The 224,245-nt window shown below is 71.7% G+C and carries 213 protein-coding genes, 7 tRNA genes and 1 riboswitch (1 of these 221 cut by a window edge); of the genes, 123 read left to right on the plus strand and 97 right to left on the minus strand.

What is annotated here, in order from left to right; genetic code table 11:
• Positions 1–958 carry the 5' portion of a helicase HerA-like domain-containing protein gene (locus ACGFQ9_RS07085; protein WP_393572033.1) on the minus strand. The gene continues 656 nt to the left of window position 1, outside the view, so the window shows 958 of its 1,614 coding nt (coding positions 1–958); it begins with the start codon at positions 956–958; its stop codon lies off the left edge, out of view.
• A gap of 88 nt (positions 959–1,046) precedes the next feature.
• Here ACGFQ9_RS07085 and ACGFQ9_RS07090 point away from each other — a divergent pair, with 88 nt between their 5' ends.
• Together ACGFQ9_RS07090 and ACGFQ9_RS07095 are read left to right on the plus strand one after the other, a co-directional pair.
• Entirely contained in the window at positions 1,047–1,343 is a 297-nt protein-coding gene (locus tag ACGFQ9_RS07090) for a type II toxin-antitoxin system VapB family antitoxin (protein WP_099173160.1), read from the plus strand.
• A gap of 79 nt (positions 1,344–1,422) precedes the next feature.
• Entirely contained in the window at positions 1,423–2,076 is a 654-nt protein-coding gene (locus ACGFQ9_RS07095; RefSeq protein ID WP_393572035.1) for a LytR C-terminal domain-containing protein, read from the plus strand.
• Between the two features lie 75 nt (positions 2,077–2,151).
• On the opposite strand, the gene upp is transcribed toward ACGFQ9_RS07095, so the two are convergent.
• Positions 2,152–2,787 carry a uracil phosphoribosyltransferase gene (upp, locus tag ACGFQ9_RS07100; protein ID WP_393572037.1) on the minus strand — a complete coding sequence of 212 codons (636 nt, stop codon included), beginning with the start codon at positions 2,785–2,787 and terminating at the stop codon, positions 2,152–2,154.
• Positions 2,788–3,009: 222 nt separating this feature from the next.
• Between upp and ACGFQ9_RS07105 the strand changes: the two genes are divergently transcribed.
• The 9 genes from ACGFQ9_RS07105 to ACGFQ9_RS07145 all read left to right on the plus strand — a co-directional run bounded on the left by ACGFQ9_RS07105 (position 3,010) and on the right by ACGFQ9_RS07145 (position 8,673).
• Positions 3,010–3,216 (plus strand): hypothetical protein, encoded by a 207-nt coding sequence (locus ACGFQ9_RS07105; protein ID WP_393572038.1) that lies wholly within the window; start codon positions 3,010–3,012, stop codon positions 3,214–3,216.
• A gap of 272 nt (positions 3,217–3,488) precedes the next feature.
• Positions 3,489–4,034 (plus strand): hypothetical protein, encoded by a 546-nt coding sequence (locus ACGFQ9_RS07110; RefSeq protein ID WP_393572980.1) that lies wholly within the window; start codon positions 3,489–3,491, stop codon positions 4,032–4,034.
• Positions 4,035–4,135: 101 nt separating this feature from the next.
• A complete protein-coding gene (gene tadA / locus ACGFQ9_RS07115; protein ID WP_393572982.1) occupies positions 4,136–4,564 on the plus strand; it encodes a tRNA adenosine(34) deaminase TadA in 429 nt (142 codons plus the stop codon).
• Positions 4,565–4,658: 94 nt separating this feature from the next.
• Positions 4,659–4,743, plus strand: a tRNA-Ser gene (locus ACGFQ9_RS07120).
• Between the two features lie 87 nt (positions 4,744–4,830).
• Positions 4,831–5,121 carry a hypothetical protein gene (locus tag ACGFQ9_RS07125; RefSeq protein WP_393572040.1) on the plus strand — a complete coding sequence of 97 codons (291 nt, stop codon included), beginning with the start codon at positions 4,831–4,833 and terminating at the stop codon, positions 5,119–5,121.
• Between the two features lie 323 nt (positions 5,122–5,444).
• Complete coding sequence (locus ACGFQ9_RS07130; protein ID WP_393572042.1) at positions 5,445–5,606, plus strand: hypothetical protein; 162 nt, start codon at positions 5,445–5,447, stop codon at positions 5,604–5,606.
• A gap of 252 nt (positions 5,607–5,858) precedes the next feature.
• Complete coding sequence (locus tag ACGFQ9_RS07135) at positions 5,859–6,701, plus strand: RNA polymerase sigma factor SigF (RefSeq protein WP_393572044.1); 843 nt, start codon at positions 5,859–5,861, stop codon at positions 6,699–6,701.
• 221 nt (positions 6,702–6,922) lie between these two features.
• Positions 6,923–7,771 carry an RNA polymerase sigma factor SigF gene (locus ACGFQ9_RS07140; RefSeq protein WP_393572046.1) on the plus strand — a complete coding sequence of 283 codons (849 nt, stop codon included), beginning with the start codon at positions 6,923–6,925 and terminating at the stop codon, positions 7,769–7,771.
• A gap of 74 nt (positions 7,772–7,845) precedes the next feature.
• The gene (locus ACGFQ9_RS07145) at positions 7,846–8,673 is read left to right on the plus strand and encodes a hypothetical protein (RefSeq protein ID WP_393572048.1); all 828 of its coding nucleotides are present in this window, start codon (positions 7,846–7,848) and stop codon (positions 8,671–8,673) included.
• 61 nt (positions 8,674–8,734) lie between these two features.
• Here ACGFQ9_RS07145 and ACGFQ9_RS07150 read toward each other — a convergent pair whose 3' ends face one another.
• Entirely contained in the window at positions 8,735–8,962 is a 228-nt protein-coding gene (locus ACGFQ9_RS07150; RefSeq protein ID WP_393572050.1) for a hypothetical protein, read from the minus strand.
• 119 nt (positions 8,963–9,081) lie between these two features.
• Between ACGFQ9_RS07150 and ACGFQ9_RS07155 the strand changes: the two genes are divergently transcribed.
• The gene (locus ACGFQ9_RS07155) at positions 9,082–9,525 is read left to right on the plus strand and encodes a MarR family winged helix-turn-helix transcriptional regulator (protein WP_393572052.1); all 444 of its coding nucleotides are present in this window, start codon (positions 9,082–9,084) and stop codon (positions 9,523–9,525) included.
• A gap of 77 nt (positions 9,526–9,602) precedes the next feature.
• Positions 9,603–11,198 (plus strand): MDR family MFS transporter, encoded by a 1,596-nt coding sequence (locus tag ACGFQ9_RS07160; RefSeq protein WP_393572054.1) that lies wholly within the window; start codon positions 9,603–9,605, stop codon positions 11,196–11,198.
• Here ACGFQ9_RS07160 and ACGFQ9_RS07165 read toward each other — a convergent pair.
• The 9 genes from ACGFQ9_RS07165 to ACGFQ9_RS07205 form a co-directional block, all read right to left on the minus strand.
• A complete protein-coding gene (locus ACGFQ9_RS07165; RefSeq protein ID WP_393572056.1) occupies positions 11,195–11,836 on the minus strand; it encodes a TetR/AcrR family transcriptional regulator in 642 nt (213 codons plus the stop codon). The two genes, ACGFQ9_RS07160 and ACGFQ9_RS07165, sit on opposite strands and share 4 nt — an antisense overlap.
• A 182-nt stretch (positions 11,837–12,018) precedes the next feature.
• Positions 12,019–14,181, minus strand: a complete 2,163-nt coding sequence (locus ACGFQ9_RS07170) for an ArnT family glycosyltransferase (RefSeq protein ID WP_393572058.1) — start codon at positions 14,179–14,181, stop codon at positions 12,019–12,021.
• Positions 14,178–15,440: a glycosyltransferase gene (locus tag ACGFQ9_RS07175; protein WP_393572060.1), complete on the minus strand. Its 1,263-nt coding sequence runs from the start codon at positions 15,438–15,440 to the stop codon at positions 14,178–14,180. The genes ACGFQ9_RS07170 and ACGFQ9_RS07175 overlap by 4 nt, the downstream gene beginning before the upstream one ends.
• 84 nt (positions 15,441–15,524) lie before the next feature.
• Positions 15,525–17,060 (minus strand): sensor histidine kinase, encoded by a 1,536-nt coding sequence (locus tag ACGFQ9_RS07180; RefSeq protein WP_393572062.1) that lies wholly within the window; start codon positions 17,058–17,060, stop codon positions 15,525–15,527.
• A gap of 8 nt (positions 17,061–17,068) precedes the next feature.
• Positions 17,069–17,860, minus strand: coding sequence for a response regulator transcription factor (locus ACGFQ9_RS07185; RefSeq protein ID WP_393572064.1), 792 nt, complete (start codon positions 17,858–17,860; stop codon positions 17,069–17,071).
• Between the two features lie 107 nt (positions 17,861–17,967).
• Positions 17,968–18,852, minus strand: a complete 885-nt coding sequence (locus tag ACGFQ9_RS07190; protein ID WP_393572983.1) for an amidohydrolase family protein — start codon at positions 18,850–18,852, stop codon at positions 17,968–17,970.
• A 49-nt stretch (positions 18,853–18,901) separates the two neighbouring features.
• A complete protein-coding gene (locus tag ACGFQ9_RS07195) occupies positions 18,902–19,243 on the minus strand; it encodes an antibiotic biosynthesis monooxygenase family protein (protein ID WP_393572066.1) in 342 nt (113 codons plus the stop codon).
• A gap of 130 nt (positions 19,244–19,373) precedes the next feature.
• The gene (locus ACGFQ9_RS07200) at positions 19,374–20,228 is read right to left on the minus strand and encodes a DUF2797 domain-containing protein (RefSeq protein WP_393572985.1); all 855 of its coding nucleotides are present in this window, start codon (positions 20,226–20,228) and stop codon (positions 19,374–19,376) included.
• An 80-nt stretch (positions 20,229–20,308) separates the two neighbouring features.
• Positions 20,309–20,743, minus strand: coding sequence for an Lrp/AsnC family transcriptional regulator (locus ACGFQ9_RS07205; RefSeq protein ID WP_393572068.1), 435 nt, complete (start codon positions 20,741–20,743; stop codon positions 20,309–20,311).
• Positions 20,744–20,837: 94 nt separating this feature from the next.
• Between ACGFQ9_RS07205 and ACGFQ9_RS07210 the strand changes: the two genes are divergently transcribed.
• Entirely contained in the window at positions 20,838–21,806 is a 969-nt protein-coding gene (locus ACGFQ9_RS07210) for an SMP-30/gluconolactonase/LRE family protein (RefSeq protein WP_393572070.1), read from the plus strand.
• Positions 21,807–21,879: 73 nt separating this feature from the next.
• Here the strand turns inward: ACGFQ9_RS07210 and ACGFQ9_RS07215 are convergent, their stop codons facing one another.
• The 4 genes from ACGFQ9_RS07215 to ACGFQ9_RS07230 form a co-directional block, all read right to left on the minus strand.
• The gene (locus tag ACGFQ9_RS07215; RefSeq protein WP_393572072.1) at positions 21,880–23,088 is read right to left on the minus strand and encodes an NAD(P)/FAD-dependent oxidoreductase; all 1,209 of its coding nucleotides are present in this window, start codon (positions 23,086–23,088) and stop codon (positions 21,880–21,882) included.
• Positions 23,089–23,211: 123 nt separating this feature from the next.
• Positions 23,212–24,156, minus strand: a complete 945-nt coding sequence (locus tag ACGFQ9_RS07220; protein WP_393572074.1) for an RNA polymerase sigma-70 factor — start codon at positions 24,154–24,156, stop codon at positions 23,212–23,214.
• 64 nt (positions 24,157–24,220) lie between these two features.
• Positions 24,221–24,293: transfer RNA gene (locus ACGFQ9_RS07225), tRNA-Arg, on the minus strand.
• Positions 24,294–24,528: 235 nt separating this feature from the next.
• Positions 24,529–24,619, minus strand: a tRNA-Ser gene (locus ACGFQ9_RS07230).
• A 203-nt stretch (positions 24,620–24,822) separates the two neighbouring features.
• Between ACGFQ9_RS07230 and ACGFQ9_RS07235 the strand changes: the two genes are divergently transcribed.
• The 4 genes from ACGFQ9_RS07235 to ACGFQ9_RS07250 all read left to right on the plus strand — a co-directional run bounded on the left by ACGFQ9_RS07235 (position 24,823) and on the right by ACGFQ9_RS07250 (position 31,092).
• Positions 24,823–25,254, plus strand: a complete 432-nt coding sequence (locus tag ACGFQ9_RS07235) for an SSI family serine proteinase inhibitor (protein ID WP_393572076.1) — start codon at positions 24,823–24,825, stop codon at positions 25,252–25,254.
• 119 nt (positions 25,255–25,373) lie between these two features.
• A complete protein-coding gene (locus ACGFQ9_RS07240; protein WP_393572078.1) occupies positions 25,374–29,138 on the plus strand; it encodes a PAS domain-containing protein in 3,765 nt (1,254 codons plus the stop codon).
• A gap of 13 nt (positions 29,139–29,151) precedes the next feature.
• A complete protein-coding gene (locus tag ACGFQ9_RS07245; RefSeq protein WP_393572080.1) occupies positions 29,152–29,727 on the plus strand; it encodes an antibiotic biosynthesis monooxygenase in 576 nt (191 codons plus the stop codon).
• A 171-nt stretch (positions 29,728–29,898) separates the two neighbouring features.
• The gene (locus ACGFQ9_RS07250) at positions 29,899–31,092 is read left to right on the plus strand and encodes a recombinase family protein (protein WP_393572082.1); all 1,194 of its coding nucleotides are present in this window, start codon (positions 29,899–29,901) and stop codon (positions 31,090–31,092) included.
• A gap of 48 nt (positions 31,093–31,140) precedes the next feature.
• On the opposite strand, the gene ACGFQ9_RS07255 is transcribed toward ACGFQ9_RS07250, so the two are convergent.
• The 9 genes from ACGFQ9_RS07255 to ACGFQ9_RS07295 all read right to left on the minus strand — a co-directional run bounded on the left by ACGFQ9_RS07255 (position 31,141) and on the right by ACGFQ9_RS07295 (position 39,855).
• Positions 31,141–32,790, minus strand: coding sequence for a long-chain fatty acid--CoA ligase (locus ACGFQ9_RS07255; RefSeq protein WP_393572084.1), 1,650 nt, complete (start codon positions 32,788–32,790; stop codon positions 31,141–31,143).
• 155 nt (positions 32,791–32,945) lie between these two features.
• Positions 32,946–33,503, minus strand: coding sequence for a SigE family RNA polymerase sigma factor (locus ACGFQ9_RS07260; protein WP_393572086.1), 558 nt, complete (start codon positions 33,501–33,503; stop codon positions 32,946–32,948).
• A 174-nt stretch (positions 33,504–33,677) separates the two neighbouring features.
• Positions 33,678–34,841 carry a lipid-transfer protein gene (locus ACGFQ9_RS07265; protein ID WP_393572088.1) on the minus strand — a complete coding sequence of 388 codons (1,164 nt, stop codon included), beginning with the start codon at positions 34,839–34,841 and terminating at the stop codon, positions 33,678–33,680.
• A complete protein-coding gene (locus tag ACGFQ9_RS07270; protein ID WP_393572090.1) occupies positions 34,838–35,233 on the minus strand; it encodes a MaoC family dehydratase in 396 nt (131 codons plus the stop codon). Before ACGFQ9_RS07270 ends, ACGFQ9_RS07265 begins: the two co-directional genes overlap by 4 nt.
• On the minus strand, positions 35,230–36,282 hold the full coding sequence (locus ACGFQ9_RS07275) for an acyl-CoA dehydrogenase family protein (RefSeq protein ID WP_393572092.1): 1,053 nt from the start codon (positions 36,280–36,282) through the stop codon (positions 35,230–35,232). Before ACGFQ9_RS07275 ends, ACGFQ9_RS07270 begins: the two co-directional genes overlap by 4 nt.
• Positions 36,282–37,226 carry a bifunctional MaoC family dehydratase N-terminal/OB-fold nucleic acid binding domain-containing protein gene (locus tag ACGFQ9_RS07280; RefSeq protein ID WP_393572094.1) on the minus strand — a complete coding sequence of 315 codons (945 nt, stop codon included), beginning with the start codon at positions 37,224–37,226 and terminating at the stop codon, positions 36,282–36,284. Before ACGFQ9_RS07280 ends, ACGFQ9_RS07275 begins: the two co-directional genes overlap by 1 nt.
• Positions 37,223–38,380, minus strand: coding sequence for an acyl-CoA dehydrogenase family protein (locus ACGFQ9_RS07285; RefSeq protein ID WP_393572096.1), 1,158 nt, complete (start codon positions 38,378–38,380; stop codon positions 37,223–37,225). Before ACGFQ9_RS07285 ends, ACGFQ9_RS07280 begins: the two co-directional genes overlap by 4 nt.
• A 185-nt stretch (positions 38,381–38,565) precedes the next feature.
• Positions 38,566–38,877 carry a hypothetical protein gene (locus ACGFQ9_RS07290; protein WP_393572098.1) on the minus strand — a complete coding sequence of 104 codons (312 nt, stop codon included), beginning with the start codon at positions 38,875–38,877 and terminating at the stop codon, positions 38,566–38,568.
• A gap of 432 nt (positions 38,878–39,309) precedes the next feature.
• Complete coding sequence (locus ACGFQ9_RS07295) at positions 39,310–39,855, minus strand: DUF6344 domain-containing protein (protein WP_393572100.1); 546 nt, start codon at positions 39,853–39,855, stop codon at positions 39,310–39,312.
• Positions 39,856–40,974: 1,119 nt separating this feature from the next.
• Here ACGFQ9_RS07295 and ACGFQ9_RS07300 point away from each other — a divergent pair.
• The gene (locus ACGFQ9_RS07300) at positions 40,975–41,751 is read left to right on the plus strand and encodes an NUDIX domain-containing protein (RefSeq protein WP_393572102.1); all 777 of its coding nucleotides are present in this window, start codon (positions 40,975–40,977) and stop codon (positions 41,749–41,751) included.
• Here the strand turns inward: ACGFQ9_RS07300 and ACGFQ9_RS07305 are convergent.
• The gene (locus ACGFQ9_RS07305) at positions 41,735–42,865 is read right to left on the minus strand and encodes a helix-turn-helix domain-containing protein (protein WP_393572104.1); all 1,131 of its coding nucleotides are present in this window, start codon (positions 42,863–42,865) and stop codon (positions 41,735–41,737) included. The genes ACGFQ9_RS07300 and ACGFQ9_RS07305 overlap by 17 nt on opposite strands.
• 555 nt (positions 42,866–43,420) lie before the next feature.
• Here ACGFQ9_RS07305 and ACGFQ9_RS07310 point away from each other — a divergent pair.
• The 15 genes from ACGFQ9_RS07310 to ACGFQ9_RS07380 all read left to right on the plus strand — a co-directional run bounded on the left by ACGFQ9_RS07310 (position 43,421) and on the right by ACGFQ9_RS07380 (position 53,645).
• The gene (locus tag ACGFQ9_RS07310; RefSeq protein WP_393572106.1) at positions 43,421–43,684 is read left to right on the plus strand and encodes a DUF6284 family protein; all 264 of its coding nucleotides are present in this window, start codon (positions 43,421–43,423) and stop codon (positions 43,682–43,684) included.
• Positions 43,684–43,956, plus strand: coding sequence for a DUF6303 family protein (locus ACGFQ9_RS07315; RefSeq protein ID WP_393572108.1), 273 nt, complete (start codon positions 43,684–43,686; stop codon positions 43,954–43,956). The genes ACGFQ9_RS07310 and ACGFQ9_RS07315 overlap by 1 nt, the downstream gene beginning before the upstream one ends.
• A complete protein-coding gene (locus tag ACGFQ9_RS07320) occupies positions 43,953–44,972 on the plus strand; it encodes a DUF2637 domain-containing protein (RefSeq protein ID WP_393572110.1) in 1,020 nt (339 codons plus the stop codon). Before ACGFQ9_RS07315 ends, ACGFQ9_RS07320 begins: the two co-directional genes overlap by 4 nt.
• Positions 44,969–45,193, plus strand: coding sequence for a hypothetical protein (locus tag ACGFQ9_RS07325; RefSeq protein ID WP_393572112.1), 225 nt, complete (start codon positions 44,969–44,971; stop codon positions 45,191–45,193). Before ACGFQ9_RS07320 ends, ACGFQ9_RS07325 begins: the two co-directional genes overlap by 4 nt.
• On the plus strand, positions 45,190–45,537 hold the full coding sequence (locus tag ACGFQ9_RS07330) for an RRQRL motif-containing zinc-binding protein (RefSeq protein ID WP_393572114.1): 348 nt from the start codon (positions 45,190–45,192) through the stop codon (positions 45,535–45,537). Before ACGFQ9_RS07325 ends, ACGFQ9_RS07330 begins: the two co-directional genes overlap by 4 nt.
• The gene (locus ACGFQ9_RS07335) at positions 45,528–45,914 is read left to right on the plus strand and encodes a DUF6251 family protein (protein ID WP_393572116.1); all 387 of its coding nucleotides are present in this window, start codon (positions 45,528–45,530) and stop codon (positions 45,912–45,914) included. Before ACGFQ9_RS07330 ends, ACGFQ9_RS07335 begins: the two co-directional genes overlap by 10 nt.
• Positions 45,915–45,956: 42 nt before the next feature.
• Positions 45,957–46,139 carry a hypothetical protein gene (locus tag ACGFQ9_RS07340; RefSeq protein WP_393572118.1) on the plus strand — a complete coding sequence of 61 codons (183 nt, stop codon included), beginning with the start codon at positions 45,957–45,959 and terminating at the stop codon, positions 46,137–46,139.
• A gap of 86 nt (positions 46,140–46,225) precedes the next feature.
• Positions 46,226–46,420 carry a DUF6257 family protein gene (locus ACGFQ9_RS07345; RefSeq protein ID WP_393572120.1) on the plus strand — a complete coding sequence of 65 codons (195 nt, stop codon included), beginning with the start codon at positions 46,226–46,228 and terminating at the stop codon, positions 46,418–46,420.
• 276 nt (positions 46,421–46,696) lie between these two features.
• Positions 46,697–48,493 carry a MarR family transcriptional regulator gene (locus tag ACGFQ9_RS07350; RefSeq protein ID WP_393572122.1) on the plus strand — a complete coding sequence of 599 codons (1,797 nt, stop codon included), beginning with the start codon at positions 46,697–46,699 and terminating at the stop codon, positions 48,491–48,493.
• A gap of 118 nt (positions 48,494–48,611) precedes the next feature.
• Positions 48,612–49,349 carry a DNA methylase gene (locus tag ACGFQ9_RS07355; RefSeq protein WP_393572124.1) on the plus strand — a complete coding sequence of 246 codons (738 nt, stop codon included), beginning with the start codon at positions 48,612–48,614 and terminating at the stop codon, positions 49,347–49,349.
• Positions 49,346–50,251 (plus strand): bifunctional DNA primase/polymerase, encoded by a 906-nt coding sequence (locus tag ACGFQ9_RS07360; RefSeq protein ID WP_393572126.1) that lies wholly within the window; start codon positions 49,346–49,348, stop codon positions 50,249–50,251. The genes ACGFQ9_RS07355 and ACGFQ9_RS07360 overlap by 4 nt, the downstream gene beginning before the upstream one ends.
• A complete protein-coding gene (locus ACGFQ9_RS07365; protein WP_393572128.1) occupies positions 50,248–50,601 on the plus strand; it encodes a hypothetical protein in 354 nt (117 codons plus the stop codon). The genes ACGFQ9_RS07360 and ACGFQ9_RS07365 overlap by 4 nt, the downstream gene beginning before the upstream one ends.
• The gene (locus tag ACGFQ9_RS07370) at positions 50,601–51,785 is read left to right on the plus strand and encodes a DUF3631 domain-containing protein (protein WP_393572130.1); all 1,185 of its coding nucleotides are present in this window, start codon (positions 50,601–50,603) and stop codon (positions 51,783–51,785) included. Before ACGFQ9_RS07365 ends, ACGFQ9_RS07370 begins: the two co-directional genes overlap by 1 nt.
• Before the next feature lie 198 nt (positions 51,786–51,983).
• Complete coding sequence (locus tag ACGFQ9_RS07375; RefSeq protein ID WP_393572132.1) at positions 51,984–52,175, plus strand: helix-turn-helix transcriptional regulator; 192 nt, start codon at positions 51,984–51,986, stop codon at positions 52,173–52,175.
• A 174-nt stretch (positions 52,176–52,349) separates the two neighbouring features.
• A complete protein-coding gene (locus ACGFQ9_RS07380; RefSeq protein ID WP_393572134.1) occupies positions 52,350–53,645 on the plus strand; it encodes a tyrosine-type recombinase/integrase in 1,296 nt (431 codons plus the stop codon).
• Positions 53,646–53,778: 133 nt separating this feature from the next.
• Here the strand turns inward: ACGFQ9_RS07380 and ACGFQ9_RS07385 are convergent.
• The 6 genes from ACGFQ9_RS07385 to ACGFQ9_RS07410 form a co-directional block, all read right to left on the minus strand.
• Positions 53,779–53,866, minus strand: a tRNA-Ser gene (locus ACGFQ9_RS07385).
• 216 nt (positions 53,867–54,082) lie between these two features.
• The gene (locus tag ACGFQ9_RS07390; protein WP_393572136.1) at positions 54,083–55,075 is read right to left on the minus strand and encodes a trypsin-like serine peptidase; all 993 of its coding nucleotides are present in this window, start codon (positions 55,073–55,075) and stop codon (positions 54,083–54,085) included.
• 277 nt (positions 55,076–55,352) lie between these two features.
• Complete coding sequence (locus ACGFQ9_RS07395; protein WP_393572138.1) at positions 55,353–56,438, minus strand: YeiH family protein; 1,086 nt, start codon at positions 56,436–56,438, stop codon at positions 55,353–55,355.
• The gene (locus ACGFQ9_RS07400; RefSeq protein WP_393572140.1) at positions 56,438–56,989 is read right to left on the minus strand and encodes a cysteine dioxygenase; all 552 of its coding nucleotides are present in this window, start codon (positions 56,987–56,989) and stop codon (positions 56,438–56,440) included. Before ACGFQ9_RS07400 ends, ACGFQ9_RS07395 begins: the two co-directional genes overlap by 1 nt.
• 160 nt (positions 56,990–57,149) lie before the next feature.
• Entirely contained in the window at positions 57,150–58,055 is a 906-nt protein-coding gene (locus tag ACGFQ9_RS07405) for a LysR family transcriptional regulator (RefSeq protein WP_393572142.1), read from the minus strand.
• Positions 58,056–58,175: 120 nt separating this feature from the next.
• The gene (locus tag ACGFQ9_RS07410; RefSeq protein WP_393572144.1) at positions 58,176–59,696 is read right to left on the minus strand and encodes a S1C family serine protease; all 1,521 of its coding nucleotides are present in this window, start codon (positions 59,694–59,696) and stop codon (positions 58,176–58,178) included.
• 195 nt (positions 59,697–59,891) lie between these two features.
• Here ACGFQ9_RS07410 and ACGFQ9_RS07415 point away from each other — a divergent pair, with 195 nt between their 5' ends.
• The 3 genes from ACGFQ9_RS07415 (at position 59,892) to ACGFQ9_RS07425 (ending at position 62,549) form a co-directional block, all read left to right on the plus strand.
• Entirely contained in the window at positions 59,892–60,692 is an 801-nt protein-coding gene (locus tag ACGFQ9_RS07415) for a glycerophosphodiester phosphodiesterase (protein ID WP_393572145.1), read from the plus strand.
• Positions 60,693–60,777: 85 nt separating this feature from the next.
• Complete coding sequence (locus tag ACGFQ9_RS07420) at positions 60,778–61,392, plus strand: ATP-binding protein (RefSeq protein WP_393572147.1); 615 nt, start codon at positions 60,778–60,780, stop codon at positions 61,390–61,392.
• Positions 61,393–61,571: 179 nt separating this feature from the next.
• On the plus strand, positions 61,572–62,549 hold the full coding sequence (locus tag ACGFQ9_RS07425; RefSeq protein ID WP_393572149.1) for a DUF5926 family protein: 978 nt from the start codon (positions 61,572–61,574) through the stop codon (positions 62,547–62,549).
• 181 nt (positions 62,550–62,730) lie between these two features.
• Here the strand turns inward: ACGFQ9_RS07425 and ACGFQ9_RS07430 are convergent, their stop codons facing one another.
• Together ACGFQ9_RS07430 and ACGFQ9_RS07435 are read right to left on the minus strand one after the other, a co-directional pair.
• On the minus strand, positions 62,731–63,549 hold the full coding sequence (locus ACGFQ9_RS07430) for a hypothetical protein (protein ID WP_393572151.1): 819 nt from the start codon (positions 63,547–63,549) through the stop codon (positions 62,731–62,733).
• Between the two features lie 63 nt (positions 63,550–63,612).
• Complete coding sequence (locus ACGFQ9_RS07435; RefSeq protein ID WP_393572153.1) at positions 63,613–64,329, minus strand: bifunctional DNA primase/polymerase; 717 nt, start codon at positions 64,327–64,329, stop codon at positions 63,613–63,615.
• Positions 64,330–64,821: 492 nt separating this feature from the next.
• Between ACGFQ9_RS07435 and ACGFQ9_RS07440 the strand changes: the two genes are divergently transcribed.
• Both ACGFQ9_RS07440 and ACGFQ9_RS07445 read left to right on the plus strand, forming a co-directional pair.
• Positions 64,822–66,240, plus strand: coding sequence for a PP2C family protein-serine/threonine phosphatase (locus ACGFQ9_RS07440; protein ID WP_393572155.1), 1,419 nt, complete (start codon positions 64,822–64,824; stop codon positions 66,238–66,240).
• Between the two features lie 203 nt (positions 66,241–66,443).
• Positions 66,444–67,907, plus strand: coding sequence for an aminopeptidase P family protein (locus ACGFQ9_RS07445; protein WP_393572157.1), 1,464 nt, complete (start codon positions 66,444–66,446; stop codon positions 67,905–67,907).
• 161 nt (positions 67,908–68,068) lie between these two features.
• Here the strand turns inward: ACGFQ9_RS07445 and ACGFQ9_RS07450 are convergent, their stop codons facing one another.
• Positions 68,069–68,545: an ATP-binding protein gene (locus ACGFQ9_RS07450; protein WP_393572159.1), complete on the minus strand. Its 477-nt coding sequence runs from the start codon at positions 68,543–68,545 to the stop codon at positions 68,069–68,071.
• Positions 68,546–68,689: 144 nt separating this feature from the next.
• Between ACGFQ9_RS07450 and ACGFQ9_RS07455 the strand changes: the two genes are divergently transcribed.
• The 9 genes from ACGFQ9_RS07455 (at position 68,690) to ACGFQ9_RS07495 (ending at position 78,496) form a co-directional block, all read left to right on the plus strand.
• On the plus strand, positions 68,690–69,538 hold the full coding sequence (locus tag ACGFQ9_RS07455; RefSeq protein ID WP_393572161.1) for a hypothetical protein: 849 nt from the start codon (positions 68,690–68,692) through the stop codon (positions 69,536–69,538).
• Between the two features lie 119 nt (positions 69,539–69,657).
• Positions 69,658–70,395, plus strand: a complete 738-nt coding sequence (locus ACGFQ9_RS07460) for a YcnI family protein (RefSeq protein WP_393572163.1) — start codon at positions 69,658–69,660, stop codon at positions 70,393–70,395.
• Between the two features lie 53 nt (positions 70,396–70,448).
• Positions 70,449–71,099: an SCO family protein gene (locus ACGFQ9_RS07465; protein WP_393572165.1), complete on the plus strand. Its 651-nt coding sequence runs from the start codon at positions 70,449–70,451 to the stop codon at positions 71,097–71,099.
• Positions 71,096–71,584, plus strand: a complete 489-nt coding sequence (locus tag ACGFQ9_RS07470; protein ID WP_393572167.1) for a copper chaperone PCu(A)C — start codon at positions 71,096–71,098, stop codon at positions 71,582–71,584. The genes ACGFQ9_RS07465 and ACGFQ9_RS07470 overlap by 4 nt, the downstream gene beginning before the upstream one ends.
• A 22-nt stretch (positions 71,585–71,606) precedes the next feature.
• Positions 71,607–73,628 carry a copper resistance protein CopC gene (locus ACGFQ9_RS07475; RefSeq protein ID WP_393572169.1) on the plus strand — a complete coding sequence of 674 codons (2,022 nt, stop codon included), beginning with the start codon at positions 71,607–71,609 and terminating at the stop codon, positions 73,626–73,628.
• Positions 73,629–73,633: 5 nt separating this feature from the next.
• Positions 73,634–74,920 (plus strand): iron uptake transporter deferrochelatase/peroxidase subunit, encoded by a 1,287-nt coding sequence (efeB, locus tag ACGFQ9_RS07480; RefSeq protein ID WP_393572171.1) that lies wholly within the window; start codon positions 73,634–73,636, stop codon positions 74,918–74,920.
• 42 nt (positions 74,921–74,962) lie between these two features.
• Entirely contained in the window at positions 74,963–75,898 is a 936-nt protein-coding gene (gene pheA / locus ACGFQ9_RS07485; protein WP_393572173.1) for a prephenate dehydratase, read from the plus strand.
• Positions 75,899–76,415: 517 nt separating this feature from the next.
• Positions 76,416–77,693, plus strand: coding sequence for a serine--tRNA ligase (gene serS, locus ACGFQ9_RS07490; RefSeq protein WP_393572175.1), 1,278 nt, complete (start codon positions 76,416–76,418; stop codon positions 77,691–77,693).
• Entirely contained in the window at positions 77,690–78,496 is an 807-nt protein-coding gene (locus ACGFQ9_RS07495) for an HAD family hydrolase (RefSeq protein ID WP_393572177.1), read from the plus strand. Before serS ends, ACGFQ9_RS07495 begins: the two co-directional genes overlap by 4 nt.
• Before the next feature lie 133 nt (positions 78,497–78,629).
• Here the strand turns inward: ACGFQ9_RS07495 and ACGFQ9_RS07500 are convergent, their stop codons facing one another.
• Positions 78,630–79,172, minus strand: a complete 543-nt coding sequence (locus tag ACGFQ9_RS07500; RefSeq protein ID WP_393572179.1) for a hypothetical protein — start codon at positions 79,170–79,172, stop codon at positions 78,630–78,632.
• Between the two features lie 153 nt (positions 79,173–79,325).
• Here ACGFQ9_RS07500 and ACGFQ9_RS07505 point away from each other — a divergent pair, with 153 nt between their 5' ends.
• Together ACGFQ9_RS07505 and ACGFQ9_RS07510 are read left to right on the plus strand one after the other, a co-directional pair.
• Positions 79,326–80,312 (plus strand): sensor histidine kinase, encoded by a 987-nt coding sequence (locus ACGFQ9_RS07505; RefSeq protein WP_393572181.1) that lies wholly within the window; start codon positions 79,326–79,328, stop codon positions 80,310–80,312.
• A 10-nt stretch (positions 80,313–80,322) separates the two neighbouring features.
• Entirely contained in the window at positions 80,323–80,979 is a 657-nt protein-coding gene (locus tag ACGFQ9_RS07510) for a response regulator (RefSeq protein ID WP_393572183.1), read from the plus strand.
• Positions 80,980–81,011: 32 nt separating this feature from the next.
• Here ACGFQ9_RS07510 and ACGFQ9_RS07515 read toward each other — a convergent pair whose 3' ends face one another.
• The 5 genes from ACGFQ9_RS07515 to ACGFQ9_RS07535 all read right to left on the minus strand — a co-directional run bounded on the left by ACGFQ9_RS07515 (position 81,012) and on the right by ACGFQ9_RS07535 (position 85,291).
• A complete protein-coding gene (locus tag ACGFQ9_RS07515; RefSeq protein ID WP_393572185.1) occupies positions 81,012–81,656 on the minus strand; it encodes a rhomboid-like protein in 645 nt (214 codons plus the stop codon).
• A gap of 93 nt (positions 81,657–81,749) precedes the next feature.
• Entirely contained in the window at positions 81,750–82,469 is a 720-nt protein-coding gene (locus ACGFQ9_RS07520; RefSeq protein ID WP_393572187.1) for an ABC transporter permease, read from the minus strand.
• A gap of 15 nt (positions 82,470–82,484) precedes the next feature.
• Entirely contained in the window at positions 82,485–83,396 is a 912-nt protein-coding gene (locus ACGFQ9_RS07525; RefSeq protein WP_393572189.1) for an ABC transporter ATP-binding protein, read from the minus strand.
• A gap of 49 nt (positions 83,397–83,445) precedes the next feature.
• Entirely contained in the window at positions 83,446–84,333 is an 888-nt protein-coding gene (locus ACGFQ9_RS07530; RefSeq protein ID WP_393572191.1) for an ABC transporter permease subunit, read from the minus strand.
• Positions 84,323–85,291 carry an ABC transporter ATP-binding protein gene (locus tag ACGFQ9_RS07535; RefSeq protein WP_393572193.1) on the minus strand — a complete coding sequence of 323 codons (969 nt, stop codon included), beginning with the start codon at positions 85,289–85,291 and terminating at the stop codon, positions 84,323–84,325. Before ACGFQ9_RS07535 ends, ACGFQ9_RS07530 begins: the two co-directional genes overlap by 11 nt.
• Before the next feature lie 235 nt (positions 85,292–85,526).
• Between ACGFQ9_RS07535 and ACGFQ9_RS07540 the strand changes: the two genes are divergently transcribed.
• From ACGFQ9_RS07540 to ACGFQ9_RS07550, 3 genes are all read left to right on the plus strand, one after another.
• Positions 85,527–86,360, plus strand: coding sequence for a M24 family metallopeptidase (locus ACGFQ9_RS07540; protein ID WP_393572195.1), 834 nt, complete (start codon positions 85,527–85,529; stop codon positions 86,358–86,360).
• Complete coding sequence (locus ACGFQ9_RS07545) at positions 86,357–88,129, plus strand: SDR family oxidoreductase (RefSeq protein ID WP_393572197.1); 1,773 nt, start codon at positions 86,357–86,359, stop codon at positions 88,127–88,129. Before ACGFQ9_RS07540 ends, ACGFQ9_RS07545 begins: the two co-directional genes overlap by 4 nt.
• A gap of 120 nt (positions 88,130–88,249) precedes the next feature.
• Entirely contained in the window at positions 88,250–89,164 is a 915-nt protein-coding gene (locus ACGFQ9_RS07550) for a MerR family transcriptional regulator (protein WP_393572199.1), read from the plus strand.
• A 91-nt stretch (positions 89,165–89,255) separates the two neighbouring features.
• Here ACGFQ9_RS07550 and ACGFQ9_RS07555 read toward each other — a convergent pair whose 3' ends face one another.
• Positions 89,256–90,005 carry an aquaporin gene (locus ACGFQ9_RS07555; protein WP_393572201.1) on the minus strand — a complete coding sequence of 250 codons (750 nt, stop codon included), beginning with the start codon at positions 90,003–90,005 and terminating at the stop codon, positions 89,256–89,258.
• A gap of 174 nt (positions 90,006–90,179) precedes the next feature.
• Between ACGFQ9_RS07555 and ACGFQ9_RS07560 the strand changes: the two genes are divergently transcribed.
• The 3 genes from ACGFQ9_RS07560 (at position 90,180) to ACGFQ9_RS07570 (ending at position 95,828) form a co-directional block, all read left to right on the plus strand.
• Complete coding sequence (locus ACGFQ9_RS07560; RefSeq protein ID WP_393572203.1) at positions 90,180–90,734, plus strand: RNA 2'-phosphotransferase; 555 nt, start codon at positions 90,180–90,182, stop codon at positions 90,732–90,734.
• Positions 90,735–90,897: 163 nt separating this feature from the next.
• Positions 90,898–92,751: an HSP90 family protein gene (locus ACGFQ9_RS07565; protein WP_393572205.1), complete on the plus strand. Its 1,854-nt coding sequence runs from the start codon at positions 90,898–90,900 to the stop codon at positions 92,749–92,751.
• A complete protein-coding gene (locus tag ACGFQ9_RS07570; protein ID WP_393572207.1) occupies positions 92,748–95,828 on the plus strand; it encodes a tetratricopeptide repeat protein in 3,081 nt (1,026 codons plus the stop codon). Before ACGFQ9_RS07565 ends, ACGFQ9_RS07570 begins: the two co-directional genes overlap by 4 nt.
• Positions 95,829–95,933: 105 nt before the next feature.
• On the opposite strand, the gene ACGFQ9_RS07575 is transcribed toward ACGFQ9_RS07570, so the two are convergent.
• Positions 95,934–96,836 (minus strand): LLM class flavin-dependent oxidoreductase, encoded by a 903-nt coding sequence (locus ACGFQ9_RS07575; RefSeq protein WP_393572209.1) that lies wholly within the window; start codon positions 96,834–96,836, stop codon positions 95,934–95,936.
• A 63-nt stretch (positions 96,837–96,899) separates the two neighbouring features.
• On the opposite strand from ACGFQ9_RS07575, the gene ACGFQ9_RS07580 reads away from it, so the two are divergent.
• Positions 96,900–97,796: a Cof-type HAD-IIB family hydrolase gene (locus tag ACGFQ9_RS07580; protein ID WP_393572211.1), complete on the plus strand. Its 897-nt coding sequence runs from the start codon at positions 96,900–96,902 to the stop codon at positions 97,794–97,796.
• Between the two features lie 40 nt (positions 97,797–97,836).
• Here the strand turns inward: ACGFQ9_RS07580 and ACGFQ9_RS07585 are convergent, their stop codons facing one another.
• Genes ACGFQ9_RS07585 through ACGFQ9_RS07600 form a run of 4 tightly spaced genes read right to left on the minus strand, consistent with a single transcriptional unit; the run spans position 97,837 to position 105,989 of the window.
• Positions 97,837–99,552: a GAF domain-containing protein gene (locus ACGFQ9_RS07585; RefSeq protein WP_393572213.1), complete on the minus strand. Its 1,716-nt coding sequence runs from the start codon at positions 99,550–99,552 to the stop codon at positions 97,837–97,839.
• Positions 99,553–99,562: 10 nt separating this feature from the next.
• Entirely contained in the window at positions 99,563–103,402 is a 3,840-nt protein-coding gene (cydD, locus tag ACGFQ9_RS07590) for a thiol reductant ABC exporter subunit CydD (RefSeq protein WP_393572215.1), read from the minus strand.
• A 58-nt stretch (positions 103,403–103,460) separates the two neighbouring features.
• Entirely contained in the window at positions 103,461–104,462 is a 1,002-nt protein-coding gene (gene cydB, locus ACGFQ9_RS07595) for a cytochrome d ubiquinol oxidase subunit II (protein WP_393572217.1), read from the minus strand.
• Between the two features lie 18 nt (positions 104,463–104,480).
• Positions 104,481–105,989, minus strand: a complete 1,509-nt coding sequence (locus ACGFQ9_RS07600; RefSeq protein ID WP_393572219.1) for a cytochrome ubiquinol oxidase subunit I — start codon at positions 105,987–105,989, stop codon at positions 104,481–104,483.
• A 193-nt stretch (positions 105,990–106,182) separates the two neighbouring features.
• Between ACGFQ9_RS07600 and ACGFQ9_RS07605 the strand changes: the two genes are divergently transcribed.
• Positions 106,183–106,554, plus strand: a complete 372-nt coding sequence (locus ACGFQ9_RS07605; protein ID WP_393572220.1) for a cyclophilin-like fold protein — start codon at positions 106,183–106,185, stop codon at positions 106,552–106,554.
• Between the two features lie 2 nt (positions 106,555–106,556).
• Here the strand turns inward: ACGFQ9_RS07605 and hisC are convergent, their stop codons facing one another.
• On the minus strand, positions 106,557–107,639 hold the full coding sequence (gene hisC, locus ACGFQ9_RS07610; RefSeq protein ID WP_393572221.1) for a histidinol-phosphate transaminase: 1,083 nt from the start codon (positions 107,637–107,639) through the stop codon (positions 106,557–106,559).
• A gap of 350 nt (positions 107,640–107,989) precedes the next feature.
• On the opposite strand from hisC, the gene ACGFQ9_RS07615 reads away from it, so the two are divergent.
• The 3 genes from ACGFQ9_RS07615 (at position 107,990) to ACGFQ9_RS07625 (ending at position 111,522) form a co-directional block, all read left to right on the plus strand.
• Positions 107,990–109,105 carry a LacI family DNA-binding transcriptional regulator gene (locus ACGFQ9_RS07615; protein WP_393572223.1) on the plus strand — a complete coding sequence of 372 codons (1,116 nt, stop codon included), beginning with the start codon at positions 107,990–107,992 and terminating at the stop codon, positions 109,103–109,105.
• A gap of 203 nt (positions 109,106–109,308) precedes the next feature.
• On the plus strand, positions 109,309–110,556 hold the full coding sequence (locus tag ACGFQ9_RS07620) for a metallophosphoesterase (RefSeq protein WP_393572225.1): 1,248 nt from the start codon (positions 109,309–109,311) through the stop codon (positions 110,554–110,556).
• Between the two features lie 150 nt (positions 110,557–110,706).
• The gene (locus ACGFQ9_RS07625; RefSeq protein WP_393572227.1) at positions 110,707–111,522 is read left to right on the plus strand and encodes a hypothetical protein; all 816 of its coding nucleotides are present in this window, start codon (positions 110,707–110,709) and stop codon (positions 111,520–111,522) included.
• A gap of 40 nt (positions 111,523–111,562) precedes the next feature.
• Here the strand turns inward: ACGFQ9_RS07625 and ACGFQ9_RS07630 are convergent, their stop codons facing one another.
• Complete coding sequence (locus ACGFQ9_RS07630) at positions 111,563–112,456, minus strand: hypothetical protein (protein WP_393572229.1); 894 nt, start codon at positions 112,454–112,456, stop codon at positions 111,563–111,565.
• Positions 112,457–112,843: 387 nt separating this feature from the next.
• Between ACGFQ9_RS07630 and ACGFQ9_RS07635 the strand changes: the two genes are divergently transcribed.
• Positions 112,844–113,935 (plus strand): glycosyltransferase, encoded by a 1,092-nt coding sequence (locus tag ACGFQ9_RS07635; RefSeq protein WP_393572230.1) that lies wholly within the window; start codon positions 112,844–112,846, stop codon positions 113,933–113,935.
• 61 nt (positions 113,936–113,996) lie between these two features.
• On the opposite strand, the gene ACGFQ9_RS07640 is transcribed toward ACGFQ9_RS07635, so the two are convergent.
• The gene (locus ACGFQ9_RS07640) at positions 113,997–115,040 is read right to left on the minus strand and encodes an aldo/keto reductase (RefSeq protein WP_393572987.1); all 1,044 of its coding nucleotides are present in this window, start codon (positions 115,038–115,040) and stop codon (positions 113,997–113,999) included.
• 144 nt (positions 115,041–115,184) lie between these two features.
• Positions 115,185–116,960 (minus strand): phosphomethylpyrimidine synthase ThiC, encoded by a 1,776-nt coding sequence (gene thiC, locus ACGFQ9_RS07645; protein ID WP_393572232.1) that lies wholly within the window; start codon positions 116,958–116,960, stop codon positions 115,185–115,187.
• Positions 116,954–117,099, minus strand: a riboswitch (TPP riboswitch). It overlaps the preceding gene by 7 nt.
• Positions 117,100–117,174: 75 nt before the next feature.
• On the opposite strand from thiC, the gene ACGFQ9_RS07650 reads away from it, so the two are divergent.
• Complete coding sequence (locus ACGFQ9_RS07650) at positions 117,175–118,527, plus strand: YibE/F family protein (RefSeq protein WP_393572989.1); 1,353 nt, start codon at positions 117,175–117,177, stop codon at positions 118,525–118,527.
• 110 nt (positions 118,528–118,637) lie between these two features.
• On the opposite strand, the gene ACGFQ9_RS07655 is transcribed toward ACGFQ9_RS07650, so the two are convergent.
• From ACGFQ9_RS07655 to ACGFQ9_RS07670, 4 genes are all read right to left on the minus strand, one after another.
• The gene (locus tag ACGFQ9_RS07655) at positions 118,638–119,087 is read right to left on the minus strand and encodes an SsgA family sporulation/cell division regulator (protein WP_393572234.1); all 450 of its coding nucleotides are present in this window, start codon (positions 119,085–119,087) and stop codon (positions 118,638–118,640) included.
• Between the two features lie 99 nt (positions 119,088–119,186).
• Entirely contained in the window at positions 119,187–119,933 is a 747-nt protein-coding gene (locus ACGFQ9_RS07660) for an IclR family transcriptional regulator (RefSeq protein ID WP_393572236.1), read from the minus strand.
• Positions 119,934–120,188: 255 nt separating this feature from the next.
• The gene (locus ACGFQ9_RS07665; RefSeq protein ID WP_393572238.1) at positions 120,189–120,419 is read right to left on the minus strand and encodes a DUF5326 family protein; all 231 of its coding nucleotides are present in this window, start codon (positions 120,417–120,419) and stop codon (positions 120,189–120,191) included.
• Between the two features lie 138 nt (positions 120,420–120,557).
• Positions 120,558–120,875 (minus strand): cupin domain-containing protein, encoded by a 318-nt coding sequence (locus ACGFQ9_RS07670; RefSeq protein ID WP_393572240.1) that lies wholly within the window; start codon positions 120,873–120,875, stop codon positions 120,558–120,560.
• Between the two features lie 48 nt (positions 120,876–120,923).
• On the opposite strand from ACGFQ9_RS07670, the gene ACGFQ9_RS07675 reads away from it, so the two are divergent.
• Genes ACGFQ9_RS07675 through ACGFQ9_RS07690 form a run of 4 tightly spaced genes read left to right on the plus strand, consistent with a single transcriptional unit; the run spans position 120,924 to position 123,459 of the window.
• On the plus strand, positions 120,924–121,301 hold the full coding sequence (locus ACGFQ9_RS07675; protein ID WP_393572242.1) for a phage holin family protein: 378 nt from the start codon (positions 120,924–120,926) through the stop codon (positions 121,299–121,301).
• Positions 121,302–121,355: 54 nt separating this feature from the next.
• Complete coding sequence (locus ACGFQ9_RS07680; protein WP_393572990.1) at positions 121,356–121,808, plus strand: low molecular weight protein-tyrosine-phosphatase; 453 nt, start codon at positions 121,356–121,358, stop codon at positions 121,806–121,808.
• Positions 121,805–122,962: a cystathionine gamma-lyase gene (locus ACGFQ9_RS07685; RefSeq protein ID WP_393572244.1), complete on the plus strand. Its 1,158-nt coding sequence runs from the start codon at positions 121,805–121,807 to the stop codon at positions 122,960–122,962. The genes ACGFQ9_RS07680 and ACGFQ9_RS07685 overlap by 4 nt, the downstream gene beginning before the upstream one ends.
• 17 nt (positions 122,963–122,979) lie before the next feature.
• Positions 122,980–123,459: an NUDIX domain-containing protein gene (locus tag ACGFQ9_RS07690; protein ID WP_393572246.1), complete on the plus strand. Its 480-nt coding sequence runs from the start codon at positions 122,980–122,982 to the stop codon at positions 123,457–123,459.
• An 82-nt stretch (positions 123,460–123,541) separates the two neighbouring features.
• On the opposite strand, the gene ACGFQ9_RS07695 is transcribed toward ACGFQ9_RS07690, so the two are convergent.
• Complete coding sequence (locus ACGFQ9_RS07695; protein WP_393572248.1) at positions 123,542–124,663, minus strand: globin domain-containing protein; 1,122 nt, start codon at positions 124,661–124,663, stop codon at positions 123,542–123,544.
• A 78-nt stretch (positions 124,664–124,741) separates the two neighbouring features.
• Complete coding sequence (locus ACGFQ9_RS07700; RefSeq protein ID WP_393572249.1) at positions 124,742–125,392, minus strand: HAD family hydrolase; 651 nt, start codon at positions 125,390–125,392, stop codon at positions 124,742–124,744.
• A gap of 66 nt (positions 125,393–125,458) precedes the next feature.
• Here ACGFQ9_RS07700 and ACGFQ9_RS07705 point away from each other — a divergent pair, with 66 nt between their 5' ends.
• The 3 genes from ACGFQ9_RS07705 (at position 125,459) to ACGFQ9_RS07715 (ending at position 128,095) form a co-directional block, all read left to right on the plus strand.
• The gene (locus tag ACGFQ9_RS07705) at positions 125,459–126,382 is read left to right on the plus strand and encodes a GNAT family N-acetyltransferase (protein ID WP_393572251.1); all 924 of its coding nucleotides are present in this window, start codon (positions 125,459–125,461) and stop codon (positions 126,380–126,382) included.
• A gap of 87 nt (positions 126,383–126,469) precedes the next feature.
• Positions 126,470–126,865, plus strand: a complete 396-nt coding sequence (locus ACGFQ9_RS07710) for a GNAT family N-acetyltransferase (protein ID WP_393572992.1) — start codon at positions 126,470–126,472, stop codon at positions 126,863–126,865.
• A 54-nt stretch (positions 126,866–126,919) separates the two neighbouring features.
• Positions 126,920–128,095 (plus strand): winged helix DNA-binding domain-containing protein, encoded by a 1,176-nt coding sequence (locus ACGFQ9_RS07715; RefSeq protein ID WP_393572253.1) that lies wholly within the window; start codon positions 126,920–126,922, stop codon positions 128,093–128,095.
• Positions 128,096–128,138: 43 nt separating this feature from the next.
• Here ACGFQ9_RS07715 and ACGFQ9_RS07720 read toward each other — a convergent pair whose 3' ends face one another.
• Positions 128,139–129,515 carry a serine hydrolase domain-containing protein gene (locus tag ACGFQ9_RS07720; protein WP_393572994.1) on the minus strand — a complete coding sequence of 459 codons (1,377 nt, stop codon included), beginning with the start codon at positions 129,513–129,515 and terminating at the stop codon, positions 128,139–128,141.
• A gap of 19 nt (positions 129,516–129,534) precedes the next feature.
• Positions 129,535–131,010, minus strand: a complete 1,476-nt coding sequence (dnaB, locus tag ACGFQ9_RS07725) for a replicative DNA helicase (RefSeq protein WP_393572255.1) — start codon at positions 131,008–131,010, stop codon at positions 129,535–129,537.
• Positions 131,011–131,445: 435 nt separating this feature from the next.
• On the opposite strand from dnaB, the gene ACGFQ9_RS07730 reads away from it, so the two are divergent.
• Entirely contained in the window at positions 131,446–132,795 is a 1,350-nt protein-coding gene (locus tag ACGFQ9_RS07730; RefSeq protein WP_393572257.1) for an MATE family efflux transporter, read from the plus strand.
• Positions 132,796–132,897: 102 nt separating this feature from the next.
• Here ACGFQ9_RS07730 and rplI read toward each other — a convergent pair whose 3' ends face one another.
• The 4 genes from rplI to rpsF form a co-directional block, all read right to left on the minus strand.
• Positions 132,898–133,344: a 50S ribosomal protein L9 gene (gene rplI, locus ACGFQ9_RS07735; RefSeq protein ID WP_393572259.1), complete on the minus strand. Its 447-nt coding sequence runs from the start codon at positions 133,342–133,344 to the stop codon at positions 132,898–132,900.
• A gap of 18 nt (positions 133,345–133,362) precedes the next feature.
• Positions 133,363–133,599: a 30S ribosomal protein S18 gene (gene rpsR, locus ACGFQ9_RS07740; protein ID WP_005315025.1), complete on the minus strand. Its 237-nt coding sequence runs from the start codon at positions 133,597–133,599 to the stop codon at positions 133,363–133,365.
• A 43-nt stretch (positions 133,600–133,642) separates the two neighbouring features.
• The gene (locus ACGFQ9_RS07745; RefSeq protein ID WP_393572261.1) at positions 133,643–134,233 is read right to left on the minus strand and encodes a single-stranded DNA-binding protein; all 591 of its coding nucleotides are present in this window, start codon (positions 134,231–134,233) and stop codon (positions 133,643–133,645) included.
• A gap of 75 nt (positions 134,234–134,308) precedes the next feature.
• Entirely contained in the window at positions 134,309–134,599 is a 291-nt protein-coding gene (rpsF, locus tag ACGFQ9_RS07750; protein ID WP_004950685.1) for a 30S ribosomal protein S6, read from the minus strand.
• Positions 134,600–134,861: 262 nt separating this feature from the next.
• On the opposite strand from rpsF, the gene ACGFQ9_RS07755 reads away from it, so the two are divergent.
• From ACGFQ9_RS07755 to ACGFQ9_RS07765, 3 genes are all read left to right on the plus strand, one after another.
• Positions 134,862–135,179 carry a hypothetical protein gene (locus ACGFQ9_RS07755; RefSeq protein WP_393572263.1) on the plus strand — a complete coding sequence of 106 codons (318 nt, stop codon included), beginning with the start codon at positions 134,862–134,864 and terminating at the stop codon, positions 135,177–135,179.
• A 106-nt stretch (positions 135,180–135,285) separates the two neighbouring features.
• Positions 135,286–136,404 carry a lipid II:glycine glycyltransferase FemX gene (locus ACGFQ9_RS07760; protein WP_393572265.1) on the plus strand — a complete coding sequence of 373 codons (1,119 nt, stop codon included), beginning with the start codon at positions 135,286–135,288 and terminating at the stop codon, positions 136,402–136,404.
• Positions 136,405–136,453: 49 nt separating this feature from the next.
• Complete coding sequence (locus ACGFQ9_RS07765; RefSeq protein WP_393572266.1) at positions 136,454–137,485, plus strand: alanine racemase; 1,032 nt, start codon at positions 136,454–136,456, stop codon at positions 137,483–137,485.
• Between the two features lie 7 nt (positions 137,486–137,492).
• Here ACGFQ9_RS07765 and ACGFQ9_RS07770 read toward each other — a convergent pair whose 3' ends face one another.
• A complete protein-coding gene (locus ACGFQ9_RS07770; protein WP_393572268.1) occupies positions 137,493–138,956 on the minus strand; it encodes a glycosyltransferase family 87 protein in 1,464 nt (487 codons plus the stop codon).
• Positions 138,957–138,979: 23 nt separating this feature from the next.
• The gene (locus ACGFQ9_RS07775) at positions 138,980–141,601 is read right to left on the minus strand and encodes a transglycosylase domain-containing protein (protein WP_393572270.1); all 2,622 of its coding nucleotides are present in this window, start codon (positions 141,599–141,601) and stop codon (positions 138,980–138,982) included.
• A 226-nt stretch (positions 141,602–141,827) separates the two neighbouring features.
• Here ACGFQ9_RS07775 and ACGFQ9_RS07780 point away from each other — a divergent pair, with 226 nt between their 5' ends.
• The 3 genes from ACGFQ9_RS07780 to ACGFQ9_RS07790 all read left to right on the plus strand — a co-directional run bounded on the left by ACGFQ9_RS07780 (position 141,828) and on the right by ACGFQ9_RS07790 (position 144,957).
• On the plus strand, positions 141,828–142,430 hold the full coding sequence (locus tag ACGFQ9_RS07780) for a helix-turn-helix transcriptional regulator (protein ID WP_393572272.1): 603 nt from the start codon (positions 141,828–141,830) through the stop codon (positions 142,428–142,430).
• A gap of 52 nt (positions 142,431–142,482) precedes the next feature.
• On the plus strand, positions 142,483–143,565 hold the full coding sequence (locus ACGFQ9_RS07785; RefSeq protein ID WP_393572274.1) for an inositol-3-phosphate synthase: 1,083 nt from the start codon (positions 142,483–142,485) through the stop codon (positions 143,563–143,565).
• A 105-nt stretch (positions 143,566–143,670) separates the two neighbouring features.
• A complete protein-coding gene (locus ACGFQ9_RS07790; RefSeq protein ID WP_393572276.1) occupies positions 143,671–144,957 on the plus strand; it encodes an MFS transporter in 1,287 nt (428 codons plus the stop codon).
• 106 nt (positions 144,958–145,063) lie between these two features.
• Here the strand turns inward: ACGFQ9_RS07790 and ACGFQ9_RS07795 are convergent, their stop codons facing one another.
• On the minus strand, positions 145,064–146,530 hold the full coding sequence (locus ACGFQ9_RS07795; RefSeq protein ID WP_393572278.1) for a CCA tRNA nucleotidyltransferase: 1,467 nt from the start codon (positions 146,528–146,530) through the stop codon (positions 145,064–145,066).
• Positions 146,531–146,661: 131 nt separating this feature from the next.
• Between ACGFQ9_RS07795 and ACGFQ9_RS07800 the strand changes: the two genes are divergently transcribed.
• From ACGFQ9_RS07800 to trxA, 7 genes are all read left to right on the plus strand, one after another.
• Entirely contained in the window at positions 146,662–148,989 is a 2,328-nt protein-coding gene (locus ACGFQ9_RS07800; protein WP_393572280.1) for a DUF6049 family protein, read from the plus strand.
• Between the two features lie 44 nt (positions 148,990–149,033).
• Positions 149,034–151,217, plus strand: coding sequence for a murein biosynthesis integral membrane protein MurJ (gene murJ, locus ACGFQ9_RS07805; RefSeq protein WP_393572282.1), 2,184 nt, complete (start codon positions 149,034–149,036; stop codon positions 151,215–151,217).
• Between the two features lie 117 nt (positions 151,218–151,334).
• Positions 151,335–153,068, plus strand: a complete 1,734-nt coding sequence (locus ACGFQ9_RS07810) for a protein kinase family protein (protein ID WP_393572284.1) — start codon at positions 151,335–151,337, stop codon at positions 153,066–153,068.
• A 128-nt stretch (positions 153,069–153,196) separates the two neighbouring features.
• Positions 153,197–153,895: an RNA polymerase sigma factor SigM gene (gene sigM, locus ACGFQ9_RS07815; protein ID WP_393572286.1), complete on the plus strand. Its 699-nt coding sequence runs from the start codon at positions 153,197–153,199 to the stop codon at positions 153,893–153,895.
• Positions 153,892–154,893 (plus strand): hypothetical protein, encoded by a 1,002-nt coding sequence (locus ACGFQ9_RS07820; protein ID WP_393572288.1) that lies wholly within the window; start codon positions 153,892–153,894, stop codon positions 154,891–154,893. The genes sigM and ACGFQ9_RS07820 overlap by 4 nt, the downstream gene beginning before the upstream one ends.
• 126 nt (positions 154,894–155,019) lie before the next feature.
• Entirely contained in the window at positions 155,020–155,979 is a 960-nt protein-coding gene (trxB, locus tag ACGFQ9_RS07825) for a thioredoxin-disulfide reductase (protein ID WP_393572290.1), read from the plus strand.
• Between the two features lie 49 nt (positions 155,980–156,028).
• The gene (trxA, locus tag ACGFQ9_RS07830) at positions 156,029–156,361 is read left to right on the plus strand and encodes a thioredoxin (RefSeq protein ID WP_393572292.1); all 333 of its coding nucleotides are present in this window, start codon (positions 156,029–156,031) and stop codon (positions 156,359–156,361) included.
• A gap of 111 nt (positions 156,362–156,472) precedes the next feature.
• On the opposite strand, the gene ACGFQ9_RS07835 is transcribed toward trxA, so the two are convergent.
• The 9 genes from ACGFQ9_RS07835 to rpmH form a co-directional block, all read right to left on the minus strand.
• Complete coding sequence (locus ACGFQ9_RS07835; protein ID WP_393572294.1) at positions 156,473–157,090, minus strand: GNAT family N-acetyltransferase; 618 nt, start codon at positions 157,088–157,090, stop codon at positions 156,473–156,475.
• Positions 157,091–157,182: 92 nt separating this feature from the next.
• On the minus strand, positions 157,183–158,265 hold the full coding sequence (locus ACGFQ9_RS07840) for a ParB/RepB/Spo0J family partition protein (RefSeq protein ID WP_393572296.1): 1,083 nt from the start codon (positions 158,263–158,265) through the stop codon (positions 157,183–157,185).
• Positions 158,262–159,332: a ParA family protein gene (locus ACGFQ9_RS07845; RefSeq protein WP_393572298.1), complete on the minus strand. Its 1,071-nt coding sequence runs from the start codon at positions 159,330–159,332 to the stop codon at positions 158,262–158,264. The genes ACGFQ9_RS07840 and ACGFQ9_RS07845 overlap by 4 nt, the downstream gene beginning before the upstream one ends.
• A gap of 181 nt (positions 159,333–159,513) precedes the next feature.
• Positions 159,514–160,233: a 16S rRNA (guanine(527)-N(7))-methyltransferase RsmG gene (rsmG, locus tag ACGFQ9_RS07850; RefSeq protein ID WP_393572299.1), complete on the minus strand. Its 720-nt coding sequence runs from the start codon at positions 160,231–160,233 to the stop codon at positions 159,514–159,516.
• A gap of 97 nt (positions 160,234–160,330) precedes the next feature.
• A complete protein-coding gene (locus ACGFQ9_RS07855) occupies positions 160,331–160,843 on the minus strand; it encodes a protein jag (protein ID WP_393572301.1) in 513 nt (170 codons plus the stop codon).
• Positions 160,844–160,857: 14 nt separating this feature from the next.
• Positions 160,858–161,961: a membrane protein insertase YidC gene (yidC, locus tag ACGFQ9_RS07860; protein ID WP_393572303.1), complete on the minus strand. Its 1,104-nt coding sequence runs from the start codon at positions 161,959–161,961 to the stop codon at positions 160,858–160,860.
• Positions 161,962–161,964: 3 nt separating this feature from the next.
• A complete protein-coding gene (gene yidD / locus ACGFQ9_RS07865) occupies positions 161,965–162,246 on the minus strand; it encodes a membrane protein insertion efficiency factor YidD (RefSeq protein WP_150208749.1) in 282 nt (93 codons plus the stop codon).
• Positions 162,243–162,617: a ribonuclease P protein component gene (gene rnpA, locus ACGFQ9_RS07870; protein ID WP_393572305.1), complete on the minus strand. Its 375-nt coding sequence runs from the start codon at positions 162,615–162,617 to the stop codon at positions 162,243–162,245. The genes yidD and rnpA overlap by 4 nt, the downstream gene beginning before the upstream one ends.
• 19 nt (positions 162,618–162,636) lie before the next feature.
• Positions 162,637–162,774 carry a 50S ribosomal protein L34 gene (gene rpmH / locus ACGFQ9_RS07875; protein ID WP_351310997.1) on the minus strand — a complete coding sequence of 46 codons (138 nt, stop codon included), beginning with the start codon at positions 162,772–162,774 and terminating at the stop codon, positions 162,637–162,639.
• Between the two features lie 379 nt (positions 162,775–163,153).
• Here rpmH and dnaA point away from each other — a divergent pair, with 379 nt between their 5' ends.
• The 11 genes from dnaA (at position 163,154) to ACGFQ9_RS07930 (ending at position 177,332) form a co-directional block, all read left to right on the plus strand.
• Positions 163,154–164,854 carry a chromosomal replication initiator protein DnaA gene (gene dnaA / locus ACGFQ9_RS07880; protein WP_393572308.1) on the plus strand — a complete coding sequence of 567 codons (1,701 nt, stop codon included), beginning with the start codon at positions 163,154–163,156 and terminating at the stop codon, positions 164,852–164,854.
• Between the two features lie 897 nt (positions 164,855–165,751).
• Positions 165,752–166,882, plus strand: a complete 1,131-nt coding sequence (dnaN, locus tag ACGFQ9_RS07885) for a DNA polymerase III subunit beta (protein ID WP_393572310.1) — start codon at positions 165,752–165,754, stop codon at positions 166,880–166,882.
• A 113-nt stretch (positions 166,883–166,995) separates the two neighbouring features.
• Positions 166,996–167,871, plus strand: a complete 876-nt coding sequence (gene gnd / locus ACGFQ9_RS07890) for a phosphogluconate dehydrogenase (NAD(+)-dependent, decarboxylating) (RefSeq protein WP_393572312.1) — start codon at positions 166,996–166,998, stop codon at positions 167,869–167,871.
• Between the two features lie 80 nt (positions 167,872–167,951).
• Positions 167,952–169,088 (plus strand): DNA replication/repair protein RecF, encoded by a 1,137-nt coding sequence (gene recF / locus ACGFQ9_RS07895; protein WP_393572314.1) that lies wholly within the window; start codon positions 167,952–167,954, stop codon positions 169,086–169,088.
• A gap of 71 nt (positions 169,089–169,159) precedes the next feature.
• Positions 169,160–169,669 (plus strand): DUF721 domain-containing protein, encoded by a 510-nt coding sequence (locus tag ACGFQ9_RS07900; protein ID WP_393572996.1) that lies wholly within the window; start codon positions 169,160–169,162, stop codon positions 169,667–169,669.
• A gap of 496 nt (positions 169,670–170,165) precedes the next feature.
• Positions 170,166–172,193, plus strand: a complete 2,028-nt coding sequence (gyrB, locus tag ACGFQ9_RS07905; protein WP_393572315.1) for a DNA topoisomerase (ATP-hydrolyzing) subunit B — start codon at positions 170,166–170,168, stop codon at positions 172,191–172,193.
• A gap of 42 nt (positions 172,194–172,235) precedes the next feature.
• A complete protein-coding gene (gene gyrA / locus ACGFQ9_RS07910) occupies positions 172,236–174,824 on the plus strand; it encodes a DNA gyrase subunit A (RefSeq protein WP_393572317.1) in 2,589 nt (862 codons plus the stop codon).
• 8 nt (positions 174,825–174,832) lie between these two features.
• On the plus strand, positions 174,833–175,432 hold the full coding sequence (locus ACGFQ9_RS07915) for a DUF3566 domain-containing protein (RefSeq protein ID WP_393572319.1): 600 nt from the start codon (positions 174,833–174,835) through the stop codon (positions 175,430–175,432).
• An 82-nt stretch (positions 175,433–175,514) separates the two neighbouring features.
• A tRNA-Ile gene (locus ACGFQ9_RS07920) sits at positions 175,515–175,588 on the plus strand.
• A 148-nt stretch (positions 175,589–175,736) separates the two neighbouring features.
• A complete protein-coding gene (locus ACGFQ9_RS07925) occupies positions 175,737–175,871 on the plus strand; it encodes a DLW-39 family protein (RefSeq protein WP_208809277.1) in 135 nt (44 codons plus the stop codon).
• A gap of 141 nt (positions 175,872–176,012) precedes the next feature.
• Entirely contained in the window at positions 176,013–177,332 is a 1,320-nt protein-coding gene (locus ACGFQ9_RS07930) for a hypothetical protein (protein ID WP_393572320.1), read from the plus strand.
• 49 nt (positions 177,333–177,381) lie between these two features.
• Here the strand turns inward: ACGFQ9_RS07930 and ACGFQ9_RS07935 are convergent, their stop codons facing one another.
• The gene (locus ACGFQ9_RS07935) at positions 177,382–178,707 is read right to left on the minus strand and encodes a serine/threonine-protein kinase (RefSeq protein ID WP_393572322.1); all 1,326 of its coding nucleotides are present in this window, start codon (positions 178,705–178,707) and stop codon (positions 177,382–177,384) included.
• 66 nt (positions 178,708–178,773) lie between these two features.
• Positions 178,774–179,322, minus strand: a complete 549-nt coding sequence (locus tag ACGFQ9_RS07940) for a helix-turn-helix domain-containing protein (RefSeq protein ID WP_393572324.1) — start codon at positions 179,320–179,322, stop codon at positions 178,774–178,776.
• A gap of 161 nt (positions 179,323–179,483) precedes the next feature.
• On the opposite strand from ACGFQ9_RS07940, the gene ACGFQ9_RS07945 reads away from it, so the two are divergent.
• A tRNA-Ala gene (locus ACGFQ9_RS07945) sits at positions 179,484–179,556 on the plus strand.
• A 252-nt stretch (positions 179,557–179,808) separates the two neighbouring features.
• On the plus strand, positions 179,809–180,906 hold the full coding sequence (locus ACGFQ9_RS07950; protein WP_393572325.1) for an IS701 family transposase: 1,098 nt from the start codon (positions 179,809–179,811) through the stop codon (positions 180,904–180,906).
• Here the strand turns inward: ACGFQ9_RS07950 and ACGFQ9_RS07955 are convergent.
• The gene (locus ACGFQ9_RS07955) at positions 180,882–182,810 is read right to left on the minus strand and encodes a helix-turn-helix domain-containing protein (RefSeq protein WP_393572327.1); all 1,929 of its coding nucleotides are present in this window, start codon (positions 182,808–182,810) and stop codon (positions 180,882–180,884) included. The genes ACGFQ9_RS07950 and ACGFQ9_RS07955 overlap by 25 nt on opposite strands.
• A 278-nt stretch (positions 182,811–183,088) precedes the next feature.
• On the opposite strand from ACGFQ9_RS07955, the gene ACGFQ9_RS07960 reads away from it, so the two are divergent.
• A complete protein-coding gene (locus tag ACGFQ9_RS07960) occupies positions 183,089–183,823 on the plus strand; it encodes a methyltransferase domain-containing protein (protein ID WP_393572329.1) in 735 nt (244 codons plus the stop codon).
• On the opposite strand, the gene ACGFQ9_RS07965 is transcribed toward ACGFQ9_RS07960, so the two are convergent.
• Positions 183,813–184,781, minus strand: coding sequence for a transaldolase family protein (locus ACGFQ9_RS07965; protein WP_393572331.1), 969 nt, complete (start codon positions 184,779–184,781; stop codon positions 183,813–183,815). The genes ACGFQ9_RS07960 and ACGFQ9_RS07965 overlap by 11 nt on opposite strands.
• Before the next feature lie 51 nt (positions 184,782–184,832).
• Between ACGFQ9_RS07965 and ACGFQ9_RS07970 the strand changes: the two genes are divergently transcribed.
• Complete coding sequence (locus ACGFQ9_RS07970) at positions 184,833–184,997, plus strand: hypothetical protein (RefSeq protein WP_393572332.1); 165 nt, start codon at positions 184,833–184,835, stop codon at positions 184,995–184,997.
• A 116-nt stretch (positions 184,998–185,113) separates the two neighbouring features.
• On the opposite strand, the gene ACGFQ9_RS07975 is transcribed toward ACGFQ9_RS07970, so the two are convergent.
• A complete protein-coding gene (locus tag ACGFQ9_RS07975; RefSeq protein WP_393572334.1) occupies positions 185,114–186,595 on the minus strand; it encodes an MFS transporter in 1,482 nt (493 codons plus the stop codon).
• A 129-nt stretch (positions 186,596–186,724) separates the two neighbouring features.
• On the opposite strand from ACGFQ9_RS07975, the gene ACGFQ9_RS07980 reads away from it, so the two are divergent.
• Together ACGFQ9_RS07980 and ACGFQ9_RS07985 are read left to right on the plus strand one after the other, a co-directional pair.
• Entirely contained in the window at positions 186,725–187,204 is a 480-nt protein-coding gene (locus tag ACGFQ9_RS07980; RefSeq protein WP_393572335.1) for a MarR family winged helix-turn-helix transcriptional regulator, read from the plus strand.
• A gap of 110 nt (positions 187,205–187,314) precedes the next feature.
• A complete protein-coding gene (locus ACGFQ9_RS07985) occupies positions 187,315–187,626 on the plus strand; it encodes a hypothetical protein (RefSeq protein WP_393572337.1) in 312 nt (103 codons plus the stop codon).
• Positions 187,627–187,773: 147 nt separating this feature from the next.
• Here ACGFQ9_RS07985 and ACGFQ9_RS07990 read toward each other — a convergent pair whose 3' ends face one another.
• Positions 187,774–188,466: a DUF5324 family protein gene (locus tag ACGFQ9_RS07990; RefSeq protein WP_393572338.1), complete on the minus strand. Its 693-nt coding sequence runs from the start codon at positions 188,464–188,466 to the stop codon at positions 187,774–187,776.
• A gap of 185 nt (positions 188,467–188,651) precedes the next feature.
• Between ACGFQ9_RS07990 and ACGFQ9_RS07995 the strand changes: the two genes are divergently transcribed.
• Entirely contained in the window at positions 188,652–189,182 is a 531-nt protein-coding gene (locus ACGFQ9_RS07995; protein ID WP_393572340.1) for a peptidylprolyl isomerase, read from the plus strand.
• A gap of 115 nt (positions 189,183–189,297) precedes the next feature.
• The gene (locus tag ACGFQ9_RS08000) at positions 189,298–190,152 is read left to right on the plus strand and encodes a rhomboid family intramembrane serine protease (RefSeq protein WP_393572342.1); all 855 of its coding nucleotides are present in this window, start codon (positions 189,298–189,300) and stop codon (positions 190,150–190,152) included.
• 239 nt (positions 190,153–190,391) lie between these two features.
• Here the strand turns inward: ACGFQ9_RS08000 and crgA are convergent, their stop codons facing one another.
• Positions 190,392–190,649: a cell division protein CrgA gene (crgA, locus tag ACGFQ9_RS08005; protein ID WP_393572343.1), complete on the minus strand. Its 258-nt coding sequence runs from the start codon at positions 190,647–190,649 to the stop codon at positions 190,392–190,394.
• A gap of 93 nt (positions 190,650–190,742) precedes the next feature.
• Here crgA and ACGFQ9_RS08010 point away from each other — a divergent pair, with 93 nt between their 5' ends.
• From ACGFQ9_RS08010 to ACGFQ9_RS08035, 6 genes are all read left to right on the plus strand, one after another.
• The gene (locus ACGFQ9_RS08010) at positions 190,743–191,519 is read left to right on the plus strand and encodes a DUF881 domain-containing protein (RefSeq protein ID WP_393572345.1); all 777 of its coding nucleotides are present in this window, start codon (positions 190,743–190,745) and stop codon (positions 191,517–191,519) included.
• On the plus strand, positions 191,488–192,306 hold the full coding sequence (locus ACGFQ9_RS08015; RefSeq protein ID WP_393572347.1) for a class E sortase: 819 nt from the start codon (positions 191,488–191,490) through the stop codon (positions 192,304–192,306). Before ACGFQ9_RS08010 ends, ACGFQ9_RS08015 begins: the two co-directional genes overlap by 32 nt.
• Before the next feature lie 48 nt (positions 192,307–192,354).
• Complete coding sequence (locus ACGFQ9_RS08020) at positions 192,355–192,531, plus strand: hypothetical protein (protein WP_393572349.1); 177 nt, start codon at positions 192,355–192,357, stop codon at positions 192,529–192,531.
• Positions 192,528–193,166: an aminodeoxychorismate/anthranilate synthase component II gene (locus ACGFQ9_RS08025; protein WP_393572351.1), complete on the plus strand. Its 639-nt coding sequence runs from the start codon at positions 192,528–192,530 to the stop codon at positions 193,164–193,166. The genes ACGFQ9_RS08020 and ACGFQ9_RS08025 overlap by 4 nt, the downstream gene beginning before the upstream one ends.
• A complete protein-coding gene (locus ACGFQ9_RS08030; protein ID WP_393572353.1) occupies positions 193,163–193,939 on the plus strand; it encodes a class E sortase in 777 nt (258 codons plus the stop codon). Before ACGFQ9_RS08025 ends, ACGFQ9_RS08030 begins: the two co-directional genes overlap by 4 nt.
• Positions 193,940–194,003: 64 nt before the next feature.
• Positions 194,004–194,741, plus strand: coding sequence for a class E sortase (locus ACGFQ9_RS08035; RefSeq protein WP_393572355.1), 738 nt, complete (start codon positions 194,004–194,006; stop codon positions 194,739–194,741).
• Between the two features lie 79 nt (positions 194,742–194,820).
• Here the strand turns inward: ACGFQ9_RS08035 and pknB are convergent, their stop codons facing one another.
• The 6 genes from pknB to ACGFQ9_RS08065 all read right to left on the minus strand — a co-directional run bounded on the left by pknB (position 194,821) and on the right by ACGFQ9_RS08065 (position 202,879).
• Complete coding sequence (pknB, locus tag ACGFQ9_RS08040) at positions 194,821–196,857, minus strand: Stk1 family PASTA domain-containing Ser/Thr kinase (protein ID WP_393572357.1); 2,037 nt, start codon at positions 196,855–196,857, stop codon at positions 194,821–194,823.
• Positions 196,858–197,001: 144 nt separating this feature from the next.
• Complete coding sequence (locus tag ACGFQ9_RS08045) at positions 197,002–198,462, minus strand: peptidoglycan D,D-transpeptidase FtsI family protein (RefSeq protein WP_393572359.1); 1,461 nt, start codon at positions 198,460–198,462, stop codon at positions 197,002–197,004.
• On the minus strand, positions 198,459–199,883 hold the full coding sequence (locus ACGFQ9_RS08050) for an FtsW/RodA/SpoVE family cell cycle protein (RefSeq protein ID WP_393572361.1): 1,425 nt from the start codon (positions 199,881–199,883) through the stop codon (positions 198,459–198,461). Before ACGFQ9_RS08050 ends, ACGFQ9_RS08045 begins: the two co-directional genes overlap by 4 nt.
• Before the next feature lie 46 nt (positions 199,884–199,929).
• Positions 199,930–201,411 (minus strand): PP2C family protein-serine/threonine phosphatase, encoded by a 1,482-nt coding sequence (locus ACGFQ9_RS08055; protein WP_393572363.1) that lies wholly within the window; start codon positions 201,409–201,411, stop codon positions 199,930–199,932.
• A 132-nt stretch (positions 201,412–201,543) separates the two neighbouring features.
• Entirely contained in the window at positions 201,544–202,053 is a 510-nt protein-coding gene (locus ACGFQ9_RS08060) for an FHA domain-containing protein (protein WP_393572365.1), read from the minus strand.
• 10 nt (positions 202,054–202,063) lie between these two features.
• A complete protein-coding gene (locus ACGFQ9_RS08065) occupies positions 202,064–202,879 on the minus strand; it encodes an FhaA domain-containing protein (protein WP_393572367.1) in 816 nt (271 codons plus the stop codon).
• Positions 202,880–203,290: 411 nt separating this feature from the next.
• On the opposite strand from ACGFQ9_RS08065, the gene ACGFQ9_RS08070 reads away from it, so the two are divergent.
• The 8 genes from ACGFQ9_RS08070 (at position 203,291) to ACGFQ9_RS08105 (ending at position 210,560) form a co-directional block, all read left to right on the plus strand.
• Positions 203,291–203,373: transfer RNA gene (locus ACGFQ9_RS08070), tRNA-Leu, on the plus strand.
• Between the two features lie 279 nt (positions 203,374–203,652).
• Positions 203,653–204,693 carry a toxin glutamine deamidase domain-containing protein gene (locus tag ACGFQ9_RS08075; RefSeq protein WP_393572369.1) on the plus strand — a complete coding sequence of 347 codons (1,041 nt, stop codon included), beginning with the start codon at positions 203,653–203,655 and terminating at the stop codon, positions 204,691–204,693.
• A gap of 297 nt (positions 204,694–204,990) precedes the next feature.
• Positions 204,991–205,923, plus strand: coding sequence for a sensor histidine kinase (locus ACGFQ9_RS08080; RefSeq protein WP_393572371.1), 933 nt, complete (start codon positions 204,991–204,993; stop codon positions 205,921–205,923).
• Positions 205,924–205,971: 48 nt separating this feature from the next.
• A complete protein-coding gene (locus tag ACGFQ9_RS08085; RefSeq protein ID WP_393572372.1) occupies positions 205,972–206,757 on the plus strand; it encodes a hypothetical protein in 786 nt (261 codons plus the stop codon).
• A gap of 107 nt (positions 206,758–206,864) precedes the next feature.
• The gene (locus ACGFQ9_RS08090) at positions 206,865–207,500 is read left to right on the plus strand and encodes a response regulator (protein WP_393572998.1); all 636 of its coding nucleotides are present in this window, start codon (positions 206,865–206,867) and stop codon (positions 207,498–207,500) included.
• A gap of 215 nt (positions 207,501–207,715) precedes the next feature.
• Positions 207,716–209,200, plus strand: a complete 1,485-nt coding sequence (locus ACGFQ9_RS08095; RefSeq protein ID WP_393573000.1) for a DUF2252 domain-containing protein — start codon at positions 207,716–207,718, stop codon at positions 209,198–209,200.
• A 47-nt stretch (positions 209,201–209,247) separates the two neighbouring features.
• Complete coding sequence (locus ACGFQ9_RS08100; protein ID WP_393572374.1) at positions 209,248–210,087, plus strand: hypothetical protein; 840 nt, start codon at positions 209,248–209,250, stop codon at positions 210,085–210,087.
• Between the two features lie 128 nt (positions 210,088–210,215).
• On the plus strand, positions 210,216–210,560 hold the full coding sequence (locus ACGFQ9_RS08105; RefSeq protein ID WP_393572376.1) for a rhodanese-like domain-containing protein: 345 nt from the start codon (positions 210,216–210,218) through the stop codon (positions 210,558–210,560).
• A gap of 46 nt (positions 210,561–210,606) precedes the next feature.
• Here the strand turns inward: ACGFQ9_RS08105 and ACGFQ9_RS08110 are convergent, their stop codons facing one another.
• The 6 genes from ACGFQ9_RS08110 to paaA all read right to left on the minus strand — a co-directional run bounded on the left by ACGFQ9_RS08110 (position 210,607) and on the right by paaA (position 215,567).
• Positions 210,607–211,749, minus strand: coding sequence for an acyl-CoA dehydrogenase family protein (locus tag ACGFQ9_RS08110; protein ID WP_393572378.1), 1,143 nt, complete (start codon positions 211,747–211,749; stop codon positions 210,607–210,609).
• 191 nt (positions 211,750–211,940) lie between these two features.
• Positions 211,941–213,041 (minus strand): 2Fe-2S iron-sulfur cluster-binding protein, encoded by a 1,101-nt coding sequence (locus ACGFQ9_RS08115; protein WP_393572380.1) that lies wholly within the window; start codon positions 213,039–213,041, stop codon positions 211,941–211,943.
• Entirely contained in the window at positions 213,042–213,572 is a 531-nt protein-coding gene (gene paaD / locus ACGFQ9_RS08120; RefSeq protein WP_393572382.1) for a 1,2-phenylacetyl-CoA epoxidase subunit PaaD, read from the minus strand. It abuts the gene before it with no gap.
• The gene (gene paaC / locus ACGFQ9_RS08125; protein ID WP_393572384.1) at positions 213,566–214,306 is read right to left on the minus strand and encodes a 1,2-phenylacetyl-CoA epoxidase subunit PaaC; all 741 of its coding nucleotides are present in this window, start codon (positions 214,304–214,306) and stop codon (positions 213,566–213,568) included. The genes paaD and paaC overlap by 7 nt, the downstream gene beginning before the upstream one ends.
• The gene (paaB, locus tag ACGFQ9_RS08130; protein WP_393572386.1) at positions 214,303–214,587 is read right to left on the minus strand and encodes a 1,2-phenylacetyl-CoA epoxidase subunit PaaB; all 285 of its coding nucleotides are present in this window, start codon (positions 214,585–214,587) and stop codon (positions 214,303–214,305) included. The genes paaC and paaB overlap by 4 nt, the downstream gene beginning before the upstream one ends.
• Entirely contained in the window at positions 214,584–215,567 is a 984-nt protein-coding gene (gene paaA / locus ACGFQ9_RS08135; RefSeq protein WP_393572388.1) for a 1,2-phenylacetyl-CoA epoxidase subunit PaaA, read from the minus strand. Before paaA ends, paaB begins: the two co-directional genes overlap by 4 nt.
• A gap of 174 nt (positions 215,568–215,741) precedes the next feature.
• Between paaA and ACGFQ9_RS08140 the strand changes: the two genes are divergently transcribed.
• The 4 genes from ACGFQ9_RS08140 to ACGFQ9_RS08155 all read left to right on the plus strand — a co-directional run bounded on the left by ACGFQ9_RS08140 (position 215,742) and on the right by ACGFQ9_RS08155 (position 218,648).
• Positions 215,742–216,371 carry a DUF5819 family protein gene (locus tag ACGFQ9_RS08140; RefSeq protein WP_393572390.1) on the plus strand — a complete coding sequence of 210 codons (630 nt, stop codon included), beginning with the start codon at positions 215,742–215,744 and terminating at the stop codon, positions 216,369–216,371.
• Entirely contained in the window at positions 216,368–217,543 is a 1,176-nt protein-coding gene (locus ACGFQ9_RS08145) for an HTTM domain-containing protein (protein ID WP_393573002.1), read from the plus strand. The genes ACGFQ9_RS08140 and ACGFQ9_RS08145 overlap by 4 nt, the downstream gene beginning before the upstream one ends.
• A gap of 10 nt (positions 217,544–217,553) precedes the next feature.
• Positions 217,554–218,333 carry a TrmH family RNA methyltransferase gene (locus ACGFQ9_RS08150; RefSeq protein ID WP_393572391.1) on the plus strand — a complete coding sequence of 260 codons (780 nt, stop codon included), beginning with the start codon at positions 217,554–217,556 and terminating at the stop codon, positions 218,331–218,333.
• Positions 218,334–218,405: 72 nt separating this feature from the next.
• Positions 218,406–218,648 (plus strand): hypothetical protein, encoded by a 243-nt coding sequence (locus ACGFQ9_RS08155; RefSeq protein ID WP_393572393.1) that lies wholly within the window; start codon positions 218,406–218,408, stop codon positions 218,646–218,648.
• Positions 218,649–218,911: 263 nt separating this feature from the next.
• Here the strand turns inward: ACGFQ9_RS08155 and paaN are convergent, their stop codons facing one another.
• Positions 218,912–220,597 (minus strand): phenylacetic acid degradation protein PaaN, encoded by a 1,686-nt coding sequence (paaN, locus tag ACGFQ9_RS08160; RefSeq protein WP_393572395.1) that lies wholly within the window; start codon positions 220,595–220,597, stop codon positions 218,912–218,914.
• Positions 220,598–220,721: 124 nt separating this feature from the next.
• Between paaN and ACGFQ9_RS08165 the strand changes: the two genes are divergently transcribed.
• On the plus strand, positions 220,722–222,287 hold the full coding sequence (locus ACGFQ9_RS08165) for a 3-hydroxyacyl-CoA dehydrogenase (protein ID WP_393572397.1): 1,566 nt from the start codon (positions 220,722–220,724) through the stop codon (positions 222,285–222,287).
• Entirely contained in the window at positions 222,284–222,880 is a 597-nt protein-coding gene (locus tag ACGFQ9_RS08170) for a TetR/AcrR family transcriptional regulator (protein ID WP_393572399.1), read from the plus strand. Before ACGFQ9_RS08165 ends, ACGFQ9_RS08170 begins: the two co-directional genes overlap by 4 nt.
• Before the next feature lie 68 nt (positions 222,881–222,948).
• Here ACGFQ9_RS08170 and ACGFQ9_RS08175 read toward each other — a convergent pair whose 3' ends face one another.
• Together ACGFQ9_RS08175 and ACGFQ9_RS08180 are read right to left on the minus strand one after the other, a co-directional pair.
• Entirely contained in the window at positions 222,949–223,521 is a 573-nt protein-coding gene (locus ACGFQ9_RS08175; protein WP_393572401.1) for a GNAT family N-acetyltransferase, read from the minus strand.
• A gap of 44 nt (positions 223,522–223,565) precedes the next feature.
• Positions 223,566–224,147, minus strand: a complete 582-nt coding sequence (locus tag ACGFQ9_RS08180) for an Lrp/AsnC family transcriptional regulator (protein WP_393572403.1) — start codon at positions 224,145–224,147, stop codon at positions 223,566–223,568.
• Positions 224,148–224,245 lie beyond the last annotated feature (98 nt).

A 224,245-nucleotide genomic window follows, 5' to 3' on the forward strand; every position in this document is an offset into this window, starting at 1 on the left:
TCAGTCGCACGGTCCGGGTCAGGGCCTCCAGGAACGCCTTCGACGCGCCGCCGAACAGCAGGTGCGCCTCGTCCAGGAAGAAGACCAGCTTCGGCCGGTCCAGGTCACCGGCCTCCGGAAGGTCGTGGAAGAGGTCGGCCAGCAGCCACATCAGGAAGGTGGAGAACAGCTGCGGCCTGTCCTGGACCGCCGGCAGCTCCAGAACGGACACCACCCCGCGCCCGTCCGGGGCGGTCCGCAGGAATTCACCGGTGTCGAATTCCGGCTCGCCGAAGAACTCCGCGGCTCCCTGCTGCTCGAATGCGGTGAGGGCCCGGAGAATCACGCCCGCGGTCGCCGTGGAGAGCCCGCCGATCCCCTTCAGTTCCGCCTTTCCACGGTCCGAGACCAGGAATGCGACCACCGCCCGGAGATCCTTCAGATCGATCAGTTCCAGACCCTTGGAATCGGCATAGTGGAAAATCAGTCCGAGCGACTGCTCCTGGGTCTGGTTGAGCTCCAGCACTTTCGACAGGAGAACGGGTCCAAAACTTGTGACCGTGGCCCGCACCGGAATTCCCGGACCGATACCGCCCAGTGCGTAGAACTCGGCCGGACATCCGGCGGGCTCCCACTCCTGGGCCACCTCCCGGGCCCGTTCGGCGATCTTCTCGCCGGGCACGCCCGGCACCGAGATCCCCGACACGTCGCCCTTCATGTCCGCGAGGAACACCGGCACGCCGTGCGCGGAGAGCTGCTCGGCGATCAGCTGGAGGGTCTTGGTCTTGCCGGTGCCCGTGGCGCCGGCGACCAGCCCGTGCCGGTTCAGCATCGACAGCGGCACCCGGACCTGGTGTTCCGGCAGGCAGGCACCGTCCCAGAGGAGGGCTCCCAGGTCGAGCGCCGGACCGGTGAACGCGTACCCGGCGGCGATCGCCTCCGCCCCGGTCGCCGCGGGCCGCGCGGTGCTGTCGCTCATATCTCACTCCCGGATTAGCCCTGTTTGACACCTTTGCATCACCGTCGCGAGGCTGCGCCCGCAGGCACCGGACCGGTAGGCTTTCCGTGTGATCTTCAAGCGCATCGGAAACGGGCGGCCGTACCCCGACCACGGCAGGGAAACCACCCGGCAGTGGGCGGACGTCGCGCCGCGCCCGGTCCGGCTCGACCAGCTGGTGACCACCAAGGGCCAACTGGATCTTGAGACGCTGCTCGCCGAGGACTCGACGTTCTACGGCGACCTCTTCGCGCACGTCGTGAAATGGCAGGGCGATCTCTACCTGGAGGACGGGCTGCACCGGGCCGTGCGCGCCGCCCTGCAACAGCGTCAGGTACTGCACGCGCGGGTACTCGAACTGGGCTGATTGCGCCTTTCGGGTCTGCTCTGCACTATCAGCAGATCATTTAGTAGGCATCGTCACCGGGCCGCACTACGCTGCGCCCATGAGCATGCTCACTCCCCCCGGCATGGGCGGAAAGTACCGCGTAACGGGAACCGCTTACCCCCGCCTGTCCCGTCCCCGGCGCCGCCGCCGGATCGTGCTCGCCGTCCTCGGTGCCGTCGTGGCACTGGGCCTGCTCGGCTACGGGACGCTCCAGCTCGTCGGCGTGTTCGGCGGGGACGGCAAGAAGACCGCCGCCGGCAAGGACTGCGTCCAGGGCACCTCGGGCAAGCAGGGCGGACGGGCGGCGCCGGCCGCGGCCTCGAAGGCCCCCGTCGTGGCACTCCCGCAGCCGGGTCAGATCACGGTCAACGTGTACAACGCCACGCCCCGCGCGGGACTGGCCAAGGCCGTCGGCGACGAGCTGAAGAAACGCGGCTTCGTCATCGGCAAGGTCGGCAACGCGCCCGCCGACTTCGACAAGAAGGTGCCCGGGCCCGGGATACTGCTCGGCTCGTCCCGCACCGACAAGGCCGCCTACTCGGTGCTGGGCACCCAGCTGGCCGGCACCACCCAGCAGACCGACACCCGCGAGACCGCGGACATCGACCTGATCCTGGGCACCGGCTTCACCGAGCTGGCCACCAAGGAGAACGCGGACAAGGCACTGACCGCCCTGGCCCATCCCTCGCCCGCGCCCTCCGGGAAGTGCTGAGACCCGACCCGGCACCCGACCGAGCACCCGAACCGAGCACCCGGCGCGGCCACCCGGCCGCGCCGGACGGCGTGGTTACTCGGCCGCGCCGTACATCCGGTCGCCCGCGTCGCCCAGGCCCGGAACGATGTAGCCGTGCTCGTTGAGCCGCTCGTCGACGGAGGCGGTGACCACGGTCACCGGCTGGCCCGCCAGGTCGCGCTCCATGACCTCGATGCCCTCCGGCGCGGCCAGCAGCACCACGGCGGTGACGTCGTCCGCGCCGCGCTTGATCAGCTCCTGGATCGCCGCGACCAGCGTGCCGCCGGTGGCCAGCATCGGGTCGACGACGTAGACCTGACGGCCGGAGAGGTCCTCCGGCATCCGGGTCGCGTACGTGGAGGCCTCCAGGGTCTCCTCGTTGCGGACCATGCCCATGAAGCCCACCTCGGCGGTCGGCAGCAGCCGGACCATGCCGTCCAGCATGCCCAGGCCGGCCCGCAGGATCGGGACGATCAGCGGGCGCGGGTTCGACAGCTTCACGCCCGTGGTCGGGGCGACCGGCGACTCGATGTCGGCCTGCTCGGTGCGCACGTCCCGGGTGGCCTCGTACGCGAGCAGGGTCACCAGCTCGTCGGCGAGCCGCCGGAAGGTCGGGGAATCGGTGCGCTTGTCGCGCAGGGTGGTCAGCTTGTGCGCGACCAGGGGGTGGTCGACGACGTGAATCCGCATGACCCCACAGTAACCGCGGCGACCGGCATGTGAGACCGCCCCGGCCTGCACGCGCACCGCCCGGGGCGAACCCGACGGGAACCGGCGGAGAACCGGAGGCGACGACCACGAGAGACCCGCCGGAGACTCTGGCATCAAGCGGCCGGTCCGGGGGAAGGTGGTGGCGGGGGGTCTGCTTCGCGACGCGGAGGAGGACGACGGACCAGCCTGGGACGGTGGCCGATGCCCGACGACCAGCCGAGCACTGCCCTGAGGACGGAAGAACAGGAGCCCGATGCGCCGGAGACGGCGGCGGCGCGCCGGGCCCGGCGCGCCCAGTTCCTGCGGGAGCTGAACGAGGCACGGGAACTGCGGGACCGGGTCCAGCCGCGGCGCGCCCGGGCCGCGCGGATGCGCCAGCAGATGCGCATGCGCACGTTCCGCTGGTAGCACGCACGGAGCCGCGGACCGCGCGCGGCCCCGTGCCCCGACGGGGCACGGGGCCGCCCCGGCAGGACGCACGACACCCCGCACGGCCGCCCTCCGCGCAGGCGGCACGGCACGACGCAAGCGCGGAAGACCTCTCGCAAAGCCGCTGTTTCTGCCACGATGCCGATGGGGCGGGGCACGAAACGCCAAGCACGACGGCCGTTCCACCCTCCGGCCTCCGGCCGGGGGGACCTCCAACCGGCATCACGCCTATGACCAGTGGGAGAGTCACGGTGTATTTCGCCGCACTGCTCGCGCGCACCGAAGACGGGTGGGAAGCGAGCGACATGGAACTCGACGACGTCGAGTCGCTGACCGATCTGACCGATCTCGCCCGGGACGCCGCGGTGGACGAGGACACGGTGGTCGCCTTCATCGAGCAGGAGGGCGGCTGGTTCGGCGTCGTCCGCGTCGATGGTGAGGACGACCCCCGGATCTTCGTCTCGCAGGCCTCGCTGGCCGCCCGCAGCTCCTACGGCTCGATGCTCACCGACGAGCTGCTGGGCAGCGACGCGGACGACGACAACGAGCTCGACGAGCTGGACCTCGACGGCACCGAGGACGGCGAGGAGGAGGTGGCCGCCTCCTACGACGAGGACGAGGACGACGGCGCGCCGGGAACCGGAGCCGACCGGGCGCCCGCCGGCCCGCTCGGGGACCCCGACCTGCTGGCCGACCTCGGCGTGAGCCGCAGGCAGCTGCTCGCGCTGGAGGTCGACGCCCTCGGCGAACTGGCCGAGGCGCTGGGCGCGACCGACGTCCTGGAGGCCGTCCGCTAGTGAGCCCGGTGAGCCCCCCGCACCCCACCGAGGACGGGCAGACGTACGGCCCCCGCCCCGATCCCGGTCCCGATCCCGTACGGGACCCGTGGCGGGACGCCATGCGCCTGGCACTGGCCGAGGCCGCCCGGGCGGTGCCGGCCGGTGACGTACCGGTCGGCGCCGTCGTGCTCGGCCCGGACGGCTCCGTCCTCGGCACCGGCCACAACGAGCGGGAGGCCGCCTCCGACCCGACCGCGCACGCCGAGGTGCTGGCCCTGCGCCGCGCCGCGGCGGAGCTCGGCGAGTGGCGGCTGCCCGGGTGCACCCTGGTGGTCACCCTGGAGCCGTGTGTCATGTGCGCCGGGGCCCTCGTGCAGTCCCGGGTCGCCCGGGTGGTCTACGGGGCCGGCGACGAGAAGGCCGGTGCGGCCGGCTCGCTCTGGGACCTCGTACGGGACCGGCGGCTGAACCACCGGCCCGAGGTGATCCGCGGGGTGCTGGAGGACGAGTGCTCCGCCCTGCTCACCGCCTTCTTCCGGGAGCGGTGACCGGGGCGGCGCGGGCCCCGGGCGGGCCCGGGTGAGCAGGCCCACGCGGAACGGATTTGCAAAGCACTCCCCGGCGTGGGCTAGGATCTCTCTCGGTGGTGTGTCCGAGTGGCCGAAGGAGCTCGCCTCGAAAGCGAGTATGGGGCAACCCATCGGGGGTTCAAATCCCTCCACCACCGCTCTGGACGAGAGCCCCGGTTCGTACGAACCGGGGCTCTCGTGCGTGCCCGCCGTGACCGCCCCCGCGCCGGGGCCGTTGTCACGGCATGACCAAGACCCAGCGCATGCTCGCCGCCATCGCCCTCGCGGGGGCCGCCGCGGGCCTCGCCGCCCCCACCGCCTCCGCCCTCCCGGTGGGCGCCCCCCTGGCCCTCCCGGACCTGCCGCAGGCCCCCGGCATGCCCGCCGGCGCCCAGCCCCGCTCCGTGCAGGAGATCGGCGGACAGCTGAGCAGCGGACTGAACCAGGCCAACGCCCTGATGGAGGTGCCGAACCAGCTGGCGCCGCTGGTCTCCCAGGTGGAGCCGGTGGTCGGCCTGACCGGAGCCCTCGAATAGCGCGTTCGACACGCGGGACGGGGGGAGCGGCCTCCTGGGGACGAGCCGCTCCCCCCCGGCGGGGACGGACCGAAAGTCCGGGCCGCCGTCAGGGGGAAGCGTGCGGCCCCGGACCCCGCAGTGAGATCCGTCCCTCCGCCCTCCGGTTTCCTGCCAGAACCGGAGGGCACGTGCACAATCCTGCGCCTCCACCTGCCGTCCGGCATGCGACGAAGGGCCCCGGTCCACGGGCCGTTGGTCCTTAAAGACCGGGTGAGTGCCGAACCCGACCGGGTTAGACTCACCCGACTCAGCAGGACCGGCAGGGGAGGCCGAAACCGCTCGTGGACACCAGGAAGCTCATCACGGGCGCACTCACCGTGTTCGTCCTCTTCGTCATCATCACCCAGCCGAAGAGAGCCGCCGAGTTGGTGGAAATCGGCTTTCAGGGCATATCGGATGCCGCCAAGGGAATCGGCGAGTTCATGACCGAACTGGTGACCTGAGTCCGTACGCCGGTCCGTTTTCCGGGGCCGCCCGACGGCCCGCCGGCCCTCCACCGAAGACGCGTGGGGGGCCTTCCGTGCACCCACCCCCGAAAACATCACCACAACAGCCCGCAGAATGTCCAACTTGCCCTCAACACGGCGATATACGGTGCTTGCGCATGGTGCACATCTCTTGTGATGCTATGACCGCTTTTGCGACTTTGTGGCCGCGCTGAGCGACCGCGTTGACATCGAAGGGGTGGCGTGACCGTGCCGGCCAGTTCTGCGCCTCAGGTGCCACCCCAGCAGGAGCCCCCCGAGGAGCCCTCAGCCCCCGCCAGACCGCACAGCAGGGGTGCGGACACCCGGGCCCTCACCCAGGTCCTCTTCGGGCAGCTGAAGGAGCTGGAGCCCGGCACCGGCGAGTACAACCGGGTGCGCGGGGCCCTGATCGAGGCCAACCTCCCGCTGGTCCGCTACGCGGCCGCCCGGTTCCGCAGCCGCAACGAGCCCATGGAGGACGTGGTCCAGGTCGGCACCATCGGGCTGATCAACGCGATCGACCGGTTCGACCCCGACCGCGGGGTGCAGTTCCCGACCTTCGCCATGCCCACCGTGGTCGGCGAGATCAAGCGGTACTTCCGGGACAACGTCCGGACCGTGCACGTGCCGCGCCGGCTGCACGAGCTCTGGGTCCAGGTGAACGCCGCCACCGAGGACCTCACCACCCTGCACGGCCGGGTCCCCACCACTCCCGAGATCGCCGAGCGGCTGCGCATCTCCGAGGAGGAGGTGCTGTCCTGCATCGAGGCCGGCCGCTCCTACCACGCGACCTCGCTGGAGGCGGCCCAGGAGGGCGACGGACTGCCCGGCCTGCTCGACCGGCTCGGGTACGAGGACCCGGAGCTGGCCGGGGTCGAGCACCGCGACCTCGTCCGCCACCTCCTCGTACAGCTGCCCGAGCGGGAGCAGCGGATCCTGCTGCTGCGCTACTACAGCAATCTGACGCAGTCGCAGATCAGCGCCGAGCTCGGGGTGTCCCAGATGCACGTCTCCCGGCTGCTCGCCCGGAGCTTCGCCCGCCTGCGATCCGCAAACAGGATCGAGGCGTAACCGGATCGGGTGGAGATCGCGGAGCCGGTTTCCCGACAGATCGGGCTCATTCCGGTCTGTCGCTGCACTGATATGTCGACTTGGCGCTACAGCGTGTTGCCGACATGTGACATTCTGCTGGAACCGCGTTTGCCGCAGCCCCACCGCCGGTATTCAGGTTGAGGCTGCGTTCCTCCGACGGGCGCGCCCGACGCGACCGTCCGCGACCTCAAGGGGGTGGCATGTCCGTAGACCAGGGCAGCTCCAAGGTGCTCACGCTCGTCAAGAGCGAGGCTCCCACTGCACCCACGGCGTCTGACCGCTCGGAAGCCATCGACACCCGCACCCTGTCCCGCTCCCTCTTCCAGCGTCTCGCCGCCCTGGACGCGGACAGCCCCGAACGGGCCTACGTACGCGACACCCTGATCGAGCTGAACCTGCCGCTGGTGCGTTACGCGGCGGCCCGGTTCCGCAGCCGCAACGAGCCGATGGAGGACATCGTCCAGGTCGGCACGATCGGGCTGATCAAGGCGATCGACCGGTTCGACTGCGAACGCGGCGTGGAGTTCCCGACGTTCGCGATGCCGACCGTCGTGGGCGAGATCAAACGATTCTTTCGAGACACTTCCTGGTCGGTCCGGGTCCCCCGCCGGCTGCAGGAGCTGCGCCTGGCGCTGACCAAGGCCAGCGACGAGCTCGCCCAGCGCCTGGACCGCTCGCCGACCGTGCCCGAACTGGCCGCGGTCCTGGGGGTGTCCGAGGAGGAGGTCGTCGACGGGCTGGCGGTCGGCAACGCGTACACCGCGTCCTCGCTCGACTCGCCGTCCCCGGAGGACGAGGGCGGCGAGGGCTCCCTCGCCGACCGGCTGGGGTACGAGGACACCGCGCTGGAGGGCGTCGAGTACCGCGAGTCGCTCAAGCCGCTGCTGGCCAAACTCCCGCCCAGGGAACGGCAGATCATCATGCTGCGGTTCTTCGCCAACATGACCCAGTCGCAGATCGGCGAGGAGGTCGGCATCTCGCAGATGCACGTCTCCCGGCTGCTCACCCGCACCCTGGCCCAGCTGCGTCAGGGCCTGATCGGCGAATAGGCCCCGCGGGACGCACGAGCGGCACGAGCCGTACGGCTATGGTGATTTGACGGAGCGTCAGTGACACTGGCGCGATGCGAAGGCGACCGCTCGGAGCACTCACCCTGCTGTCCGCGTGCCTGGCCGCCGCCGCGACCCTGACGGGCTGCGGCGGCCAGGCCCGGGACGGCTTCGTGGCCGTGGGCGCGGCGGGCGCGGGCCCGGAGCGGTCCGCGGGGCAGGCCGTACCGCCGGCGGACTCGGTGGAGCTCCAGCCGCTCCCCGGGCCCTCCTCGGGCTCCCCGGCCTCCGCATCGGGCTCGCCGGACGCCTCCGGCTCGACCGTCACGACGGTGACGACCGGGACATCGGGTGCGGCGGGTACGCCGGACCCGAGCGGTACGGCGAACACCCCGCCCGGCACTCCGGGGGCGACGCCCCCCGATGCGGGAACACCCGCCAACCCGGACGATCCGGCGGCACCCACGCCCCCGCCGGGCTCACCGACCTCGCCTCCGGCCCCGGCGCCGCCGGCCCCGAAACCACCGGCTCCGAAACCTCCGACCGGGAAACCGCCGACCGCCCCGGCGCCCGGACCCACGCCCCCGGCAGCCCCGGCAAAGCTGACACTGGGCACGCCCACGCTCGCCGGGACCGGCGACCGGTGGTGCGAGAAGGTCACCGTGCCGTTCGCCAACACCGGTGGCACGGCGGTCCGTTCGGGCACCGTGACGTTCACCGTCGACATCCTCGGCGACCTGCTCGGCGCGCGCTGGGGCACGGTTACCACGAACCAGCCGCTGCCCGCGCCCATCGCCGGCGGGTCCACCCGGACGCAGACCTACACGGTGTGCGTGGAAGCCTGGCGGGTGCCGCTGGGCTGGCACATCGACACCCGGCAGGTCACGGCCACCTGGCGGTAGCCGCCGGCCGGGCGTCGTCCGGCTGCCCGGCGGTGATCGCCGGCCGGGCGGCGCGGGACGGTCAGTGCAGGGCCACCCAGGCCGAGCAGCCGATCAGCAGCAGCATGGCGACGGCGAAGCCGATCCAGCCCAGCCGGGGGCCCGCACCGGACTGCTGCCTGCGGCGGCTGCCCGCCGCCGGCGCCGGGCCCGCCTGCTCGCCCTCGTTCACGAAGGCGCGGAACATCTGGGTGCTGCCCGCGGGGTCGTAGTTGCCCTCGGGGCCCTGCGCGTTGCTCTGTGCGGCCATGGTCCAGGACCCTAGCGGGTTTTCCGGTTCCTTTACCGCCCACACCCCCCGATTCATTTGCCTGTATCAACCATCCTCTTCTATGGTTGCCCCAAGCAACGAGATGAGGAGGCTGCTCCGTGACGGTCCCTGCGGTCCCGTACGAGGAGCTGGCCCGCCAGCTCACCGGCATCGGCGCGGTCAAGCGCGACCTCGCCCGCGCCCTCCCCGCCGACTGCCCGCCCGGCCCCGCCGCCGTGCTCACCGTGCTCGACCGGCACGGCGAGATGCGGATGAGCCGGCTCACCGAGCTGCTCGCCGTGGACATCTCGGTCACCAGCAGGCACGTGGCCCATGTCGCCGAGCGCGGCTGGATCGACCGGGAGACCGACCCGGCCGACGCCCGCTGCCGCATCCTCCGGCTCACCCCGGCGGGCCGTCTGGTCCTCGCCGAGCTCGCGGCCCGGTACACGGCCGCGCTGGAACGGGCGCTGGCCGACTGGTCCGCCGAGGACGTCGGCGTACTGAACACGCTGCTGGCCCGGCTCCGCCGGGGCTTCGCGCCCCTGCCCGCCCACCGCTGACCGCTGACCCCTGCAGCCGAGCTCAGACGGCTGACCGCAGACCGCAGACCGCAGACCCAAGGACACGAAGGACACCCATGGCCACGACCGCCGCGCCCGCACCGCCCGACAGCGGCACCACCACCATGACCATGACCCATCCGCAGATCATGAAGGCGCTGTCCGGCCTGATGCTGGGCATGTTCGTGGCGATCCTGTCCTCCACGATCGTCTCCAACGCCCTGCCGCAGATCATCACCGACCTCGGCGGCACCCAGTCCTCGTACACCTGGGTGGTCACCGCCGCCCTGCTCTCGATGACCGCCGCCACCCCGCTGTGGGGCAAGCTGGCCGACCTCTTCAGCAAGAAGCTGCTGGTCCAGATATCCCTGGTGATCTACGTCCTGGGATCCGTCGTGGCCGGCATGTCCCAGAACACCGGCATGCTGATCGCCTGCCGGGTGGTCCAGGGCATCGGTGTCGGCGGCCTGTCCGCCCTCGCGCAGATCGTGATGGCCGCGATGATCCCGCCGCGTGAGCGCGGCCGGTACAGCGGCTACCTCGGTGCCGTCTTCGCCGTGGCCACCGTCGGCGGCCCGCTGCTCGGCGGTGTCATCACCGACACCGAGTGGCTGGGCTGGCGCTGGTGCTTCTACGTCGGCGTGCCGTTCGCCGTGATCGCGCTCATCGTGCTCCAGCGGACGCTGCGGCTCCCGGTGGTCCGGCGCGAGGTCAAGGTCGACTGGCTCGGCGCCTTCCTGATCAGCGCCGCGGTCTCGCTGCTGCTGATCTGGGTCACCCAGGCCGGGGACTCGTACGACTGGCTGTCCTGGCAGACGTACACGATGACGGCCGGCGCGGTGCTGCTCGGCGCCCTGTTCGTCCTGGTGGAGTCCCGGGCGAGCGACCCGATCATCCCCCTGCACCTCTTCCGCAACAAGACCATCAGCCTCGCCTCGGTGGCCTCCCTCTTCGTGGGCGTGGCCATGTTCTCGGGCACGGTGTTCTTCAGCCAGTTCTTCCAGCTGGCGCGGAACGAGTCGCCGACCATGTCCGGCATCCTGACCATCCCGATGATCGGCGGACTGTTCGTCTCCTCGACCGTCTCCGGGCAGATCATCACCCGGACCGGCAAGTGGAAGGCCTGGCTGATCGCCGGCGGTGTGCTGCTGACGGCCGGCCTGGGCCTGCTGGGCACCCTCCGGTTCGACACCCCGTACTGGCACATCGCCGTCTTCATGGCGCTCACCGGCCTCGGCCTCGGCATGATGATGCAGAACCTGGTCCTCGCCACCCAGAACCAGGTGGCCCCGGAGGAACTCGGCGCGGCCAGCTCGGTCGTCACCTTCTTCCGGTCGCTCGGCGGCGCCGTGGGCGTCTCGGCGCTGGGCGCGCTCATGGCCCACCAGGTGACCGGCTACGTGAAGGACGGCCTGACGGCACTCGGCCCGAAGGCGGCCGCCCTGGGCCACGGCGGGACCGGCGGAGGCGGCATCCCGGACCTGGACAAGCTCCCGGCGCCGTTCCGCGAGGTGGTCGAGTCGGCGTACGGACACGCCGTCGGGGACGTCTTCCTCTACGCGGCACCGACCGCGCTGATCGCACTGCTGCTGGTGTTCTTCATCAAGGAAGTGGCCCTGAAGGGCCACTCGCCCGCCGACCGGGAGCCGGCCGACCGGGACCAGTCGGCCTAGGAGTCGGCGGTGGCGGGCCGGACCGGGTCGGTGGCATCGGCCCGGTCCGGCCGGCTCTTCGCGGGAGTCCCGGGGATGCCGGCGCTTCCCGCGATTCCGGAGACTCCCGCGATTCCCGCGATTCCGGCGATGAGCACGTCCAGGGCCGATCCGAAGGCTCCCTCCGGGACCCGGTGGGCGGTGGCCCCGGAGCCCCGGAGGAAGTGCGACACGGCGAGGTGGGCGCCGGTCCTGGTGGGGCCGGTCAGGCCGGCGCCGTCCAGCAGGCGCAGCAGGGCGGTGTCGAAGGCGCGGGCGTGCGGGCCGGTCTCGGCGCTGTCGGCCGCGAGCCGCGCGGCCCACGGGTGGGCGGCGAGCATCTGCCGGTATCCGCAGGCGAGCCGGCGCAACCGGGTGTCCCACCCGCCGGCACCCGGCTCCTCCACCCCCGGGAGCTCGCCCATGACCCGGTCCAGGGCGAGCCCCAGCAGATCGCGCTTGGTGTCCACGTACCAGTACAGGGACATCGCGGTGACCCCGAGTTCCCCGGCGAGCCGCCGCATGGAGAACCGTCCGAGTCCCTCGGCGTCCAGCAACCGCACGGCAGCACCGGTGATCCGCTCCCGGTCCAACCCGACCGGGCCCGCTTCCCGCACCATCGAGCACCCTCCTGAAGCGCCCGCCATCCACCCGCTATGCCCGGCTGCGCCCTCTTCATGCTAGAGCGTTCCCCCGCCCCGCCACTCCCTGCGGCCGAGGCACTTTGACGGACCGTCGGGTGCCGGGACGGGGAGCGGGGGGCGGGGAGAGGACCCCGGGCGGGTGGGGCGGCGCTGCGGGGTCAGCCGGTCGGGGCGGTCAGGTCGTACAGGGTGGTGCCGTCCACCTCGACGGCCTTGAAGTGCGCCTCCACCCACTCGGAGATCGCCGTGCTCCCGGAACCGCCCGGGCCGCCGCCGCGCATTCCGCTGCCGCCGCCCACGTAGTAGTGGATCTTCCCCGCCTTCACGTACTCCTGGAACTTCGCGAGCGTCGGCGACGGGTCGCTGCCGTTGAACCCTCCGATCGGCATCACGGGCCGTTCGCTCGCCAGCTGGTAGCTCGCCGCGTTCTGCGCCCCGATGGCCGCCGCGGCCCACGTGTAGCGGCCGGAGTCCTCGCGGAGCATCTTCTTCACCTTCTCGGAGACCCGGGCGCCGTCGAGCAGACCGCCCATGCCGCCCCCCGTGCCCCCGCCCGTCTCCGGGCCGGTGGCCCTGCCCGGCCGGCCGGTGGCTCCACCGGAGCCACCGGGGACCGTCTGGCCGCCGTCCGGGCCGACCTGCGCGCCACCCGGTGCGCCGCCCGGCATTCCGCCCGGGCCGCCCTGCGTGCCGCCGGGCACGCCACCCCGCATGCCGCCCCGGCCGCCGCCGAAGCCGCCCGGGCCCTGCCCCTGCGGTCCGCCCTCGCCGGCCCGGAACATCCGCGGACCGCCGCCGAAGCCACCCGCGACCGACGGGCCCGCCGTCACGATGGACCCGGTGTGCGGGGTGTCCACCGTGGTCAGGGAGTACGCCGACGGCCCGGCCAGCGCCGCGCCCAGCGCCACCACCGCCGCGACCGGTGTGACCTTCGGGCCCACCCGGCCCGCCGCCGCCAGACCGGCCGCCGCCGCGAGCCCGCCGGCCAGTACCGCCCACCGCAGCCCCGGCAGGTAGTCCGGCGAGCGCGACAGCAGGACGTACGACCACCAGGCGGTCAGCGCCGTCACGCCGGCGAGGGCGGCTGCCGCGGCGAACCCGTGCCGCTCCTCCCACAGCACGGCCGCGCCCATGCCGACCAGTGCCGCCACGTACGGCGCCAGCGCCACCGTGTAGTACTCGTGGAAGATGCCCTGCATCCAGCTGAACACCACACAGGTGACCAGCAGGCAGCCACCCCAGGCGAGGAAGGCCGCCCGGGCCATGCTCTCCAGGGAGTCACTGGCCCGCCGGGCCCGCCAGGTGACCACCAGGCCGGCAACCAGCAGCACCAGCGCCGCCGGCAGCAGCCAGGAGATCTGGCCGCCGATCCCGGCCGAGAACAGCCGGTCGATCCCGGTCTCCCCCCAGCCGCCGCCACCGCCGCCGCGGAAGCCCGGCCCGGTCGGGGCCGCCGTCCCGTACGGCACCTCCGCGCTGAGCACCGGACCGAGGTCGGCGCCGCGTCCTCCGCCCACGCTGCCGACCTCGTCGCCGTTCAGCCGGCCGAGGCCGTTGTAGCCGAAGGTCAGCTCCAGGAAGGAGTTCGTCTGGGAGCCCCCGATGTACGGGCGGGAGGACGCCGGCCACAGCTCCACCACCGCGACCCACCAGCCGCCCGAGACCACCATCGCGGCGCCCGCCAGCGCCAGCTGGCCCAGCCGCCGGCGCAGCCGGGTCGGCGCGCAGACGGCGTAGAGGAGGGCCAGCGGAGGCAGGACCAGGAAGGCCTGCAGGGTCTTCGTCAGGAAGGCGAAGCCCAGCGTAACCCCCGCCCACACCAGCCACTTCGTCCGGGCTCCTTCCATGGCCCGCAGCACGCAGTACACGGACACGGTCAGCAGCAGCGTCAGCAGCGCGTCCGGGTTGTTGAAGCGGAACATCAGCGCGGCCACCGGCGTCAGTGCGAACACCGTGCCCGACAGCAGCGCCGCTCCCGGCCCGAACTGCCGCCGGACGGAGGCGTACAGCACCGCCGTGGTCGCCACGCCCATCAGGGCCTGGGGGACCAGGATCTGCCAGGCACCGAGCCCGAACAGCCGGACGGAGAGCGCCATCGGCCACAGCGCGGCCGGCGGCTTGTCGACGGTGATGGAGTTGCCGGCGTCGGAAGAGCCGAAGAAGAACGCCTTCCAGCTCTCGCCGCCGGCCTGTGCGGCGGCGGAGTAGAACGAGTTGGCGTAGCCGGACGCGCTCAGGTTCCAGAGCAGCAGCACGGCCGTGGCCAGCAGCAGAGCCGCCAGCGCCGGGCGTTCCCAGCGCGGTCGGTGCGTGGTGGTCATCGGGTGTGGTCCTTCAGGTCGGTCGTGGTCCGGGGCTCGGGGAAGACCCAAGAGCGAAAGAGCAGGAAGCGGAGCACGGTGGCGGCGAGGTTCGCGGTGATCAGGACGGCGAGTTCGGTGCCGTGCGACGGACGGTCGGTGGCGGCGCCGAGCGCGGCCAGCGAACCGGCGGTCAGCGCCAGTCCGATACCGAAGACCAGCAGCCCCTGGGCCTGGTGCCGCAGGGCCCGCTCACGGCCGCGGACCCCGAAGGTGAGCCGCCGGTTGGCCGCCGTGTTGGCGACGGCGGACAGCAGCAGGGCCGCCGCATTGGCCGCCTGAGCGCCGATACCGAGCCGGAACAGGGAGTACAGCGCCAGGTAGCAGAGGGTGGAGAGGACGCCGACCGCGCAGAAGCCGAGGAGCTGCCGGGCCAGCCCGCGCGGCACCCCGGTCAGGTCCCGGTCCCGCGGATCGTCGCCGAAGGGCCGGCCCAGCCGGTCCAGCGGGAGCGCCCCCACGGCCAGGGCCCGGCCCACCCGCCAGACCCCTTTCAGGTCCTCGACGGCGGTCCGGACGATGTGCACGGTGGAGTCGGGGTCGTCGACCCAGTCCACCGGCACCTCGTGGATGCGCAGCCCGGCCCGTTCGGCGAGCACCAGCATTTCGGTGTCGAAGAACCAGCCGGTGTCCTCGACCAGCGGCAGCAGCCGCTGCGCGACGTCCCGGCGGATGGCCTTGAACCCGCACTGCGCGTCGCTGAACCGGGCGGCCAGCGAGGAGCGCAGGATCAGGTTGTAGGCGCGGGAGACGAACTCCCGCTTGGCGCCCCGCACCACTCGGGAGGACCGGGCCAGCCGGGTGCCGATGGCGAGGTCGGAGTGGCCGGAGATGAGCGGCGCGACCAGCGGGAGGAGGGCGTTCAGGTCGGTGGAGAGGTCCACGTCCATGTAGGCCAGGACGGGCGCCTCCGAGCCGGACCAGACGGTCCGCAGAGCCCGGCCCCGGCCCTTCTGCTCCAGCCGGACGCTGCGCACTCCGGGCACGGTGGCGGCGAGTCCTGCGGCGATCTCCGGTGTCCGGTCGGTGCTCGCGTTGTCGGCGACGGTGATCCGGAAGGCGTAGGGGAAGGTCCGGGTGAGGTGCTCGTGCAGTCGGCGGACGCAGGGCCCGAGGTCCTTCTCCTCGTTGAAGACCGGCACCACCACATCGAGTACGGGCTCACCGGAGGCGCGGGGCGTCAGGTGCTCACGGCGCGGGAGAGTCGTTTCGGTCGGCATGGACCGACCCTCGCCGGGCGGGCTGTCACGGCCGTGTGCCCAGCCTGTGCCCCACCTGTGAGGACTCCCGCTCCGGCGCCGCCGCTACGCGTACGCCGCCGCGGCGGGCTCCGTCAGCGGCAGCGGCGCGAGCGGCAGCCGGACCTCGAAACGGGTGCGCCCGGGCTCGCTCCGTACGCCGACCCGACCGCCGTGGGCGGTGACCACGGCCTGGACGATGGCCAGGCCCAGGCCGGTGGAGCCGGCCTGCCGGGAACGCGAGGCGTCTCCGCGGGCGAACCGTTCGAAGACGTGGGGGAGCAGGTCGGGCGGGATGCCCGGCCCGTCGTCCTCGACCTCGATCCGTACGCACGGCACACCGCTCCCGGTCACCACGTCGCATGTTTCACGTGAAACACGCGCGGTGACCGTCGTGCCGGGCGGCGTGTGCGTACGCGCGTTGGCGAGCAGGTTGACCAGAACCTGCTGGATGCGCGCCGGATCGGCGTCCACCAGGGCAGCCTCCGGGGGGAGTTCGAGCCGCCAGTGGTGCTCCGGCCCGGCGGCCCGGGCGTCGCTGACCGCGTCCACGACCAGCGGCGCGAGATCCAAGGTCCGGCAGCTGAGCGGTCGTCCGGCATCCAGCCGGGCGAGCAGCAGCAGGTCCTCGACCAGCCCGGTCATCCGGGTCGCTTCGGACTCGATGCGGCCCAGGGCGTGCCGGGTGTCGGGGCCGGGCTCCTCCCGTCCGCGCCGGGTGAGTTCGGCGTACCCGCGGATGGAGGCCAGCGGGGTGCGCAGCTCGTGGCTGGCGTCCGCGACGAACTGCCGGACCCTCGTCTCGCTCTCCTGGCGGGCGGCGAGGGCGGAACCGACGTGGCCCAGCATCCGGTTGAGGGCGGCTCCGACCTGGCCGACCTCGGTGCGCAGGTCGGCCTCGGCGTCCGGAACCCGCTCGTGCAGGGCCACCTCACCACTGTGCAGGGGCAGTTCGGACACGCGCGTGGCGGTGGCGGCGACCCGGCGCAGCGGGCGCAGGGCGACCCCGACCAGGGCCTGCCCGGCCAGGCCCGCGGCTATCAGCCCGGCCAGGGTCACGCACACCTCGACCGTGATCAGGGTGCGCACGGTGGAGTCGACCCCGGAGAGGGGGAATCCGAGGGCGAGCGAGCCGTCGGCGGCGGCCGACACCCGGTACCGGCCGAGTTCCGGCACGTCCACGTCGATCGCGCCGTCCCGGGCCCGCGGTACGGCTGCCGCCAGGGCCTCGCTCTGGACCTCGGTGAGCGGGGAGCGGTGGTCGTTGGCGGGGCCGTCGTCGGACACGGTGCGCGCAGTGCCGACGACGCTGCCGGAGGAGTCCAGCCGGATCCCGGTGGTGCCGAGCGGCGTGCCGGGCGGAATGTTGAGGAAGGAGACGAGGGGCACCTCGCGGCCCGGCCTCGCCCCGGGCCCCCGGGCGGACATCTCGACGGCGGTGCGCAGCTGTCCGTCCAGCTGGTTCATCAGGTACGAGCGCAGGGCGAGGGTGGTGACCGCCCCGATCACCGTCCCCACGACGGCGATCAGCACCACGGCTGACACCACCAGCCGGGTCCGCAGCGACCAGGGCCGGGCGGCCCAGGACCGGACACCCCTCATGCCCCGCACTACTCGCCCGGCTTGATCAGGTAGCCGGCGCCGCGCCGGGTGTGGATCATCGGGCTCCGGCCTGGGCCGCTCTCCAGCTTGCGCCGCAGGTAGGAGATGTAGAGCTCGACCACGTTGGCCTGGCCGCCGAAGTCGTAGGACCAGACCCGGTCGAGGATCTGCGCCTTGCTGAGCACCCGGCGCGGGTTGCGCATCAGGTAGCGCAGCAGCTCGAACTCGGTGGCGGTCAGCCGGATCTCCTGGCCGCCCCGGGTGACCTCGTGGCTGTCCTCGTCCAGCGTCAGATCGCCGACGACCAGCACGGATTCGCCCCGCGCGGCCTGGGCCGCCCCGGCCCTGCGAATCAGCCCGCGCAGCCGGGCCACCACCTCCTCCAGGCTGAACGGCTTGGTCACGTAGTCGTCCCCGCCCGCCGTGAGACCGGCGATGCGGTCCTCCACGGAGTCCCGGGCGGTCAGGAACAGCACCGGGACCTGCGGGAGCTCCCGGCGGAGCCGGCCCAGGACGGTCAGGCCGTCCATGTCCGGGAGCATGATGTCGAGGACGACGGCGTCCGGCCGGAAGGACCGGGCCGCCCGCAGGGCGGTGGCGCCGTCGGCGGCGGTGCGCACCTCGCAGCCCTCGTAGCGCAGGGCCATGGAGAGCAGTTCGGAGAGGGACGCCTCGTCGTCCACGACCAGGACCCGGCAGGGTCCCCCGTCGGGGCGGACCAGGGCCCCGGCGGCCGGCCGGTCCGGACGGGCGGCGATGCCGGTGGACGTGGACGCGGGGGAGGTGGTCGTCGCAGTCATGGGGAACACGCTCCCCGCCGCCCCTGAGAGCCCTCTTGCCGGATTCTGTGAATCCCCTGAGAAACCTGTGGGCCGTCCCCGCCCAGGGGGCCCGGGGCGGAAACGGCTCAGGCGTCGAGTGCGAACAGCCGGGCCGCGTTGTCGTGGCAGACCGCCCGGAGCCAGTCGTCGCCCAGGCCGAGCCGTTCCAGCGCGTCGAGCTGGTGGTCGTAGGGGTAGGGGATGTTCGGGAAGTCGGTGCCGAGCAGGATCCGGTCGCCCAGCGCGGCGAGCCGGCCGAGCTCCTCCGGCGGGAAGCCGCCGAGCCGCTCCGCGAAGTCGGTGAAGACCATGGTGGTGTCGAGCCGGACCTCCCGGTACCGGTCGGCGAGGTCGAGGAAGTCCCCGTACTCGGGCATGCCCATGTGGGCGACGATCAGCGGCAGCCGGGGATGCCGGCCGAGCAGCCGCGCGATCGGCGCGGGCCCGGTGTGCTTGCCCGGCACCGGGCCGGAGCCGCAGTGCACCACCGCCGGGATGCCGGCCTCGGCGAGCAGTCCCCACACCTGGTCGAGCCGGTCGTCGTTCGGGTCGTACCCGCCGACCTGCAGGTGCGCCTTGAAGATCCGCGCCCCGCCGTCCACCGCCCGGCGCACGTACTCCGCCGCCCCGTCCTCAGGGAAGAAGGTGGCCGTGTGCAGGCAGTCCGGGGTCCTGGCCGCGAAAGCGGCCGACCAGGAGTTCAGCCAGGCGGCCATCGCCGGTTTGTGCGGGTACAGCATCGCGGTGAAGGCCCGGACGCCGAACGCCCGGAGCAGCGCGACGCGTTCCTCTTCTTCGTGCCGGTAGGTGATGGGCCATGCGACACCGGTCAGCGGGCCGACGGCGTCGAAGTACTCCCACACCTTGTCCAGCACCCGCGCGGGCATGAAGTGGGTGTGTACGTCGACCAGGCCGGGCAGCCCGAGCCGGTCCCGGAAGCGCCGGACGGCGGCGGCGGTCCGGACCGCCAGGGCTGACCCGGCCGCCGGGGCCGACCCGGCCGCCGAGGCCTCCGGCCCCTCAGCGGTCGCGGACGAATTCACTGCTGCGCTCGACCGTGCCGACGTGCAGGGTGTAGCTCTCGTACCACTCCTTGATGCCCCGCGCCTGCGTCTGCCGGTGTTCGAGGTTGGTGCGCCAGGCGGTGAGCGCCTCCTCGTCGCGGAAGTAGGCGACGGTGATGCTGAGCCCGCCGGGGGTGTGGGCGTTCTCGTGGCCGAGGTAGCCGGGGATCTCCTTCACCAGCTCGTTCATCCGGGCCGATGCCTCGGGGTAGCCGTCGTCCGCTCCCGGGGTGCGGACGGAGGTGAACACGGTCATCAGGTACGGCGGTTCGAACGCCGGAAGGGGTCGCATGGTCATGGGCCCACTCTCCGGTCCTTGATCGGAACGTGTCCACAGCAAAGCCCCCGGGACGGGCAAAGGGATCCAAGATTTGACCTTCGCCGGGCAGCCCCGGACCCGGCCCCGGACCCGGACCCGGACCCGGCGGTCAGAACAGCCCTTCCTGCTCCACCGGTTCGGGCGCCGGGGCCAGGGTGGCGACCGGAACTCCGGAGGTTCGCGCCTCCGGGCCGGCGGCGGTCAGTGCCCAGCCCGCGAGCAGCCGGGCGTCCACCACGAGGCCGTCCGCGAAGTGCAGGTCCGGCCCGGCCGCGGCCACCAGCACGCCCGCGACCGTCCCGCCGTCCGCCATGGCTCCGAGCACCCGCGCCGGCCGTGCCCCGCCGCCCGCCGCGGCCAGGGCCGCCAGGGCGAACGCCGCGCCGTGGTCGACCACGGCGCAGGGCAGCCGTTCCAGCGAGTCGGGCCAGCCGGGCAGCGCGGCGGCGAGGGCGTGCGGCGCGGCCACCTCCCGCTCCCGTTCGGCGGCGGGCGGCAGCTGCGCCCGTACGGCCCGCTTGCGCGCGTACGGGATCCGGTCGGGCACCCCGAGGGCCGCCCGGAGCAGCTCCTCGGTGCGCCGGGCCGCCATCAGCGGGCCCCGCCCGAGCCAGCTCCAGGCCACCGCGCCCTGCTCCAGCAGCCGGACGGTGCCGCGTTCCTCCGCGGTGATCCCCACCTTGAGCAGGCCGGGCCCGAACCAGGCCAGGTAGACGCGATAGGGCCGCGGATCGTCCGCGTGGGTGTCTGCGGCCACCGAGAAGGAGCGGTCGAGCCGGGCGCACTCGGCGCACTGCGGGGAACCGGCCGCTGCCGGGACCGTCGCCGCCGTGGGGCACGGCGTCCGCCGGCCGCCCCGCCGTACCCCCGTGCAGCGCCGCTCCCCCGTACCGGTGAAGGCGAGCCGCCGCCCGTACGGGAGCACACTGGCCCGCTCGCCCCGCCCCTCCGCGTACCAGCCGATGCCGGGGCGGCCCTCACCGCTCCAGCGCGGTCCGGTGCAACGCCAGACCGGTGCCGTGGCGGCGGTCGCGGGGGCCGCGGTCACAGCGGCAGCGGCCGTTCGAAGAAGGTCTCCAGGACGACCGTCGCCTGGGTGCCGCTGACCCCGTCGATGGCGTAGAGGCGCCGCAGGACGTCCTGCAGCTGCTCGGTGGTGGCCGTCCGCACCTTCACCAGCACGGACGCGCTGCCCGCGATGATGTGGGCCTCCTGGATCTCGGTGATGGCCGCGAACCGCTCCGCGGAGTCCCCCATCCAGGCGTTCGCGTCCACCATCACGAAGGCCAGCACCCCGCTGCCGACCGCGGCCGGGTCCACGTCGACGGTGGTGCGCCGGATGACGCCGCGCTCGCGCAGCTTCCGCACCCGCTCGTGCGCGGCGCCGGCCGACAGTCCGACCGCCGCGCCGAGGGTGGCGTACGACTGCCCGGCGTCCTCCTGCAGCCGCGCGACGATCGCCCGGTCGATCCCGTCCATGAGCCTCCTCCGCCACATCCTTGCCAGGACCGTACCGCATCCGGCAATCTCGATCACGACCGAACACAATTCGGCGATCAAGGAGATCGATGAGATGTCTTCACCCATAGCCGATCCCGACCTGTACGAGATCCTGGACGACCGCTTCCGGACCGGCCGCTGTGCGAACGGCGACATGCGACTCGAACGCCTCCACGACGACTGCCGCTGGGCGGAGGGCCCGCTCTGGCTCCCGGCCTGGCGCCAGCTGGTGTGGAGCGACATCCCGAACGACCGGATCCTGCGCTGGGACGAACTCACCGGCAGGGTCGGCCCGTTCCGCACGCCCGCCGGCCACCCGAACGGCAACACCCTCGACCGCGAAGGCCGGTTGATCACCTGTGAGCAGGGCAACCGGCGGGTCAGCCGCACGGAGCCGGACGGTACGGTCACGCCCCTCGCCACCCACTACGGGAACCACCGCCTGAACAGCCCCAACGACGCGGTGGTCCGCTCGGACGGCTCGGTGTGGTTCTCCGACCCCGACTTCGGGATCACCAGCGACTACGAGGGCGTCCGCGGCGAGAGCGAGATCGGCGCCCGCAACGTCTACCGCGCCGACCCGGTGACGGGCGCCGTGCGCCTGGTCGCGGACGGCTTCGGCGGCCCGAACGGCCTGGTCTTCTCCCCGGACGAGTGCCGGCTGTACGTGTCCGACACCCGCGAGAACCACATCCGGGTCTTCGAGGTCCACGAGGACGGCACCCTGTCGGACGGCAAGGTCTTCGCGGAGGCCCCGGCGGACCGCCCGCGCGCCCGCTTCGACAACATCCGCTTCGACGACGGCGGCCGGCTGTGGGTGGCCGCGATGGAGGACGGCGTCCACTGCTACGCGCCCGAGGGCGACCTGATCGGCCGGATCCGGGTCCCCGAGCCCGTCTCCAACATCGCCTTCGGCGGCCCCCGGAACAACCGCCTGTTCATCACCGCCACCACCTCGCTCTACGCGCTGGTGATGTCGGTGACCGGCCTGCCCCGCGTGCGCACGGCCACCCGCGGCCTGAGGCAGTCGGCGACCGGATGACGCGGGGAGGCCCTCCCCGGCAGCCCGGGGAGGGCCTCCCTCGCGGTACGAACGCCGGAACGGCTCACCCGCTTCAGGCCGACGCGGTGGCGGTCGAGCCCCGCCGGGCCGCCGGCGCCTGCCGCAGGACGCGCCGGCGGCGGACCGGCAGGCCGGCGGTCGGGTTGGCGACGCCCCAGGCGGCGCCCTTGCAGATCAGCTCCTTGTAGACGGCGGCGAGACGGCCCGTGAGGGCCGAGTCCTTGGCGCGGTCGTCGGCGGTGACGTACTGGATCAGACCCTCCTTGCGCCCCAGCGAGATGCACTGGTTGAAGTACCGGATCGACACCTCGGGCACCCTCCGTCCGGCCAGCCGGGCCGCGATGGCGTCGGCGGCCTGCCAGGCCATGGGGACGCCCGAGGCACACGACATCCGCAGCGGCTTGTCCCCCGGACCCATCGCGAGGGCCGCGTCACCGACGGCGTACACGTCCGGGTGCGAGACCGAGCGCATGGTCCCGTCGACCACGATCCGACCCCCGTCGCCGACCTCCAGGGTGGTGGCCCGCGCGATCGAGTGGACCGCGAAGCCGGTGGTCCACACGGTGACCGCGGCCGGTACGACCCCGCCGTCGGCGGTGGTGACACGGTCGGCGGCCACGGCGGTGACGGCGGCGTGCTCGTGGACGGTGATGCCGAGCCCGTCGCACACCTTCCGCAGGTGCCCGCGCCCCTTGGGCGACAGCCAGTCGCCCAGGCCCCCGCTGACGGCGAGCGCCACGTCGAGGTCCGGCCGGGCCTCGGCGATCTCGGTCGCGGCCTCCAGGCCGGTCAGACCGCCGCCGACCACGACCACCGGCTCCCCGGCGGCCAGACCCGCCAGCCGCTCGCGCAGCCGCAGCGCCCCGGCCCGGCTCGCGACCTGGTGGGCGTACTCGGCGGCACCGGGCACGCCGCGGTCGTCCCGGTCGCTGCCGAGGGCGTACACGAGGGTGTCGTACTCCAGCTCCCCGGCGGCGCCGTCCGCGTCGACGACGTCGACGGTCCTGCGGTCGGCGTCGACGCCCGTGACCTTCGCGAGCCGCAGTGCGACGCCGCTGCCGGCGAACATCTCGCCGAAGGGCCGGGCCTTGAGCTCCTGGCCGACCGCGAGCTGGTGCATCCGCACCCGCTCGACGAAGTCGGGCTCGGCGTTGACGAGGGTGATGGCGACGTCGTCGCGGTGCAGCCGCTTGGCGAGGCGGCCGGCCGCGATGGCTCCGGTGTATCCGGCACCGAGGACGACGATGCGGTGCTGCTGCATTTCCCTGCTCCTGTCTGTGCGGTTCCGGCCGTTGTTCGGACGCGGTTACGCACCTTGAACCGGGCAGCCCGCCGATTCCTGACAGGTCCCCGGTGTGAACCACGTCACACCGGGGCGCATGGGTCAGAAGGCGTGGAACAGGGGTTCCCCGTGACCGCCGGCCGCCCACGCCTCGGTCGCCCTGCCGAGCTTGTCGGGGTTGACCTGATTGCGGAACGCGGCGATGCCCTCGGCGGTGATCTCCAGGCACATGACGCCGACGACCCGCCCGTCGACGACCGCCACCACGGCGGGCCCGCCGTTGGCGGTGGTGACGTGGATCGCGGCCGAGCCGCCGACCATGGCGCGCTTGACCGCCGCCGGCTTGAACAGCCCCCGCATGAACTTCGCGACGGCGAGGGCACCCTCGAAGGCCTTCGCCCGCGCCGGGACCTTCCCGCCGCCGTCGCCGATCGCGATGGCATCCCCGGTGAGCAGCCGTACGAGCGGCTCGGTCTTCCCGCTGGTGGCGGCGGCGAGGAACTCCTCGACGATGCGCCGGGCGGCGGCCTGGTCGATCTCGGTACGGGCCTTGCCGTCCGCGATGTGCTTCTTGGCGCGGTGGAAGACCTGCTGACTGGCGGCCTCGCTGATGTCGAGGATCTCGGCGATCTCCCGGTGCGGGTAGTCGAACGCCTCCCTCAGCACGTACACGGCCCGCTCGTTGGGGGACAGCCGCTCCATCAGCGTCAGCACCGCGTACGAGACCGACTCGCGCTGCTCGGCGGTGTCGGCCGGCCCGAGCATCGGGTCCCCGTCGAGCAACGGCTCGGGAAGCCACTGCCCCACATAGCTCTCGCGCCGGGCACGCGCCGAACTGAGCTGGTTCAGGCACAGGTTGGTGAGCACCTTGGTCAGCCAGGCCTCGGGCACCTCGATCCGCCCGAGGTCGGCGCCCTGCCACCGCAGGAAGGTCTCCTGTACGGCGTCCTCGGCCTCGCTCGCGGAACCGAGCATCCGGTAGGCGATCGCCTCCAGCCGCCCCCTGGCTCCCTCGAAAAGGTCCACGTCCTCCATGGTCAACGGCATGCCCGGATCCTAACCGGGCACAACGCAAGAGGCCCCGGACTTTCGTCCGGGGCCTCTTGGGCTGTGCACTCGGCAGGATTCGAACCTGCAACCTTCTGATCCGTAGTCAGATGCTCTATCCGTTAAGCTACGAGTGCTTGTGCTTCCCGGGGTTTTTCGCCCCGTTGGCCTTGCGAGAACAACAATACATGGACCTCGCCGGGACGCGAAATCCATTGTCCAAACCACCTCTGACCTGCGGAAACGCGTGGAGGGGGTGGCTCCGGCCGCCGCGTGGCGACCACGCCGGACGGAGGGGAAACGCATGGGAATCAGCCTCGGGAACGACCGAAGCCCCGGTCCGTTCGGACCGGGGCTTCGGTGATCACAGCGCGGAGGCGGAGGGATTTGAACCCTCGATGGGGATTACGCCCCAAACCGCATTAGCAGTGCGGCGCCATAGACCGGACTAGGCGACGCCTCCAGCACACCCCCGCGTACGAGGGTGCGTGCAGATGATGACACAGGCCCAGGCCCGCTCACCAATCCGCTCCCACGGTACTAGGCGTGGCGGCACCAGAGCAAAGGCTTTCGGGGCGGCTCGCGGAACGTCGGCGCCTGGTTCTCGTTGGGCAGGCGTACCCGCCCGACCCGACGCGTACCGGACGACCGACCCTGGAGATCTCGATGCGTCTCGCCGCCCTCGCCGCCTCCGCCGTCGCCGCCGTGGCGGCCGCCGGCCCCATCCCCCAGCTGCCGCCGCTCGGCGAACTCCTCGCACCGCCGCCCGAGCGGCTCACCGTGACCGTGGAGCACAACGGGACCTCCCGCGTGGCCAACGGGACGTACACCCTGGAGTGCGAACCGGTGGGCGGTTCGCATCCGGAGGCCCGTCGGGCGTGTGCGCGGCTCGACCGGTTCGCGCGGGCGGGCAAGGACCCGTTCGCGCCCGTCCCGCCCGACGAGGTGTGCTCGGGAACGTACGGCGGCCGGGCCGTCGCACGGATCACCGGGACGTGGCAGGGCCGCCGGGTCGAAGCCTCGTTCAGCAGGAAAAACGGTTGTGAGATCAGCCGCTGGAAAGAGTTGGAACCTGTGCTTCCGAGTGCGCGTTCCTGACCTGGGAGGATGCCGGTGCCGCTGTGACCGGGCCCCCGATCCGCCGTCCCGTCCGGGGAAGGTGGCCTTAGACTCCTCCCGAGTCATGCCGGTCGTCGTGGTCAGGGAGGAAGCTCGTCGTGAGCAGCAGGCCATCCCGAGGCGCTGCTCGCCTCGCAGCAATACTCGACGCTCTGCCGGACGCGCTGCTGCTCGTCAACGCGAACGGCACGGTCGTCAACGCGAATTCGATCGCGCTGGAGCTCATGGAGAGCCCGGGAACCGGGCTCGTCGGACGCGGCCTGCTGGACCTGCTGCCCGAATTCGACTCCAAGCTGATCCCCGGCTCCATGCGCCGCCCCGACGACGAGGACGGCCTGCGCAGCAAACCGACCCGGATGACGGCACGCCGTACGGACGGCACCGAGTTCCCGGCCGAGGTGACCAGCGCCGGCCTGGACGGCCGGGACGCCTACCGGGAGCCGCACCAGGGCTACACCGGGGACGAGCTGCTGATGCTCGTCCTGCGCGACCTCTCCGGGACCGTGGACACCGAGGCCGAGCTGGTCCGCTCGCAGCGGCAGACCGAGATGATCCTGCGGGCCGCCGCCGAAGGCGTGGTGGGTACCGACACCGACGGCCGGGTGGTGCTCGTCAATCCGGCCGCCGCCCAGATCCTCGGCTACCGGGCCACCGACCTCGGCAACCGCGAGCTGCACGGCCTGATCCAGCACTCCCGCGCGGACGGCTCGCCGTTCCCCTTCGAGGAGTCGCCGCTCGCCGACACCCTGCGCAGCGGGCGCAAGCACCGCGTGCGCGGGCAGGTGCTGTGGAACAAGGCCGGCCAGGCCGTCGCGGTGGACCTCACCACCTCGCCGGTACGGGAGGGCGACCAGCTGGTCGGTGCGGTGATGACCTTCACCGACAGGCGGCCCTACGACGCCCTGGCCGCGCGGCACAAGCAGCTGATGGCGGTGCTCGGGGACGCCCTGCGCGGGCCGCTGGAGGAGCTCCGCGGTGAGCTGGCCACCCTGGCGGCGGACGACGCCGGCCAGCTGTGGCCGGAGGCGAACCAGCTGCTGCACCACCTGGCCGCCGGGTACTCGCGGATGACCACGCTGGTCGACAACGTGCTCGGCTTCCAGCGGCTGGACGCGGGCCGGGACCGGCTCGCCAAGCAGAAGGCGATGGTCAACGAGGTCGTCGCGGCCGGGGTCGACGGCGCCGTGGAGCTGATCGGGCCGGGCCGCGCACAGTTCGCGGTGCACGCGCCGACCATCGAGGCCGAGATCGACCCGGAGCGGATCGCCACCGCGCTCGCGCACCTGATCGCGGACGTGGCCGGGGTCGACGCCACCGGCAAGACGCCGGCCGGCAGCGGCTACACGGACTCGACCATCGTCGTGGCGGTCGCCCAGCGCGGGGACGCGGTTCGCATCGAGGTGCGCGGGCCCTACGACGGCGGGAGCCCGGTGCACGAGCCGATCGTGCAGGGCGTGGTGGCCGCGCACGGCGGTGTGCTGCAGACCGTCGAGGTGCCGGGCGCGCCGGGCGGCGCGTACGTGCTGGAGCTGCCGCTGGGCGAGGGGGCCGGGACGGTCACCCTGCCCGACCCGGAGCCCGAACCGGAGCCCGAGCCCGAACCCGAGCCGCAGCGGGAGTCCCGGCCGGGTGTGCCGGGCGGGCCCGCACCCTCCCAGGGGTCCGGCCGGCGGGGGCGGCGCGGGGTCGACGCCTTCCTGGAGGACGAGCGGAGCCCGGAGCCGGAGTCCGGCGGGGGCGCGCTCGCGCTGCCGTCGGGACGGCGCCGGGCGGCGGCCGGTCCGGCGGCCCCGGAGCTGGCCCAGGCTCCGGTGAGCCCGGCCGGGCTGGGTACGGGGCGGCGGCGCGGGCGTGACGGCGACAGCACCGGCACCGAGTCCGGTGGCCCCGGCGGGGGTGACGGCCGGGCCCTGCCGGCCCTGCCCACGGCGGCTTCCGTACCTGCCGGGATGCCCGTGTCTCCTGGTACGCCCGTACCTGCCGGTGCGCCTGTACCTGCCGGTGCGCCCGTACCTGCCGGGGCAGCAGTGACTCCCGGGACGCCTGTGGCTCCAGGTTCACCCGTGCCTCCCGGTGCGCTGGTGCCCTCCGGGGCCCCCGTACCTCTCGGCGCGCCCGTGCCTCCTGGTGCCCCTGTGCCTCCTGGTGCCCCCGTACCCGCCCAGGCCATGGCTCCGCCGGCGGGGCGCCGCCGCGCCCTGGCCCCGACCCAGGACCGGTCGTCCGCGGGGGCTCCCGTGGCGGGCGCGGCGCCGATCGCGCCGCCCGGCGGCTTCGCCCTGCCCGCCGGGCCGCCGCAGCCGGCGTCCGGTCGGCCCGAGGGGCCGCAGGGCGCGGGTCCGCAGCCCGTGGCACCGCAGGGCATGAGCCCCGTGGGCGTCCCCGTGCCGCCCTCCGCGCCCGTGGCGCCGCCCGGCGGGTTCGCCCTGCCGGCCGGGCCGCAGGGCGCCGCGGCGGCACGGGCCGCCGCCCCCACCGACCCCGACGCCCCGGAGACCCCGGCCGCACCTCCGGTCGCACCGCCCGGCGGCTTCGCCCTGCCCCCGGCCGGACCCACCGCCGGACCCGCCGCCGGACCCGCCTCCGGCAGCGCCGCCGGCGAGCCCGCCCCGGCCACGCCCGGCGGCCGCCGCGGCCGCCGGGCACTCGCCAGCCCCGAGGCCGCCGAGGAGTCGCACGCGACCGCGGACGGGAACGGCGGCCAGGACACCCACACCCCGGCCCAGCCGCACCCCACCGGCCGGCGCCGGGCCCTGCCCCCGAAGGACGGCACGCCCGACGCCCCGGTGTGGCCGGTGCCGGCCGCCCGTACCGCGCCCGAGGACGGTCCCGGCCCCCAGGTCGCCGTACCGGCGGCCCGGCAGCCGCAGGACGGCCCGGACCGGGCCGTCGGCGTCCGGGCGCTGGGACAGGCCGGCGGCGCCGACCCCGCCGCGGCCGCCGCCGCGGGCCCGGCCGCCGCCGCTTCCTCCGGCTCCGGAAGGCGCCGCCGGCTCTCCGAACCCGCCCCGCAGGGCCGCGCCTTCGCCATAGGCGCCCCCGAGGCCGGTGCCGCGGAGGGACCCGAGCCGCTGGACGGCCCGGGCGGAGCCGTCGAGGTGGTCAACCGGCCGGTGCCGCAGCCCGTCGACGACGAGCTGCCCCCGGAGCCGCTCGACAACCCGCGCCGGCTGCTCGTCTGGCCCGCGCCGGACGTCGCGACCACCCAGGCGCTGAGCGAGCGCGGCTACCGCCCGGTGATCGTGCACTCCCGCGAGGAAGTGGACGCGCAGATCGCCGCGTTCCCCGCCGCGCTGTTCGTCGACCCGCTGACCGGGCCGATCACCCGGACCGCGCTGCAGTCGCTGCGGCAGGCCGCCGTGGCCGCCGAGGTGCCCGTCCTGGTCACGGCCGGACTGGGTCACGCCACGCGCGAGGCGGCGTACGGGGCGGACCCGGCCGTACTGCTCAAGGCGCTGGCGCCGCGCGACAGCGAGCAGCACCCCTCCCGGGTGCTGCTGATCGAGGAGAAGGACGAGATCGCCGGGGCGCTCACCGCCGCCCTGGAGCGGCGCGGCATGCAGGTGGGCCGGGCCGGCGCGGACACCGACGCCGTGGAGCTGGCGACCCGGATGCGGCCGAACCTGGTGGTGATGGACCTGATGCAGGTCCGCCGGCGCCGGGCGGGGATCGTGGACTGGCTGCGCGCGAACGGCCAGTTGAACCGCACTCCGCTGGTCGTCTACACCGCCACCGGGATCGATGCGGAGGCGCTGCCGCGGCTGGCCTCCGGGGAGAGCGTGCTGTTCCTCGCCGAGCGGTCGACCACCGCCGAGGTACAGGGCCGGATCGTGGACCTTCTGGCCAAGATCGGCACGAATTAGTCACTCTGCCGGGATGGCCATCACCGATCGCACCGAGAAGCCCGTACCCGCCGACAACGGTGAGGTCACCCTCCTCATAGCCCGGCAGGTGGAACCGGGCTACGAGGAGTCCTTCGAGGAGTGGGCGCGCGGCATCCTGGACACCGCCGCGCGCTTCCCCGACCACCTCGGGTACGGGCTGTTCCGCCCGGCCGCCGAGGGCGCGCCGTGGTTCCTGGTCCACCGGTTCCGGGACCAGGCGGCCTTCGAGGCCTGGCAGGACTCGCCCGAGCGGGCGTCGTGGTTCGCGAACTGCGAGGGCCACCACCACACCGAGATCGCCCGCCGGGAACTGCACGGCATGGAGACCTGGTTCGCCAAGCCGGGATCGGTGCGGCCCGCACCGCCCCGCTGGAAGATGGCGGTCAGCTCGGGGCTGGCCATCTTCCCGATCTCGCTGGCGGGCAACGCGCTGCTCGGGCCCATCCTGGTGGACCTGAACTTCGTCCTGCGGACCGCGGCCTTCACCGTCGTCTTCAGCACCCTGATGACGTACGTGGCGATGCCCGCGGTCAGCAGGCTCCTGCGCGGCTGGCTGACCCGCGACTGAGGCCGTACGGGGCCCGGCTCCTCCTCGCCGGGTATGGCAACGTCCACCCCACCGGCCCCTTACCACCCACGGATGACCTTTCTCCGGAACAGACGTGAAGAGCAATGGTCACCTCCTACCCTCCTGGCTGTTGTCCCGACAGATCAGCAGTGCAGCAGGATGGTCGTGCGATTGGGGGCCTACGCCCGGATCTCGCTGGACCGGAACGGCGACGAGTTGGGGGTGGAACGGCAGCGCCTGGACTGCACACGCGCGGCGGCCGTCCGGCCAGGATGGCTGGTCACCGAGCACTACGTGGACAACGACCTGTCTGCGTGGAAGCGGAACGTCAGACGACCGGAGTTCGAGCGGCTGGTATCCGACCTCAAGGACGGAACCATCGACGGGATCATCACCTACGACCTGGACCGCCTCACGCGGCAGCCCCGTGAGCTCGAAAGGCTGGTGGACCTCTACGAGGTGAATCCGAAGCTGGTGTTCGCGACGATCGTCGGTGACATCGACCTGTCGTCGTCGGACGGCCGGACCATGGCCCGCGTCATGGTGGCCTTCGCCGACAAGGCATCCGCCGACACGGGCCGACGCGTGGCCCGTAAGCACAGGGAACTGGCCGACAACGGCAAGAACGGCGGAGGCTTTCCCGCATTCGGCTGGAAAAGCAACCGAATAGCCGTTGATCATGCGCAGGCTGCACTGATCACCAAGGCACACGAGGACCTGCTGGCCGGCTCACGGCTGGCGACCATCGTTCGGGAGTGGCAGGCGAAGGGCGTGCAGACGTCCCGGGGCACGCCCCGGCCTATTTCCCGTACTGCAGTCAGAACGATCTTGCGGAACCCGCGTCTGGCGGGCTTCCGGGCGGTCAAGGGGCAGATCCACTACGGAGCGGATGGGCAGCCGGTTCGAGGCGAGTGGGAGCCCATCTGCACGCCGGAAAGGCTGGAAGCCGTGACCGCCGTCCTGGACGACATCAGAGACCGCCATTCGAGTCGGCAGAAGAACGGCACGAACGCCTACCGGTACCTGCTCGTCTGGGCCGGCGGGCCTCGGCTGGCCGAGGTCGAACACAAGCGCTCCGAACTGCTGGCGGCCAAGGCCGCCAAGAAGATCAGCGTGGGAACACTCATCTCTCTTCTGGAACCGCTCGAAGCGGAGCGGGAGGAGCTGCGACGGGACCGTGCGGTCCATGCGGTGAAGGCGGCCCGGGCATCGCATCCGAGTCTGATCGAGGAGTTCGAGCGGCTGCCGCTGGAGAGGCGGCGCGCGATCATCATGAAGCACATCAAGGCTGTCATGGTGTCGCCTGCGGGCCGGGGCGCGCGCAGGTTCAATCCGGATCTGCTCGAGGTGGTGTGGGACACGTAGCCCCCGCGTCCAAGGCCCCCGCTCATACAGCGGGGGCCTTCGACGGACTCAGTCGAGCAGTGTCACGTCCAGCTCGCCCAACCTGTGCAGTTCACGGATCTTCTTCTTGTCGAACTTGCCGACGCTGGTCTTCGGGACCGCGTCGACGATCGTCCAGCGTTCCGGCAGCTGCCACTTGGCGATGGTCCCGCCGAGGAACTCGCGCAGGGCGGAGTAGTCGGCGGTGGCCCCGGTCTTGAGGACCACGGTGGCCAGCGGCCGCTCGCCCCACTTCTCGTCGGGGACGGCGACGACCGCCGCCTCGGCGACCTCGGGGTGTGCCATGAGGGCGTTCTCCAGCTCCACGCTGGAGATCCACTCACCGCCGGACTTGATGACGTCCTTGGCGCGGTCGGTGAGCGTGAGGAAGCCCTCCCCGGTGATCACGCCCACGTCGCCGGTCTTCAGCCAGCCGTCCTCGCTGAACTTGTCCTCCGGGCGCTGCGGTTCCCCGTCGACACCGCCGAAGTAGGAGGAGGCGATCCAGTTCCCGCGGACCTCCAGCTCACCCGCGGACTCGCCGTCCCAGGGCAGGAGGTCCCCGCCCGGGCCGACCAGCCGCGCCTCGACGCCCGCCGGGAAGCGGCCCTGGGTGACCCGGTACGGCCACTGCTCCTCGGCCGACAGGCCGGCCGGCGGGTGGGCCATGGTGCCCAGCGGGGAGGTCTCGGTCATGCCCCAGGCGTGGCAGAGCCGGACGCCCAGCTCGTCGTACGCCTCCATGAGCGCGGGCGGGCAGGCCGAGCCGCCGATGGTGACCTGCTTCATCGAGGTCAGGTCGCGCGGGTTCGCGGTGACCTCGGCCAGCAGGCCCTGCCAGATGGTGGGGACGGCCGCCGCGTGCGAGGGCTTCTCCCGTTCGATCATCTCGGCGAGCGGGGCGGGCTGGAGGAAGCGGTCCGGCATCAGCATGCCGATGCCGGTCATGAAGGTGGCGTGCGGCAGGCCCCAGGCGTTGACGTGGAACTGCGGGACCACGATCAGGGTGGTGTCCCGGTCGGTCAGGCCCATCGACTCGGTCATGTTGACCTGCATGGAGTGCAGGTAGATCGAGCGGTGGGAGTAGACCACGCCCTTGGGGTCGCCGGTGGTGCCGGAGGTGTAGCACATGGCCGCGGCCTGGCGCTCGTCCAGCTCCGGCCAGTCGTAGCGGGCCGGGCGGCCGGCGATCAGTTCCTCGTAGTCGTGCACCCGGACCGGCAGGGGCTCCAGGCCGGAGCGGTCGCCGGGGCCGGAGACGACCACGTGCTCGACCGTCGGCAGGTGCGGCAGCAGCGGCACCAGCAGCGGCAGCAGGCTGCCGTTGACGAGGACCACCCGGTCGGCCGCGTGGTTCACGATGAAGACCAGCTGCTCGGGGGGCAGCCGCAGGTTGAGGGTGTGCAGGACCGCGCCCATGGACGGGATCGCGAAGTAGGCCTCGACGTGCTCGGCGTTGTTCCACATCAGGGTGGCGACGCGCTCGTTCGGCTGCACGCCCAGCTCGTCCCGGAGGGCGTGGGCGAGCTGGTGCGTACGGGTGCCGGCCTCGGCGAAGCTGCGGCGGTGCGGCTCGGCCTCTCCGGTCCACGTGGTGATCCGGGACCTTCCGTGGATCGTCATGCCGTGCTGCAGTATGCGGCTGACGAGCAGTGGTACGTCCTGCATGGTGCTCAGCAAAGCGTCCTCCCGGGGGCGCTGCGAGGTAAGCGGCGGCTCTGCCTGGTCGTGCAGATTCTGCTCACGTACCGGTCGGTCTGTCACTACCCGGGAGTACAAACGCGCACGGGAATCGATGTGCGGTTTCGCTTCCTCACCTCATGGGGCAGCTCGTTTCACGTGAAACACTGCAGGTTCAGCTCCGGATCCTCGCGGAGCTTGCCTATCGCGCGGGAGACGGCGCTCTTCACCGTGCCGACGGAGACCCCGAGCAGCTCGGCGGTCTGCGCCTCGCTGAGGTCCTCGTAGTAGCGGAGGACGACCATCGCGCGCTGCCGGTCGGGCAGCCGGGTGACCGCCCGCCACATCGCGTCGCGGAGGGCCTGGGCCTCGGCCGGGTCGGCGCCCGCGGGAGCCTCCGTCTCGGGCAGCTCGTCGCAGACGAACTCGTCCACCTTGCGCTTGCGCCACTGCGAGGTACGGGTGTTGACCAGGGCGCGGCGGACGTATCCGTCGACGGCCCGGTGGTCCTCGATCCGGTCCCAGGCGACGTAGGTCTTGGCGAGGGCCGTCTGCAGGAGGTCCTCGGCGTCGCAGGGGTTCGCGGTGAGCGAGCGGGCGGTGCGCATCAGGGCCGTACCGCGGACCCGTACGTACGACGAGAACGACGAATAGGCCGGGAACGTGGGGTACGTCGCCGGGATCGAGGCTTCCGTGCACACAGGCGTGGTCATGGCTCCACGCTAGGAGGCGGGCCATGCCCCTGGGATCGGCCCCAGGTGCCGAAGAGGGGTCCGTCTCAGGTTGTAGGGGCAGGGCCCGCCCCACCTACTGAAGTCGGAGGGGATCGATCGCCCCCGTCTTCCTTCGGATCGGGGCCGGAACGGATCCGGCTCGCTCCCCGCCGCTCAGGAACGGCCCAGGACCAGCCCCGAGGTGGGCACGCCGGTGCCCGCCGTGACCAGGACGCGTTCCGCGTCCGCCACCTGGTTGACGGAGGTCCCCCGCAGCTGCCGGACGGCTTCGGCGATGCCGTTCATGCCGTGCAGGTACGCCTCGCCGAGCTGGCCGCCGTGGGTGTTGAGCGGGAGCGCGCCGGCGGCGACGAAGTCGGCGGCCTCGCCGGGCCCGCAGAAGCCGAACTCCTCGAGCTGCATGAGCACGAAGGGGGTGAAGTGGTCGTAGAGGATGCCCACGTCGATGTCCGAGGGCCGCAGCCCGGAGGTCCGCCACAGCTGGCGGGCGACCACGCCCATCTCGGGCAGGCCGGTCAGGTCGTCGCGGTAGAAGGAGGTCATGCCCTCCTGGCGCCGGCCCGCCCCCTGCGCCGCGGCCGTGATCACGGCCGGGGTGTGCCGCAGGTCCCGGGCCCGTTCGGCGGTGGTCACGACGATCGCCTGTCCGCCGTCGGTCTCCTGGCAGCAGTCGAGCAGGCGGAGCGGCTCGACGATCCACCGCGAGGCGGCGTGGTCCTCGAGGGTGATGGGCCTGCCGTGGAACCAGGCGGCCGGGTTGGCGGCGGCGTACCGGCGGGCGGTGACCGCGACATGGCCGAAGGCCTCCGGGGTGAGGCCGAAGGCGTGCAGGTAGCGCTGGGCGGCCATGGCCACCCAGGAGGCGGGGGTGAGCAGCCCCCAGGGCAGCGACCAGCCGAGTGCCGCTCCCTCCGCCGAGGGCTCGCGCTGCTGCACCCCGGAGCCGAAGCGGCGGCCGGAGCGCTCGTTGAAGGCCCGGTAGCAGACGACGACCTCGGCGACTCCGGTGGCGACGGCGAGTGCCGCCTGCTGGACGGTGGCGCAGGCCGCGCCGCCGCCGTAGTGGATCCGGGAGAAGAAGGACAGCTCGCCGATGCCGGCCGCCTGGGCGACGGTGATCTCGGGGCTGGTGTCCATGGTGAAGGTGACCATGCCGTCGACGTCGGCGGGGGTGAGCCCGGCGTCGTCGAGGGCGGCGCGCACGGCCTCGACGGCCAGTCTGAGCTCGCTGCGGCCGGAGTCCTTGGAGAACTCGGTGGCCCCGATGCCGGCGATGGCGGCCCGGCCGCCGAGCGAGTCCCGGGTGCGGACGCTCATGCCTCCACCTCCGTGGGGACCGTCGCGGTGACGGTGCCGGTGACGTGGTGGCCCAGGCCGTTGGCACCGGTGACCCGGATCTCGACGGTGCCGCCGTCGACGGCGGTGACGGTTCCGCGCAGGACCATCGTGTCGCCGGGGTAGTTGGGCGCGCCCAGCCGGATCGCCACCTTGCGGAGGACGGTGTGCGGGCCGAGGTGGTCGGTGACGTACCGGCCGACCAGGCCGTTGGTGGTGAGGATGTTCATGAAGATGTCCGGGGAGCCCTTCTGCCGGGCGAGTTCCGCGTCGTGGTGCACGTCCTGGTAGTCGCGGGAGGCGATCGCGCCCGCGACGATCAGCGTGCGGGTCACCGGTATCTCCAGCGGGGGCAGGCTGTCGCCGACGTTCATCGCCGCTCCTTCACGTCGTGCGGGGCGTCCGCGAGGACGGCGCCGAGCTCGGCCAGCAGCTCGCTGCCGCAGCCCAGGTACGCGTCCAGCTGGCGGCCCCAGAGGAAGTGCCGGTGGACCGGGTGGTCCAGGTCGGCGCCCATGCCGCCGTGCAGGTGCTGGCCGGCGTGGACGACGCGTTTGCCCGCCTCCGAGGCCCACCACGCTGCGGTCAGGGCGTGCTCGGCGAAGGGCAGGCCCTCGTCCGACCGCCAGGCCGCCTCGTACGCGGTGACCCGGATCGCCTCGGTGTCCATGTGGGCGTCGGCGGCGCGCAGCTGTACGCCCTGGTTGGTGGAGAGCGGCCGGCCGAACTGCTCGCGGGTGGAGGTGTACTCGACGGCACGGGCCAGCGACCCGGCGCACACCCCGGCCTGCAGCCCGGCGAAGGCGGTCCGGGCGGTCCGGAGCACGTGGTCGTGGGCGTCGGGGGCGGTGCCGAGGGGTTCGGCCTCCGCGCCGGTCAGGGTCAGCCGGCCGGCGGACCACGGCGCGGTGGTGTCCACCTCCTCGGTGGCCACCCCCGGCGCGTCGGTCCGTACGAGCCACAGCGCGTGGCCGGCGTCCGGCAGCAGGACGTGCGTGGCGTCGCGCAGCCAGGGGACGGCCGGGACGGTACCGGTGAGCCGGCCGTCGCCGTCGGACCGGATGCGCCCGCGGGCGGGGAACGCGCCGGTGGCGACGGCCGTGCCGTCGCCGAGCGCGGGCAGCAGCCGGGCGCGCTGCTCCGCGCTGCCGTGGGCGCCGACCGCGAGGATCCCGTAGACGCAGGTGGCGGCGAACGGGACCTGTGCGGTGGTGCGCCCCTGTTCCTCCAGCAGCAGGACGAGGCCGAGCAGGCCGATGTCGGGGACGGCGGCGGCCAGTCCGGCGGTGGTCAGGGCCTTCCACAGCCCGTCGTCGGTACCGGTGCCGGCGGCGGCGAGCCGCTCGTGGGTGGCGAGGTCCCGGAAGATCCGGGCGGCGAGGCCGGCGGCGGCGGCCTGCTCCTCGGTCGGGCGGAAGTCCATCAGTCCTCCTCCGCCCGGAACACGGGGAGTTCGAGCTCCTCGTCGGCGCGCAGGAACTCCAGCCGGACGGGCATGCCGATGCGCACCTTGTCGCAGGGGACGCCGGTGATGTTGCTGATCATCCGGACGCCCTCGGCTAGCTCCACGAGCGCGACCGCGTAGGGCCCCGCCGTGCCGGCGGCATGATCGGGATCGGTGAAGGCGGGGAACGGCGGGTGGTGCATCACCACGTACGAGAAGACCGTGCCCGCGCCGGACGCCTCGACGGTGTCCCAGTCCGGGCTGCCGCAGTCGTTGCAGCCGGGCAGCCAGGGGAAACGGAGGGTGGCGCAGGCGGTGCAGCGCTGGATCAGCAGCCGGTGTTCCGCGACCCCGTCCCAGAAGCCGCGGTTGTCGCGGTTGATCACGGGCCGGGGGCGGGGCGGGCGTTCCGGGGCGCGTGCGGCCGGGGCGTACTTGAGGATGCGGAAGCGGTGGGTCCCGGCGGGTTCCCGCCCGCCGTCGGTGCGTATGTCCATGCGGGTGGTCACGAAGTGGCCGGTTCCCAGCTTGGTGGTCTTCCGCGGGGAGACCGATTCGATGACCGCGTCGTAGGTGACCGTGTCCCCGGGCCGCAGCGGGCGGAGGTACTCCTGCTCGCAGTCGGTGGCGACGACGGAGGTGTATCCGGCCCCGTCGAGGAGGGAGAAGAGCTCGTCGTAGGCGGTGGAGCGGCCGGTTCCGTCGGTGTGGCCGGACAGTCCGCCCATCGTCCACGCCTGGAGCATCGTCGGCGGGGCGATGGCGTCCGGTCCGGTGTAGGCGGGGCTGGTGTCGCCCATCGCCTCGCACCAGTGGCGGATCATGGGCTCGTTGACCGGGTCCTTGCCGGTGCCTCCGGTGGCGGCGGCGCGGCCCTCGAAGGCGCGGAGCCGCTCGTACAGGTCGTCCAGGCCGTCGCTCACCGCTTGCGTCCTTTCATGCCGAGCCGCATCATCGCGACGATCTCCCGCTGGACCTCACTGACCCCGCCGCCGAAGGTGTTGATCTGCGCGGCCCGGTTCATCCGCTCCAGCTCGCCCCCGCCGAAGCCGTCGGGGCCGCGGATCAGGGCCTCCTCTCCGACCACCTCCTGACACATCCGGTAGACGTCGACGGTGGTCTCGGTGCCCAGGAACTTCACCCCGCTGGCGTCACCGGGCGCGAGGGTGCCCGCGCCGACGTCCTGGACCAGCCGCCAGTTGAGCAGTCGTACGGCGGCCAGCCGGGCGTGCGCCTCGGCGAGCCGGGCCCGTACCCAGGGGCGGTCGGCGGGCCGCTCTCCGGTGTCCGGGTCGGGCGTGCGGGCCCGGTCGAGCGCGGTGGCGTAGAAGTCCTCGGCCTGCATGCCGATGGCGGCGAGGGCGACCCGCTCGTGGTTGAGCTGGTTGGTGATCAGGCCCCAGCCGCCGTGCTCGGGGCCGACCAGGTGACCGGCGGGCACGCGGACGGCGTCGTAGTACGTGGCGGTGGTGGTGAGTCCGCCGACGGTGTCGATCGGGGTCCAGGAGAAGCCGGGGTGGTCGGTGGGGACCAGCACGATCGAGATGCCCTTGTGCTTGGGGGCCTCGGGGTCGGTGCGGCAGGCCAGCCAGATCCAGTCGGCGTTCTGCGCGTTGGAGGTGAAGATCTTCTGCCCGTCGATCACCCAGTCCGTGCCGTCCCGGACGGCCTTGGTGCGGAGGGCGGCGAGGTCGGTGCCGGCCTCGGGCTCGGAGTAGCCGATGGCGAAGACCAGCTCGCCCCGGAGGATGCGGGGGAGGAAGAAGTCCTTCTGTTCCCGGGTGCCGTACTTCATCAGGGTCGGGCCGACGGTGTTGAGGGTGACCATGGAGACGGGGGCGCCGGCCCGGTACGCCTCGTCGAAGAAGACGAACTGCTCGTCGGGGCCGCGGCCCTGGCCTCCGTACGCGACGGGCCAGCCCAGGCCGAGCAGGCCGTCGGCGCCGATGCGGCGGAGCAGGGTGCGCTGCGCGTCCTGGTCCTGCGGAGGGGGCGGGCCGTCCGGCATCAGCCGGCTGAAGTAGTCGCGCAGTTCGGCGCGCAGCCGGAGCTGGCCTTCGGTCGGGGCGAGGTGCACGGCACGGGCCTCCCGGCATCGGACGAATGAATCTGACTGTCCGTCAGATCGCGCGGGGATGTCAAGGAGGGAACGTCAGGAACCGGCGGCGGCACGCGCCGGCGGCCCCGGGAACGGCGGAGCGCCCGCGCTACCGGACCCCAGCCGGTCCGGTCGCACGGGCGCTCGCAGCACTTCGAGGGGATCTACCACCAGGGGAAGAAGTTCACCTCGACGTTGGAGTTCGACTGGTCGATGGCCGTGAACGCCGAGCCGTTGACCTGCGCCGTGTTGTTCTGGTTGGACGCACCGGAGCCGGTGGCGACCTGCTGCGTGGTGGCGGAGTTTCCGTAGTTGTCCCCGCCGACTCCGCTGCCGATGATGGCGGCGGCGCTCGCATTCGATCCGTCGTTCGCGAACGCGCCGTTGTCGGCCTGGGCGACACCGCCGAAGAGGGCGACGGCGAGCGGGAGAGCGGCGACGGCTGCGATGACGCGGGCGGTACGGATGCTTGCCATGTCTATATCCTCCAGAGACCCGAAGTGGGACAAGTGGGGCTGATTCCAAGGCAGTTGGCCGACCGCCTCGGTCGTTCGGTGACGACGTCGCGAGATCAGAGTTGCCCACCGAATCCCCGGCGAACCACCCCGGACAGCGCGATTCCCCCGCAAGCATGAGCAACATCGGATAAACCTCATTCACGCCCCCAGAGCCCCAGAACAGACCTCCTGTCACCCTGGAAACCCCTGCCCCACAAGGGCTGAAGCGTTCCGGCAAACCGACTGGACCCGTACATGCCGAAAGGGGCCGCGACCGCCCCGGAGGACCAGCACCTCCAGGGGCCCACGACCCTGCAACTCCATGCGTCACACCCCCCACGCCCCCTGGGCGCACGCCGGGGCTCGCGCCCCCGGCCCACCGCCCGCCAGGCTCCCCCGGCCGGAGCGGCCCTACGCGGCCGGAGCGGGCTCCGGGCCACCGGGCCTGAGCAGCCGGTCGAACCGGAAGAGGTCGAGCAGAGCGGCGGCCGCGGCCGAGGAGAGGCGGGCCGAGGGCGAGGAGCCGTGCGCCTCGGCGCGGATCCGCTGGGCGAGGGTCGGCGGCAGCGAATCGCCCCGCAGCGCCTCGCGCCGGCCGCGCTGCCGGTCCCGTACGGCCGCCCGACCGGGCGTGTACGGCTGCGCGGGCACGTAGGGCTGGGCGGGTACGTAGGGCTGCGCGGGCATGGACGGCTGTGCGGGGACGGCCGCGCGGCCTCCGGGCTCCGCCCGGCCGCCCGCGGGGGGCACGGTCACCGCCGCCCCCGCCGGAGCCGGGACCCTGACGACGTGCGCCCCGCCGAAGACGGTGCCGGGAGGGACGGCGAGGGCGTTCTTACCGGACACCGGGGCGATGGCCTTCCGGCCGAACCCCAGGGAGGTGAAGAACGCCACGAGCGCGGCGAGTACGGCGGTGACGGCGCTCCGGATCGACACGAGCCTGCTGCTGTCAGCCATGACGGCCCCTCACTTCCCGATGTTCGGACGGGCGGATCTGCATACATTCGTCATGATGCGGATGCAACCGGACATCCGACCCTCTGCGCGCCGATCTTCCGACAAACACCACCCACCCGGCGCAGCGCGGTCACGCGGACACGAAAAAGACCCCTGACCATCAGCAGAGGTCAGGGGTCGTATACCTGCGGTGGGTGTGGGATTTGAACCCACGGTGACTTGCGCCACGACGGTTTTCAAGAGGGTTCTCCAGGCGGCACGCGCCCCTTGTCCGACCTGCACCTTCGCCCCATCGAGGCACCACCCGCGGGACCGCTTGGCCACAGGTTGGCCGCAGACCCCACTACTGGTCGGCTCCGCGCCCCCTCTCACTGCCCTTCTTGGTCACCGAAAGCGCGACGGGCGCGAGCGCGAGAACCGCCGCCGCCGTTCCGATCGGTCCGGAGAGCTTGGGGGCGAAGTAGACGGATGCGGCGGCCGTTACCGCGGCGACCCCTAGGCCGATCAGCAGAAGCACTCGCCCCAGGCGCCGCCGACCGCCCTTCATTGACCCACCTGCCGGCTGCGCCCCCACCGGGGTTGAACTCTCTGAGGGCGTAGGTACTGTCATGGGGTGCCTTTCTCTACAGCTCAGGGACAAGGTCAGGGCGGCTCCCACTCCTACATGGGGGCCGCCTTTTTGCGGCCACGCCACCCGGTGAAGACATGTTGACGTGAGGTTGCGATTAATCCCAGTCGGTTATCCACAGGCAAACGTCGACGCCTGTGGATAAGTAGCCAACATCCTGTGGGGAGGGCTGTGGGAAAGATCGCCAACTGCACACACATAGGGCGCCTGAGCTGCACTTACTGTGTCCACCGCCCGCGCGTGGGAAATTAATCTCGAAATTATTCGGAACACCTTATTCCGATTCTGCCCACCTCGGCATTAGCAGTTCCTTGAGCTTCCACCCAATCCCGCTCTGACCTGCATAAAGCCGCTACCGAAGTGCGATCCGTGCACAGATTCCTCGCCGAACTTCAGCAGAAGCAAGGAGACCCATGACTCGGCCACCCGCTCTCCCCGCGTCCCGTTACCCTGGCCAGCATCAGCAGACGACGCCGGGGAGTGCACCGAGGATGGGGCCCAAGACTCAGAGGGTCTACGAGACGATCCGGTCCTGGATCGAGTCCGGGCGGTACGCCCCCGGCGACAAGCTGCCGTCCGAGCGCACGCTGTCCGCCGAACTTGAGATCGGTCGTACCGCCTTGCGGCAGGTGCTCGCCCGACTCGCGAGTGAGCGGTTCATCAAGGCGTACGGGCGCAGCTCCTACCGCATCGTGGGTGGATCGGGTGTCCCCGCCCCGGGCGAGCTGGAGCCCTGGAAGATCCACGGGTCCCGTCGCATCTACGACAACCGCTGGGTGAACCTCGACCTGGTGGACGTTGAGCCCCCGGGCGTCGAGCGCTTCGAGCACCACGTTGTCCGGCTTCACCATGTCGCGATCACCGCCGTGGTGGACGAGCAGGACCGTGTGCTGATGCTCTGGCGCTACCGGTTCGTACCGGACCAGTGGGGTTGGGAGCTTCCTGGCGGGATCGTGGACGCCGGCGAGGATGCCGCCATCACGGCTGCGCGCGAGACGGAGGAGGAGACCGGCTGGCGGCCGTCTGAGGTTGAGCACGTAGTCACCTACCAGCCGATGATTGGCATGGTCGATTCGCCTCACGAGATCTTCGTTGCCCACGGCGCCACGAAGGTGGGGGAGCCGACCGACGCCGAGGAGGCAGGGCACGTTGCGTGGATCCCTCTGAACGAGATCCCGGCGCTCATGGCTGACGGCAAGTTGATGGGGTCGGGGACGCTCGTGGCCCTGCTCCACCTCCTCTCATCGCGGTCTACAGGCGGCCGGTAAGCAGCTCGACCCGTCGGCGGTACCGAACAGAGCCGGTGCGGTTGGCCAGCAGGCGTGCCTGCTGGATGTGCGAACGGGCCTCCTCCATCTCACCGCGGGCAAGATGCGCCTGCGTGAGATCGCTGTGGAGGCCAGACCTCGCCCGCACGAAGGAGGGGTCAACCGTGTCCAGCGCGGCGTACAGCTCTTCCATGGCGGTGCTGTCCCCGAGCATCGCGAGCACGTTCCCGCGCCAACGGGCCAGATGGCCATGGTTGAGGAAGATGCTCACCATGTCGGCATCCCGCGCCTCGGTTCCGTCCGGGAGGCTGGCCTCGGCCCGCTCCAGAGCACGCCGGGCGTCGTCGCGCATGTCCGCGGCCGCACACAGCTCCGCCTCTGCAGCGCTCAACCACGCGGTGAGCCTTGGTGAGTGTCGTTCAGCGTGCGTACGCTGCGCGTCCCGGATCAGTTCCACAGCCATCTCCGGACGTCCAGCGTCGCGCAGCACGTACGCCTGCTCACCCATCGCGTGGGCAAGGTAGAGCGGCGCATCGGCATCCTGAGCGGCCCTCTTCGCCAGTTCGTAGTGCCGCCACGCCCGCTCTACTGAACCGGCGTCCAGGGCCTGCCACGCCGCGAGGGTCGCCGCACCTGCGAGTGCGGTCGCGATCGGCCGCCGCGTGCCCGGCAGGACAGCGAACGTCAGCGCGTCCTCCATCGACGCCAGGTGCCCCGTCATCTGGTCGACAAGGCCGGCCGCGCCCATTTGCCGGTCCATCGTGCGGAGCAGTTCTGTCTGGTCGAGGAACGTCTGAACCATGGAATCGCCGATGCTCCGGGCGGAGTCGATCCGGCTCAGTAGGTCGTCGTACCCATCAGCCTGTGGCGGTGCCAGCTTCTCCGCCTCTCCGCGCAGTTCGGCGTCGGTGACGCCGAGGAGAGGGCGGAGGATCGAGGCGTACCGCTCCGAGATTGGGCGCTTGCCGTTCTCCCACTCCGACACGTAGGTCTTCAGGCTGGCCGTGGACGCGATGTCCGCGAGGTGCTGCCGCGCGTACCGCTCCATCTCGTAGATCAGGCGCTCCTGCGACCACCCTCGCGCCGTCCGAACGGACCGTAAGCCCCTGCCCACGTGCATCGCCTCCGGTGAGTGCGTCCACCACGGCGGTCAACCGAATCGCCGCAGGTGAGAGCGGGTTAACACCCTTGAGGTTAACCCCAGTTGGCTACCGAGTGCCCCCACTTTCGCCGTTTCCTGAGATCACGCCAGGCCGCACCCAGACGCCCCGCCGAACGACGAAGGGGTTGCATCTGGTGCGCACCAGATGCCATCCTTCTGGTGCGCACCAGATGAGCCCCGAGGGGTTCATCTAGGTCTGCTCGGCACGCCCGGAGGGCCCTCGAAAGGGGTTCGAAGGAAACGTCTGCTCCTTGAGAACTGAACAGTGTGAGGTCGCCGCCTCCTACTCGAAAGGCGGCCGGTGCGGCTCAGGTCCGCACACCAGCCATCCGCAGGGCTCCGTGCTGCGGCCGGTTGCCTCCTCCGCCCGTCCGTCGCTTCGGCGGCGTACGGGCGGGGTCGAGGGGAGCCGGTGAAGTCCGCTCCACCCAAACGAAGTGCAGCCCCGGCGTGCGACCGCCGGGGCTGCTGTTCGGTCCCGTTCCTGTGTGAGAGGAGCAAGACCCAATGAAGTCCATCGTTGCACGTCAGATGGGTGTTACCGCGCTGCCGGCCGATCTGGAGCCGACGGACGCGGAGCTGGATGCGATCGAGGCCGAGATGCCGGTGGTGCTGGCCGAGGTCGAGTTGCTGGATGCGCTGATCGCGCTGCTGGACCGGCCGGCGGGCGAGTTTGGCGGCCGCCGGATCCGCCGGGCTCACCGGCGGGTGCTGGCGGCCCGCCGGGCCGCGGCGAACAAGGCCCCGTCGCCCGCCGCGGCGGTGGCGTGATGAGGCTGGCGCATCTGGTCTTCCGGTCTGGCCGGTGGAGCCTGTACGTGGTCCAGCACGGCCGGTCCAGCTGGCCGACGCACACCTTCACGGGTGCGGCCGTGCCCACGCTCACGGAACGCTCACGGGCGCTCAAAGCCCTGGGCTTCGCATGCAGGACCGCTGAGGAGTGGTCGTGGGTGGAGGACTGTGAGGAGTTCGCCAACCCCGATTCGCCCATCGTCCTGATCGCCGTAACCGGTGTCACCCCGACGGGTGGAGGTGCGGCGTGAACGGTGTTCATCTGCGTTCATCCGAGCGCGCTCTGTCGGTCGGCACGTGGCTGATCGTGGGCGGCGCGATGCTGTACTCGGTCCTTACGGTCACGCCGCTGATGGCGGCGCACACGTCGGATCCGTGGGACTGGACAGCCCCGATTCTGCCGATCGTGGTGGATGCCGCGGTCGTGATCGTGGTCCGCCTGGATTCGGTCCTGGCCCGGCTGGGCGGGCATGCCGGCGGCTGGCCGGTGACGCTGCGCTGGATGACCGGCGCCATGACGCTCCTTCTCAACATCGGCTCATCCGCGCTGGTCGGGGACCTGGTCGGGGTCGCCGTGCACGCGGTCGCGCCCCTCCTCCTGATCGTGACCGCCGAGGCCGGTCTCGCCTACCGGCGGGCCCTGACCGCAGCGGTCCGTGCCTTGGAGGACGAGCAGCGGGCGGAGCGCCTGGCCCGGGAGAAGGCGGCCGAGGACCGGGAGGAGGCCCGGCAGCAGCGGGTGCGTGAACGCCGTGAGCATGAGGCTGCCCTGGCCCGTGAACAGCGTGAACACGAAGCCCGCCTCATCCGCGAGGAAGCCGACCGGCAGGACCGGATCCGGCGCGAGGAACTGGAGCGGGCCGAGGCTGCCGTGAACGCGGAGCGCGAGGCCCGTGAACACCGTGAACAGCAACAGCTGGAGCGTGAACGCGCTGAACGCCAGGCCGCGCAGCAGCGTGAGCTGGAAGCCCGGCAGGCCGAGGAACACGAACGGCGCGAGCGGGCCGAGCAAGCCGAGCGTGAACGCCGTGAACAGATCCGTGAACAGGAACGGCTGGACCGTGAACGCGCCGCGCTGCTGTCCGCCGGGCCGCCGGCCGAGAAGCTCTCCGAAGCCGACGCCCGCGCGCTGGTGAAGACCGCGTTCGAGGCGGGGCTTCCGGTGCGGGTGGCCGCTGAGCTGACCGGCTGGTCGGTGGGCTGGGCCTCCGCCCGCTACCAGGAACTCCGCGACACCGCCTCCGCTCTGGAAGGAGCCACCTCGTGAATCTCTCCGTGGACAGCTCACCGCGCCAGTCGGCCAACCTGCTCATCCGCTTCCACAACCTGCTCGGCGCCGCCGTGGACGTCATCGGCCCCGATGCCCGTGCCGGCTGGTCCTGCCACGGCTGCGGCGAGGACGGGCCCCGCGAGGGTGTCTTCTTCGCCCGCCGCTCGGCCAACGCGCACGCCGCCGAGTGCCGGGCCGCCTTTCACCACCTCCGGTGAGCACTCTGCCGGTCTACCGGTGGCGCCTGGCCCCCGATGGCCTGGCCACCCGCCGACAGCTCCGTGCCGCCGGGCTCCGGCCCGGCGGCCAGGACCCTGCCGCGGAGTTGCAGCGGCCCCGGCGGAAGCGGGGGCCGCTGGTCGCCTACCTCTACCGGATCGACCTCGCCAGGCCCGTCCGGCCGTTCACCGCGGCCAAGCGCGCCGCGCTGGACCGGGCGAACGAGGCACGGCGGACCTGCCCCGAGTGCGGGCGGGACGCCGGATACGTCATCCCCACCTCGCTCGGCGCCTGCGTCCCGTGCGCCTCCCCGACCCCTGACCTGGAAGGGAGATGTTCGTGAACCACCTCCCCGAACCCCACCGCCCCGCCGACATCGTCCGGCTCCCGGACGGCCGCCATGTCTACGTCGACCAGCTGCCCGCCGCCTACACCGGCCCGCAGGTCGTCCATCAGCACATCCACCAGGCACCGCCGGACCGGACCGTGCAGCGGATCGCGCTCGGTTCCGGCGTCGGTGCCGGCGCGGTCGCCGCCGGGGTCTACTTCGGCCCCCTCCTGGTCGCCGCTCTGACCGCGATCGCGGCGAACTTCGCGTTCCTGGCGTTCCTGGCCCTGATGCTCGGCTGGGGCGTGCACACGGTCGTCAAATCGATCGGTAGCTCCGAGGGCACCCAGGCCGCGAAGAACGTTGCCAAGGCCCGCCGCGGCCGACGCTGACCGCGCTCCGCCAACCCGTTCATCCCAGATCAGGGAGCAGTCATGGAACGGCACGCTGTCATCGGCGCCCTGCGCCTCCTGCTCGTCATCGTCGCCGGTCTCGCCCTCGGCGCGGCCCTGCTCGCCTTCCAGCGGCACGCCGGCCGCCAGGCCGGATGGGTCGCCTTCCTCGCGGTCGAGACCGCCCTCGTTCTGACCGTCCTGCTCCGGCGCCAGCAGCGCTGACCGGTTGCCCGATCCACCCGGTCCCCTCACGGGGTGCCGGGTGGTGAGGGGAGCCGGGACAGCCCCGGCCCAGAGAGGGACCCGTCATGGCCCGCAACGACGACTACGACGAGCTGCGGTTCTCCGACTTCACCACCGGCGAGAAGCTCGCCATCGGCTGGAACATCGCCCGCATGGCCAAGCGCGGACTCGCCGGCGAGAACGTCCATCTCGGCGACCTCAAGGCCCGGGTGGAGCGGATCGAGGATGCGGCCCTGCGCCGCAAGAACGGCACCAAGTAGCCGCCCCCGCCCGCCCCTTGCAGGGGCCAAGGCCGTAGGCGGCTCGCAGGCCGTGCGGACCCCCTCGCGCATGGGTGAAGACCCCCGAGGGTGTGTTCGGCCGCCACAACCCCCGTAGCGACGCTCCGTGAGGGAAGTTTCCCGCCTCGCGCGCGCACGCGTAGGGGCCCAGCAAGGAAACCGGGAAACCGGAAACTCCGCCACCCAGCGTGACGGTGACGGGCCGGCCAGGGCCCGTCACCGCCCCTACTCACAGACCTTTGGAAGGGACCTTTTGTGAGTCAGTCCTCAGCGTGGCAGACCCACCGCCAGTACGCAGCAACAGCCGCCCGGTGGACCGCAGTCCACTGGCGCAAGGAAGCCGACCGCCGCGACACCCTGCGCGCCCAGCGGAGGCCCCTGGTGGCCGACGCCCGGCACGCGCTCGCCCAGGCACGCGCCGTAGATCCCCAGGGCGTCACCTCGATCGTTCCGCGCGCGGAACGTGAGCTGGCCGCGGCCAAGCGGCGCGTGCCCGACCCGATGTGGCTGTTCGCGTCCAAGGCCGCACTCATGACCGCCGTGGCCGGGTATGTGGGGCTGCCGCTGGTGCCCGGACGGTTCTGGGTGTGGTCGGCGATCGCGGTCACGGTGGCCGCGGTCGGCGCGATCGTGTGGGCCGTCCACCACCACCGCGCCACCGAACCCAGCCTCAAGCCCACCGCCGAGGAACGTGCCCTGCTGTCCCGGCTGCAGCCCGAGCACTGGCGCGACCACGCCGAACAGCGCGGCCTCGCCGGAACCCTCACCGGGCGACCGAAGCTCACCGAGTCCGGGATCGTCGTCGCGGTCCGCCTCGACGGGCAGTGGACCGCGAGCAAGCTCCGCGGCGCCGAGGACCACGTGCGCGCCCTCATCGGCGCGCGCACCGGTCTGCGGATCCAGACCAAGGCGGGCAAGCGCGGCGGCTGGGCCGAGCTGATCCTCCGCACCCGCTCGGCCGCCGACGGGGACGACATGCTCTGGTCGCCCGACCGGCGCTCCCTCGGCGTCGACACCGTCACCGGCGAGCACGTCACCGTCCCGCTCGGCGAACGGCTGCTGATCGCCGGACGCTCCGGCGCCGGCAAGTCCGTCGCCTCCCGGCCACTGCTCTACGACGCGTCCGAGGGCGAGACGAACGCGCTGGTCATCATCGACCTCAAGCAGGTCGAGGGCAGGTTGTGGGACCACCGCGCGCGGGTGGCCTCTTCCCCCGAAGAGGTCATCACGGTGGTCGATGAACTGGAAGCCGAGATGCACGACCGGCTCTCCGTACTCCCCAAGGGCCAGGACACCTGGATTCCCACCCCAGACCGGCCCCGGATCACGGTCGTGGTCGACGAGGGCGCCGAGGTGGTTACGGCGGCCGACAAGGTCCCCTTCCCCGTGGAAGGCGACGACGGCAAGACCAAGGTCGTCAACCGCAGCGCACTCCCGGGCCTGGAGTCCATCGCCCGCATGGGCCGAGCAGCCTGCATCGACCTGTGGTGGATGACCCAGAAGCCCACCATCAACGACGGCATCCCCAAGCAGATCGCACCCCAGATCTCCACCTCCATCTGCCTGGCCGTCCGCACCCCCGCCGAAGCCCGTGTCGTGCTCGGCGAGGACGCACAGGCCAAGGGCTGGAACGCCGACGAACTCCCCGCCCCCGGCGTCGCGCTCATCCGCGACGGCAAGCGCAAACCCGACCCCGTCCAGGTCCGCTACATGGACAAGGCCGTCGTGATCGCCCTGCCCGCCCGCACCCCCTGGCACCGCCACACCCCCGCGGCGGCGGCACCGGCGGCGCCCACGCTCACGCTCGTCAAGGACAGTGCCGCCGCCACGGTGCCCCTGCCTCCCGCTGCTCCGGCCGGCACGGCGGATAGCACCGAGACCCGCCTGCTCACCCTGATCCGCGACGCCGACCAGCCCATCCGGCAGAAGGACCTGGCCCAGCACACGGGCCTGTCCAAAGGCGCCGTCTCCAAGGCCGTGACCCGGCTGGTCGACAAGGGCCACATCCGCCGGCACCCCGACGGCACCCTCACCACCTCCGACGCCGCCTGAGAGGAACCCCGTGCACCCCGACTGCGACGACTGACCACAGCACAGAGGGCGGCCCCCGTCTCGCCAAAGTCCGGGGCCGCCCTCATCCAGCTCCACTCACAGATCTGGAGAACCCAGCATGACCCACCCCACCGACATCCGGCGAGACCACGACCAGGACCGGCCCTTACTGCTGGACCTGTTCTGCTGCGCCGGCGGCGCGGCCATGGGCTACCACCGCGCCGGATTCACCGTCCACGGCATCGACATCGCCGACCGCAGCGGGCGGTACCCGTTCGCGTTCCGGCAGGGCGATGCCCTCGCCGTCCTCGCCGAGCTGATCTCCTCCGGTGAGATCACGGCCTACTCCCTCATCCACACCTCGCCGCCATGCCAGGACGGATGCGCGCTCACCGTCGGCACGAACCGGGCCATGGGCTGGGGCCGCGACCACGAACAGCTCATCCCCGAACTTCGCACCCTGCTCGACGCCTCCGGCGTGCCGTACGTGATCGAGCAGCCCAACGGGAAGGCGCCTGTCCGTAAGGATCTGTCCCTGTGCGGTGAGAAGTTCGGACTCGGCGTGCTCCGGCACCGGAACTTCGAACTCGGCGGCTGGACCACACCTCAGCCCGCGCACGTCAAGCACCGTGGCTATGTCCGCGGATGGCGCCACGGCGTCTACCGAGACGGCCCCTATGTCGCCGCCTACGGCGACGGCGGCGGTAAGGCCACGATCCCCGAGATGCAGCAGGCCATGGGCATCGACTGGACCGACGTCCGCGAGGAACTCACCGAAGCCATCCCGCCCGCCTACAGCCAGTGGATCGGCCGAGCGTTCCTCGGCTCCGTTCTCGCCCCGGCGGTGGCCGCATGAACGAGATGCTGAACGCGGCCCTGGCCACCGCCGGCCGGGGCTGGCCAGTGATCCCGCTCCGCCCTGGCACCAAGGTCTTCGCCCTGCACGGTGAGACCCGATGCCCCCGTACCGGGGACTGCACCGCCGGGCACCTCAAGCCCGAGCAGCGCGCCACCACAGACCCCGACCGTATCCACTCCGCCTGGGCGACCAGGGCGTTCAACGTCGGGTTGGCCACCGGCCCGGCCGGACTGGTCGTCATCGACCTCGACGCACCCAAGCCCGCCGATCCGCCCGGCACCCACCACGGCCGCGACGTCCTCCACAACCTGTGCACGGCCCTCGGGAAGACCCTCCCGGACACGCACACGGTCGCCACCCCCTCCGGTGGACTGCACCTGTACTTCACCGCACCGCCCGGAACCCGGATCCACTCCAACCAAGACATCCTCGGCCGACACATCGACCACCGCGCTTGGGGCGGCTACGTCGTCGCCCCCGGCAGCACCCTGCCCCATGGGCGCTACCAGACCTCCGACGACCGGCCCCCCGCCCCACTCCCGGCATGGGTGCACGCCTGGCTCACGGCCCCGCCCCGCATCAAAGCCGTACCGCTCCGCCCGGCCCCCTCCGGCGCCCCTGTCGGCCGGCGAGCCGCCTACGCCGCTGCCGCGCTGCGCAACGAGCGGCGGAACGTGGAGACAGCGGCCGAGGGCGGTCGGAACAAGGTGCTCGTCCGGGCCGCACGGGCCCTGGGACGGCTGATCGCCTCCGGCGACCTCGACCGCAGTGAGGTGGAGGAGGCTCTTAGCTGGGGGGCGGAAGCGGCCGGACTGAAGCCCTACGAGTACCGCTCCGCGATCACCAGCGCCTTGAACTGGTCCATCAGCAACAACACCGGCACCCGGGCGACGGCATGACCGCCCGCGAACACCCCCCGGCTAATAGCCCTTCCTCCACCCCCAAGGGCATCAGCCCCGCCGAACCGGCCGCGGCCGAGGGCGGCAGTGGAGCGCCGAAAGTCGCCGCCCGAATGGGCGTCCCTTCAAGCTCTGACCCGCACCCGGCCGATGACGGGCGCCGACCCGTCGCCTGGATCCACATCGCGGCGCCCGGCCGCGGAGCAACCCCGACCGTCCGCTCGTGGTGCATCTGCGGACGCGACCTGTTCACCGCCGGCCACACCAAGGCCCTCGCCCTGATCGCCGACCACGAGCGCCACCGCACCACCTGCCCCAAGCTCAACACCACCGAACGGAAGGCCGCCTGATGAGCAACCACGGCACGACCACCGCGCCCATCGATGGCGCCGCGCTGCTGGACGAGGTCGAGAAGTTCCACCGGCGGTTCAACGTCTTCCCCCGAGAGGCTGCCTACGTGGCTGTGGCGCTGTGGGACGCGCACGCGCACCTGGTCGACTGCTTCGAGACCACGCCCCGGATCGCGTTCCTGTCCCCGGAACCCGGCTCTGGCAAGTCCCGGGCCCTGGAGATCATCGAACTCCTGACCCCGCGCGCGGTCAGCACGGTCTCGGCGTCCGCGAACGCTCTCTACCGGCTGGTTGGCTCCGCCGAGGGCCTGCCCACCGTGCTCTTCGATGAGGTCGACACCATCTTCGGCCCCAAGGCCAACGCTGACGAGGCGCTGCGGGGCTTCCTCAACGCGGGGTACCGGCATATCGGCGGCGCCCTGCGGTGCGTCGGGGACGGCTCCAACCAGACCGCCCAGGTATTCGACTCGTACTGCGCCGTCGCCATGGCCGGACTCGGGTCCCTTCCTGACACCGTCCTCACCCGCTCCGTCATCGTCCGCATGCGCCGCCGGGCCCGGAACGAGAAGGTCGAGCCCTACCGCCAGCGTCTCCACATGAAGCAGGGCCACGCGATCCGCGACAGGCTCGCGGCCTGGGCCGAGCAGGTCCGCGACCAGGTACAGGACGCGTGGCCCGAGCTGCCCGAGGGTGTCACCGACCGACCCGCCGACGTCTGGGAGCCCCTGCTCGCCGTCGCCGAGGCGGCCAGCGGGGACTGGCCCGAGCGCGCCCGCGCCGCGTGCGCCGAGATGGTCCGCGACCTGGCCGCGGACGACAAGGGGAGCATCGGGATCCGGCTGCTCACCGACCTGCGTGACCACGTCTTCGGGGACGCCGACAAGCTCCCCACAGTCGTCGTCCTGGATCGACTCAACACCCTGGAAGACTCCCCCTGGGCCGACATGGGCGGCAAGCCGCTGGACTCCCGGGCCCTGGCCAAGATGCTGCGCGAGTACACCAACGGCGACAACAAGCCCATCGCCGCCCGCCCGGTCCGGACCGGTGCCGCCGTCGCCCGCGGCTACCACGCCGAAGACCTCCAGGATGCGTGGGCCCGCTACTGCCCTCCCCAGATCTCCGCTACATCCGTTACATCCGCTACATCGATCCCGCACGCGGCCCTGACCAGCGAAAACGCCTAGCAGGCGGCACCTCAACCACCCGCTACACCAACCAGCTCATCCGCTACATCCGCTACATCCGCGCGTGCCCGTGTAGCACTCACATCCGCTACACGGGCACCCATCCGCTACACCAAACAGGCCCCTGACCTGCGCTGTAACGGATGTAGCGGATGTAGCGGACTCCCCAGACGGGGACACGACTACAAGGAGAGGTCAATGGCACGCCCCCAGATGCTCAAGCTCTCTGAGGTGCTGTTCGAGCTCGGCATGAGCCGGGCCGCCTTCTACCGGATGCGCGCCCGCGGCAAAGGACCGCGTCTGGTCAAGCTGCCGAATGGGCAGCTCCGGTGCCGTCGAGGCGACCTCGACAACTGGCTCGCCGGTTGCGAAGAACCGACAGCTGCCTGACTCCCTGTCCGCCCAACGGGCCCCCGGCTGGTAGCCGGGGGCTCGCCTTGTCGAAGGTGATGAACGATGTACTCGTACGACGTGCGGATCTGGGGCATCCGGAAGCGACAGAGCAAGAGCGCGCCTTATCAGCTGCGTTGGCTCGTTGGTGGTCAGGAGCACCAGGCCCCGTTTGTGAGCAAGCCGCTGGCTGACGGCCGGCGCTCGCAGCTCATGAAGGCTGTCCGCGACGGCGAGCAGTTCGACGTCGAGAGCGGACTGCCGGTCTCCGAGCTGCGGCAGCTGAACTCGCCGACCTGGTTCGAGCACGCCTGCACCTACGCCTGCATGAAGTGGCCGAACGCTGCCGCAAAGCACCGCGTCGGGATCGCTGAGGCGTTGTCGACGGTGACCGGCGTATGGGTGAAGGACTCGGTCGGCGCTCCGGACGCGCGAGTCCTCCGCCTGGCACTCCGCACCTGGGCCTTCCAGGCGGTACGGGACGCCGAGGGTGAGTGGGTGCCCCGTATGCGGGCCGAGGCTCCGCCGGAGGATGCCGCGCGGGCCCTGAAGTGGGTTGCTGAGAACTCCCTTCGGGTGTCCGACCTCGCGGACTCGGACCGGCTGCGTCGGGCGCTCGGCGCACTGTCTCGCCTCTTGAATGGCAAGTCCGCCGCCGACAACACCGTCCTCCGGAAGCGGTCGGTGCTGAGCAACGCACTCCGCTACGCCGTTGAGCGGGGGCTGCTGGCTTCCAACCCGCTCATGTCGGTCGACTGGACCCCGCCCAAGACGGATGACGAAGTGGACTTCCAGTTCGTCCCCGGGCCAGAGCTGGCCGGGCGCCTGCTGGACGCCGTACGCGGCCAGGGGCACCGGGGCAACCACCTGCACGCGTTCTTCGGCTGCATCTACTACGCGGCCATGCGGCCGGCCGAGGTCGCAGCGCTCGTGAAGTCTCACTGCAAGCTCCCTTCCTCCGGGTGGGGAGAGCTGGTGCTGCGGCGCAGTCAGCCCGAGGTCGGTTCGAGCTGGACGGACGACGGAAAGCCGTACGACACCCGAGGGCTCAAGCGCCGAGCGCGCCGCAGTACGCGCGTCGTGCCGATCCCGCCCGTCCTCGTGGAGAGCCTGCGCGCCCATCTGGACGCGCACGGCACCGCCCCGGACGGTCGACTGTTCCGCGCGGTCCAAGGGGGACGGGTCGCCTCGAACGAGTACACCCGGCTGTGGGAGCAGGCCCGGCGGAAGGTGCTGCCGGCCGCGGACGTCGAGACCCCTCTCGCCGATGTTCCGTACTCGCTCCGTCATGCCGGCGTATCACTGTGGATCAAGGCCGGTGTGGACCCTGTGGAGGTGGCTCGGCGAGCGGGTCACAGCCCGGCGGTGCTGTGGAAGTTCTACGCGAAGATCCTCCAGGGCCAGCAGCACGCCTCGAACCAGCTGATCGACCGTGCCCTACAGGGTCCGCAGCCCGGCGAGACGAGCTGAGCGTCTGGCCACAGGTTGGCCACACGCGCTGATCAGCAGTGTGACAGGGCCGATCCAGGGTGAGACAGGGTGAACAACGAAGGGGTGCCTCTCTCGGAGAGACACCCCTCTGACCAGCCAACACGCTGACCTGTGGCGGTGGGTGTGGGATTTGAACCCACGGTGACTTGCGCCACGACGGTTTTCAAGACCGTTCCCTTAGGCCGCTCGGGCAACCCACCTGGTCGGTACAGAGTACCGGGCCGCGGGGGCGGCCGGGGGCTGGTGTGACGCGCGAATGCGGGGGCGGGCTCACGGGAAGGGCCTCGGCTCGCGGCCGGGCCGCGGCGGCCGGCATCGCCGCCGTCGTGGCCGGCCGGCCCGACCGCTTCACCGCTGGTCGGACCGGCCGGGGTGCGGAGCGGCCGGTACGGCCGGCCGGGGTGCGGGGCTGCGGGTCAGGCGGTCTGCGCCTTGTCGTAGGCCGCCTTCGCCTCGGGGCCGAAGTACGGCCCGTACATCCGGTTCGGCAGGAAGGTGTAGCCGAAGCTGTTCACCGAGACCTGGGTGCCCAGGCCGGTGGTCTCGTTGAAGTCCTGGAACCAGGGGCCGCCGCTGGAGCCGCCCGTCATGTTGCAGGACAGGCTGTGGTCCTTGGTGAGCAGGAAGTCCTTGCCGCTGTTGCCGCTGCAGTAGACCAGCTTGCTGCCGTCGTACGGCGAGGCCGCCGGGAAGCCGAAGGCGTACATCCGCTTGTTGTAGCCGCCGTTGAAGAGGAGCCCCTGGGCGCCGACCACCTGGCTGAGCCTCATGCCGTTCTGCGGGGCCACGACGGCGAGGCCCACGTCGTTGTTCATGTCCTCGTTCGCCGCCCACTGATCGGTGGCGAAGGTCTTGGTCGCCGGCCACTGGCCGTAGGGCGCGTTGCCGTTGTCGTACGCCGGCACGAAGACCCAGTCGGTGTGCCAGGAGCCCTGGTACTTCACGCAGTGCCCGGCCGTGATGACGGTGCTGCCGTTGGCGCTGGTGATCGAGTCGCCGGAGCAGGAGGCGGTACGGCCCTGGAAGGTGAAGAACACCCGGCCCGAGGTCTTCACCACCGCGCCGCCGCCCGTCCACGCGCCGCCGGCCTGCGGGAACGCCATCGGCGAGACGCCGGCCGCGGAGGGGGCGGTCAGGGAGGGGGCGGTCGGGGCGATGGTCACCGGCTCGGCCGCCCGCCATGGCGGCTTCTTCATGTCGGCCCCGGGCCCGCGCCGGGCGGCGGCCGGGTCCACGTCCAGCGGGGTGGCGCCGCGCATGCGCTCGGCGGTCCAGAAGCCCTCGGTGTGCCGGGGGGTGAAGGACGCGGGGGCGGGGGCGGCCGCGGAGGGGGTGGCGGCGGACAGGGCACCGGCGATCAGGGCGCCCGCCGCCGGGAGGACGCAGGCGGCTTTGCGGTGTCGATTCACGCAGGACTCCTTCTGCCACGCCGGAACCGGTCACGGGTCCGGGCAGGGTGGGGGACGAAGTGCTGTCGGTGCGGATCGGCTTGCCGGGGCAGAGTGGCACGACACTCACATGCTTGTCATGCACCCGCCAGGATGTTCGGTCGGTTCAGGCCAGGACGGGCCCCAGAGGCCGGTGCGCCGACACGCGGCGGGCCGGCGGGCCGACACACGGCCGGCCGACACCCTTCCCGGCGTCCCGGCGCCCCGGCGTCCCGGCGTGCCTCCGCCCCCGCCGCCGTCATACGGTGAGCAGCACGCCCGCGTACGACGCCCCGGCCACGACCACCCAGGCCCCCAGCCCCAGCAGCGCGGCCCGCCCGCCCGTACGGGCCAGCGTCGGCAGGTGCACGGCGCTCCCCAGCCCGAACAGTGCCGCCGCCAGCAGCGCTTCCTGGGCCGTACGTGACCACTCCAGGGCCGCCCCGGGCACCAGACCGGTGGCCCGCAGGACCGCCGCCGCCAGGAACCCCGCCACGAACAGCGGTACCGGCGCAGGCCTGCGCCCCGAGGCCGTCCGCGTCCCGCGCCGCCGGGCCCGCAGGGCCAGGGCCACCGCCGCCACCAGCGGGGCGAGCAGCGCCACCCGCATCAGCTTGACCAGGACCGCCTCGCCGAGCGCCGCGGGTCCGGCGGTCTGGGCCGTCGCCACCACCTGGCCGACATCGTGCACGCTCGCCCCCGCCCAGCGGCCGAAGGCCGGGTCCGACAGGCCCAGGGGGCCCTGCAGCAGCGGGAGAACGGCGATAGCGAGGGTTCCGCACAGGGTCACCAGGGCCACCGAGGCCGCCACGTCCTCCTCGTCGCTCCCGGACACCTCGCTGACCGCTCCGATCGCCGAGGCCCCGCAGATCGAATAGCCGGTCGCGATCAGCAGGGGCTGGTCCCCGCGCAGGCCGAGCCGCCGCCCCAGCCAGAGGGTGCCCAGGAAGGTTGCGGCCACCACGCCGACGACCATGGCCACCGTCGCCCAGCCCAGCCGCAGCACTTCACCCAGGCCCAGGCCGAGCCCCAGCAGCACGATGCCGATCCGCATCAGCCGCCGCCCGGCCAGCGAGAGCCCCGGGCGCGCGGCGCCCCGTACGACCGTCCGCACCCCGGGGAGGTGGGCCACCGCGATGCCCAGCACCACCGAGGCGGTCAGCATCGGCACCGCGGGGAGGAGCCGGTGGACGCCCCAGGCCAGCAGCGCGCCGCAGGCGGCCATCGCCAACCCCGGCCAGGGAGTGCGTGTTTCACCGGGGGACACCCCGGCGCCGCCAGGGGGAGAAGCACGGCGAACGGCCGCGTTCCGCCCGCTGTTCCGCGGCCTGTTGAGGAGGGCCATCACTCTGCGGGGAGCCGGTACACGCGACGGATACTGGTGCCCAGCCGGGACACGTCCGCACCGTAGACGTGGATCGATATCGCCTTGGCCGTACAGGAGTTGCGCACCCGGTGGATGTCACCGGGCGGGGCGAATCCGCACACCTCACCCGGTCCGTTGACCACGTCCTCGGTCGGCACCAGCCGGGCGGCGCCGCCCGGCGAGGCGGCGAGCCGGTAGCGCCGTTCGCTCTCCTCGCCCTCGTGCACCCCTGCCACGCACCAGGAGACGTGGTCGTGGATGCAGGTCTCCTGCCCGGGCAGCCAGACCAGCGCCACCACGGAGAAGGACCCGTCCGGCTCGGCGTGCAGGACGTGCTGCCGGTAGTGCTCCGGATCGCCCTCCTGCTGCGCCGGGGCGAGGAGGTCGCTCGCGCCCAGGTGCGGGGCGAGCAGCTCGCCGACCAGGTAGGCGGTGAGGTCGGGGGCGAGGCCCCGGTCGACGACGGTACGGATCTCACGGACGAGGGCGGCCATCCTCGCGGTGGTGCGGGCCGGCAGGGTCGTGGTCATGACCGCAGCGTCCGCCTGGCGATCCATCACGTCCAACGACAGTTCCGACCCGAAATCCCAAGCTCGGGTTATGGGTTGGGGAATCACTCCCGGCCGTCCGGAACGTCCGGGATGATCCGGGACGATCCGGGGGGACGGTGCTCGGGCCCCGGTGGCGCGATCAGCAGCCGACCCGGTTCGCCGCCACCCGCCGGAGCTTGTCCAGCACCACGGAGGTGGCGGGTATCCGCAGATGGTCACGGTAGACGTAGGCGGAGATGTGGCGGCGGGCCGCGGGCTGGAGGGCGCGTCCGCAGACCCGGCTCAGCGCCAGCGAGGGCAGGACGAGGGCCGGCATCATCGCCACGCCCAGCCCCTGGGCCACCAGGCTCTGCGCCACCAGGTTGTCGTCGGTGGCGAACCGGATGTCCGGGACGAACCCCAGCTCCGCGCACTCGTGCAGCAGGTTGGCCCGGCAGCGCGGACAGCCCGCGATCCACCGCTCTCCGGCGAGGTCCGCCAGGTTCACCGCGCGGCGGCGCGCCAGCGGATGGCCGTTGGGCAGCAGCACGGTCAGCTGGTCCTCCATCAGCCTGACCTCGGCGACTTCCTCCGGGACGGCCTCGTGCAGTCCGGGATAGGTGAACGCGAGGGTGATGTCGCACTCTCCGCGCCGCAGCCGGTGCAGGGACTCCGGCGGCTCCCCCTCCAGCAGTTCGACCTGCACGCCCGGGTGGTCCTTGGCCAGTTCGCTGAGCGCCTCGGGGACCAGGGCGACGTTGGCGCTGGGGAACCCGCAGAGCCGGACCCGTCCGGTGCGCAGCCGGGCGTACGCCGACATCTGCTGCTGGGCCTCGGACAGGCAGCCGAGGATCGACTCGGCGTGCCGGGCCAGGGACTCGCCGGCCTCGGTGAGCTGCATCCTGCGGCCGACCCGGGTGAACAACGGGGTGCCGACGGCCCGTTCGAGCGCCTTCATCTGCTGGGTGATCGCGGGCTGGGTGTACCCCAGGACCCGTGCCGCCGCCGAGTAGGACCCGGAGACGACCACTTCGTGGAATGTCCGTATGTGCCGCGAATCGAACACCTCTGAAGCATAAGCGGATGTTGGGAGGGGCCGTAGGCACAATCGCGCCTACGGCCCCTTGCGGATCGGCCAGTGCCCCGGATCGGCCAGTGCCCCGGGGCGGCCCGGCCGACCGGATCGCTAGTCGCCGATCCGCGAACCCAGGGTGATGTCCACCGTGTTCGGCTTGCCGTCCCGCAGGTAGGTCAGCTTCAGGGTCTCGCCCGGCTTGTGCGTCCAGATCTCGCTGATCAGCGTCCGGCCGCTGTCGATCGGCTTGCCGCCGAACTCGGTGATCACGTCGCCCGGCTTCAGGCCGGCCTTGTCGGCGGGACCCCCGGACTTGACCAGCTCGCCGGGGGAGCCGCCCGACTCGGAGATCTTGGCTCCCTCGATCTTGGACTGGAGATCGACCTGGACCTCGATCACCGGGTACACCGGCTTGCCCGTCTTGATCAGCTGGTCGGCGACCCTCTTCGCCTGGTTGATCGGGATGGCGAAGCCGAGGCCGATCGATCCGGCCTGGCCGCCGCCGAAGCCGCCGTTGCCCGCGGACTGGATCGCCGAGTTGATGCCGATCACGGCGCCCCGGCTGTCCAGCAGCGGGCCGCCCGAGTTTCCGGGGTTGATCGAGGCGTCGGTCTGCAGCGCGCTCATGTAGGAGTTCGACTTGCTGCTGCCGTCGCCGGATGCCACCGGGCGGTGCTTGGCGCTGACGATGCCGGTCGTGACGGTGTTCGACAGGCCGAAGGGCGCGCCGATCGCGATCGTCGGGTCGCCGACGGCCACCCGGTCGGAGTCGCCGAGGGGAAGCGGGGCCAGGCCGGACGGCGGGGCCTTCAGCTTGAGCACGGCCACGTCGTAGCCCTGGGCCCGGCCCACGACCTCGGCCTCGTACTTCTTGCCGTTGGAGAACGTCGCGGAGAGCTTCCCGCCGTCGGCGGCGGAGGCCACCACGTGGTTGTTGGTGAGGATGTGGCCCTGCTGGTCGTAGACGAAGCCGGTGCCGGTGCCGCCCTCGCCGTCGCCCGCCTGGGCCTGGATGGTGACCACGCTGGGCAGTGCGTGCGCGGCGAGGCCCGCCACGGACCCGGGGTCGCGCTTGAGGTCCTTCGGGGTGTTCCCGGCCGACACGGTGGTGGAGCCGGACGCGGTGTCCCCGCGCTCGGCCGCCCAGTAGCCGATGCCGCCGCCGACCCCGCCGGCGAGCAGAGCCGCCACCAGCACGGCCGCGATCAGGCCGCCACGGCCCTTGCGCTTGCCCTGGCCCGGCGCCATGCCGTCGAAGGGCGGCGGGGTTCCCCAGCCGCCGTGGCCGCTCCCGCCCTGCATGCCGTACGCCGGAACGGCCGGCGGGGGCGGCGGCCAGCCGGCCGCCCCGTGCGCCGCCGGGGCGGCCGCGGGCCCGGCCGGGCCCGGCGGAACCTGTCCGGCGGGCTGCGGCACGGGCGCGCCGTACGCCGGGGCGGGGGCCATGGCGGGGGCAGGGGCCGCGGCGGCGGCAGGGGCCGCGGCGGGGGCCGGGGCGGGCTCGCCCTCGGCCGGCCGTGCGGCCTGGGGCACGCTGTCACGCACGGGCACGGGAGCGGCCACCGGCACAGGGGGTGCGGACGGGGCAGCGGGGGGCGTCGGGGCCGCGGTGCCCTCGTTCTCGGTGCTCACAGCGCTCTCTCTCCTCGTCGCAGACGGCTTCGCTGATATCGAGTGTCCACGGATATCGGTCCGACTGAACGTTCGACCACCCGTACAAGTTCCTGGGCAAAGCCTTTCCCATGGACTGTCAGAGCACTGTAAGCCGGACCTGTGCGTCCCCGCCCGGCCCGGCACGCTGGCCCTCCCGGGTGGCACCATGACCCGGTGACCCACGCAACGTCGCGTCCCATCCAGGTCGTCGCCCACCGAGGTGCCTCGGAGGACGCCCCCGAGCACACCCTGGCCGCCTACCGGAAGGCGATCGAGGACGGCGCGGACGCGCTCGAATGCGATGTACGGCTGACCGCGGACGGCCATCTCGTGCTGGTTCACGACCGGCGGGTGAACCGGACCTCCAACGGACGCGGTGCGGTCTCCGCCCTGGAGCTGGCCGATCTCGCGGCGCTGGACTTCGGGTCCTGGAAGGGCCGCGAGGAGTCGCCCGACTGGGACACCGACCCCGAGCGCACCTCCGTGCTCACCCTGGAGCGGCTGCTGGAACTGATCGCGGACGCCGGCCGCCCGGTGGAGCTCGCCGTCGAGACGAAACATCCGACCCGCTGGGCCGGACAGGTGGAGGAGCGCCTGCTGTTCCTGCTCAAGCGGTTCGGACTGGACGCCCCGCCGGCCGACGGCCCGCACCCCGTCCGGGTGATGAGCTTCTCCGCCCGGTCGCTGCACCGGGTGCGCGCGGCCGCGCCCACGGTGCCCACCGTCTACCTGATGCAGTTCATCTCCCCGCGGATGCGGGACGGGCGGCTGCCCGCCGGGGTGCGGATCGCCGGCCCCGGGATCCGGATCGTCCGGAACCACCCCGCGTTCATCCGGCGCCTGCAGGCCGCCGGGCACGCCGTGCACGTATGGACCGTGAACGAGCCGGAAGACGTTCAGCTCTGCGCTGATCTGGGTGTGGAAGCGATCATCACCAATCGGCCACGACAGGTCCTGTCCCAACTCGGACGCTGACATACCTTTTGCCCCACCTGTCACACACCCTCCGTTCGTCACAGGGTGTGCTCCGGCGCATCCGCTCCGTTCCCGGTGGTCATGAATGCGTCAGAGGGCGCCGGCCCGGCGGTTTCCGGTCCAGGCCATTGGGGCATCCAGACCATGGCGTGGGGCTAAGGAGGTTCCGGGGGTGGCGTTGGTGGTGGCACAGGAGGTGCCCACGTCGTCGTGCATGGCCGTACCCCATGGTCCTGCGGGCGTGGGAGAGGCGAGGCACCGGATGCGTGAGCAGTTGCGCATCAGCGGGGTGTCCGAATCGGTCGTGGACGACGCCGTACTGATCCTTTCCGAGCTGCTCAGCAATGCCTGCCGGCACGGCAGGCCACTGGGCACGACGGACATCGGGGACGGAGACATACGCGCCGGGTGGCGCGTGGACGGAGCGGGGCGGCTGACGGTCGAGGTGACGGACGGGGGCGGTCCCACCCGCCCGGTTCCGGCCACGCCTTCGGTCACCGCGCGCGGGGGCCGGGGGCTGAACATCATCAGCGCCCTCGCCCTGGACTGGGGTGTCCGCGACGGAGCCGCGGGCGAGGTCACCGTGTGGGTGATCGTCGCAGCCGGGCCCCGGCACGACGATTTCGCTACGCGCGTTGCGCCGCCCGCGATCGACTTCACGGCACCCTTCGACGATCTGGACCTCCCCGAGATCCCCTGATCCGGGTCCGTGACCGGTGATCCGGTCAGCGACCGACTCCGTGTCAGGACTCCGGGGGCGGCCGTTCCGGGAGCGCACGCCGACCGTGCTTCCGGCAAGGCCCCGGGTTCGGCGGTGCGGGCGGTTCGAGCGACTAGGCTCGCGCCGTCACGTACCGCCGCAACCGGGAGACACCGACCATGGCCAAGAAGCGCCCCGCAGCGACGACTGCTGCCAAGCCGCAGCTCAAGGACGGGGAGATCCCCGTGGTGGGTGCCCGCGAGCCCTGCCCCTGTGGCTCCGGGCGCCGCTACAAGGCCTGCCACGGCCGGGCCGCCGCGCACGTCGGCACCGAGCTGGTGCAGCGTCCGTTCGCCGGTCTGCCCGGCGAGTGCGACTGGGTGGCGCTGCGCGAACTGGTGCCCGCGGCCACGGTCGAACTCTCCCTCAAGGGCGGGCTGCCCGAGGGCGTCCCCTCGGTCACCCTGGCGACCGTACTGCCGATGGCCTGGCCGGCGCTGCGCCGGGAGGACGGCTCGGTCCTGCTCGGGCTCCAGAACGAGAGCTCCACCGGCGATCTCGCCCGGGACATGGCCGACACCCTGGAGCGCGCCCTGACCACCGAGCCGGGGAACCCGGTCCCGGCACGCAAGGTGCCCGCCGGAGGCCCGCGACTTCAGGATCTCCTGGACCTCGACGGCGTTTTCGAGCCGGAAGTACACACCGGGTTCGAATTCTGGATTCCGGATGCGGAGAGCGCCCAGAGCGCCTCCCCGGAGGTCGCCGCCTCCCTGGAACGCGCCAACGCGGCCGCCATCCCGACCGTCAAGCTGACCGGCGTCGACGCGGCCTACTGGTGCGAGACCCCCGACAAGAACCACCTGCGCTGGGTCATGCCGCACCCCGAGGAGAAGCTGCTCGACGCGCTGGCGCGGCTGCACGCCGCGGGCGAGTCCTCGCTGGGCGACGGCACCCGTCTGGTCGGCTCGTTCCGTGCGCACGGCCTGATGGTGCCGGTCTGGGACCTGCCCACCGGGGTCTCGGCCAAGGACGTCGAGAAGCCGGCGGCGGCCCTCGCCGAGCGGCTGGCGAAGGCCCTGGCCAACGACGCCCCGCTGACCGCGGAGGAGCGCCGGGCGCGCGGTGGGCTCACCAACCGCCAGGTCACCCTGAGTTGATGTCCGACCACCCGCAGGGTCGGTGACTGGGGTCACAACTCCCGCTAATCGCCTGCAAATCGGTGTCTGAATATCAGAGATCGAATTTGCGAACAGGCGATCTCTTGTTACCGTTCTTGTAGCCCGGTCGCTGGTGCATCCCCCGTCGCCAGCGACCGGGCCCTTGTATTTCTTGCGGGTTTCAACCATCCGCCGGTGCCGGGGAGTTGCTCCCCGAGCGCAGAAGCAGCGGCCCTTCATCATCCGGAACTGCAAATTCCGCTACTGCCGAGTACGCACCTGGCACTCCCGCCGACCGCTCACGCGGTGTCTCGCACAGCCCCGGCTCGTCCCCGGCCTCCACGCCGCAGTGGATCCGCACGGTCCGCCCGGCCGGCCCCATCAGCGTGAGGACGGCGTCCAGAGCGCGACCACTGGTGTTGCGGTAGTAGCTGCGCCCCCAGGTGTTCCCCTCGGCCGACAGGACACAGGTCTGCGCCTCCAGCCCTTCGGGTGAGGTGAGTTCGGGACCGCAGCGGGAGTCCGTACGGGACTGCCGGGCCGGCCCGGGGCCGGCCGCCGGCGGGACGCCCGCCGGGGATCCGGACGGGGCTGCCGCCGGGAAGCCGGACGGGGATCCGTCCCGGCCACCGGACGGATCCGGCCGCCCGCCGGCACCGCCGGCTGCGGCAGACCCGGCCTGACCGCCCGCGCCACCGGAGCCGCCGGAGTCGCGGGAGCCGCCGGAGTCGCCGGAGTCGCCCGGCCGACCCTCACCCGCACCCGTGGCGCGGCCCGCGTCCACCCGCCCGCCCGCGGCACCGTCCGGCCGGCCGGAGTCATCCGACCGGCCGGAATCATGCGACCGGCCGGAATCCTCCGCCAGCCCGAACGTGGTGAGCAGTCCGCCGCTCTTTCCGTCGCCCTGACCGCGGAAGTCCGGTCCCGCAATCGCGCCCGCGAGCGGCAGCGACAAGATGATCAGTACACCGGCGCCGATTCCGATCAGGCGGAGATTCATTCGGCGAAGATAGCGGCGCGGGAAAGGGCTGCGGAGATGCCCGCGCCCAATTCCCCTTGAAACTCACGCCGGTGGCACCCGTTCGAGGGATGCGGCCTCCACCAGCGCGTCCACGACCTGTGCCACGTCCGGCAGCCACGGCGGCCCGGCTTCCGGCAGCGGCGCCCGCTCCCAGCGCACCCGCCCGCCGGCGCCCGCTCCGGACGGCGGCAGCAGCAGGTAGCCGCCCTCACCGTGGAAACGCAGCGAAGAGGGCACCCGGTCCTGGGCGTAGAGCAGTTCACCGAGCCGTTCCAGGGAGTAGGGCGCGACCAGCAGCGACCAGCGGGCGGGCGTCGCCACCACCGGCCCCGGCCGCACCCCCAGTGCCTCCAGCCGGGCCAGCGCCAGGGCGCCCGCGCCCGCAGGCAGGCTCACCGCACAGGGCGCGCGCCCGCCGGTGGCCAGGATGACCGGCGCGCCCGGCCGGTTGGTCCACCACCAGCGCACCATGCGGGCGTCCGTGGTGGCGGCGAGCAGGCCGGGGTCGAAGGGGTGCGCTCCCGGCACCGGGCACTCCGGGTCGGGGCAGGCGCACCGCCGCTCGTCGGCGCCCGAGCGGCCCACTCCGGGCAGCACCGGCCATCGCCAGTCGGTGGCGCAGCGCAGCGCCCCCTCGAGCGGGTCGGGCGAGTCGTCCCCGTCACCGCCGCGGGCGCGGGGGCGGGAGCCGGCACGGAAACGCACGGACTGCAAGGAACTGCGGAGCCGCTGGAGACGCCTTCCGAGGATCTCGCGCATGTGCGCTCGTTCCTTTCCGTTGAACGCCGAGGGCCACATCACACCATGTATGCGGTGTTTCACCACATGTGCACGTTTCGCGTCACTGTCCTGCTTGAAGCAAGTTCACACGGTTCGTGCAGTTTTCTTACGGGTCCATGAAACGTCCGGCGGGGGTGGAACGCACCCGCACCGGATCGGGCCCGGCTCCGGCCGGCACTCCCGCCGGCCCGCCGCCAACTCGATCCGGCCACCACGGACTAGGTACCCGAAGTCACTTCCACGCCCGTCCAGTCGACCTCAAAAAGGGCTCCCGTCCGGCCATTTCCGGCCAAGTTCAAGCCTTGGCCGGACGTGGAGTTGTCGCCCCACAGACACCAGGATTCCCAGCTTGACAATGCTGGACATCGATCCACCTGGGCGTGTAGATGTGGACCATTGATGGCGGCGCAGATTGATCTGGGGGTTTGCAATGCCTTATGGCGAATCGCACCAGGTGGAAAGGCGGACGCCATGAGCGCCTCGCATCTGCCGAAAGTGGCCGGAATCGATCCGGCAGTCGCGGCTTCCCCCCACACTGCCGCCCCCGCGTCCGCGCGCACGCCCCCCACACCGCCCGCTCCGCCCGCGCCGAGCTCGGTCATCCAGGACCGGCTGGCCGGCATGGTCTCGGACCTCACCACCCTCCACGACCTCACCGAACGCCTCGCCCGCACCTCCGGTCTCGACGCCGCCCTCAGGGAACTCCTGCGCGCCGGCGCCTCGCTGGTCGGCGCCCGCCGCGGCCTGGTGGTCCTGGAGCCCGCCGACGGCCTCGGCCCGGTCCACACCGTCGGCCTCGGCCTCGGCCACGCCGAGCTCGGGCACATCGAGACCGTGCCGCGCAGCGCCACCTCCTACGGCCGCATCCTCGACGGCCTCCCGGACGCCCAGGGCGGCTCCGAGGTGCTCCCCGAGCCCGATGCCGCCACCGGATCCGGTGGCTACGCGGTCCCCGTCGACCCGCGCCACCGCGAGGTCGCCGCGCGTCTGGGCTTCGCCGCCAGCTACGCGCTGCCGCTGACCGCCGAGGCCACGGGCCGGCTGGGCGCGGCGGTCTGGCTCTACGACGAACCGGCCGAGCCGAACGACCGGCAGCGCGACCTGGCCGGCCTGTACCTCCGGCACGGCGCCGAGCACCTGGCCCGCATGCTGGAGGTCGAGCGGACCCGCGTCCGGCTCGCCACCATCTCCGAGGAACTGCTGCCCAGCCGGCTGCCCCGGGTGCCCGGCGTGCAGCTGGCCGCCCGGCACCGTACGGGCCCGGCCGGGGGCGGCGACTGGTACGACGCCCTGCCACTGCCGGAAGGCGCCCTCGGCCTGGCCGTCGGCTCGGTCACCGGCTCCGGTCCGAGCGCCGTCGCCGCGATGGGCCGGCTCCGCGCGTCCCTGCGCGCGTACGCCGTGATGGAGGGCGAGGATCCGGTCGCCGTCCTGTCCGACCTGGAGCTGCTGCTCCGGCTCACCGAGCCGGCCCGTGCGGCGACCGCGCTCTTCGCTTACTGCGAGCCCGCCCGGAGGAAGATCGTCCTGGCCGGGGCGGGGCACACCCCGCCGCTGCTGATCGGCGACCGCCGCACCGAGTACGTGGAGACCTCGCTCTCCGCCCCTCTGGGGATGCTCGCCTGCTGGGAGGCGCCGAGCGTGGAGATCGAGCCCGCTGCCGGAGAAACGGTGCTTCTCTACACCGACGGGCTGCTCCGGCGCACCGGCGACCCGATGGACCGGGCCTACGCGCGGCTGCACGCGGCGGCGGCGAACGTGCCGCGGTCGCTCCGCGAGGACCCGGACGCCCTCTGCGAGCACGTGCTGCGGACGGTGCTGCCGGGGGACGTCCCGTCCACCGCCGACGAGGACGAGGACGTCGTACTGCTGGCCGCCCGTTTCGAGTGAGCCGCCTCTCGGCGGGCCGGCTGCCGCCCGGCCCGCCGTTCGCTGCGCTTCGCTGCCGTTCAGCCGGCAAGACAACCGGATGCCCGATTTGAGAGGCATTGCCTGATTCGTCACAGCATGGTCGGCTGCTTGCCCCTCGCACATACGATGGAAGAGGTTCCTACCCGGTCCCATGACGTAGCGGTCGTAGCTGAGGAGAAGACGTGGCTGACGAGCTCACCCCGGAGACCCCGGAAGAAGAGCAGCCCAAGAAGACGCACAAGCAGCGCAAGAACGGCCTCTACCCGGGCGTCAGCGACGAACTCGCGGAGAACATGCGCTCCGGCTGGGCCGACACCGAGCTCCACGGACTGGCACCCATCGCCCAGGCCGAGCAGACCGCCGCCCGCCGCGCCGCGCTCTCCGCCCGTTTCCCCGGCGATCGCCTGGTCGTCGCGGCCGGCCGGCTGAAGACCCGCTCGAACGACACCGAGTACCCCTTCCGCGCCTCGACCGAGTACGCGTACCTCACCGGCGACCAGACCGAGAACGGCGTCCTGGTGCTGGAGCCCACCACCGGGGGCCACACCTCGACGGTCTACCTGCTGCCGCGCTCCGACCGCGAGAACGGCGAGTTCTGGCTGTCCGGCCAGGGCGAGCTGTGGGTCGGCCGACGCCACTCGCTGGCCGAGGCCGAGCAGCTGCTCGGCATCCCCGCCAAGGACGTCCGCAAGCTCCCCGAGGAGCTCGCCGAGGCCACCGGCCCGGTGCGCAACGTCCGCGGCCACGACTCCGTCATCGAGACCGCCCTGACCGACAAGGTCACCAAGGAGCTCGACGAGGAGCTGCGCGTCTACCTCTCCGAGGCCCGCGCCGTGAAGGACGGGTTCGAGATCGGCGAGCTGCAGAAGGCCGTGGACTCCACCGTGCGCGGCTTCGAGGACGTGGTGAAGGTCCTCGACAAGGCGGAGGCCACCTCCGAGCGCTACATCGAGGGCACCTTCTTCCTGCGCGCCCGCGTCGAGGGCAACGACGTCGGCTACGGCACCATCGCCGCCGCCGGCCCGCACGCCTGCACCCTGCACTGGGTCCGCAACGACGGCCCGGTCCGCTCCGGCGACCTGCTGCTGCTCGACGCCGGCGTGGAGACCCACACCCTCTACACCGCCGACGTGACCCGCACCCTGCCGGTCAACGGCCGGTTCAGCGAGATCCAGCGCAAGATCTACGACGCGGTGTACGAGTCCCAGGAGGCGGGCATCGCGGCGGTCAGGCCGGGGGCGAAGTTCCGCGACTTCCACGACGCCTCCCAGCACGTCCTCGCCGAGAAGCTGGTCGAGTGGGGCCTTCTGGAGGGCCCGGTCGAGCGTGTCCTGGAGCTGGGCCTGCAGCGCCGCTGGACCCTCCACGGCACCGGCCACATGCTCGGCATGGACGTCCACGACTGCGCCGCCGCGCGGACCGAGGCGTACGTGGACGGCACCCTGGAGCCCGGCATGTGCCTCACGGTCGAGCCCGGCCTCTACTTCCAGGCCGACGACCTGACCGTGCCCGAGGAGTACCGCGGCATCGGCGTCCGGATCGAGGACGACATCCTCGTCACCGAGGAGGGCAACCGGAACCTGTCGGCCGCCCTGCCGCGGCGGTCCGACGAGGTCGAGTCCTGGATGGCCGGCCTGAAGGGCTGACCCGCCGGCGCCCGCGAGCGCCGGGCGAACCTGGCGCACCTGGCGCACTTGACGCGCGAACAGAACCGATGACCGCCGAGGGGCGGTGTCCCTACCGGGCACCGCCCCTCGGCGCGTCCCGGCCTGCCCGCGGCCTGCCCGCGGCCCGCCCCGGGGCGCGGTCACGAGAGGTGCAGCAGTGCCCCGTCGCGGAACTTGAGCATCTTGTCGAAGCTGACCACCGCACCCCGGCCCGGCCGGTTCCGGAACCGCACGTGGTCGGCGAGCTCCTCGATCAGGCAGAGACCCCGCCCGCTCTCCCGGAACACCGGCCCGGGCCACGCCGGTCTGCAGGGGCCGACGGCGTGCGGCGGGAAGCCCGGCCCCGAGTCGGTCACCTCGATCCGGCACCGGTCCCCGTCCAGATAGGCGGTGACGCGGTACGCGCCGCACTCGGCGGAGCGTCCGTCCGGTCCGTCCGCCCCGGCCCGGCCACCGTGTTCCACCGCGTTCGCGCACGCCTCGCTCAGCGCCAGAGAGAGATCGAAGGAGATGTCCGGATCCACCCCCGCGGTCTCCATCGCCCCGAGCAGCAGCCGCCGTGCGAGCGGCACGCTCGCGGCCTCGCGCCTCAAGTGGAGAGACCACCAGATGCTCATACCCGTACCTATTGCCGCGAGGGCCGCCCGGTAAGCCCCCAGCGTCCGGCAGAGCCCTCTTTCGGCCCAGACGGCGACAGGACTCGGACTCCCCCGGCACCTGGCTGGGGAACCGCCGGGACGCAGTGCGAAAATGGCCCGGCCATGACTGCCCCCCAGACGGCACGGGCCGGAGCCTCGATCCGGCTGACCCGGGCCGCGGTGTTCACCGCGGTCTGTGTCGTGCTGTCCGCGTCCGGGCACGCCCTGGCCTCCTGCGCCACCGTGCCCTGGTGGGCGATCGGCGCCGGATTCCTGCTCGTGTTCGTCTTCGCCGCACCGCTCGCCGGACGCCGCCGCTCACTGCCCGGGATCTCCGCCGCGCTGGCCGGCGGACAGCTCGGCCTGCACGCCCTGTTCGGCCTCGGCCAGCACGACGCCGCGACGGCGTCGGCCGGGGCCGCGAAAGCCGTGGCCGGGGCGGCCGGCCCCGCGTCCGACGAATCCCTGGCGGCCCTCGCCGCCCGGCTGGTCTGCGGCGGCAACTCGGTACCCCTGAGTCCCGCCGAGGCCCGGCAGGTCCTCGAGGCGGCGGGCATCGCCCCCGACGCCCAGGCCGCGGCCGCCGGCCAGGCCGCACACGCCGCCCACGCCCACGCCGTGCAGGCGGCGCAGGCCGCGGCCGAACCCGCGACCGCCCTGTTCAGCCTGCCCATGCTGCTCGGCCACCTGCTGGCCGCGCTGGTGGCGGGCTGGCTGCTCGGGCGGGGTGACGCCGCACTGTTCCGGCTGGCCGAGCTGGGCCGGCGGTCCACCGAAGCCGGTCCGGTACGGGCACTGCGCGCCGCGCTGGGCTTCGTACGGGCCCTCGGCGGCGGACTCCGAGGCACGGACCCGGTGCCCCGGCGGACCCGGCGCGCGACTCCGGACCGGGCACCGTGCCCGGGCCGGGAGGCACTCCAGCACACGGTGATCAGGCGCGGGCCGCCGGCGGCGTACGCCCTCGCTGCCTGACGCGGCACCCTCCTGACCCCTCCCCTCGGGACCGAGTGGGGATGCAGTGGCTGCCGCGTACTCCGCGCGCGCCCGCGCCCGGAGCCACCGTCACCACCGCGACAAGTGGAGTCCCTGCCATGAACATCACTCGTGCCTGCTCCCGTACCGCCTTCGCCGCCGCGGTCACCGCCGGCTCCTTCCTCGTCCTCTCCGGGACCGCCTTCGCGCACGTCAGCGTGCAGCCGGCCGGGGAGGCCGCCCAGGGCGGCTACGCGACCGTCAACTTCAAGGTGCCGAACGAGCGCGACAACGCCTCGACCAACAAGGTGGAGGTCAGCTTCCCGGCCGACCACCCGCTGTCCTCCGCCATGCCGCAGGACGTCCCGGGCTGGGTCTCCAGCGTCGAGAAGACCAAGCTCGACAAGCCCCTCGAGGTCCACGGCAAGCAGATCACCGAGGTCGTCAGCAAGATCACCTGGACCGGCGGCAAGATCGAACCCGGCAAGTTCCAGCAGTTCCCCGTCTCCATCGGCAAGCTCCCGGAGAACACGGACGAGCTCGTCTTCAAGGCGATCCAGACGTACGACAACAACGAGGTCGTGCGCTGGATCGAGGAGTCGAAGGAAGGCGCCGAGGAGCCCCAGAACCCGGCCCCGGTCCTCAAGCTGACCCCGGCCAAGGGCGACGACCACCACGGCGGCGACGCGAAGTCCGGGCAGCACGACGCCAAGGCCGACGGCGACCACGGCAAGGACAAGGCCTCGGCCGGCTCCGGTACCGACACCACCGCGCGGGCCCTGGGCATCGCCGGCATCGTCCTCGGCCTCGGCGGGGTCGCGTTCGGCGTCGCCTCGCGGCGCCGCACCTCCTCCTGACCCCCGGGTCCGGCCAGAATTTCCTCCATCCCCGATCAGAGGGACACCTCTCCATGCGCACCACACGTGTGACGGCCGCCGCCCTGGCGCTGGCGGCCGCACTCACCCTGTCCGCCTGCGGTGACGGCGGATCCGGCGGCTCGTCCGTCGCCGAGGTCAACGCACCGGCCAAGACCAAGGCGGGCACGGTCCTCGACCGGCCCTTCCAGAAGCCGGACCTGGTCCTCACCGACACCACCGGCAAGCCCTGGAGCCTGCGGGAGCAGACCAAGGGCAAGCCCACGCTGATCTACTTCGGGTACACCAACTGCCCGGACGTCTGCCCGCTCACCATGAGCAACATCGCGGTCGCCAGGAAGGCGCTGCCCAAGGCCGACCAGGACGACCTCCGGGTCGTCTTCGTCACCACCGACCCCGAGCGGGACACCCCCGAATCCCTGGGCAAGTGGCTCAAGGCCCAGGACCCGTCCTTCGTCGGCCTGACCGGCGACTTCAAGACCATCCAGGCCGGCGCCCTCAAGCTGGGCATCGGCATCGAGGCGGCGAAGAAGGAGGCCGACGGCAGCGTCGTCTCCATGCACGGCGCACAGGTCATCGCGTTCTCCCCCAAGACCGACGAGGGTTACGTCCTCTACGGGGAGAACACGAGCGTCGACGACTACACCAAGGACCTGCCGAAGATCGCCAAGGGAGAGAACCCGTGAACGCCCGCACCACCCGCACCCTCGCCGCCGCCCTCTCCCTGACGGCCGCCCTCGCCATATCCGGCTGCTCCTCCGACTCCGGCTCGGACGGCGCGAAGTCCGGGAAGCCCGAGATCAAGGTCAGCGGTGCCTTCATGCCGGAACCCGTCAATGACCAGATGGCCGGCGGGTTCATGGTCATCGAGAACGGCTCCGGGACGGCGGACAAGCTGACGGGCGTCACCAGCCCGCTCTCCGACGACGTCCAGATCCACGAGACCAAGAACCAGAAGATGCAGCAGGTCCCGTCCATGGGCGTGCCCGCGAAGGGCCGGCTGAAGCTGGAACGCGGCGGGAACCACGTCATGTTCATGGGTCTGAAGAACAAGCCGAAGGTCGGCGACAAGGTCACCGTCGAGCTCCGGTTCGAGAACGCCGACCCGGTCAAGGTCGAACTCGACGTGAAGGAACGGACGCACAACCCGCAGAGCAACGAATCCCACTGACGGACCGAGGGACTGACACGCCATGACGGCCACCGCCCCATCCCTGGCCCGCACCTCCACCGCGGCACTTCTGCCGCGGCTCGTGCTGGTCCTCGCAGCTCTGCTGGCAGCGCTGTTCACCGCGGCCGCCCCGGCCACGGCACACGCCGCACTCACCGCGAGCGACCCCAAGGACGGGTCGGTGGTCGCCACGGCTCCCGCCCAGGTGACCCTCTCCTTCTCGGAGCAGGTCGCGATGGGTGACGACTCCATCCGCGTCATGGACCCCCAGGGCAGGCGCGTCGACACCAACGAACTCCGCGACATGTGCAGCGGATCCGTCGTCCGGTACGGCGTCGGCCTGCACAGCGGACTTCCCAACGGCACCTACACCGTGGCCTGGCAGGCGGTCTCCGCCGACAGCCACCCCATTTCCGGTGCCTTCACCTTCTCCGTCGGCGCCCCGTCCGCGACCAGCGTCACCCTGCCCACCCGGCAGGCGGGCGGAGGTCCGGTCGGCACCGCCTACGACATCGCCCGGTACATCGCCTACGCGGGCTTCGCCGTAGTGGTGGGCGCCGCCGCCTTCATCCTGCTGTGCCGGCCGCGCGGGGCCGGGGAGCGGCCGCTGCAGAAGCTGGTCGTCCGCGGCTGGGTGGCACTCACCGCGGCCACCCTCGCCATGCTGGTGCTGCGCACCCCCTACACGGGCAGCGGGAAGTTCGCCGATGTCTTCGACCTCGCCGGGCTCAGGGCCGTACTGGACACCAAGACCGGCGCCTCGCTGGTCTCCCGGCTGCTCCTGCTGGGTGCCGCGGCGCTGTTCATCGCCGTGCTGTTCGGCAGCTACGCCCGCCGGCGCGGTGAGCACGACGGCGTCGAGGCCGATCCGGAGGACACCGCCGACCTGACCTTCGGGCTCTCCGTGGGCGGGGCGGTCATCGCCGGAGGCATCGCCGCGACCTGGGCCCTCTCCGAGCACGCCTCCACCGGCGTCCAGACCGGCATCGCCATGCCGGTGGACATCCTCCACCTGCTGGCCGTCGCCGTCTGGCTCGGCGGACTGACCGCCCTGCTGGTCAGCCTGCACACCGTGCCCGGCATCGAGCGGGCGGCCGTACAGCGCTTCTCCCGGACCGCCTTCATCAGCGTGCTCGTCCTGACCGCCACCGGGCTGTACCAGTCCTGGCGGCAGGTCGGCAGCTGGTCCGCGCTCACCGGCACCGAGTACGGGCGGATCCTGCTCGTCAAGATCGGGCTGGTCGTGGTGCTGGTCGGGATCGCCTCCCTGTCCCGGAAGTGGACCGCCCGGCTCGCCGAGACCGGCGATGTTTCACCGGGGGTACCCCCGGCGGCAGCCGGGGGAGAAACAGCGGCCGAGACGACGACGGCAACATCGACAGCGACGGTGAAGGTGGCGGTGACCGGGGCCGGGACCGGCTCCGACGCGGAGCCCGCCGGGGGCGAGCCGGTCACCGTCCCCGCGGACCCCGAGCGCGCCGCCCAGCTCGCCCGGCAGCAGGCCGCGCGGGCCAAGGCCGACCGGCAGCGGCAGCGCGACGCCGACCCCGACCGGGCCGGACTGCGCCGGTCCGTGCTCGCCGAGGCCGCGGTGGCCGTGGTGCTGCTCGCCGTCACCACCCTGCTCACCAGCACCGAGCCCGGCCGCACGGCCGAGCAGGAGACCGGTCGCGGCGGCCCGGTGAGCACCGCCGTCCCCGACCGCCCGGTCAAGATCAGCCTGCCGTTCGACACCGGCGGCCCGAACGGCAAGGGCACCGCGCGCTTCGAGCTCGACCCGGGCCGGACCGGGGCCAACACCCTCCACCTCTGGGTCGAAGGCGCCGACGGCAAGCCGCTGGACGCCCCCGAGGTGAAGGTGTCCTTCACCCTCCCGGCCAAGGACATCGGACCGCTGCCGGTCGCCCCCGACCGCCTCGCCCCCGGACACTGGACCGCCCAGGGCGTCCAGCTCCCGCTCCCCGGCGAGTGGCGCATCGACGTGGCCGTGCGCACCTCCGACATCGACCAGACGACCGTCCAGAAGAACGTCAAGATCGGCTGACCAGCGTGACCGAGAGCAACACCGACACCGACATCGAAATCTCCCGCAGGCGGCTGCTGGGCACCGTGGGGGCGGCCGGCGCCGCCGGCCTCGCCCTGGGCGGCACCGCCGGCGCCCTGGCCCACTCCGCACTGGCCGACGGCCCCGGCGGCGCCGGCGCGGCCGGCTCCCCGGGCACACTGGCCTCGCTGGGCAGCACCTCGGTCGCCTTCCACGGCTCCCGCCAGGCGGGCATCACCACCCCGATGCAGTCCAAGGGCCACCTCCTGGCCTTCGACCTGGCTCCCGGGGCCGGCCGCAAGGAGGCGGCGGCCCTGCTCCGCCGCTGGTCCGAGACCGCCCGCCGGCTGATGGCCGGCGAGCCCGCTCCGAACGCCGACACGGGCATCGCCCTGGACGCGGGGCCCTGCTCCCTGACCGTCACCTTCGGGTTCGGCCACTCCTTCTTCGACCGCACCGGGCTCGCCGACCGCAGGCCGGCCGCGCTCGACCCGCTGCCCGACTTCTCCGCCGACCGGCTCGACCCCCGCCGCAGCAACGGCGACCTGTGGGTCCAGATCGGCGCGAACGACGGGCTCGTCGCCTTCCACGCGCTGCGCTCGCTGCAGAAGGACGCGGGGGACGCCGCCCGGGTCCGGTGGCAGATGAACGGCTTCAACCGGTCGCCGGGGGCCACCGGCAGCCCGATGACGGCCCGCAACCTGATGGGCCAGGTGGACGGCACCGGCAACCCGAAGCCCGCCGAGCCCGACTTCGACAAGCGGATCTTCGTGCCCGAAGCGGGACCCGGCCCGGCCGGGCACGCCTGGATGGCCGGTGGCTCGTACGCCGTGGTACGCCGCATCCGGATGCTGCTCGACGACTGGGAGAAGCAGCCCCCGGCGGAGCAGGAACGCGTCATCGGCCGCCGGAAGGCCGACGGGGCCCCGCTCACGGGCGGCACCGAGACCACCGAGCTCGATCTGGACCGGAGGGCTGCCGACGGCAAGCCGGTGATCCCGTCCAACGCGCACTCCCGGATCTCCGCCCCCGAACAGAACGGCGGGGCGGCCATGCTCCGGCGCCCGTTCTCGTACCACGACGGGATCGGCCCGGACGGCGCCCCGGACGCCGGACTGCTCTTCGTCTGCTGGCAGGCCGACCCGCTGCGGGGCTTCGTGCCGGTCCAGCGCAAGCTGGACCGGGGCGACGCGCTGTCCGCGTTCATCGTGCACGAGGCGAGCGGCCTGTACGCGGTCCCCGGTGGCCCGGGCCCCGGGGAGTACGTCGGGCAGCGCCTGCTCGAAGGGTGAACGCCTCCCCGGCGGGCGGCCCCCCGGCATTAGGCTGATCGCATGTCGGCCACTCGCTTCACCTATCTCGGTCCCGAGGGCACCTTCACCGAAGCCGCCCTGCGCACCCTGCCGGAAGCCGCCACCCGGGAGCTCGTGCCCATGGTGTCGGTACCGGCCGCCCTGGACGCCGTACGCAACGGGGAGGCCGCGGCGGCGCTGGTACCGATCGAGAACTCGGTGGAGGGCGGGGTCACCGCGACCCTGGACGAGCTGGCCTCCGGCGAACCTCTGATGATCTACCGCGAGGTGCTGCTGCCGATCGCGTTCGCGCTGCTGGTGCGGCCCGGCACCAAGCTGTCGGACGTCAAGACGGTCACCGGGCACCCGGTGGCGCAGCCGCAGGTGCGGAACTGGCTGCGGGCCAACCTCCCGGACGCCGTGTGGGAGTCGGCCGCGTCCAACGCGGACGGCGCGCGACTGGTCCAGGAGGGCCGGTACGACGCGGCCTTCGCGGGGGAGTTCGCCGCGGCCACCTACGGGCTGGAAGCGCTGGTCACCGAGATCCACGACGCGCAGAACGCCGAGACCCGGTTCGTGCTGGTCGGGCGGCCTGCCCGTCCGTCGGCGCCGACCGGCGCGGACAAGACCTCGGTGGTGCTGTGGATGCACGACGACCACCCGGGCGCGCTGCTGGAGCTCCTCCAGGAGTTCGCGGTCCGCGGGGTGAACCTGATGCTGATCCAGTCCCGGCCGACCGGCGAGGGCATCGGGAACTACTGCTTCGCGGTGGACGCCGAGGGCCACGTCTCCGACCGCCGGATGGGCGAGGCGCTGATGGGGCTGAAGCGGACCTGCCCGCAGATCCGCTTCCTGGGGTCCTACCCCCGGGCCGGTGTCGCGCAGAGTGACGTGAGCACGGCACGGCCGGGAACCGCCGATTCGGACTTCACCGCGGCCTCGGACTGGCTGACCCGCTGCCTCGACGGCCGCCCGTAGTTGTCCACCGGGTTATCCACAGAGTTATCCACAGGCACCTGGGGAGACCTGTGGACTAGTCGACAGTTGGGGGCGGCAAGGTCGACAAATCGGTCTGGTCGCCCGGGTTTCGCATGAGCGAGCGGAGGGTGAACGGCGTCACCGCAGTATCACGGATCAACTCTTTGGGGCGAGTCATTCCCACCCGAATGAGTGTGTGAGGGCGGTTTGAACCCCAAATCCCCAGCCGTCGGCCCCATCCGCCAAAGATCTCCATTCCTGTCCACAGATACGGGGCACAGCCTGTGGACAAGATGCGGTTCTCTCTCTTCCCTGTGGACAAGTCGGCTGCTCAGGCCGTGGACCCGGTTCGACGATGTGCCCCATTTCAGGGAATGGAGGCGTTTTTATTGACCTCCGCGGACTGTTCGGATCCAGCCACACGGCAACAGTTTTCCATTCTCCGCAATTGGGACATAGCGACACGCAGCGTGATATCGGTGTGATCCGAGGAAGCCCCGACCGGTAGCCTGGAGGGGTGATTGACCTTCGGCTGCTCCGTGAAGACCCTGACCGTGTCCGCGCCTCGCAGCGCGCCCGTGGAGAGGACGTCGGCCTCGTCGACTCCCTGCTCTCCGCAGACGAGCGCCGCCGGTCCGCGGGTGTGCGCTTCGACGAGCTGCGCAACGAGCAGAAGTCCCTCGGCAAGCTGATCCCCAAGGCCACTCCGGACGAGCGCGCCGAGCTGCTGAAGAAGGCCGAGCAGCTCAAGGCCGACGTGAAGGCCGCCGAGGCCGAGCAGAACGAGGCGGACGAGACCGCCCGTGCCCTGCTGCTGCAGCTCGGCAACATCGTCCACCCGGACGTGCCGGTCGGCGGCGAGGACGACTTCGCCGTCCTGGAGACCCACGGCACCATCCGCGACTTCGCCGCCGAGGGCTTCGAGCCCAAGGACCACCTGGAGCTCGGCGAGGCCCTGGGCGCCATCGACGTCGAGCGCGGCGCGAAGGTCTCGGGCTCGCGCTTCTACTACCTGACGGGCGTGGGCGCCCTGCTCGAGCTGGCGCTGGTCAACGCGGCCATCGCGCAGGCCACCGCGGCCGGCTTCATCCCGATGCTCACCCCGGCCCTGGTGCGCCCGCGCGCCATGGAGGGCACGGGCTTCCTCGGCCAGGCCGCGGAGAACGTGTACCACCTGGAGAAGGACGACTTCTACCTGGTCGGCACCTCCGAGGTCCCGCTCGCCGCGTACCACATGGACGAGATCATCGAGGCCGACAAGCTGCCGCTGCGGTACGCCGGCTTCTCGCCGTGCTTCCGCCGCGAGGCCGGCACGTACGGCAAGGACACCCGCGGCATCTTCCGCGTCCACCAATTCGACAAGGTGGAGATGTTCTCCTATGTCGCGCCGGAGGAGGCGCAGGCCGAGCACCAGCGCCTGCTCGACTGGGAGAAGCAGTGGCTGAACTCCCTGGAGCTGCCGTTCCAGGTGATCGACGTCGCCACCGGTGACCTGGGCTCCTCGGCCTCCCGCAAGTTCGACTGCGAGGCGTGGATCCCCACCCAGGGCAAGTACCGCGAGCTGACCTCCGCCTCCAACTGCGACGGCTTCCAGGCCCGCCGCCTGTCGGTCCGCGTCCGCGAGGGCAAGAAGATCCAGCCGCTGGCCACCCTGAACGGCACGCTGTGCGCCGTCCCGCGCACCATCGTGGCGATCCTGGAGAACCACCAGCAGGCCGACGGGTCCGTACGGGTTCCCGAGGTGCTCCGTCCCTACCTGGGCGGCCGGGAGCTGCTGGAGCCGATCACCAAGTGAGCTTTCCGTACCGCCTGATCGCGACGGATCTCGACGGCACGCTGCTGCGGGCCGACGAGTCGATCTCCGAGCGGACGCGCGAAGCGCTCGCCGCGGCCACCGCGGCGGGCGCCGCGCACATCGTGGTCACCGGCCGTGCCGTGCCCTGGACCCGTCACATCCTGGACGACCTCGGTTACCGGGGGCTGGCGGTGTGCGGGCAGGGCGCGCAGGTCTACCACGCGGGCGAGCACCGGCTGCTCACCTCGCTGACCCTGGACCGGCAGCTCGCCGGACTCGCGCTGGCCAAGATCGAGGCGGAGCTGGGTCCGGTGTTCCTGGCCGCGAGCCGGGACGGTCTCGACGGCGACGTGCTGGTCGGTCCGGGCTACCGGGTCCAGGAGGGGCCGCTGCCGTACGTGTTCCTGCAGGACACGGCGGAGGTGTGGGCGGCCCCGCTCACCAAGCTCTACATCCAGCACCCCGAGCTGGACGACGACACCCTGGCCACGAAGGCGAGGGAGGTCGTCGGGGCGCTGGTCGACGTGGTCGTGGCCGGTCCGAACATAGTGGAGATACTGCCGCTGGGACTGAGCAAGGCCACGGGCCTTTCGCTGGCCGCACGCCGGCTGGGTGTGAAGAAGACCGAGACCATCGCCTTTGGGGACATGCCGAACGACATCCCCATGTTCGGCTGGGCGTCCCACGGTGTGGCCATGGCCAACGCCCACCGTGATCTGAAGGCCGTCGCCGACGAGGTGACGACCTCCAACGAGGAGGACGGCATCGCGGTGGTGCTGGAGCGCCTGCTGGGCGCCGCCTGACCGAGAACGCGGGAGGTCCGGATCAGCCCGCGCCGTGAGGCGCGCTCGAAGCGGCTGACCCGGACCTTTTGTTGCTCCCCGCGAGATCCACTGTGCCCGGGTGGACGGTCCCGGACCAGCGAATTTCCCCGCATCAGCCCAGTGCCCGGCGGCGGCGCGCGTAGGCCACGGTGAGGATGCCCAGCAGCGGACCCCACAGCAGCATGGGCGCATAGGTCAGCGCGAAGACCCAGCCGAAGAACCCGGTGGGCGCGTCGGGGTTCGCGCTGTTGGTGTCGTTCCACACCCACGCCCCCAGGAGCGTGATGCCGGTGACCGCGAGGGTGCCGAGCACGGCGGGGACCAGGGCCACCACGGGATGGATCCGGCGGCCGCCCAGTCCGGGCACCCGACGGGGTACCCGCTCGCCCCAGCGCTGGACCAGGCCGAGGCTCAGCAGGCCCGCGGCTTCCTGGAGGGCACACACGAAGAGCAGCACGAGCGATGCCGGGCCCGGGTAATACGAGTGGTGCAGGTCGCTGCCCGGCCCCCAGCCCATGGGAACGCCCAGCGCGATCAGCAGCCGCCACACGCAGCTGGGCAGCACGGTCAGGGAGGCGAGCCTGGCGATCCGGTGGAGCCGGGGAGAGACACCGGGCGCGATGTCCGTGGCTCGTGCGGCGGCGATCGTGGTCATCGGCCAGGTCCTTGTCCCGAGGCGGTGGTTGACGGCTCCAAGCCTCGTTCGGGCGCCGCACCGGAACCATCCGCCGATGGGCGGGTCCCGGGCTCCGCCGCTCTGCCGATCGGCAGATGGCCGGGCCCGGCCGCCGCTCGTAGGGTCGGTCGGGTGATCTCGATACCGCGCGCCGTGTACGCGCCTTCGCTGGCCCTGGGGTCCGCCGTGCTGCTGGTCGCCTGCGTGCTGGGGGCGCCTTCCCGGTGGACACTGCTGGGCGTGCTGGTACTGCTCCCCCTCCAGGCGCTCGCGGCCCGCTGGGCGCCGAGGCCGTGGGCCTGGGCCGCCTGCGTCCTGGGCGGGGTGGCGTCGGCGTACTGGCCGGTGTCGCTGATCGGGGACGCGGGGTGGCCCGAGCTGTCCGGAGCGGCCCTGTTCTGGGCGCTGCCGGCGGCGGGAGCGGCCGGGGCGGGTGCGTACCTGCGGCGTCAGGCGGGGCGGGCCCGGCGGGCGGTGCGGGAGGCCCGGCGCGAGCAGCAGCTCGAACTCGCCCGTGATCTGCACGACTTCGTCGCCCATGACGTGAGCGCGATCGTGGTCCAGGCGCAGGCGGCGCGGTTCCTGGCGGAGCAGGACCCGGCGCCGGCGCTGGCAGCCCTGGAACGGATCGAGGCGGCGGGCCTCAACGCACTGGCCACGATGGACCGGACGGTGCACGCCCTGCGGGTGGCGGGCGGCGGCCCGACCGCCCCCACCCCGGGGCTGGCCGAACTCCGGGTGCTGGTGGGGCGGTTCGAGGGCGGAGTACTGGAGGCCGATCCGGAGGTGCTGGCCGGCCTGTCGCGGGAGGCGGACACCACCGCCTACCGGGTGGCGGTGGAGGCGCTGACGAACGTACGGCGGCACGCGCCCGGAGCGGCCGTGGTGACGGTGGCGGTGCGGCGGGCCGGGGGCGGCATCGAGCTGAGCGTGGCCAACGCTCAGGGGACCCGGGGCAGTCGGGGCCGGTGGGCGCGGCGGTGGGGCGGCGGCACCGGGCTGGAGGGCCTGCGGGGCCGGGTGGAGGCGGTGGAGGGCACGCTGACGGCGGGCCCGGTTCCGGGGGGCGGCTGGCTGGTCCGTGCGGTTTTCCCGGCGGCGACCGGCCTCCAGAGGTGATCATGGCCGGGTGACGACGCGCATTCTGATAGCCGACGACCAGGCGGACGTCCGCAGCGGATTCCGGCTGATCCTCGATTCGCAGCCGGACATGACGGTGGTGGGGGAGGCGGAGGACGGGGAGCGCGCGGTGGCGCTGGCCCGGGAGCTCCGGCCGGACGTGGTGCTGGCCGACATCCGGATGCCGAAGCTCGACGGGCTGGAGGTGACCCGGCTGCTGGCCCCGGCCACCCGGGTCGTCGTGGTGACCACCTTCGACCAGGACGATTACGTGCGCACGGCGCTGCGGAACGGGGCGTGCGGATTCCTGCTGAAGCGGTCGGGGCCCACCCTGCTGATCGAGGGCGTGCGGGCCGCCGTGCAGGGGGACACGCTGATCAGTCCGCAGATCACGGTGCGGCTGCTGAGTTCCCTGGCCGAGCGGCCCGCGACCGGGCCGGCGCCGGCGCCGGCGGCCACCGCTCACCCGCTGACCGGGCGCGAGCTGGAGATCGTACGGCTGGTGGCGCGCGGGCTGACGAACGCGGAGATCGGCGCGGAGCTGTTCATCAGTGCGGGCACGGCCAAGACGCACATCGCCAACGTGCAGGCGAAGTTGGGCGTGCGGAACCGGGTGGGGATCGCCTCGTGGGCGTGGGAGCACGGGGTGGTGCGGTCAGAGGGGTGACGGTGCCGATGTTTCACGTGAAACACCGCGTTTCACGTGAAACACCGCGCTCGGGAATCAGCGGTCCGCATGAGGGGCCAGGCGAGCAGGCCCACGGACAGGGCGATGGCGTGCCCGAGGTCGGTGAAGGTGCCGCCGGTGACCAGCGGAACGCCGAAGAAGGCGACCACGCCGATGAGGTAGGGCCACCGCCAGGGGTGTGGGAGGCGGTAGGTGAGCACCCCGGCGGACGCGGCGAGACCGTAGCTGACCCCGATGTCGACCACGTGGACCATGCTGCGCGGTACCCGGTGGTGTTCGATGGCCGCCAGCACCAGCCGCTGGCTGATCAGGGTGGCGACCACATGGGCAGTCGCGACGATCGCGAGCCATCGCGCGGTGCCCAGCCGGCGCTCCACGGGCGCGTGGAAGAGCTCGAAGAGGACGGCGTACAGGGCGAGGGAGGCCGGGGTCTCGATCCAGAACGCACTGCCGATCAGTGCCCGGACGGGGTACCGGACGAGCTGGTGCAGGTTGCTGCTGTTGCGGTGCAGCAGCAGCTGGTCGATGCGGTCGGGGGCGATGGCCACGACCAGGCTGGTGACGGCGATGACCAGCAGCCAGAGGTGCGTACCGGGCGAGGAGCGGATCCAGGACCGGATCGGCCTGGAGGGCTCCGGACCGGTGGGCGACCTCATGGTCCGATCATGACGCGTGAAGCGGTGCCCCGCCCGGAGTGTGATCCGGGCGGGGCACCGCTTCGCACTGCTTCAGCCGGTGGAACGGCGGGGCTACTCCTCGCCGGCGAGCGTGAGGCGGCGCAGCTTCTGTCCGGCGTAGGCGGTGGCTCCGACGGTGACGGCCGCGAGCAGGATCGAGGCCGTGGGGAGGCCGACGGCCGAGTCCACGTAGCCCGGTCCGGCGACCTTCTCGGCCAGGGACAGCGCCCACTGCTGGACGCTGAGGGTCTTGGCGCCGTCGACCAGGCTGCCGAAGAGGGACTCCCAGATCAGGGCGTAGACCAGGCCGAAGACGACGGCGTGCCGGCTGATGGTGCCCAGCAGCAGGAACAGGGCGCTGTACGCGACGGACGCCACGAGGGCGGCGACGGTGTAGGCCACGGCGATCTGCTGGCCGTTCCCGTTGAGGATGAAGCCGGCGATCAGGGTGGGGACGGCGGAGAAGACCATGGTCACGGCGATCGCGACGATCAGCTTGGTCATGATGATCGTCGGGCGCTTCACCGGCTTGGCGAGCAGGTAGACGATCGAGCCGTCGTCGATCTCGGGGCCGATGGCCCCGGTGCCCGCGATGACCCCGATCAGCGGGACCATGGTGGCCAGGGCGAACCCGCCGAGCAGGTCGGCGGCGACCTTGTCGTCCGCTCCGGTGAAGGCGCGCACGGCGACGGCGATGACCACGAGCAGGGCGGGCAGCGCGAAGAGGATCAGCGCGCGGCGGCGGCCGAGGAGGGCCCGGTAGGTGAGCCGGGCGACGGTGGGGTTGTACATCGGTGCCAGCTCCTTCTATGCCGCTACGAGGTAGGAGAAGACCGACTCGAGGGACTCGTCGGACGGGGACACCGTCAGCAGCCGGATGCCGTGTTCGCGGGCGATGCGGGGCAGCAGTTCGGTGAACCGTCCGAAGTCGACGGCCTGGACGCGCAGGGCGCCTTCCTTGTGGTCGACCTCGATGCCGGCGGTGGACGGGTCGGCGATGAGGGCCGCGGCGAGGGCCCGGTCGTCGGAGGAGCGGATCAGGTAGCGGTGCGGACGGTCGGTCATCAGCCGGCGGATCTTGCGGAAGTCGCCGGAAGCGGCGTGCCGGCCGGCGACGATCACCTCGATGTGGGAGGCGAGCTGCTCGACCTCCTCCAGGATGTGCGAGGAGAACAGCACGGTGCGGCCCTCGGCGCCCATCCGCCGCAGCAGGTCCATCAGCTGCATGCGCTGCCGTGGGTCCATGCCGTTGAACGGCTCGTCCAGCAGGAGCACGGACGGGTCGTGGACGAGGGCCGAGGCCATCTTCACGCGCTGGCGCATGCCCTTGGAGTACGTGGCGATCTTGCGGTCCTGGGCGTACTCCATCTCGACGGTGGCCAGCGCCCGGCGGGCGGCGGCGTCGTCGAGTCCGTGGAGTTCGGCGTTGGCGACGACGAACTCGCGGCCGGTGAGGAAGTCGTACATCGCCTCGCGCTCGGGCACGACGCCGATGTGCTGGTAGACGCTCTCGTTCTGCCAGATCGGGGTGCCGTCGAGGGTGACGGTGCCGGTCGAGGGGGCCAGGAAGCCGCCCATCATGTTGATGAGGGTGGACTTGCCGGCGCCGTTGGGGCCGAGGAGGCCGGTCACGCCGGGGCCGATGCGCATGGTCACGTCGTTGACGGCGACGACGTTCCCGAACCAGCGGGAGGTGTGGTCGATATCGATGATGGTCATGGGCGCGGCCCATCCTTCAGAAGGGTGGTGGTGGGCGACGGGTGGGAGGTCACAGCCCGGCCTTCCGGTAGCGGGCCATCAGCGCGGCGTAGGAGCCGGCGATGAGGGCGAGGATCACCAGCAGATAGACGAAGCCCGTGCCGGCCGAGGGGCCGTCACCGCCGGGGAAGGCGGAGGTGGCGCCGAGGAAGGCGGTCTGGAAGCCGTCGATCAGGGTGATCGGTGAGAACAGGCCCATCCACTCGATGGCCCCGGTGTTGCCGGTCTCCAGGGCCACCGCCTGGATGGTGGAGACGGCGCCGTAGGGGATGAGCAGCAGCGCGATGACGGCGGCGACGCCGAAGCCGCGGCGCGGGGTGAGCGCGGCCATCACCAGGCCGAGGCCCGCGAACAGTACGGAGAGCACCAGTACCGACACCAGTCCCTGCCCGAATCCCTTTGTCTGGTCACCGAAGTCGAACTTGGCCAGCAGCGAGCCGATGTACATGATCAGCAGCGGTGTGGCGGTGAGGACGAACAGGGCGCTGGCCATCGCGGCGTACTTGGCGAGGACGTAGTCCACGCGTTCGATGGGCCGCGAGAAGTACAGCGGCACGGTCTTGAAGCGCAGGTCCCGGGAGACCGTCTGCGGGGCCTGGGAGGCCAGGTAGAGCCCGATGACGACCTGGGTGGTCAGCGCGTACGTCGTGTACTTGATCGGCAGGTCGGTGGAGCCGGGGACGGCGATGGCCACCGCGACGATGATCAGCGCGGGGACGCACATCACCGCGAAGAGCAGCATCGGCAGGACCTTGGACTTGGCGGAGCGCCCCAGTCCGTAGGCACCGCGCAGGGACTGCGAGTAGAGGGACGTGCGGGCGTACGCGCGGCCGAGGCGGGGGCCCTCGTAGGAGCGGTAGCCGATGTTGTGGATCTGGGTGGAGCTGTCAGCGGCCATCGGAACCGGCTCCCTTCTGTGCGGGGTCGCGGAAGACCTCGGCGATGTGGTGGCGGCGCTGCTCCATGCGGACCAGGCCCAGGCCCAGTGCGGCGACGGTGTCGCGCACGATGTCGTACGTCTGCTCCCCGGTGGCCTCGATCAGGAGGATGTGGCCGGCACCGGGCAGGCCCTGCTCCTCGCCCGCGTGGGGCGCGACGCCCGCCCGGGTCAGCGCCTCGCGCAGGGCGGCGGTGCCGTCGGGGTGGGTGTCGGAGTCGGTGACCTCGACCGCCAGGGTGGTGGTGATCTGCGTGAAGTCGCTGGTGGAGCTGGACCGCAGCAGCTTGCCGCCGTCGACGACGACCACGTGGTCGCAGGTCCGCTCCAGCTCGCCGAGGAGGTGCGAGGTGACCAGGACGGAGATGCCGAAGTCGGTGTGGACGCGGCGGATCAGGCCCAGCATCTCGTCGCGGCCGACCGGGTCCAGTCCGTTGGTGGGCTCGTCGAGGAGCACCAGCTGGGGGTCGTGGACCAGGGCCTGGGCGAGCTTGACGCGCTGTTTCATGCCGGTGGAGTAGCCGCCGATGGGGCGGTAGCGCTCCTCGTAGAGCCCGACGTGGCGCAGGGTGTCGGCGGTCCGTTCGCGGGCGGCGGTCGGCGGCAGGCCGGACATGCGGGCCATGTGCACGACGAACTCGGTGGCCGAGACGTCGGGCGGCAGGCAGTCGTGTTCGGGCATGTAACCGACGCGTTCCCGGATGGCGCTGCCATGGGTGGCGACGTCGAGTCCGAGTACGGCGGCACGGCCCTCGGTGGCGGGGGACAGTCCCAGCAGGATCTTGATCAGCGTGGACTTGCCGGCTCCGTTGGCGCCCACGAGTCCGGTCACGCCGGGCCCGATGTCCAGGGAGAGCCGGTCGAGGGCGGTCACTCGGGGGTACCGCTTGCTCAGGCTTTCGGTCGCGATGACAGTCACGGCTCCGACGGTAGTGGTCCGGCCGGTTCCGGGCGTCAGACCTGGAGCGGGACCCCGTCTCCGCCTTCAGGACTACGTGCCCTTACGGGAGTCTGATGCGGGGTGGCTCCGGAGAGCTGTCCTGCGGTCCGGAGCGGCGCGGGTCCGTGCACACCCCTTGACGTGATCTCCAGGCATTGTCACATTCATCAGTGTCAACTTACGGGCGCGTACGGCTATGGGACGGACGGCGGTCATGGCAGGGGACGATCTTCGCGGGTTCAGGGAAGTGCAGCGGCTCGCCTACGCGTGCGCCGAGGCGGTGGCGGCGCAGCTGAAGGCCGGGGTCACCGAGCGGGAGGCCGCGCGGATGCAGCGCGACTGGCTGCGCGAGCGGGGGGTGCGGGACTGGTTCCACCTGCCGTTCGCCTGGTTCGGGGACCGCACGGCGTTCACGGACTTCCGGATACCGCTCCAGTTCTTCCCCACCAACCGGCGGCTGGAGCCGGGCATGCCGTTCATCCTGGACGCGGCCCCGATCCTGAACGGGTACGCGGCGGACATCGGGTACTCGGGCAGCCTGGGGCTCAACCCGGTGCAGGACCGGCTGATGGACGACCTGCGGGCCCACCGGGAGCTGATCCTCGACGGGGTCCGCGAGCGGCGGACGCTGCGCGAGATCTACGAGGACGTCGACCGGCTGATGGTCCGGCAGGGGTACGCGAACCGGCACCGGGCCTATCCGTTCGGGGTGATCGCGCACAAGGTGGGGCGGGTCAGGGAGCGCCGCTGGTCGCCGACGGCCTTCGGATTCGGCACCCAGTCGCTGAAGGGACTGGCGAGCGACGTCCTGCACGGGCACCGTGAAGGCTGGTCCCCGCTGTGGAGTCCCTACCGGTTCTCCGACCATCCGCCGCAGCCCGGCCTGTGGGCGGTGGAGCCCCACCTGGGGTTCCGGGGCACCGGCGCGAAGTTCGAGGAGATCCTGGTCGTCACCGACTCGAAGGATCCCGAGGAGAGCGCGTTCTGGCTGGACGACGATCTGCCGCACGTGCGGCGCTGGGCCGAGACCGAGGAGAAGGTGGCATGAGCGGGACGGGGCGTGCGGGGGCACGCGAGCGCCGGGTGAGCACGGGCGGGATCGAGCTGAGCGTCGTCGAGCTCGGTGACCCGGACCGGCCGACCGTGGTGCTGGTGCACGGCTACCCGGACAGCAAGGAGGTCTGGTCGGAGGTCGCCGAGCGGCTGGTGGAGCACTTCCACGTGGTGCTCTACGACGTCCGGGGGCACGGCCGGTCGACGGCCCCGCGGCCGCTGCGCGGCGGGTTCACCCTGGAGAAGCTCACCGACGACTTCCTGGCCGTCGCGGACGCCGTCAGCCCGGACCGGCCGGTGCACCTGGTGGGGCACGACTGGGGGTCCGTGCAGGGCTGGGAGTTCGCCACGGTCAAGCGCACCGAGGGACGGATCGCCTCGTTCACCACGATCTCCGGTCCCTCGCTGGACCACTTCGGGCACTGGATCAAGAAGCGGCTGGCCCGGCCCACTCCGCGCCGGGCGGCACAGCTGCTCGGACAGGGCGCCAAGTCCTGGTACGTGTACATGCTGCACACCCCGGTCCTGCCGGAGCTGGCCTGGCGGGGACCGCTCGGCAAGCGCTGGCCGAAGCTCCTCGAGCGGACCGAGGGGGTCCCGTCCGGGAGCTACCCGACGGCTTCGCTTCCCTCGGACGCGGCACACGGCGCCTGGCTCTACCGGGACAACGTCCGGGCCCGGATGCGCCGGCCCCGCCCGGACGCGTACGCCCACGTACCGGTCCAGCTGATCACCCCGACCGGGGACGCGTTCCTCTCCGAGCGGCTCTACGACGAGCTGGAGCTGTGGGCACCGGACCTGGTGCGCCGTACCCTGCCGGCCAAGCACTGGGTGCCGCGGACCCGGCCCGACCAGCTGGCCGCGTGGATCACCGAGTTCGTCATGGCGCGGGAGGACGCCCCCGGCCCGGCTCCGGAGCAGCGGGCCCCCGGCCGGTACGCCGACCGGTTCGCGGGCCAGCTGGTGCTGGTGACCGGCGCCGCCAGCGGTATCGGCCGCGCCACCGCCTTCGCGTTCGCCGAGGCCGGTGCCCGGGTGGTGGCCGTCGACCGGGACGGCGAAGGGGCCGCCCGGACGGCCGACATGGCCCGGCTGGTCGGGGCGCCCGCGGCCTGGGGCGAGTGCGTGGACGTCAGCGACGAACAGGCGATGGAGAAGCTGGCGGCGAAGGTCGCCGCCGAGTACGGGATCGTGGACGTCCTGGTCAACAATGCCGGGATCGGGCTGTCCGGGAGCTTCCTCGACACCAGCTCCGAGGACTGGAGGAAGGTCCTGGACGTCAACCTGTGGGGGGTCATCCACGGCTGCCGGATCTTCGGCCGCCAGATGGCCGACCGCGGCCAGGGCGGGCACATCGTCAACACCGCCTCGGCGGCCGCCTATCTGCCCAGCAGGACGCTGCCGGCCTACTCGACCTCGAAGGCGGCGGTGCTGATGCTGTCCGAGTGCCTGCGGGCGGAGCTGGCCTCCAAGTCGATCGGGGTGTCGGCGATCTGCCCCGGCATCATCAATACCGGCATCACCTCCACGGCGCGGTTCGCCGGGGTGGACGAGGCGGAGGAGAAGCGCCGGCAGCAGCGTTCGGCGCGGCTGTACGGACTGCGCAACTTCCCGCCGGAGAAGGTGGCCGACGCGATCATCGACGCGGTGGTCCACAACCGCGCGGTGGTTCCCGTGACCCCCGAGTCCAAGGGTGCGCTGTTCATGTCGAGGTACACCCCCCGGCTGCTGCGCCGGCTGGCCAGGGTGGAGCCGAAGCTTTGAGCCGGCACCCGGCCGGCGCGCACCTGCCGGTTCCGGTCCGGAGAGGGGACCGCACGGCCATACCCCGCTCCATCCGGCCGCCGTACCATCCCTCGCAGGCCATGTCGTAGGGAGCCGGGATTGTCCGAACAGGTGGTAGCCGAGTACCGGATCGAGGATCTGGCGCACCACAGTGGTGCGACGGTCCGCACCATCCGTGCGTACCAGGACCGCGGGCTGCTGCCGAAGCCGGAGCGGCGGGGCCGTTCCAACGTGTACCGGGACACGCACCTGGCGCGGCTGCGGCAGATCGCCGATCTCCTGGACCGCGGCTACACCCTGGCCTCCATCAAGGAGCTCCTGGAGGCCTGGGACGCCGGGCGCGGTCTGGGCGGGGTGCTGGGCCTGGTGGCCGAGGTGCACGGGCCGTGGACGGACGAGGAGGCGGCCCGGATCTCCCGGGACGAGCTGAACGAGCGGTTCGGCGGAGTTCCGGACGAGCGGGCGGTGGACGACGCGTGCGAGCTGGGGGTCCTGGAGCGGGTCCCCGGGTCCCCGGAGGAGTTCCTGGTGCCCTCACCGCAGGAACTGGCGGTGGCCGCCGAGCTGTATGCGGCGGGGGTGCCGCTGCCCGCGATCACGGGGCATCTGCGGGAGCTGCGGGGGCAGGTGGAGCACATCGCCTCGCGGTTCCTGGAGTTCACCACGGAGCACGTGTTCGCCCGGTACCTGGGCCAGGTTCCGCCGTCGGACGCGGATGCCGCGGAGGCGGCGACGCTGGTGCGCCGGCTGCGGCCGCTGGCGCAGCAGACGGTCGACGCGGAGCTGGCTCGGGCGATGCGGCTGTTCGCGACGCGCCATCTGCAGCGGCATCTGGGTGCGGCGGGTCCGCCGCACCCGGCCGGGCCGGCCCCGGTGGCGCTGCCCGCCGAGACGGTGCGGGCGGTCGCCGAGCTGGTCGGACCCGAGCATGTGGCGGCGTTCGTCCGGGCCGCGACCGAGCGGGAGCTCCAGGCCAGGACGATGAACGATCTGGCGCGGCGGGGAGGCGGCTGACGCCGCGGCCCTCATCCACAGGGCGGATCACTCGTTTGGGCTCATTTCCCGCCGAATCGGCTGTGGACAACTCACCCAAGCTGTGGACGGCTCAACTAACCGTCTCGTAAACCTGGTTGAGCCCGGTCTTCTTCACGCGGTCCGTGGCGCCGGGGCGGCGGCCGTAGAGAACGGTGGCGAGGACCAGACCGAGGACTCCGCCGAGCAGCTGCGCGACCACGAAGCCGGGCAGGGACTCGGGGGCGATGCCGGTGAACGAGTCGGTGAAGGCACGGCCGACGGTGGCGGACGGGTTCGCGAAGGAGCCCGAGGAGGTGAACCAGATCGCGGCCGCGATGTAGAGGGCGACGGCGGCGGGGATGAACCGGGCGCGGCCGATCCGGTCCAGGCCCTGGATGAGGAGGACCAGGCCGGCGGTGGCGACGATCTCGCCGATCAGCAGGTGCCCGCCGTCGCGGACCTGGGTGGCGAGCGCGCCGGGGGTGCGGCCGAACATGGTCTCGGCGACCACGGCGCCGCCGATCGCGCCCGCGGTCTGGGCGGCGGTGTAGAGCAGGGCTTCGAGGCCACTGAGGCCGCTCTGGTCACCGGTGCGCCGGGCCCACCACGAGGTGAGGGTGACCACCGGGTTGAAGTGGGCTCCGGAGAGCGGGCCTATCAGGGTGATGAGCAGGCCGAGCCCGATCGCGGAGGCGGCGGAGTTGGCGACCAGCGACACGGCGTTGTCGGCGCTCAGGGCGTCCGCCTGGATGCCGGATCCGATGATCACGACGAGGAGGGCCGCGGTTCCGATCAATTCGGCGGCCACCCGGCGCGCGAGTGAGGCTGGGGCTGAGGTCATGGGGTCTCCCTGAGGGCAGGCGCGCGCAGACGTCGGTCAGAGTTCGGACCGACGCCGCATAGCATGTTTACGGAAAATGTATTCCGTATCTTGGAAGCGCGATAGAGGGGGCCCCGCCCGCCCGAGGGGTGAAAATCCCTGCCCGGACCACCTCCGACCAGGCACTCTGTGGCCATGGACGAGAAACGCACTGTGAAAGTATCCAAATACGTCTCGAAACATTTGCGGCATCAGCCGGAACGCATCGGACTGGTGCTCGACCCCCAGGGCTGGGTGGAAATCGACGATCTTCTGCGCGCCGCCGGGAACCACGGTTTCCACTTCACCCGCGCGGAACTCGACCATGTCGTCGCCGCGAACGACAAGCAGCGTTTCGCGGTCGAAGGCACCCGGATCCGCGCCAATCAGGGCCACACCGTGACCGGGGTGGACCTCGGTCTCCCGGAAGCCGAACCGCCCGCGTTCCTGTACCACGGCACCGTGCCCGCCTCACTGGACGCCATCCGCGCCGAGGGGCTTCGCCCCATGCGCCGCCACCACGTGCACCTCTCCCCCGACCGGGAGACCGCCACCCGGGTCGGCGCCCGCCGTGGCCGGCCCGTCGTCCTGGTCGTCGACGCCGCCGCCATGCACGCCGCGGGACACGTCTTCCGGGTCAGTGCCAACGGGGTGTGGCTGGTGGACGCGGTGCCCCCGGAGTTCCTCCGCCTGCCCGGGCAGCGCCGCTGAACCGCCGTCGCGGCAGCGGGCGTCCGGCACCACCGGATCCCTCCGGCACGACCGGAATTACGGAAGAGATTGTCGGACCCTCCCCCTAACCTGATCAGCACGATCTGTGAGGGGGGGTCCTCGCGGTCGCCCACCCGCCGTGCGCACCACGAGGTGACATCTCATGACGTCCGCGAACAACTTCCAGGTCGACCTGCGCGGTCTGGTCGACCTTCTCTCCCACCACCTCTATTCCAGTCCCCGGGTCTACGTACGCGAGCTGCTGCAGAACGCGGTGGACGCCGTCACCGCGCGGCGCATCCACGAACCGGACGCCGAGATCCGCATCCGGCTGACCGCCTCCGGAGGCCAGGTCTCCATCGAGGACAACGGCATCGGCCTGACCGCCGACGAGGCCCACTCCCTGCTCGCCACCATCGGCCGCAGCTCCAAGCGCGGCGCCGGTTCCGCCGGGGACATGAGCGGCCTGGAGACCACCCGGCAGGAATTCCTCGGCCAGTTCGGCATCGGTCTGCTGGCCTGCTTCGTCGTCGCCCGCCGGATCCGCGTCGTCACCCGCTCCGCGCGCGACCCGAAGGCCGTGCCCGTCGAATGGCTCGCCACCGACGACGGTTCGTACACCGTGCGCGAACTCCCCGACGAGGCCCGCCCCGAGCCCGGCACCACCGTCCACCTGCAGGCCCGTCCCGGCGCCGACGAGTGGACCGTTCCCACCAGGGTCGAGCAGCTCGCCCGCGACTTCGGCGCACTGCTGCCCTACGAGATCACCTTCGAGGACGGCACCGGCGCCGAGCCCCGCGTGATCACCGACAGGCCGGCGGTCTGGGACCGCGAGTTCCCCACCCCCACCGCCCGCCGCGTCGCCCTCGCCGGGCACTGCGCCCGGCAGTTCGGCTTCACCCCGCTCGACACCATCGACCTGGACCTGCCCGTCGCCGGAGTGCGCGGAGTGGCGTACGTCCTGCCCGAGCCGACCAGCCCCGCGCACCGCGCCGGACACCGGGTCCACCTCAAGGGCATGCTCCTCACCGACCAGGCCGACAACCTCCTGCCGGACTGGGCCTTCTTCGTCCGCGCCGTACTGGACACGGACACCCTCAGGCCCACCGCCTCCCGGGAGAACCTGTACGACGACGAGACCCTCGCCGCCGTACGGGAGGCCCTGGGCGGCCGCATCCGCGGCTGGCTCGCCGAACTCGCCGCGACCGAACCCGAACGGCTCGCCGCCTTCCTGAACGTGCATCACCTCGGGGTGAAGTCGCTGGCCCGGCACGACGCCGAACTGCTCGGCCTGATGCTGCCCTGGCTGCCGTTCGAGACCAGTGACGGCTCGATGAGCCTGGAGGAGTTCGCCGCCGCGCACAGCGACATCCACTTCACCCGCACCGTCGAGGAGTTCCGCCAGATCGCCCCGATCGCAGCCGCCCACGGCCTGGGCGTGATCAACGCGGGCTACACCTACGACGCCGACCTGCTGGCCCTGCTGCCCGCCGTGCGGCCCGGCATCAAGGTCACCGAGCTGGACGCCGGAGCGGTCACGGACCGGCTCGACCCGGTGCCGACCTCGGCCGAGCTGGCCCTCGCCCCCTTCCTGGCCACCGCCCGCACCCGGCTGGAGGCCCAGAGCTGCGACGTGGTGCTGCGCGCCTTCCAGCCGGTGTCCGTACCGGCCCTCTACCTCGACGACCGGCAGGCCCGCCAGGAGCGGGACCGCGCGACCGCGGAGGAGAACGCCGACTCCCTGTGGTCCGGCATCCTCGGCGCGCTCCGCGGATCGGGCCCGCGCGCCCGGCTCGTCCTCAACCACAACAACCCGATGGTTCGCCGGATCTCCGGCCTCCCCGACGAGGCCCTCACCGCCACAGCGGTCGAATCCCTCTACGGGCAGGCCCTGCTGATGTCCCAGCGGCCGCTTCGGCCGGCCGACACCACCCTGCTCAACCGGGCCTTCCTCGGGCTCCTGGAATGGGCGACCCACAGCAACGGCCCCGCCGGGAAGCAGGAGGAGCAGCAGTGAGCGGCACCATGACCCCCGAAGAGGTGAGCCGGCAGCTGGCCGAGAACCGGCGCGCACCCAACGGCGCGGCGCGCAACGCACACGCCGAGGCACTCAGCGCCGCCGCCGAGGCCACCGGGGACAAGGCCCTGCTCCGCCGGGCCCTGGACAACCAGATCGAGGCGTACGAGTTCACCTCCGAACGGCCCAAGATCCTGGTCCCCTTCGCCCGGCTGCTCCAGGAGTACGACCGGGACCCCTCTGCATTCGGCCCGAACGAGACGCACTCGCTGTTCTGGCAGTTCAAATGGGTGGCCACGGCCATCGCCTGTTCCCCCGAGATCTCCCTGGAGTCCGGGGCCGGCTGGCTGGCCGAGATGGAGCGCCGCTACCGGATCGCCGGCTACAGCGACCGCCCGGTCCGGGAGGCCGAGCTGTTCCTCGCCGAGGCCATGGCCGACGACGCCCGCGCCCAGCGCGCCGCCGAGGCGTTCATGGCCGCCGAGCGCGACACCATGAGCGACTGCCACGCCTGCGAACTGAACACCCAGGGCTGGTTCTGGTCCCATCAGGGCGACCACGCCAAGGCCGTCGAGGTCTGGAAGCCTGTTCTGGAGGGCGACCGCTCCTGCGCGGAGGAGCCGCACCGGACACTGGCCCGCTCGCTCCTGCCCCTCGTCCGCCTGGGCCGGCTCGACGAGGCCCGCACCCACCACCTGCGGGGCTACCGCATGGCCCGGGGCAACGAGAGCCTGCTCCGCTCCGTCGGACAGCACATCGAGTTCTGCGCGCTGACCGGCAACGAGTCGCGCGGGCTGGAGATCCTCGCCGAGCACTCGGCGCAGCTGCGCCCGCTGGCCGACCTGGACGCACGGCTGACCTTCTACGGCGGCGTGCTCGTGCTGCTGCGCCGGCTGACCGGACTCGGCTTCGGCGACAGCCCGGCCGTCCCGTTCGAGGGGGTCCCGCACACGGTCCGGGAGCTGCACGACCTCCTCCACGCCGATGCGCTGGACATCGCGCACCGCTTCGACGCGCGCAACGGCAACGCCCGTGTCTCGGAGCGCTTCGAGCAGCGGATCGCCCAGGGCCCGCTGCTGGAGGCACTTCCGCTGGGCGTGCGCAGCGGCCCGCTGCCGGAGGCCGCTCCGGCGACCACAGCCGCCGCCGGCTCCGCCTCCGCCGTCGGGGTCAGAGGCGATGTTTCACGTGGAACGACGGGCGCTGAAGCGTCCGCAGCGTTCGCCGAGCTGGTGGCCGCTGCGCGGGCAGCCCGCGCCCAGGGCCACCCGGCCGCCGATCTGCGATGGGCGGCGGTGCTCTCCCGGTCGGCCGAGGAGACCGTGGACGCGCTGCTGGCCGCCGATCTGCTGGAGTACCGGGGCGTGCTCGCGGCCCGGACCGGCGATCCGGCGGCCGCCGCACTGATCGCGGAGGCCAGGGACGCGTACCGGGCCGTCGCCGGGCAGGAGGACCGGGCGGTGCTCTCGGAGCTCCGCCTGGCCTCGGCGGCCGTGCAGTCCGGCGCCGGACCCGAGGAGGTCCGGGAGCGTCTGGCGGTGGCCGCCCGGTCGGCCGGGGCGCTGGCCGCGGAGGACCCGCTGCGGGCCCGCCGGGTGGCCTCGGTCGAGCTGACCCGCATCCAGGTCGAGGCGTACCTGCGGGCGGAACAGGGCAGCGCGGACGGCACGGACGAGGCCGACGGCGCGGACGAGGCCGGCGGGGCGGACGGCCGGCTGTTCGCGGACCTGTCCGCGTTCGTGTCCGCCGTGGACGGGAGCTCCGACGCGCAGGTCGCGGACCTGCTCTCCGATGCCGAGGAGGCACTGGCCCGGCTGGCCCTGGCCGAGGGGGACCCCGAACGGGCAGACGCACTGCTGGCCTCGGCGGCGGAGCGGGTCACCGGCACCGGCCGGCCCTGGCTGGCGGTGGATCCCCTGGCCACGCGGGCCGGGGTCCTGATGTCGCTGGGCCGTCCCGAGGAGGCGGTGGAGGCCGCCCGGGCCGCCCTGGCGCATGCGGCGGAACTGCCGGAGGCCGAGCGGCAGGGCGCCGTACGGCTGAACCTGGCCGACGTACTGCTGCGGACCGGGGACGCGGAGGAGGCGGCCCGGCAGGCCCTGGAGGCGGCGCACTGGTTCGACCAGGCGGGGCTCTCGGGCATCAGTGGCGGCGGGGCGAAGGCCCGGCTGCTGCTGACCCACGCGTACGCACGGCAGGAGCGCACCGCGGAGGCCGCGGAGGTGCTCCAGTCCGCCCTGCCGGACCTGCTGGAGCACGGGGAGCACCAGGCGGTGCACGCGCGCCAGTTCCTCGGGGAGCTCTTGGGCGAGCTGCGCGACGCACGGGCGTCGGCCGAGCAGTTCCTGCTGGCCGCCGAGACGGCGAAGGGCTGGGAGGACACCCGTCCGCAGGCGGGGCTGGCCCATTCGGCGGCCGAAGCCCTGGCCGCCGCCGGGCTGGTGACAGACTCCGTCGCCGCCTACGAGCGGGCGCTGGAGCTGCACCGGGCGACGGGGGACAACCCGGTGGCGGTGGTGCGGATCCTGCGGTCCCTGGCCTGGCTGTACCTGCGCGAGGGCACGGTGAACGCGACGGTGGCCCGGGCCCGGGCCCGGATGGAAGAGGCGGCCGCGCTCCTGGAGGGCGCCACCGAGCCGCAGCTGCGCTACGAGACCGCGCAGACCTGGCAGCAGCTCGCGCAGGTCCTCGACCAGCGGGTGGACGCGTTCGAGGACGCCGACGCCTACCCCTGCGACGATGACGATGACGATGACTCCGCCGAGGCCGAGAGGAAGTACAGGAGCGGTCCCGCCGAACCACTGACCGAGACCGGGATACGGGACCTGCGGGACGAGGCCGTCCGGCTCTGGGACCGGGCCGCCGGGATCTACGCCGGGCTCGGCCCGGAGCACGTCCAGCAGCGCTACCAGTGCGTGCACGCGGCTGCCTGGACGGCATCCCGGCTCGGCCTCGCGCGGGAGGGCGCCGACCGTCTGGACGCGCTGGCCGCCGACATCCGAGGCCTGCCGGAGGGCTCGGCGCCGGACTGGCTGCTGTCCCATGTGGAGGAGACCGCGAAGGCGCTCCTGGACTGACCGGAGGACCGATCCGCTCGCGGCACCCCGTACCGGCGCCAGGTGCGGGGTGCCGGGTGCGGGGTGCCGGGTGCGCCGGGCTTCGTGCCGTGTGCCCCGGCCGGTTCAGCCCAGCTGGTTCACCGCTTCGGTGGCGATGCGCTCGAACACGGCCTCGTCGGCCGCGAACTGGGAGTCCGGGATCGGGGAGTGGATCACGATCTCGGTGAAGCCGAGGTCGCGGTGCCGGCCGGCGAAGTCCACGAAGGCGTCCACCGAGTCGAGCACCGAGTTCTGCTCCGGCGTGAACCCGGTCAGCAGGATCTTGTCCAGCTCCGCCACGTCCCGGCCGATGTCCGCGCACGCCTTGCCCAGCTTCTCCAGCTGCCCGCGGATCGCCGCCACCGACTGCTCCGGCGTGCCGTCCTCGTACAGCTTCGGGTCGCCCGTGGTCACCCACGCCTGACCGTGCGCGGCGGCCAGCTTCAGCCCGCGCGGCCCGGTCGCGGCCACCGCGAACGGCAGCCGGGGCCGCTGCACGCAGCCGGGGATGTTCCGGGCCTCCTCGGCCGCGTAGAAGCGGCCCCGCTCGGTGACCGTGCCCTCTGTCAGCAGCCGGTCCAGCAGCGGCACGAACTCCGCGAAGTGGTCGGCCCGCTCGCGCGGGGTCCACGGCTCCTGGCCGAGCGTCGTCGCGTCGTAGCCGTTGCCGCCCGCTCCGATGCCCAGCGTGATCCGCCCGCCGGAAACGTCGTCCAGCGAGATCAGCTCCTTGGCCAGGGTGACCGGGTGCCGGAAGTTCGGCGAGGTGACCAGGGTGCCCAGGCGCAGCCGCTCGGTGACGGCGGCCGCCGCGGTCAGGGTCGGCAGCGCACCGAACCACGGCCCGTCGCGGAAGCTCCGCCAGGCGAGGTGGTCATAGCTGTAGGCGGTGTGGAAGCCGAGCCGCTCGGCGCGCAGCCACTGGTCCCGCCCTCCCTCGTGCCACCGACGTACCGGGAGGATCACCGTGCTCAGACGCAGACTCATGTCACCGAGCCTACGGCGGCCCGCACCCCTTCCGGCGCGGACGGCATCGGCGAAGATGGTCATGTGACCTCGGCTTCCCAGCGCCCGGACGGGCCCGCACGCACGTCCGCGCCCTCACCCGTGACCCGGCTCATCGCCACTGACCTCGACGGAACGCTGCTGCGTGACGACAAGTCCGTCTCGGAACGGACCGTCGCCGCGCTCGCCGCAGCAGAGCAGGCCGGCATCGAAGTGTTCTTCGTCACCGGCCGGCCCGCCCGCTGGATGGGCGTGGTCAGCGATCACGTCCACGGCCACGGCCTCGCCATCTGCGCGAACGGCGCCGCGGTCGTGGACCTGCACGACGACGCCCGGATCATCGAGGTCCGGCCGCTGGCCCGGACGGCCGCGCTCTCGGTGGTGCGCGCACTGCGGGAGGCCGCGCCCGGCACCTCCTTCGCGGTCGAGATGACCACCGGGATCCACTACGAGCCGGACTACCCGCCGTTCTTCCAGGACCCGGGCGCCACCGTGGCCACCGCCGAGAAGCTGCTGCGCGAGGAGCCCGGCACGCCGGCGGCCCCGGTCCTCAAGCTGCTCGCCCACCACGCCGAGCTGTCCCCCGACGCGTTCCTGGAGCTGGCCCGGTCCGTGGCCGGCGGGTACGCCTCGATCACCCGGTCCAGCCCCACCGCCCTTCTGGAGGTCAGCGGGCCGGGAGTGTCCAAGGCCAGCACCCTGGCGATGTGCTGCGCGGAGCGCGGGATCTCCCCCGAGGAGGTGGTGGCGTTCGGCGACATGCCCAACGACGTCGAGATGCTGACCTGGGCGGGCACCTCGTACGCCATGGGCAACGCGCACCCCGACGTGATCACGGCTGCCTCCGGCCGGACCGTGGCGAACAACGAGGACGGTGTCGCGGTGGTCATCGAGCGCATCCTCGCCGAGCACGCACAACGGCAGGACGCACAGCCGCAGTAGTGCCGGGCGCGAAACAGTGCCGGGCGGGGCGAGACACGACCTAGAGCGGCGCCTCCCACACCAGGGCGGTGCCGCCGCCGTCCTCGCCGAGCCCCGGCCCGTACCAGCTGGAGCCGCCCAGCGACTCGGCGCGCCGCCGCAGGTTGCGCAGGCCGCTGCGGCGGCCGCCCTCCTGGATGCCCACGCCGTCGTCGGCGACCTCCAGCCGCACCGCGGGCCGCCCGTCCGCCAGCGTGCCGGTGCAGTCCAGCACCACCTCGATGCGGGAGGCCCCGGCGTGCCGGAAGGCGTTGGACAGGGCCTCGCGCAGCGCCGCGATCAGGTTCTTGCCGACGAGTTCCCCGACCACCGCGTCGACCGGCCCCAGGAACCGGTGGGAGGGTTTGAACCCCAGCGGTACGGCCGCCATGTTGATCTCGCGCAGCACCCGGGTGCGGAACCCGGACGGCGCCTCCGCCGGTCCCTGCTGCAGCGCGAAGATCGCCGTGCGGATCTCCTGGATGGTGACGTCCAGCTCGTCCACGGCCTTGCCGACCCCGTCCCGCACCTCCGGCACGACCGACCGGCGCTGCGCGCCCTCCAGCATCATCCCGGTGGCGAACAGCCGCTGGATCACCAGGTCGTGCAGGTCGCGCGCGATCCGGTCGCGGTCCTCGAAGACCGCCAGCCGCTCCCGGTCGCGCTGTGCCTCCGCCATCATCAGCGCGAGCGCCGCCTGCGCCGCGAACTGGGTGGCCAGGGTCCGCTCGGCCTCGGTGAACGGCCGCTGCCCCCGGGCGCGGGGGGTCACCAGCGCGCCCAGCACCCGGCCACCGCTGTGCAGCGGAAGCAACATGCACGGCCCGTACTCGACGACCAGCCGGGTGATCATGCGCGGGTCCGTGGACGCGTCGTCCGCGAACACCGGCTCGCCCGCCAGCAGCTTCCGCACCACCGGGCTCTCGGCCGGGACCACGATCCCCAGCGAGGACGAGGGGTCGTCGGCGGACACCGCGACGATCTCCATCCCGCCCTCGCCGGCCGGCAGCATCACGATGCCGGCGGCCGAGTCGGCCAGCCGGCGGGCCTGTTCGGCCACCACCACCAGTGCGTCGTCGGCGTCACCGCCCGACAGCAGGGCGGTGGTGACGGCGACCGAGCCGTCGATCCAGCGCTCCCGCTGGGTGGCGGCCTCGTAGAGCCGGGCGTTGCCGATGGCGATGCCCGCCTCGGTGGCCAGCACCCGGACCATGTGCAGGTCGTAGTCGTTGAACCCGGCGCCGCCCCGCTTCTCGGACAGGTAGAGGTTGCCGAAGATCTCGCCCTGCACCCGGATCGGCACGCCCAGGAAGGTCTTCATCGGCGGGTGGTGGGCCGGGAAGCCGGCCGAGCGGGGGTCCGCGGTGAGGTCGGCGAGGACCACCGGGTCGGGATGCCGGATCAGCGCCCCCAGCAGCCCGCGCTTTCCGTCCGGGCGGTGCCCGATCAGACGGGCCTGCTCAGGGCTGATGCCGTGGGTGACGAAGTCGGACAGCCCGCGGCCCTCGGTGTCGACCACCCCGATCGCCGCGTAGCGGGCGTCCGCGAGCTCGGCCGCGGTCTCGCAGATGCGGTCCAGGGTGGAGTGCAGTTCCAGGCCCGTGCCGACCGACCGCATCGCCTCCAGCAACTGCGGCACGCGGGCGGTGAGCTCGGTGGACAGCCCCTGCAGACTGCGGGTGGCCCGGGTGGCGGCCTCCAGCGGGTCGGCGGACTCCTGTGGCTCCTGCACTGACATGACCTTGAGCCTAATTAGTCCCTTTTATCGAGGAAAGTCGGCCCGCTCGGCCACCGCGTGCACCGTGCGCACCGTGTGCACCGCGCGCCGCGCGCACCGCCGTGCGGTCCGCCTCACGCTCCCGCTCCAGCAGCCCGCGCAGCGGCCCGTCCGCCGCGGCGAGTTCCCCGTACGTCCCGCGCTGCACGACCCGCCCGGCCTCCAGCACCAGCACCTCGTCGACCTGTTCCAGCCCGGCCAGCCGATGGGTGATCAGCACCGTGGTCCGGCCCGCCGTGGCGGCCAGCAGATCGGCCGTCAGGGCGTCGGCGGTCCGGGTGTCCAGGTGCTCGGACGGCTCGTCCAGGACCAGTACCGGGAAGTCCGCCAGCAGGGCCCGGGCCAGCGCCAGGCGCTGCCGCTGCCCGCCGGAGATCCGCTCGCCGTGTTCGCCGACCAGCGTGTCCAGACCGTCCGGCAGTGCCTCCGCCCAGTCCAGCAGCCGGGCCCCGGCCAGGGCCGCGCGCAGTTCCGGCTCGGTCGCCCCGGGCCGGGCCAGCCGCAGGTTCTCCCGGACCGAGCTGTCGAAGATGTGCGCATCCTGGGCGCACAGCCCCACGAACCGGCGTACGTCGTCGCTCTCCAGCGAGCGGGCGTCGGTCCCTCCGAGGGTGTACGAGCCCGCGCCCGGCTCCAGGAACCGCAGCAGGACCTGGGCCAGCGTGGTCTTCCCGGAACCGGACGGTCCCACGACCGCGATCCGCCGGCCCGGTTCCAGGGTCAGGTCGACCCCGGCCAGCGCGTCCCGCTCCTGGCCGGGGTGCCGGGCGGTGATCCCGGCGAGCCGCAGCGGGAACGGAGAGCCGGGGACCGGGCCGGGGTGCTCGGGCTCGGCTACCGGGACCGGCGCGTCCAGTACCTCGTAGACCCGCTCGGCGCTGCGCCGGACGCGCTGCCGGTACTGCACCGCGAGCGGCAGACCGCTGACCGCCTCGAAGGCCGCGAGCGGGGTGAGGACGACGACGGCCATGGCCACGCCGGACAGCCGCCCGCCCGCCACGGCCGAGGCGCCCACGGCCGCCGCACCGGCCACGGTCAGCCCGCAGACCAGGGCGGACAGGCCGCTGCCGAGGCCGGCGGCGGTGGCCCCGCGGGCGGCGATGGCGGTGAGCGTACGATCGCCGGCCGCGGCGGCGGCCCTGCGCCCGGCCAGTGCGCCGGCGACGGTCAGTTCGGCGGTGCCGGACAGCAGCTCCGCCACCTCGGTGGCGAGCGCGCCTCGGGCCGGGGCGAGCCGCCGCTCGGCGCGGCGCGCCACGCCGGCACTGACCAGCGGTACGCCGACCCCGGCCAGCAGCAGGCCGGCGGCGAGCAGGGCGCCCGCTCCGGGCAGCAGCCAGGCGGTGAAGGCCACGGACCCGGTGCCGACGAGGAGGGCGGTACCGGCCGGCAGGAGCCAGCGGAGCCAGTAGTCCTGGAGCGCGTCGGCATCGGCCACCAGCCGGGCCAGCAGATCGCCGCGGCGCTGTTCGCGCAGCCCGGCGGGGGCGATCCGCTCCAGCCGGCGGTACACCGCGACCCGCAGGTCGGCGAGCATGCGCAGCACGGCGTCGTGCGAGACGAGCCGCTCGGCGTAGCGGAACACGGCACGGCCGATCCCGAAGGCGCGGGTCGCGGTGACGGCCATCATCAGGTACAGCACCGGCGGCTGCTGGGAGGCCCGCGAGATCAGCCATCCGGACACCGCCATCAGGCCGACGCTGCTGCCGACGGCGAGCGCACCGAGCAGCAGCCCGAGACCGAACCGCCCCCGCGCCTCCCGCGCGGCCCGCCGAACCCGCCCCAACGGATCCCCGCCCCACCCGGCCTGCTCGTCCCAGGAGTCCGCCGCCGCGACCGGCACGCCGCCATCCGAAGCCGAGCCCCCGGAAGGGACCTCACGCGAAGCCCCGGAGCCGGTCCGGCACGAAGCCCCAGCAGGCGCCTGGAGCGAAACCCCGGAAAGGGCCTGGGACACCGCCCCGAACTGGTCCTCGGGCACCGCCCCGGAAGGGGCCAGGGGCGAAGCCCCGGAGAGGGCCTGGGGCGAAGCCCCGGAAGGGGTCCGGGGCGGAGCCCCGGTTTCGGGAAGGGGCGGGGTGGGGGAATGCCCCGCAGGGCCCAGCCCACCGGCACCGGCTCCGGCACCGAAATCGGCACCCCCGGAACCACCCGCCCCGCCACGCTCCGGCCGTACCTCGACCACCCGGTCGGCCACCGCGAGCAGAGCCGGACGGTGCACCACCAACAGCACCGTGCGGCCTTCCGCCAGCCGCCGGACCGCGTCCACCACGGCCGCCTCGGTATCCCCGTCCAGCGCCGCCGTCGGCTCGTCCAGCAACAGCACCGGCCGGTCCGCCAGGAACGCCCGGGCCAGGGCGAGGCGCTGCCGCTGCCCCGCGGAGAGCCCCACGCCGCCCTCACCGAGCGCCGTCTCCGTACCCCGCGGCAGCAAGGCCGTGAACTCCCAGGCCCCCGCGTCCCGCAGCGCGGCCTCGACCTCCGCGCCGGAGGCGTCCGGCCGGGCCAGGCGGACGTTCTCCGCGATCGTCCCCGCGAACAGGTGCGGCCGCTGCGGCACCCACGCGATCCGCGACCGCCACTCGGCCAGTGCCTCCGGCGACAGCTCCGCCAGGTCGGCGCCGCCGGCCCGCACGCGCCCCCCGGTCGGGACGGTGAATCCCAGCAGCACCGACAGCAGCGTCGACTTGCCGGCCCCGCTGGGACCGGTGAGCGCCACGCACTCTCCCGGCGACACGCTCAGCGAGACCGGTCCGGGCGAGGCGTCGGCCCGCCCCTCGTACCGGACCTCGACCCCGTCGAAGTCCAGCCGCACCGGCCCCGCCGGGACCACCGCACGCCCTTCGCGGGGCGGCAGCGGGGTCTCCAGCACCTCGAAGACCTCCTCCGCCGCCGCCAGCCCCTCGGCGGCCGCGTGGTACTGCGCCCCCACCTGCCGCAGCGGCAGGTACGCCTCCGGCGCCAGCACCAGGATCACCAGACCGGTGTAGAGGTCGAGGTCACCGTGGACCAGCCGCATGCCGATGGTGACCGCCACCAGCGCCACCGACAGGGTGGCCAGCAACTCCAGTGCGAAGGAGGAAAGGAAGGCGATCCGCAGGGTCCTCAGGGTGGCCCTGCGGTAGTCGGAGGTGATCGCGCGGATCGACTCCGCCTGCGCCTTGGCCCGGCCGAACACCTTCAGCGTCGGCAGCCCGGCCACCACGTCGAGGAAGTGTCCCGACAGCCGGGACAGCAGCCGCCACTGCCGGTCCATCCGGGCCTGCGTGGCCCAGCCGATCAGGACCATGAACAGCGGGATCAGCGGCAGGGTGCCGACGATGATCGCCGCGGACACCCAGTCCTCGGTGACGATCCGGGCGAGCACCGCCGCCGGGACCACCAGGGCCAGCCCCAGCTGGGGCAGGTAGCGCGAGAAGTAGTCGTCGAGCGCGTCCACTCCCCGGGTGGCCACCGCCACCAGAGAGCCCGTCCGTTGCCCGCTGAGCCATCCCGGCCCCAGGTCACATGCGTGCGCCAGCAGCCGGCCGCGCAGCTCCGACTTGACCGCCGCACTGGCCCGGTGCGCGGCCAGCTCGGTCAGCCAGGACACCAGGGCGCGCCCCAGCGCCACCGCCGCGAGCAGCAGTAGTGGCGTCCGGAGCGCGCCGGCGTCGAGTCCCCTCTCGAAGGCCCCGACCACGATCTCGGCGATGAGCATCGCCTGGCCGACGACCAGCCCCGCCCCGGCCAGGCCGAGGGCCACCACCGCGCCGAGGAACAGGCGGGTGGAGCGGGCGTAGCGGAGCAGGCGCGGGTCGATCGGTTTCACGTGAAACATGCCTCCCTATGAGGAGCGGGCCTCCCTGTGAGGAGCGGGAGCCCGGCGGTCAGTGCGCCTCGGCGATGTGCTGGGTGCCGATCCGCTTGCGGAACACCCAGTACGTCCACGCCTGGTAGACCAGGACCAGCGGGGTCGCGATGGCCGCGCACCAGGTCATGATCCTCAGCGTGTAGGGGCTGGACGAGGAGTTGGTGACCGTCAGGTTCCACGCCTCGTCGAGCGAGGAGGGCATGACGTTCGGGAACAGCGTCAGGAACAGCATCGCCACGGCCGCGGCGATGGTGACCCCGGACAGGGCGAACGACCAGCCCTCGCGCCCGGCGAGGTTGGCGCCGAGGGCCCCGGCCAGTGCCACGACCGCGACGGCCAGCGCGACCAGGCTGGTCGCGTCGCCCCGGGACACCTGGGTCCAGGTCAGGAAGACCAGGGCAAGCACGGCCGTGACCACGCCCAGCCGGGTGGCCAGCGCCCGCGAGCGGTCGCGGATGTCGCCGACGGTCTTCAGCGAGGCGAACACCGCGCCGTGGAACGTGAAGAGGGTGAGGGTGACGAGGCCGCCCAGGACCGAGTAGACGTTGAGCAGGTCCAGGAGGGTGCCGACGTACTCCTTCTGCGCGTCGATCTTCACGCCCCGCACGATGTTGGCGAAGGCCACGCCCCACAGGAAGGCGGGGATCAGCGAGGTCCAGAAGATCGCGTGCTCCCAGTTGGTCTGCCACCGCTCCTCGGGCCGCTTGGCCCGGTACTCGAAGGCCACGCCCCGGATGATCAGGCAGACCAGGATCAGGAGCAGCGGCAGGTAGAAGCCGGAGAAGAGGGTGGCGTACCACTCGGGGAAGGCGGCGAAGGTGGCGCCGCCGGCGCTGAGCAGCCAGACCTCGTTGCCGTCCCAGACCGGGCCGATGGTGTTGATCAGTACGCGCTTCTCGGCGCGGTCGCGGGCGAGCAGCTTGGTCAGGACACCGATCCCGAAGTCGAACCCCTCCAGGAAGAAGTAGCCGATCCACAGGACCGCGATGAGTACGAACCAGACGTCGTGGAGTTGCATGGTGTGGTCTCCCCAGCCTCAGTACGAGAAGGCCATCGGCCGGTCGGCGTTCTTGGGATCGCCGCCGATCCGGGTCGGCGGGTTGAGGTCGGACTCGGTGAGCTCGGGCGGCCCGGCCTTGACGTACTTGACCAGCAGCCGGACCTCGATCACGGCGAGCACGGCGTAGAGCGCGGTGAAGACGATCATCGAGGTGAGCACCTCGGCCGTGGAGACGCCGGGGGAGACCGCGTCCCTGGTGCGCAGGACTCCGTAGACCACCCAGGGCTGGCGGCCCATCTCGGTGAAGATCCAGCCCCAGGAGCTGGCGATCAGCGGGAAGCCCATGGTCCAGAGCGCGAGGGTCCAGTACCACTTGGTGAGCTTCGGGCTGAGGACCTTGTTCGGGAACAGGACCAGGTTCGGCACCTCGTCCTCGCCGGTCCGCAGTGCGGTGGGGAGCAGGAACTTCTTGCGGGTCAGCCAGAGGCCGAGCATGCCGATGCCGAGCGAGGCCATGCCGAAGCCGATCATCCAGCGGAAGCCCCAGTAGGCGACCGGGATGTTGGGCCGGTAGTCGCCGGGGCCGAACTTCTCCTGCTCGGCCTTGTTGACGTCGTTGATGCCGGGGACGAACGAGCTGAAGTCGTCGTTGGCCAGGAAGGACAGCAGGCCGGGGACCTCGACGGCCACCTTGTTGTGGCCCTCGTCGACGTCTCCGTACGCGAAGACCGAGAAGGGCGCGGGCGCCTCGCCGTCCCACAGGGCTTCGGCGGCGGCCATCTTCATCGGCTGCTGCTGGAACATCACCTTGCCGAGCAGGTCACCGCTGATGGCCGTGCCGAGGCCGGCGATGATCAGCGTCACCAGGCCGAGCCGCAGCGAGGTCCGCATCACCGGGACGTGCTTCTTGCGCATCAGGTGGAAGGCGGAGATACCGACCATGAACGCGCCGCCGACCAGGAACGCGGCCGTGATGGTGTGGAAGAACTGGGTGAGGGCGGTGTTCTGGGTGAGCACGGCGAGGAAGTCCGTGAGCTCCGCGCGGCCCCGCTGAGCGTCGTACTTGTAGCCGACCGGGTGCTGCATCCAGGAATTCGCCGCCAGGATGAAGTAGGCGGAGAGGACGGTTCCGATCGAGACCATCCAGATGCAGCCGAGGTGGATCTTCTTCGGGAGCTTGTCCCAGCCGAAGATCCACAGACCGATGAAGGTCGATTCGAAGAAGAAGGCGATCAGGGCTTCGAAGGCCAGCGGAGCCCCGAAGACATCACCCACGAAGCGCGAGTAGTCGGACCAGTTCATGCCGAACTGGAACTCCTGGACGATGCCGGTGACGACACCCATCGCGATGTTGATCAGAAAGAGCTTGCCCCAGAACTTGGTGGCCCTGAGGTACTTCTCGTTCTCTGTCCGGACCCATGCGGTCTGCAGGCCGGCGGTCAGCGCGGCGAGCGAGATCGTGAGGGGGACGAAGAGGAAGTGGTAGACGGTCGTGATGCCGAACTGCCAGCGCGCCAGTGTCTCCGGCGCCAAAGCCAGGTCCACGTCGTCTTCTCCTTACGTCGCCGTGGTCAAGCGGGCAGTCTGCCTGGCGGGTTCCACCCATACAGGGAGGAAGCAGGACACGCTTGTGAACGCGTTCACATTCACAAGCAATTATGACGCATGGCTCCTTCGATCATTCATCCGGGGGGTACACCCCTAGCCAGCGAATTCAACATAATGTTGAATTTGGCTCATGCAGATTCGAATCTCCTGGCCCGCCGGCCACACGACCGCCACCCTCGACGAGACCCCGACCGCCAAGGCCCTGGCCGCGGCACTGCCGATCTCCGCCACCGCGAACACCTGGGGGGAGGAGGTCTACTTCGACACGGGCGTCTCGGCCGCCCTGGAGCACGACGCCCGGCAGGTCGTCGAACCGGGCACCGTCGCCTTCTGGACCGAGGGGGACGCGCTCGCCCTCCCCTACGGCCCCACTCCCATCTCACGCGGGGGCGAGAGCCGCCTGGCGAGCCCGTGCAACGTGCTCGGCTCGCTCGACGACCCCGACCCCCGCGTGCTGGCCACCGTCCGCGACGGCGACCCCATCCGCGTTGAGCTCGCCTGAGCTCACAGCTCCTTGAAGAACGCCCCTGCCGTGTGCAGGAAGAGGTCGTTCGCCTCGGTCTCACCGATCGTGACCCGCAGGCCCTCGCCCGGGAAGGGCCGGACCACCACACCGGCCTTCTCGCAGGCCGCCGCGAACTCGGCGGTCCGCTCCCCCAGCCGCATCCAGACGAAGTTCGCCTGCGTCTCGGGGACCACGGTCCACCCCTGCGCGAGCAGGCCCTCGTACACCCGGTTGCGCTCGCACACCAGCGAGCCGACCCGGCCCAGCAGCTCGTCCTCGGCCCGCAGCGAGGCCACCGCCGCGTCCTGCGCGAGCTGGCTCACACCGAAGGGCACCGCCGTCTTGCGCAGCGCCGCGGCCACCGGCTCGTGTGCCACCGCGAAGCCGACCCGCAGGCCGGCCAGGCCGTACGCCTTGGAGAACGTGCGCAGCACCGCGACGTTCGGGCGGTCCCGGTACAGCTCGATGCCGTCCGGCACCTCCACGTCCCGGATGAACTCCTTGTACGCCTCGTCCAGCACCACCAGCACGTCGGAGGGCACCCGGTCCAGGAAGCGCTCCAGTTCCGCCCGCCGCACCACGGTGCCGGTGGGGTTGTTGGGGTTGCAGACGAAGATCAGCCGGGTCCGGTCGGTGATGGCGTCCGCCATCGCGTCGAGGTCGTGCACGTCACCCGCGGTCAGCGGGACCCGCACCGACTTCGCACCGGCGATCTGGACGATGATCGGGTACGCCTCGAAGGACCGCCAGGCGTAGATCACCTCGTCACCCGGTCCGGCCGTCGACTGGATCAGCGACTGGGCCACGCCCACCGAGCCGGTGCCGGTGGCGATGTGCTCGACCGGGACGCCGAACCGGTCGGCGAGTTCCGTGACCAGCCCGGTGCAGGCCATGTCGGGGTAGCGGTTGAAGTTCCCCGCGGCCGCCACGGCACTCTCCAGCACCCCCGGCAGCGGCGGATAGGGGTTCTCGTTGGAGGACAGCTTGTAGGCGACCGGACCGCCGGCAGCCGCGGGCTTTCCCGGCTTGTAGGTGGGGATGCCGTCCAGCTCGGCGCGCAGCTTCGGGCTCTTCTCGCTCACCGCAGGTCCTCCTCGACCTTCCCGTACAACTCAATACTGCTCACCTTATGAGGATTCCGCCCTCCCGAAAACGGTGGGCGCCGGGAAAGAGGGGGAGCGCGCACATATATGCACGCGCCGGTGGCCCGCGCCGTGGCGCGCATCCCTCGTCAGGGTGAGTTGAGACCAGTCCGAGATCAATCCGATTTGGCATGCTCGTACCCGTCGACAGGCAACCCACCCCTCCATCCCCCCTAACTCCCTTCATTTCCAAGGTCATTGGCGGTGGCGAACCATGCAGAAACGTGCCTGTCAACGCGTGCATATGCATACGGACCAACCACCCCACCGAGCCCTACTATCGGCTCGCCATGACAGCAGCAGGGAAGCATCAGGTGAGCCGGACCGAGACCACCCGGCGGGCCGCCGGCCGGCAGGGCCGGGCCGGCATCAGGGACGTGGCCGCCGCGGCGGGCGTCTCGATCACGACCGTCTCCGACGCGCTCAATGGCAAGGGCCGGCTCCCGGACGCCACCCGCCGCCACGTCCGCGAGGTCGCCGACCGGTTGGGCTACCGCCCCTCCGCCGCGGCCCGCACCCTCCGTACCGGAAAGTCCGGCCTGATCGGCCTGACCGTGACGACGTACGGGGATGAACCTTTCACCTTCACCGAATTCGCCTACTTCGCCGAGATGGCCAGGGCAGCGACCTCCGCCGCGCTCGCCCGCGGATACGCCCTGGTGATCCTCCCGGCCACCTCCCGCCACGACGTCTGGTCCAACGTGGCCCTGGACGGCACCGTGGTGATCGACCCCTCCGACCACGACCCCGTCGTCACCGAGCTGGTCCGGCAGGGCCTGCCGGTGGTCTCCGACGGCCGACCGGCCGGCTCGCTCCCGGTCACCGCCTGGGTCGACAACGACCACGAGGCGGCCGTCCTCAACCTGCTCGACCACCTCGCCGCCGCGGGCGCCCGCCGCATCGGACTGCTCACCGGCACCACCACCGACACCTACACCCGGCTCTCCACCACCGCCTACCTCAACTGGTGCGACCGGGTCGGCCAGGACCCCGTCTACGAGTCCTACCCGGCCCACGACCCGTGCGCCGGAGCCGTGGCCGCCGACCGGCTGCTCGCCCGCCCCGACCGGCCGGACGCCGTCTACGGGCTCTTCGACCCCAACGGCACCGACCTGCTCGCCGCCGCCCGCCGCTACGGCCTGCGGGTCCCGGACGACCTGCTGCTGGTGTGCTGCAGCGAGTCCACCGTGTACGCCAACACCGAGCCGCCGATCACCACCCTCTCCCTCAAACCGCGCCGGATCGGGACGGCCGTCGTACAGCTGCTCATCGACGCCATCGAGGGGGTGGACACCGGCCGGCCGGTGGAACAGGTGGTACCGACCGAACTGATCGTCAGGACCTCCTCGCAGCGCAGGAAGCCCCGCACCACGGTCAGTCCACCCCGGTCTCCGGCCCGGGACTGACATACCGGGACTGCGGCAATTCCGGACAGAACAGGGGAAAACCAGGCGGAAGGCTTGGTTCCGCCCAGGATTCACCACCCCTGGTGCGTCACAGAGCGCGAGCCGCATTCCTATGATGGGCGCACGACATCACGGACCCTCCGCTCAACAGGGCAAGGGAGGGTCCGCAGGTGTACGGCAGCGCGACGGTGGTGGAGGGGTCGATGACTCAGGGGGCCGGTCAGGGACCCGCGATGCGTACGGACACGCTGCGGGACTTCCAGGTGCCAGCCCTCGATACCCCCGGCGAGGCTCCGGTCTACGGCGAGTACCCCGCGTACTACGACGAGAGCGCTCCCGTGCCGCCGGTCCCGGCCGCCCCGCCCGCGCCCCCCGTTCCGCCGCAGCCCGTACCGCCGCAGCCCGTACCGCCGCAGCCCGTTCCGCCGCAGCCGGTCCCGCCGCAGCCGGCGTACCGCCCGCCGTACGAGCCGGGCTACGACGACACCTACGGCGACGCCGACGACGGCTACACCCCCACCCGGCGCGACCTCCCGGTGATCGGCCGCGGCGCGGCCGGCGGCCCGGGGGACACCGTCCAGGTCACCTACGTCCCGCAGGAGCAGGAGCAGGGCGGCCCCGGCTCCGGGCCCGGCCCGCTGTACGTGGTCGGCGACGTCCACGGCTACCTCGACGAGCTCGTCACCGAGCTGCGCGCGCAGGGCCTCATCGACGCCGACGGCCACTGGTCCGCCGGAAACGCACGGCTCTGGTTCCTCGGCGACTTCACCGACCGCGGCCCCGACGGGATCGGGGTCATCGACCTGGTCATGCGGCTCTCCGCCGAGGCGGCCGCCTCGGGCGGCTACTGCAAGGCCCTGATGGGCAATCACGAACTCCTGCTGATCGGCGCCAAGCGGTTCGGCGACACCCCCGTGCACTCCGGTGCCGGCACCGCCACCTTCCAGGCCGCCTGGCTGCTCAACGGCGGCCAGCGCACCGACATGGAGCGCCTGGAGGACGTCCACCTGCAGTGGATGTCCCGGCTGGACGCGGCGGCCCTGGAGGACGGGCACCTGCTGCTGCACTCCGACACCACCGCCTACCTCGACTACGGCGACTCGATCGAGGACGTCAACGACAAGATCCACGAGCTCCTCAACCTGCACGACGCCGACGAGACCTGGGACCTGTTCCGCAAGTTCACCAAGCGCTTCGCCTTCCGCGACCAGGAGACCGGCCCGGACGCCGTGCGCGAGCTGCTGGACACCTACGGCGGCGGACGCGTGGTGCACGGCCACAGCCCCATCCCCTACCTGCTGGGCGAGGTCGGCACCGAGGACGGTGACGAGGGCCGCGGCCCGGAGGTGGACGGCCCGCACGTGTACGCGGACGGCCTGGCCATCGCGATGGACGGCGGCGTCACGATGGCCGGGAAACTCCTGGTCGTACAGCTTCCGTTGAACGACTGACGGACTCTATTTCCGACAAGTCACTGTCAGCGGGTGGTGCACGCCCTCTACCATCGCTCTATCCGTAGCAGGCTCTCCTCCGTTTGTGCCGGCCGCGCGGTGTCCGCACCCGCGAACCGGCACCTGCGGAGCATCGGGGGATGTCGGGGGATGCACATGACCAACGCTGGGCACCTGCTGACCGAAGACCGCCCGGAGTTCGGCCGGCTTCTCGACGAGGCGCTGCGCACGGCCCGTGAACGGCCGGAACTCGCCACCCTCGGCGAGCGGCTCAACGCCGAGCAGCTGCGCACCATGGCGCTCGACGCGAGCGTGCTGCTGACCACGGCCGCGTCGGCCGAGTACGACCACTACGTGAAGATCCGGGGCGAGCTGCGCGAGGCGGCCGCGACCGCGGCGGTGCCCCAGGTGGTGGAGGACCCCCCGGAGGCCCGCACCGGTGCCGGGGTCAGCGCGGTGGTGGCGGTGCTCGCGCCGGTACTGGCGTTCACCGCCATGGTGATCTTCCTGCTGGTGGGCTACATCCTGCAGCTGATCGAGCCCGAGCCCTCCTTCGCCGACACCATCCTGACCACGGGCTGGCTGTTCGGCGCGCTCACCGTGGTGGCCCTGCTGTTCGCGGCGATCGCGCTGCTGGTGACGGCCGTCCGCAACCGGGCCACCGAGGTCGGCGCCGATGTGGCGGAGGAGGTGCCGGACGAGGTGCAGCGGGCCCGCGAGGCCTGGCTGCACGCGCTGCTGGAGCGGGGCATCGTGCCGTTCCTGCGGGACGCGCTGGCGGATCCGGCCGGGACGCCCGGCTATCCCGTGCCCCCCACGCCGGCGGCCGGGCGCATCCCCGATCTGGGATACACCCGGCCGGACTTCACCAGTCCGGGACCTCCGTCGCAGGGGTCCCGGCCCGGCTACACGCGTCCGGACTTCACCAGTCCGGACTTCGGCGGCCCTGAGCACGAGCCGGAGTAGCCGCTGCCCGGCACACGAGCCGGGCAGCCGCCGTCCCGGGTCAGTGCGTGTTCACCGACCCGGAGAGGGCGAGGTCGCCCTTCCACTCGACGGCCCGGAAGGCGTCGCGAGCGATGCTCTTGCCCCGCAGGCCGATGTTCGGGTTCGGGGAGGGCAGCAGCTGGAACCACTGCTCGTCCCAGACGAAGGTCTGCCCCTCGACGTCGCCATGGGTCTGGAAGACCCGTCCGTCGGTGGTCAGGACCTTGATGAACGCGTCGTTGCCCTGGGCCTCGATGGAGATGCCGCAGGCGAAGCCCGTCGGGAAGCCCGGGTTGTCGTCGGGGTCACTGATGTTCTGCCAGGCGGGGCTGCCACCGGGCACGGCCGCCCGTCCCGCGTACGCGACCCCGCCGGTCAGCGCGGCGTGGAAGTCCTCGGTGTTCGAGGGCGAGTAGCTGTCGATGTCGTTGCACGGCCCGGTGTCACCCGTCGGACCCGTCGGACCCGTCGGCCCGGTCGGACCGGTCGGGCCCGTGTCGCCCGTACCGCCGGCGGGGCCGGTGGGACCGGTCGGACCCGTGTCACCCGTGTCACCCGTGTCACCCGTCGGGCCGGTCGGACCCGTCGGGCCGGTGGGTCCGGTCGGGCCGACCACGCACTTCACCTTCTCGTCGCCACCGCCCATGGCCGTGCGGTCGTCGCCGTTGGGCTTCTCACCGGGCCGGTGCTTCTTCGGGACGCACTTGTCGTCGTGGCCCCCGCCCCCGACCGGCTCCACGGCCGCGGGCGGGCCGGCCGGCCCGCCGCTCGCGTACGCCAGGGTGGGGGCGATGACCCCGGACAGCACCAGGGCCAGCGAGGCCATGGTCCCGCCGGTCCGCAGAAGGGTCCTCGCGGGCAGCGGGCCGAGGGGGGTTCTGGTGGTCCTCGCCTCGGGAACCTCAGGACTCATACAGCGCTCCTTGCAGGCAGTTCGGAGAGCCGGCCGCACACCGGAATCAGCGTCCGGACCGGAACCGAATCAGGGTGATTTTCGGAAAGTGCGCTTTTCACTTCCGGGGTCATCCTGGACACCACCGCACCCGCCGCCGCGCCGCCGCGCCCGGCCGGTCATCGGATCGGCCCAGTGCCCGAGCCGCCATCCGGGTGCCAACCCGGTCCCCGGTGCCGCCCGGCACCGGCGAGCCGTGCACAACGCCGCGAAGCGGTCACTAGGGTCACGGAGCACTGATCCGACGCCGGCCTGGTCGCCCGCCGGACGGGCGGCCCACTACAGCGGATGGGACCCGTGAAACAGGTGAAGCGCGTGAAATCCGTGAAACCGACAATCTGCCTGAACATGATCGTCAAGAACGAGGCGCCGACCATCCGGGAGTGCCTCGAAACGGTCCGCCCGCTGATCGACACCTGGGTGATCGTGGACACCGGTTCGACGGACGGCACCCAGGACGTCATCCGGCAGACCTTCGAGGACCTCGGCGTCCCCGGCACCCTCCACGAGCGGCCGTGGAAGGGCTTCGACGGCAGCCGCACCGAGGCGATCGAACTCGCCCGCGACAGCGCCGACTACCTCTTCTTCATCGACGGCGACGACATCGTGGAGATCGAGCCGGACTTCACCATGCCGCACCTGACGGAGGACGCGTACCGGGTCGCCCTGAAACACGGCCCGATGATGCACTGGCGGCCAGCCCTGGTCTCCACCAGGCTGCCCTGGCGGTACGTCGGCGTGCTCCACGAGTACATCGACTGCGGCCGGCAGTACGGCGCCGGCGTGCTCGAAGGCGCCAACATCCGCACCATCGGCAACGGCGCCCGCATGCGCGAGGGCCAGCGGACCAAGTACCTGCGCGACGCGGAGGTCCTCACCGAGGGGCTGCGCAAGGAACCCGACAACGCCCGCTACGCGTTCTACCTGGCCCAGAGCTGGCGCGACGCGAGCGAGCCGGAGAAGTCCCTCGCCGCCTACGACCACCGGGCGGCCATGCCCGGCTGGGTCGAGGAGACGTACTGCGCCCGCCTCTACGCCGCCCGGCTCGCGGTGAACCTCGACCGGCCCTGGCCCGAGGTACTGGACCGCTACCTGCGCGCGCACGAGACCCGGCCCACACGGGCCGAGGCTCTGGGCGACCTCGCCCGCCTGTGCCGCCTGGAGAAGCGCTGGCCGCTGGCGTACCTGTTCGCCAAGCAGGCCGCGGCCATCCCCCGCCCCGAGGACATCCTGTTCGTCGAGTTCTCCTGGCACGAGTGGCGCGCGCTCGACGAACTCGCCGTGGCCGCCTACTGGACCGGCGCGTACGAGGAGTCGCTGCGGTGCTGCGAGCGGCTCCTGAACGGGGACGTGCTCCCCGGGGACCAGCGCGAGCGGGTCGCGGCGAACCGCGACTTCGCCCGGCAGAAGCTGGGCGCCGACTACCAGGTCGTCGCGTAGCCGGCGCCGGGGCGGCCCACGCCGCCCCGGCACGCCGGGCACACCGCCGCCGGCCGACCGGCTACCGGTCCCCGGCGGGCCGACGCCGCTGCGTGACGTCGGTCAGCGCGGCGGGCCGCCACGCGCCGTCCGCCCGGTAGAGGTCGGTGCCGGGCGGCACGATCTCGTCGATGCGGTCCAGGGTCTCGTCATCGAGCTGCAGGGACGCGCCCTTGAGCAGGTCCCCCAGCTGGTCCATGGTCCGCGGACCGATGATCACCGAGGTGACGGCCGGGTGCGCGAGCGGGAAGGCCACCGCGAGCTCCGGGAGCGTACGCCCGATCCCGTCCGCCACCTCGATCAGCCGCCCGGCGGCCGCCAGCTTGGCCTCGTTCCCCGGGACCGCCGGATCGAACCGGGCCGGCGTCAGGGCCGCCCGTCCGCTGCTCAGGTCGACCTCCCGGCCGGGCCGGTACTTCCCGCTGAGGAACCCCGATGCCAGGGGGCTCCAGGTCAGCACCCCCATCCCGTACCGCCGGCAGACCGGCAGCACGTTGGCCTCGATGCCGCGCGCCAGGATCGAGTACGGCGGCTGCTCGGTCCGGAAGCGCTGCAGCGCCCGCCGTTCGGCGACGTGGTGGGACTCCGCGATCTCCTCGGCGGGGAAGGTGGAGCAGCCGAAGGCCCGGATCTTCCCTTCCCGCACCAGGTCCCCGAGCACTCCGAGGGTCTCCTCGACATCGGTCCGGGGATCGGGCCGGTGGATCTGGTAGAGATCGATCCGGTCCGTCCCCAGCCGGGTCAGGCTGTCCTCGACCGCCCGCACGATCCACCGCCGCGAGTTCCCGCTCCGGTTGCGCCCCTCCCCCATCTGGAAGTGCCCCTTGGTGGCGAGCACCACCTCGTCGCGCCGGCTCCCCCTGAGCGCCTTCCCCACGATCGTCTCGGACTCCCCGGCCGAGTACATGTCCGCGGTGTCCACGAAGTTGATGCCCGCGTCGAGCGCCGCGTGGATGATCCGTACGCATTCGTCGTGATCGGGGTTCCCCACGGCCCCGAACATCATCGTGCCCAGGCAGTACGCGCTGACTTCCATCCCGGTCCGCCCGAGATCCCTGTATCGCATCGTCATACCGCCGGACCCTAAGAGCTGGAGCGCACTCCAGATCAAGCCCTTTCCGTCAGCCGGTTCGGATCGGTCCGAGCCGGGCAAGGGAACGGGCCCGCGACTCCCCCCTGAGGTCGCGGGCCCGTCCGGCGCGGCAGCGGGTCAGTCCGCCAGCGGAAGGTAGACGCGGTTTCCGGCGGCTGCGAACTCCGCCGACTTCTCGGCCATGCCCGCCTGGATCTCGTCGGCCTTCAGGTCACCGCCGTGCTCGCGGCGGATGTCCTGGGAGATCTTCATGGAACAGAACTTCGGGCCGCACATGGAGCAGAAGTGCGCCGTCTTGGCCGGCTCGGCCGGGAGGGTCTCGTCGTGGAACTCGCGGGCCGTGTCCGGGTCGAGGGCCAGGTTGAACTGGTCCTCCCAGCGGAACTCGAAGCGGGCGTCGGAGAGGGCGTCGTCCCACTCCTGGGCGCCCGGGTGGCCCTTCGCCAGGTCCGCCGCGTGGGCCGCGATCTTGTACGTGATGACGCCGGTCTTCACGTCGTCGCGGTTCGGCAGGCCCAGGTGCTCCTTCGGGGTCACGTAGCAGAGCATCGCGGTGCCCCACCAGGCGATCATCGCGGCGCCGATGCCCGAGGTGATGTGGTCGTAGGCCGGAGCCACGTCCGTGGTCAGCGGGCCGAGCGTGTAGAACGGCGCCTCCTCGCAGATCTCCTGCTGGAGGTCGATGTTCTCCTTGATCTTGTGCATCGGGACGTGGCCCGGGCCCTCGATCATGGTCTGCACGTTGTGGCGCTTGGCGATCGTGTTCAGCTCGCCCAGCGTCTTCAGCTCCGCGAACTGGGCCGCGTCGTTGGCGTCCGCGATGGAGCCGGGGCGCAGGCCGTCGCCCAGCGAGTACGTGACGTCGTACGTCGCGAGGATCTCGCAGAGCTCCTCGAAGTTCGTGTAGAGGAAGTTCTCCTTGTGGTGCGCCAGGCACCAGGCGGCCATGATCGAGCCGCCGCGGGAGACGATGCCGGTCTTGCGGCGGGCGGTCAGCGGCACGTACGGCAGCAGCACGCCGGCGTGGACCGTCATGTAGTCCACGCCCTGCTCGGCCTGCTCGATGACCGTGTCCTTGTAGATCTCCCAGGTGAGGTCCTCGGCCTTGCCGTCGACCTTCTCCAGCGCCTGGTAGAGCGGGACGGTGCCGATCGGCACGGGGGAGTTGCGGAGCACCCACTCGCGGGTGGTGTGGATGTTCCGGCCGGTGGAGAGGTCCATGACGGTGTCGGCGCCCCAGCGGGTGGCCCAGGTCATCTTCTCCACCTCCTCCTCGATGGAGGAGGTGACGGCGGAGTTGCCGATGTTGGCGTTGACCTTCACCAGGAACTTCTTGCCGATGATCATCGGCTCGATCTCCGGGTGGTTCACGTTCGCCGGCAGCACCGCGCGGCCGGCCGCGATCTCCTCGCGGACGACCTCGGCGGAGACGTTCTCGCGGATCGCGACGAACTCCATCTCCGGGGTGATCTCACCGCGGCGGGCGTACGCGAGCTGCGTGACGGCGGCGCCGTCACGGCCGCGCCGGGGCAGCCGGGGGCGGCCGGGGAAGACCGCGTCGAGGTTCTTGAGGCCACCGCGCGGAGAGGTGTGCTTGATGCCGTCGTCCTCGGGGCGGACCGGGCGGCCGGCGTACTCCTCGGTGTCGCCGCGGCTGATGATCCAGTTCTCGCGCAGCGGGGCGAGACCGCGGCGGACGTCGGTGTCGATCTGCGGGTCGGTGTACGGGCCCGAGGTGTCGTACAGCGTGACGTCCTGGCCCGTGGTGAGGTGGACCTGGCGGACCGGCACCCGGAGGTCGGGGCGGGAGCCCTCGACGTAGCCCTTGTGCCAGCCCGGCTTGCGCCCGTTCTGGTCGGCGGCAGGCGTGCGTGCGTCGTCCTGAATGGTCATGAGACCTATCTCCCTACGCCGGCATTACCCGGTAACAGGTTCGGCGGTCGACGCAGCCTCTTCCCGTACGCCCGTTCGGTGCGCGTACGGTGATCAGCGTCCTCTCAGCCCGGTGCTCCGAGCTCCCGCGTTGTGCAAAGGTGCCCCCACGCTAGCGTCACCTGTGGCGTGCTGAACAGTGGGCCCCCACATCTCTTGCGATGATCGGCCCGTGATGACCTCAGCACAGCCTCCGAACGAGTCCGGTCATGGGCATGGACACGGGCACAGTCATGGGCACGGGCACGGGCACGGACCCGCCGCACCGTCCTCACGGCACCTGCGCAGGGTGATCGCCGCCGTCCTGATCCCGTTCGCCACGGCCGTGGTCATCGGCCTGGTGGTGCTGTGGCCGGGCGGCGCACCCGGCCACGAGCGCACCGGGGTCGGCTTCGACCGGCAGACGGAGCAGGCCAAGGTCGTCGATTTGCAAGTCGTTGACTGCAAATCAGTGAATGTCGCACAGGTGCCGCCCACCGCGAACCCCACCACCCCCGAGGGACGGGCGGCGCAGGCCGCGCAGAACGGCACCTGCAAGAAGGCCACCGTCGAGGTCACCAGCGGCCCCGACAAGGGCCGCACCTTCGTCGAGATCGTCCAGCCGGGCGCCCCGCGGCAGCTGGAGGACGGACAGGAGGTCGTGGTCGCCTACGCCCCGGACGCCCCGCGCGACCTGCAGTACTCGGTCATCGACGTGAACCGGAAGTTCCCGATGCTGATGCTCGCCGCGGTCTTCGCCCTCGCGGTGGTCGCCGTCGGGCGGTTGCGCGGACTGCTCGCCCTGGTCGCCCTGGTGGTCAGCTTCGGCGTACTGACCCTGTTCATCCTGCCGGCCATCCTGCAGGGGTCGAACCCGCTGCTGGTGGCCGTGGTCGGGGCCAGTGCGATCATGCTGATCGCCCTGTACATGTGCCACGGGGTCACCGCCCGCACCTCGGTCGCGGTGCTCGGCACGCTGGTGTCGCTGCTGCTGATCGGACTGCTCGGCTCGGTGCTCATCGACTGGGCGTTCCTGAGCGGCAACACCGACGACAACACGGGCCTGATCCACGGCCTGTACCCGGACATCGACATGAGCGGCCTGCTGCTCGCCGGCGTGATCATCGGATCGCTGGGCGTGCTCGACGACGTGACGGTCACGCAGACCTCGGCGGTCTGGGAACTGCACCAGGCGGACCCGGACATGGGGCCGCGCGCGCTCTACCGGGCGGCCATCCGGATCGGCCGGGACCACATCGCGTCCGTGGTCAACACCCTGGTCCTGGCCTACGCGGGTGCCGCCCTGCCACTGATGCTGCTATTCACGATCGCGAACAGCAGCATGGGGTCGGTGGCCAACAGCGAGCTGGTCGCGGAGGAGATCGTACGGACCCTGGTGGGGTCGATCGGGCTGGTGGCCTCGGTTCCGGTGACCACGGTGCTGGCGGCCCTGGTGGTCTCCGCCGACCGGCCGGAAACCCGGAGGCCCGCCGGGGCCGGCCCTTCCGGGCCGGCCCGCGGCGGGCGCGGTCGCCGTCGCAAGCGCTGAGGGGGCATGCGCGCACGAGGCGGAGGAAACGACGTGGGGGAGGGTGGACTGTCCGGGCGGTACGGACGGTATGGACAGTACGGACCGTGCGGACGGTGCGGACGGAGCGGTCAGCCCGCGTTCCGCTGGTTCTGCTGGGCTTCGGCGAGGATCTTGCCGAGAGCTTCGTCCAGGTGCCCCTCGAAGTCACCGAGAGTGCGCTCCTGACCGAGCGGCACCAGGCGGTCGGTCCGGTCGAGGAAGGCCACCAGCGGTGCCGCGCCGGCCCGGAACAGGGCCCGGTCGCTGCCGACCTGGAGCCGGATGTGGACGTCGGACAGCTCCTCCGGATCGGTGGGAGCGATGTGCACATCGCCGTCACCGGACGGCTTGTTGATGCCGTCGAGGAGCAGCTCCCTGCCGAACGCCCAGGTCACAGGCGCATCGCCGGGAAGGTGGAAGGTCAGGCGTACGGCGAAGGGGTCACGTGCCTCGTACCGGAGTTCCACCGGAATCCGGAAGGAGAGTTCCTCGGAAACGAGGAAGCTCATCATGACCTCTGCCTGTACCGACTCGCGCATTTCCATACCCCGCAGTGATTGGAAGTGGCCAGGAATGGTCCCCCCAGGCCCTCTTGACAAGGGTGGTGGATGCGCTAGCAGATCACAAGGAGTGAGTTTTCAGATACTGATAGAGAAGGAGAGCGTGCTCAACAGCGCGCCTACTTCACTCCGTAGTCGATCCACTGCATACAGCAATCGCTGTTCCTGGTGCGAGGGGAGAGAAATGGCCATGGTCGCGGCCGCGTCACCGGCGGTGATCGGGATAGCCGCGCATACCGTGCCCAGGGCATATTCCTGTCGTTCGGTCACGGGCTGCATCCGCTCCATGGCGGAAATGCGCTGTTCCAGCGCCCTCATGTCCCGGACCGTATAGGGAGTGATCGCCTCGACGGGGTGCCGGTCGTAGTGATCGCGGCGGCTCTTCTCGTCGAGCTGGGCGAGCAGGCACTGCCCGATGGCGTGCGCGTGGCCGGTCGCCCGGAAGTCGGCCCATTCCCGGCAGGCGGGATGGCCAGGGGTGTCGGAGACCCCGACGACCTCGATCTCGCCCTCGCGGTAGACCGCGAAATAGACGGGCGCGCCGACCACGTCGCGGAAGTGCGCGAGGGAGTCGAGGATCATGCTGCGACGTTTCTGCTGCACTCCGCCGCCCGCCAGCCTGCCGGCCGCGTCGCCGAGCACGAACACCCCGCTCTCCCGGCGCAGATAGCCCTCATGGGTGAGCGTGCGCAGCAGGTGGTACGCGGTGGGAAGCGGGAGCCCGGCCTCGCGCGCCAGCTGTTTCGCCGGGGCTCCCTCGCTATGGGAACCGACGGCTTCGAGCAGTCTCAGCGCCCGCTGTACCGACCCGATCAGCGTCGGCACAGCGGCATTGTCGACCGAAGACAAGGCTCACCCCCAGGCGTGGCGGCGGGCGCCTGGACGGCCCGCCCTGCGGGGGCCGCCCCCGCGCGTGCCACGTCTCCTGGGCATCTACTGGGCGCTCACTTGGCATAACCGCAGGTCAGAGCGGGTCTACCGGGTTCGGTGCCCAGGTGACGGCACAGATTGCCACTCTATTATCCGCCGATGGCCCGCCCGTGAGGGCTTTGTCGCCTCACGTTCCCTCAGGTGGGTTAATCACCAGTCCGTGGACTTCGTCGCGCCACTGCCCGCGCCGCCGAATCGCCTGACCACGAAGACCAGACCGCCGACAAGTGCGACGAACAACAGCACCTTGAACACAAAGCCGATCAGCGCGGTCAGGATGCTGGTGATGACACCCCCGAAAACGAAAAGCGCCAGAAGCGGAACGGCGACCCACTTCACCCACCAGGGCATGCCTGCGAATACCTGCCGGATGCCGTCCATGACCTCGACCTCTTCCTGTTCCTCGCGGATTGTTCCCGGGCTGCTCCCGTGTGACTTCCTGTCATCGATGCTAGGAGCGACGGCCGCTGAAATGGGGCCCGCGAGCCCCACCCGTCCCCTGATCCGCCCCCTAGGGGGTCAGGCCTCCGGCGGGGAGAACACCACCAGCACTTTGAGGTCCTCGCTGATGTGGTGGAACCGGTGCGGCACCCCGGCCGGCACGTAGACCACGCTGCCCCGGGCCACCGACTGCGTCTCGTCCCCCACGGTGATCGCGGCCCGTCCGCTGACCACGAAGTACACCTCGTCCTGTCCGTGCGGCTGCTGCGGATCGGTCTGCCCCGCGTCCAGCGCGTACAGGCCCACCGACATGTTCCGCTCTCGCAGGAACTGCAGGTACGCACCCTGGTTCGCGGCCCGTTCGGCCTCCAGTTCGTCCAGCCGGAACGCCTTCATACTGCTCGGCCTCTTTCTTCCCTGTGATTGTCTGCAACGATCGGAAGCATGACGAACTTCCTGGTCAAGACGCTCGCCAACGCCGCCGCCCTGGCCGTGGCCATCTGGGTGGACATCGGGATCACCCTGACCGGTAACAGCACCGCCGACAAGGCCCTGGCCCTCATCCTCGTCGCCGTGGTCTTCGGACTGGTCAACGCCATCGTGAAGCCGGTGGTGAAGCTGCTGTCGCTGCCGCTGTTCGTCCTCACCCTCGGCCTGTTCACCCTGGTGGTGAACGCCCTGATGCTGCTGCTGACCTCCTGGCTGGCCGACCTCCTCGGCATCGCCTTCCACGTCGACGGCTTCTGGACCGCCGTGCTCGGCGGCCTGATCATCTCCATCGTCTCCTGGGCCGTGAACCTCGCTCTGCCCGACCGGAGCTGATGGCCCGTGTACCGCGTCTGCTTCGTCTGCACCGGCAACATCTGCCGCTCCCCCATGGCCGAGGCCGTCTTCCGCGCCCATGTCGCCGAGGCCGGCCTGGACGGCCTGGTCTCCGTCGACAGCGCCGGCACCGGCGGCTGGCACGAGGGTGACGGCGCCGATCCGCGCACCGTCGCCGTCCTCGAATCGGCCGGCTACCGCCAGGACCACGCGGCCCGGCAGTTCCGCGCCTCCTGGTTCGCCGCCCTGGACCTGGTCATAGCCCTCGACGCCGGGCACCTGCGCGACCTGCGCCGGCTCGCGCCCACCCCCGAGGACGCGGCCAAGGTGCGGCTGCTGCGGTCGTACGACCCGGAGGCCGTGTCCGGCGACACCGATGTGCCCGACCCCTACTACGGCGGACTCGACGGCTTCGAGGAGTGCCTGGAGCTGGTCGAGGCCGCGAGCCCCGGCCTGCTGGAGGCCGTACGCCTCGCCGCGACGGCAGTGAAGGAGCCGCAGTCGTGACCACCTCCCCGATCGGCGACGGCACCCGGGCCGTCCGTGCCGGACTTCCCGAGCCCGTCAAGAACGAGCCCACCCTCCCCGGCCCGGTGTTCGCCTCGCACTTCCACCTGCCCGGCGAGGTGGAGGGCCCGTACACCTACGCCCGCGACACCAACCCCACCTGGACCCTGCTGGAACGGGCCATCGGGGAACTGGAGGCGCCCGGCGAGGACGGGGTGGAAACCGTGGTCTTCGCCTCCGGCATGGCCGCCGTTTCCGCCGTCCTGCTCTCCCAGGTCCAGGCCGGCGACACCGTGGTCCTGCCGGACGACGGCTACCAGGCACTGCCGCTCGTCGCGGCACAGCTGGAGGCCTACGGCGTCCGCGTCCGCACCGCGCCCACCGCCGGCGACGCCCAGCTCGACGTCCTCGACGGGGCGCGGCTGCTGTGGCTGGAGACCCCCTCCAATCCGGGGCTGGACGTGTGCGACATCCGGCGGCTGGCCGAGGCCGCGCACGCCGCGGGCGCGCTGGTGGCCGTCGACAACACCCTGGCCACCCCGCTCGGCCAGCGCCCCCTGGAACTGGGCGCGGACTTCGCCGTCGCCAGCGGCACCAAGGGGCTGACCGGCCACGGCGACCTGCTGCTCGGCTACGTCAGCTGCCGGGACGCGGAACTCACCGCCCGGGTCAGGCAGTGGCGCAAGATCGTCGGGGCGATCCCGGGGCCGATGGAGGCCTGGCTGGCCCACCGATCCCTCGCCACGCTGCAGCTGCGCACCCACCGCCAGTGGGCCAATGCCCTGGCCGTCGCCGAGGCCCTGCACGGCCGCCCCGAGGTGTCCGGGCTGCGCTATCCCGGACTGCCCGGCGACCCCGCGCACAAGACGGCCGCCCTGCAGATGCGCGGCCACGGGTCGGTGGTGTCCTTCACCCTGTCCGACCGGGCGCACGCCGACCGGTTCCTGCGGGCGCTGACGCTGGTGGAGGACGCCACCAGCTTTGGCGGCGTACGGTCCACGGCCGAGCGGCGCGGCCGGTGGGGCGGGGACGCGGTCGCGGAGGGCTTCATCCGCTTCTCCGCGGGCGCCGAGGACACGGAGGACCTGGTCGCGGACGTCCTGCGGGCCCTGGACGCGACGGAACCGGCGGGAGGCGTTTCGGAACCGGAATAGCGGGCCACTCTTCTCCCATGACCGAACGTCCCGTGGTCAAGCGCACCGCCCGCGCCATCCTGCTCGACGGTGCCGACCTGATCCTGATCAAACGCACCAAGCCCGGTGTCGATCCGTACTGGCTGACGCCCGGCGGAGGAGTGGAGTCGTCCGACGCGACCGTCGTCGACGCGCTGCACCGGGAGCTCGACGAGGAGCTCGGCGCCAAGGTGACCGACGTGGTGCCGTGCTTCGTCGACACCGTCGAACACATCGCGGACGGCGGGGTGACGGGCTGCAAGGTCCAGCACTTCTTCGTCTGCCGGCTGGAGTCCATGGACCCGGACCGGCGGCACGGCCCGGAGGTGGACCAGCCGGAGGGCGAGTACGAGATCGTCCGGGTGCCGTTCAGCCGGGTCGGGATCGCCGCCGTGCACCTGGTCCCGCTCTCCCTGCGGCACTACCTCGACGGGAACATCGAGGGCGTCCGCGCGATGCACGCCCCCGACCTGGGCTGAGGGCGGCCGGCCCGGCGGCCGGCCGCTCCCGGTCACCGGCGCCGGGTGCCCGGCTTCAGAGAGCCGGCTTCCGGGGCACGGCTCAGGCGCCCGCCCCGGCCAGTTCCTCGACGGCGTCGTACCGGATCCTTTCTCCTGGGATCCCGATCCGCTTCAGGGCGTCCACCCCGCTCCGGATCAGCCCGGGCGGACCCGAGATGAAGGCGTCGTAGGAGTTCCACGGCCCGTGCTCGCCGACCGCCTGAGGCAGCTGTCCGGCCAGCCCGTCACCCACCACCGGCCGCACCGACAGCCACGGGTGGGAGCGCTGCAGGCCCAGCAGGGTGTCCTTGTCGTAGAGGTCGTGATCGCTGCGCGCGCCGAAGAACACCTCCACCGGTCGGCGTTCGCCGTGCTCGGCGACGTCCTCGATGAGCGCCTTGATCGGGGCGATGCCGGTGCCACCGCCCAGGCACAGCATCCCGTTGTCCGTGGTGTGGTCGACCACCATGGAGCCGGCCGGCGGGCCCAGCCGCAGGACGTCCCCGGGCCGGGCGTGCCGGACCAGCGCGTTGGATACCCAGCCCGCGGGGACCGCCTTGACGTGGAAGGACAGCAGTCCGTCCGCGCGGGGTGCGGAGGCGAAGGAGTAGTGCCGCCAGACCCGCGGCCACCACGGCGTCTCCACGGTCGTGTACTGGCCGGCCAGGAAGGGGTAGGGCTGGTCGGGGCGGACCGTGATCACCGCGATGTCGGAGGTCCGCGGGTCGTGGGAGACCACCTCGGCGTGCCACCACGCGGGGGAGGAACGTTCGTCCTCAGAGGCAGCATCGATCATTGTCTGGGAGATCGTCGTGTACGCCCGCACCCACGCGGCTTCGGCCTCCGGTCCCCAGGTCCGCTCCGCGTACCGGCCGAGCGCCCCGATCAACGCCTCGCCGACCGCCGGGTAGTGGGCGGGCTGGGTGCCGTACTTGCGGTGGCCGGCGCCAAGGCGGCGGAGGTAGGGGATGAGGACCGCCGGGTCGTCGATGTGCTCGGACGCGGTCAGCAGCGCCTTCAGCAGCCGGTCACGCTGTACGTCCATGGCCACGGGGAACATCGACCGCACCTCTGGGTGCCCGGTGAAGACCAGCGCGTAGAAGTAGGAGGTCACCTTGTCGGCGACGGGTGCTATCTCCGCGAGAGTTCGGCGGATGAGCACGGCATCCGTGGAGGGCTCCATGGCTGCGCAGCATGCCAGCCGGGTGGAACACCCCGTGGGTACTTTGCGGAAGTTCCGCGTCTTGAACCCACTTTCCTCTTAAGATGCCTCGCCTCCCGGGCGTGCCGCGGCCACCAGCTGGTATGCGTCCCGCAGGTCCAGCCCCCGGTACACGTGCGTGGCACGGGCCGCGACGTGCGGCTGGGCGTTGACCGCCACCGACACGGGTACCGCCCCGAACAGCACGGCGTCGGTCATCGAGTCGCCGTAGGCCACGCACTGGGACCGGGCCAGGCCGAACCGGGCGCAGAGCCGGTCCGCGACCTCCACCTTGCGCTCCGGGGTCAGGATCCCGGTGACGTCCACGGGCCGGGTGAAGGGCACCTCCGGGAAGACCGATCCGTGGGCGGCGTGCGCACCCCACTCCACCAGGAGTTCCACGAAGAAGGACGGGGACAGCGAGATCACCGCGCAGAACTCGCCGCGCTCCCGGATCTCCCGCCACACCTCGCGGATGCCGGCCAGCCAGGGCGCCCCTTCGAAGGCCGCCCGGACGTGGGCCGGCGTCAGGTCCGCCCACAGCGCGTGCACCCCCACCGCGAACTCCGGGGGCCCGATCTCCCGCGCGCTGAACGCGCGCTCCAGCTCGGCGATCTCGGCGGTCAGCCCCAGCTGCCGGGAGAGTTCGACCGGCGCCGCCGAGCCGTGCATCAGCGTGCCGTCGAGGTCGAAGATGTGGAGACGGGTCATGACAGTTGAGGCTAGTGCGTGCGTGTTTCACGTGAAACACCAAATCCCCTGGACGCCCCCGGGCCGATGATCCAGTCTGGCCCGGTGACACCATCACACCTCACCGACCTGCCGATCCGCCCGCTGACCGTGGACGATCTCACCCGCTGCGCCGACCTCTCCGAGGACCGCGGCTGGCTCCGCGAGGAACACAAGTGGGGCCTACTGCTCACCGCCGGAACCGGATACGGCATCGACGCCCCCGACGGCCGGGGCCTGGCGGCGTCCTGTGTGGTCACCCGGTACGGAGGCTCCCCGGACCGTACGGATCTCGCCGCGATCGGCATGGTGCTGGTCGCCGACCGGTACCAGCGCCGGGGCCTGGGCCGCCGGCTGATGACGTACGTCTGTGACGAGGTCCTCCGGGGCGTCCCGCTCACCCTGCACGCCACCCCGAACGGCCGCCCGCTGTACGAGGAGCTCGGCTTCAAGGCCACCGGCCGCTCCGACATGCTCGTGGGGACCTTCCGGGTCACCGGCACCCCTGGGACGGACAGCACGCCGGGGACGGACGGCACGCCGCGGGTCCGTCCGGCGGTGGCCGGGGACCTCCAGCGGATCCTGCGCCTGGACGCCGAGGTGTTCGGCACCGACCGCACCCACATGATCACCAGGCTGCCCGCCTTCGCCGACCGTCTGCTCATCGCCGAGGACGCCGAGCACTCCCTCGCCGGATACACGGCCGCCTGGCCCAACACGCACACCCATGTCGTGGGGCCGCTGGTCGCCCGGGACACCGCGACCGCGCGGGCCCTGATCACCGCCATCGGCATGAGCACCGACCGGCCGCTGCGCACCGACATCGACGTGCGTCACGAGGAGCTCATCGGCTGGCTCAGGGAACGCGGCCTGGAATCGGTCGCCTTCAACTCCGTCATGACCAGGGACATCCCCCGTCTGCCCGGTGACTGGACCCGCCGCTGGGCTCCACTGACCGTCGCGGCGGGCTGAGCAACGACAGAAGGAACCACCGTGACCGACCCCGTCGAGCTGAGCATCCGGCCCGCCACCGAGGCCGACCTCCCCGCCATCGTCGCCATGCTGGCCGACGACCCCCTCGGCGCCTCCCGCGAGTCCCCCGAGGACCTCACCCCGTACCGAGAGGCCCTCAAGCGGCTCGCCGATGACCCCAACCAGCAACTCGTCGTCGCGGTCCGCGGGAACCGCGTGGTGGGGACGCTGCAGCTGACCCTGGTTCCCGGGCTGTCCCGCAGGGGCGCCACCCGTTCGATCATCGAGGCGGTCCGGATCCACGCCGGCGAACGCGGCAGCGGCCTCGGCAGCCGGCTCATCACCTGGGCGGTCGAGGAGTCCCGCCGGCAGAACTGCCAGTTGGTGCAGCTCACCTCCGACGCCTCCCGGACGGACGCCCACCGCTTCTACGAGCGGCTCGGATTCACCGCCTCGCACATCGGCTTCAAGCTGCAGCTCTGAGCCCGGCGCGCCGGGCCCGGGCCGGGAGCGGCGGTGCCGCCGTACGATCCGGGGATGAGCAGCAGCCGCCGAAGGATCACCACCGCCGAGCGCAGGCACCGGCTCGGTGTCCGCCACCTGCTCGCTCCCTCGGTCCACGGCACCGCCGTGGCCGAGGCAGCGGACGCCGTGGTCGCCCTGCACGCGACGGACGCCGCCACCGTCTACCTCTCCGCCCGGGCCCGGCTGGCCGGAACCGGGGTGGCGGCCATGGAGAAGGACTTCTACGACGAGCACTCCGTGGTGCGGATGCTGAGCATGCGGAACACGCTGTTCGCCGTCTCCGCCGAACTGGCGCCCTGCGTGGCCTCGTCCACCGCGCTCGCCATCGCCGCGAAGGAACGGCGCACCCTGCTCAAACACCTTCAGGAGGACGGCCAGGGGCTCGATGCGGCCTGGCTGGCCGGGGCCGAGGAGTCCACCCTGGCAGCCCTCGACGCCGGGGGCCCGTCCACCGGCTCCCAGCTGTCCGCGGCCGTCCCCGCCCTGAGCCGGAAGATCACCGTCGGCCGGGGATCGAAGTGGGAGACCACCCAGGGCGTGGCCACCCGGGTGATCCGGCTGCTCGCCGCCGACGGCCGGATCCGCCGGGACCGGCCGCGCGGCAGCTGGACCTCCAGCCAGTTCCGCTGGACCCACTGCGCGCCCTGGCCCGAGGTCCCCGAGGACCGGGCCCGGGCCGAACTCGCGCGCCGCTGGCTCCACGCGTACGGGCCGGCCACCGAGGCCGACCTCACGTGGTGGACCGGCTGGACCCTCACCGCGACCCGGAAGGCACTGGCCGCCGTCGGGCCCGAGGAGGTCCTGCTGGACGACGGCGCCACGGCCCTGGTGGCCCCCGGGGACGCCGGGCCCGTCCCGGAGCCGGAGCCCTGGGCGGCCCTGCTGCCCGGGCTGGACCCCAGTGCGATGGGCTGGGCCGACCGCTCCTTCCACCTGGACCCCGCCCACCGGCCGGCCCTCTTCGACCGGGCGGGCAACGTCGGTCCCACCGTGTGGTGGAACGGCAGGATCGTCGGCGGCTGGGCCCAGCGCCCGGGCGGCGAGATCGTGTGGCGGCTCCTCGGGGACGCAGGAGCCGAGGCCGAGAAGGCGGTCGCCGCCGAGGCCGCGCGCCTCGCCGAGTGGATCGGGGAGGCCCGGGTCACCCCGCGCTTCCGCACCCCGCTGGAGCGCGAACTGAGCACCTGAGGCACCCTCCGGGCCGCGATCCGGAAGAACCGGAAGAAAGGGCCTAGCCGATGCCCCGCCAGCCCTGCGGGTCCACTCCGCCGGGCACGGGAGCGTCGGGGTCGTACGGGAGCCGGGTGAACACGAAGGAGCCCAGGTCGAGATGGCTCACCGTGCCGTCCGGCAGGCGCACGGCCCGCAGCGTCTCACCGGCGTAGTAGCCGGCCAGCCCGGTCCAGGTGCCGTCCCCGGCGGGCCGGAAGCGCGCCGCCCGGCCCATCGCGCCCAGCGGGCTCAGCTCCAGCAGCCCGTCGGCCGACAGCCGCAGGGCGAACGGCGAGGTCCCCCAGTACCAGGGCCCCACCACGTCCAGCGCCACCGGATCCGATTCCCGCAGCGGCCTCCACGGCTCGGGGATCCGCGGCTCCGCCTCGGCCACGATCCGCACCAGGTCCACCGCCACCGTGGCCGCCGGCAGGCCCGAGGTGCAGTTGGCGAGCACCACCGCGGCCACGTCGTCCGCCTCGCTGAACCAGAGCCCGGCCACGAACCCCGGCAGGGAGCCGCTGTGCCCGGCCAGCTGCCGTCCGTGCGCCTCCGTCAGCTGGAGGCCCAGCCCGTACCCGGCATCGGCGCCGCCGGGCTCCGGCGGGGAGGCCGCCGTACGCATCTCGCGCACCGACTCCGCACTCAGGACCCGCTCGTCGCCCCGCGCCAGGAACACCGCGAACCGGGCCAGGTCGCGCGTGGTCGACCACAGCTGGCCGGCCGCGGCCATCAGCCCCAGGTCCTCCAGCGGCTCGGGCATCATCACGTCCGCCCACGGGTGCACCGCCCAGCCGCCCGCGTGCGGCGCCACCGGCTGCGCACTCGTCCGGCCCAGGCCCAGGGGATCCAGCACCTCGGCCCGGAGCACCTCCTCCCAGGGCCGCCCGCGGACCGCCTCGACCAGCGAACCCAGCAGCGAGTAACCGGGGTTGGAGTAGTGGAACCGGCGCCCCGGAGCGTGCCGGAACGGCTGCTCGCCCAGCACGTCGGAGAGCTCCGGGCGCAGCGCCGCGGGGCTCCGCTCCCACCACTCGCCGGGAGTCTCGGCCGCCAGGCCGGCCGTATGAGCCAGCAGCTGACCGATGGTCACCTCGCCCGCGCCGGTCCCCGGCAGGTGCTTCTCCAGCGGGTCGCCTAGGTCGAGCAGGCCCTCGTCGCGGAGCCGCATCACCAACACCGCGGTGAACGTCTTGCTGATCGAGCCGATCCGGTACTGCACCGAGCCGTCCGGCCCGTGACCCTCCATCATCGTCCTGGAGCCCTCCCAGACCACGCCCCCGCCCCGCGCTACGGCCGCCACCAGCGAGGGCGACCGTCCTTCGGCCTGGGCCACCGCGATCCGGTGCAGCAGCGAGCGACGGGTGGAAGGCAGCAGGGCGGCATCCGAGGGCATGTCAGTCATGCCCGGGATGCTACGTGTTGGCCATGTCCACGAACCGCGAATAATGGCCCTGGAAGGCCACGGTGATCGTCGCCGTGGGGCCGTTACGGTGCTTCGCCACGATCAGGTCGGCCTCACCGGCGCGCGGGGACTCCTTCTCGTAGGCGTCCTCGCGGTGCAGCAGGATCACCATGTCGGCGTCCTGCTCGATGGATCCGGACTCACGCAGGTCGGAGACCATCGGCTTCTTGTCCGTACGCTGCTCCGGGCCACGGTTCAGCTGGGACAGCGCGATCACCGGGACCTCGAGCTCCTTCGCCAGCAGCTTCAGGTTTCGGGACATGTCCGAGACCTCCTGCTGACGGCTCTCCGGCCGGCGCGCGCCGCCCGACTGCATCAGCTGGAGGTAGTCGATGACGACCAGCTGGAGGTCACTGCGCTGCTTGAGCCGGCGGCACTTGGCGCGGATCTCCATCATCGACAGGTTCGGGGAGTCGTCGATGTAGAGCGGCGCGGCGGAGACGTCGGGCATGCGGCGGGCCAGCCGGGTCCAGTCGTCGTCGGTCATCGTGCCCGAGCGCATGTGGTGCAGCGCCACCCGCGCCTCGGCGGACAGCAGGCGCATCGCGATCTCGTTGCGGCCCATTTCGAGGGAGAAGATCACGCTGGGCAGGTTGTTCTTGATCGAGCACGCCCGGGCGAAGTCCAGGGCGAGGGTGGACTTGCCCATCGCGGGACGGGCCGCGATGACGATCATCTGGCCGGGGTGCAGCCCGTTGGTCAGCGAGTCCAGGTCGGTGAAGCCGGTGGGGACTCCGGACATCTGGCCGCTGCGCGAGCCGATCGCCTCGATCTCGTCGAGCGCGCCCTCCATGATGTCGCCCAGCGGGAGGTAGTCCTCGGAGGTCCGCTGCTCGGTCACCGCGTAGATCTCGGCCTGGGCCTTGTTGACGATCTCGTCGACGTCCCCGTCGGCCGCGTAGCCCATCTGCGTGATCTTCGTGCCGGCGGACACCAGACGGCGCAGCACCGCGCGCTCGTGCACGATCTCCGCGTAGTACTCGGCGTTCGCCGCCGTCGGCACCGACTGCACCAGCGTGTGCAGGTACGAGGCACCGCCGACCTTGCTGATCTCGCCGCGCCGGGTCAGTTCCGCGCCCACCGTGATCGGGTCGGCCGGCTCGCCCTTGGCGTAGAGGTCCAGGATCGCCTGGTAGATCGTCTCGTGCGAGGGGCGGTAGAAGTCGGCGCCCTTGAGGACCTCGACCACGTCGGCGATGGCGTCCTTGGACAGCAGCATGCCGCCGAGCACGGACTGCTCGGCGTCCAGGTCCTGCGGGGGCACCCGCTCGAAGCCGCCCCCGCCGTCCCAGGAGCCGCCCTCACCGCCGCGGTCGTGCTGCTCCTCGCCGCGGCCACGGCCTTCGCCACGGCGCTGGCGGACGGGCAGACGGTCGCCCGGACCACTGTCGGCCCAGGGGTCGTCCATGGGCTCGGGGATACTCACCGGGCCGCCTCCTCCCGTCCGCCACGCGGACCTCGCCATGCCACTCTTTCTTACGACACGGCTCTGACATTTGGGACACCCGGATCGGCTCTCGGCGCGTCGGGCAACGACCAACGGTAGGGCCGCGGACGACGTCAGCCAATCTTGTTATCCACAGGGTGTGTGGATGAGGTGTGGATGACGGGCCCCATCCTGTGGGTAACTCCCTCCGACCTGTGTACGGACCGGGGGACAGCGCTGTGGACAAAATCACCCGACCCACCCCGTTACCCGGCCTGACCTGCGTTTTCTCTATCCACGGCCAGAGCGGCGGAAATTAATTCGCCCCCACCCCAAGATCGCCCGGAACGATCTCCCGAGAAGCCCCCAACAGACTCATCAGTAAGGATCACAGCATGGTTGCGTCCATTACCTGTGGAAGATTAGATTGAGCACATGACACAGGCCACCGCGATACCGAAGGCTGCCCCGGCACCCGACCCGAAACGGCACGACCGCGAGATCCTCGCACTGGCCGTCCCGGCCCTCGGCTCGCTCGTCGCCGAGCCCCTCTTCGTCATGGCCGACAGCGCCATCGTGGGCCACCTCGGCACCCCCCAGCTGGCCGGCCTCGGCATCGCCGCCGCCCTCCTGACCACCGCTGTCAGTGTCTTCGTCTTCCTCGCCTACGCCACCACCGCGGCGGTCTCCCGCCGGGTCGGCGCCGGCGACCTCCGGGCGGCCGTCCGGCAGGGCATGGACGGCATCTGGCTGGCCCTGCTGCTCGGCGCCGGCGTGATCGCCGTACTTCTGCCCACCGCACCCGGACTGGTCGACGCCTTCGGCGCCTCCACCACGGCAGCGCCGTACGCCGTCACCTACCTGCGGGTCTCCGCCCTGGGCATCCCCGCCATGCTGGTGGTCCTCGCGTCCACCGGCGTGCTGCGCGGCCTCCAGGACACCCGCACACCGCTCTACGTCGCCATCGGCGGGTTCGCCGCCAACGGCGTGCTGAACCTGGCCCTGGTCTACGGCGCCGGGCTCGGCATCGCGGGCTCCGCCTGGGGCACCGTCCTCGCCCAGTGGGGCATGGCCGCCGTCTACCTGACCGTGGTGGTCCGGGCCGCCCGCCGCCATGACGCCTCGCTCCGGCCCGACACCAAGGGCATCCGGGCCTGCGCCCGGGCCGGCGCACCCCTGCTGGTGCGCACCCTCTCGCTGCGCGCCGTGCTGATGCTGGCCACCGCTGTCGCGGCCCACCTGGGCGACACCGACATCGCGGCCCACCAGATCCTGCTCTCCCTGTGGAGCCTGCTGGCCTTCGCCCTGGACGCCATCGCCATCGCCGGCCAGTCGATCATCGGCCGCTACCTGGGCGCCGGGGACGCCGAGGGGGCCCGGGCGGTGGCCCGGCGCGCGGTGCAGTGGGGGATCGCCTCAGGCGTGGTGCTCGGCCTGCTGGTGGTCCTCGCCCGGCCGCTTTTCATCCCGCTCTTCACCTCCGACCCGGCCGTGCAGGACGCCCTGCTGCCCGCGCTGCTGGTACTGGCGCTCTCGCAGCCCGTGGCCGGCATCGTCTTCGTCCTGGACGGGGTCCTGATGGGTGCGGGCGACGGACCCTACCTGGCCGGGGCCATGGTGGTGACCCTGGCCGTGTTCGCCCCGGTCGCACTGCTCGTCCCGGTGCTCGGCGGCGGCCTGACCGCACTGTGGTGGGCCATGACCCTGATGATGCTGACCCGGATGGCCACGCTCCAGCTGCGGGCCCGGTCGGGCCGCTGGCTGGTCACCGGCGCCACCCGCTGAGGCCGCGTGATGCACGCCGAGGCCGTGTGTTTCACGTGAAACACGCGCCGGCACGCGGAAGGGCCCGCACCCCGAGGGGTGCGGGCCCTACTGCTGCGGCACTCAGGCGGCAACGACCTCGACCGGGACGCTCGCGGCAACCTCGGCGTGCAGACGCACGGAGACCGTGTACGAACCCAGGGTCTTGATCGGGGACGCCAGCTCGACGCGGCGCTTGTCGACCTTCGGACCACCGGAAGCCTCGATCGCAGCGGCGATGTCGGCCGGGGTCACGGAGCCGAAGAGACGGCCGGCGTCACCCGAGCGGGTGGCCAGACGGACCTTCGTGCCCTCGAGCTTGGCCTTGACCTCGTTGGCCTGCTCGATGGTCGCGATCTCGTGGATCTTGCGGGCGCGGCGGATCTGCGCCACGTCCTTCTCGCCACCCTTGGTCCAGCGGATCGCGAAACCGCGCGGGACCAGGTAGTTGCGAGCGTAGCCGTCCTTGACGTCGACAACGTCGCCGGCGGCGCCGAGGCCGGACACCTCGTGGGTCAGGATGATCTTCATCAGTCGGTCACCCTTTCCTTAGCGCGCGGTGGACGTGTAGGGCAGCAGCGCCATCTCACGGCTGTTCTTCACGGCCGTGGCGACGTCACGCTGGTGCTGCGTGCAGTTGCCGGTGACGCGGCGGGCACGGATCTTGCCGCGGTCGGAAATGAACTTCCGCAGCATGTTCGTGTCCTTGTAGTCCACGTACGCGGTCTTGTCCTTGCAGAACGCGCAGACCTTCTTCTTAGGCTTGCGCACAGGCGGCTTCGCCATGGTGTTTCTCCTGTGTGATCAAGAAGTGTGGGTACGGGCTGCCCTAGAAGGGCGGCTCGTCCGAGTAGCCGCCGCCGGAGCCGCCGGAGTTTCCACCCCAGCCGCCACCGCCGCCACCCTGCTGACCGCCGGCCGGAGCGCTGGAGGCCCAGGGGTCGTCGGAGGGAGCTCCGCCGCCCTGCTGGCCGCCGGAGTTTCCACCCCAGCCGCCACCGCCGCCACCGCCGCCGCCCTGCTGGCCGCCGCCGTAGCCACCCTGGCCACCGCGACCCGAGGTCTTGGTGACCTTGGCCGTGGCGTTGCGCAGGCTGGGGCCGACTTCCTCGACGTCCAGCTCGAAGACCGTGCGCTTGACACCCTCGCGGTCCTCGTACGAGCGCTGGCGGAGCCGGCCCTGCACGACGACGCGCATACCGCGCTGAAGCGACTCGGCGACGTTCTCCGCCGCCTGCCGCCACACCGAGCAGGTCAGGAACAGGCTCTCGCCGTCCTTCCACTCATTGGTCTGGCGGTCGAAGGTGCGGGGAGTGGACGCGACACGGAACTTCGCGACCGCCGCACCCGAGGGGGTGAAGCGCAGCTCGGGGTCGTCGACGAGATTGCCGACGACCGTGATGACGGTCTCGCCTGCCATGGATGAACCTCTCGGCGGGGATTGCTGCTGGCTGCTTGTGCTACTCGAACCCGATTACCTCTGAACCGAAGGGGTTCAGTGGGTCTCGGGACGGAGGACCTTGGTCCGGAGGACCGACTCGTTCAGGTTCATCTGGCGGTCGAGCTCCTTGACGACCGCAGGCTCGGCCTGCAGGTCGATGACCGAGTAGATGCCCTCGGGCTTCTTCTTGATCTCGTAAGCGAGACGACGACGGCCCCAGGTGTCGACCTTCTCCACCTTTCCGTTGCCCTCACGGACGACGGAGAGGAAGTTCTCGATCAGCGGGGAGACAGCGCGCTCCTCGAGATCGGGGTCGAGGATGACCATCACCTCGTAGTGACGCATGTGGAACCCACCTCCTTTGGACTCAGCGGCCACGGTCGTTCCGTGGCAGGAGGGTCGTGATGCGTTGCCGCACGGTGCCAGTCGACGGCAGTCGATGGTCGTCGATGACATTCGATGACATTCGATGCCGGCAGACACCAGTGCAGACCGTACAGAGTACCTGCTCGCGTCCTTCCGGTTGAAATCCGACGGAGGAGGAACACAATCTGTAGGCATCGGGCGTGCTCGGTGCTATGCCCGCTTCAGCCAGGAGGTGCCACCCATGGCACAGGCAACGCAAGGCCAGAAGACCCCCATCTCCCTCCTGTCCACCGACCACAAGTCCCATCCGCTGCAGGACACCCTCCTGGCGGCCACGCTGATCCTGGGCGCCGTGGCGTTCGTCACGGCGTTCTTCCACAACCTGCACCTGCTCACGTCGTGGGCCGGGCTGATCGGGATCCTGACCGGGGCCTACGGACAGTTCATCTCCGAGACGACCCGCGAGCGCTTCGGGATGATCGTCGGGCTGGGTGCCGCGGGCATCGGCTTCTACCTCGGCATGGCGAACGGCGGCCTGTTCGGCGGCCTGCTGGGCTAGCCGGGGCACCTCCGTGACGGGCGCCGCTTGTCCCCCGGATGGGTGGCGCCCTCGTCACAGTAGGCTTCGCGACATACCCAGCGAAGCCGCCGGAGGAGCGCCCCGCATGAGCCTGTCCCTGAGGACCATCACCCGAGAGCAGCATCTGGCCTATCTCCAGAGCCTGCCCTCGGCGAGTCACTGCCAGGTCCCGGCGTGGGCCGACGTGAAGAACGAATGGCGCAACGAGAGCCTGGGCTGGTTCGACAAGTCCGGCGAACTCGTCGGTGTTGCCCTGGTCCTGTACCGCCAGCTGCCCAAGGTGAAGCGATACCTCGCCTACCTGCCGGAGGGCCCGGTCATCAACTGGTACGCCCCGAACCTGGAGGAGTGGCTCCAGCCGATGCTGGCCCACCTCAAGAAGCAGGGCGCGTTCACCGTGAAGATGGGCCCGCCGGTGGTCATCCGCCGCTGGAACGCGGCCGCCATCAAGTCGGGCATCCAGGACCCCGAGGTCAAGCGCCTGCGGGACGTGGAGGCCTCGCACATCGAGCCGCGCGCGTTCGAGGTGTCGGACAAGCTGCGCCGGATGGGCTGGCAGCAGGGCGAGGACGGCGGCGCCGGCTTCGGCGACGTGCAGCCGCGCTACGTCTTCCAGGTGCCGCTGGCGAACCGTTCCCTGGACGACGTCCTCAAGGGCTTCAACCAGCTGTGGCGCCGCAACATCAAGAAGGCCGAGAAGGCCGGCGTCGAGGTGGTCCAGGGCGGTTACGAGGACCTGGAGACCTGGCAGCACCTGTACGAGATCACGGCCGTGCGCGACAAGTTCCGCCCGCGCCCGCTCAGCTACTTCCAGCGCCAGTGGACGGCCCTCAACTCCGAGGACCCCAACCGCATGCGGCTGTACCTCGCCAAGCACGAGGGCGAGGCGCTGGCCGCCGCCACGATGATCACCGTCGGCCAGCACGTCTGGTACTCGTACGGCGCCTCCGCCAACCACAAACGCGAGGTCCGGCCCTCCAACGCCATGCAGTGGCGGATGCTCCGGGACGCCTACGCGCTCGGCGCCGGCGTCTACGACCTGCGCGGCATCAGTGACACCCTGGACGAGAACGACCACCTGTTCGGTCTGATCCAGTTCAAGGTCGGCACCGGCGGTGAGGCCGTCGAGTACGTCGGCGAGTGGGACTTCCCGCTCAACAAGATGCTGCACAAGGCGCTCGACATCTACATGTCGCGCCGCTGAGAGAAGCGACAAGAAGCCGAAGAAAGCCGAGAGAAGGGGTCAGGCGGGCATGGCGCTCACGCTCTACGTCGACACCGCACGCTGGCGTGCGCACCAGAAGCAGGTGTTCGACCAGTTCCCGGGGATCATCCCGGTCTGCAAGGGCAACGGCTACGGCTTCGGCCACGAGCGGCTCGCCGAGGAGGCGATCCGGCTGGGGGCCGACATCCTGGCGGTCGGCACCACGTACGAGGCCGAGAAGATCAAGGACATGTTCAGCGGGGACCTGCTGGTCCTGACCCCGTTCCGGCTGGGTGAGGACCCGGTGCCGCTGCCGGACCGGGTGATCCGCTCGGTGTCCTCGGTGGACGGCCTGCGCGGTCTGCACGGTGCCCGGGTGGTCATCGAGTGCATGAGCTCGATGAAGCGCCACGGGGTGTCCGAGCAGGACCTGGGACTGCTGCCGGCGGCCATAGAGAACGTCCGGCTGGAGGGCTTCGCCCTGCACCTGCCGCTGGACCGGCCCGACGGCTCGGACGCCGTCGAGGAGGTCATCGGCTGGATGGACCGGCTGCGCGCGGCCCGGCTGCCGCTGCACACGATGTTCGTCAGCCATCTGCGGGCCGAGGAGCTGGCACGGCTCCAGCAGCAGTTCCCGCAGACCCGCTTCCGGGCCCGCATCGGCACCCGGCTGTGGCTGGGCGACCACGAGGCCACCCAGTACAAGGGCACCATCCTGGACGTGACCCGGGTGGCCAAGGGCGACCGGTTCGGCTACCGGCAGCAGAAGACCGCCTCGGACGGCTGGCTGGTGGTGGTCGCGGGCGGAACCTCGCACGGTGTGGGTCTGGAGGCCCCGAAGGCGATGCACGGGGTGATGCCGCGGGCCAAGGGCGTGGCCCGGGCCGGCCTCGCCACGGTCAACCGGAACCTTTCTCCGTTCGTGTGGGCGGGCAAGCAGCGCTGGTTCGCGGAGCCCCCGCACATGCAGGTGTCCATCCTGTTCGTTCCCTCGGACGCGACGGAACCCCAGGTGGGCGACGAGCTCGTCGCACACCTGCGGCACACGACCACGCAGTTCGACCGCTCCGTCGACCGCTAGGAGCGGTTCAGGGGCGGACGCCCCACTCGACCCGCTGTCCTTCCGAGGCTTCCGAGGGCGCCGCTTCCCGCGGCGCCCTCGCGGCGTCTCCGAGGACGAACACGTCCTCGGCACCGTCCAGCACCCCGCCCGAGGGGTCGTCCGAGCCGTCCCGGCGCACCGGGTCCCGCTCGGGCCGCAGGACGTCGCGCACGACGACCGCGCACAGGTAGAGGGTGCAGAGCAGGTGGGCGGCGATCGCCAGCTGGTAGCCCTCCACGGGCAGGCCCTGGTGCTTGTCCCCGCTGGTGGTGTAGGCGAGGTACATCCAGATCCCGAGGAAGTAGACGACCTCGCCGGCCTGCCAGATCAGGAAGTCCCGCCAGCGCGGCCGGGCGAGTGCGGCGAGCGGGATCAGCCACAGCACGTACTGCGGCGAGTAGACCTTGTTGGTCAGGATGAAGACGGCGACCACCAGGAAGGCGAGCTGGGCGAACCGGGGCCGCCGGGGGGCGGTCAGGGCGAGCAGCCCGATGCCCGCGCAGAGCAGCAGGTTCAGCACGGTGGCGTAGGTGTTGGCGCCCTCCAGGGGGTTCCCGGAGCGCTGGGAGATCAGCAGCCAGACCGAGCCGAAGTCGATGGGACGTTCCTGGCTGAAGGTGTAGAACTTCGTCCAGCCCTCCCAGGCCCCGATCATCACGGGCAGGTTGACCAGCAGCCAGGAGCCCGCGGCGCCCAGGACGGCGGTCGCGAAGGCCCGCCACTTCCCGGCGCGCCAGCACAGCACGAACAGCGGGCCGAGCAGCAGGACGGGGTAGAGCTTGGCGGCGGTGGCCAGGCCGATGAGGATGCCGAAGGCGAGGGCCCGGCCGCGGGACCACATGAGCATCGCGGCCGCGGTCAGGGCGATGGCCAGCAGGTCCCAGTTGATGGTCGCGGTGAGCGCGAAGGCCGGTGCCAGGGCGAACAGCAGGGCGTCCCACGGGCGTCGGCGGTGGGTGCGGGCGACGCAGACGGCGATGACGGCGGCGCAGGCCATCAGCATGCCGGCGTTGACCATCCAGTAGATCTGCTCGCGGTGCTGCATGGAGCCGCCGCCCGGGGTCAGCCAGGAGGCGACCTCCATGAAGAGGCCGGTGAGGACCGGGTACTCCAGGTACTCCATGTCGCCGGACAGCCGGTCGAAGTACGGGGTGAGGTTGTCGGCGAAGCCGCGTACGACGAACAGGTGCGGGATGTCGGAGTAGCAGGCGTGGGTGTACTGGGAGCTGGCGCCCTTGAACCAGGCCCAGTTGTAGCAGGGCGCCTTCTGCACCATGCCCAGGGCGAACATGCCGAGGGCGACGAGGACCACGACCCGTACCGGGGTGAGCCAGTGGCCTCCCCGCAGGGCGTGGCGGCCGAGCGGGCCGCCGATGAGCTCGCTGCCTGCGGCGGCCAGCTCGTCCTCCCGCGTGGGCGGTACGGGGTGGTCCTCGTGCACCTTGGTCATGCGTTCATCCTGCCGTACGGGGCTCAGCCGCCGGTGCCGCCGTCAGTGGTGCCCCAGATGGTGCTCCCGGTGGTGGTGCCCCCGTCGCTCCGGCCCGGCCTCTTGGTGGTGAAGGTGGGGCTCGGGTCGCCGGTGGGACCGCCGTCCGTGCCTCCGTCGGTCATCCCGCCGGTGTCGGTGCCGGTGGTGGTGCCGCCGTCGGGGTTGGTGCAGCTCCACTGCCACGGCTTGCAGGTCTGCTTGCCTCCCCTGGACGGGGTGGGCTTGGACGGGCTGGGGCTGGGCTCGGGCTCCTCCGACGCCGAGGGCGACGGGGTGATGCTCGGCGAAGGCGTCGGCGTGGGGGCGCCGGCGGAGTCGGCGGTCACGCCGACGTCCTCGGCCTCCGGGAAGTCCTTCACCGGTTTGCCCTTGAGGGCGGCGATCATGTACTCGGTCCAGATCTCGGCCGGGATGTCACCACCGTGGATGGAGGGGATACCGCCGACGTTCTTCATCGACTCGAGCTTCTTCTCCTTGGCGTTGGGGTCGCTCCGGAAGAGCGTCACGGCCGTGGAGAGCTCCGGGGTGTAGCCGACGAACCAGGCCGACTTGTTCTCGTCGGTGGTACCGGTCTTGCCGGCGGCCGGCCGCTTGAGCTTCTTGACCTTGGTGCCGGTGCCGTTCTGGACGACGTTCTCCAGCACCTTGGTGATGTTGTCGGCGATGTCGTTGTCCATCGCGCGCTGCGGCTTGGGGGGCTCGAAGCCGTCGAGCTCCACGCCGTCCTGCTCCACCCTGGTCACCGAGAACGGCTCACGGTGGGTGCCGGAGGCAGCGAAGGTCGCGTAGGAGTCGGCCATCCGGATCGCGCTGGGGGTGGAGGTGCCGAGCGCGAAGGAGGCGTCGTTGTTCGGGTTCATCGACTCACGGAGGATGCCGGTGGACTCGGCCATCTTGCGCACCTTCTCGTGGCCGACGTCGAAGACGAGCTGGGCGAACGGCACGTTGATGGACTTCTCCATCGACTCGTTGAGCGTGACGTAGCCGTAGGGGGTGGTGCTCTCGTTCTTCTGCCGGAAGGGCCGGCCCTTGCTGTCCCGCAGCGGCTTGCCCTCCCGGTTGTTGATCACCGTGAGGTCGTTGGCCTGGTACTTGCTGTCGGCCGAGATGCCCTCGCCGTCGGAGTTCTGGGTGCCGTATTCCATGGCCGCCGCCAGCACGTAGGGCTTCCAGGTCGAGCCCACCGGGACGCCGGTGGTGTTGGCGTTGTTGTTGAAGTACTTCTGGTCCCAGCCCGGGCCGCCGTACAGGGCGACCAGGGCGCCGGTCTTCACGTCCACGGAGGCCGCGCCGAACTGGACGTTCGTGTCGTACTGGGGGCGCTTGACCGGATCCAGGAAGTCCTTGCGGGTGTCGTCCACGGCCTTGGCCAGGGCATCGACCCGGGGCTTCTCGAAGGTGGTGTAGATCTTGTAGCCGCCGCGGGCCATCTGCTCCGCGGTGAGGCCCTTGGTCTTCATCACGTACTGCTTGGCCGTCTCGACCAGGTAGCCGGTCTGGCCGGCGAGGGAACGGGCCTGCGCGGGGTCGGCGAGCTTGGGGAAGCCCGCCGCCTTGGCCTGGTCGCGCTCCTGGGGGGTCATCCGGCCCACCTCGACCTCGCGGTCGAGAACCCAGGCCCAGCGCTTAACGGCGCGGTCGGTGTTCAGCTCGGGGGTGGCCTGGCTGCCGATGCCGCCGTCAGGGTTGTAGAGGTTGGGGCCCTTGAGGACCTGCGCCAGGAAGGCGCCCTCGGACGGCGTGAGCTTGTCGCAGTCCTTGCCGAAGTACGCGCGGGAGGCGGCCTGGATGCCGTACGCGCCGCGGCCGTAGTAGGCGGTGTTCAGGTAACCGGCGAGGACCTCGTCCTTCTCCACGCTGAACCCCACCTTGACCGAGATGAAGAGCTCGCTGACCTTGCGCTTCAGGGTCTGCTCGGAGGTGAGGAAGCTGTTCTTGACGTACTGCTGGGTGATCGTCGAGCCGCCCTGGGTCTCTCCGCCGGTCGCCATGTTGAACACGGCACGTGCCACGCCCATGGGGTCGACGCCCTTGTCGGTCTCGAAGGACGCGTTCTCGGCGGAGATCACCGCGTTGCGCATCGACAGCGGGATCCGCTCGATCGGGACGATCTGCCGGTTGAACTCGCCGCCGGTGGCCGCCATCTGGGACTCGTCGGCCCAGTAGTACACGTTGTTCTGGGCCTGGGCCGCCAAGTGAGGGTTGGGCTCGCCGACCATCGCGATGCCGATGCCGGCACCGGCCGTCACGATCGCGAAGAATCCCAGAGCGGTACCGCTGACCAGCTTCCACGAGGGCATGAAGCGCTGCCAGCCGTCCCGGTCGGACCGCGGGTAGTTGATCAGCCGCTTGTCAGGTAGGCCGGCTCCCTTGCCCCCGCCGCGGCCGCGGCCGGAGACTCGCTGCGCGGCCCGGCGGGCCTCGGCTCTGCTGCCGTGGCCCTGCTGACCGCCGTACGGGCTGCCGTACGGCTCGCTGTGCGATGTGGTGGGGACGTCGCGTCCGGGCACGGAACCTCGGCCGGGGCGCTGCTGCGCGGCCCGGCGGGACGCTGCGCGGCCGCCGCCCTGGGGCTGCGGCGGTTTGCGGCGGTGCTCGCTCATGGCGGACAGACTACGCACGCGCAAAACCCACCCAGTGCACAGGTTCACTCTTAAACCAGGCAACCCGCCTGTTGTGAATTGAGTGCGATTTTCGTGATGTGACGCCGGTCACAGGGCGTCCACTTGTCGCCGGGCCCGGGCCGTTCTATCGTGCGGATGTATCGAGTCGATACATCAGCTCGGCATAAAGAGTTGCGAACTCAGGGGTGAGGGAGGAAGTGGGCGGATGAGCAGACGCTCCGGCATCCTCGAGTTCGCCGTGCTCGGCCTGCTCCGCGAGTCCCCCATGCACGGGTACGAGCTGCGGAAGCGGCTCAACACCTCGCTGGGGGTGTTCCGGGCGTTCAGCTATGGCACGCTCTACCCCTGCCTCAAGACGCTGGTCGCCAACGGCTGGTTGATCGAGGAACCCGGCAATGCTCCGGAGGACGCCCTCGCCGCTTCACTCGCAGGGCGGCGGGCCAAGATCGTCTACCGGTTGACGCCTGCGGGGAAGCAGCATTTCGAGGAGCTCCTCGCGCACACCGGGCCGGAGGCCTGGGAGGACGAGTCCTTCGCCGCCCGCTTCGCCTTCTTCGGCCAGACCGAACGCGAGGTGCGGATGCGGGTCCTGGAGGGCCGCCGCAGCCGGCTGGAGGAGCGTCTGGAGAAGATGCGCGCCTCCCTCGCCCGCGGGCGCGAACGCCTCGACGACTACACGCTCGAGCTGCAGCGTCACGGTATGGAGTCCGTTGAGCGCGAAGTGCGCTGGCTGAACGAGCTCATCGAGAGTGAGCGGGCGGGACGGGACCAGAGACGTCCCGGACCGTCCGACGAAACCACACACTGAGGCCCTGCGTCCCCGCAGGTCCTCGTCCGAGAACGAACAGGGAGCAACCGGAATGGGTTCGGTTCGCGTAGCCATCGTCGGCGTGGGCAACTGCGCCGCCTCGCTGGTGCAGGGCGTCGAGTACTACAAGGACGCCGACCCGGCGTCGAAGGTCCCCGGCCTGATGCACGTGCAGTTCGGCGACTACCACGTGAGCGACGTCGAGTTCGTCGCCGCCTTCGACGTGGACGCGAAGAAGGTCGGCCTCGACCTCTCGGACGCCATCGGCGCCAGCGAGAACAACACCATCAAGATCTGCGACGTCCCGCAGTCCGGCGTGACCGTGCAGCGCGGCCACACCCTCGACGGCCTCGGCAAGTACTACCGGGCCACCATCGAGGAGTCCGCCGAGGCCCCGGTCGACGTGGTCCAGGTCCTCAAGGACAAGCAGGTCGACGTCCTCGTCTGCTACCTCCCGGTCGGTTCCGAGGACGCTGCGAAGTTCTACGCGCAGTGCGCCATCGACGCCAAGGTCGGCTTCGTCAACGCCCTCCCGGTCTTCATCGCCGGCACCAAGGAGTGGGCGGACAAGTTCACCGAGGCCGGTGTCCCGATCGTCGGCGACGACATCAAGTCGCAGGTCGGCGCCACCATCACGCACCGTGTGATGGCGAAGCTCTTCGAGGACCGCGGTGTCGTCCTCGAGCGCACCATGCAGCTGAACGTCGGCGGCAACATGGACTTCAAGAACATGCTCGAGCGCGAGCGCCTGGAGTCCAAGAAGATCTCCAAGACCCAGGCCGTCACCTCGCAGATCCGTGACCGCGAGCTGGGCGAGAAGAACGTCCACATCGGCCCGTCCGACTACGTCGCGTGGCTCGACGACCGCAAGTGGGCGTACGTCCGCCTCGAGGGCCGCGCCTTCGGTGACGTTCCGCTGAACCTCGAGTACAAGCTCGAGGTGTGGGACTCCCCGAACTCCGCGGGTGTCATCATCGACGCCCTGCGCGCCGCGAAGATCGCCAAGGACCGCGGCATCGGTGGCCCGATCCTCTCGGCTTCCTCGTACTTCATGAAGTCCCCGCCGGTCCAGTACTTCGACGACGAGGCCCGCGAGAACGTCGAGAAGTTCATCAAGGGCGAGGTCGAGCGCTAAGACGCGTCGCCGAAACGCGCCGAGACGCAAGTCTTCGCTTTCTCTTCCGCGGAGGGTCCCCGGACAATGTGTCCGGGGACCCTCCGCGTGTGTGACCCTTCCCTCATGCCTGTCGTACGGGATCTGCGCGTACTGCTGCGCCTGAGGGACTTCCGGAGCCTGCTCGCCGTACGACTCCTCTCCCAGGCGGCGGACGGCGTCTACCAGGTGGCCCTCGCCACCTATGTGGTCTTCTCCCCGGAGAAGCAGACCTCACCGGCGGCCATCGCCTCCGCCATGGCGGTCCTGCTGCTGCCCTACTCCGTGATCGGCCCGTTCGCCGGTGTGCTGCTCGACCGCTGGCGCCGCCGGCAGGTCTTCCTCTTCGGGAACCTGCTCCGCGCCTTCCTGGCCTGCGTCACCGGCATCCTGATCGTGGCGCAGGTCCCCGACTGGCTCTTCTACGCCTCCGCGCTGTCGGTCACCGCCGTGAACCGCTTCGTGCTGGCCGGGCTGTCCGCGTCGCTTCCCCGTGTGGTCGGCCCCGGGCAGCTGGTCACCGCGAACGCGCTGTCCCCCACCGCCGGCACCCTGGCCGCCACGGCGGGCGGAGGGCTCGCCTTCCTGGTGCGTGTGCTCGCCCCCGACGCCGATGCCGTGGTGGTGCTGCTCGGGGCCGCCCTGTACCTGGCCGCGGCACTGGCCTCGCTGCGGCTGGCCGTCGGGCTGCTCGGCCCCGACCACGATCCCGAGCACCGCTACCCCTCGGTCCCCGAAGGCGTCGCCCTGACCGTACGGGGCATGGCGGAGGGGCTCCGGCACCTGGCCGGGCGCCGGGAGGCCGCCCAGGCGCTGGCCGCGATGACCCTGATGCGCTTCTGCTACGGGGCGCTCTTCGTGATGCTGCTGATGCTGTGCCGGTACGCCTGGTCGGACCGGGAGGCCGACGGCCTGGCCCTGCTGGGGCTGGCGGTCGGCGTCTCCGGCGCGGGCTTCTTCGCCGCCGCGGTGGTGACCCCGCCGATGGCGGCCCGGCTCGGGACCAGGGGCTGGATCACGGCCTGCGCCGCGGGTGCCGCGGTCCTGGTGCCCGCGCTGGGACTGTTCTTCACCCCCGGGCCGCTGCTCGCGGCCGCGTTCATCCTGGGCCTGGCCACCCAGGGGGCCAAGATCGCCACCGACACCGAGGTCCAGTCCCGGGTGGACGACGACTTCCGCGGCCGGGTCTTCTCCGTCTACGACGTGCTCTTCAACGTCGCCTTCGTCGGGGCGGCGGCGGTGTCCGCACTGGTACTGCCCCCCGACGGGAAGTCGGCGGTGCTGATCGTGGCGGTGTCCCTGCTGTACGCCGCGATCGCGACGGCGCTGGCCCGGGGCGGGGGGCGTTTCGCCGGGGGCGCCTCCGCGCCGTAGCCGGAGAAGGAGACGGGGCGATGTTTCACGTGAAACATCGCCCCGTGAAACACCGCCCTGCAAACGCCGCTCCGCGGAACGCCGCCCGCGCACGCGGCCGCGGGCCTCAGCCCTGTGCGGCCCACCACTCCTTGAGGGCCGTCACAGCCGCGTCCCGCTCCATCGGGCCGTGCTCCAGCCGGAGCTCCAGCAGGTGGGCGTACGCCTTGCCGATCACGGGGCCGGGACCGATGCCGAGGATCTCCATGATCTGGTTGCCGTCCAGGTCGGGCCGGATCGAGTCCAGCTCCTCCTGCTGCTGCAGCTGGGCGATCCGCTCCTCCAGGCCGTCGTAGGCCCGGGAGAGGGCATTGGCCTTCCGCTTGTTCCGCGTGGTGCAGTCGGAGCGGGTCAGCTTGTGCAGCCGGTCCAGCAGCGGGCCCGCGTCGCGCACGTAACGGCGCACCGCGGAGTCGGTCCACTCGCCGTCGCCGTAGCCGTGGAACCGCAGGTGCAGCTCCACCAGCCGCGAGACGTCCCGGACCATGTCGTTGGAGTACTTCAGCGCCGTCATGCGCTTCTTGGTCATCTTCGCGCCCACCACCTCGTGGTGGTGGAAGGAGACCCGGCCGTCGGTCTCGAAGCGCCGGGTGCGGGGCTTGCCGATGTCGTGCAGCAGCGCGGCCAGCCGCAGCACCAGGTCCGGACCGTCGTGCTCCAGGTCGATCGCCTGCTCCAGCACGATCAGCGTGTGGTGGTAGACGTCCTTGTGCCGGTGGTGCTCGTCCCGCTCCAGCCGGAGGGCCGGCAGCTCGGGCAGCACCCGGTCGGCCAGCCCGCTGTCCACCAGCAGACCGAGGCCCTTCCGCGGGTGCGCGGCGAGCAGCAGCTTGTTCAGCTCCGCCTGGACCCGCTCGGCGGACACGATGCCGATCCGGTCCGACATCGCCTCCATGGCGGCGACGACCTCGTCGGCCACCTCGAAGTCCAGCTGGGCGGCGAACCGGGCGGCCCGCAGCATGCGCAGCGGGTCGTCGGAGAAGGACTCCTGCGGGGTCCCCGGGGTGCGCAGCACGCGCGCCGCCAAGTCCTCCAGGCCGCCGTGCGGGTCGATGAACCGCTGCTCGGGCAGGGCGAGGGCCATGGCGTTGACCGTGAAGTCACGCCGGACCAGATCCTCCTCGATGGAGTCGCCGTAGGACACCTCGGGCTTGCGCGAGGTCCGGTCGTACGCCTCCGACCGGTAGGTGGTGACCTCGATCTGGAAGCTCCGGACGGCGTCGCCGACGCGGGCGCTCTTCTGGCAGCCGATGGTGCCGAAGGCGATGCCGACGTCCCAGACGGTGTCCGCCCAGGGCTTGACGATCTTCAGGACGTCTTCGGGGCGGGCGTCGGTGGTGAAGTCGAGGTCGTTGCCGAGGCGCCCGAGCAGCGCGTCGCGGACGGAACCGCCGACCAGGGCGAGGTGGAATCCCGCCTCCTGGAAACGGCGGCCGAGCTCGTCGGCGACAGGGGCGACCCGCAGCAATTCGTTCACCGCGTGGTGCTGCACCTGACTCAGGGTGCTGGGGGAGTCTTCATTGGCGTTCGGCACAACAGAAAAGGGTACGTGCCCCGCCCGGCGGCGGCTTCCGTTTAAAGCCGACCCCGGGGCCGCACCGGTGCCGGGTGGGCCCGATCATGTGGAGCAGTGCGCGGCACTCGGGCCCGGCGGGTCTCGTTACCATGCCTGGACGCACAACCGACGACCAGACACTTCGAGGAACGGGCGAGCGCGTGGCCGAAGCGGCAGACACGGGAGACTTCAACGGGCCGGTCTCCGCTCCTGCCCGGCGCCGCTGGCTGCGGCGCGCGATGGTCGTGCTCGCCGGGACCCCGGTGCTGGCCGCCCTGGTCTACGTTCCGGCGCCGGAGGCACGGGCCGCCGACAACGGCTCGGTCGACGTCCAGCTGGACTCGCTGGCTCCCAGCGCCCCGGTGAAGGGCGACACCCTCACGATCAGCGGCCGGGTGACCAACACCGGCAGCGAGACGATCAGGGACGCGCACGTGGGCCTGCGCGTGGGCTCCGCCCTGACCAGCCGGGACGCCATCGACGACGTCAACGAGCGGACCCGCTTCCGGTCGGGCCTCGACCCCGCCGAGATCGACCAGGCGTACTCCGTGAAGATCGCCTCGCTGCCCGCGAAGGCCGGCCAGGAGTTCACCCTCCGGGTTCCCGTGAACAAGCTCGACCTGGATGCGGACGGCGTCTACCCGCTGGCCGTGTCCCTGTCGGGGGAGACCGGGGCCCGCTCCTACGAGCAGGTCCTGGGCATCGAGCGGACCTTCCTGCCGTGGCAGCCCGAGGCCGCCGCCAAGCGGTCCCAGCTGACCTTCGTCTGGCCGCTGATCTCCACCACCCACCTGACCGCGGAGACCCTCCCCGACGAGACCCAGACCCCGGTGTTCGTCGACAACGACCTGGCCGAGGAGCTGGACTCCGACGGCCGGCTGGGACAGATGGTCGCCCTCGGCAAGGAGCTCCCGGTCACCTGGGTCATCGACCCCGACCTGCTGTACACGGTCGACGCGATGACCAAGGGCTACCGGGTGCGCACTCCCGACGGGAAGACCGTCCCGGGCAAGAGCCGGGCGGTCGCCGAGCAGTGGCTGAACTCCCTGGAGCAGGCGGTCCAGGGCAAGAAGGTGGTCGCGCTGCCCTTCGCCGACCCCGACCTCGCCTCGCTCGCGCACCGCGGCAAGGACGTGTCCGGCAGCCTCGGCCAGCTGCGTCCGGCCACCGACAAGGCCGCCCAGGCCGTCGAGACGGTGCTGCACATCACCCCGTCCACCGACTTCTCCTGGCCCGCCGACGGCGCCATCGACCCGTCGATCGTGAACGTGGCCACCTCGGCCGGCGCACACAACGTGCTGACCCGCAGCGACAGCCTCCGGGAGACCGGAAACCTCGGCTACACGCCCACGGCGGCCCGCCCGATCGGCGCCGGGGCCACCGCGGTCGTCGCCGACGCCCGGCTGTCCACCGCCTTCCAGGGCGACATGCTGACGTCCCGGAACGCCGTCCTCGCGACCCAGGAGTTCCTGGCCCAGAGCCTCGCCCTGAACCTGCAGCGCACCGACGCCCAGCGCAGCTTCGTCGTCGCCCCGCAGCGGATGCCCACCGCCAGCCAGGCCCAGACCATGGCGGGCGCCCTGCAGGTGCTGCAGGCCGGACGCTGGACCCAGCCCCTGGACCTGGAGTCCGCGGCCAAGGCCAAGCCCGACCCGGGGGCCACCACCCAGGTGCCCGGCGCCGGCCAGTACCCGGACGCGCTGCGCAAGACCGAGCTCCCGCAGGTGGCGTTCGAGAAGATCCGCACCACGCAGAACACGCTCGACAACTTCAAGGTGATCCTCAGCGCACCCGACCGCGTCACCATCCCGTTCGGGAACACCACGAACCGGGAGATGTCCACGTCGTGGCGGGGCCGCCCCCAGGAGGCCCGGCTGTACCGCGACGCGGTCCAGCAGTACCTGATCAGCCTCACCGAGAAGGTCCGCCTGGTCCGCAAGTCCGACGCCACCCTGTCCGGGCACAGCGCGACCATCCCGGTCACCGTGTCCAACGGGCTGGTCCAGGACGTGCAGGGGCTGGTCCTGCGGCTGAAGTCGGCCAACCCCACCCGCCTCATGTTCGAAGGGGAGGGCGGCGTGGCCAGCGACGAGGTCACCGTCCAGGGCGGACACAGCCAGTCGGTGAAGTTCACGGCCAACGCCACCGCGAGCGGTCCGGTCGAGGTCACGGCCCAGCTGTTCACCAAGGACGGCGTCCCGTACGGCAAGGAACGCAAGTTCACCGTCGAGGCCACGGAGATCACCTCCACCGTGATGCTCGTGATCGCAGGCGGTGTGCTCCTCCTCGTCCTGGCGGGCATCAAGATGTACGCCGCCCGCAAGCGCGTGGCGGCCCGTGCCGCCGCGGGTGAGAGCACGCAGCCGAGTGACGAGAGCGCGGACACCGGACCGCAAAGCAACAGCGGCTCCGGCCCGGGTGAGAAGGTGGACCGTTGAGCGATGCCGTGGCCGGTCGGCCTGGGGACGATGAGGTGGGGTTCATGAACGCGCCGTACGAGGGTGACCGCGCGCAGGGTGCAGGCGGGCCCGCACCCGCCCAGGGCACTGCCCCGGGCACCCCGCCGGGTCAGGTGCCGCCGCCTGCCCCCTCACCGGACCGCGACCCGTACGTCACGGACGCGTACGCCTACGACCCGTACCGGGCGCAGGACCTGTCCGCGCAGGACCCGGTCACCGAGGCCCTCTACGACCGGGCCTCGCACCCACCGCCACCACCGGGCACCTACCAGGAGGCCGGCCCGCTGTACGCCGCTCCGGCGGCGCCCCCGTACTCCCCCGACCCGCGGGTGTGGGCCCAGACCCCGCCGCCCGAGCCGGACGGCCCCTCCCGGCACCTGCCGTACGGGGACCAGGCCGCCACCACCGAGTTCGTCGGGGTTGACTCGCTGGTCACCGGCGCCACCGTGGACGAGCAGCGGGAGCCCGACGCCTTCGCGCACCTGTACCGGGACCAGCAGGCGGCACCCCGGCCGCCGGCCGTGGAAGCCCCGGTGGCCCCGGTGGCCGCGCCCGCCCCGGCCAAGCCGGCGGGCAAGGCCGCGAGCCTGCTGAAGTCGAGCGCCCTGATGGCCGCCGGGACGATCGTGTCCCGCATCACCGGCTTCCTGCGCACCCTGGTGATCGCCGCCGCGATCGGCGTGGGCACCTTCAACGACACCTACCAGGTCGCCAACACCCTGCCGACGATGATCTACGTGCTGGTCGGCGGCGGCGCCCTCAACGCGGTCTTCATCCCGCAGCTGGTGCGGGCCATGAAGAACGACGAGGACGGCGGAGAGGCGTACGCCAACCGGCTGCTGACCCTCGTGGTGGTGCTGCTCGCCGGCGTGACCACGGTCTGTGTGCTGGCGGCGCCGCTGTTCATCACCATGATGTCCCCGAAGATCGCCTCCGACCCGAAGCAGATGGAGGTGGCGGTCGCCTTCGCCCGGTACTGCCTGCCGACCATGTTCTTCATGGGCGTGCACGTGGTCCTCGGTCAGATCCTCAACGCCCGCGGCCGGTTCGGCGCGATGATGTGGACCCCCGTCCTCAACAACATCGTGGTCATCGCCACCTTCGGCGCGTTCATCTGGGCCTTCGGCGGGTTCACCAGCTCGGGCGTCACCGCCGGCACGGTCACCGCCGACGGGGTCCGCCTGCTGGGCCTGGGCACGCTGCTGGGCCTCACCGTCCAGGCGCTCGCGATGCTCCCCTACCTGCGGGACGCCGGGTTCACCCCGAAGCTGCGGTTCGACTGGCGGGGCCACGGCCTCGGCAAGGCCGCCCGCCTGGCCAAGTGGACCTTCTTCTTCGTCCTCGCCAACCAGGTCGGCCTGGTCGTCGTCACCCAGCTCGCCACCTGGGCGGGTTCCGTGGCCGAGAAGCAGGGCCACTCGGGCACCGGTATCACCGCGTACAACTACGCGCTGCTGCTGTGGCAGATGCCGCAGGCCATCATCACCGTCTCGGTGATGACCGCCGTCCTCCCCCGGATCTCCCGCTCCGCGCACGACGGCGACGCCGCCGCGGTCCGCGACGACATCTCCTACGGCCTGCGCACCTCGGCCGTGGCGATCGTCCCCTGCGCCTTCGCCTTCCTCGCGCTCGGCGTGCCGATGGCCACCCTGCTGTACGCCGGGTCCGGCGCCGGCGCCCAGAACATCGGTTACGTCCTGATGGCCTTCGGCCTCGGCCTGATCCCGTACTCCATCCAGTACGTCGTGCTCCGCGGCTTCTACGCCTACGAGGACACCCGGACGCCCTTCTACAACACGGTGATCGTCGCCGGCGTCAACGCCGCCGTGTCCACCGCCGCCTTCTTCGTACTGCCCGCCCGGTGGGCCGTCGTCGGCATGGCGGCCGCCTACGGCCTGGGCTACACCGTCGGCGTGGGCGTCGCCTGGCGCCGCCTCAAGAACCGGCTGGGCGGCGACCTCGACGGCGCCCAGGTCATCCGCACCTACACCCGCCTCGCGGGCGCCTGCGTTCCGGCCGCGCTGGTGGCCGGTGCCGCGGCCTGGGGCGTCACCTACTTCCTGGGCAGCGGAGTGCTCGGTTCCCTCACCGCGCTGGCCGTCGGCGGAATCCTCCTTGCGGCGGTATTCCTCACCGCCGCCAAGCGCATGCGGATCCAGGAGCTGAACGCCATGGTCGGGATGGTGCGCGGACGACTGGGTCGCTGATGGGCGCAACCATCGGCGCCCATCGCGTGTCGTGCATAGCGGCGGACTGTGGGCACAATTGGCATGGCTTCGCAGACTGGCCGACAGCGTGCAACGGATGGGGAGGCAGGAACGACGGTGGCGGAACGTAGCACGGCTGCCGTCGACGTGGCCGACAACGGCGGCGACGAACCGCCGGCCGCTCAGGCGGCCAAGGCCACGGCCGACGGGGCGGAAACCCAGGACGCCCGATTCGTCGCGGACGAGCCCGCTTCCGGTTCGGACGCGTCGCCCAGGCAGGGCAAGACCACGGCGGCAACTCCCGCGCCGGAACTCCACAGCGGCCACAAGCTGGCCAGGCGGTACCGGCTCGAGGAGTGCGTCACCCGTCTGGACGGATTCAGCAGCTGGCGCGCGATGGACGAGAAGCTGCGCCGCGCCGTGGGCGTCCACCTGCTGCCCGCGGACCACCCGCGGGCGCGGTCGGTCCTGGCCGCAGCCCGGTCGTCGGCCCTGCTCGGGGACCCCCGGTTCGTCCAGGTCCTCGACGCCGTCGAGGAGAACGACCTCGTCTACGTGGTCCACGAGTGGCTGCCGGACGCCACCGAGCTGACCGCCCTGCTCGCCGTCGCCCCGCTGGAGCCCCATGACGCCTACCAGCTGGTCAGCCAGGTCTCCCAGGCCATGGCCGCCGCGCACCGCGAGGGCCTGTCCCACCTGCGCCTGACCCCCGGGGCGATACTGCGCACCTCCACCGGGCAGTACCGGATCCGCGGGCTCGCCGTGAACGCCGCCCTGCGCGGCATCACCAGCGACACTCCGCAGCGCACCGACACCGAGGCCATCGGCGCGCTGCTGTACGCCGCCCTGACCCAGCGCTGGCCGTACGAGACCGACGCGTACGGCCTCTCCGGTCTGCCCAAGGACGTCGGCCTGATCCCGCCGGACCAGGTCCGCGCCGGTGTCCACCGCGGTCTCGGCGAGCTCGCCATGCGCGCCCTCGCCAACGACGGCGCCACCGCCTCCCGGCAGGAGCCCGCCTGCACCACCCCGGAGGAGCTGGCCAGGGCGGTCGCCGCGATGCCCCGCATCCGGCCCCCGGAGCCGGCGTTCACCGCTCCGCCCGAATACCAGCACACCACCTACCAGCAGGGCAGCTACGGCGCGCCCCGGCCCGGCGCGCCCACCACCGCGATGCCGCGGGTCCCTCCTCCGCCGCCGCCGCTGCAGAGCCGCACCGGCCGGGTCCTGAAGTGGGGCGTCGCGGCACTGCTCATCGCCGCGCTCGGCCTGGGCAGCTGGCAGCTCGCGGACACCCTGCTGGACCGCAGGGACCAGAGCACCGACACCAGCCAGAACCAGCCTCCCGCGAACAACGGCAACGAGGCCCCGGAGAAGATCGAGTCGAAGCCGCTGGCCATCAGCGGCACCGCGGTGTTCGGCAGGGAGCAGATCAAGGCGGCCAGCGCCGACAAGGCCACCGACGGCGATCCCTCCTCCGCGTGGATCACCAACTTCTTCAAGGGCCACGCGAACTTCGGGAACCTCGGCGACTACGACGACGGCAGTGGCATCGTGGTCGACCTCGGCAGCGTCAAGAACGTGACCGGCCTCGAAGTGGACTTCCACGGCTCCGGCCACAAGGTCGAGCTCCTGGCCGCGGGCGCGGACACCTCTTCACGGCCCACGACGGTCTCCGGGTTCCCGCAGCAGATCAGCAAGCTCGCCACCACCCAGGACACGCTCCGCGCCACCCTCGACACCCCGGTGAAGACCCGGTACGTCCTGGTCCACATCACCGCGCTGCCCCCGTCGGAAGGCGGCTACCGGGGCGGCATCAGCAACATCAAGGTCCTCGGCGCCGACCTCTGACGCCTCCCCCGGACTCCGTCCGGGGGGACCCCCGGCAGGGATGTTCCGGGTCCGCCGCGCCACCGGCACGGCGGACCCTCGTCTTTGCCCCGCCCGCCCCGTACGCTCCCTCCGGGAGGGGAGGTGTGATGTCCGACGCGAATCCCGGCGAGCCCGGCCGGGCCGACGACCGCGAGCTGCTCGCCCGCCACGTGGCCGGCGATGCCGACGCCTTCGGTGAGCTCGTACGCCGCCACCGTGACCGGCTGTGGGCCGTCGCGCTGCGCACCCTCGGCGACCGCGAGGAGGCCGCCGACGCCGTGCAGGACGCCCTGGTCTCCGCCTACCGGGCCGCCCACACCTTCCGCGGGGACTCCGCCGTCACCACCTGGCTGCACCGGATCACCGTGAACGCCTGCCTCGACCGGGCCCGCAAGGCAGCCACCCGGCGGACCGCGCCGCTGGACGACACCGAGCGGCTGGAACGGCTGCTGGAGCCCCACGAGTCCGCCGAGGCCCCCGCGGAGCGGCAGGACCTGCACCGGCAGCTGCTGGCCGCTCTGGCCACCCTGCCCGCCGAACAGCGGGCCGCCCTGGTCCTCGTCGACATGCAGGGCTACTCAGTGGCCGAGGTGTCCCGGATCCTCGACGTGCCCACCGGGACCGTCAAGAGCCGCTGCGCCCGTGGCCGGGCGAAACTCGTCCCGATGCTCACTCATCTGCGCACCGATCCCGTGGATAACACCACCTCCGGGCGGGGAAGGAACCGGTCGCAGGGGACTCCCGTCCCACCGGCAGCAGAATCCAGGGACCCGAATGCTGTGAAGGGCGGAGGTGGACGAACGTGAGCCCCGCAACGGACGCGCCCGGCACGATCCGGCACCCTGACGTCTCGGAGATCTCCGACCTCACCGAAGGTCTGCTTTCTCCCTCCCGCAGTGCGGAGGTCCGGCGTCATCTGACCGACTGCCCGCTGTGCGAGGACGTCCGCGCCTCCCTGGAGGAGATCCGCGGCCTGCTCGGCACCCTGCCGGGGCCCGCCCGCATGCCCGCCGACATCGCCGGGCGCATCGACGCCGCGCTCGCCGCGGAGGCCCTCCTCGACCGCACCGCGCCCGAGGCCCCGGAGCCGCGGACCGGCACGGGTACGGCGGAGACCAGCCCGACCGCGAAGGCCGCGGGCACGGCCTCCACACCCGATGTTTCACGTGAAACATCGCCCGCCACCACGGGAGCACGCACACCGCGCACCGCCCCCGCCGGGCACGCCGGTGGCAGCACCGGACCCGGACGGGGCCGGGCCCGGGCCCGCCGCCGGATGGCCGCACTCGGGGCGCTGGCCGCCGCGGCAGCCTGCGTCCTCGGCATCTACCTGTCCGGCGGCTTCCCCTCGCCCACCGGCGGCCATGACGCCGCCACCAAGGAGACCGCGCGCTCCGCGAGCTCCGACCGGGCCGCGGCTCCCGTCAGCGCCTTCACCGAGGAAGGCTTGCCGACGAACGTGCGGCAGCTCCTGGGCGGTGCGGCACCGCAGGCCGATCCGGGGGAGACGACCACCTTCGGCCTGGAGGGCACCACGCCGGGCCTGACCGCTCCGGAGGACCGCTCGGCGACGGGCCGGGCGCCCGGGGTGCCGCAGTGCGTCCAGGCGGGCACCGGCCGCGCCGAGCCGCCGCTGGCGGCCGAACGGGGGACCTTCAAGGGGTCCGAGGTGTACCTGGTGGTCCTCCCGCACCCCGGCGATCCCGCCCGGGTCGATGCCTATCTCGTAGAGTCCACCTGCGAGAACACCCCTGGTGCGGCCGCGGGGGCACCGCTGCTGAAGGCCACCTACCCGCGCCCTTGAAGCACGCGTTCCGGTCACGGGGACAACTCGGGAATGCACGCGCCGTAGGATCCGTTGGGTGGGGTGAGAGTCCGCACCGGCCCCCGGTAGGCATCAGAGAAGTCCGCAGAGACGAGGAAAGAACCCGTGAGCGACGTCCGTAACGTGATCATCATCGGCTCCGGGCCGGCCGGCTACACGGCTGCCCTGTACACCGCACGCGCTTCGCTCAAGCCCCTGGTCTTCGAAGGTGCCGTCACCGCGGGTGGCGCGCTGATGAACACCACCGAGGTGGAGAACTTCCCCGGCTTCCGCGACGGCATCATGGGTCCGGACCTCATGGACAACATGCGCGCGCAGGCCGAGCGTTTCGGTGCCGAGCTGGTCCCCGACGACATCGTGACCGTCGACCTCACGGGCGAGATCAAGACCGTCACCGACACCGCCGGCACGGTGCACCGCGCCAAGGCCGTCATCGTGACCACCGGCTCGCAGCACCGCAAGCTCGGCCTGCCGCGTGAGGACGCCCTCTCCGGCCGCGGTGTCTCCTGGTGCGCCACCTGCGACGGGTTCTTCTTCAAGGACCAGGACATCGCCGTGGTCGGCGGCGGCGACACCGCGATGGAGGAGGCCACCTTCCTCTCGCGCTTCGCCAAGTCCGTGACCATCGTGCACCGCCGTGACAGCCTGCGCGCCTCCAAGGCGATGCAGGACCGGGCCTTCGCCGACCCGAAGATCAAGTTCGCCTGGGACAGCGAGGTCGCCGAGATCCACGGCGAGTCCAAGCTCTCCGGTCTGACCCTGCGCAACACCAAGACCGGCGAGACCTCCGAGCTGGCCGTCACCGGCCTGTTCATCGCCGTCGGCCACGACCCGCGCACCGAGCTCTTCAAGGGCCAGCTGGAGCTCGACGAGGACGGCTACCTGAAGGTCGACGCCCCCTCCACCCGCACCAACCTCACCGGTGTCTTCGGCGCCGGCGACGTGGTGGACCACACCTACCGCCAGGCCATCACCGCCGCCGGTACCGGCTGCTCCGCCGCTCTCGACGCCGAGCGCTTCCTCGCCGCCCTCACGGACGCCGAGAAGTCCGCGGCCGCCGTCTGATCCTGAACCACCTCACCCCACACCCCGCAGTAAGAAGAAGGAGGCCGCTGTGGCCGGCACCCTGAAGAACGTGACCGACGCAGACTTCGCCGAGGTCGTGCTGAAGAGCAACAAGCCGGTCCTGGTGGACTTCTGGGCGGCCTGGTGCGGCCCCTGCCGCCAGATCGCCCCGTCGCTGGAGGCCATTGCCGCCGAGCACGGTGACAAGATCGAGATCGTCAAGCTCAACATCGACGAGAACCCGGAAACGGCCGCCAAGTACGGCGTCATGTCGATCCCGACGCTGAACGTCTACCAGGGCGGCGAGGTCGCCAAGACCATCGTCGGCGCCAAGCCCAAGGCCGCCATCCTGCGCGACCTGGACGACTTCATCCAGGGCTAGTCGGCAGGGGGCTGACGCCCCCGCGCAGAGGACGGGGCCGCACCGGCGAGGTGCGGCCCCGTCCCGCGTTTCCGGCCCGTCCACCAGAAGGGCCCGACCGCGGGAACGCCCTCACAGCGGGCGCAGCACCGGTTCCTTTCGGGCGGCGCCCAGCAGCCGGTCCAGCGCCAGCTCCACGTCTTCCTTCCAGGACAGCGTGGAACGCAGCTCCAGCCGCAGCCGCGGATGCGCGGGGTGCGGCCGCACCGTCTTGAAGCCCACCGCCAGCAGATGGTCGGCCGGCAGCAGACACCCCGGCCCCTCCCAGCGCGCGTCCCCGAAGGCCTCGATGGCCCGGAAGCCCCGGCGCAGCAGGTCCTTGGCCACCGTCTGGACCATCACCCGCCCCAGACCCTGCCCCTGGTACTCCGGGATGATCGCGCCCGTGATCAGCTGCACCGCGTCGGGGGACACCGGACTGGTGGGGAAGGCCGTGGACCTCGGCACGTAGGCGGGCGGCGCGTAGAGCACGAACCCGACCGGGACCTCGTCCACGTAGACCACACGGCCACAGGATCCCCACTCCAGGAGCACCGCGGAGATCCAGGCCTCCTTCTCCAGGTGCGGAGTGCCCGCCTTGACCGCGGCCTCACCGCTGACGGGATCCAGCTCCCAGAACACACAGGACCGGCAACCCCTGGGCAGGTCCTGAAGGTTGTCCAGCGTGAGCGGTACCAGCCGACGACCCATGGACGCATCGTATAAGGGCGAAGGGCGGGCCGCACCGGTCCACGACCGGCACGGCCCGCCCTTCCGCACTTCCGTGGGGGCGGCCCGGAGAACTACTCCCCCGTCTGCCCCTGCCCCTGCTCCAGCACCCGGCCCTCGCCCGGCGCCAGCGTGCCCAGGATCCGCTCCAGATCCTCCATCGACGCGAACTCGACGGTGATCTTGCCCTTCTTCTGGCCCAGGTCCACCTTCACCCGGGTCTCGAAGCGGTCCGAGAGCCGGGAGGCCAGCTCGTTCAGCGCCGGGGACACCCGGGCACCGGCCCGCGGCCCCTTCGGCTTCGGCTTGGTCGCCGTCTCCGGAGTCATCAGGGAGACGATCTCCTCGACCGACCGGACCGACAGGCCCTCGGCCACGATCCGCCTGGCCAGCTGTTCCTGCTCCTCCGGGTCCTTGACGGGCAGCAGCGCCCGCGCGTGCCCGGCCAGGAGCACGCCCGCCGCGACGCGGTTCTGCACCGTGGGCGCCAGGTTCAGGAGCCGCAGGGTGTTCGTCACCTGCGGGCGGGAACGCCCGATGCGGTCCGCCAGCTGGTCGTGGGTGCAGCCGAAGTCGCGGAGCAGCTGGTCGTAGGCCGCCGCCTCTTCCAGCGGGTTCAGCTGGGCCCGGTGGAGGTTCTCGAGCAGCGCGTCCAGCAGCAGCTTCTCGTCCTCGGTCGCCCGGATGATCGCCGGGATCCGCTCCAGGCCCGCCTCCCGGCAGGCCCGCCAGCGGCGCTCACCCATGATGAGCTCGTAGCGGTCCGGACCGGCCTGGCGCACCACCACGGGCTGCAGCAGACCGACCTCCTGGATCGAGGTCACCAGCTCGGCCAGCGCGTCCTCGTCGAACACGTCACGCGGCTGGCGGGGGTTCGGTGTGATGGAGTCCAGCGGGAGCTCCGCGAAGGACGCCCCGGCCACCGTGTTCACCGGCTCCGCTTCCCCCGGGACGACCCCATCGGCAGCCGGGAGAGGAACCTCGGCCTGCGCGAGAGAAGCCAGCTTCGCCGCCGCCACACCGCGCTCGGCCGGCAGCACCGGCACCGCGCTCGGGGAGACGGAGCCCGCCCCCACCACCGGCCCGTCCTGCTCCGGCGAAGCCGCGGGGATCAGTGCGGCGAGTCCCCGCCCCAGACCTCTACGTCGATCGCTCACTGGATCCCCTCCGCCGCGTTGTGCATGTGATTCGTGCCCCGGTACGCGATCTCCCGCGCCGCCTCCAGATAGGAGAGGGAACCACTGGACCCCGGATCGTACGTCAAAACCGTCTGCCCGTAACTCGGCGCCTCCGAGATGCGCACCGAGCGCGGGATGCTCGTGCGCAGCACCTCCTTGCCGAAGTGGCTGCGCACCTCCTCGGCGACCTGGGAGGCCAGCCGGGTCCGGCCGTCGTACATCGTCAGCAGGATCGTCGAGACGTGCAGGGCCGGGTTCAGGTGCGACCGCACCAGGTCGACGTTCCGCAGCAGCTGGCCCAGGCCCTCCAGCGCGTAGTACTCGCACTGGATCGGGATCAGCACCTCGGCCCCCGCCACCAGGGCGTTGACCGTGAGGAGGCCCAGCGAGGGCGGGCAGTCGATGAGGATGTAGTCGAGCGGCTGCTCGTAGGCCTGGATGGCCCGCTGCAGCCGGCTCTCCCGCGCCACCAGCGACACCAGCTCGATCTCCGCACCGGCCAGGTCGATCGTGGCGGGCGCGCAGAACAGCCCCTCCACGTCCGGCACCGGCTGGACGACCTCCAGCAGCGGCCGGCTCTCCACCAGCACCTCGTAGATGGACGGCACCTCGGCGTGGTGGTCGATGCCCAGCGCGGTGGACGCGTTGCCCTGGGGGTCGAGGTCGATGACCAGGACACGGGCGCCGTGCAGGGCCAGCGAGGCCGCCAGGTTCACGGTCGTGGTGGTCTTCCCCACGCCGCCCTTCTGGTTGGCGACCACGATGACCCGGGTCCGCTCCGGTCGGGGAAGCCCCGCACCGGCCCGTCCCAGTGCCTCCACCGCCAGCTGGGCGGCCCGCCCGATCGGGGTGTCGTTGTCCACCGGGGGCGGTGTGATCTCTCCGCCCGGCTGCGCCGGGGGGAGCCCCAGGGAAACATCGCCCGCCGACTCGGTGCGGGGGCCGGGGACCGGTTCGGCCATCGGCCCCGCAAGGTTGGCGTCTGACCGCACGGATTCACTCTCCTCGACATCAGCATCAGGCTCGCGCTGAACAGAGCCTGCCATGCCATCGGGGTCGCGAACCAGCGGGGCCGGTACTCCTGTGGATGAATCCACCGTTGTGGACATCCGGCTGAAGATCCCGTGCAACAGCGAGCGACGTTTCACGTGAAACACGATGCACGGGCAGGGTCCCCTGCCGGCCACGACACTCCGAAAGCCAGACCAACAGGGACCAGCCGGGCATTCAGCGCCGGCGTCGGGCCCGTCCCGTCCGCGCCGCCTTGGCCCGCTTCGCCGCGAACCGGACACCGCCGGGGCTCTCGCCGACCTCCACCCGGACCAGTGTGGAGAGCGGATCGACCACGCCCTCGCCGACGTGGAGCACCGAGGTCTTCACCACACCGAGCTTGGTCAGCGCCGCCTTGGCCGCCACCAGTTCCTCCTCCGCGGTGTCGCCCTTCAGCGCCAGCATCTCCCCGTACGGGCGGAGCAGCGGCACGCCCCAGGTCGCGAGCCGGTCCAGCGGAGCCACCGCCCGCGCGGTGACCACGTGCACCGGCTGCAGCTTGCCCAGCATCTCCTCGGCGCGACCGCGCACCACCGTCACATGGTCCAGCCCCAGCAGCTCGACCACTTCCTGGAGGAAGGTGGTCCGCCGCAGCAGCGGTTCCAGCAGCGTGATCTTCAGGTCGGGGCGGACCAGGGCCAGCGGGATACCCGGCAGGCCGGCTCCCGAGCCCACGTCACAGACGGTCACTCCCTGGGGGACCGCCTCGGCCAGCACCGCGCAGTTCAGCAGGTGCCGCTCCCACAGACGGGGCACCTCACGGGGCCCGATCAGGCCCCGCTTCACGCCCGCGTCCGCCAACAGCTCCGCGTACCGGACAGCCTCCGGGAAACGCTCACCGAACACCGCGCGCGCCTGTTCGGGCGCCGGGGGAAGCTCCGATGCTGCTTCCGTCACGAGAACCGTCCTTCCGTACCGCATTCTGAGTTATCAGGCTGACAAACTTCGGCCCCGTCTGCGACACAGACGGGGCCGAGGAACAATATGCAATCGATCAGGCGGGGAGCACGACGACGTAGCGCTGCGGCTCCTCGCCCTCGGACTCACTGCGCAGACCCGCGGCCGCCACGGCGTCGTGGACGACCTTCCGCTCGAACGGCGTCATCGGCGCGAGCTTGGCCGGCTCACCGGAGGCCTTGACCTCGGCGGCCGTCTTCGCACCGAGCGCCGCGAGCTGCTCGCGCTTCTTCGCCCGGAACCCGGCGATGTCCAGCATCAGGCGGCTGCGGTCCCCGGTCTCCCGGTGCACGGCGAGCCGGGTCAGCTCCTGGAGGGCCTCCAGGACCTCACCGTCACGGCCGACGAGCTTCTGCAGGTCCCGGCTGGACGAGTCGCTGACGATCGACACCGAGGCGCGATCGGCCTCGACGTCCATGTCGATGTCGCCATCCAGGTCGGCGATGTCCAGCAGACCCTCGAGGTAGTCGGCCGCGATCTCGCCCTCCTGCTCGAGGCGGGTGAGGGTGTCGCCGGCCTCGGCAGCGGCGGAGGTGGTGCCTTCCGTCACGGGGTGACTCCTTCTTACTTCTTGGACGAGGGCTTGCCGGGCGTCTGGCGCTGGGACTTCGACTGGCGCTTGGGCTGCTGCCGCTTGGCCGCACCACCGCTCGCCGCGTCCGCGTCCACCGTCGCCTCGACGCTCTTGATCACGGAGCCGTCCGCCTGCGCGGCCAGACCCTGCTTGGTGAGCGCCGCGATGAACTTGCGCTCGTTGTCGTTGCGGTCCGGGCCCTTGGCCACGATCGCGGCGACGATCTTCTTCTTGCCCCGGCTCTTGACCTCACCGTGCGAGATGACGTTCTTCAGCAGTCGCGTCAGGTACTGGTCCTGGGCCTTGCTGCCCGGCGTCGGGTTCTGGTTGATCACGTACATCTGCTGACCCATGGTCCAGACGTTGGTGGTCAGCCAGTAGACGAGGACGCCGACGGGGAAGTTGATGCCCATGACCGCGAAGATCACCGGGAAGATGTACATCAGCATCTTCTGCTGCTGCATGAACGGCGTCTTGACCGTGAGGTCGACGTTCTTCTGCATCAGCTGACGCTGGGTGTAGAACTGCGACAGCGACATCAGGATGATCATGACCGCGGTCACGATCCGGACATCCGTCAGCGAGGCACCCAGCGCGGCGACCTTCTCCGAGCTGTCCGTGAACTTGGCCGCGATCGGCGCGCCGAAGATCTGTGCCGAGCGGGCGCTGTCGACCAGCTGCTGGTCGAGGACGCCGATTTCCTTGCCGTTGGCGATGTTCGCCAGCACGTGGTAGAGGGCGAAGAAGAACGGCGACTGCGCCAGGATGGGGAGGCACGAGGAGAGCGGGTTGGTACCCGTCTCCTTGTACAGCTTCATCATCTCTTCGGACTGGCGCTGCTTGTCGTTCTTGTAGCGCTCCTGGATCGCCTTCATCTTCGGCTGGAGCGCCTGCATGCCGCGCGTCGCCTTGATCTGCTTCACGAACAGCGGGATCAGGCAGATACGGATGAGGATCACCAGGGACACGATGGACAGGCCCCAGGCCCACCCACTGTCCGCCCCGAAGAGCGCACCGTACAGCTTGTGGAACTGGACGATGATCCATGAGACGGGTGTGGTGATGAAACTGAACAGACCGGCGATCGTGTCCACTAATCAGGCTCCTTGAGCATTGCGAGGTCGACGCAACGCACTGCGCAGCTGCTCGTGCCAACGCGGGCGTTTACGAGGTGGGACATGGTCCACACCGCCGGGGGACCACGGATTGCACCGCAGGATCCGCCAGGCGGTCAGGGCCGTTCCCTTCACCGCACCATGCCGGTCGATGGCCGTGTACCCGTAGTGCGAACACGAGGGGTAGTAGCGGCACACCGGCCCGAGCAGCGGACTGATCGTCCACTGGTACAGCTTGATCAATGCGAGCAGCGGGTACTTCATCGAGCCACGCCTCCCAGCAGCCGCGCCACGGCGGCATCCAGGTCCCGGGCCAGTTCCTCGGCACCGGCGTCACCCGATCCGGGCAGCGCCCGTACCACCACCAGGCTACCGGCGGGCAGCGCGGACAGCCGATCGCGCATCAGGTGGCGCAGTCTGCGCTTGACCTTGTTGCGCACCACGGCACCGCCCACGGCCTTGCTGACGACGAAACCCGCACGCGTCGGGGAAGCATTCTCCCCCGGCTCGTGCGGGTCCGTTGCACCGCTGGTACGTAGGTGAACGACGAGGAGCGGGCGCCCTGCCCGGCGGCCTCGGCGTACCGCGTTCGCGAAGTCCTCGCGCCGCCTCAGCCGATGATCGGGAGACAGCACGACGTCATGACCTGTGTGATCAGGCGGACAGGGTGGCGCGGCCCTTGCCACGGCGGGCGGCGAGGATCGCGCGGCCGGCGCGGGTCCGCATCCGCAGGCGGAAACCGTGGGTCTTGGCGCGACGACGGTTGTTCGGCTGGAAGGTGCGCTTGCTCACTCGAGGGCTCCAGAGAATGAATCGGGCTGGCGGTACACCGCCTGGCTGTCACCGTTGGCTGTCACCGTGCGCCCACGAGGAACTTCGCGTGATCGCCCGAGTGGACACCGCTGAACGATCACACGGAGTGATCTGCGCCCATCGGTAGGCAGGCGGCAGCAGCCATCGACAACTCGACCTCGTTACGGTACGCGGGGCTACGCCATCCGGTCAAACCGAGCCGATGACGGCCATCCACGGGGCTCAGCTGTGCACAGCCTGTGGACAACGACTTGAACCCTACCCGTCACGCTGACTACCGTTGCCTGATCCCGGATTTTTTTGTCCCGACCGTCCCGAAGAACCACACATTCGTGGGACCTGTGAGAGAGCGTGCTCTGTGGCTGACGTACCTGCCGATCTTGCCGCAGTGTGGCCACGAGTGCTGGAGACGCTCCTCGGGGAAGGTCAGAGCGGCATCGAGCCCAAGGACAAGCAGTGGATCGAGCGCTGCCAGCCACTCGCGCTGGTCGCCGACACCGCTCTCCTCGCCGTGCCCAACGAATGGGGCAAGCGCGTCCTGGAGGGCCGCCTGGCCCCGCTCATCAGTGACACCCTGAGCCGGGAGTGCGGCCGCCCGATCCGGATCGCGATCACCGTCGACGACTCCGCCGGCGACTCCGCGCCGCCGGCCCCGCCGGTGAACCAGCAGCGCGAGCCGTACGGCGACCAGCGCGAGTCCTACGGCGACCAGCATCCCACCGCCCGGCCCGCCTACCCGGACTACCAGCAGCCGCGCCCCGAGCCCGGCGCCTGGCCCGGCTGGCAGCAGCCCCGCCTCGGCGGCTACCCCGAGCGCGACCCGTACGCCTCCCCGCAGCCCGGCTACCTCCAGCAGCCGGACAACGGGTACGAGCCGCCCTCCTACGAGCCCTCCCCGTACGAGCCGCCCCCGTACGACCAGGGCGGCTACGACCAGCAGCCACAGCTGCCGGCACCCGGCCGGACCGGCCCCGCGGCGCCCCCGGCCCCGTCCGGCGGGTCCTCGTCCGGACCGCTGGAGCCGACCGCCCGGCTGAACCCCAAGTACCTGTTCGACACCTTCGTCATCGGTGCCTCGAACCGCTTCGCGCACGCGGCCGCGGTCGCCGTCGCCGAGGCGCCGGCCAAGGCGTACAACCCGCTGTTCATCTACGGCGAGTCCGGCCTCGGCAAGACCCACCTGCTGCACGCCATCGGGCACTACGCGCGGAGCCTCTACCCCGGCACCCGGGTGCGCTACGTGAGCTCCGAGGAGTTCACCAACGAGTTCATCAACTCCATCCGCGACGGCAAGGGCGACGCGTTCCGCAAGCGCTACCGCGAGATGGACATCCTGCTGGTCGACGACATCCAGTTCCTGGCGAGCAAGGAGTCGACGCAGGAGGAGTTCTTCCACACCTTCAACACGCTCCACAACGCCAACAAGCAGATCGTGCTGTCCTCCGACCGGCCGCCCAAGCAGCTGGTGACCCTGGAGGACCGGCTGCGGAACCGCTTCGAGTGGGGCCTGATCACCGACGTCCAGCCGCCCGAGCTGGAGACCCGCATCGCGATCCTCCGCAAGAAGGCCGTCCAGGAGCAGCTCAACGCCCCGCCGGAGGTACTGGAGTTCATCGCCTCCCGGATCTCGCGGAACATCCGCGAGCTGGAGGGCGCGCTGATCCGGGTCACCGCCTTCGCGAGCCTGAACCGGCAGCCCGTGGACGTGGGGCTGACCGAGGACGTGCTGAAGAACCTGATCCCCGGCGGCGGCGAGGACACGGCGCCGGAGATCACCGCCACCGACATCATGGCGGCCACCGCCGACTACTTCGGCCTCAACGTGGAGGACCTGTGCGGTTCCTCGCGCAGCCGGGTGCTGGTGACGGCCCGGCAGATCGCCATGTACCTGTGCCGTGAGCTGACCGACCTGTCGCTGCCGAAGATCGGTGCCCAGTTCGGCGGCCGTGACCACACCACGGTCATGCACGCCGACCGCAAGATCCGCGCCCTGATGGCCGAGCGCCGGTCCATCTACAACCAGGTCACCGAGCTCACCAACCGCATCAAGAACGGCTGACGCGCAGGCTCTTCCACAGGGCTGTGCATCCGTCCCCAGGGGCGCCTCCGGATCCGTCCGGAGGCGCCCTTTCGGCGTATGCCGGACGGCTGTGGGCCATCCGCAGGGGCGTGAACGGTCCAAACAGGGGGCGCACTTACTCGACCGCGCGCCTCTCACCTGTTCGAATACGCCCCCTTGAAGCCAACTTATCCACAGATTCGGCGACTTTGTGCCGTCCACAGACTGGGGACTCCTGTGGTTGCCCACATCCTGTCCACAGGGGACCCTGCTGAAAGACCATCAGGCGAGGTCAGCGCCCTGTGGAATTGTGAACTTCCGTGATCCACAGGCTGTGGACGAACTCGTTGTCCACAGGACTGTCCCCGGGACTGTCCCCAGGCAATCCACAGCTTCGGGAGCTCTGTGCACAGGATCGCCCCTGCCGTCCACATCCTTGTCCACTGTTCGGCAACGGGAGCCCCCCTGTCACCGGGTCGAGTGAAAGGCGTCACACCGATGAGGACGTTTGGGCTGTGGAGTACTCGGGGAAAACTGGGGACACAGCTGTGGACCAGTGGGCCTCCTCTGTGGACGGCCTGTGCAGAACTTTCTGTTCTCCACAGATACCCCCGGTTGTCCACCGGCTCCACCCACAGGCCCGGTGGATAAAAAACAGTTGCTGACCTGCGAAAATCGAGTTATCCACCGTATCCACAGGCCCTACTACTACTCCCATAGACAGTTAGGCCGGATTCGGTTTTCAAGCAGGTCCTGTGCACAACTCGGTGATCGGCTCTCCCGACACCGCGCTCCCGATTTGACGGGCGGCAGCACCGACTGTCGGCGCCGTACGTCAGACTGGTCTCCGGCATCGAGCCGACGACGAAGGCCAGCAACAGCAGGAGGCGGTTTCCGGTGAAGATCCGGGTGGAGCGCGATGTACTCGCGGAGGCGGTGGCGTGGGCGGCCCGTAGCCTCCCGGCCCGGCCGCCGGTGCCCGTTCTCGCGGGCCTTCTGCTGAAGGCGGAGGACGGCACGCTCAGCCTCTCCGGGTTCGACTACGAGGTCTCGGCGCGCGTCTCCATCGAGGCGGACGTGGAGGAGGACGGCACGGTCCTGGTCTCCGGCCGGCTCCTCGCCGACATCTGCCGCGCCCTCCCCAACCGGCCGGTGGAGATTTCCACAGACGGTGTACGGGTGACCGTGGTCTGCGGCTCCTCCCGTTTCACCCTCCACACCCTGCCTGTGGAGGAGTACCCGGCGCTGCCGCAGATGCCCACCGCCACCGGCACCGTCCCGGGCGAGGTCTTCGCCGCCGCGGCCAAGCAGGTGGTCACCGCCGCCGGCCGTGACGACACCCTGCCCGTGCTCACCGGTGTGCGGATCGAGATCGAGGGCGACCGCGTCACCCTGGCCTCCACCGACCGCTACCGCTTCGCCGTCCGCGAGTTCCTGTGGAAGCCGGAGAACCCGGACGCCTCCGCCGTGGCCCTGGTGCCCGCCAAGACCCTGGCCGAGATCGCCAACTCGCTGGGCAGCGGTGACTCGGTCACCCTGGCGCTGTCCGGCTCCGGCGCGGGCGAGGGCCTGATCGGCTTCGAGGGCGCCGGCCGCCGCACCACCACCCGCCTGCTGGAGGGCGACCTCCCCAAGTACCGGACGCTCTTCCCGACCGAGTTCAACTCGGTCGCGGTGATCGAGACCGCCCCGTTCATCGAGGCCGTCAAGCGCGTCGCCCTGGTGGCCGAGCGGAACACGCCGGTCCGGCTGAGCTTCGAGCAGGGTGTACTGATCCTCGAGGCCGGTTCGTCCGACGATGCACAGGCTGTGGAAAGGGTCGACGCCCAGCTGGAGGGCGACGACATCTCGATCGCCTTCAACCCGACCTTCCTGCTGGAGGGCCTGAACGCGATCGGCTCCCCCGCAGCCCAGCTGTCCTTCACGACCTCGACCAAGCCGGCCCTGCTCAGCGGCCGCCCGGCGGTGGACGCCGAGGCGGACGAGTCGTACAAGTACCTGATCATGCCGGTGCGGCTGTCCGGCTGACCCCTGGGGATACCCCGGGCCCCCGGGCGGAGCCCGGGGGAAGGTGTGCGTCCGCGTCCGGGCGTAGGCTCGGACGCGGGTACGGATCCGCACACACTTAAGGAATCAACCTGATGGAGCTCGGTCTCGTCGGTCTCGGCAAGATGGGCGGCAACATGCGCGAGCGCATCCGCCGCGCAGGCCACACCGTCATCGGATACGACCGCAACCCGGACCTCGCCGATGTCCACAGCCTGGAAGAGCTTGTGGGCAAGCTGAAGGGTCCGCGGGTGGTCTGGGTGATGGTCCCCGCCGGAGCGGCCACCCAGTCCACCATCGACGAGCTGGCCGAGCTGCTGTCGCCCGGTGACATCGTGGTCGACGGCGGCAACTCCCGCTGGACCGACGACGAGAAGCACGCCGCCGAGCTGGCGGCCAAGGGCATCGGCTTCGTCGACTGCGGCGTCTCCGGCGGTGTCTGGGGCCTGGAGAACGGCTACGCCCTGATGTACGGCGGTGCCGAGGAGCACGTCGCCCGGGTGCAGCCGGTCTTCGACGCCCTCAAGCCCGAAGGCGACTTCGGCTCGGTGCACGCCGGCAAGGTCGGCGCCGGCCACTTCGCGAAGATGGTCCACAACGGCATCGAGTACGCCATGATGCAGGCCTACGCCGAGGGCTGGGAGCTGCTCGAGAAGGTGGACTCGGTCACCGACGTCCGCGAGGTGTTCCGCTCCTGGCAGCAGGGCACGGTGATCCGCTCCTGGCTGCTGGACCTGGCGGTCAACGCGCTGGACGAGGACGAGCACCTCGACGGGCTCAAGGGCTTCGCACAGGACTCCGGCGAGGGCCGCTGGACGGTGGAGGCCGCGATCGACAACGCGGTCCCGCTGCCCGCGATCACCGCCTCCCTCTTCGCACGGTTCGCCTCCCGTCAGGAGGACTCCCCGCAGATGAAGATGATCGCGGCGCTGCGCAACCAGTTCGGCGGCCACGCGGTCGAGAAGAAGTAACGACTCAGCAGTACCCGCAACACCAGCAACATCTGCACCGCCTGCAGTACCAGAGGTAGCCGGGGGAGGTCGGCGTCGCCATGCATGTCTCGCACCTGTCGCTGGCCGACTTCCGCTCGTACGCCCGGGCCGAGGTCCCCCTCGACCCGGGCGTCACCGCTTTCGTGGGCCCCAACGGCCAGGGCAAGACGAACCTGGTCGAGGCGATCGGCTATCTGGCGACCCTCGGCAGCCACCGGGTCGCCTCGGACGCCCCGCTGGTCCGGATGGGCGCCGACCGGGCCGTGATCCGGGCCGCCGTGCGCCAGGGCGACCGGCAGCAGCTGGTCGAGCTGGAGCTCAACCCCGGCCGCGCGAACCGGGCCCGCATCAACCGGTCCTCGCAGGTCAGGCCCCGGGACGTGCTGGGGATCGTACGGACGGTGCTGTTCGCCCCCGAGGACCTGGCGCTGGTGAAGGGCGACCCGGGGGAGCGGCGGCGGTTCCTGGACGAGCTGATCACCGCCCGGTCGCCCCGGATGGCCGGGGTCCGGTCCGACTACGAGCGGGTGCTCAAGCAGCGGAACACCCTGCTGAAGTCCGCGGCGATGGCGCGCCGGCACGGCGGCCGGTCCATGGACCTGTCCACCCTCGACGTGTGGGACCAGCACCTGGCGCGGGCCGGGGCGGAGCTGCTCGCCCAGCGGATGGACCTGATCGGCATCCTGCGCCCGCTCGCGGACAAGGCGTACGAGCAGCTGGCGCCCGGCGGCGGCCCGCTGGGCCTGGCCTACCGGAGCTCGGCGGGCGAGGACCTGGACCTCGCTGTCCACAGCACCCGTGAGCAGCTGTGCACGGTGCTGCTGGAGGCGCTCGGCTCGGCCCGGAAGCAGGAGATCGAGCGGGGCGTCACCCTGGTCGGCCCGCACCGCGACGAGCTGGTGCTCAAGCTGGGCGACCTGCCGGCCAAGGGGTACGCCAGTCACGGCGAGTCCTGGTCGTACGCCCTCGCGCTCCGGCTGGCCTCCTACGAACTGCTGCGGTCGGAGGGCAGCGAGCCGGTGCTGATCCTGGACGACGTCTTCGCCGAGCTGGACGCCCGCCGGCGGGAGCGGCTGGCGGAGCTGGTGGCCGGCGGCGAGCAGGTGCTGGTCACCGCGGCGGTGGACGACGACGTTCCGGACGTGCTGGTGGGCACCCGGTTCGCGGTGTCCGGCGGAGAGGTGACCCGGTTGTGAACGGACCCGGCAACGACAGGGGCACCGGCAGGGGCAACGGCACCGGCGGAGGCTCCGCACACGAGCCGGACGTGCCGCGGCGGAACCCCGAACCCTCCGGTGTGGACCTGGCCCGCCAGGCCCTGGCGGCCGCCCGGGAGCAGGCGCGGGCCCGCGGCCAGGGCCCGGGCGGGAAGAAGCACCAGGGCCAGCCGCGGCTGAGGTCCGGCGCCCGTGCCGACGGCCGGGACCCGATGCCGCTGATGGCCGCGCTGGACCGGCTGCGGACCGAGCGCGGCTGGGAGATGCCGATCGCGGTGGCCGGGGTGATGGAGCGCTGGGCCGAGATCGTCGGCCCGGAGATCGCCGCGCACTGCGAGCCGGAGAAGTACGAGGACCGCGAGCTGACCGTGCGCTGCGACTCCTCGGCCTGGGCGGCACAGCTGAAGCTGCTGGCCCCGCAGCTGGTGGCCAAGCTGAACAAGGAGCTCGGGCAGGGCACCGTACGCCTGATCCAGGTGCAGGGACCGGGGGGCCGGCCGCGCCGCTACGGGCCGCTGCGGGCACCGGGCAGCTCGGGCACCGGCCCCGACTGGGACTAGGGGGTGTCTCGCCGATCACGCCGGGCTCGGGGCGTCCGGCCTGATCGACAAGACGCCCCCTAGGGCCTGTCCGGCCGGGTGGCCGCTGCCCCCAAGGCCTCCGGCGTCTCTCTCCCGGGTTTCCGGCCCGTTCCGCGGCGGGTTTCCGGCCCCTTCCGGCAGGGGTTCCGGCCGCTCCCCCGACGGTCCCGGGCACCGTCGGGTTCCGGCCACGCGGGTGGCGTCCCTCACGGTAGCCGGAGGTTGACAGGCCGAAGCTCTGAACGCCCGCGTGAGCCACTTTGAGCCCCGGTCTGAATATGGGGAGTCGGGCGAGGGAGGTTCAGGGCGGCACATGCGGACTCAGGTACCGGCAAACCCCCATCAGTGTCAGCGCTACCGGTAGACTGGTGGTAAGAAGGCGCTCCCGTCCGCGGGATCCCGCCGACCGACCGCTGACAACGCAGATCGACGCAGCCGCTCCTGCTTGCATGCCTGCTGGCCCGGAGAACGGCCTGTGCTGTGCCAGAAAGGGCGCTTCGTGGCCGATTCCGGCAACTCCAACGAGAACAATCAGTACACCGGCAGCAACATCCAGGTCCTCGAGGGCCTGGACGCAGTGCGCAAGCGGCCCGGTATGTACATCGGCTCGACCGGCGAGCGCGGCCTGCACCACCTCGTCTACGAGGTCGTCGACAACTCCGTCGACGAGGCGCTGGCCGGGCACGCGGACACCATCGACGTGACCATCCTGGCCGACGGCGGTGTGCGCGTGGTCGACAACGGGCGAGGCATCCCGGTCGACATCGTCCCCTCCGAGGGCAAGCCGGCGCTGGAGGTCGTCCTGACGGTGCTGCACGCGGGCGGCAAGTTCGGCGGCGGCGGCTACGCCGTCTCCGGCGGTCTGCACGGCGTCGGCGTCTCCGTGGTGAACGCCCTGTCGACGAAGGTCTCGGTCGAGGTCCGGCGCGACGGCCACCGCTGGAGCCAGGACTACAAGGTGGGTGCTCCCACCGCCCCGCTGGCCAAGAACGAGGAGACCGACGAGCACGGCACCTCGGTGACCTTCTGGGCCGACGGCGACATCTTCGAGACCACCGAGTACTCCTTCGAGACGCTGTCCCGGCGCTTCCAGGAGATGGCCTTCCTGAACAAGGGCCTGACCATCTCGCTGACCGACGAGCGCGAGTCGGCGAAGGCCACGGCGGGCGCCGACGACCCGGAGTCCGACACCTCCGAGCCCGTCGCGCGCACCGTCCGGTACCACTACGAGGGCGGCATCGTCGACTTCGTGAAGTACCTCAACTCGCGCAAGGGTGAGCTGATCCACCCGACCGTCATCGACGTCGAGGCCGAGGACAAGGAGCGGATGCTCTCGGTCGAGATCGCGATGCAGTGGAACTCGCAGTACAGCGAGGGCGTGTACTCCTTCGCCAACACGATCCACACGCACGAGGGCGGCACCCACGAGGAGGGCTTCCGCGCCGCGCTGACCTCCCTGGTCAACCGGTACGCGCGCGACAAGAAGCTGCTGCGCGAGAAGGACGACAACCTCACCGGTGACGACATCCGCGAGGGTCTGACCGCGATCATCTCGGTCAAGCTCGGCGAGCCGCAGTTCGAGGGCCAGACCAAGACCAAGCTGGGCAACACGGAGGCGAAGACCTTCGTCCAGAAGGTGGCCCACGAGCACCTGTCCGACTGGTTCGACCGGAACCCGAACGAGGCGGCGGACATCGTCCGCAAGGCCATCCAGGCCGCCACGGCCCGCGTCGCGGCCCGCAAGGCCCGCGACCTGACCCGCCGCAAGGGTCTGCTGGAGAGCGCCTCGCTGCCCGGCAAGCTCTCGGACTGCCAGTCCAACGACCCGACCAAGTGCGAGATCTTCATCGTCGAGGGTGACTCCGCCGGCGGCAGCGCGAAGTCCGGCCGGAACCCGATGTACCAGGCGATCCTGCCGATCCGCGGCAAGATCCTGAACGTCGAGAAGGCGCGGATCGACAAGATCCTGCAGAACACCGAGATCCAGGCGCTGATCTCCGCCTTCGGCACCGGTGTGCACGAGGACTTCGACATCGAGAAGCTCCGCTATCACAAGATCATCCTGATGGCGGACGCCGACGTCGACGGCCAGCACATCAACACCCTGCTGCTGACCTTCCTGTTCCGCTTCATGCGGCCGCTGGTCGAGGCCGGCCACGTCTATCTCTCCCGCCCCCCGCTGTACAAGATCAAGTGGGGCCGTGACGACTTCGAGTACGCGTACTCGGACCGCGAGCGCGACGCCCTGGTCGAACTCGGCAAGCAGAACGGCAAGCGCATCAAGGAAGACTCGATCCAGCGCTTCAAGGGTCTGGGCGAGATGAACGCCGAGGAGCTGCGCGTCACCACCATGGACGTCGACCACCGCGTGCTCGGTCAGGTCACCCTGGACGACGCGGCCCAGGCCGACGACCTGTTCTCGGTGCTGATGGGTGAGGACGTCGAGGCCCGGCGCTCCTTCATCCAGCGCAACGCCAAGGACGTCCGCTTCCTCGACATCTGAGTCGGCCGCCTAGAGCCGCCTGAAAGGATCTGAAGACCAGCAATGGCCGACGAAACCACTCCCACCACCGAAGCCGCCGAGGAAGAACCGCAGATGCGCATCGAGCCCGTCGGGCTCGAGACGGAGATGCAGCGCTCGTACCTCGACTACGCGATGTCCGTCATCGTGTCCCGCGCGCTGCCCGACGTACGCGACGGCCTCAAGCCGGTGCACCGGCGCGTGCTGTACGCGATGTACGACGGCGGGTACCGGCCCGAGAAGGGCTTCTACAAGTGCGCCCGCGTCGTCGGTGACGTCATGGGTACGTACCACCCGCACGGCGACTCCTCGATCTACGACGCCCTGGTGCGCCTCGCCCAGCCGTGGTCGATGCGCATGCCGCTGGTGGACTCCAACGGCAACTTCGGCTCTCCGGGCAACGACCCGGCGGCCGCCATGCGCTACACCGAGTGCAAGATGGCGCCGCTGTCGATGGAGATGGTCCGGGACATCGACGAGGAGACCGTCGACTTCACGGACAACTACGACGGCCGCAACCAGGAGCCGACGGTCCTGCCGGCGCGTTTCCCGAACCTCCTGGTGAACGGCTCCGCCGGCATCGCGGTCGGCATGGCCACCAACATCCCGCCGCACAACCTGCGCGAGGTCGCCGAAGGCGCCCAGTGGTACCTGGCCAACCCGGACGCGTCCCACGAGGACCTGCTCGACGCGCTCGTCGAGCGGATCAAGGGCCCGGACTTCCCGACCGGCGCCCTCGTGGTGGGGCGCAAGGGGATCGAAGAGGCCTACCGGACCGGCCGCGGCTCGATCACCATGCGCGCCGTGGTCGAGGTCGAGGAGATCCAGAACCGCCAGTGCCTGGTGGTCACCGAGCTCCCGTACCAGACGAACCCGGACAACCTCGCGCAGAAGATCGCCGACCTGGTGAAGGACGGCCGGATCGGCGGCATCGCCGACGTCCGCGACGAGACCTCCTCCCGGACCGGCCAGCGCCTGGTGATCGTGCTCAAGCGCGACGCGGTCGCCAAGGTGGTGCTCAACAACCTCTACAAGCACACCGACCTGCAGACCAACTTCGGCGCCAACATGCTGGCCCTGGTCGACGGGGTGCCGCGCACGCTCTCGCTGGACGCGTTCATCCGCCACTGGGTGCACCACCAGATCGAGGTCATCGTCCGCCGGACGAAGTTCCGCCTGCGCAAGGCGGAGGAGCGGGCCCACATCCTGCGCGGTCTGCTGAAGGCGCTGGACGCGATCGACGAGGTCATCGCGCTGATCCGGCGCAGCGAGACCGTCGAGGTGGCCCGTGAGGGCCTGATGGGCCTGCTGCAGATCGACGAGATCCAGGCCAACGCGATCCTGGAGATGCAGCTCCGCCGGCTCGCCGCCCTGGAGCGGCAGAAGATCGTCGCCGAGCACGACGAGCTGCAGGCGAAGATCAACGAGTACAACGCGATCCTGGCCTCCCCGGAGAAGCAGCGCGCGATCGTCAGCGAGGAGCTGGCGGCGATCGTCGAGAAGTTCGGCGACGACCGGCGCTCCAAGCTGGTGCCCTTCGACGGCGACATGTCCATGGAGGACCTGATCGCCGAAGAGGACATCGTCGTCACCATCACCCGCGGCGGCTACGTCAAGCGGACCAAGACCGACGACTACCGCTCGCAGCGGCGCGGCGGCAAGGGCGTGCGCGGTACGAAGCTGAAGGAAGACGACATCGTCGACCACTTCTTCGTCTCCACCACGCACCACTGGCTGCTCTTCTTCACCAACAAGGGCCGGGTGTACCGGGCCAAGGCGTACGAGCTGCCGGACGCCGGGCGCGACGCCCGCGGCCAGCACGTGGCCAACCTCCTGGCCTTCCAGCCGGACGAGCAGATCGCGCAGATCCTGGCGATCCGCGACTACGAGGCGGCCCCGTACCTGATCCTGGCCACCAAGGCCGGCCTGGTGAAGAAGACGCCGCTGAAGGACTACGACTCGCCCCGTTCGGGTGGTGTCATCGCCATCAACCTGCGGGACACCGGCGCCGAAGGCGTCGCCGACGAGCTGATCGGCGCGGAGCTGGTCTCGGCCGAGGACGACCTTCTGCTGATCAGCAAGAAGGCGCAGTCCATCCGGTTCACCGCGACGGACGACGCACTGCGCCCGATGGGCCGTGCCACCTCCGGCGTGAAGGGCATGAGTTTCCGCGAGGGCGACGAACTGCTCTCCATGAGCGTGGTCCGACCCGGTACGTTCGTCTTCACCGCGACCGACGGCGGCTACGCCAAGCGGACGCCGGTCGACGAGTACCGCGTCCAGGGCCGCGGCGGTCTGGGCATCAAGGCCGCCAAGATCGTGGAGGACCGCGGATCGCTCGTCGGCGCGCTCGTGGTGGACGAAACCGACGAAATCCTTGCGATCACCCTCGGCGGAGGTGTGATTCGTACGCGCGTCAATGAAGTCAGGGAGACCGGCCGTGACACCATGGGCGTCCAGCTGATCAACCTGGGCAAGCGCGATGCCGTCGTCGGTATCGCACGCAATGCCGAGGCAGGTCAGGAGGCCGAGGAGGGCGATGAGCCCGAGGCGGTCGAGGGACAGGCCACCGAGGCCGCCGAGGGCACGGAGCCCTCGGCCGGGGAGCAGTAGGAGCAAGCGTGAGTGGAGCCACGGGCGCCGGAGCGGCCATGACCGGAGACAGCGGTGCCCGTGGCCCCGCCGCGGACGCGCAGGGGGCGACAACCGTGACGGACACCCGAGGACCGCAGCCGGCGACGGACGGTCAGGAGCGTTCCGCTCAGCCGTACCACCCGCCGCAGGCGTACGCGGCGCCGGCGGGCACCGACGCGCAGCGCAAGGCGCGCACGGGGGCCCGTACGACGCCCAGGACGCGCAAGGCGCGGCTGCGGGTGGCCAAGGCCGACCCGTGGTCGGTGATGAAGGTCAGTTTCCTGCTGTCGATCGCGCTGGGCATCTGCACCATCGTGGCGTCGGCGGTGCTGTGGATGGTCATGGACGCGATGGGCGTCTTCTCGACCGTCGGCGGCACCATCTCGGAGGCCACCGGTTCCAACGAGTCGAACGGCTTCGACCTGCAGTCGTTCCTGTCGCTGCCGCGCGTGCTCGTGTTCACCTCGGTGATCGCGGTCATCGACGTGGTCCTGATGACGGCGCTGGCCACGCTGGGCGCCTTCATCTACAACCTCTCGGCGGGCTTCGTGGGCGGTGTGGAGCTCACCCTCGCCGAGGACGAGTAGTCCCCCTCGCAGGGCCCTGACCAGCGATTTGGGAACTCCCGGGTCTGTGCGCTAATCTTCAGGAGTCAGCGCGCAGCGCGGAGGGGCTATAGCTCAGTTGGTTAGAGCGCATCCCTGATAAGGATGAGGCCACAGGTTCAAATCCTGTTAGCCCCACAGTACGGTTACGGCCCGGCGGATATCTTCCGCCGGGCCGTTGCCGTTGGGTCGTCAAGGTCGTTCCCAGATAACCGATCGGTATCGGTTGGTGTGTATTGTTGGGCGGCAGAAGACTCCTACGTCAAAGAGAGACGAGGTTCGCGCGGTGAAGAAGCTTCTCCTGGTCGCACTGGCCGCCATCGGCGGGCTCCTCGTGTACCGCCAGATCCAGGCGGACCGCGCCGAGCAGGACCTGTGGACGGAGGCCACCGACTCCGTGCCTTCCGGCTCCGGTGTGTGAGACCGAACGTTGTGACGCGAAGCCCCGGCCGCTTGAATGCGCCCGGGGCTTCGTGCTGCCCCGCGGCTGCGCGCCGCCCGCGGCACAAGGTTTCGGTTCGCGAATATTTCGATTGCGTTAGTAAATATGGGGTGGGGTGCGATGAGTCGGGTCCGTGGAACGCTGGCTGCGGCCGGAGCGGCGGCCCTGTGCGCGGTGGTGACCGGTGCCGCGCCGGGTGCGGCGTTCGCGGCCGGGGCTGACCCCGTACCGGAGTACCGGACGGGTCCGGACGCGCAGAAGGTGGAGGGCGGGGCGAACTCCGCGCTCGGGCCGCGGCTGGAGGCCGGCCGCTTCTACGCCGACACCGTCTCCCCGGAGCAGACGCGCTTCTACGAGGTGCGGCTGGACGCGGCGTCCAGCGTCTACGTCAGCGCGGTCGCCCACCCCAAGAGCGCGGCCAAGGTCGCTTACGGGGACGGCATCGAGATCGACCTGATCGACACCGACGGTCAGTCCTGCACCAGCCCCACGGGCGGCGTTTCCTTCTCCTCCTCCGAACAGGCCCGGCCGCTGGCCGACATCGCCGTCCGGCGGCTGGAGGAGGACGGCGAGTGCCAGCAGGCCACGAGCTACTACGTGAAGCTGACCCGGACCAGCGCCAAGGACTCCGACCGCTCTGCCTGGCCGGTGGAGCTCCACGTGCAGCGGGAGCCCGGACTCAAGGGCAGCAACGCCCCGCAGACCGGACCGAGCGTCTGGCCCTCGGCGCCCGTGGCACCGCCGTCCGACCAGCGGGTGGTCCGCGAAGGCGGTACCGGCTTCAACGACGCCCGGGCCATCGGGACCGGCGTGTGGGGCGACTCGGTGCGTCCCGGGCAGACCCTCTTCTACCGGGTGCCGGTGGACTGGGGGCAGCAGCTGAGCGTCAGCACGGAGCTGACCGGCGGCAAGCTCACCAAGTCATCCGCGTACGCCGGGAACGCGCTGATCACCGAGGTCTACAACCCGGTCCGGTCCAGGGTGGGCGAGGTCGCCGAATCGTACGACGGGAAGCTCGCCAAGGCCGAGGTCGGGCCGCTGGCCCCGGTGGCGTACGAGAACCGTTTCTCGGACACCAACGCTGTCCGCCCGGTCCGCGTCGCCGGCTGGTACTACCTGGCGGTGACGGTCAACAAGACGGTCGGCGAGTTCACGGCCCAGGACACCCCGCTGCAGCTGACCATGAGGGTCAAGGTCGACGGGACGGCCAAGGCCGCGCCGGCGTACGCGGAGAGCCTGGCCGGGGCCGGTCTCGGGGTCGACGACGACGACCGGGCCGCGGCCCGCGAGGGGCTGACCGCGCCGGAGGCCGCAGAGGCAGCGGACACCCGCTCGGCGATGGGCGTGGTGGCCGTGGCCGGGTTCGGCACGGGCACCCTGCTGCTCGCCGTCCTGGGCGGCTGGAAGCTGCTGGCGCGGCGGTCGGCGGCAGCGGCCTGAGCCGGCTCGTACGCCGCCTGAAGTCGGCTCGTACGCCGCCGGAGTCGCGCTACATGCGGGTGAGGGCCCAGATGCCCACGGCGTAGCAGGCCAGGGCGGAGACCAGCAGGGTCAGGGTGACCCGGCCGGACGGGCCGGCCCCCCGACCCTCCCGGCGGGCAGCCGGGACGGCCGCGTGGACCGGTGCTGCCTGTGCGGGTACCTGCGCGGGCGGCTGCGGAGGTACGTGCATCGGCGCGGTGGGCGCCGGTGAGGTGGGCGGCGGGAGGTGGAAGCTCCCCGTCTCCGACGGCTGCGCCCGGTACGGCTGGGGTTCGTACAGCTGGGGCTGGGGCTGGTGCGGCCGGGGCTGCTGCGCGGAGGTCCGCGTGGGCTCGGCATCGATGCCCGGGTCCGCGTGGTGGGCGGAGAACACCGTGGGCTCGGCCGCGTACGGTGCGGGCTGTCCCGGGACCACCGGCGCGGTGGGGGAGTCGGGGGTGACCGCCGAGGTGTTCTGCGGTCCCTGCGGGCCGAATCCGGCCGGCAGCGGGCCGATCTGGTCGAAGACCTCGATCGGCGGCTGGCCGGGGTCGTCCGGGGGCAGCAGCTCCACGGCCTCGGCAAGGGCCTTGCGTGCCCCTGTGGCCGTCTTGAAGCGGGCCTGCGGGTCCGGCTGCAGCAGCGTCGCCACGACCTGCCAGAGCGCCGCGGGGACCCCTTCCGGGGCGCCCGGGGTGCCGTACGCGCGGAAGTGGTCCACCAGGGCCTCGGAGTCGGGCTTGCGGCCCTGCAGGAGGTAGAGGGCGACCAGTCCGGTGGCGAACAGGTCGGCGGAGAAGTCCGGTTCGGCGCCGAGGAGTTGTTCGGGGGCGAAGTAACCGGGGGTGCCGACCACGTAGTTGGTCTCGGTCAGCCGGGGCTCGCCCTTGCGCATGGAGATGCCGAAGTCGGACAGCCGCAGGTGCGGCCGTCCCGTACCGGTGGCCTCCATCAGGATGTTGGCGGGTTTGATGTCGCGGTGGACGACGCCCTCCGCGTGCACCGCCGCCAGCCCGGACAGCAGCTGGTCCAGGAGGGTGCACACGAATCGCGGGGGCAACGGGCCGTAGTCGCCGATGACATGACCCAGCGAACCGCCGCTGACCAGGTCCATGGTGAACAGGACCTTGTCGTCGTCCGCCGCCCAGCTGGCGGGAGCCAGCACGTGCGGGTGGTCGATGCGAAGGGCCTGTTCACGCACGAAGCGGAGCAGGGTGTGGGCGTCGCTCTGCTGGAGCACCTTGGCGGCGACGTACCGGCGGCGCCGGTGGTCCCAGGCGCGCCAGACGGCTCCGGCCCCGCCCCGTCCGATCGGATCGATCAGTTCGTACCGCCCGGCGAAGATCTCACCCATCCGCGCGCCCGTCCCCCGTACTCCGCTACCGCTGTCTATGCCGTTGCCGCCGTGCCGTCGCCGGCGTCAGTTCTGGTGCGCCTCGTAGTGGGCGACCGCGTCGGCGGTGCGCCCGGCTCCGTAGACCCTGAGGAACTCTGCCAGTTCCGGGTGGCTGGGAGCGAGGGTGTCCGCCGCGTCGATGATGTCACCGGCGGCGGAGACCGACCGGAGCAGCGACTGGATCTCGCGGACGACCCGCTTGACGGTCGGGGCACCGGAACCGGTCGTGGTCTGGCCGCTGTTGCTGAGGACGGAACCGCCCTGGGTCTTCTTGATCTCGTCCATCCGGTCGGTGGCCTCGGCGGCGCTCACACTGCCGTCGGCGACCTGTCCGGCGAGCTCCTGCAGGGCCTGGACCCGCTGGACCACGGCCGGGTTGCCGATCTTCGCGCGCTGGCCGCTCATCAGCTGGGAAAGCATGGGCGCGGACAGTCCGAGGACGGCAGCGAGGCGGGCCTGGTTCAAGCCGAGATCATCTATGAGCCGGCGGAAGAGCGCGCCCAGTGGCTCCCCGTACCAACTGCGCTGGAGCTCTCTGGCTCTGGCGGTTGCCTCTTGCTGTACTGCGTCCACTCTTGCTACTCCCCTTCGCTGGTGCGAACCTCGCGAGCATCTTACGGAGAGTGGTCGCACGGCGGGAGTCCCTATCATTTTGCGGGATCAGGGGGTAAACCCGGTAGTCTGGTGTGCGGACATGGCCGTACCCTCCTGGGTAGCGGATCCGTCCGTTTTTCGGGGCCTTAGCTCAGTTGGTAGAGCGCTGTCTTTGCATGGCAGATGTCAGGGGTTCGACTCCCCTAGGCTCCACTTTTTTCACCCCTTCTGACCTGCTGAAACGCGGTCCGGAGGGGTGTTTTCGTTTCGTCCGCGGCGTGCGTCCCCGCCTGCGGGAACGCTTCGGGCCGGGGGCCGGGGAGCTTCCCGCGCGTGGTGGCCGGGGGCGCACCGGCCGGGGGCAGGTGTGTGGCGGGGGCACCTGGGCAGCCGGGGGTGGGCGGGCGCACCGTGGGGATCCCGTCGGGAAGACGGGGTCCGGCGGTGGGTGGGGGGATCGTGGGGATGCGCCTTGTACGGGAAGAAATATCGGTAGATGTCCGGGCCGGGCTCTGCGCGGAGCTCTTCGCCGCGCTGCCGCGCAGCGATCAGCGCCGCAAGGGCGAGCTGTACGTGCGCGGGCTGCTTCTCGCCGGCGGCCGCAAGTCGATCCGCAACATCGCGGCCTGCGTGGGGGACCGGGCGGCGGAGCAGAGCCTGCATCACTTCATCTCCTGTTCCACCTGGGACTGGAACCTGGTGCGGGCCGCCCTTGCACGGCACCTGGAGGAGACGCTGCGGCCGCGGGCCTGGGTGGCGCACTCGGTGGTCATCCCCAAGACGGGCCATCACACCGTGGGTGTGCGGCGGAGGTTCGTGCCGAGTCTGGGGCAGGTGGTCAACAGCCAGCAGGCGTTCGGGCTCTGGGCCGCGAACGAGGCGGTGAGCGTGCCGGTCTCCTGGCAGCTGTTGCTGTCCGGGGACGGCCCGGAGTGCGTCGCGGAGGGCGCCCGGGAGGTACGGGACTGGGCGGGGGGCCCGGTCCGGCCGGTGGTGCTGGACCTGCCGGACGCCGATCCGGCGGCGGCCGCCGTCCGGTTCGAGGCGGCGGGCCTGCCGTTCGTGATGTCCGTGTCCGGGGCCACGCCGGTGACGCCGGCGGCACCGGACCTGCTGGGCGGGGGCGGCCGGGAGTTCACCGCGGACCAGCTGCTGCGGACCGTACGGACCCTGCGCCGGCCGGTGACCTGGCGGGACCCGGAGAGCCGGGCGGTACGGACCTCCTGGGTGGCGGCGGTGCCGGTGCGGCTGCCGGGGGCCCGGCGGCCGATGCTCCTGCTGGGCGAGTGGGACGGGGCGGGCACCCGGCCCGTGCGGTGCTGGATGACCAGGATGGTCACGGAGCCCTGGGGACGGCTGCTGCGGCTGACCCGGCTGACCCGGCGGGTCGCCCTCGACTTCGGCGCGGTCTCCGCCCGGGTCGGCATGGTGGACTTCGAGGGCAGGTCCTTCGAGGGCTGGCACCGGCACACCACCCTGGCCTCCGTCGCGCACGCGGTGCGCGCGGCCGAGCGGGCCGGAGCCGGGGCCCGCGTGCCTCAGCCCGAGGCCCGGCCCGCCTGATCGCGGCGGCCGCGCAGGAGCGCGCGCCGGGTGCGCTGCATCTGGAGGGCCAGCTGGACCTCCAGCGCCTGGGACGGCTCCAGCCAGGAGGGGCCCAGGAGTTCGGTGATCCGTTCCAGCCGGCGCGAGACCGTGTTGGGGTGCACGTGCAGGGTCTCGGCGGCCCGGGTGGGGCTGCCGGCCGAGGCGAAGTAGGCCTCCAGGGTGCGTGCCAGGTCGGTGCGCTGCTGGGCGTCGTAGTCGAGGACCGGTCCGATGGTGTTGTTGACGAACTCGGCGGTGTTGGGGCTGTCGGACAGCAGCAGGCCGAGGAAGCCGAGCTCGCGGGGTGAGGCGGTGCCGCCCTTGCCGCCGAGGGCGGTGAGCGCGTCGAGGCAGCTGCGGGCCTCCTGGTAGGTGCGGCTGATCGCGGACAGCTCGGTGACCGGTCCGGCCGTGCCGATCGTGACCGGGTGGCTGAGGGCGGTGGACAGCTCCTGGGAGGCGGCCTTGCCGGCCGCTCCGGGGTCGGTGCCGGGGATCAGCAGGACGATGGACCCGGATTCCACGCTCTTGAGGCCGGAGTGCTGGTGGGCGTACGAGGAGGCCCAGATGACGGCGCGGCCCAGCGAGCCGCCCTCCGGGCGGGCGACCACCACGACGTGCGGTCCGTCCAGGTTCACGCCGAGGCGGCGGGCGCGTTCGGCGAGCTTGGCCGCCGGCAGCTGGTCCTCCTTGAGGAGGTCGTTGAAGAGCTCGTCGCGGACCTGTCCCTCGGCGGCCGCGGCACTGCGCTGCATGAGCAGGACCAGTGCGGCGGCCTGGGCGACCAGGCCGAGGAGCTGGACGCGCAGGTCGTCGGGGGCGGCGTCCCGGTCCTCGGGGACCGGGGTGAGGACCAGGGTGCCGAGCACTTCCTGGCCGGCCGAGGCGGGGGCGATCCACACCCCGGCGCGGGTGCGGACGGGGCGGCGTTCGGCGTGGGCGTCCAGTGAGGCGGCGCGGACGGCTTCCTCGGCGGGCGCCGGTGCGTCGCCGACCGCGGCGAGCGTACGGCCGGCGTGGTCGCGTACGGCGAGGGTGCCGCCGCCGAGCAGGGGAGCGGCCTCGGTGACGAGGGCGTGCAGGCCGCCGCCCTCCAGGACGAGGTCGATCAGGCGGCTGTGCGTATCGCGCAGCCGGTTGGCGGTGGCCGAGGAGTCCATGGCCCGGGAGGTGTTGAGTTCCAGACCGGCCACCTCGTCGCGGGCCTGGTCGAGCAGCCGGGTCTTCTCGATGGCCACGGCGGCGAGGTCGGCGAGGGAGCTCATCAGGGAGAGCTCGTCCGGGTCGAAGTGGCGGATGCGCCGGCCGGCCACGTACAGGTTCCCGAGTTCGCTCTCCTCGTGGCGGAGCGGCACCGCCATGATCGCGTGCAGGCCCTCGGCCCGGACCACGTTGTCGATCACCTGGGAGTGGACGAAGCTGTCGTCGTGCAGGTAGTCGGCCGACCAGAAGGGCGCGGACCGCTTCCTGGCCTGCAGGCCGACGCCGCCGGTCATGGGCACCTCGAAGCCGACGGTGATCGAGGAGGTGTGGCCGTCCGCGGCGCGGACGACGGACCGCCGCTCGGGGAAGTCGTGGAAGGTCACCCAGGACATGTCGAGGCCCAGCAGCAGCCGGGCCCGTCGGGTGATCACCTTGAGCAGGGTGTCGAGGTTGTACGGATGTGTCAGGTCGCGTGCGGTGTCGACGAGCGCGCTGAGGCCCGCCTCGCGCTGCTGACGGCGGGAGAACAGGCCGCGGATGTTCAGTGAGAGGTCCTTGGCGCGGGTCAGGCGCTCCAGGTCCTCCGGCGAGGCGCCCGTGTTCCGGGCCGTCTGCAGCACGCGCTCGAACTCCTCGGCGGGTGCCTCACGGGCCAGCAGTTCGAGCATCTCGGACATGCCGGTATGTGGCTCTCGGCTCCCCGACATCACGCATCGTCCCCCATCGACGTCCACTGTGGTGCCTGCCCGGTCGCGAACGTAGTCGCGCCAACAGCGCCTGGTCAACCTGGTCTTGACTCAAGAATGCCAGGTCAGAGCGGGGCGCGGTGGTGAGAGCACCGGGCCGTGTGCGCGATGTGGTTGCCTGGGCACCTTTTGGCGGCGTCCGATGCCCGATCAGTCTGGGGATGGGCGTCACGCCTGGTTGCCGCACCACTGTCTGCCCGGGGGAGCCGATGATTCAGACCCAGCGCTTCGAGCGCTCGCTGCAGCGCAGTCGCACGTCACTCAGCCGAGAGGACCGGCCGAAAGTGTTCGCCCTGTGCGGACGCGAGTGGGATCTGCTGGACGAGGTGTTCGCCCCGGTGTTCTGCCCGTCCACGGCGATCGCGGTGGACTTCCTCGATCTGGACGGTCCTGTTCCGCCGCCGGTGCCGCGCGGGGCGTCCTTCCTGGAGATCGGGTGCGGTTCCGGGGTGACGGCCGTGATGGCGGCCCTCGCCGGCTACGACCACGTGGTGGCGGCGGACATCAGCCCGCGCGCGGTGGAGAACACGGCCGCAAACGCCGAACGGCACGGTGTGGAGGCCCGGTTGCGGGCGGTGCACAGCGACCTCTTCTCCGGACTGGCGTCCGACGAGCGTTTCGACCTCGTCTTCTGGAGCTCCAACTACGTGCTGGCGCCGGAGGATTACCAGTACCAGTCGGTGCACGAGCGGGCCTATGTGGACACCGGGTACCGGGCGCACCGCCGCTTCCTGGAGCAGGTGCTGCACTGGCTCACCCCGACCGGATCCGCACTCCTGCACTTCAGTGACCGGGGTGACCTGCCGGAGCTCCACCGGATCGCCGGCCAGTCCGGACGGGAACTGACCTTGCTGCGCAGCGTGCGGGTCACGGAGCCGGAGTACGGCGGCGACGTGGTGGAGCACATGCTGTTCGAGATCCGGGCGGCCCGGGTCACTGCCTGAGGATCCAGGACTCCCGGAGCCGGCCCAGTTCGGCGGCCTCCAGGAAGCCGGCCACCTCCGCCATCCGGACCCCGAGGGTTTCCAGCAGGTCGATGTCCCGGCGTGCGTCCTCGTGTGCGTTCAGCAGGGTGTCCCCCCGGAGGTCGGCCTGGGCCGCCGCCTCCTCCAGCGCGTCCAGGGTGGCGACCTGTCCGGTGTTGCTGCCCACGAGTCCGCTGATGTGCCGCGCGGTGACGGCGGTCCAGAGCAGCCCCGGGGGGACGGCCCCGGCCGCGCGCAGCACGCGCCACCAGTTCCCGCCCAGGCGTTCCTCGCGGATCCGGTAGATGCTGCGGGCGAGCGCGATGCCGGCGGTGTCCCGGGCCCGCGCGGCGTGCACCGACTGTCCTGCGCGGGTCGCGAGCCGGTCGTTGACCTCTGCGTCGAGCAGGCCCACCGGCACCGAGGCCACGGCGACGACCGGGCCGAGCGGGCGGCCGGCGGCCAGGGCCCTTTCCATGCCGGCGAGGTAGGAGGTGAGGAATTCCTCGTACCGTCCGGCCGAGAAGACCAGGTCGGTGTCGACCCCGATGCCGAGGGCCAGGCAGCTCTCCATCGCGGCCAGTCCGGCGGGGGTCGCCGCGATGCGGACCAGCACGTTGGGGCGGCCGACCTCGGTCTGGATGGAGCAGGCGTCGGCCACGATGGCCTCCGCGTCATGGGCGATCCGGGGATCGACCGGCACGGACACCCGGCCGTAGCGTCCCTCGGTGCGGAGATACGTCTCCCAGAGCGTGTCGCAGGCCCGACGGACGGTCTCGGGGTCGGCGCTCGCCGCCACGGCGCCGTGCAGCAGCGCGGTCTCCGCGGGGCGGTACAGCGTGCCCGGCAGGAACTGCGTATCGCTTCCGGCCAGCCAGGGCGACACTCCCTCTGCCGCCAGCTGATTCAGCAGGGTAATGGCAGGTTCGCTCATCATGGGGCGAGCGTAGGGCCGTCGGCTTGCACAGTGCTCAATTTCCCTTCGTCCTTGTCAAGTCGGGATTTTCCGGCCCTGGCAGGGTCTGCGGAGGGCACCCGGGAGCCCGACAACCCGAACAACGTGGCCGAGGCGAACCTGTCCGCCGTCGAGTACCAGGCGCGCCGCGCCGTGGAGATCGCGGACGCCCTGAAGCGGGGGTTCGCCACGGTCTGAGCCGGAGCATGACGGAGGCCGCCCGTGTTCCACGCGATGTTTCACGTGAAACACGGGCGGCCTCGTGCAGGTGCCCCGCGGTGTGTGCCGTCTGCCGTCCGAAGAGAGGAAGAGGGTCAGCCGGTCCTGCGTCCGGCCCCCCGGAGGGTGGTCGCGGTCACCGCCAGGGCCAGGAGCAGCAGCCCCGCCCCCACCCCGAAGGCCAGGTGATAGCCGCCGGTCAGGGCTTCCGCCTCGGTCCTGCCGGCCGCAGCCAGGGACTCCGAGCGGGAGGCGGCCAGGGTGGACAGCACCGCGACCCCCAGGGCCATGCCTATCTGCTGCGTGGTGTTGAACAGTCCCGAGGCCAGGCCCGCGTCCGCCTCGCCGGCGTCGGACATGCCCAGGGTGGTCAGGGCCGGCAGGGCCAGGCCGAACCCGGCGGCCAGCAGCATCACCGGCAGCAGGTCCCGTACGTAGTCGGCCCGGACGGGGAGCCGGGTCAGCAGGCCGAGGGCGATGACCAGCAGGGCCAGTCCCGCCAGCAGGACGTTGCGCTCCCCGAATCGGTCCGCCAGCCGGGCCGAGATCCCCAGTGAGACCGCCCCGATCACCACCGCCGCCGGAAGCATCGCCAGACCCGTCTCGGCGGCCCCGTACCCGAGCACCTTCTGCAGGTAGAGGGCGACCAGGATCTGGAAGGCGAACAGGGCGGCGACCATCAGCATCTGGACCAGGTTGGCGCCGGTCACGGCGGCGGACCGGAAGATCCGCAGGGGCACCAGAGGGGTCCGGGCCCGGGACTGCCGCAGCACGAAGCCGGCCAGCAGGGCCGCGGCAAGCGCGGCGAGACCGAGGGTGCGGGCCGAGGTCCAGCCGTACCGCTCGACCTCGACCACGGTGAAGATGCCGAGCATCAGACCGGCGGTGACCAGTGCGGCGCCCAGTACGTCGGCACCGGCGCGCAGGCCCGGCCCCCGGTGGGCGCGGTCGCCGGGCAGCGCGGGCAGGGCGAGGAGCACGGCCGCGAGGCCGATCGGCAGGTTGATGAAGAAGATCCAGTGCCAGTCGAGCGCGTCGGTGAGGACCCCGCCCAGCACCTGGCCCAGGGAGGCGCCGGCCGCGCCGGTGAAGGAGAAGACGGCGATCGCCTTCGCCCGCTCACGGGCGTCGGTGAACAGGGTGATCAGGATGCCGAGACCGACCGCCGAGGCCATCGCCGAGCCGACGCCCTGGAGGAAGCGGGCGGCGATCAGCAGCGCGGGGGAGCCGGCGAAACCCGCCAGAAGCGAGGCGCCGGTGAAGACGGCGGTGCCCGCGAGGAACATCCGCTTCCGGCCGATCAGGTCCCCGAGCCGTCCGGCCAGCAGCAGCAGGCTGCCGAAGGCGATCAGGTAGGCGTTGACCACCCAGCTCAGCGAGGCGGGGGAGAAGCCCAGGTCGTTCTGGATGGCGGGCATCGCCACGGTCACGATGCTGCCGTCCAGGACGGTCATCAGCATGCCGGTGGAGAGCACGGCCAGGGCCGTCCAGCGCGACTGCAGCCGAAGTCGGAGCGGGCGCGGGGGCGGGGGCGGGGGCGTGGAGCTTCCGGGGGCAGAGGTGAGTGCGGCGGACATCGGTCCCTCCCATGGGTTCGGGCCTCGGCTCGGGCGTCGGCTCGGGCATCGGTTCGAGGCAACGGCAGGACCGTAGCAGATAGTTTTGTTGCAGACTATTTGTTTGGGGATGATTGCTAGGCTGGGTCCATGACCGCGATGTCACCCGCCCGGACCGAGCCCGACCTCTCCTTCCTGCTGGACCACACCAGTCACGTGCTCCGCACCCGGATGTCCGCCGCGCTGGCCGAGATCGGCCTCACCGCGCGCATGCACTGCGTCCTCGTCCACGCCCTGGAGGAGGAGCGCACGCAGATCCAGCTCGCCGAGATCGGCGACATGGACAAGACGACGATGGTCGTCACCGTGGACGCCCTGGAGAAGGCCGGTCTGGCCGAACGCCGCCCGTCCGCCAAGGACCGCCGCGCGCGCATCATCGCGGTGACCGAGAAGGGCGCCGAGACGGCCGCCGAGAGCCGGCGGATCGTCGACCGGGTCCACCGGGAGGCCCTGGCCTCCCTCCCCGAGGGCGACCGGCTGGCCCTGCTGCAGGGTCTGAAGCGGCTGGTCGAGGGGGACCTCGCGATCCCCTCCGACAGCCCCCGGTCCGCCCGCCGCGCCCGCCAGTAGGCCCCCGCAGGCCCACGGGAGGGTGCCGTCAGGGGGCGCTCCCGGCCCGGTTGGCCGAGAGTGGGGGAAGGCGTACAGACCGGGGGGCGACCAGCCGGAGGCGTACCACCATGGGGATCTTCGACTTCCTCAAGCACAAGAAGACCGAGACGGCCGAGAAGGGCACCGGCCGGCCCGGGGACCAGTCCGGCGCGGCCGGGCGGATGGCCGCGCAGCCCCGGCCGGCCATGCCGCACCCGGCGCCGCCGACCACCCACACACCCCCCGAGGCGGCCAAGAGGTCCGCCCCGCCGCAGCACAACGTCCTGCGCGGGCCGATGCCGGAGAAGCCGGTTCCCCCGCACGTGCCGCCCGGCACCGCCAAGCGGTCCGCGCCGGCCCCGTCCAAACACGAGGACGCCGACGGGAAGCAGACCGGCTGAGGCCCTGGCGGGCCGCTGGGGCCGCCGAACACGAAGGGCCCGGATCCACCGGATCCGGGCCCTTCGTGCTGCTTCCCGCCTCGTCTCGCCTGGTCTTGCCTGGTCTTGCCTCGTCCCGCCTGGTCTTTCCCGGCCGTGCGGGTCTCGCTACCGCTGCTCGTCCGGGCCGGTGGTGTCCGCCTCGGCTTCCTTCGCCTTCAGCTCGTCGTCGAGGTTCGGCGGCTCGGTGTCCCGCTCCGACAGCTCGGTCGGGGCCGGCGGCTCCACCAGCCAGTCGGGGTTCGACTGCTTGTCCCACCACCGCCACGCCGCGTACGCGGCGCCGACCAGCACCCCGGCCACCGCGACCCACTTGAGCGCGTGACCGCACTTGGCCCGCCGCTCGTGACGGCGCACCAGCTTCTGCACCTCCTTGGCCGACACCTGCCCGCGCAGCGCGGCGTACGCGGCGGTCGACCGGGAGGCCGCCTCCTCGGCGAGCGGGCGGCTCGCGGCGATGGCGTGCTCGATCTTGGGCGTCGTGTAGTCGGCGGCCTGCCGGGCGGCCTCGCGGGTCTTGTGGACGGCCACGACCGCCGCCCGGTCCACGTTCGGCGGGACGTGCGCCCGGGCCGCCTTCATCCGGGGGTGCAGGTGGCAGTCGTACGCCGAACGGGCGTGGCGCGCCGCCTCCTGCGCGGCGTAGGACACCTTCGGGGTCAGCCGGTCATTCGCCTCGTTCGCGTAGTGCACCGCCGCGTCCCGGACGGTCTCTGCGTACGGCACCACTGCGTCCGCGGCGTAGCGCACGGCGTCCTTCGCGCTTTCGGCCGCCGCGTGCGCGCTGTCCTTCGGGGTCACGGGATCCTCCTCCTCGGTGGCGGACACAGTTCACCTTTCCACCCTTTCCCGGATCATGCCCGCCATAACGGCGCGCGGCCTGTATGACAGGGCATACGGGTGGCCGATTCCGGCGATTTCCTGCCCGAGCGGCACACCGTGCGAGGATCTGGAACCGACAGTGATGACTATGGGAAGGCAGATCCGTGGCCGAGAAGCTCTACGCCACCCTGAGGACCAACCACGGCGACATCGAGATCGAGCTGCTGCCGAACCACGCGCCGAAGACCGTCCGCAACTTCACCGAGCTGGCCACCGGTGAGCGCGAGTGGACCCACCCGGAGGACGGGCGGAAGACCACCGAGCGGCTCTACGACGGCACCGTCTTCCACCGGGTCATCAGCGGGTTCATGATCCAGGGCGGTGACCCGCTGGGGAACGGCACGGGCGGCCCCGGCTACCAGTTCCCGGACGAGTTCCACCCCGACCTGGCCTTCACCGAGCCCTACCTGGTCGCCATGGCCAACGCCGGGCCGGGCACCAACGGCTCCCAGTTCTTCATCACCGTCGCGCCGACCGCCTGGCTCACCCGCAAGCACACCATCTTCGGCAAGGTCACCGACAAGGCCAGCCAGAAGGTGGTCGACGACATCGCCCGGGTCGACACCAATCCGCGCACCGAGCGCCCGCTGGCCGACGTGGTCCTGGAGTCCGTCGTCGTCGCGAAGCGCCAGTAGGCCGCCCCGGCCGGGCGCGCGGGAACCAACACGCCCCGTCCGTCCGTACTCGATGTGTACCGGACCGGCGGGGCGCCGTCCCGCCCCGTCGCCGCGCCGCCGACCGAGGGAACCGATGGACACCTGTTACCGGCACCCGGGCCGAGAGACCGGCATCAGCTGTACTCGCTGCGACCGGCCCATCTGCCCCGACTGCATGATCAGTGCCTCGGTCGGCTACCAGTGCCCCGAGTGCGTCCGCGGCGCGCCCGCCGCCGTGCCGCGCAACATCGCGGGCGGCGCGCTCACCACGGGCGACCCGCACCTGGTGACCAAGATCCTCATCGGGATCAACGTCGCGGTCTTCCTCGCGGTGCTCGCCAACCCCGCGCTGGCGCTCGACCTGGGGCTGCTGGGCCGGTACGCCGAATACCTGGGCGGACCGGTCGAAGGGGTCTCCTCCGGCCAGTACTACCGGCTGCTGACCTCGGTCTTCCTGCACCAGGAGTGGTGGCACATCGCGAGCAACATGCTCGGCCTGTGGGTGATCGGCGGCCCGCTGGAGGCGGCCCTCGGCCGGGCCCGCTACCTCACCGTGTACCTGCTGTCCGGCCTGGCCGGCAGCGCCCTGGTCTATCTCCTGACCCCGCCGAACCTGGCCACGCTCGGGGCCTCCGGCGCGATCTTCGGCCTGTTCGGGGCGACCGCGGTGCTGATGCGGCGGCTGAAGTACGACATGCGGCCGGTGGGCGTGATGCTCGTGCTGATGCTGGCCATGACCTTCATCCCGGAGGGCGTCTCCTGGCAGGCCCACATCGGCGGTCTGGTGGCCGGCGCCGTGATGGGGGCGGGCATGGTCCGTCCCGCCCCGGTGGCACCGAGCCCGGCGGCACACCGCAACCGGGCCGCGGCCCAGTGGTCGGCCTGCGCCCTGGTCTTCTGCGCGTCCGCGGCGATCATCCTGCTGCGCACGGCGGAGCTGACGCCCTGACCCGGGAGGGGCGCGTCATGCCCCGCAGGTTCCGGGTGCCCGGTGTTCTACGGGTGTCCCGTGTGAACCGAGAGCCCCGCGTGAACCGTGTGATCAGACAGACCCAGGACTGATCACACCGGCGTCAACGCGGGGCCACCCACTTACTTATCCACAGACCTTCGTATCTTTTCCTCAGGTGTGGATAGCGCTGTGGATAACTCAGGGGAGAACTTGCGCCCGGGCCCCCGGAGTGCTCGCTACTTCCACTGGGTGGAGACGCCGAAACCTGCTGCGATAAATCCGAAACCGACGACAATGTTCCAATTGCCGAGTGCCTCGACCGGCAGCTGGGTATCGGTCACGTAGAAGACGACGATCCATGCGAGGCCGATCAGGAACAGGGCCAGCATCACCGGGGCGACCCAGCTGCGGCTCGTCAGCTTGATCGCCTGCGCCTGCCTCGCGGCGGGCGGCGGGGTGTAGTCGTCCTTCTTACGGGTGCGTGACTTCGGCACGAGGGGATCTCCTGTCGATGCGCTGGGGACTTTGCCTCCCCCGGGCGTCCGTTAGCGTAGTGGGTCTGTGGCGTGTTGAAGGAGAAGGGTACGTTGAGCAATTCCGACGACTCCTCCAAGGGTCCCCGGCGCCGGGCCATACCGGTCCGGCTGCTGACGGCCGCCGTGTTCGCCCTGGCCGGGCTCATCTTCGTGACCAGCTTCAACACCTCCAAGGGTACGAACATCCGCACGGACGACTCCATGCGCAAGCTGTCCGACCTCATCCACGAGCGCAGCCGGGGCAACACGGAGCTGGAGGAGAGCGCCGGGACCCTCCGCAAGCAGGTCGACGCCCTCGCACAGCGAGACAACGGCAGTTCCGACGCCGAGGACGCCAGGCTCCGCGCCCTGCAGGCCGGCGCGGGCACCCAGGAGATCGCGGGCAAGGCCCTGTCGGTCACCCTCAACGACGCCCCGCCCAACGCCAAGGCCCGCATCCCCAGCGTCCCCGAGCCGCAGCCCAACGACCTGGTGATCCACCAGCAGGACGTGCAGGCCGTGGTGAACGCGCTCTGGCAGGGCGGCGCCCAGGGCATCCAGGTGATGGACCAGCGGCTGATCTCCACCAGTGCGGTGCGCTGCGTGGGCAACACCCTGATCCTCCAGGGCCGGGTCTACTCCCCGCCGTTCAAGGTGACCGCGGTCGGTGACCCGGCGGCGCTCCGCAAGGCCCTCGCGGCCTCCCCGGCGATCCAGAACTACCAGCTGTACGTCAACGCCTACGGACTGGGCTGGAAAGTCGACGAGTACAAGGCGCTGACACTGCCCGGCTACTCCGGCACAGTGGACCTCCACTATGCGAAGCCCGTGGAGACCGCATCCCGCTGAGACCGCTCGCACCGGCACCGCTTCCGTCGGCACCGCTTCCGCCGGCCCCGCGCGGTTCGTGCGGCTGGCCGTGCGGACCTTCAGCGAGGTCTGCCTGACCGCCGGCACGCTGATCGTCCTGTTCGTCGCGTACGTGCTGCTGTGGACCGGTGTGAAGGCCGACCAGGCCATGGCCGGCGAACGCGACCGGCTGCGCGACCGCTGGGCCGCGGCAGCCGCCGGCCCCCTGCCCGGGGCGCCGCAGCCTCCACAGCCTCACCAGGCGCCTCAGGGGTCACAGACGCCCCGGACGCCCGCCGCGCCGCCGTCCCCGCCCACAGCCCCCTCCTACGCCCCGGGCGAGCCCTTCGCCGAGATGCGCATCCCCCGCTTCGGCCGGGACTGGGTCAAGCCCGTGCTGGAGGGCACCGGCACCGAGCTGCTCAAGAAGGGCCTCGGCCACTACCCGCGCACCGCCGCCCTCGGCGGCACCGGCAACTTCGCCGTGGCCGGGCACCGCCGCACCTACGGCGACCCGTTCAAGGACTTCCCCGAACTGCGCCCGGGGGACGCCGTCGTCCTCGAGGACGGGACGACCCGGTACACCTACACGATCCGGAACAAGCCGCTCCGGACGCTCCCCGCGGACGTCGCCGTGGTGGACCCGGTGCCCCGGCGCTCGCCCTTCACCGCACCCGGCCGCTACCTCACCCTCACCACCTGCGACCCCGAGTGGGGCCACAGCCACCGTCTCGTGGTGTGGGCCGAACTGACAGACGCAAGACCGGTCCGGCGCCCCAGCCCTTAGGCTGGTCCGGAACAGAACACAGGGGGTACGGGAAGGACGACGGGCGGTATGTACGGCTGGATCTGGCGGCACCTGCCGGGCAACGCGTGGGTACGCGCGCTGATCTGCCTGGTGCTGGTGCTCGTCGTGGTGTTCGTGCTGTTCCAGTACGTCTTCCCATGGGCCGAGCCGCTGCTCCCGTTCAACGATGTGACCGTCGACGAGGGATCTGGAGCTAGCCGGTGAGCGCGCGCATTCTGGTTGTGGACAACTACGACAGCTTCGTCTTCAACCTCGTTCAGTACCTGTACCAGCTCGGCGCCGAGTGCGAGGTGCTCCGCAACGACGAGGTCGAGCTCTCGCACGCCCAGGACGGCTTCGACGGCGTGCTGCTCTCCCCGGGCCCCGGCACCCCCGAGGAGGCCGGGGTCTGCGTGGACATGGTGCGCCACTGCGCCGCCACCGGTGTCCCGGTCTTCGGCGTGTGCCTGGGCATGCAGTCCATGGCCGTGGCCTACGGCGGCGTGGTCGGCCGCGCCCCCGAGCTGCTGCACGGCAAGACCTCGCCGGTGCTGCACGACGGCGCCGGGGTCTTCGCCGGCCTGCCCTCGCCGTTCACCGCGACCCGCTACCACTCGCTGGCCGCCGAGCCCGGCACCGTCCCCGACGAGCTCCAGGTGACCGCCTGGACCGAGGACGGCATCATCATGGGCCTCAAGCACCGCGAGCACGACGTGGAGGGCGTCCAGTTCCACCCCGAGTCGGTGCTCACCGAATGGGGCCACCGCATGCTGGCCAACTGGCTGGTGAGGTGCGGCGACAAGGGTGCGGTGGAGCGCTCGGTGGGGCTGGCCCCGGTGGTGGGCAAGGCCGTCGCGTGACCTCGTACGCGCCGCCCGCGCCCACCGGGGGCCGGGCCGCGCGGCGCAGGGCCGCACAGGAGGCGGCGAAGCGGGCGCGGCGGCGGCGCCGGGGCGGGCCCCTGGTGATCGCCGGCCGTGCCCTGGGCGAACTGTTCATCACCGTCGGCGTGGTGATGCTGCTCTTCGTCACCTACCAGCTCTGGTACACCAACGTGATCGCCGAGCGGCAGGCGAACGGGGCGGCGGGCTCGCTCCGGCAGGACTGGGACAACGGGGCACCGGCCCCGCCCGTCACGGCGTTCTCGCCCGGCCAGGGCTTCGCCATCATGCACATCCCCAAGCTGGACGTGAAGGTCCCGGTGGCCGAGGGGACCAGCAAGCCCAAGGTCCTCGACCGGGGCATGGCCGGGCACTACTCCGAGGGCGCGCTCAAGTCGGCCATGCCCGCGGACAAGACGGGCAACTTCGCGGTGGCCGGCCACCGCAACACCCACGGCGAGCCGTTCCGGTACATCAACCGGCTGCGCCCGGGGGACCCGATCGTCGTCGAGACGCGGGACGCGTACTACACGTACGAGATGACCTCGATCCTGCCGCAGACCCCGCCCTCCAACATCTCGGTGATCAAACCGGTTCCGGAGGGGGCGGGCTTCACCGGGCCCGGGCGGTACATCACGCTGACCACCTGCACCCCCGAGTTCACCAGCACCTACCGCATGGTCGTATGGGGCAGGATGGTCGGCGAACGCCCGCGGAGCCAGGGCGCTCCGCCCGCGCTGTCGGGCGCGTAGACGCTCGCAGAGCCCGTAGGTCCGGGCCTCGTAGAGCTCGTGGAACAGACGTGAGGACCCCGCGGTGCCCCGTGCCGGCCATGCTGCTGCCCGTCCCCGCCGCCACCGGCTGGCGGCCCTCCTCGGCCTGCTGGGCGAGCTGCTGATCACCGCGGGTCTGGTGCTGGGGCTGTTCGTCGTCTACTCGCTGTGGTGGACCAATGTCCTGGCGGACAGGAACGCGCAGGCCAGGGCGGACGAGGTCCGCGCCCGGTGGCGCACGGCCGCGCCCGCGCCGTCCTCCTCGCCGGCTCCCGGGGCCGGTCCGGGCGCGCTGGACACCGACGGCGGCATCGGCTTCCTGCACGTGCCGGCGATGCGCAACGGGGAGGTACTGGTCAAGCGCGGGACCTCGCCGGAGGTGCTCGACGACGGGGTGGCCGGGTACTACACCGAACCGGTCAAGTCGGCGCTGCCGTGGGACGCTTCGGGCAACTTCTCGCTGGCCGCCCACCGCGACGGGCACGGGGCGAAGTTCCACAACATCCACAGGCTGCGGAAGGGCGACCCGATCGTCTTCGAGACCCGGGACACCTGGTACGTGTACAAGGTCTTCGCCGAGCTGCGTCAGACCTCCAAGTACAACGTGAACGTGCTCACTCCGGTACCGGAGGAATCGGGCCGCGACCGGCCCGGCCGCTACATCACGCTGACCACCTGCACGCCCGTCTACACCTCCAAGTACCGCTACATCGTGTGGGGCGAGCTGGTCCGCACGGAGAAGGTGGACGGCAAGCGCACCCCGCCCGCCGAACTGGGCTGACCCCGGCGGCACACATGCCGGAAGGCCGGGCCCTCCTGGGCCCGGCCTTCCGGTGTGACGGTTTCCGTGTCCGGCGCGGCTAGTTGCTCCGGCCGAAGTCGAAGAAGCCGCCGCCGCGGTTGTCCCCGTCGTTGCCGCCGTCCTGCTGGCCGCCCGCCGTGAACAGGGTGATCTGGCTGTTCGGCGGGACCTGCTGGCCGGCCTGCGGGGAGGAGCCGGCGACCCGCGCGTTGTCGTCGGTCGCCGTTCCGATCACCTGGCCGAGCTGCAGACCGCTCGCGGCGAGCAGCGCCTTCGCCTCGCCCACCGTCCGGCCGACCAGGTTCGGTACCGGTACCTGGACCTGCGCGGCCGCCTTGGCGATCTCCACGTTGATCACGGTGCCCGGGAGGACCTCGGTGTTCGGCGGCTGGCTCTGGCTGACGATGGTCTTCGGCGGCTCGGTGGACTCCACCTCCGTGGTGCTGCCCAGCTTGAGGTTGGCCTCCTGGAGCGCCTTCTTCGCCTGGGCCGCCGTCTTCCCCTTGAGGTCGGGGACCAGTGCCTTCGACTGCTCCTTGGCCACGGTGAGCGTGATCACGGTGTTCTTCTCGGCCTGCGACTGGGCCGGCGGGTTCTGCTTGAGGACGGCGCCCGGGGTACGGTCCGCCGACTCCTCGCTCTTCCGGTCGACCTGGAAGCCCTTGTCCCTCAGCTGCTTCTCGGCCGCGTCGAACTGCAGGCCCAGCACGTCCGGCACGGGGATCTTCGGGGCGCCGGTGGACACCTTGACCTTGATCTCGCCGCCGTCGTCGAGGCGGCCGCCCGGCTCCGGGTTCTGCGAGCAGATCATGCCCTTGGGCTGGGTGTCGCAGGGCTCCTCGGCCTCCTTGACCACCTTGAGCCCGACGTTGGCGGCGTTCCGCGAGGCGTTGTCGAAGGACTCGCCCACCAGCTTCGGCACCTGGGGCCGGTTGTCCGCGGTGTTGCTGAACAGCGAGCGGCCGATCAGGATCGCGCCGACGAGGACCAGCAGGCCCGCGGCGACCAGCAGGACGGTGGAAGCCCGGTTCTTCTTCTGGCCGCCGCGGCGGCGCGAGCCGCCCTGGTCGTAGCCCTGGTCCGGGTAGTAGCCGTCGCCGCCGGGCGGCATCGGGGGCATCATCGAGGTCTGCCCGCCGGGCTCGGCGGTGCGCAGGGCCGCGGTGGGCTGGTCGTAGCCCTGGGGGTGGCCGTAGCCGCCCTGGTCGGGGTAGCCGTAGCCGGCGACGCCCATGGACGCGGTGGCGGCGACGGGCTGGCCGTCGAGGCAGGCCTCGATGTCGGCCCGCATCTCGTCGGCGCTCTGGTAACGGAAGTCGGGGTCCTTGACCAGCGCCTTCAGGACGATGGCGTCCATCTCGGGCGTGATCTCGGGGTCGAAGTTCGACGGGGGCTGCGGCTCTTCCCGGACGTGCTGGTACGCGACGGCCACCGGGGAGTCGCCGATGAACGGCGGCCGGACGGTCAGCAGCTCGTAGAGCAGGCAGCCGGTGGAGTACAGGTCGGACCGCGCGTCGACCTGCTCGCCCTTGGCCTGCTCCGGCGAGAGGTACTGGGCGGTGCCGATCACCGCGGCGGTCTGGGTCATGGTCATTCCGGAGTCGCCCATGGCGCGGGCGATGCCGAAGTCCATCACCTTGACCTGGCCGGTGCGGGTGAGCATGACGTTCGCGGGCTTGATGTCGCGGTGCACGATGCCGGCCCGGTGCGAGTACTCCAGGGCCTGGAGGATGCCGGTGGTCATCTCCAGGGTGCGTTCGGGCAGCAGTTTGCGGCCGGAGTGCAGGAGCTCGCGCAGGGTGGACCCGTCGACGTACTCCATCACGATGTACGGGATGGAGATGTTGTCGACGTAGTCCTCGCCGGTGTCGTAGACGGCGACGATCGCGGGGTGGTTGAGCGAGGCGGCCGACTGGGCCTCGCGGCGGAACCGGGCCTGGAAGGACGGGTCGCGTGCGAGGTCGGCGCGCAGGGTCTTGACGGCGACGGTACGGCCGAGCCGGGTGTCGTGGGCGAGGTACACCTCGGCCATGCCACCTCGGCCGAGCACGTGGCTCAGCTCGTACCGGCCGCCGAGGCGACGCGGCTCTTCCATAACTTCCAGCCCTCTCCGTCAGTCCCGACCAAACCCGTGTGTGGTCCGGCGGTGTGCTGTTCGGGCAAAGGCTACCGGCCGATCGTGGGAGATCGGTTCGTGGCCACAGGACGATACCGGACCGGTACCGACCGTGCCGGTCGGTCAGCCCTGGCCCTTGATGACCGCCTCCATGACCGCCTTCGCGACGGGGGCGGCCAGGCCGCCACCGCTGATGTCCTCACGGTCGGCCGAGCTGTCCTCGATCACCACGGCCACGGCGACCGGGGAGCCCTGGTCGGTCTTGGCGTACGAGATGAACCAGGCGTACGGCTTCTTGGAGTTCTTCTCGCCGTGCTGGGCGGTGCCCGTCTTGCCGCCGACGGTCACGCCGTTGATCCGGGCCTTCTTGCCGCTGCCGTTCTCCACGACGTTGACCATCATCGCCTGGAGCTTCTGGGCGTTCTCGGCGGAGACCGGACGGCTCATCTCCTCCGGCTTGTGCCGGTCGATGTCGTCCGCGTTCGGCGAAGTGAGCCGGTCGACCATGTACGGCTTCATCAGCTTGCCGTCGTTGGCGACGGCGGCCGCGACCATGGCCATCTGGAGCGGGGTGGCCGCGGTGTTGAACTGGCCGATGGAGCTCAGGGCGTTGCCGTCCTTGCTCATGGTCTTGTCGTAGACGCTGGCGAAGGCGCGGACCGGGGTGTCGATCTTGTCGTCGTTGAAGCCGAACTTCTCCGCGGTCTCCACCATCTTGTCGCGGGTGACCTTGTCGCCCAGGTTGGCGAAGACGGAGTTGCAGGAGATCCGCATGGCCTCGTTGAGGCTGGCTTCCTTGCACCCCTCGGAGTGGTTCTTCATCGGCGTCTTGGTGCCGGGGAGGATGTACGGCTCGGGGGTGTCCGTCTTGGCCTCGATGTCGGTGACCACGCCGTGCTCCAGCGCGGCCGCGGCGGTGACCACCTTGAAGGTGGAGCCGGGCGGGTAGGTCTCCCGGATGGCCCGGTTGACCAGCTTCTTGTCCTCGCTGTCCTTGAGCTCGACCCAGGCCTTCTCGTCGGTCTTGGAGTTGCCGGCGAAGCTGGACGGGTCGTAGGAGGGCGTGGAGACCAGGGCGAGGATGGCGCCCGTGCGCGGGTCGAGCGCGGCGACCGCGCCCTTGCGGTTGCCGAGCTTCTCGAAGGCGGCCTTCTGCGCGGCGGCGTTCAGCGTGGTGACCACGTTGCCGCCGGCCTTCTTCTCGCCGGTGAACATGCCGATGGTCCGGTCGAAGAACAGCCGGTCGTCGTTGCCGGTCAGGATGCCGTCCTCGAGGGACTCCAGCTGGGTGGAGCCGAAGGCCTGGGAGGCGTACCCGGTGACCGGGGCCCACATCGGGCCGTCGACGTAGGTGCGCTTGTACTTGTAGTCGCTGCCGTCCGTCACGGTGGAGCCGGTGATCGGGTTGCCCTGGACGATGATGTTGCCGCGTTCCTGGGCGTACTGGGCGATCGAGACCCGGCGGTTCTCCTTGCGGGTCGCGAGCTCCTCGGCCTTGACGTACTGCAGCCAGTTCGTCCGGGCCAGGAGCGCGAGGATGAGCAGCCCGCAGAAGATCGAGATTCGGCGCAGGGGCTTGTTCATGACGGGCGGACCACCTGGGTCATCTCGGAGTCGGGGGACGGTGCGGGGGCCGGGGCGGGGCGGCGTGCGGTGTCGCTGATCCGGATGAGGATGCCGATGAGGGCCCAGTTCGCGAGGACGGAGGAACCGCCGGACGCGAGGAAGGGCATGGTCATGCCGGTGAGGGGGATGAGGCCCATGACGCCACCGGCGACGACGAAGATCTGGAGGGCGAAGGCGCCGGAGAGGCCGATGGCGAACAGCTTGCCGAAGGGGTCCCGGGCCGCCAGGGCGGTGCGTACGCCGCGCTCGATGATCAGGCCGTAGAGCATGAGGAAGGCCATGACCCCGGCGAGGCCGAGCTCCTCGCCGACGGTGGAGAAGATGAAGTCGGAGTTGGCGGCGAAGCCGATCAGGTCGGAGTTGCCCTGGCCCCATCCGGCGCCGAGGACGCCGCCGGAACCGAAGCTCATGATCGACTGGCCGACCTGCTCACAGGCGCCCGAGGTGGTGTAGCAGGCGAAGGGGTCGAGCCAGGCGTTCACGCGGTACGCGACGTGGCTGGAGAAGGAGGCCACGACCACGGCGCCGCCGACCGACATCAGCAGGCCGATCACGATCCAGCTGGTCCGCTCGGTGGCCACGTACAGCATGATCACGAACATGCCGAAGAACAGCAGCGAGGTGCCGAGGTCGTTCTCGAAGATCAGGATGAGCAGGCTCACGGCCCAGATCGTCAGGATCGGACCGAGGTCGCGGCCGCGCGGCAGGTAGAGGCCCATGAACCGGCGGGAGGCCAGGGCCAGGGCGTCGCGCTTGACCATGAGGTAACCGGCGAAGAAGACCGCGAGGACGATCTTCGCGAACTCGCCGGGCTGGATGGAGAAGCCGCCGACGCTGATCCAGATCTTGGCGCCGAAGACGTTCGCGCCGAGGCCCGGGATGATCGGCAGGATCAGCAGCACCAGGGAGACGGCCATCGAGATGTACGTGAACCGCTGCAGGGTGCGGTGGTCCTTGAGGACGAGCAGCACGCCGGAGAACAGGGCGATGCCCAGCGCGGTGTAGAGCATCTGGTTCGGCGAGGACTCGGAGAACGAGCCGAAGGCCCGCTTGGCCAGGTTCTGCAGGCGCTCCGACTGGTCCAGGCGCCAGATCAGCACCAGGCCGAGGCCGTTGAGCAGGATGCCGAGCGGCAGCAGCAGGGGGTCGGCGTACTTGGCGAAGCGGCGTACGACGAGGTGGGCGATGCCGGCCACGACCGCGAGGGCCAGCCCGTAGACGACCATGCCCGGGGGCAGCTCGCCGTCGATGGCCAGGCCCACGTTGGCGTAGGCGAAGATCGGGATGACCACGGCGAAGCCGAGCAGCATCAGCTCGGTGTTCCGTCTGCTGGGAAGCTCGATGGCTCCGATGGTGGTCGTGTTGGTGACAACGCTCATGGTGTGGCAGGCCCCCTGTGCCCGCGTGTGACTGCCGCCACTGCTGTTACTGCTTTCCGCAGACGCTGACCAGCTGCTGTTCCTCGGGAGTGAGGGCGCTGTCGGCCGGCGGAGTCTGGTTGTTCGCCTCGGCGGCGCGCCGGATCCCGTCCTTCTTGCAGGCGTTGACCTGCAGCTGGAGTTCGTCGACCTTCTTCCGGGCGGCGTCGAGGCTGCCCTCGCCGATGGTGCCCTCGACCAGCTTCTTCTTGAACGGCGGCAGGTACTTGAGTTCGATCTCGGGGTGGTCGCTCTCCACCTCGGACAGTTTGAACGGGCCGAGGTTCTGGCTGATGCCGCGGTAGAGCGCGACGTGCTCGCCCTTCACGCCGACGTAGAACTGGGTCTGCGTCCAGCGCCAGCCCGCGTACAGCCCGCCGCCGATGACCCCGAGCACGAGCAGCAGGATCAGCGTGCGGCCGATCCAGCGCCTGCCCTTGCCCTTGCCCTTGGCGCGCCGGCGGCGCGGGTGGTCGTAGGAGTCGTCGTCGTAGGCGCCGCCGTCGTCGTACGCGTCGGCTTCGCCGTAGCCGCCGCCGTAGCCGCCGGAGCCGTAGCCCTCGGGGGAGCCGTAGCCGGGGGCCTCGCCGCTGCCGGGCGGGCCGAAGGCGCCGGGAGCGGGCGGCGGGGCCTGGCGTCCGAGGCCGGAGGCCCGGCCGGCCGGGGTCTGCATGGCGCCGCCGTCGAACAGCTGGTGCTGGTTCTCGGCGACCGCGCCGACGACCACGGGGGTGTCGTTCAGCTGGGCGGCGAGGGTGTCGCCGCTGTCGGTGTCGAGCACGTCGGCGACGATGCAGGTGATGTTGTCGGGTCCGCCGCCGCGCAGGGCGAGCTGGATGAGCGCCTGCACGGTCTCGTGCGGGCCGTGGTAGTCGGCGAGGGTCTCCTCCAGGGTCTGGTGGGAGACCACGCCGGAGAGGCCGTCGGAGCAGATCAGGTACCGGTCCCCGGCCCGCACCTCGCGGATGGAGAGGTCCGGCTCCACGGTGTCGCCGCTGCCCAGCGCGCGCATCAGCAGGGAGCGCTGCGGGTGGGTGGTGGCTTCTTCCTCGGTGATCCGGCCCTCGTCGACGAGGCGCTGCACCCAGGTGTGGTCCTGGGTGATCTGGGTCAGGATCCCGTCGCGCAGCAGGTACGCGCGGGAGTCGCCGACGTGCACCAGGCCGAGCCGCTGGCCGGTCCACAGCAGGGCGGTCAGGGTGGTGCCCATGCCCTCGAGCTGCGGGTCCTCCTCGACCATCACGCGCAGCACGTCGTTGGCGCGCTGCACGGCGACACCGAGCGAGGTGAGGATGTCGGAGCCGGGGACGTCGTCGTCGAGCTGGACGAGCGTGGAGATCACCTCGGAGGAGGCGACCTCTCCGGCGGCCTGGCCGCCCATGCCGTCGGCGATCGCGAGCAGCCGCGGGCCGGCGTAGCCGGAATCCTCGTTCCCCTCGCGGATCATGCCCTTGTGCGATCCGGCGGCGAACCGCAGGGACAGACTCATGCGCACCTCGCCCGTCGGGTACAACCGGTCTCGAGCCACACTGCCCACCCTCCGGTCGGGAGCGCGCGCGGGGCCGATCCCCGGAGGATCAGGTCCGCTGCGGCTCGCTCGCTCCGCTCGCTCATTCTCGTACTACTTCCGCAGCTCGATGACGGTCTTGCCGATGCGGATCGGGGCGCCCGGCGGAATGGGCGTCGGGGCGGTGAGACGGGTCCGGTCGAGATACGTGCCGTTGGTGGACCCGAGATCCTCGACGATCCACTGGCCGTCACGGTCGGGGTAGATCCTGGCATGCCGGCTGGAGGCGTAGTCGTCGTCCAGCACGATCGTGGAATCGTGGGCACGGCCGAGGGTGATCGTCTGGCCCTGCAGCGCGACCGTGGTGCCGGTGAGGGTGCCCTCGGAGACGACCAGCTTGGTCGGGGCTCCGCGGCGCTGGCGCTGCTGCGGGGGCGCGGCGGCCTGCCGGCCGCCCGGCGCCGCCGGGGCACGGCTGTCGCCGCCACCGCCGCGCCGCGCGCCGCGCTGGGTCACACGCGTCCCGAACAGGTCGCTCCGGATGACCTGGACGGCCACGATGACGAACAGCCACAGAACGGCCAGGAAACCCAACCGCATGACCGTAAGGGTCAGCTCTGACATTGCCCCCGCTTCACCCTTCGGCTTGCCGGTAAATGATGGTGGTGCTGCCCACGACGATCCGCGAGCCGTCGCGGAGCGTAGCGCGGGTGGTGTGCTGCCCGTCCACCACGATGCCGTTGGTGGACCCGAGATCCTGGATCGTCGAGGGCGTTCCGGTCCGGATCTCACAGTGCCGGCGCGAGACGCCGGGGTCGTCGATCCTTACGTCGGCCTCGGTGCTGCGACCGAGTACGAGGGTGGGGCGCGAGATCTGGTGGCGGGTGCCGTTGATCTCGATCCAGCGGCGCATCTCCGCTCCGCCGGGCACCGGGGCCGGGCCCGCGGGACCACCGGGGCGGCGCTGGGGGGCACCGGGCGGCGGGGCGCTGGGCATGGGCGGGGCGCCGGCCGGAGGGTAGCCGTAGCCGCCCTGCTGCGGGTGGTGCGGCTGCGCGGGCCGGTCCTGGGAGGTCGAGGAGGCCAGCGTGCGACTGCGGACCCGGTAGAGGCCGGTGTCGAGGTCGTCGGCCTTCTCCAGGTGCACCTTGATGGGGCCCATGAAGGTGTAGCGCTGCTGCTTGGCGTAGTCGCGGACCAGGGCGGCGAGCTCGTCGCCGAGCTGGCCGGAGTACGGGCTCAGGCGCTCGTAGTCGCCGGCGGAGAGTTCGACGATGAAGTCGTTCGGGACGACGGTGCGCTCACGGTTCCAGATCGTCGCGTTGTTGTCGCACTCGCGCTGGAGCGCGCCGGCGATCTCGACGGGCTGGACCTCGGACTTGAACACCTTGGCGAAGGTGCCGTTCACCAGACCTTCGAGTCGCTGCTCGAACCGCTTCAGGACTCCCATGGGGGCACCTCCTCCGTTCCTGTCGCCCTGTACTGATTGCTGAACTGCTTACTGATCGTATCCACGCGTGGGGGATTCGGCTGGTTCCCCTCCTGGCCCGTGGTGAGGAGTGTTGCTCCTCACTAGGGATCGTAGGGGCGGCCCAGGGCCAGTGTCCCGCACCGGGAGGGCAGTGCGGGAGGGGCTGTCCGCAGAGGGGGACGGGAGGACCGGTGCGGAGGCGGCGGGAGGTCTTCCGGAACGGGCCCGCGGGCGGGTGGGGGAACGGTGTCCGGGAGGTGGCGGGGGGTCGGCGCCGGGCCGCCGGGGGGCCACCGGGAAAGCGATTTCAATCCACCGTCTCTGACGTGCTAATGTTCCGATGTCGCCAGGGGAACGGCCCGAAAGGGAAAGACCACTGGGACGCTGCTCGGGCGAGTGGCGGAACGGCAGACGCGCTGGCTTCAGGTGCCAGTGTCCTTCGGGACGTGGGGGTTCAAATCCCCCCTCGCCCACAGAGAGAACCCCCGATTCGGAGAGATCCGGATCGGGGGTTTTTCGTTTGCGGCGGCCATGTGAGAGCCGTGGGGAGGAACTCGGTGGGTTTCGACGAGGAATGGGGCCGGCGCCGGGCTGCTGACCGCACTGCTCGGCACGAAGGGGGCGGGCGCGGCCCGGACCGGGACCCGCGGGAAGGACGCGGAGAGGGCTCCCGGAGCGTGGTGAACATCAGCGAGACGGCCCATGTCCCCTATCGGTAGGGCCGCTTCCGCCGGCTCCGTCAGGAATCCCGCATGCCCACTCTGAACGAGGCCCTCGAAGCGGCCGGGTCCCTGCTCGACCGGACGGACATCTCCGAGCGGTGGACGCTCGTCATGCAGCCGGAGCTCAGCGAGGAGAACGACCTGGCCTGGATCGTCGGATACGACGTCCAGGAGAGCATCGACGCGCAGGACGTGTTCGTCGGGCCGATCATCAAGTGCGTGATCGTGCCCAAGGACGGCTCGCCGGCCCGGTTCCCGGTCTCGCACATCCCCCTGGACCAGTACTTCGCCTACGTCCGCCACGGCGGGTGGGACTCCGCCGGCACGGCCGGCACGGTCAGGGCCGAGCCCTGGCAGAAGGCCCTGCGGTGGCTGCTGTCGACCTACCACGGGCTGGTCGAGCTGACCGGTGTGCAGCCGGTCGCCGAGGACGCCGGGACCTGGCTGTTCGGCTGCCGGACCGTCGAACAGCCCGGCTGCCCGCGGACGCCGATGCTGGCCGCGTCCGTGGTGGTGCCCAAGGACCCCGGTGACCCGTTCCACCCGGCCGCGGACGACCCGTGGGGGGACGCCGCCGCGTACACGCGGACGGGGACGGAGCCCGACCCGGAGACCCGGGCGCGCAGGCTCAACTCCCGCGGCTGCGTGGTCACCGTGGCCGCCGCGATCGCCGGTGCGCCTTCCTCGCCGCTGCCCTGGCAGCCCGCGCACGAGGCGCCGGGCTGGTGGCCGCTGATGCTGAGGCGCTACTTCCCCGGAGCCGAGCAACTGCGCTGCGCGGACTGGGACGAGGTGATCCGCCGGGTCCGGGAGACCGGACCGGACACGCAGGGCGTGGTGTGGGTACGCCGGGCCATCGGCGGCACCGAGGTCAGCGGGCACCTGCTGTACGCGCACAACAACGCCGGGAACGTGGTGTTCCTGGACGGCATGACGGGCGGCCTGGCACGGCTGGACCCCGCCGCGGTGAAGGAGCTGGTCCTCGCCCGGTTCCGGCCCGGGAGCCCCCCGGTGGCGGCCGACCTGGCAGCCGCCCGGCAGAAGGCCCGGGACTGGATCCGGCGCACCTGACGGACCGAGTCCGTCGAGCTCGTCGACCCGGTGGCGGAGGACGGGACCCGGGGAGGTGCCGGAGCGCGCGACGTCCGTCGATGCCGTGGCCGCCCTCGCGACGCTGCCCGCCGGGGGCCGCGCCCTGGTGTGGGTGCGGCCGGGGACCGGCGGGGCCGGCCGTCGAAGGGCCTGCTGCTCACCGCGGTCCGCACGGAGGCCGGCCCGGCGGTCGGGAGCCGCCGGTCGACTTTCGTCGGGGCGGGCGCGACGAAAGAGGGCTGGGGCGGAGCCCGGGCGTTGCCTAGATTCGGCGGCGTGGATGTGCATGCGAGGGTCCGGGCCGGATGGGAATGGCTGAAGGGGCCGGAGCCGTGGACGCGGCGGGCGCTGGCCGGGGACCTGGTCGCGGCCGCCGTGATCGTGCTGTTCGGCTTCGCCATCGAGGAGCTGGACGGCGGGAGCGCGCTCCGGGAGACGGCGTCCGCGCTGACCGTGCTCGGGCTGGTGCTGCTCAGGCGCCGGATGCCGGCCGGGACGCTGCTGGTCGCCGCGGCCCTGAGCGCCGTACTGCCCGGGACGTTGCTGGTCACCCTGATGCTGGGCTGGTCGGCGGGCCGGCGGATCGTCGGGGCCGGGCGGGCCGTGGGCGTGTTCGCGCTCACCTTCCTGCTGTACGTGGGCGGGACCGCGGCCACCGAGTGGGGTGAGGCGCCGCCGATGCTGCTGCTGGTCTTCACCACGCTGATGTACCTGGCGACGGTGCTGACTCCCGGTCTGACCAGCCGTTACTGGTCCCAGCGGCGGACGCTGCTGCACGCGCTGCAGGAGCGCAACGCGCGGCTGATGCGGGAGCGGGTGATGGTGGCGGGCCAGGCGCGGCTGCGCGAACGGCAGCGCATCGCCCAGGACATGCACGACAGCCTGGGGCACCAGCTGGCGCTGATCTCGGTGCACACCGGCGCCCTGGAGGTGGACCCGGCGCTGACGGACCGCCAGCGGGAGGCGGTGGGCGTGCTGCGCCAGGCCTCGGTCGCGGCGATGCACGAGCTGCGCGAGGTGGTGGGCATCCTCCGGGACGGGGTCGAGGCCCCGGTGCGGGAGGACGAGCAGGTCGCGCGCGGGGTCGCCGGGATCGAGGGGGTGGTGGCCGCCGCGCGGGCGGCGGGCACCGAGGTCGCGCTGCGGACGGCCGGGAGGCCGCGGCCGCTGCCCGCGGCCGGCGACCACGCGGCGTACCGGATCGTGTAGGAGGCGCTGACGAACGCCTACAAGCACGCTCCGGGAGCGGCCATCACGGTGGAACTGCGCTACGAGGACGACTCGTTGGTGGTGGAGATCTCCAACGGGCCGGTGCCGCCGCCGGGGCCGGGCGAGGTGGTCTCGGGCGGCCAGGGACTGACCGGACTCCGGGAACGGGCCCGGCTGGTCGGCGGGATGGTGCACGCCGGACCGGTGGAGGGCGGCGGGTTCCGGGTGGCGGGCGTGCTGCCGTACGGGTCCGAGCCCGCGGGCGGGCCGAAGGCGCGGGCCCGGAGCGCCGCGGTGCCCGCGGTGGAGGCCGTGGACGCGGTGGGGGCCGACGGGGTGCTTCCGGGCTGGGCGCCCGGGTTCGCCGAGGGGTTCGCGGACGACTTCGGGCAGCAGCGGGTGCCGGCCGGGGTGCCGCCGATGGACTGGGCCGCGGTGGACCGGGAGCTGGCGAGCGGCGGCCGGAGCCGGGCCGGCGGGTTCGCGCTGGGGTGCGGCATCGCCTTCGCGGCGGCGGTGCTGCTGGTGATCGTGGTGGGGGCCGGGGTGGCCCTGCTGGCGTCCTCGGTGACGAAGGGCATGATCGACCGGTCCGAGTACGACGCGATCGGCGTCGGGATGGCGGAGCAGGAAGTGCGGGACCGGCTGCCGAGCGGGGACAGCGTGTTCACGCAGGGGCTGGACAAGGGCGGTCCGCCGCGACCGGAGGGCGCCGGCTGTCTGGTGCTGATGTCCACCGAATCGGGTGACAGCCTGGACGACGAGCCGGTGTTCCGGTTCTGCTTCCGGGACGGCAGGCTCATCGAGAAGCAGGCGTACGAGATCAGGCGGTAGGCGTGGGCGAGGGCGTGGGCGGCGAGGGCCAGGGCGTGGGCGTTGGCCCGGGCGCGGGTCCGGGTGCGGCGGTGTCGGGCGGCGGGGCGGCGCGGACGGTACGGGTGGTGATCGCCGACGACGAGCCGCTGATCCGTGCCGGGATCCGGTTGATCCTGACCTCGGACCCGGCGATCGAGGTGGTCGCGGAGGCGGCGAACGGCCGCGAGGCGGTGGAGTTGGCCCGGGCCTTCTCGCCGGACGTGGTGCTGCTGGACATCCAGATGCCGGTGATGGACGGGCTGACCGCGCTGGGGGAGCTGCGGCGGGCGGTGCCGTCGGCGCGGGCGCTGATCCTGACCACGTTCGGGGAGAAGGAGAACGTGCTGCGGGCGCTGGAGCAGGGCGGGGCCGGCTTCCTGCTGAAGGATTCGGCTCCGGCGGAGCTGATCGGGGCGGTGCGGGCGGCCGCGGCCGGGGACGCGTACCTCTCCCCGGCGGCGACCCGGCACGTGGTGGACCAGCTGGCCTCGGGGCGCGCGGCCTCGCGGGGCGAGCAGGCGCGGCGGCGGGTGGCGGAGCTGAGCGAGCGGGAGCGCGGGGTGCTGGCGCTGCTGGGGGAGGGGCTGTCGAACGCGGACGCGGGACGGCGGCTGCACATGAGCGAGGCGACGGTGAAGACGTACGTGAGCCGGATCCTGGCGAAGCTGGAGTGCGAGAACCGGGTGCAGGCGGCGCTGCTCGCGCGGGACGCCGGACTGTAGCGGCGTCCCCGGACCACGCCGGGGGCGGGGCGGCCCACCGCGGCCGACGGCGGCCGACGGCGGCCCACGGCGGCTCACCGCGGTTCGCTGTGGCGTTCCGGCAGGTCACGGCTTCCGCAGGGGCCGTCGTATCGGTACCGTCGTCCGGTCACTGGGCAAGATCGATGGGGGCGGCAGGCATGGGCACCTACACGGGCGCGGGCACCGGCGGGGGCATGAGCGCGGACGGGGCCGCGGTCCCGGGCGCTGTGGCGGGCGGGGCTGCTCCTGTGGCTGCGCCGGCGGACGCGGCGCCGGGGCAGCGGGGTGCGGCTCCGGTGCGGATCCCGGCCGTCCCGGGCTTCGCCCCGCGCGGTGCGGCCGCCGGTACGCCGAAGAACGCCGGCAAGGCGCTGCGGGACCGGGTGCCGCGCGCCGCGCACGCCCGGTTCGAGCTCGCGGCCGGCCGGCCCGACGCGGTGCGGGCCGTGGAGGAGTCCAACCACGGGCGGGTGCCGGAGCTGACCCCGATAAGGGTGGGCCGGATGACGGCGAATCCTTTCGCCTTCCTGCGCGGCGCCGCCGGGCTGATGGCTTTCGACCTCGCGGACACCCCCGTCACCGGGGTGGCGGCGCAGCTCTGCGGGGACGCGCACGCCGCGAACTTCGGCCTCTACGGGGACGCGCGCGGCCGGCTGGTGATCGACCTCAACGACTTCGACGAGACCGTGGTCGGGCCGTGGGAGTGGGACGTCAAGCGGCTGGCGGCCTCGCTGGTGCTGGCCGGCCGGGTGGCCGGGGCGGACGAGGACACCTGCCGGGCGGCGGCGCAGGACACGGTGGGCGCCTACCGGCGGACGATGCGGCTGCTGGCGCGGCTGTCCGCGCTGGACGCGTGGAACGCGATCGCGGACGAGGAGCTGGTCTCGCACACGGACGCGCGGGACCTGCTGGGCACGCTGGAGCGGGTCTCGGAGAAGGCCCGCAACAACACCAGCGCGCGGTTCGCGGCGAAGTCCACCGTGGTGGACGAGGACGGGGCGCGCCGCTTTGAGGACGCGCTGCCGGTGCTGCGGCGGGTCGGGGACGCGGAGGCGGCGGCCGTCGCGGCCTCCCTCGGCGGCTACCTCGGCACGGTGCAGAGCGACCGGCTGCCGCTGCTGGCCCGGTACGCCATCCACGACGTGGCCTTCCGGGTGGTCGGCACCGGCAGCGTGGGCACGCGGTCGTACGTGGTGCTGCTGCTGGACCACCGGGGCGAGCCGCTGGTGCTCCAGGTGAAGGAGGCGCGGCCGTCGGTGCTGCTGCCGCACCTGCCGGAGGGCTTCGACCGGTCCCCGGCGGCGCACGAGGGGCAGCGGGTGGTGGCCGGCCAGAAGCGGATGCAGGTGGTCTCGGACATCCTGCTGGGCTGGACCACGGTGGAGGGCCGGCCCTTCCAGGTGCGGCAGTTCCGCAACCGCAAGGGCAGCGTGGACCCTGCCGCGCTCTCGCCCGACCAGATCGACGACTACGGCCGGATGACCGGGGCGCTGCTGGCCCGGGCGCACGCGCACAGCGCGGACCCGCGGCTGCTGGCCGGGTACTGCGGCAGGAACGAGGAGCTGGACGAGGCGGTGGCCGCCTTCGCGGTGGCCTACGCGGACCGTACGGAGGCGGACCACGCGGACCTGGAGGCCGCGGTGCGGTCCGGGCGGATCCCGGCGGAACGCGGGGTCTGAGCGCTCGTGCCCGCCGTGATCCGCCGGACACCCTCTAGGCTGGCCGGGTGAGCGAGCAGACTGTCCCCGAGGACGACGCGGCGGGCGCCGGCAGCACCGAGGGCGCTGAGCGGCCGGAGGCGCGGCTGGAGCGGGCCGTGCGGGCCGCCGAGCAGGCGCTGATCGAATTCGAGATCGCGGTGGAGACCTTCCGGGTGGAGGTGGAGAACTTCTCCCGGCTGCACCACAGCAGGCTCGGCCCGGTGTACGCCCGGCTCGACGAGCTGGACGCGCTGATCGCGGAGGCTCGGGCGGAGCGGTCCGGGGATCCGGAGGACCTGCGCCGGGCGCGCGAGGCCCGGGCCCTGGTCATGCCGATGCCCGGGGTGGACGAGCTGTTCGACGACTGGCTCGGTTCGGACGGGATCGCCGACGACGCGGCGGCCATGCTCACCGAGCAGTCGGTGCGGCCGCCGGAGCGCGTGCGGCCGTCGGAGGAGGCACGGCGGCTGTACCGCGAGCTGGTGCGGCAGGCGCATCCCGACCTGGCACAGGAGGACGCGGAGCGGGATCGGCGTGACGCGTTCATCGTCAGGGTGAACGCGGCGTACGCCCGGGGCGACGAGCAGCTGCTGCGCGAGCTGGCCGCGGAATGGGCGGCCGGGCCGGTGCCGGAGGCGGCGCGGCCCACGGAGGCCGAGGAGCTGTACGCACGGCTGGAGTGGCTGGCACAGCGCAAGGAGCTGCTGGCCGCGGTGGCGCGCGAGCTGGAGGACAGCGCGATCGGGGCGATGCTGCGGATGGCGCCGGACGACCCGGACGGGCTGCTGGACGAGATCGCCGGGCAGCTGCTGGCGCAGGTGTCTGAGCGCGAGGCGGAGCTGGCCGGGCTGAGCTCGGGGGCCTGAGGGCCTGATGGCCTGAGGGCCTGAGCACCGGGACACGGCCCGGCACCCGTCCGGAAGGCGGGTACCGTGGCAGACGGGTGCACGAGCACACGTGCGCACGAGCAGACGAGAGAAGAAGGCGGCAGGGCATGCACTTCGGCACGCTTCCCACGGTCGGTGTGGACGCGCTGGGCGCGGACAGCTTCATCCTCGACGTCCGGGAGGCCGACGAGTGGCAGGCCGGTCACGCCGAGGGCGCGCTTCACATCCCGATGAGCGAGTTCGTGGCCCGCTTCGGTGAGCTCACCGAGGCCGCCCCGGACGGCGACAAGGTGTACGTGATGTGCCGGGTGGGCGGGCGCTCGGCGCAGGTCACCGGCTACCTGCTGCAGCAGGGCATCGACGCCGTGAACGTGGACGGCGGCATGCAGAGCTGGGAGGCTACGGGCCGCCCGGTCGTCACCGACGCGGGCGCCCCGGGCACCGTCCTCTGACACGCACCGTCCTCTGACACGGACGGACCGGCCGCCGGGAACGGTTTCAGGCGAGGGGATGGGCCGCCAGCAGGTCGCCCAGGAGTTCCTCGTGGGCCGCGGCCGGGCCGAGTGACAGCTCCAGCTGCTTGGCCCAGGCGTGGAAGCGGTGCAGGGGGTAGTCGGTGTCGGCGCCGAAGCCGCCGTGGAGGTGCTGGGCGGTCTGCACGACCCGCCGTACGCCCTCCGAGGCCCAGATCTTGGCCACCGCCACGTCCCCAACGCTGGGCAGCGGTCCGCCCGCCCCGCCGGTCGCCGCGTCCAGCCGCCAGGCCGCCTGCCAGAGGGTGACCTCCATCGCGCGCAGGTCGATGTAGCGGTCGGCGGCCTGGACCGCGACCGCCTGGAAGGTGGCAACCGGGAAGCCGAACTGCTCGCGCTTGCCGGTGTACCCGCTGGTCATCGCCAGCACGGCCTCGCCGAGGCCCAGGGCCAGCGCGCAGGTGCCGGTGGCCAGCAGCTGGCGCAGCCGCTCCCAGGCCCCCTGCGCATCGATCAGGTGCGTGGCCGGCACCCGTACGCCGTCCAGGGTGAGCTCGGCGAACCGCTCGCCGTTGGTCGAGTACTGGTCGGCCAGGGACAGCCCCTCGGCGCCGCGCGGGACCAGCGCGAGCACGGCCTCGGCCTCACCGGTGTGGGCGGGAACGGCGATCCAGTCGGCGCCGTGTGCCCAGGGCACGGCCGTCTGCATGCCGTCCAGCACCCAGCCCGAGCCGTCCCCGACGGCCGTCACCGCCAGTTCGGCCGGATCGTGGCCGGTCCGGCCGCCGGCCGCGGCGGTGAGTACCAGTCCGCCGGCGGCCGCGCCGGGCAGCAGCGCGGCGGCCAGCTCCGCCGAACCGTGCGCCTGGACGGCCATCGCGGTGGCGCAGTGCTCCAGCAGGGGCACCCTCGCCAGTACCTTCGCGGACTCGCGCAGCACGAGGCAGAGCGCGATGGCGTCCAGCCCGGCACCGCCGTGCTCCTCGGCGAGGACCAGGCCGAGCAGGTCGGAGGCGGCCAGCTTCGCCCACAGCGGGCGGTCGAAGTCCTCGGCCACCGCGCCCGGGGTGAGTGCGGGGCTGGGCACCCCGTCCGGGGCGACGTCCGCGAAGACCGCCCTGGCCGCCTCGACGGCCGCCTGCTGCTCCTCGGTGAAGGTGAAGTCCACTTCCTGTCCTCCCGCGCGCAGGTCCCTGTGCCGGTCCGGTACGGCATCAGATCTGACGGACCGTCAAGATAGAACAGGTTCCCGCAATTGGACAGGGCTGGAGGGGACGGCCGCCGACCGCCGGACCGTCGCGCCGACGGGTCGGCGGACGGGCGGACGGGCGGACGGGCGCCGAACAGTGAACGGGCGCCTCAGCGGTCGAAGTCGATCTCGACCTCTTCCGACTCCGGATGCGACTGGCAGGCCAGTACGAACCCGGCCTCGGTCTCGTGCTCCTCCAGCGCGTAGTTCCGGTCCATCCGCACCTCGCCGCGCACCACGAACGCCCGGCAGGTGCCGCACACCCCGCCCTTGCAGGCGTACGGGGCGTCCGCCCGGTTGCGCAGCACCGCGTCCAGCAGGGACTCGCCGTCCTGCACCGGCCAGGTGCCGGAGCGCCCGTCGAGGCGTGCGGTGACCCGGCTGTGCGAAGAGGACACCGACGCGGCGGCCGGTGCCGGCGCCGGGGCGTTGTCCACGTGGAAGATCTCCTCGTGGATCCGGTCCCGGTCGACGCCCAGGCCGCGCAGCGCCCGCTCGGCGCCCTGGACCAGCCCGTAGGGACCGCAGAGGAACCAGCCCGCCACCGAGCCGACCGGCAGCAGCGCCGGCAGCAGGCCCGTCAGCCGCTCCTCGTCGAGCCGGCCGGACGGCAGCCCGGCCTCCTGTTCCTCCCGGGACAGCACGGTGACCAGCTGGAACCGCTCGGGGTAGCGGTCCTTCAGGTCGGCGACCTCCTCCAGGAACATCGTGGAGGCGGCCGTGCGGTCGCTGCGGACCAGGCAGAACCGGGCGTCCGGCCGGGCCGCCAGCAGGGTCGAGACGATCGACAGCAGCGGGGTGATGCCACTGCCGCCGACGATCGCGGCGTAGTGCCCGCCTTCCGGGGCGGCGGCCGGATCCAGCACGAACCGGCCGGCCGGGACCATCACGTCCAGCACGTCTCCGGGAGTCACCTCCTTGTGGGCGTAGGTGGAGAACTCGCCGCCCTCCACCAGCCGCACACCCACCCGCAGTTCCGCGGGGCCGTGCCCGCCGGCTGCCGGGGCCGGGGAGCAGATCGAGTAGGTGCGGCGCACCTCCCCGCGCTCGGCGCCCTGCCGCCGCATGGCCAGGTGCTGGCCGGGGGCGTGCCGGTACTCCTCGCGGAGCTCCGCCGGGACACTGAGGGTCAGGGCCACGGAGTCGTCGGTGAGCCGGTCGACCGCGGCCACCGTCAGGGAGTGGAAGGCGCCGTGGCGTGGTGCGGCCATCTACAGCTCCTTGAAGTGGTCGAAGGGTTCACGGCAGGACGTGCAGCGCCGCAGTGCCTTGCAGGCGGTGGAGGAGAAGCGGCTCAGCAGCTCGGTGTCGGTGGACCCGCAGTTCGGGCAGCGCACCGACAGCGTGACCGGCACCGGTCCGCCGGCCGCGTGCGGCCGGGGCGGGGCGATTCCGAACTCGGCCAGCTTGCGGCGGCCTTCGGCGCTGATGTCGTCGGTGGACCAGGCGGGGGCCAGCACCGTCCGCACCGAGACCTCGGCTATGCCGCGGTCGTGCAGGACACGCTCGATGTCGGCGGACATGGCCTCGATGGCCGGGCAGCCGGTGTAGGTCGGGGTGAGCGAGACCTCCACCACACCGTCCTCGCGTATCCGCAGTCCACGCATCACGCCCAGCTCCGCCAGGCTGAGCACGGGCAGCTCCGGGTCCTGCACCGCGCCGGCCAGCGCGGCCAGTTCCTCCTCGAGCCGGCTCGCGGCCGGGGCTCCGGCCCGGGAGGCGGGGCGGGTCGTGGTCACCATGACGCCCCCGGGTGGCTGCGGTGCAGGTGCTGCATCTCGGCGAGCATCCGGCCGAAGGGCTCGGTGTGCAGGCCCTGCCGGCCCGCGCCCGCCGCCCAGGCTCCGGTACGGGGTCCCTCGGGGAGCTCCAGCCCGGCCCGGTCGAGCACGGCGCCCAGCTCGGAGAGCCAGCGCTGCTCCAGGGCGGCGTAGTCCACCTCGGTGCCCTCGACGGGGAGGAACATCTCGCCGGTGAACTTCCACAGGGAGGCCAGCCCGGCCCGCATCCGGCGGGCGCTCTCCTCCGTGCCGTCGCCGAGGCGCAGCGTCCACTGCTCGGCGTGGTCACGGTGGTAGGCGGTCTCCTTGACGGCCTTGGCCGCAAGCGGGGCGAACGGGCCCTCGCCGGCCGCGAGGGCCTCGAACAGCCCCTGCTGGTAGAGGGAGAAGTAGAGCTGGCGGGCGATGGTGTGGGCGAAGTCGCCGTTGGGCTGCTCCACCAGCTGGAGGTTGCGGAAGGCCCGCTCCTCGCGGAGGAAGGCCAGTTCGTCCTCGTCGCCCGCCATGGACAGCAGCACACGGGCCTGGCCGAGCAGGTCGAGGGCGATGTTGGCCAGCGCCACCTCCTCCTCCAGCACGGGGGCGTGCCCGGCCCATTCACCGAGCCGGTGGGAGAGGATCAGCGCGTCGTCGCCGAGGGCGAGCGCGGCAGCCGTGGGGACCGTCGCGGTACCCGTCGTGGAAACGGTGCTCACAGGTGCTGCACCCCCTCCGGGATGTCGTAGAACGTCGGGTGCCGGTACGGCTTGTCGGCGGACGGGGCGAAGAACGGGTCCCGCTCGTCCGGCGAGGAGGCGGTGATCGCCGTGGAGGGGACCACCCAGATGGACACGCCCTCGTTGCGCCGCGTGTACAGGTCGCGGGCGTTGCGCAGGGCCATCTCCGCGTCGGGGGCGTGCAGGCTTCCCGCGTGGGTGTGCGAGAGGCCGCGCCGCGATCGCACGAACACCTCCCACAGCGGCCAGTTCTGCGTCATGCCCGTGCCTCCTCGTTGGTGTGCTTCGCCGCGTACGCCGCGGCCGCGTCCCGTACCCAGGCGCCTTCTTCGTGGGCCCGGCGCCGCTGGCCTATCCGCTCCTCGTTGCACGGCCCGTTGCCCTTGAGGACGTCCCAGAACTCGGTCCAGTCGATGGCACCGAAGTCGTGGTGACCGCGCTCCTCGTTCCACCGGATGTCCGGGTCGGGGAGGGTCAGGCCGAGGCTCTCGGCCTGCGGCACGGCGATGTCCACGAACCGCTGGCGCAGCTCGTCGTTGGAGTGCCGCTTGATCCGCCAGGCCATGGACTGGGCCGAGTGCGCCGACTCGTCGTCCGGCGGGCCGAACATCATCAGCGAGGGCCACCACCAGCGGTTCACGGCGTCCTGGGCCATCTCGTGCTGGGCCTGCGTGCCCTGGGAGAGCGCGAGCAGCAGCTCGTACCCCTGGCGCTGGTGGAAGGACTCCTCCTTGCAGATGCGGACCATGGCGCGTGCGTAGGGACCGTAGGAGCACCGGCACAGGGGGACCTGGTTGGTGATGGCCGCGCCGTCCACCAGCCAGCCGATGGCGCCGACGTCGGCCCAGGTCAGCGTCGGGTAGTTGAAGATCGAGGAGTACTTCTGGCGGCCGGCGTGCAGCTTGTCGAGCAGCTCGTCGCGGCTGGTGCCGAGGGTCTCCGCGGCGCTGTACAGGTACAGCCCGTGACCCGCTTCGTCCTGGACCTTCGCCATCAGGATCGCCTTGCGGCGCAGCGAGGGCGCCCGGGTGATCCAGTTGGCCTCGGGCTGCATGCCGATGATCTCGGAGTGCGCGTGCTGGGCCATCTGGCGGACCAGCGTGGCGCGGTACTCCTCGGGCATCCAGTCCCGGGGCTCGACGCGCTCCTCGGCCGCCACCGCGGCCTCGAAGGCCTCCGCGAGGCCCGCGAAGTCCGCGAGGTCCTTGTTCTGCCCCGTCTCCGGGGTCACTGCCACCATCCCGGCCCCCTGCCAGCGTCTGGTCCAGATCCGTTTCCGACCGACCGACCGATCGTTCGGTTCATTCGCTTCAATGGTGAGACGACGGCCCGTAGGGTGTCAACCTCTTGTGGATGCCTGTGGACGACCGGACCCGCCGACCGAGCGGCCCGCGGCGTCCCGGACGGGGGTGGGATGGACACGGATCAGAACGCGGGCAGGGGTATCGCGGCCCTCCCCCTCCCGCACCGGATCGCCGCCGCCCTCGCCCTCGGCGCCGTCGCGGTGGCCGCCTGCCTCCACCTCGGCCTGGTGTTCCTGCACGTCGCCCCGCCCAACACGGTGGGCGAGCGGCACAAGGGGACCGTCGAGGGCTGGGTCTACCCCGAGTTCGAACAGAACTGGAAGCTGTTCGCCCCCAACCCGCTCCAGCAGAACATCGCCGTCCAGGTCCGCGCCCAGGTCCGCACCGCCGACGGCGAACGGGTCACCACCGGCTGGCGCGACCTGTCCGCCGAGGACGGCGCGGCCATACGCGGCAACCCCTTCCCCAGCCACGTCCAGCAGAACGAGCTGCGCCGGGCCTGGGACTTCTTCACCGGCTCGCACGACGAGGAGAACCGGCCCCGGGGGGAGCGCGGCCGGCTCTCCGAGGAGTACCTGCGGCGGATCGCCCTGAGCCGCGTCGAGCCGCGGTTCCCCGGCGGCCACGTGCTGCGGATCCAGCTGCGGTCGGCCACCACGGCGCTGCCCGCCCCGGAGTGGAGCGACGAGAAGACCGACACCGAGACGTACTACCGGGAGCTGTCGTGGTGGACCGTCTGAGGGAGCGGGCCCGGGGGGCGCTGGCGGCGGTGACCGGGCGGGCGCTCGGCCCGTACCAGAGCGCCGCCGTGCGGATCGGCTTCGCCGCGACCTGGCTGGTCTTCCTGCTGCGGGAGTTCCCGCACCGGCGTGAGCTCTACGGGCCCGACGGCCCGTGGGGTTTCGACCTGGCCGAGCAGCTGGTCGCCGGCAACCACGCCTTCACCGTGCTGCTGTGGTCGGACTCGGTGCTCTGGTTCGAGGCCGTCTACGCGGTCGCGGTGCTCTCGGCCGTGCTGATGCTGCTCGGCTGGCACACCCGGGCGGTCTCCGTCCTGTTCATGGCCGGGGTGCTGTCGCTGCAGAACCGCAGCGTGTTCATGGGCGACGGCGGCGACAACGTCGTCCACCTGATGGCCATGTACCTGGTGCTGACGCGGTGCGCCCGGGTCTGGTCACTGGACGCCCGGCGGGCCGCCCGCACCGGCCCCGCGCGCGGCGCGGCCGGTCCGGTGCTGTGGGGGGTGCTGGGGCTGGTCCTGGCCTGGGCGGCGGTGACCGACCGGCTCGACTGGTTCTGGCTGGCGGGCTTCGGCTCGCTGTGGATCGCCCAGGGCGTGTGGTGGCTTGCGGAACGACGTGATCCGGGCGGCTCCGGGCGGGCCCTGCTGGACGTGCTGGGCAACCTGGTGCACAACGCGGCCCTGCTGGTGATCATGGTGGAGGTCTGCCTGATCTACGCGACGGCAGGCTGGTACAAGATCCAGGGCTCGCGGTGGCAGGACGGAAGCGCGCTGTACTACCCGCTGGGCCTGGACTACTTCGCCCCGTGGCCGGGGCTGTCGTCGCTGGTTGCGGGCAGCGGGACACTGGTGATGCTGCTGACGTACGGCACCGTGCTGGTGCAGGTGGCCTTCCCGTTCGCGCTGGCCAACCGGCGGATCAAGAACGTGCTGCTGGCCGTGATGATGCTGGAGCACCTGGGGATCGCGGTGCTGCTTGGGCTGCCGGTGTTCTCGCTGGCCATGATCGCGGCGGATGCGGTGTTCCTGCCGACGGCACTGCTCCTCTGGCTGGGGGGACGGGCCGCGGCCCTGCGGAGCCTCCTCCCCGCCCGGGAAGAGGTCCGGGACGCCGCCCCCGAGCCCGTGCCGCCCGCACCGGCGGGACCGGTGGGAGCCGGCCGACCTTAGGCTCCTCGGTATGAGTGAGCAGCAGCAGGCGGCGGAGACCGGGCAGGCGTGGCGGGAGGCCGCGGAGGACGACCGGACGGTCCTGCTGGACGGGTTCCACGCCCTCAAGCACGCCCTGCGGTTCGGAGCCGAGGTACGGATGGTGGTCGCCGAGGACCCGGACGCGCTGCTGGCGCTAGCCGCGGAGCTCGCCCCCGACGTGCAGGACGCCGTACGCGTGCTGGTCCGGCGGGCCCCGCTGGCCGGGCTGGTGGCCCGGGTGCATCCGACACGGGTCGCCGCGCTCGCGGTGCGGCCCGACCCGGCCGCCGGCCGGGCGGCGCTGGAGCGGATGCCCCGCAGTGCCCCCGTGGTGCTGCTCGACAACCCCCGCAACCTGGGCAACGTCGGCGCCGTGGTGCGGCTCGCCGCGGGCTTCGGGGCCACCGGCGTGGTCACCCGGGGCGACCTCGACCCCTGGCACCCGAACGTGGTGCGGGCCGGGGCCGGTCTCCACTACGCCACCGCCGTCGACCGGGTGACGCTGGAGACCCTGCCGCCCGGCCCGCTGTACGCGCTGGACCCGGAGGGAGAGGACATCCGCGCCCTCACCCTCCCGGACGACGCCGTGCTCGCCTTCGGCTCAGAGCGGCAGGGACTGTCGCCGGAGCTGCGGGACCGCGCCGACCATCTCGTCTCCCTGCCCATGCGGCGCCAGGTCTCCAGCTACAACCTGGCCACCAGCGTGGCCATGACCCTCTTCCACTGGGGCGGGCCGCCGGCCGGAGACGAGGGCGGCGAGGGCGCTTAGGGGGTGTCTCGCCGATCACGCCGGGCTCGCGGCGTCTGGCGCCGCGCCTCGCCCCGTTGTCCTCAGTCGCCGATGCTCCGCATCGACGAGCGGGCGGGGCACGGCGCCTTTGCCGAGGTGCTCGACGACTATGCCGAGGCCGCGGAGAAGGTGGCGGGGGTGGACTTGGCCTACACGGCGAACCGGGTCGCGCGGGAGGACCTGGTCGAGACGGTGGCTGTGGGGACGGTGCTGGGGGACGCGATGTTCGCGGCGCTGCGGAGGATGGCGCAGGTGGATGCGTCGGCGCGTACGTTCGGGCCCCGGCCGGAGTAATGCGGGGGTTGAGGCGGGCCCGGCTTTGCCTGGCTCCGGCGTGGGCCTGGGCCCGGCTCTGGGCCGGCTCCGGCCCGGCTCGGAACGAATTCCGGAGCCGGGCCGGGGCGCAGGGGACACGCTGCGCGGCCGGCGCGGGCCGTCGTGCCGTGTGCCCACCCGTGCCGCCCTGCGGCACGCCTGCCCACACGGCCGGTGACTGCGCGGCACGCCTGCCCGCACGGCGGTGCGGCAGGCCTGCCCACACGGCGGCCGGGTGCGGGTTACGCCTGGCGGCGGACTTCCACTACGCGGAAGCGGTTGGAGACGAAGGCGCCGTCGCAGAGGGCGGCGTTCGCCGCCGGGTTGCCGCCGGAGCCGTGGAAGTCGGAGAACGCGGCGGTCTGGTTGACGTAGACCCCGCCGGTCAGGTTCAGCGAGAGCTGCGCCGACTCCTCCAGGCAGACCTCCTCGACCGCCCGCTCGGTGTCCTCCGAGGTGGTGTACGCGCCGACCGTCATGGCGCCCTTGTCGCGCACCGTGCGGCGCAGCAGGTCCAGCGCGTCCGCCGTGGAGTCGACGGCCACCGCGAAGGAGACCGGGCCGAAGCACTCGGAGAGGTAGGCCGCCTCCGGGTCGGGCTTGCCGGCGTCCAGCTTGACCATCACCGGGGTGCGGACCACCGCGTCCGGGAACTCCGGGTTGGTGACCTCACGGGAGGCCAGGGCGACTTCGCCGAGGCCGGCCGCCGCCTCCAGGCGGGCCTTCACGTCCGGGTTGACCAGTGCGCCCAGCAGGGCGTTGGCGCGGGCGTCGTCGCCCAGCAGGCCGGACACCGAGGCGGCCAGGTCGGCGACCACCTCGTCGTACGACTTGTGGCCCGCGTCGGTCTCGATGCCGTCCCGGGGGATCAGCAGGTTCTGCGGGGTGGTGCACATCTGGCCGCTGTAGAGCGAGAGCGAGAAGGCGAGGTTCGCCAGCATGCCCTTGTAGTTGCCGGTGGAGTCCACGACCACCGTGTTGACCCCGGCCTTCTCCGTGTAGACCTGAGCCTGGCGGGCGTTGGTCTCCAGCCAGTCGCCGAAGGCGGTGGAGCCGGTGTAGTCGATCAGCTTGATCTCGGGACGGACGGCGAGCGTCTTGGCGATGCCCTCGCCCGGGTTCTCGGTGGCCAGCGCCACCAGGTTCGGGTCGAAGCCCGCCTCGGCGAGCACCTCGCGCGCCACCTGCACGGTCAGCGCCAGCGGCAGTACGGCCCGCGGGTGCGGCTTGACCAGGACCGGGTTGCCGGTGGCCAGGGAGGCGAACAGGCCCGGGTAGCCGTTCCAGGTGGGGAAGGTGTTGCAGCCGATGACCAGCGCGATGCCGCGCGGCACGGCGGTGAAGGTCTTGCCCAGCTCCAGCGGGTCCTTCTTGCCCTGCGGCTTGGACCAGTCCGCCTGGCCGGGGACCCGGGTCTGCTCCTCGTACGCGTACGCCACGGCCTCCAGGCCGCGGTCCTGCGCGTGCGGGCCGCCCGCCTGGAAGGCCATCATGAAGGCCTGCCCGCTGGTGTGCATGACCGCGTGCGCGAACTCGTGCGTCCGGGCGGAGATTCGCGACAGGATCTCGATGCAGACCAGCGCGCGGACCTCCGGTCCGGCGTCGCGCCAGGCGGCCATGCCGGCCTTCATCGCGGGCAGCAGCACGTCCGGGTCGACGTGCGGGTACTCGACGCCCAGCTCCGGGCCGAACGGGGACACCTCGCCGCCGGTCCAGCCGTCTGTGCCGGGCTGGCCGAGGTCGAGGCGGGTGCCGTGCAGCGCCTTGAACGCGGCAAGGCCGTCGGCGGGCGCGGTCTCCCCGTACGCCTTGGGATGCTCGGGGTGCGGGGACCAGTAGGCACGGCTGCGGATGGCCTTCAGGGCCTCGTCCAGGGTCGGACGGTGCTTTTCGGTGAGCTGTGCGGCGGACAGGTCGGCGGCGGCCATCAAGACCAACTCCTCGTTGAGCCGGGCGTAGCGGAGCAGACTGGAGTTAGAGTAACCGAACGATCGGTCGGGACAAGAGGGCCCGGGCGTTCCTGTGGACAACGCGGTGCGGGAGGATCAGGACATGACAGCTATCGAGCGCTCCCGCACCGTGGCGGTCGTCGGGGCCGGAACGATGGGCCAGGGCATCGCCCAGGTAGCCCTCGCCGCAGGTCACCGCGTACTGATCCAGGACGTGGACGAGACCCGCGCCCGGGCCGGCCGGGACGCCGTGCTGGAGCGGGTGGAACGGCTGGTCGCCAAGGGGCGGCTGGACCGTGCCGAGGCCGACGGCATGGCCGGCCGGATCGAGTCCACCCACGTCCTGGCGGATCTCGCCGACGCGGCCCTGGTGATCGAGGCGATCGTCGAGGACCCCGCCGTCAAGCGCGATCTCTTCACCTCACTGGAAAAGGTGGTCGCGCCGGAGGCCCTGCTGGCGACGAACACCTCCTCCCTCTCCGTCACCGAGCTCGCCGGCGCCCTGGAGCACCCGGGCCGGTTCGTCGGCCTGCACTTCTTCAACCCGGCTCCGCTGCTGCCGCTGGTGGAGGTGGTGAGCGGTTTCGCGACCGATCCCGCCGCGGCGGAGCAGGCGTACGCGACGATGGCCGCCTGGGGGAAGACCCCGGTCCGCTGCGCCGACACCCCCGGCTTCATCGTCAACCGGATCGCCCGCCCCTTCTACGCCGAGGCGCTCGCGGTGTACGAGGAGCGGGGCGCCGACCCGGCGACCATCGACGCCGTGCTCCGCGAGAGCGGCGGCTTCCGGATGGGCCCCTTCGAACTCACCGACCTGATCGGCCAGGACGTCAACGAGGCGGTCACCCGCTCCGTGTGGGAGTCCTTCTTCCGCAGCCCCAAGTTCCTGCCCTCGCTGGCACAGCGCCGGCTGGTCCAGTCCGGGCGGCTCGGCCGCAAGTCGGGGCAGGGCTGGTACCCGTACGGCCCGGAGGCGGAGGCTCCGCTGCCGCACACGGCCGGCCCCGAGGCGGTTCCCGAGGCCGTGACCGTGGTCGGCGACCTCGGCCCGGCCGCGGCCCTGCCCGGGCTGATGGCCGAGGTAGGCATCGAGGTCACGGAGGTTGCGTCCGGCGGCCCGTACATCCAGCTGCCCGGCGAGGGCCAGCTCGTCCTCGCCGACGGCAAGACCGCGATCGAGTTCGCCGACGTCGTCTACTTCGACCTGGCACTCGACTACCGGGGGGCCACCCGCATCGCGCTCTCCGCCTGCGAGGACACCTCCGAGCGGACCCTGGCCGAGGCGATCGGCCTGTTCCAGGGGCTGGGGAAGGAGGTCAGCGTCATCGGGGACGTCCCCGGCATGATCGTCGCCCGGACCGTGGCGATGCTGATCGACCTGACCGCCGACGCCGTCGCCCGGGGCGTGGCCACCGCCGAGGACATCGACACCGCGATGCGGCTCGGCGTGAACTACCCGCTCGGACCGGGCGAATGGCACGACCGGCTGGGCCGGGACTGGGCGTACGACCTGCTGCACCACCTCGACGAGCGGGTTCCGGGGGGCCGTTACGCGCCCTCGCTCGCCCTGTACCGGCTCGGCTACCAGGCCGGTGAGGAGACCGAGCAGATCGAGGAGACCGAGGCGACCGCGGAGACCGGGACCGGTCCGGAAGGCGGTGCCGAGTGACGACCGCCCGCCGGGACACCTACACGCCCGAGACGCTGCTCTCGGTCGCCGTCCAGGTCTTCAACGAGCGCGGCTACGACGGCACGTCGATGGAGCACCTCTCCAAGGCCGCGGGCATCTCCAAGTCCTCGATCTACCACCACGTCGCGGGCAAGGAGGAACTGCTGCGCCGGGCGGTCAGCCGGGCGCTCGACGGCCTCTTCGGCATCCTCGACGAGCCCGGTGCCACCCGCGGCCGCGCGATCGACCGGGTCGAGTACGTCACCCGGCGCACGGTCGAGGTGCTGGTCGCGGAACTCCCCTACGTCACCCTGCTGCTGCGCGTGCGCGGCAACACCCGCACCGAGCGGTGGGCCCTGGAACGCCGCCGCGAGTTCGACCACCGGGTCGCCGACCTGCTCAAGGCCGCGGCGGCCGACGGCGACCTGCGGCCGGACGTGGACATGCGGCTGGCCACCCGGCTGCTGTTCGGCATGGTGAACTCGCTGGTCGAGTGGTACCGGCCGCACCCCGGCAGCCCGGCCTCGGAGACCTCGGCGCTGGCCGACGCGGTGGTCCTGATGGCCCTCGACGGCCTGCGCACCGCGGCCTGAGCCCCCGCCGGGCCTGCGGCGGCCGGGGCCCGGCCGCCGCAGGGGTCCTCAGCGGTCCTCGGCGGTCCTCAGCGGTCCAGGCGGGCGGCCAGGGCGGCCTTCGCCGCGGGCCAGTCGGTGTCCGTGAGGCTGAACAGGACCGAGTCACGGACCCAGCCGTCCGGCATCACCATGTGCCGGCGCAGGACGCCCTCCTGTACGCCGCCGATCCGGGCTATCGCCGCCCGCGAGGCGGAGTTCCGCACGTCGGTCAGCAGCTCGACGCGGTGCGTGCCGAGCGTCTCGAAGGCGTGCGTCAGCATCAGCAGCTTCGCCTCGGTGTTGACGGCGGTGCGCTGCCAGGAGCGGCCGATGAAGGTCCAGCCGATCTCCAGCCTGCGGTGCTCCGGAACCATCTTCAGGAACCGGGTGGAGCCGGCGATCCGGCCGGTGGCCAGGTCCACCGTGGCGAAGGCGAGGTCGGTGCCGGCCGTCGCCGCCGCCTGCGCGTCCCCGATCCAGCCGCGGACGTCGTCGGGGTGGGGGACGAGGGTGACGGGCAGTTTCCACAGTTCGCCGTCGCGGATGGCCTCGCACAGGCCGTCGTGGTGGCTCTGGCCGAGCGGTTCCAGCCGGACGTACCGGCCCGTCAGTGTGGGCATGCGGGTCCCCCCAGGTCGTGTGGATCTTGGGGGAGGGTAGCCGGTCAGTCCTCGGTGAGGGCCGGGCCGCCACCCGGGCCCGGGTCCAGCAGATCCGTTTCCTCGAACACCAGCAGGGTCCGGGTGGACAGCACCTCCGGGATGGCCTGCAGCCGGGTCAGGACCAGCTCGCGCAGGGTGCGGTTGTCCGGGGTGTGGACCAGCAGCAAGACGTCGAAATCGCCGCTGACCAGGGCGATGTGCGCGGCGCCGGGCAGCTCCCTGAGCTTCTCCCGGACCGTCCGCCAGGAGTTCTGGACGATCTTCAGTGTGATGTAGGCGGAGGCGCCCTGGCCGGCCCGCTCGTGGTTGACCCGGGCGGTGAACCCCCGGATCACCCCGTCGTCGATCAGCCGGTTGATCCGGGAGTAGGCGTTCGCCCGGGAGACGTGTACCTGCTCGGCGACCGACCGTATGGAGGCCCGGCCGTCCGACTGGAGCAACCGGAGGATCGAGCGGTCGACGGGGTCCAGCGGGCGAGGCGGGACCGGTGCGCCCGGTGCGCCCGGCGCGACCGGTGGGACGGCCGCCGCGCGTCCCTCCGCGACCTGCTCCGTTCCCGCTCCGGCCATTTGTTCATCCGGCATTGCCCACTGCCTCCCTCTGCTGGACGTCCTGCGTCCATACCAGGCCCCCGGCGCCCGTTTGTCCACAGCCTGAAGCCGCCTGTAGCCAAAATGTGCGG

It is taken from the genome of Streptomyces sp. NPDC048603 (assembly GCF_043199475.1).
In the GTDB taxonomy this organism is placed as follows: domain Bacteria; phylum Actinomycetota; class Actinomycetes; order Streptomycetales; family Streptomycetaceae; genus Streptomyces.

What these genes read in the sequence shown, in the direction of transcription:
- ACGFQ9_RS07375 (WP_393572132.1), top strand. Translation starts at nt 51,984, where the DNA reads ATGGCACGCCCCCAGATGCTCAAGCTCTCTGAGGTGCTGTTCGAGCTC.
- ACGFQ9_RS07315 (WP_393572108.1), top strand. Translation starts at nt 43,684, where the DNA reads ATGAGGCTGGCGCATCTGGTCTTCCGGTCTGGCCGGTGGAGCCTGTAC.
- ACGFQ9_RS07245 (WP_393572080.1), top strand. Translation starts at nt 29,152, where the DNA reads ATGGCCATCACCGATCGCACCGAGAAGCCCGTACCCGCCGACAACGGT.
- ACGFQ9_RS08105 (WP_393572376.1), top strand. Translation starts at nt 210,216, where the DNA reads ATGCACTTCGGCACGCTTCCCACGGTCGGTGTGGACGCGCTGGGCGCG.
- ACGFQ9_RS07515 (WP_393572185.1), bottom strand. Translation starts at nt 81,656, where the DNA reads ATGAGGTCGCCCACCGGTCCGGAGCCCTCCAGGCCGATCCGGTCCTGG.
- ACGFQ9_RS07620 (WP_393572225.1), top strand. Translation starts at nt 109,309, where the DNA reads ATGACTCAGGGGGCCGGTCAGGGACCCGCGATGCGTACGGACACGCTG.
- ACGFQ9_RS07540 (WP_393572195.1), top strand. Translation starts at nt 85,527, where the DNA reads ATGGCAGGGGACGATCTTCGCGGGTTCAGGGAAGTGCAGCGGCTCGCC.
- ACGFQ9_RS07265 (WP_393572088.1), bottom strand. Translation starts at nt 34,841, where the DNA reads ATGAGCGTCCGCACCCGGGACTCGCTCGGCGGCCGGGCCGCCATCGCC.
- ACGFQ9_RS07565 (WP_393572205.1), top strand. Translation starts at nt 90,898, where the DNA reads ATGACGTCCGCGAACAACTTCCAGGTCGACCTGCGCGGTCTGGTCGAC.
- ACGFQ9_RS07450 (WP_393572159.1), bottom strand. Translation starts at nt 68,545, where the DNA reads ATGAGCATCTGGTGGTCTCTCCACTTGAGGCGCGAGGCCGCGAGCGTG.
- ACGFQ9_RS07210 (WP_393572070.1), top strand. Translation starts at nt 20,838, where the DNA reads ATGTCTTCACCCATAGCCGATCCCGACCTGTACGAGATCCTGGACGAC.
- ACGFQ9_RS08115 (WP_393572380.1), bottom strand. Translation starts at nt 213,041, where the DNA reads ATGGCCGCACCACGCCACGGCGCCTTCCACTCCCTGACGGTGGCCGCG.
- ACGFQ9_RS07355 (WP_393572124.1), top strand. Translation starts at nt 48,612, where the DNA reads ATGACCCACCCCACCGACATCCGGCGAGACCACGACCAGGACCGGCCC.
- ACGFQ9_RS07460 (WP_393572163.1), top strand. Translation starts at nt 69,658, where the DNA reads ATGAACATCACTCGTGCCTGCTCCCGTACCGCCTTCGCCGCCGCGGTC.
- ACGFQ9_RS07180 (WP_393572062.1), bottom strand. Translation starts at nt 17,060, where the DNA reads ATGAGGGGTGTCCGGTCCTGGGCCGCCCGGCCCTGGTCGCTGCGGACC.
- ACGFQ9_RS08055 (WP_393572363.1), bottom strand. Translation starts at nt 201,411, where the DNA reads ATGAGTCTGTCCCTGCGGTTCGCCGCCGGATCGCACAAGGGCATGATC.
- ACGFQ9_RS08000 (WP_393572342.1), top strand. Translation starts at nt 189,298, where the DNA reads ATGGACACCTGTTACCGGCACCCGGGCCGAGAGACCGGCATCAGCTGT.
- ACGFQ9_RS07755 (WP_393572263.1), top strand. Translation starts at nt 134,862, where the DNA reads ATGGCACAGGCAACGCAAGGCCAGAAGACCCCCATCTCCCTCCTGTCC.
- yidD (WP_150208749.1), bottom strand. Translation starts at nt 162,246, where the DNA reads ATGAAGTACCCGCTGCTCGCATTGATCAAGCTGTACCAGTGGACGATC.
- cydB (WP_393572217.1), bottom strand. Translation starts at nt 104,462, where the DNA reads ATGCAACTCCACGACGTCTGGTTCGTACTCATCGCGGTCCTGTGGATC.
- ACGFQ9_RS07365 (WP_393572128.1), top strand. Translation starts at nt 50,248, where the DNA reads ATGACCGCCCGCGAACACCCCCCGGCTAATAGCCCTTCCTCCACCCCC.
- ACGFQ9_RS07605 (WP_393572220.1), top strand. Translation starts at nt 106,183, where the DNA reads ATGCAGATTCGAATCTCCTGGCCCGCCGGCCACACGACCGCCACCCTC.
- ACGFQ9_RS07575 (WP_393572209.1), bottom strand. Translation starts at nt 96,836, where the DNA reads ATGAGTCTGCGTCTGAGCACGGTGATCCTCCCGGTACGTCGGTGGCAC.
- ACGFQ9_RS07615 (WP_393572223.1), top strand. Translation starts at nt 107,990, where the DNA reads ATGACAGCAGCAGGGAAGCATCAGGTGAGCCGGACCGAGACCACCCGG.
- ACGFQ9_RS08045 (WP_393572359.1), bottom strand. Translation starts at nt 198,462, where the DNA reads ATGAACAAGCCCCTGCGCCGAATCTCGATCTTCTGCGGGCTGCTCATC.
- ACGFQ9_RS07165 (WP_393572056.1), bottom strand. Translation starts at nt 11,836, where the DNA reads ATGGTGCGGGAAGCGGGCCCGGTCGGGTTGGACCGGGAGCGGATCACC.
- ACGFQ9_RS07185 (WP_393572064.1), bottom strand. Translation starts at nt 17,860, where the DNA reads ATGACTGCGACGACCACCTCCCCCGCGTCCACGTCCACCGGCATCGCC.
- ACGFQ9_RS07665 (WP_393572238.1), bottom strand. Translation starts at nt 120,419, where the DNA reads ATGGACGGCATCCGGCAGGTATTCGCAGGCATGCCCTGGTGGGTGAAG.
- ACGFQ9_RS07780 (WP_393572272.1), top strand. Translation starts at nt 141,828, where the DNA reads ATGAGCAGACGCTCCGGCATCCTCGAGTTCGCCGTGCTCGGCCTGCTC.
- paaN (WP_393572395.1), bottom strand. Translation starts at nt 220,597, where the DNA reads ATGGCCGCCGCCGACCTGTCCGCCGCACAGCTCACCGAAAAGCACCGT.
- thiC (WP_393572232.1), bottom strand. Translation starts at nt 116,960, where the DNA reads ATGACCATTCAGGACGACGCACGCACGCCTGCCGCCGACCAGAACGGG.
- upp (WP_393572037.1), bottom strand. Translation starts at nt 2,787, where the DNA reads ATGCGGATTCACGTCGTCGACCACCCCCTGGTCGCGCACAAGCTGACC.
- ACGFQ9_RS07935 (WP_393572322.1), bottom strand. Translation starts at nt 178,707, where the DNA reads ATGGGTGAGATCTTCGCCGGGCGGTACGAACTGATCGATCCGATCGGA.
- ACGFQ9_RS08150 (WP_393572391.1), top strand. Translation starts at nt 217,554, where the DNA reads ATGAGTGAGCAGCAGCAGGCGGCGGAGACCGGGCAGGCGTGGCGGGAG.
- ACGFQ9_RS08175 (WP_393572401.1), bottom strand. Translation starts at nt 223,521, where the DNA reads ATGCCCACACTGACGGGCCGGTACGTCCGGCTGGAACCGCTCGGCCAG.
- ACGFQ9_RS07585 (WP_393572213.1), bottom strand. Translation starts at nt 99,552, where the DNA reads ATGTCAGTGCAGGAGCCACAGGAGTCCGCCGACCCGCTGGAGGCCGCC.
- ACGFQ9_RS07275 (WP_393572092.1), bottom strand. Translation starts at nt 36,282, where the DNA reads ATGGACTTCCGCCCGACCGAGGAGCAGGCCGCCGCCGCCGGCCTCGCC.
- ACGFQ9_RS07260 (WP_393572086.1), bottom strand. Translation starts at nt 33,503, where the DNA reads ATGACCACGCCTGTGTGCACGGAAGCCTCGATCCCGGCGACGTACCCC.
- ACGFQ9_RS07345 (WP_393572120.1), top strand. Translation starts at nt 46,226, where the DNA reads ATGGCCCGCAACGACGACTACGACGAGCTGCGGTTCTCCGACTTCACC.
- ACGFQ9_RS07500 (WP_393572179.1), bottom strand. Translation starts at nt 79,172, where the DNA reads ATGACCACGATCGCCGCCGCACGAGCCACGGACATCGCGCCCGGTGTC.
- ACGFQ9_RS08060 (WP_393572365.1), bottom strand. Translation starts at nt 202,053, where the DNA reads ATGTCAGAGCTGACCCTTACGGTCATGCGGTTGGGTTTCCTGGCCGTT.
- ACGFQ9_RS07695 (WP_393572248.1), bottom strand. Translation starts at nt 124,663, where the DNA reads ATGGAGCCCTCCACGGATGCCGTGCTCATCCGCCGAACTCTCGCGGAG.
- ACGFQ9_RS08075 (WP_393572369.1), top strand. Translation starts at nt 203,653, where the DNA reads ATGCCCACTCTGAACGAGGCCCTCGAAGCGGCCGGGTCCCTGCTCGAC.
- ACGFQ9_RS07625 (WP_393572227.1), top strand. Translation starts at nt 110,707, where the DNA reads ATGCACATGACCAACGCTGGGCACCTGCTGACCGAAGACCGCCCGGAG.
- ACGFQ9_RS07555 (WP_393572201.1), bottom strand. Translation starts at nt 90,005, where the DNA reads ATGACCTCAGCCCCAGCCTCACTCGCGCGCCGGGTGGCCGCCGAATTG.
- ACGFQ9_RS07455 (WP_393572161.1), top strand. Translation starts at nt 68,690, where the DNA reads ATGACTGCCCCCCAGACGGCACGGGCCGGAGCCTCGATCCGGCTGACC.
- pknB (WP_393572357.1), bottom strand. Translation starts at nt 196,857, where the DNA reads ATGGAAGAGCCGCGTCGCCTCGGCGGCCGGTACGAGCTGAGCCACGTG.
- ACGFQ9_RS07690 (WP_393572246.1), top strand. Translation starts at nt 122,980, where the DNA reads ATGACCGAACGTCCCGTGGTCAAGCGCACCGCCCGCGCCATCCTGCTC.
- ACGFQ9_RS07205 (WP_393572068.1), bottom strand. Translation starts at nt 20,743, where the DNA reads ATGGACGGGATCGACCGGGCGATCGTCGCGCGGCTGCAGGAGGACGCC.
- ACGFQ9_RS07985 (WP_393572337.1), top strand. Translation starts at nt 187,315, where the DNA reads ATGGGGATCTTCGACTTCCTCAAGCACAAGAAGACCGAGACGGCCGAG.
- gnd (WP_393572312.1), top strand. Translation starts at nt 166,996, where the DNA reads ATGGAGCTCGGTCTCGTCGGTCTCGGCAAGATGGGCGGCAACATGCGC.
- ACGFQ9_RS07525 (WP_393572189.1), bottom strand. Translation starts at nt 83,396, where the DNA reads ATGACCATCATCGATATCGACCACACCTCCCGCTGGTTCGGGAACGTC.
- ACGFQ9_RS08015 (WP_393572347.1), top strand. Translation starts at nt 191,488, where the DNA reads ATGCGAAGCCCGTGGAGACCGCATCCCGCTGAGACCGCTCGCACCGGC.
- ACGFQ9_RS07710 (WP_393572992.1), top strand. Translation starts at nt 126,470, where the DNA reads ATGCTGGCCGACGACCCCCTCGGCGCCTCCCGCGAGTCCCCCGAGGAC.
- ACGFQ9_RS07105 (WP_393572038.1), top strand. Translation starts at nt 3,010, where the DNA reads ATGCCCGACGACCAGCCGAGCACTGCCCTGAGGACGGAAGAACAGGAG.
- ACGFQ9_RS07930 (WP_393572320.1), top strand. Translation starts at nt 176,013, where the DNA reads ATGAGTCGGGTCCGTGGAACGCTGGCTGCGGCCGGAGCGGCGGCCCTG.
- ACGFQ9_RS07705 (WP_393572251.1), top strand. Translation starts at nt 125,459, where the DNA reads ATGATCCAGTCTGGCCCGGTGACACCATCACACCTCACCGACCTGCCG.
- tadA (WP_393572982.1), top strand. Translation starts at nt 4,136, where the DNA reads ATGCGCCTGGCACTGGCCGAGGCCGCCCGGGCGGTGCCGGCCGGTGAC.
- ACGFQ9_RS07845 (WP_393572298.1), bottom strand. Translation starts at nt 159,332, where the DNA reads ATGGCAGGCTCTGTTCAGCGCGAGCCTGATGCTGATGTCGAGGAGAGT.
- ACGFQ9_RS07760 (WP_393572265.1), top strand. Translation starts at nt 135,286, where the DNA reads ATGAGCCTGTCCCTGAGGACCATCACCCGAGAGCAGCATCTGGCCTAT.
- ACGFQ9_RS07220 (WP_393572074.1), bottom strand. Translation starts at nt 24,156, where the DNA reads ATGCCGTTGACCATGGAGGACGTGGACCTTTTCGAGGGAGCCAGGGGG.
- ACGFQ9_RS07335 (WP_393572116.1), top strand. Translation starts at nt 45,528, where the DNA reads ATGTTCGTGAACCACCTCCCCGAACCCCACCGCCCCGCCGACATCGTC.
- rplI (WP_393572259.1), bottom strand. Translation starts at nt 133,344, where the DNA reads ATGAAGATCATCCTGACCCACGAGGTGTCCGGCCTCGGCGCCGCCGGC.
- ACGFQ9_RS07560 (WP_393572203.1), top strand. Translation starts at nt 90,180, where the DNA reads ATGGACGAGAAACGCACTGTGAAAGTATCCAAATACGTCTCGAAACAT.
- ACGFQ9_RS07775 (WP_393572270.1), bottom strand. Translation starts at nt 141,601, where the DNA reads ATGAGCGAGCACCGCCGCAAACCGCCGCAGCCCCAGGGCGGCGGCCGC.
- ACGFQ9_RS08140 (WP_393572390.1), top strand. Translation starts at nt 215,742, where the DNA reads ATGGACACGGATCAGAACGCGGGCAGGGGTATCGCGGCCCTCCCCCTC.
- ACGFQ9_RS07125 (WP_393572040.1), top strand. Translation starts at nt 4,831, where the DNA reads ATGACCAAGACCCAGCGCATGCTCGCCGCCATCGCCCTCGCGGGGGCC.
- ACGFQ9_RS07145 (WP_393572048.1), top strand. Translation starts at nt 7,846, where the DNA reads ATGCGAAGGCGACCGCTCGGAGCACTCACCCTGCTGTCCGCGTGCCTG.
- ACGFQ9_RS07400 (WP_393572140.1), bottom strand. Translation starts at nt 56,989, where the DNA reads ATGACCACGACCCTGCCGGCCCGCACCACCGCGAGGATGGCCGCCCTC.
- ACGFQ9_RS07960 (WP_393572329.1), top strand. Translation starts at nt 183,089, where the DNA reads ATGATTCAGACCCAGCGCTTCGAGCGCTCGCTGCAGCGCAGTCGCACG.
- ACGFQ9_RS07980 (WP_393572335.1), top strand. Translation starts at nt 186,725, where the DNA reads ATGACCGCGATGTCACCCGCCCGGACCGAGCCCGACCTCTCCTTCCTG.
- ACGFQ9_RS08165 (WP_393572397.1), top strand. Translation starts at nt 220,722, where the DNA reads ATGACAGCTATCGAGCGCTCCCGCACCGTGGCGGTCGTCGGGGCCGGA.
- ACGFQ9_RS07435 (WP_393572153.1), bottom strand. Translation starts at nt 64,329, where the DNA reads ATGCGCGAGATCCTCGGAAGGCGTCTCCAGCGGCTCCGCAGTTCCTTG.
- ACGFQ9_RS07395 (WP_393572138.1), bottom strand. Translation starts at nt 56,438, where the DNA reads ATGGCCCTCCTCAACAGGCCGCGGAACAGCGGGCGGAACGCGGCCGTT.
- ACGFQ9_RS07530 (WP_393572191.1), bottom strand. Translation starts at nt 84,333, where the DNA reads ATGGCCGCTGACAGCTCCACCCAGATCCACAACATCGGCTACCGCTCC.
- ACGFQ9_RS07720 (WP_393572994.1), bottom strand. Translation starts at nt 129,515, where the DNA reads ATGCCCTCGGATGCCGCCCTGCTGCCTTCCACCCGTCGCTCGCTGCTG.
- ACGFQ9_RS08020 (WP_393572349.1), top strand. Translation starts at nt 192,355, where the DNA reads ATGTACGGCTGGATCTGGCGGCACCTGCCGGGCAACGCGTGGGTACGC.
- ACGFQ9_RS07520 (WP_393572187.1), bottom strand. Translation starts at nt 82,469, where the DNA reads ATGTACAACCCCACCGTCGCCCGGCTCACCTACCGGGCCCTCCTCGGC.
- ACGFQ9_RS07175 (WP_393572060.1), bottom strand. Translation starts at nt 15,440, where the DNA reads ATGCCGACCGAAACGACTCTCCCGCGCCGTGAGCACCTGACGCCCCGC.
- ACGFQ9_RS07420 (WP_393572147.1), top strand. Translation starts at nt 60,778, where the DNA reads ATGCGTCAGAGGGCGCCGGCCCGGCGGTTTCCGGTCCAGGCCATTGGG.
- ACGFQ9_RS07425 (WP_393572149.1), top strand. Translation starts at nt 61,572, where the DNA reads ATGGCCAAGAAGCGCCCCGCAGCGACGACTGCTGCCAAGCCGCAGCTC.
- ACGFQ9_RS07340 (WP_393572118.1), top strand. Translation starts at nt 45,957, where the DNA reads ATGGAACGGCACGCTGTCATCGGCGCCCTGCGCCTCCTGCTCGTCATC.
- ACGFQ9_RS07295 (WP_393572100.1), bottom strand. Translation starts at nt 39,855, where the DNA reads ATGGCTGACAGCAGCAGGCTCGTGTCGATCCGGAGCGCCGTCACCGCC.
- ACGFQ9_RS07170 (WP_393572058.1), bottom strand. Translation starts at nt 14,181, where the DNA reads ATGACCACCACGCACCGACCGCGCTGGGAACGCCCGGCGCTGGCGGCT.
- murJ (WP_393572282.1), top strand. Translation starts at nt 149,034, where the DNA reads ATGAACGCGCCGTACGAGGGTGACCGCGCGCAGGGTGCAGGCGGGCCC.
- ACGFQ9_RS07730 (WP_393572257.1), top strand. Translation starts at nt 131,446, where the DNA reads ATGACACAGGCCACCGCGATACCGAAGGCTGCCCCGGCACCCGACCCG.
- ACGFQ9_RS07955 (WP_393572327.1), bottom strand. Translation starts at nt 182,810, where the DNA reads ATGTCCGAGATGCTCGAACTGCTGGCCCGTGAGGCACCCGCCGAGGAG.
- ACGFQ9_RS07670 (WP_393572240.1), bottom strand. Translation starts at nt 120,875, where the DNA reads ATGAAGGCGTTCCGGCTGGACGAACTGGAGGCCGAACGGGCCGCGAAC.
- ACGFQ9_RS08065 (WP_393572367.1), bottom strand. Translation starts at nt 202,879, where the DNA reads ATGGGAGTCCTGAAGCGGTTCGAGCAGCGACTCGAAGGTCTGGTGAAC.
- ACGFQ9_RS07150 (WP_393572050.1), bottom strand. Translation starts at nt 8,962, where the DNA reads ATGGCCGCACAGAGCAACGCGCAGGGCCCCGAGGGCAACTACGACCCC.
- ACGFQ9_RS07630 (WP_393572229.1), bottom strand. Translation starts at nt 112,456, where the DNA reads ATGAGTCCTGAGGTTCCCGAGGCGAGGACCACCAGAACCCCCCTCGGC.
- paaD (WP_393572382.1), bottom strand. Translation starts at nt 213,572, where the DNA reads ATGGTGACCACGACCCGCCCCGCCTCCCGGGCCGGAGCCCCGGCCGCG.
- gyrA (WP_393572317.1), top strand. Translation starts at nt 172,236, where the DNA reads ATGGCCGACGAAACCACTCCCACCACCGAAGCCGCCGAGGAAGAACCG.
- ACGFQ9_RS07360 (WP_393572126.1), top strand. Translation starts at nt 49,346, where the DNA reads ATGAACGAGATGCTGAACGCGGCCCTGGCCACCGCCGGCCGGGGCTGG.
- ACGFQ9_RS07680 (WP_393572990.1), top strand. Translation starts at nt 121,356, where the DNA reads ATGGCCGAGGCCGTCTTCCGCGCCCATGTCGCCGAGGCCGGCCTGGAC.
- paaA (WP_393572388.1), bottom strand. Translation starts at nt 215,567, where the DNA reads ATGGTGGCAGTGACCCCGGAGACGGGGCAGAACAAGGACCTCGCGGAC.
- ACGFQ9_RS08095 (WP_393573000.1), top strand. Translation starts at nt 207,716, where the DNA reads ATGAGCGCGGACGGGGCCGCGGTCCCGGGCGCTGTGGCGGGCGGGGCT.
- ACGFQ9_RS08155 (WP_393572393.1), top strand. Translation starts at nt 218,406, where the DNA reads ATGCTCCGCATCGACGAGCGGGCGGGGCACGGCGCCTTTGCCGAGGTG.
- ACGFQ9_RS07790 (WP_393572276.1), top strand. Translation starts at nt 143,671, where the DNA reads ATGCCTGTCGTACGGGATCTGCGCGTACTGCTGCGCCTGAGGGACTTC.
- ACGFQ9_RS07965 (WP_393572331.1), bottom strand. Translation starts at nt 184,781, where the DNA reads ATGATGAGCGAACCTGCCATTACCCTGCTGAATCAGCTGGCGGCAGAG.
- ACGFQ9_RS07640 (WP_393572987.1), bottom strand. Translation starts at nt 115,040, where the DNA reads ATGCGATACAGGGATCTCGGGCGGACCGGGATGGAAGTCAGCGCGTAC.
- rpsF (WP_004950685.1), bottom strand. Translation starts at nt 134,599, where the DNA reads ATGCGTCACTACGAGGTGATGGTCATCCTCGACCCCGATCTCGAGGAG.
- ACGFQ9_RS07715 (WP_393572253.1), top strand. Translation starts at nt 126,920, where the DNA reads ATGAGCAGCAGCCGCCGAAGGATCACCACCGCCGAGCGCAGGCACCGG.
- ACGFQ9_RS07290 (WP_393572098.1), bottom strand. Translation starts at nt 38,877, where the DNA reads ATGGCAAGCATCCGTACCGCCCGCGTCATCGCAGCCGTCGCCGCTCTC.
- ACGFQ9_RS07215 (WP_393572072.1), bottom strand. Translation starts at nt 23,088, where the DNA reads ATGCAGCAGCACCGCATCGTCGTCCTCGGTGCCGGATACACCGGAGCC.
- ACGFQ9_RS07975 (WP_393572334.1), bottom strand. Translation starts at nt 186,595, where the DNA reads ATGTCCGCCGCACTCACCTCTGCCCCCGGAAGCTCCACGCCCCCGCCC.
- paaB (WP_393572386.1), bottom strand. Translation starts at nt 214,587, where the DNA reads ATGACGCAGAACTGGCCGCTGTGGGAGGTGTTCGTGCGATCGCGGCGC.
- ACGFQ9_RS07700 (WP_393572249.1), bottom strand. Translation starts at nt 125,392, where the DNA reads ATGACCCGTCTCCACATCTTCGACCTCGACGGCACGCTGATGCACGGC.
- ACGFQ9_RS07635 (WP_393572230.1), top strand. Translation starts at nt 112,844, where the DNA reads ATGATCGTCAAGAACGAGGCGCCGACCATCCGGGAGTGCCTCGAAACG.
- ACGFQ9_RS08180 (WP_393572403.1), bottom strand. Translation starts at nt 224,147, where the DNA reads ATGCCGGATGAACAAATGGCCGGAGCGGGAACGGAGCAGGTCGCGGAG.
- ACGFQ9_RS07370 (WP_393572130.1), top strand. Translation starts at nt 50,601, where the DNA reads ATGAGCAACCACGGCACGACCACCGCGCCCATCGATGGCGCCGCGCTG.
- ACGFQ9_RS07270 (WP_393572090.1), bottom strand. Translation starts at nt 35,233, where the DNA reads ATGAACGTCGGCGACAGCCTGCCCCCGCTGGAGATACCGGTGACCCGC.
- ACGFQ9_RS07300 (WP_393572102.1), top strand. Translation starts at nt 40,975, where the DNA reads ATGGGGCCCAAGACTCAGAGGGTCTACGAGACGATCCGGTCCTGGATC.
- ACGFQ9_RS07140 (WP_393572046.1), top strand. Translation starts at nt 6,923, where the DNA reads ATGTCCGTAGACCAGGGCAGCTCCAAGGTGCTCACGCTCGTCAAGAGC.
- ACGFQ9_RS07465 (WP_393572165.1), top strand. Translation starts at nt 70,449, where the DNA reads ATGCGCACCACACGTGTGACGGCCGCCGCCCTGGCGCTGGCGGCCGCA.
- ACGFQ9_RS07745 (WP_393572261.1), bottom strand. Translation starts at nt 134,233, where the DNA reads ATGGCAGGCGAGACCGTCATCACGGTCGTCGGCAATCTCGTCGACGAC.
- ACGFQ9_RS07765 (WP_393572266.1), top strand. Translation starts at nt 136,454, where the DNA reads ATGGCGCTCACGCTCTACGTCGACACCGCACGCTGGCGTGCGCACCAG.
- ACGFQ9_RS07310 (WP_393572106.1), top strand. Translation starts at nt 43,421, where the DNA reads ATGAAGTCCATCGTTGCACGTCAGATGGGTGTTACCGCGCTGCCGGCC.
- ACGFQ9_RS07655 (WP_393572234.1), bottom strand. Translation starts at nt 119,087, where the DNA reads ATGCGCGAGTCGGTACAGGCAGAGGTCATGATGAGCTTCCTCGTTTCC.
- ACGFQ9_RS07800 (WP_393572280.1), top strand. Translation starts at nt 146,662, where the DNA reads ATGCCTGGACGCACAACCGACGACCAGACACTTCGAGGAACGGGCGAG.
- ACGFQ9_RS07950 (WP_393572325.1), top strand. Translation starts at nt 179,809, where the DNA reads ATGCGCCTTGTACGGGAAGAAATATCGGTAGATGTCCGGGCCGGGCTC.
- ACGFQ9_RS07195 (WP_393572066.1), bottom strand. Translation starts at nt 19,243, where the DNA reads ATGACCATGCGACCCCTTCCGGCGTTCGAACCGCCGTACCTGATGACC.
- ACGFQ9_RS07675 (WP_393572242.1), top strand. Translation starts at nt 120,924, where the DNA reads ATGACGAACTTCCTGGTCAAGACGCTCGCCAACGCCGCCGCCCTGGCC.
- rpsR (WP_005315025.1), bottom strand. Translation starts at nt 133,599, where the DNA reads ATGGCGAAGCCGCCTGTGCGCAAGCCTAAGAAGAAGGTCTGCGCGTTC.
- ACGFQ9_RS07785 (WP_393572274.1), top strand. Translation starts at nt 142,483, where the DNA reads ATGGGTTCGGTTCGCGTAGCCATCGTCGGCGTGGGCAACTGCGCCGCC.
- pheA (WP_393572173.1), top strand. Translation starts at nt 74,963, where the DNA reads ATGTCGGCCACTCGCTTCACCTATCTCGGTCCCGAGGGCACCTTCACC.
- ACGFQ9_RS07770 (WP_393572268.1), bottom strand. Translation starts at nt 138,956, where the DNA reads ATGACCAAGGTGCACGAGGACCACCCCGTACCGCCCACGCGGGAGGAC.
- ACGFQ9_RS07160 (WP_393572054.1), top strand. Translation starts at nt 9,603, where the DNA reads ATGGCCACGACCGCCGCGCCCGCACCGCCCGACAGCGGCACCACCACC.
- ACGFQ9_RS07545 (WP_393572197.1), top strand. Translation starts at nt 86,357, where the DNA reads ATGAGCGGGACGGGGCGTGCGGGGGCACGCGAGCGCCGGGTGAGCACG.
- ACGFQ9_RS07835 (WP_393572294.1), bottom strand. Translation starts at nt 157,090, where the DNA reads ATGGGTCGTCGGCTGGTACCGCTCACGCTGGACAACCTTCAGGACCTG.
- sigM (WP_393572286.1), top strand. Translation starts at nt 153,197, where the DNA reads ATGTCCGACGCGAATCCCGGCGAGCCCGGCCGGGCCGACGACCGCGAG.
- ACGFQ9_RS07475 (WP_393572169.1), top strand. Translation starts at nt 71,607, where the DNA reads ATGACGGCCACCGCCCCATCCCTGGCCCGCACCTCCACCGCGGCACTT.
- ACGFQ9_RS08050 (WP_393572361.1), bottom strand. Translation starts at nt 199,883, where the DNA reads ATGAGCGTTGTCACCAACACGACCACCATCGGAGCCATCGAGCTTCCC.
- ACGFQ9_RS07440 (WP_393572155.1), top strand. Translation starts at nt 64,822, where the DNA reads ATGAGCGCCTCGCATCTGCCGAAAGTGGCCGGAATCGATCCGGCAGTC.
- recF (WP_393572314.1), top strand. Translation starts at nt 167,952, where the DNA reads ATGCATGTCTCGCACCTGTCGCTGGCCGACTTCCGCTCGTACGCCCGG.
- ACGFQ9_RS07650 (WP_393572989.1), top strand. Translation starts at nt 117,175, where the DNA reads ATGACCTCAGCACAGCCTCCGAACGAGTCCGGTCATGGGCATGGACAC.
- ACGFQ9_RS07095 (WP_393572035.1), top strand. Translation starts at nt 1,423, where the DNA reads ATGAGCATGCTCACTCCCCCCGGCATGGGCGGAAAGTACCGCGTAACG.
- ACGFQ9_RS07235 (WP_393572076.1), top strand. Translation starts at nt 24,823, where the DNA reads ATGCGTCTCGCCGCCCTCGCCGCCTCCGCCGTCGCCGCCGTGGCGGCC.
- ACGFQ9_RS07430 (WP_393572151.1), bottom strand. Translation starts at nt 63,549, where the DNA reads ATGAATCTCCGCCTGATCGGAATCGGCGCCGGTGTACTGATCATCTTG.